Genomic DNA, 230,686 nt, shown 5'->3' on the forward strand with positions numbered 1-230,686 from the left:
TCGGTCAGCGCGCGAACGCCGCTATCGCCGATTTCCGCCTCCAGTTCGGTCTGGTATCGCCGTGCGAGTTCGATCAGCTCTCTATAGGCATGTTGACCGGCCGGGGTGAGTTCCAGGTGTTCCAGCCGCCGGTCGGCGTCGTCCTCCATTCGCTTCAGCCAGCGGCGCTGTTCCAGCGCAAAGACGGCGCGGCTAACCTTGGTCTTGTGCATGGCCGAATGCAGGCCGATTGCCTTCGATGTCATGCGGCCCGAACTGCCGAGGGCGGCGAGCGTGCGCCATTCAGGCCGGGTCATGCCGTATTTCGCCTTGTAATGGGCGGCAAAACGCAGGCCGACGAATTCCGCGGCGCGGTTCAGGCGATAGGGAAGAAATTGCTCGAGTTCAAAACTGTCCATGATCCTATCATTCTTGGTTCATATATTGATGGTTACAAAATGGATGGTTACATATGCAACTATATCGGAAATACGGGAGGAAATGCCATGCTGGACAAGGTCGATCCGAAAGCCGCACAACTTGCCGTCGATAGAGATACGCTATCGTATATGCCCGGATTCGGGAACGATTTCGAGACGGAAAGCTTGCCTGGTGCTCTTCCTCAAGGGCAGAACAGCCCGCAGAAATGCAATTATGGGCTTTATGCCGAGCAGCTGTCCGGTTCGCCCTTCACCGCCCCGCGCGGCACCAACGAGCGCTCCTGGCTCTACCGCATTCGCCCGAGCGTGCGCCATACGGGCCGCTTCCAGAAGATCGAATACCCCCTCTGGAAGACGGCGCCGCATGTTGCGGAAACTTCGCTGGCGCTCGGCCAGTTGCGCTGGAGCCCGCTGCCGGCGCCGACGGAAAGCCTCAACTTCCTGCAGGGTATCCGCACCATGACAACGGCTGGCGATGTGATGACCCAGACCGGCATGGCGACGCATGTCTATGCCTTCAATGCCGACATGGCGGACGACTATTTCTTCAATGCCGACGGCGAGATGTTGATCGTGCCGGAGGCCGGGTCGATCCGCGTCTTCACCGAACTCGGCAAGATGGACCTGGAGCCCTCGGAAATCTGCATCGTCCCGCGCGGCACGATGTTCAAGGTGGTTCGCCTCGGCGATGAGAAGGTGTGGCGCGGCTATATCTGCGAAAATTACGGCGCCAAGTTCACCCTGCCGGATCGTGGCCCCATCGGCGCCAACTGCCTTGCCAATCCACGCGATTTCAAGACACCGGTCGCCGCCTACGAGGACAAGGAAACGCCCTGCCGGGTACAGGTGAAGTGGTGTGGTTCTTTCCACGTCACCGAGATCGGTCATTCGCCGCTCGACGTCGTCGCCTGGCACGGCAATTACGCACCCTACAAATACGACCTTCGGACCTTCTCGCCGGTCGGGGCCATCCTTTTCGATCATCCGGACCCGTCGATCTTCACGGTGCTGACGGCGCCGTCGGGCGAAGAGGGAACCGCGAATGTCGATTTCGTCATCTTCCCACCGCGATGGCTGGTCGCGGAGCATACGTTCCGCCCACCCTGGTATCATCGCAACATCATGAGCGAGTTCATGGGGCTGATTTGCGGCCGCTACGATGCCAAGGAAGAGGGGTTCGTGCCGGGCGGCATGAGCCTGCACAACATGATGCTGCCGCACGGACCGGACTTTTCCGGTTTCGAGAAGGCGTCGAACGGCGAGCTGAAGCCCGTCAAGCTCGACAATACCATGGCCTTCATGTTCGAGACGCGCTTTCCGCAGCAGCTCACCAAATTCGCGGCCGAGCTCGACACGCTGCAGGACAATTACATCGATTGCTGGACCGGTCTCGAGCGCAAGTTCGACGGCACGCCCGGCATCAAGTGACACAATCCGCTGATCTGACGATCCAATGAGACGATGTGGCGTTGCCTTCTTAGGCAAACGCCACACATTCTGACATGCTGCCTTGAGGAGCAGGGCAGGCGAGAGGGGGAGACATATGAAGCTTGCGACGCTGAAGGATTCCACACGCGACGGCCGCCTGGTCGTGGTCTCGAAAGACCTGACCCGCTGTTCCGAAGTCGGGCATATCGCCCGCACGCTGCAGGCCGCGCTGGACGACTGGGCGCATGTGGGGCCGCGGCTTGCCCGCGTCGCAGAAGGCATCGAGACCGGGGCGCAGCCGACCCATCGCTTTCACGAGCACGATGCCGCTTCACCGCTGGCGCGGGCCTTCCAGTGGGCCGACGGTTCGGCTTACGTCAACCACGTCGAGCTGGTGCGTCGCGCCCGCAATGCCGATATGCCGGAGAGTTTTTGGACCGATCCGCTGATGTATCAGGGCGGTTCGGACAGTTTCCTCGGGCCGCGCGATGCGATCCTACTGGGTAACGAGGCCTGGGGCTGCGACATGGAAGGCGAAGTGGCGGTCATCGTCGACGACGTGCCGATGGGCGCGTCCGTCGATGAAGCGCGCGAGGCCATCCGGCTTGTCATGCTGGTCAATGACGTGTCGCTGCGCGGGCTGATCCCGGCCGAGCTCGCCAAGGGTTTCGGGTTCTTCCAGTCGAAGCCGTCGACCGCCTTTTCGCCGGTCGCGGTTTCGCCGGACGAGCTGGGCGAGGCTTGGGATGGCGGCAAGCTCAATCTGCCGCTCAAGGTCGATCTGAACGGCAAGCCCTTCGGACGGGCGAATGCCGGTGTCGACATGACCTTTGATTTCCCGCAGCTGATCGCACATGCGGCGAAGACGCGGCCGCTTGCCGCCGGCTCGATCATCGGCTCGGGGACGGTGTCGAACAAGCTCGACGGAGGACCGGGCAAGCCGGTCGCGGATGGAGGCGCGGGTTATTCCTGTATCGCCGAGATCCGAACCATCGAGACGATCAATCTCGGGGTGCCGAAAACGCCCTTCCTGCATTTCGGTGACACGGTGCGCATCGAGATGAAGGACGCCAAGGGCCATTCGATCTTCGGGGCGATCGAACAGACGGTCACGAGATACGAGAAGGCGTGATGAGCGAAGCGATTCTCTACGATTACTGGCGGTCTTCGGCGAGCTTCCGGCTGAGGATCGCCCTCAACATGCTGGCCGAAACCTACAGCACCGTGCCGGTCGATATCCTTGCCAAGGCGCATAGGTCGGAAGAACATCTGGCGCGCAATCCGCAGGGGCTGGTGCCGGTTCTGGAGATCGACGGGCAGATGTTCACCCAATCGCTCGCCATCATCGAATATCTCGACGAGACCCGCGGCGGCGCCTTCCTGCCGGGCGATCCCGTCGGGCGGCAGCGGGTGAGGGCGCTTTCCTACATCATCGCCATGGAAATCCATCCGGTCTGCAATTCGCATATCGGCGCGCATGTCATGGCGATCACCGGTGGCGACGAGGAGGCGCGTACCACGTGGATGCAGAAATTCATCGGCGAGGGGCTGGCAGCCTTTGAAAAGTCGCTGGAATCACCCGAGACCGGAATGTTCTGCCACGGCGATCGGCCGACGATGGCGGATGTCTGCCTCGTGCCGCAGGTCTACAATGCGAGGCGCTGGGGCGTCGATCTTTCCGCCTGTCCGAAGCTGCTCGCGATCGCTGACCGGTGTGCCGAACTGAAGCCCTTTGTACTCGCCCATCCTGACAGCGCCGCCAGATAGGACGCGGCTTTTTCGCCGGCTTGGAAACAGTCCATTGCCGTTTTGAGCGGTATTCGCCGGTGCCGTTTTCTGGCATAGCGGGTCCAGCGGTGTAGGGCGACAGTCCAGTTCGTGGAGGAGAATTTCATGCTGACCATCAAGCGTCTTAGCCTCGAGGATGCGCGAGTGCTGATTGCCGGCGCCCGCGCCAAGGCGGAGGAATTCGGCGTGCCGATGTGCATCGCGGTCACCGATGAATCCGGTCAGCTTATCGCCTTCGAACGCATGGACGGCGGCAAGATCACCAGCACGATCATCGCCCAGGACAAAGCCTATACGGCGGCCGGTGCCAAGCGCACGACGGAAAGCTATGGCACCGCGAGCCAGCCGGGCAGCCCCGCCTACGGCATCAATTCGGCGATCGGCGGACGGCTTCTCGTGGTTGCCGGCGGCCTGCCGGTCGTTATCGACGGCGATGTCGTGGGCGGCATCGGCTTGAGCTCCGGCACGCCGGCACAGGATACGCAATGCGCCGAGGCCGGCATAGATTTCTTCCTGAAATCGCTGAAGGCCTGATCTTCCCCTTGTCTTAAAGCCGAAGGAGCCTTGATCTCAGGCATGAGGCCGGTAGTGTCGCGGTGGCCAAGGTTGCCGGGATGGAAAGGGACAGGGAGGGCTTGTCGATGAAGAAGCTGATCAACGATGTGGCACGGATCGTGCCGCAGATGCTGGAGGGCGTCGTTCGGCTCAATCCCGATCTGGCGTTGCTCGAAGGCGAGACGGTGGTGATCGACGCGGCGTCCGCGGAGGCTCGCAAGGCCGGTCGTGTCGCACTGATCTCCGGCGGCGGGGCGGGGCACGAACCGGCGCATGCGGGTTATGTCGGCGACGGTATGCTGAGTGCGGCCGTTTCCGGCGACGTCTTCACGTCGCCCAGCACGGACGCGGTTCTTGCCGCGATCCGCGCCGTCGCCGGGCCGGCCGGCGTGCTCCTCATCGTCAAGAATTACACGGGAGACCGGTTGAATTTCGGCCTCGCTGCTGAGATCGCCAATGCCGAAGGCATTCCGGCCGAGATGGTCATCGTCGCCGACGATGTCGCGCTCGCCGACACGGCCGCAGTCGGCCGGCGCGGCATTGCGGGTACCGTTTTCGTCCACAAGATCGCTGGCGCGGTCGCTGCGGCGGGTGGCTCGCTGGCGGAAGTCAAGGCGGCCGCCGAATTCGCCGCCGATGTCGGGACGATGGGCGTGGCACTCACCCCTTGCATCGTGCCGGCGGCCGACAGTCCCGGTTTCACGCTGGGGGATGACGAGATCGAACTCGGGCTCGGCATTCACGGTGAGGCGGGCATCCGTCGCAGCAGCATTGAGCCGGCAGACCGTCTGGTCGACGAGATCATCAATGTCATTGTCGCCGACAAGGGACTTGCATCCGGCGATCGCGTTGCGCTGATGGTCAACAATCTCGGCGGCACGCCCTCGATGGAAATGGCGATCCTCGCCCGACGCGCCCACGAGAACCTTGGGAGGCGCGGCATCGTTACCGAACGCGCCTGGGCCGGTACTTTCCTGACCGCGCTTGAAATGGCCGGTTTTTCGATCTCCGTCCTCAAGGTCGACGACGCGGCAATCAGGAGCCTCGATGCGCCGACGCGCGCCATGGCCTGGCCGGGGCCGACGACGGGGCGCGCAGCGGAACCGAAAGTGGTCGCGGCGCCGAAGGTTGCTGTCAAGACCGGCAGTGCGGCGACCCCGCTGGCGGCCGAAATCCGTCGTGCCATCGAAAAGGTCGCGGCAACACTTACAGCCGCCGAATCGGAACTTACCCGTCTTGACCAGATCGTCGGCGATGGCGATCTCGGCATCAGCCTGGCGCGGGGGTCGGCGGCCGTGCTCGCCGAGATGGGCGGATATGATCTCGACCGGCCGGCCGAGACGCTGCGGGCGCTCTCCGGCACGCTCAGGCGAGCGCTTGGCGGCACGTCGGGACCGGTCTACGCCGTGCTTCTGATGCGCATGGCGGCGGTGCTGGAGGGGAGGGCTTCGCCTACCGTTGCCGATTGGGCGAAGGCGCTTGGGGAAGGCTGTGGCGCCGTCTCCGCGATCGGCGGGGCGCAGGAGGGTGATCGCACTGTGCTCGATGCGCTTCTCCCGGCCGTCCGGGCGTTGAAATCAACCGGTGATCTGAAGGCCGCCGTTTCGGCGGCGGAAGAGGGATGCGCGGCAACCGCGAAGATCGCCGCGCGGCGCGGCCGTGCCAGCTATCTCGGCGATCGGGCGGTCGGTCATGTGGATCCCGGCGCCCGCGCGGTGGTCATCTGGCTGTCGGCGCTGGCCGATTGAGGCCGGCAGCTTTTTAATAGGCAGTGATTTTTCCCGCCCCTTCCCTGGGCATTTCGGATGGCGATCCTTGCCCCACCGGCTATAGTGACGGGGCTGCGCCGTTCCGGTGCCGCTCCTGCCGCCTTCAAACACCCCAAGGTAATTTCCATGACGCTTGCCATTTCCGCCAGAGACGTCGACGACAGCGCAATCATCGAAGAGCTGAAGCGCTGGGTCGAGATCGAGACTCCGACGCTGAACGCAGGCGCGGTGAACCGGCTTGTCGATCGGGTCGAGGCGATCGGCAAGGTGGCAGGGCTGGAGACCGAGCGGCTGCCGGGCACGCTCGGCTATGGCGATGTTCTGGCCGTTCGTTCTCCACGTCCCGAGGGCAGCAACGTGAAGACGGTGCTCGTCCTCGCCCATCTCGACACCGTTCACGCGGTGGGTGTGATCGGCAATCAGCTTCCGCTGCGTCAGGAAGGCGACAAGCTTTACGGCCCCGGTATCTACGACATGAAATCCGGCGCGCTGATGGCGCTCGAAGCGATGAAACTGGCGGTCAAGCATGGCAGCCGAATGCCGGTCGACCTGATCTTCGTGCCGGACGAGGAGATGGGAAGCCTCTCGTCGCGCGCCTACATGGAGGAGGCGGCGAGGACGGCAGGTTATACGCTCGTCGTCGAACCCGCCCGTGACGGCGGCAAGGTGGTCGTCGCCCGCAAGGGCGTGGCGATGTACGATATCACCGTCAGGGGACGCGCCGCGCATGCGGGCGCAAGGCCGCAGGATGGCCGCAGCGCCATCCGCGCCGCCGCCCGGCTGGTGCTGGAACTCGAAGCGCTCAACGACACCGCTCGCGGCGTCACCGTGACCGTCGGCACGATCCAGGGCGGAACGGGCCGCAACACGGTGCCGGCCGAATGCCGCCTGCAGGTGGATGTCCGTGTGCCGGACGATGTGATCGCCGGGGAAATTACCGCCGGGATCGAAGGCATGAGGCCGGTCGATCCGGATATCGTCTTCGAGATCGACGGCCGGATGAACCGCCCGCCCTTCGCCCAGTCGGAAGAGGGCAGGCGCCTTTTCGATGTTGCGGCGGAAATCGCCGGCGGCCTTGGCATCACGCTCGAAGGCATGGTGACGGGCGGCGGTTCGGACGGCAATTTCACCGCCGCGCTCGGCGTGCCGACGCTCGACGGCCTGGGCGCAGACGGTGCCGGCGCGCATACGTTCAACGAGCATATCTTCGTCAGCAGCGTCGGGCCGCGCACCGCGCTGCTCGCCAATCTGATGATCTCGCTCGAGCCGAAATAAGACCGCTCAGGCCGGCAGGTTCACTTCGAACGAATTGCGGATGCGGCTCTTGCCGACCTCGATGACGTGGCGCATCGCGGAGATCGCTTTGTGAGGATCGCGTGAGGCAATCGCGTGGGCGATCCTCAAGTGATTGGTGGCGACTTCCTCGATCTTTTCCGGCGAGGAAGCAGGTGAGGAGAGCTGGAAGGAGATCGCTAGCGCCGCCTCGATCAGCGCACTTGCCGAACGCATGAACGGATTGCCGGACATGCGGGCGATGGCGAGATGGAATTCCAGATCCACCTTGGCGATGGTTTCCGGCGTGTGCGTCAAGTCGTCGAACCGGGCGGCGATGGCATAAAGCGCGACGATGTCGTCGCTCGTCGCGCGCAGGGCCGCTGCCGCCGCTGCCGCCGGCTCCAGCGCCATGCGCATCTCGGCAAGGTGCTCGATGAACTCGAAATCGAGGCCCGCTTCGAAACGCCAGCCAAGCACGTCCGCGTCGAAGAAATTCCAGCTCGCCTGGTCGAGCACGCGGGTGCCGACCTTGGCCTTGGCCTCGACAAGCCGCTTGGCGGCCAGCGTCTTCATCGATTCGCGCAGCACCGTGCGGGAGACGCCGAAACGGGCGGAAAGTTCCGCATCGCCCGGAAGCAGCGAGCCTTCTGGTATCTTGCCGGAAACGATCCCGCGGCCGAGCTCCGCGACCACATGCGCGTGGTTGCTGCGGCGCTTGCGCCCACTGATCGTTGTTTCCAGAAGACCCAAATCAAACCTCCTTGGAGCGCCGTGCCTCCCTTCGGACACACGAAGGACGCTCCAAATCTTTAAGTTTACGCATCGGTGTTTTCCAAAAATGGGCTACGATTTTTGGGCCGATGCGGTAAGCCGGCTTTCGGCCAATTTCCTGTTTGAATACCAGATGATCCCGCGCTGCAAGACGATGAACACGAAGAGCAGGACGCCGATGACGATTTTCGTCCACCAGGACGAAAGAGTCCCGTCGAAGACGATGTAGGTCTGGATCAAACCCTGGATGAGAATGCCGACAAAGGTGCCCGCCACCAGTCCCACGCCGCCGGTCAGCAGCGTGCCACCGATGACGACCGCGGCAATCGCATCGAGTTCGACGCCGACGGTGGCCAGCGAATAGCCCGACGAGGTGTAGAGCGTATAGGCGATGCCGGCGAGGCCGGACAGGAAGCCGGAAAGTGCATAAATGCCGACCGTGGTCGAGCCGACCGGAACTCCCATCAGTTCGGCTGACTGCTGGCTGCCGCCGATCGCGTAGACGTTAGCGCCGAAGCGGGTGCGTCCCGCCACGAAGGCGCCAATCAGGAAGACGGCGAGCATCAGCATGGCAAGCGCAGTCAGCCGTCCGCCGCCCGGAAAGCGGAAATAGAAGCCCTGGATGGCGTCGATCATCTCGTGCGAGATTGGCACCGATTCCGTCGAGATCAGATAAGCGGCGCCGCGGGCCAAGAACATGCCGGCCAGCGTCACGACAAAGGGCGGGATGCCGAGATAGCGGATCATCGCCCCCATCAGGCTGCCGAACAGCGTCGAGATGACAAGCACGGCCGCAAACGCGATGAGCGGGTGAACGCCGAGCGAGCCGACCATGACGGCCGTGAAGACGCTGGTGAAGGCGATGACCGAGCCGATCGAAAGATCGATGCCGCCGGACAGGATGACGAAGGTCATGCCGACCGCGGCGATGCCGAGGAATGCGTTGTCCGTCAGAAGATTGCCGATGACCCGGGTCGACAGCATGTTCGGAAACTGCATCACACAAAGCGCATAGGCGACGACGAAAATGCCGAGCGTCGTCACGAAGGGCAGGTTACGGGAGTGGATCATCGTACCGTCCCTTCTGCATTATTGGCCGCATTGCCGGCCGGTTTGGTGGCAGTCGTCTCGGTCCGTCTCTTCGGCGCTTTGATGAAGCCGAACAGGGAGAGGATCGCCGGAGACTGGAGCGTCAGCACGACGATGATGATGCCGGCCTTGATGATCAGGTTGAATTCCGGCGGAAAACCGGAGACGAGAATGCCGGTATTGATCGACTGGATGATCAGCGCGCCGATCAGCGAAGCGGCGATCGAAAAACGTCCGCCGTTCAGCGACGTGCCGCCAATCACCACCGCGAGAATCGCATCGAGCTCCAGCCAGAGGCCGGCATTGTTGGCGTCGGCGCCGCGGATGTCGGCGGTGACGATGAGGCCCGCGATCGCTGCGCAGATACCGGAGATGGCGTAGACGAAGAACAGCAGGAAGCGGGCGCGCACGCCGGCAAGCGTCGCGGCGCGGCGATTGATGCCGGTCGCTTCGATCAGGAAGCCGAGCGCCGAGCGGCGCACCACCAGGCCGATGATGAGGGCGGCGCAGACCCATATGAGGATGGGGATGGGAATGCCGGCGAAAGACCCTGAACCCAGGGCCGCGAAGCTGTCGTTGTTGAAGGTGAGGATGACGCCTTCGGTGACGAGCTGGGCGATGCCGCGGCCCGCCACCATCAGGATCAGCGTCGCGATGATCGGCTGGATGTCGAGAAGCGCCACCAGCACGCCGTTCCACAGGCCGCAGAGAAGCCCGACGCCGAGCGAGACAAGGATCACGGTCGGCAGCGGGTAGTCCTTGCTGATCAGGGTTGCGGCCACGGCGCCGCAGATGGCGATCACCGCGCCGATCGAGAGGTCGATGCCGCGGGTGGCGATCACGAGCGTCATGCCGACCGTCAGCAGCGCTACCGGGGCGGCGCGGACGAGGATGTCGATCAGGCTGCCGTAGAGGCGGCCGTTCTGGACGGAAATAGTCAGGAAGCCGGGCGCGATGGCGGTGATCAGCGCAAGGATGATGGCGAGCGCTACGATCTGCGGGGCAAGGCGTTTCAGGCGGCGGGTGATACGATTCATTCCGCAGCCTCCATGCGAGCGGACGAGGCAATCGCCTGCATGATATTGTCGGCAGTCAGCCGGTCGCCGGAAAGTTCCGCCACGTGCCTCCGGTCGGACAGCACGATGACGCGGTGGGCGACGGCGGTCAGTTCCTCCAGCTCGGAGGAGATGACGACCAGCGACATGCCTTCGGCGCAAAGCCTTTCGATCATCTTGAGGATTTCCGCATGCGCCCCGATATCGATGCCGCGGGTCGGTTCATCGAGGATAAGAAGGCGTGGGTTCGTCGCCAGCCAGCGGGCAAGGATCGCCTTCTGCTGGTTGCCGCCGGAGAGGAATTTGATCGGCCGCTCGGCATCGGCGGGGCGGATATCGAGCGACTTGATGAAGCTTTCCGCCAGTGCCGCCTTCTCGCGCGAGGAGATGGGCTTCGACCAGCCTTGGCGGGCCTGCAGCGCCAGCGCAATATTATCGGCGACCGAAAAATCTCCGATGATGCCGTCGGTCTTGCGCTCTTCGGGACAAAAACCGAAGCCGTTGGTGATCGCGGCTTCCGGAGAAGAGAGGGTGATATTCCTGTCGTCCACCGTCGCGGTTCCGCTGTCGGCGCGGTCGATGCCGAAGAGCAGGAATGCGGTTTCCGTGCGCCCCGAACCGAGCAGGCCGGCGACGCCGACCACTTCTCCGGGGCGGATATGGAGGTCGAAGGGCGCGACGCTGCCGCGCTTGCCGTAGCCGGAGAATCGGATCGGCGCTTCGGCCGTGGAGGCGACGGTTTCCTCCTGCGCCTGGTGTTCCCGGGTGATGTGCTGCAGCTCGCGGCCGAGCATCATGGAGATGAGTTCCAGTCGCGGCAGCTCGGCAAGTTTCTTCGTGCCGACCAGCCGGCCGTTGCGCAGCACGGTGACGCGGTCGGCGACGGCATAAACCTGATTGAGGAAATGGGTGATGATGATGATGCCGAGGCCATCTTCCCTGAGCTTGCTCAGTACCGAGAACAGCATTTCGACTTCGTGGGCATCAAGGCTGGCGGTCGGTTCATCAAGGACCAGGACCTTGCCGGAAAGATCGACCGCACGGGCAATGGCGACGATCTGGCGCACCGCGACCGAATAGGACGAGAGCAGGGCGTCGACATCGATATCGAGCCCGTAACGGGAAAGCAGGGCCTGCGAACGGCGGCGCATCTCGCGGCGGTCGATCAGACCGAAACGGCGCGGCTGGCGGCCGAGGAAGAGGTTTTCGGCCACGGTCAGATTTTCCAGGAGATTGACTTCCTGGTAGACGGTGCCGATGCCGAGTGCCTGGGCTTCGGCGACATTGGCCGGGGTCACTTCGGCGCCATCCAGCCACATATTTCCGTGGTCGCGGCTGTAGACGCCGGTCAGGATCTTGATCAGCGTCGATTTGCCGGCGCCGTTTTCGCCGAGCAGCGCATGGATTTCGCCGCGCTCCAGCGTGAAGTCGACGCCGTCCAGCGCCGTGATGCCGAGGAAGGATTTGCCGATGCCCCGGGCTTCCAGAAGAGAATTCTTATCCGACATTTACGCATCCCGCAGGTTGGCAGACCGGAGGACCGGGGCGATGTGTGCCGCCCCGGTACCGGAGGCACCCGGCCCAAAGGAAGGAGAGGCCGGGTCGCGGGAGATCAGTAGCCGAGACCCTTCTTGGCTTCGTAGACCTTCATCGGGTCATCCTTCTGCGTGTAGAGCTTGGATTCCGTCTGGATCCACTTCGGCGGCGCCTTCTTGTCCTTGAGATAGGCGTTCAGCGCTTCAAACGCAGGGCCTGCCATGTTCGGGGTCAGTTCCACCGTCGCATTGGCCTCGCCCTTCGCCATGGCCTGGAAAATATCCGGCACGGCGTCGATCGAGACGATCTTGATGTCGGTGCCGGGCTTCAGGCCGGCTTCCTTGATCGCCTGAATGGCGCCGACGGCCATGTCGTCGTTATGGGCATAGACCGCGCAGATGTTCTTGCCGCCGCCTTCGGCCTTGATGAAGCTTTCCATGACTTCCTTGCCCTTGGTGCGGGTGAAGTCACCGGTCTGCGAGCGGACGATCTTGATATTGCTCTTGCCTGCAATCGCCTGATCGAAACCTTTCTTGCGGTTGATGGCGGGCGAGGAGCCGGTCGTGCCCTGAAGCTCGACAACCTTGCAATCCTTGGAACCGACCTCCTTGGCCAGCCACTCGCCGGCAACCTTGCCTTCATAAACGGTGTCGGATGTGACAGCCGTCAGATAGAGATCCTTCGGCGCATCGATTTCACGGTCGAGCAGGATGACGGGAATCTTTTCTTCCTTGGCTTCCTTCAGAACCGCATCCCAGCCGGTGGCGACCACCGGTGCGATGAAGATCGCGTCGACGCCTTGAGCGATGAAGCCGCGGATCGCCTTGATCTGGTTTTCCTGCTTCTGCTGCGCGTCGGCGAATTTCAGCGTGACACCGCGCTTTTCGGCTTCCTGCTTGGTGACGGTCGTTTCAGCCGCACGCCAGCCGGATTCGGAGCCGATCTGCGAGAAGCCGACCGTCAGCGATGCTGCGGAAACGGTGGAAGCAAGCGATAGGGTAAGAACGGCCGCAGCCGTCGCGAATGCTCTTTTCATCTTTTATCCTCCCAGAGATGAGAAAGCGAACTGACGGCTGAGAGGTTTGGCATATAATATTACTTTTTCAAGCGCTAATTTCGCCGATTTTGGAATTATGGAGTTCCCGCGGGGCGATAAGGCCAAGTCAATCGATTGAATCTCCGAAATAAATCAGGTTCGCGAGAAAATTCTGTGAGACGGAAGACGTATTTCGCGATCCTTGACAAGCGCCATGCCGATCCAATAGTCGTATTATTGACTGCATCGGAGACCTCTGGCATTCCGATGGGAGGAGAGCGCGGCGACGGGAGATGCCGCGAATATCGGATAAGCATTGGGTGACGAAATCGATGTTGCGTATTCTTCAGGTTCGGGATGGCGCCGGCGCGCTGAATGTTGTCGCGTGGGATGGCGAGGGCGTTGCGCGCATCGTCAAGGGCGTTTCCTCGACTTATGATCTTGCCAATCAGGCAATTGCCGCGGGCCAGACGCTTCAACAGCGGATCGATGCTGCCGGTTTTGGCGACGCCGTCGACCTGGAGAGGGCTGCGGCGGAAGGCCGGATCGCCCTGCCGATCTCTCATCCGGACCCCGCGCATTTCGTCGTTGCCGGCACGGGTCTGACCCATCTCGGCTCCGCCGATGGTCGCGACAAGATGCACAAGGCGGCGGCTGCCGCCGAAAAGCCGACTGATTCCATGCGCATGTTCCTGATGGGCGTCGAAGGCGGCAAGCCGAAGGCGGGTGAAGTCGGCGTGCAGCCGGAATGGTTTTATAAGGGCAATGGATCGCAGCTTCGTGCGACCGGCGAGGACCTCGTGTCGCCGGCCTTCGCGCTGGATGGCGGGGAAGAGCCGGAACTGGCGGCCATCTACCTGATCGGCCCCGATGGTACGCCCTTCCGCCTCGGCTTCTGTCTCGCCAACGAATTTTCCGACCACGTGACGGAGAAGGGCAACTATCTCTGGCTCGCCCATTCCAAGCTGCGCCACGCGGGCCTCGGCCCGGAACTTCTGGTCGGCGAGCTGCCGGCGCATGTGGAGGGCACGTCGCGTGTGCTGCGCGACGGCAAGGCGATCTTCGAAAAGCCCTTCCTGTCGGGTGAGGCGAACATGTCCCACACGATCGCCAACCTGGAGCACCATAACTTCAAATATGAGCTGTTCCGCCAGCCGGGCGATCTGCATGTGCATTTCTTCGGCACCGCGACGCTTTCCTTCTCGGATGGCGTCAAGACGGAGCCGGGCGACGTGTTCGAGATTGTTGCCGCGCCCTTCAAGCTGCCCCTCGTCAACCGGCTGGCCGTCGCGGCCGACAAGCCGGTCGCGATCAAGTCGCTCTGAGGGACGGCCATGGCTTCCATTCGCCTCGCCATCGTCGGTCTCGGAAAGATCGCCAGGGACCAGCATCTCGGTGCGATCGCCGCGACGGACGGCATCGATCTCGTGGCGGTCGCGAGCCGCCATGCACAGCTCGATGGTGTCCGCTGTTTCCATGAAATCGGTGACCTCCTGGCATCCGATGTCGGGATCGATGCCGTGTCGCTCTGCACGCCGCCTCAAGGCCGTTTCGAGCAGGCCAAGGTCGCGCTCGATGCAGGCAAGCATGTGATGCTCGAAAAGCCGCCGGGTGCGACGCTGTCTGAAGTCTATGCGCTGGAAGCGCTCGCCGGTGCCAGGAGCCTGACGCTGTTCTCCACCTGGCATTCGCGCGCAGCCGCCGCCGTCGAGCCGGCGCGGACGCTGCTTGCCAGGCGGAAGATCAGAAGCGTTTCGGTCGAGTGGAAGGAAGACGTTCGTCACTGGCATCCGGGTCAAGCGTGGATATGGGAACCGGGTGGCCTCGGCGTCTTCGATCCCGGCATCAACGCGCTGTCGATCGTCACCCGCATCATGCCGGAGAAATTCCATCTCGTCCGTTCTGACCTGACTTTCCCGGCCAACCGCGCGGCGCCGATCGCGGCATCGCTCGCTTTCGAGACCGATGGCGGAGTGCCGGTCTCGGCTGAGTTCGACTGGCGCCAGACGGGGCCCCAGACCTGGGACATCACCGTCGAGACGGACGAAGGTCGGGTCGTGCTGACGCATGGCGGCAGCCGTCTTTTTGTCGACGGCGCGGCGCAGATCGTCGAAGAGGACCGGGAATACCGCAATCTCTATCGCGATTTCGTCGCGCTGGTCGCCGCGAAAGAAAGCGATACCGACTTTTCGCCGCTGGTGCATGTTGCGGATGCCTTTATGTTGGGCCGACGCATCCAGACAGAGGCCTTTGAGGACTGATTATGAGCAATTCAGAGAATGCACCGTCGAACGAAATAGCCAAGGCCGGTCATAGCCGGAGCGAGGGCCGCAAGCTTCGCTCGCGCGCCTGGTTCGACAACCCCGACAATATCGACATGACCGCGCTCTATCTGGAGCGCTACATGAATTTCGGCTTGAGCCAGGCGGAGCTTCAGTCGGACCGGCCGATCATCGGCATCGCCCAGACGGGTTCCGATCTTTCGCCTTGCAACCGGCACCACCTAGAACTGGCGCATCGCCTGCGCGAAGGCATCCGCGAGGCGGGCGGCATCGCGATCGAGTTCCCCGTCCATCCGATCCAGGAAACCGGCAAGCGCCCGACCGCCGGCCTCGACCGCAACCTTGCCTATCTCGGTCTCGTCGAAGTGCTCTACGGTTATCCGCTTGACGGAGTCGTGCTGACGATCGGCTGCGACAAGACCACCCCGGCCTGTCTGATGGCCGCGGCCACCGTCAACATCCCGTCGATCGCCCTGTCGGTCGGCCCGATGCTGAACGGCTGGTTCCGCGGCGAGCGCACCGGCTCCGGCACGATCGTCTGGAAGGCGCGCGAGCTGCTGGCGAAGGGCGAGATCGATTACGCGGGCTTCGTGAAGCTCGTCGCTTCCTCGGCGCCGTCGACCGGCTATTGCAATACGATGGGCACGGCGACGACGATGAACTCGCTTGCCGAAGCGCTCGGCATGCAGCTTCCGGGTTCGGCCGCCATTCCGGCACCTTATCGTGATCGTCAGGAAGTCGCCTATCTCACCGGCCTTCGCATCGTCGAAATGGTCAAGGAGGACCTGAAGCCTTCGGACATCCTGACCAAGGAGGCCTTCATCAACGCGATCCGCGTCAACTCGGCGATCGGCGGCTCGACCAATGCGCCGATCCATCTCAACGCGCTCGCCCGTCATATCGGCGTCGAACTGACCGTCGACGACTGGCAGACCTATGGCGAGGAAGTGCCGCTGCTCGTCAACCTGCAGCCGGCCGGAGAATATCTGGGCGAGGACTATTATCACGCGGGCGGTGTCCCCGCCGTCGTCAACCAGTTGATGGAACAGGGCCTGATCAACGAAGGCGCGATGACTGTCAACGGCAAGACGATCGGCGAGAATTGCCGCGGCGCGATCATCGAAGACGACAAGGTCATCAAGCGCTACGCCGAGCCGCTGAAAGCGCGGGCCGGTTTCCGCGTCCTGCGCGGCAACCTGTTCTCGTCGGCGATCATGAAGACCAGCGTCATCTCGCCGGAATTCCGCGAACGCTATCTCTCCAACCCGAACGATCCGGAAGCCTTCGAAGGTAAGGCGGTCGTGTTCGACGGTCCGGAGGATTACCATCACCGGATCGACGATCCGTCGCTGGAGATCGACGAGCATACGGTGCTGTTCATGCGCGGCGCCGGGCCGATCGGCTATCCGGGAGCGGCTGAAGTCGTCAACATGCGCGCGCCGGACTACCTGCTCAAGAAGGGCATCTCGTCGCTTGCCTGTATCGGCGACGGCCGGCAATCCGGGACTTCGGGCAGCCCGTCGATCCTCAACGCGTCTCCGGAAGCCGCAGCCGGCGGCGGTCTTGCCATCCTGAAGACCGGCGACCGGGTGCGCATCGATCTCGGCCGCGGCGAGGCGAACATCCTGATTTCCGATGCAGAACTTGCCGAGCGCCGCAAGGCGCTGGAGGCGAATGGCGGCTATCATTATCCGAAGCACCAGACGCCGTGGCAGGAAATTCAGCGCGGCATCGTCGGGCAGATGGAAACCGGCGCGGTTCTCGAACCGGCCGTCAAATACCAGCGTATCGCCCAGACCGAAGGCCTGCCGCGCGACAATCACTGATCCAAGGGTCGGTCGGTTCACCGGCCGATCCCCGATCACCCAGGGGCGGGGGAGGCCGTCCATCACATAGAATTCGGTGGCTCGATGGGAGCCGCCGCAAAGGAGGAGCAATCCATGCGAATGTTCAAATATCTCGCCACCGCAACGATGTTGATGGGCCTCGCCCTCGGTTCGACGGCATCCGCCGCCGACAAGGGCCTCGTCGGTGTCGCCATGCCGACCAAGTCCTCGGCCCGCTGGATCGCCGACGGCGACAACATGGTCAAGATTCTGAAGGAACGCGGTTATTCCGTCGACCTGCAGTATGCGGAAGACGACATTCCGAACCAGGTCTCGCAGATCGAGAACATGGTTACCAAGGGCGCCAAGGTTCTGGTGATTGCATCGATCGACGGCACGACGCTGTCCAACGTTCTGCAGCAGGCTGCCGATCAGAAGATCAAGGTCATCGCCTATGACCGGCTGATCCGCGATACGCCGAATGTCGACTACTACGCCACGTTCGACAACTTCCAGGTCGGCGTGCAGCAGGCGACCTCGCTGGTGAAGGGCCTCAAGGCCGATACCGAAAAGGGTCCGTTCAACATCGAACTGTTCGGCGGTTCGCCGGACGACAACAACGCGTTCTTCTTCTACAACGGCGCGATGAGCGTTCTCCAGCCGCTGATCGACAAGGGCACGCTGAAGGTCGGTTCCGGCCAGGTCGGCATGGACAAGGTCGCCACCCTGCGTTGGGATCCGGCAACCGCCCAGGCCCGCATGGACGCGATCCTCTCTTCCACCTATTCCGACAAGAAGCTGAACGGCGTCCTGTCTCCTTACGACGGTCTGTCGATCGGTATCCTGTCGTCGGTCAAGGGCGTCGGCTATGGTTCGGGCGGCCAGGCCATGCCGATCGTCACCGGTCAGGACGCCGAAGTTCCGTCCGTCAAGTCGATCATTGCCGGCGAGCAGTATTCGACCATCTTCAAGGACACCCGCGACCTCGCCAAGGTCACCGTCGACATGGTCGACGCGGTGATGAGCGGCAAGGAGCCGACCGTCAACGACACCAAGACCTATGACAACGGCAAGAAGGTCGTTCCGTCCTACCTGCTGAAGCCGGTCGTGGTTGACAAGTCGAACTGGAAGCAGATTCTGGTCGACGGCGGCTACTACAAGGAAGCCCAGCTCAAGTAAGGTCGTCTAAATGGTTGGCGTGCGCGGCGGCAAAACCGCCGCGCCGTTTAGTTATCTGGGAGCTGTCATGCTTGATCCCGCACCGAATACCGTCCCCCATCCTGTCCCACCGGCCGGGAAGCCGCCGATCCTGGAAATGCGGGGCATCTCTAAAAGTTTCGGCGCCGTGAAGGCGCTTTCCGATGTCAGTTTCGCAGTGCAGGAAGGCGAGATCCACGCGCTTGTCGGCGAAAACGGTGCCGGCAAATCGACGCTGATGAAGGTCCTGTCCGGCGTCTATCCGCACGGGTCCTATGAGGGTTCGATCCTTTTCGGCGGCGAAGAGCGGCATTTCCGTGACATCAACGATTCCGAAAAGCTCGGCATCATCATCATCCATCAGGAGCTCGCGCTCATTCCGCTGATGTCGATCGCCGAAAACATTTTTCTCCACAATGCGCCGTCGAAATTCGGCATCATCGATCGCGATGAACGCCGCCGCCGCACCAAGGCCCTCCTCGAAAAGGTCGGCCTCAGCGAGCCGCCCGAAATGCTGATCACCAATATCGGCGTTGGCAAGCAGCAGATGGTGGAGATCGCCAAGGCGCTGTCGAAGGACGTGCGCCTCTTGATCCTCGACGAGCCCACCGCGTCGCTGAATGAGACGGACAGCGCGGCCCTGCTGGAGCTTCTCAAGGAATTCCGGCGCCGCGGCATCACCTCGATCATGATCAGCCACAAGCTGAACGAGATTACCGAGATTGCCGACCGCATCACCGTCCTGCGCGACGGGCGCACCGTCGGCACCATGGATTGCCATGCCGGCCCGGTCGACGAGGACGAAATCGTCCGCCGCATGGTCGATCGCGATCTCGACAGCCGTTATCCGAAGAGGGATCCGAAGATCGGCGACGTGGTCTTCGAAGTCGAGAACTGGTCCGCCTATCACCCGCTCCATTCGGATCGACAGGTCGTCAAGAACGTCTCCATGAAGGTAAGGGCAGGCGAGATCGTCGGCATTTCCGGCCTGATGGGTGCGGGACGCACCGAATTCGCCATGAGCCTGTTCGGCCGCTCCTGGGGGCGCCATATCACCGGCACCGCCAAGCTGCACGGCAGGGAGCTCGACCTTTCGGACGTCCACAAGGCCATCAAGGCCGGCCTCGCCTATGTGACGGAAGACCGCAAGCAGCTCGGCCTCGTGCTCGCCGAGGACATTCGCAAGAACATCTCGCTTGCCCATCTCGGCGGCGTTTCCTCGCGCGGCGTCATCGACGATATCGCCGAGATGAAGGTGGCGCAGGAATTCCGTGGCCGCATGCGCATACGCAGCCACAATGTCTATCAGGAAACCGGCAAGCTCTCGGGCGGCAACCAGCAGAAGGTGGTGCTGTCCAAATGGCTGTTCACCGGCCCCGAAGTGTTGATCCTCGACGAACCGACCCGCGGTATCGACGTCGGGGCGAAGTACGAAATCTATACGATCATCAATGAACTTGCGGATGCCGGAAAGGCCGTGATCGTCATCTCCTCGGAAATGCCGGAACTGATCGGCATCTGCGACCGGATCATGGTGATGCATGAGGGCGAATTCGTCGGCGAGGTTGCCGGCGAACAGGCAACGCAGGAAAATATCATGCGCGCCATCATGCGCCGCAAAGTGAGGGAACAATGAGCAACCCGTCGAATACCACGGCTGCTCCGCAGCAGCAGCGCGGAACCGGCTTCTGGAAGGAGAACCTTCGCGAATACGGTATGTTGATATCGCTGCTCGCGATCGTGCTGATCTTCGCCTATCTCACCAACGGCGTCATCCTGAGGCCGCTGAACCTCACCAACATCATCCTGCAGAACAGCTATGTCGTCATCATGGCGCTCGGCATGCTGATGATCATCGTCACCGGCCATATCGACCTGTCGGTCGGTTCCGTTGCCGGCTTCATCGGCGGCTTCGGGGCGGTGCTGATGGTGCCGTATCACATCAATTTCGCCGTGGCGGGCATGATCTGCCTCATCCTCGGCGGAATCATCGGGGCGGCGCAGGGCTATTTCATCGCCTATCTGAAGATCCCGTCCTTCATCGTCACGCTGGCGGGCATGCTCGTCTTCCGCGGGCTGATGATCACGGTTCTCGGCAGCCAGGCGATCGGCCCGTTCGATGCGAGCTTCCAGAAACTGTCTTCCGGCTTCATTCCGGAACTCATTTCCTCGGAAGGCAGCTTCTACGTCACATCCTTCATCATCGGCATCCTGCTGGCGGTCTTCCTCGTCTGGCAGAGCTTCCAGACCCGCGTCCGGCATTTGTCGCACGGTGTCGAAACCGAGCCTTTCGCTCTCTTCATCGGCAAGAACGTCGTCGTCTTCGGCATCATCGCCTATATTGCTTATCTGATCTCGTCCTATCGCGGCATGCCGAACGTGCTGATCATCATGGGCGTGCTGATCGCGGCTTACGCATTCTTCACCAACCGCACGGTGATCGGCCGCCAGATCTACGCGGTGGGCGGCAATGCCAAGGCGGCCGAACTCTCCGGCATCAAGACCCAGCGGCTGGTGTTCTGGACCTTCGTCAACATGGGCGTGCTCGCAGCGCTTGCCGGCCTCGTGGTCGCCGCGCGTCTGAACAGTGCGACGCCGAAGGCCGGTACGGGTTTCGAACTCGACGTCATCGCAGCCTGCTTCATCGGTGGCGCGTCCGCTTACGGCGGCGTCGGCAAGGTGACAGGTGCGGTCATCGGCGCGTTCCTGATGGGCGTGATGAACAACGGCATGTCCATCCTCGGCATCGGCATCGACCTGCAACAGGTCATCAAGGGTCTCGTTCTGCTCGGCGCGGTCTGCGTCGATGTCTACAACCAACGGCGCTGAGGTGCTGCAAAGGAGGGGCTGCACAAAAACGTCAGCCCTTCTCTTCGCCGTGATCCCCGGCCTTGTTCGCCAGGGATCTGCAGCGGATGATCCTAAACAGCGACGCAGATCCTCCGCCAGAAGGCCGAGGATTACGAAGGAACCGTCGGCGTTCCTTTGGGCGGCTCGTATCGCGGGAGCGGCGAACCCCGGAACCTTACGAACTCACGTCGCGGAGTCGGTGACCGCTTCCTCGATCACATCCTCCGGGATGTCGTCGAAGGATGAGTAGTTGAGATTGTAGAGCTTGGAATAGAGCTTGCCGTTCTTCATCAACTCGCGGTGGTTGCCGCTTTCGATGAGCTCGCCGTTCTGCAGCACGATGATCCGGTCGGCCTCGCGGATGGTGGCGAGCCGGTGGGCGATGACGAGACCGGTGCGGCCTTCGAGCAGTTTCACCAGCGCCTTCTGGATCAGCATTTCCGTATAGCTGTCGATATTGGCGGTCGCCTCGTCGAGCACGAGGATCTTGGCATCGGCCACCAGCGCACGGGCGAAGCTGATCAACTGCCGCTGGCCAAGCGAAAGATTGCCGCCGCGCTGGCCGAGCTGGGCATCGTAGCCGCCCGGCATGCGCATGATGAAGTCATGGGCGCCGACGGCTTTCGCCGCTTCTATCACATGTTCACGGCTTGCATCCGTCTTGTGGTAGCGGATGTTCTCGAAGACCGTGCCGGTGAAGAGGAAAGGTTCCTGCAGCACCATGGCGATCTGCCGGCCGAGCGACTCCTGGGTGAGGTCGCGCACGTCGTGGCCGCCGACCAGAACCTGGCCGCCTTGGACCTCGTAGAAGCGATGAATGAGCGACATGCAGCTCGACTTGCCGGAGCCCGTCGGGCCGACCAGCGCGACCGTTTCGCCGGGGTTCACCTTGAAGCTCACATGTTTCAGTACCGGGTGCCTGGGATTGTAGCCGAAGACGACATCCCTGAACTCCACCGATCCGTCCATTTCGGGCGAAAGCACCTTGGCGTTCGGCGCGTCCTTGATATCGACGGGCACGTCCAGCACTTCCGTCAGCCGCTGGCCGGAGGCCATGGCGCGCTGCATGACCGAATATTGCAGGGTCAGCGAGCGGATCGGATCGAAGAAGCGCTGGATGTAGAAGAGAAAGGCGACCATGACGCCGACGTCGAGCGCCTGGTTGAGGACGCGCGAACCGCCGACGACGATAACGAGGGCCATGGCGAGGCCGGTCAGCGAGTCGACGATCGGCACCATGACCTGAGCGTATTTCGCGGCTGTCAGATGGGTTTTCAGGTTGGCGCGGGCCTTGTCGTCGTAGAGCATGAAGTTGACGCCCTGCCGGTCCATGCTCTGGACGGCGCGCACGCCATGGATCGCTTCGGCCAGTGCGCCGTTCGCCACCGAATTCGTTTCGTGCGCCGCCATGAAGGATTTTCGCGCCCGCGGCAGCCAGAAGAGGCGGACGATGAACAGGACGGGGAGGGCCGAAAGCGTCAGCAGGCCGAGCTTGAAATCGAGCGTCAGCATCACGACGATGATGCCGAAGAGAAGCGCGATATCGCCGACCGACAAAACCGAGGTCTCGAGGAATTCCTGCATCGAATTGACGTCGCCCTGCAGGCGCGACATCAGCCGGCCGACTTCCGTCTTGTCCATCCAGGACAGCGAGACGCGCTGCAGGTGGGTGAACATCGCCTTGCGGATATCGAAGAGCACGTCTTCGGCGACGCCGCCGACCAGCATTTCCTGAGCGTAGCTGGCAACGAAATTGATCAGGATCGCCGCCAGGAAGGCGCCGATCGTCCAGGTCAGCACCACATGATCGGCGCCGCCCGGCTGCATGCCGTGGTCGATCGCATAACGGATGATCAGCGGGATCAGCAACTGCATCCCCGTGAAGGTCAGCACGGCGGCGACCGCCCAGTAGATCTTCACCTTATAGGGCCGCACGAAGGCCCAGATGCGCTTGATGATGTTGCCATCGAACACCTTGCCGAAGATTTCCTCTTCGATGCGGTGGGAGCCGACTACTGCGCGGGGTGGGCGCCTGCCGTCGTCGCGAACGTCGGCGCGTTCGGTTTCCAGTTCTTCGGCCATGAATTCCTCCCTCAGGCGCTTAGGGCGTCGTCGCCGGGACGCACCTGCAGATCGTAAAGCGCCTTGTAGCGGCCGCCCAGGGCAAGCAGTTCCTCATGCGTGCCGCTTTCGACGATCCGGCCGTTTTCCAGGAACAGGATGCGGTCCGCGTGCATCAGCGAACTCAGCCGGTGGGCGACGATGATCGTCACCCGGTCGGCGGCATATTTGCGCATGGCGCTGCGGATGCGCTGTTCCGTGCCGGCGTCGATCGCCGCAGTCGAATCGTCGAACACCATCACGGCCGGGCGCAGCATCAGGGCGCGGGCGATCGACAGGCGTTGGCGCTGACCGCCCGAAAGCGAGACGCCGCGCTCGCCAACTACCGTCCCGTAACCGGTCGGCAGGCCGAGGACGTAATTGTGGAGCTGGGCGCTTTCGCTGGCGCGCTCGATGCGGGTTTCCTTGGCCCAGGGATCACCGTAGGCGATGTTGTTCTCGATCGTGGTGGTGAACAGGAAGCTGTCCTGCTGCACGACCGCGACCGAGCGGCGCAAGGATTGCAGCGTCGCGTGGCGGATGTCCTGGCCGTCGATGGTGATCTTTCCGCCCGTGACATCGTAGAAACGCGGGATGAGGTGGGCCAGCGTGGACTTGCCGCTGCCGGGCGGGCCGACGATGCCGATCGTTTCGCCGCGCCTTGCCTCGAAGGAAACATCGGTCAGCACCTGGTGCTTTTCGGCGCTCGGATAGGCGAAGCCGACATTCTCGAACCGCAGCGTGCCTTCGGTGACCTTCAGTTCCTTGGCATCCTTCTCGTCCTTGATGGCGATGTCGAGGTCGAGAAGCTCGAAAAGACGGGCGCCGCAGGTAGACGCACGCGCAAAGGCGTTCACCATCAGGCCGAGCTGGCGCACCGGCATCTGCAGGATGGTCATGAAGGTGAGGAACGAAGTCAGGGTGCCGACCGTCATCTCGCCGGCCATCACCTTGGTGCCCCCCATCCACAGCACGAGGCCCATGGCGACGAAGAAGGAAAAGGTCATGGCGCTGGTATTGGCAACCCTGATTCCGACGCGCTGATGCGCCAGCGAGACGGCGCTTTTCGAGGCCGTCTCGAACTTGTCCAGCTCGTGGTCCTGGGAAGCGAAGGCGCGCACGACGCGGATGCCGCCGAGATTTTCCTCCATGACGCGGGTCAGCACCTGGAGACGTTCCTGAAGGTCGAGCCAGGTGGCGCGCAGCCGCAGTTGGGTGGTGGACGACCGCCAGCCGACGAAGGGAACGAAGCTCAGTGCCAGAAGGCCGAGCAGCATGTCCGTCGAGAGGAGCAGATAGGCGCCGAGGCCGATCAGCGTCGTGAGCAGCACCATGCGCACCAGCGCGGTCGAAAAATACATGCGCACGCCTTCTAGATCGAGCAGGCCGACGGTGATCAGGTCGCCCGAATGCATGCTGTCGTGAAAGCTGAAGGAAAGCCGCTGGATCTTCTCGTAACAGGCAAGCCGGAGGCGATAGCCCATATGGTGGCCGACCGCTTCGCTGTAGTAGTTCTGCACGAGCGTGAAGATGCCGCGCAGCACGCTTGCGCCGAGCAGCAGCAGCGCCGTCGTCAGAAGCGCGTCCTGAGCCGCCTGGCCGGCGTCGCCGCCGGTCAGCACCACCTGGGTATCGTCGACCGCCCGGCCAAGCAGCTGGGGGATCACCAGCTGGAAGGCGGACGCGATAAGCGTCGCGCCGATCGCAAAACTCGATTGCCAGGGGTGACGGAAGGCCATGACGGTGATGCGGGTGAGGATCGATAAGCCCTTGCCCCAACCTGCCGCATTCACCAGCGCCAACGAAGCCGACGGCTTCGCGACGCGAACTGTTGCATCGCTGCTCACGGTTTTATTCCAAAATGAATCAATGGGCCGGATAAAAATATCCGGAAAGACGGCCATTCTGAGATGAAGATTCGACCGTAAGCTAGACTGCACGATGAGCATGATCAGTCAACAGATTTGACCGGAAAACCTGCCGATCCGTGCCTATTTTCTGGACGGTGTGGCGATGAAATTTCCACGGTGGAGGCATTTTGGGCATTTCCGTGCTTGAGGAATTTTCCCGGCCGGGCGAAAAGGCTGTGCCGGCAAGCGCCTTTCCACTTGCGTCGGCGGGTTTTCCGATCGCGACATGCGGTCGGGTGTTTTTGCTCGTGCCGGAGTTGGGATAGTGGCAGCCAGCCAACCGGAAATCGCTGCGCCGGTTTTCCGCCCCCGCTTGGTTTCCGCGGTGTTGATGGCTGTCGAGGCCATGCTGGGCGCCGCCGTCGCGGTGCTGCTCGCCGCGCTTCTGGCGGTGGTGCTCCTCAACGTCTGCCTGCGCTATGTCTTCAATACCGGCTTCATCGGTGGCGAGGAACTCGGCATCTGGCTGCATGTGGCGCTGATCTCGGCCGGCGCGCCGCTCAGTTTCAACGGCGCGCTTGCGATGCGGCTCGACGCTTTTACGCGCATGCTGCCCCTGCGTCTTCTGCCCGCGGCGGAGGTTCTTGCCGATGTCATCACGGTTCTCGCCGGCCTCATTCTCACCTTCGGCGGAGCCGATATCATCCGCATGCTCGGCGGGACGTCGCCGACGCTCGGGCTGCCGGAATGGGTCCGCTTCGGTTTCCTGGGAGCCGGCGGCATCTTCATCCTTTTCGTTCTGGTGCTCCGGCGGACTGCCGACGGCAAGGCGTTCGCGGTCCTGACCTCCCTCGTTCTCGGCGTCGTGCTTTATGCTGGCGTGTCGGAACTGGAGGTCGATGCGAACCTGCCGCCGAGCCTGTTCCTCGGGTTGACGGCCATGATCGGCCTGCTCCTGGCGGCTCCGCTCGCGCATGCCTTCCTCGCCGCCGCTTTCGTGGCGGTCGGTTTCGGCAGCAGCCTTCCGGAGCCTGCGATCGTCTCGACGACCGTAACCGGCATGTCGAAATTCCTGCTGCTCGCCATTCCTTTTTTCCTGTTGGTGGGCGTGCTGCTCACTGCATCCGGCGTGGCCAACCAACTGGTGCGTTTCGCCGCCTCGATGGTCGGGCATCGCCGGGCGGGGCTGGCGCAGACGACGCTGCTCACCAGCGTGCTCTTTTCCGGCGCCTCCGGTTCTTCCGTCGCAAACGCCGCCTTCGGCGCCTCGACCTTCCAGCCGGAACTGGTGAAGCACGGTTATCCGCTGGCCCAGGCGGGCGCGATCATCGCGGCAACTTCGGTGCTCGACAATGTCATTCCGCCGTCGATCGCCTTCCTGATACTGGCGGCGGCGACCAATCTGTCGGTCGGCTCGCTGCTGGTCGGCGGTTTTTTCGCGGGCGGGCTGATGGCGGCCTGCCTCGCCGTCGCCATCCATCTGACGGTGCGCGAACAGGTGGCGCGGCCGAAAACCACCGGTGCTGAACGCCGGCGGGCAGCGATCGCCGCCATTCCCGCTTTCGGGCTCGGGATCATCGTCGTCGTCGGCATCAGGCTGGGCATCGTTACGACGACGGAGGCGGCGGCACTCGCTGCGTTCTATTCGTTTGTCCTCGCTTTCCACGCCCGGCTTGGCTGGCGTGCCGTTGGCGAAGCCTTTCGCCAGGCGGCGACAGAGGCCGCGGCGATCGGCCTGCTGATCGGGACGGCCGCGCCTTTTGCCTTTCTGCTGGCGGTGGACGATGTCGCAGGCCTCGTTTCGGATTTCGTGACGATGCTGGGCGGCAGCGCGCTTTCTGTCATCATCCTTGCCAATATCGTTCTGCTGCTCGTCGGCCTGGTGCTGGATATCGGCGCGGCTATCCTGCTCTTCGGGCCGATCCTGCTGCCGGCAGCGATCGCCGCCGGCGTCGATCCGATCCATTTCGGCGTCATCCTCGTCGTCAACCTGATGATCCACGGCTTGACGCCACCGCTCGGCATGCTGATCTTCGTGGTCAGCGGCGTCACGCGCATCCCGGCCTCGGCCTTGTTTCGAGCCGTCGTGCCCTATCTTCTCGCTCTCCTCGCGTCCCTGGCGATCCTCTGCGCCTGGGCCGTCATTTTCTGATCAGGATTTCTCCATGCAAAAGCTCAATCGCCGCCAGATCCTCAAGACCGCAGCCGCAACGGGTATCACTTTGGCTTCGCCGGCCTTGATGCGAAGCGCCTTTGCCCGCACCACGACGATCACCGTCGCCTCGCTGCTCGGCGATGACAAGCCTGAAAGCAAGATCTGGGTGAGGATCGGCGAGATCGTGGAAGCGAAGCTGCCGGGCCGGTTTAAGTTCAACGTCGTCAAGAACGCCGCGCTGGGCGGCGAGAAGGAGGTGGCGGAAGGCGCGCGTCTCGGCTCGATCCAGGCGAGCCTTTCGACGGTTTCCTCGCTCTCCGGTTGGGTACCGGAACTGCAGGTCCTCGATCTGCCCTTCCTGTTCCGTGACGCCGACCATGTCCGCCGCACCGTGGATGGCAGAACCGGCGCGGATCTCAAGGAAAAACTTGCCGCCCAGAACTTCGTGATCGGCGATTTCATCAACTATGGCGCCCGGCACCTCCTGACCAAGGAACCGGTGACCCGGCCGGAGCAGATGAAGGGCAAGAAGATCCGCGTCATCCAGAGCCCGCTGCACACCAAGCTCTGGAGCGCTTTCGGGACCGTGCCCGTCGGCATCCCGATCACCGAGACCTATAATGCGCTTTCGACCGGCGTGGCGGACGCCATGGACCTCACGAAATCCGCCTATGCCGGGTTCAAGCTCTATGAAGTCGTGCCCTCGATGACCGAGACCGGCCATATATGGGCGTCGGGTGTGATCTTTTATGCCGCGAGCTTCTGGAACCGGCTCGATGACGCCGAAAGGACGGTTTTCCTCGAAGCGTCGAAAGAAGGCGCCGCCTATTTCAACCGGCTGATCGTCGAGGACGAAGCCGCGTCCGTTACCCAATCACTGAAGAACGGCGGCAAGCTTCTGAAGCCGGAAGCCTTCGAAGAATGGCAAAGAGGCGCTCAAGGGGTGTGGCAGGATTTTGCGGACGTCGTAGGCGGCATGGACCGCATCAAGGCGATCCAGACGGCCTGAACGTTCGCGCATATTTCATCCCTCAGGATGTTCCCGGATATCGCTAGGAACGGCCGGGCCTGCTAACGTCGTCTCATGACTGATGCCAGACTCGACCTTTCCCGTTCGCCGATCGCCATCCCGGAGCGTTTCCGGGACGTGCCTTACAATCCCAATCATTTTCCCGGCGCGCCGGGTATCTACGAAGTGGAAGGCGGAGCGAACTGCCAGCAATATGCGTTTTCGCTGCTGCGGCATCACGGTTTCGCAATCCCGGATTTCCGTTCCAGCGAGCTGTGGAGCGATACGCAATATACAGCGGTCTCGGAAGCCATGCAGCCGTTCGACCTGGTTCTCGTCCACGACAAGCCGGAGAGCTTCGGAGCCCATGTGGGGCTTTGCATCGGCGGGGGATTGATCCTGCATCTGTCGCGACGGATAGATGCGCCGGCGATCGAAACGTTGAACGAGATGCAGGCGCGCGACGAATACCGCTGCCTGATCGGCTTCAAGACGGTGCTTGTCCGTCGTCAACACAAGGCAGCACACGCATGACCAGCGGCATTCACCACATCACCGCCATCACCCGGAAGATCCAGGCGAATGTCGATTTCTACGTCGGCTTCCTGGGACTGAGGCTCGTCAAACGCACCGCCGGTTTCGAGGATGCGCAGCAGCTTCACCTTTTCTATGGCGATGGGTCAGCGTCGCCCGGTTCGCTCGTTACCTTCCTCGCCTGGGAGGACGGATCGCTGGGGCGGGTCGGCCACGGTGCGCCGAGCGAGATCGGTTTCGCGATCGCGCCGGAGGCGATCGGCTTTTGGCTGACCCGGGCATTGCAGTTCAACGTCAAGCTCTCAGGTCCCGCTCAGGAGTTCGGCGAGCCGGTGCTGCGGCTGACCGATCCGGACGGCATCATCGTCAAGCTCGTCGGGGTCGAAGGCGCCGAAGGGAGTCGGCCCTGGGTCTGGTGGGAAGGCGGCGGCATTGCCGAGGCGGATGCGATCCACGGGTTGCGCGGCGCGACGATCCTGTCGGAAAAGCCGGATGAGACCGCGAATTTCCTGACCCGCCACATGGGCCTTGTTCGCGGACCGGCCGAAGGGGCGATCCAGCGTCTTTTGTCCGATGCTGGCGACATCGTCGACGTCCGCGACGCCGGCGGTTTCTGGACGGCGGCGCCAGGCACCGGAACGATCGACCACATTGCCCTGCGCGCTCCCGATCGGGGGCGCGTGGAGGCGGTGCAGGCAGCACTTCTCGCCGAAAACGCCGGCGAGATGAACATGCACGATCGCCAGTATTTCTATTCGCTTTATGTGCGCGAACCGGGAGGCACGCTGATCGAATTGGCGAGCGACGGACCGGGGTTCGTGACCGACGAGCCGCTGGAAACGCTCGGCACCCGGCTTTTCATTCCGAAGCATTTCAAGGCGGATCACGATGCTCTCCGGGTCATGCTGCCGCAATTCGGCCTGCCGGGCGAAGAGCGGGTGACCTATCGAGACCTGCCTTTCGTTCATCGCATCCACATGCCCGAGAACTGGGACGGTTCGACGCTGGTTCTGCTGCATGGCACGGGAGCCAACGAAACGAGCATGCTGCCGTTCGGGCGCAATGCCGCGCCGAACGCCATGCTGATCGGCATTCGCGGACGCTCGACGGACGAGGGGTATCCGCGCTTCTTCCGCCGCTTCGACCAGGTGACGTTCGACCAGAAGGAAATCGTCTCCGAGACGGAGGCATTCGCGGCCTTCGTGGAGGAGATCGGGCCGGCCTACGGAGCCGATCCCAAGCGGACGGCCTTGGTCGGATATTCGAACGGCGGCAACATGATCGGCGCGGTGATGCAGCTCCATCCGGAACTGATCCGCAAGGCGGTGCTGCTCAGGTCGATGAACGTCCTTGAGAGCAGGCCGTCGGTCGATCTTTCCGGTGCGCAGGTCCTGTCGCTCAGCGCGACCGACGATTTCTACGGACCACTGGCGCAGGAGCTGGAAAACCGGCTTCGTGCGGCGGGCGCGGAACTCACCGCCCGGACGCTGGAGGCAAATCACGGAATCGGCCGCGAAGACGAGATCATCACCCGTGACTGGCTGATCGAAAAAGGGCTTTGATCAGTCGCCGTAATGCAGCGCGATCGCATCGACGGCGGCGGGAATATCCGCCTTCACCCCAAGCCTTCTCAGGCCCATGCCGAAGGCGGTGACATTGCCGAGGACGCTGTCGAAACGGGCGCGCCTGCCGGTATGGTTCAGCCGGATCAACCGTTCCGCGCCCGGGCCGACGCCGGCGGAAAGCTCCATGATGCGCGGGGCGACTGCAAGAAGGGCGTCGGTTTCGATCCCGTCCGGTAGTTTTGCGGTCGTCACCAGGTTGGAGCCCCTGGTCGGCCCCATCCACAGTCCGGCTCCCATGGCGGAAAGTGCCGCGCGCGTCGCCCTCGCAGCGCGGACGTGGCGTGCGACGATCTGGTCGATGCCTTCTGCTTCCGCCCGATCCAGCGCCGCCTCCAGCGCGAAGAATTCCAGCGGCGCGGTGGTGCCGGGCAGTGTTCCACGCCCCGTGTCCAGCCAAGCCTTCTGGTCGAGAAGCGAAAGGATCGAATACCTTGGTCCACCGTCTCGGGAAATCATTTTCCAGGCCGGGGCACTGACGGAGACGGCCGAAAGCCCGGCGGGGCCGGCCAGTGATTTCTGAGGGCCGATCACCGCGATGTCGATGCCGAGCTCGTCGACATTCAGGGCATGGCCGCCGACCGACGCGACCGCATCGACCACGGTCGCGATGCCCCGGTCGCGGGCCAGGGCGACAATCTCCTCGAGCGGATTGCGGATGCCGCTCGCCGATTCCGCATGGACCAGTGCGAGGACTTCTGCATCCGGATGGGCATTCAAGACCCGAACGACGGCCTCCGTCTCGACCGGCCGCGCCGGCTCCGCCACAAGCTCGGCCACTTCGGCGCCGCCGCGCCTCATCCAGTTGCCGAACCAGCCGCCATACATGCTGGTGACGATGTTGATCGCCTTGAGGCCTGGCCGGGCGAGGCTTGCCGCGACGGCCTCCAGCGCGACCACCGCTTCGGCCTGGATCAGCAGCACGTCGTTCCCAGTCTTCAAAAGCTTGCCGAGCCGGTCGCCGACCGCAGCGTACCGTGCGGACGGAAAGGCGGGCGTATCGTGCAGCGGATGCCAGGGGTCAGAATTCATGCTTGTGTCCTTGCGGTGGTCCGGTCATCAGGCGGGGCACGGCCGCGATCAGCGCCCGGGCGGTCGGAGACTGCGGATTTTCGATCATCTGGCGAGCCGTGCCGGCCTCCACCAGCTGCCCGGCATCCATGACGGCGATCCGATGCGAGACGGCGCGCAGCACGGCGAGATCGTGCGAGACGAAAAGATAGGCGATGCCGCGCTCCCGTTGCAACTCCACCAGCAGTTCCAGGATTTTTCCGCGGATCGAGACATCCAGCGCCGAAACCGCCTCATCGAGCACGATCAGCGACGGGCGCGTGGCAATCGCGCGGGCGATCGCGATCCGCTGCCGCTGGCCGCCGGAAATTTCGCGGATGGAGCGGTCGGCGTAGCTTGTCGGCAGGCCGACGCGATCGAGCAGGGCGGCAACTTCTCCCCGGCGCTCGGCCTTCGGGACGACGCCGTGGATGCGCAGCGGGTCGTCGAGCACCGAAGCGACCGTGGCGCGCGGATTGAAGGCGCCGAGCACGTCCTGGAACACCATCTGCATTCCTGCGCGGCGGCGGCGCAGACCTGCGCCTGAGAGCGCCAGCCAGTCTTCTCCCCGGAAGCGGATCGAACCTCTATCAGCCGGCAGGAGCCGCATCAGGATGCGCGCGAGCGTGGACTTGCCGCTGCCGGAGGCTCCCGCGAGGCCGAGGGTTTCACCGGGCTCGAGCGTCAGGAATATATCGGTCAAGGCCGCGACGTTGCGGCCGCCTGAGGCAAAATGCTTCGAAAGGTTGCGGATTTCCAGAAGCGTCATCCGACCGCGTCCTCGATCAGCGGCCGCGTGGTCAGGTCGCGATGGCTGGCGAGCAGCGTTTTCGTATAGGTTTCCCCGGGTGAGGCGAGAACGGCGGTGGTCGAGCCGGTTTCAACCAGGCGGCCGTCCCTGAAGATCGCCACCCGATCGGCAAATCCCGATGCCAGCGCGATATCGTGGGTGACGAAGATCAGCGTCATGCGCGCATCGCGAACCAGATCGTCGAGTAGCGAGACGATGTCCGCCTGAACGACCATATCGAGCGCGCTGGTCGCTTCGTCGGCGATGAGGATGCCGGGTTTTGCCGCCAGCGCCGCGGCGATCGCCACGCGCTGGCGCTGGCCGCCGGAAAGTTGATGCGGAAAGGCTTTCAGCGTCTTCTCCGGCTGCGGCATGCGGACCTTTTCCAGCATTTCCCGCGCGCGGGCCTCGGCTTGCTTCCATGAAAGGCCGAGATGCCGCCTGGCGCCTTCGGCCACTTGTTCGCCGACCGTCAGCACGGGGTTCAGGCTTGACGAAGGGTCCTGGAAGACGAAACCGAGATCGCGCCCGGGCAGCGGTCGGCCGCCCGGCCAGCATATCTCTCCCGAAACCTTTGTTCCAGGCGGCAGAAGGCCGGCCAGCACCCGGGCGAGGGTGCTTTTTCCCGAGCCGCTCTCGCCGATGATCGCCAGTCTTTCGCCGGCAGCGATACTGAATTCGATCTCTTTCAGGGCCGGAATCGGCTGGCCGCGGTAGAGGACCGAAACGCCACGGATATCGCAGAGCTCGCTCATTCCTCCGCCCTCCGGCCGGCAAGCGTCTTGGTCAACCCCTCGCTGAAGAGGTAGACGCCGACGACGGTCACGATGAGCGCAATCCCGGGGAAGATCGAGAGCGACGGCGAGGAGCGAAGGATGTTGCGGCCTTCGGCGATCATCGAACCCCAGGTCACGACGTTCGGGTCGCCGAGGCCGAGGAAGGAGAGCGCGGCTTCGGTGAGGATCGCGGCGGCGACGATGATCGCTGACAGAGCCAAGACCGGCGGCAGGGCGTTGGGCAGGATTTCCTTCAAGGCAATCTCCACCGGGTGCATGCCGATGACGCGCGCCGAAGCGACATAATCCCGTTCGCGGATGGAAAGGACCTGTGCCCGCGTCAGGCGCGCGGGATCGGCCCAGGCGCCTAGGGAAATGGCGATCACCACGACCGGTGCGGAGGCGCCGATGACGCTGACGAAGGCGAGCGCCAGCAGGAAGCTCGGGACGATCTGGAAGGCGTCGACCACGCGCATCAGCGCCTCGTCCACCAGGCCGCCGGCAAAGCCTGCCGTCAGACCGATGCAGAACCCGAAGGCGATGGCGGCGAACGCGGCTGCGATGCCGACCGCAAGCGAGGTTCGTGCACCGTGGATGATGCCGGCAAGCACGTCGCGGCCGAGGCGGTCGGTACCGAGCGGGAAGCTTGGATCGGTAAAGGGCGCCAGCAGCGGGCGGGCGGCAATCCTCAGCGGGTCTCCCGGCGACAGGACCGGCGCAAGGAGTGCGACAAGAGCCAGCAGAACCAGAATCCCCAGCCCGATGGCGCTTTCCGGCGTTCTGATCAGATGTTGAATCACCTTCATCCGCCGCTCTCCGAAGCGCCGACCCGGGGGTCCAGGGCGGCGTAGACGATGTCGATGACGAGATTGACGCAGATGACCAGAACGGCGCTGACGATGATGATGCCCATCAGCAGCGGTGCGTCGCGGCCGCTGACCGCCTCCTGCGCCAGCCGGCCGAAACCTGGAATGGAGAAGATGCTCTCGATGACGACGCTGCCGCCGAGCATGGCCGCGGATTGCAGGCCGAGCATGGTGACGAGCGGCAAAAGGGCGTTGCGCGCCACATGGCGGAGCACGATACGGGTGCGTGAGAGACCCTTGGAGCGGGCGAAGAGTACGAAATCGAGCTGCCAGGCCTCCGCCATGCCGGAGCGCATCACACGCAGGAAGAGCGCCATGTAGATCAAGGCCAATGCGCCGACCGGCAGGACCAGATGCCTTGCGATATCGGCGGCGCGGGCAAGGCCGGCCTTGCCGGAAGCGATCGTCTCGATGCCCGAGGTCGGCAACCAGCGAAGCTGCACGGCGAATATGATCGACAGGACGAGACCGAGCCAGAAGCTCGGGATCGCATAGAGAATGAGGGAAATGGTGGAAAGCACCCTGTCTCTTGGACTTTCGGGCCTTGCGCCGGCGACGATGCCGAGCGCCGAGCCGAGCCCGAAGGAGAGGGCCGTGGCGCTGCCCATCAGAAGCAACGTGTTCGGCAGCCGTTCGACAACGAGGTCGAGGACCGGCCGGTCGAAAGCGATCGACCAGCCGAGATCGAGCTTCATGAGCGAGGAGAGATAGAGCCAGAGACGGGCGGCCATGGACTGGTCGAGGCCATAGGCCTGCCGCAGCGACCGTGCGACTGCGGCATCCCCGCCGCCGATCGAAAGCAGATAGGCATCGACCGCGTCGCCCGAGGCGGATTCCAGCAGAAGGAATGTCAGAACGACGACGATCAGCAGCACGGGAATGCTGCTGATCGCGCGTCGTCTGATCAATCGGAGGGCACGGTTCACGCTACGGAAGGCCTTGGGACTGGGATTCTGGAGCCGAAGCTATCACGATTTCAGGGCGGTATCCGCCCAGTTCGACACCGCCCAGCGCGGATTGTTGGAAACGTTCAACACACTGTCGCGCGCGACGGTAATAAAGCCCCATTCCGCGACGTTGATCAGCGGCAGGTCTGTCGCCACGAGCTTCTGGAACTGCTTGTAGAGATCGGTACGCGCCGCCGTATCGACCGTCACCGCCGCCCTGGCGATGATGTCGTCGAGTTCCTTGCTGGCATAGCCGCCCTGGTTGGAAAACGGAACGCCCGCAGGAATGCCGGACTGGACGAGGATGGTGGTCGAGATCGCCGGATCGCCGCGGAAGACCGGAGGGCCGACAGCGAGGTCGAAATCGTGATCCGTATAGACCGCCTTCTGGTGGGCGGCGGAATCGGCGTTGACGAGCTGAGCGTCGATGCCGACGGCCGCGAGCGCCTGGCGCAGATAGTCGCCGAACTGCTTCGTTTCGTTGAAATAGGGTGCCGGTCGGAGTTTCAGCGAGAAGCGGGTGCCGTTGGCGCCTTTCTTGTAGCCGGCCTCGTCGAGCAGCGCATTGGCCTTGGCCACATCGAAGGCATAGGTCGGCACGCCGGCATCGTAGAATTCCGGCGCATTCTTCGGCACCGGGCCTGTCGATGCAGAGGCGTAACCGAGGAAGATCGTATCGACGACGAATTTCCTGTCGATCGCATGGGCAATCGCCTGACGCACCTTCAGGTCAGCCAGTTCCTTGCGACGGTGGTTGATCTCGACGACGAGCTGATAGGTGAGCGCCTCGTAGCCCTTGGAAATGACCTTGATACCCGGCACCTTGGAAATGCGGGCGAGATCGGTGAGCGGTACGGCCGAGAAGGCGGCAAGCTGGATTTCTTCGGCCTCCAGCGCGGCTCCGGCGCCGGCACGATCGGGCAGCACGCGGAAGATCACCTCGTCGAGCTTGGGTTCGCCCTTGTTCCAGTAATCGGCATTCTTCGTCAGGCGATAATATTCGCCCGGCTTGTATTCGGTGAGTTTGAACGGGCCGGTGCCGACGAGCTTCACATTGGCCGGGTTGCCGGCAATATCCGTGCCTTCGTAGACATGTTTCGGCACGACGCTGCTGACGACCGGCAGCGCATTGCGGATGAGCTGCAGCGGGGTCGGCTTGGAGAACTTGAAGATGGCCGTCGCCGCATCCGGCGTATCGACAGCCTCGAGATTGGCGAAGACGACACGGCCAAGATTCTGCAGCGGCTTCCAGATGCTGAGGGCGGAGAACGCGACGTCGGCTGAGGTGAACGGCTTGCCGTCGTGCCACTTCACGCCTTCGCGCAGCTTGAAGGTGACGGACTTGCCGTCGGCCGAACCTTCCCAGGAGGTGGCAAGCCGCGGCGAAAGACCGTCCTTGCCGTCGAACGATGCTTCGGCGAGAGGCTCGACCACTTTGCTCGCGATGAAGAAGACGCCGTTCGAGGCAACGATCGCGGGGTTGAGGTTCTTCGGTTCGGAATCGGCTGCGACGATCAGCCTTCCGCCGGAAGGCGTGTTCTGGGCGCGGGCCAAGACCGGCAGCGCCGTCGAGGCAAGCAGAGCCGAACCTGCCTGCAAAAGAGTACGTCGGGATAGATGGGCGATCGTCATGCTTGCCTCCTGGGCTCTTTCCTGAAGCTTTTGTTGCAGGGAATATTGCCAGCGAAATCAAGGATCGCACAGGCAGGAAATTTCACTTCCGCACGATCGGGAACAAATTCTCAGCGAACGAATGTCGGGGAGCGCATTTCCGTTGCCGGGCAGGCGGTTAATGGCGGGTTTCCAGCTCGTCGCGAACGGAATTGAGGATTTCCGCCGCAAGAGGCGCGTCACCCACCGCGCGGGCGAGCGTCATCGCCCCCACCATCTGCGAAAGGATGGCGATGGACTTGCGGCGCCGATCTTCGTCGCCATTGCCGTCGACGATCTCCTGCAGGAGTTGCAGGTGGTTTTCGATGCCTTCTGCGAACACCGTCTTCACCATCTCATCCTGCCGGGCGGCATCCGCGCATAAGGAGGCGAAGGTGCAGCCCTTGGCCCGGAATATCAGGTTGGGTCGGGAAAGATACATGCCGATGACCGCGTTGAGAGCCTTGTCGCGGGTGCGGCCGATGGTCTCCCGCCAGAGCGCGGCATTGGCGGCAAGCGCCTGCCGGGAGGCCTCGGCAGCCAGATCCACCTTGGATTTGAACTGGCCGTAGAATCCTCCATGCGTCAGGCCGGCCGCCTTCATCAGGTCGGCTATGCCAATGCCGTCGAAACCGCGCTCGCGAAAAAGCTCGCCGGCGATCGCGATGACGCGAAAACGGTTCTCTCCAGCCTGTTCGCGGCTCACCCTCATCTTTTGCTCCTTCCGATGTCTTGACACTTATATGGCGATCATCATCTAAAAGGAAATACATGATGATCATCATTTAAAAGGAATGCCGCATGCCGAAGCAGGCGAGAGACAGGATAGTCATCACCGGAATGGGCGTTGTTTCGCCGCTCGGAAGCGGGACGGAGGTCATGTGGGAACGCCTGATCGAGGGGCGTTCCGGCCTGCGCCGGCTCTCCGAAGATGTGGTTCCCGATATCGATGCCAAGGTCGGCGGCGTGGTTCCCTCTATCGGCGAGGACGAACGGGGTTTCGATATCGAGCAGGCAGTGCCGCAGAAGGACCGCAAGAAGATGGACCGGTTCATCGCCTTCGCGCTGGAAGCCTCCCGGCAGGCGCTCGAACAGTCCGGCTGGGTTGCGGATACCGACGAAAGGCAGGAACGCACCGCAACGATCATCGCCTCCGGGATCGGCGGTTTCCAGACGATCACCGAAGCGGTGCGGACGGTCGATACGCGCGGTGCCGGAAGGCTGTCGCCGTTCACCGTGCCGGCCTTCCTGGTCAATCTCGCTGCGGGCCACATCTCGATCCGCTACGGCTTCAAAGGACCGATCGGTGCTCCGGTGACGGCTTGCGCTGCGAGCGTTCAGGCGATCGGCGACGGGATGCGGATGATCCGTTCCGGCGAAGTGGATGTGGCGGTCTGCGGCGGTACGGAGGCCTGCATCAACCGGGTGGCGCTCGGCGGCTTTGCGGCGGCGCGCGGCCTTTCGACTGCGTTCAACGACAACCCAGAAAAAGCATCGCGGCCCTTCGACGGCCGGCGCGATGGTTTCGTCATGGGCGAGGGGGCCGGCATCGTCGTCGTCGAGACGCTGGAACATGCGCTGGCACGCGGCGCCACGCCGCTTGTCGAAGTTGTCGGTTACGGCACGAGCGCCGACGCCTATCACCTGACTGCTGGTCCTGCCGACGGTTCGGGCGCGCAGAAGGCAATCCGCCGGGCTCTGCAGATGGCCGAACTGCCGCCGGAAGCGATCGGTTACCTCAACGCCCATGCGACCTCGACGCCGGTCGGCGATGCGGGCGAACTGGCGGCGATCAAGACGATTTTCGGTACCGGCCGGGGACCTGCGGTGTCGTCGACCAAATCGGCGACCGGCCATCTGCTTGGCGCCGCGGGCGGCCTCGAAGCGATCATCACCGCCCTTGCGCTGCGCGACGGCATCCTGCCGCCGACCCTCAATCTCGAGGATCCCGATCCGATCGCCGAAGGTCTCGACCTCATCGGGCCTCAGGCGCGGCGCAGCCAGGTCGAATACGCGCTCTCCAACGGCTTCGGCTTCGGCGGCGTCAATGCGAGCGTCATCCTGCGGCGGTGGAACGCCAGCGCAAACTGAGGAGATTTTCAATGGCAGAGGCAGTCATCATTGCGCCGGTCCGCACCGCGATCGGCAAATACAACGGATCTCTCGCCGGCATCCCGGCCGTCGAACTCGGCGCTGCCGTCATCCGCGAGACGGTCGCGCGAGCAGGGCTCGATGCCGGCGATGTGGCATCCGTCATCATGGGCAATGTCGTGCAGGCCGGCAACAAGATGAACCCGGCGCGGCAGGCGGCAATCCACAGCGGTCTGCCCGTCTCGGTGCCGGCGGTCACCGTCAACCGCGTCTGCGGTTCGGGCGCGGAGGCCATTGCCAGTGCCGCCCGTGATGTCTGGCTCGGTCATGCCAGGGCCGTCGTCGCCGGCGGCATGGAGAATATGGACCGCGCGCCCTATCTGATGAGCGGCGGCCGCTGGGGTTACCGTATGGGCCATGCGGAGATCTTCGACAGCATGCTGCTCGACGGTTTGCATGACGCCTTTTCCGATCGACATTCCGGCTGGCACACCGAGGACATGATCGTGTCGCAGCAGATCGGCCGGGCGGATCAGGATCGCTGGGCGGCCCGTTCGCAGCAGCGTTTCAGCACCGCACAGGCGGAAGGCAGGTTCGCAGACGAGATCGTCGGCATCGATATTTCCGTGAAGGGCGGTGCGAAGCCTTTTGTTTCCGACGAGACGCCACGCCCGGACACCACGGCCGAAGGGCTCGCGAAGCTGAAACCCGCGTTTCGGGAGGACGGCACGATCACCGCCGGCAATGCGCCGGGGCTCAACAGCGGCGCCTCGGCGATGATCATTGCCGATCGGGCTTTTGCCGACGCCGAAGGTCTGCAGCCGATGGCGCGGCTCGTTTCCTACGGCGTGGCGGCGGTGGAACCCGGCATGTTCGCGCTCGGGCCCATCCCCGCCGTGCGCCAGGCCCTGGAACGTGCCGGCTGGACGATCGGCGATATCGAGCGGATCGAGATCAACGAAGCCTATGCGGCGGTGCCGCTGGCGGTGCTGAAAAACCTCGGCCTGCCGGAGGATATCGCCAATGTCGAGGGCGGGGCGGTGGCGCATGGCCATCCGATCGGCGCGACAGGCGCCATCCTTGCGACACGGCTCCTGCATTCCATGCGGCGGGACGGACTGAAGCGGGGCGTGGTGACGCTGTGCATCGGCGGCGGGCAGGGCATCGCGCTGGCGCTCGAAATGTTCTGATCCCCGTAAGATCGTTTCCGTGTTGGCGGCATCCAACAAAAAGCGCGGCAAGAGGGATTGCCGCGCTTTCCGTCTATCCAGGCAGAGGGGACCTTTTCGGATAGATCTTGGGTGGAATATTAGCCCTTACCTTCGGCCTCTTCATATCTCGACGACGACATAGTCTTCGTCGATCGAGACGGGAAACGTTTCGGCCTGATAGGGGCCTTCCGTCAGCGTCCCGCCTTTTGTCACCGTCACGTCGAAGCTTTTGACGCGGGTGCGGGCCGGGTCGCACCAGGATTTGCCGGTACGAATGTCGAATTCCCAGCCGTGCCAGGGGCAGCGGACGAGTTCGCCATGGCGGGTCATGCGCACCTTGCCGGGCTCCTCGGCTTCGGCAAGCCCCACTACCTGACCGCGGCAGAGATCGGCACCCTCGTGCGGGCAGCGGTTGGCGATGGCGAAGAATTCGCCCTTGACGTTGAAAAGAGCGATGTCGCGGCCTGCGACCTTCACCAGCTTGGACTTGCCGATATCGAGTTCATCGACCTTTGCGACGACGTGACGGGCCATTCTCAGTTCAATCCATATAAGTTGTCGGCGTTTCCGGCTTTGACTTCCCATCAGGGCAGGCGGTAGACGGATTTTGCATTATCCCGAAAGATCTGGGCACGTTCGGTCGGCGACAGCGGCACCTTGAAGGCGTAGCGCGGATCGTCGAAATCCCAGTGCGGATAGTCGGTCGAAAACATTAGCCGGTCGGTGCCGACCCAGCGCAGCGTATCGAGCAGGTGGCGGTTGTTTTCCGGCTCCTCGATCGGCTGGGTGGTGAACCAGACGTTCTCGCGAATATATTCGGAGGGCGGCCGCTTCACATGCGGGAGTTCGGAACGCATCCGCTCCCATTGCTTGTCGAGCCGCCAGGCAAGCGGGGCCGCCCAGGCAAATCCGCCTTCGACGACGACGAGCTTCAGCTTGGGGAAGCGCTCGAAAACGCCTTCGAGGACCATGCTGGTCACGACGCTCTGCAGACTGTGCGAAAAGGCGTAGTGCTCCTCGATATAGAAGTTCAACCAGCCTGCGCCGCTGTTGGTATGCTGGCCATAGGCGGCCGAATGCATGCCGATCGGCATGTCGTAGTGTTCGGCGGCTTCGTAGATCGGCCAGTAGCGGCGGCGGCCGGCCGGCTCGATCGTGCGTGGCGGAATGGCGATCTGCACGAAGCGATCATCGCCGATGCGCGCCTCGATCTCGGCAAGTGCGGAGGGCACGTCTTCCTGGGTGACCGAGATCGAGCCCTTGAGCCTCGGGTCGGGCGCCATCCACTTGTCGATCTGCCAGTCGTTGACGGCGGCGCACATGGCGGCGCCGAGTTCCTGGTTGAGCGTCGAAGAACCCGCCGCGAGCGGCTGCAGGATGCCGTATTCGATGCCGAGCGGATCGAGCAGTTGTTCCTGCAGATAGGCGAGATCGGAGGCCGGCGGTCCGCCGCCCGGCGGCCAGGAATCCCGGCGCATCCCGTTGCCGGGCGTCATGCGCGGATAGGGCAGCGTGCCGACCACCGGATTGGCGCTGCGCGGCCCGTAATCCGCCAGATGCTGTTTCCAGCGCGCGGGCAGGAATTTCGCGAGCTCGGCCGGATTGGTGAAGGCCGGATGGATGTCGCAATCGACAATGCCAAGCTTGGCTTCTGCCTCGGTTTCCTTTTCCAGAACGGCCTGGTCCATGGTCAGTCCTCCAGTCGCGGGTAGGTGGCGAGCGCATTTTCCCGAACCAGCCGGTCGATCAGACGTTCCGGGAATCCGGCGGGAATGGCCGCTTCGCCCTCGAATTGGGGATGCGGATAGTCGGTCGAGAAGAGCAGCATGTCGTCGGAGTCGAGATGTTCGACGATGCGCTCCAGTTCGCCGGGATCGCGCGGCGCGTCGAAGGGCTGAGTGGTCAGGCGGATCTGGCGGCGGACAAGCGCCGATGGCGGTTCCTTGACCCACGGGATTTCGATGCGGGCGCCGCGCCAGTCCTTGCTCATGCGCCACATCTGGCCGGGCAGCCAGGAAACGCCGGATTCGATCAGCACGATCTTCATATCCGGGAATTTGCCGAGCACGCCTTCGGCGACGAAACTGCCGACCTGGGCTGCAAAACCCTGGATATGATGGACATAATCCTCGGCGAGGTAGGACGGGAAACCGCTCTGGCTCGGGGCGTGGCGATAGGCGCTGCCGGCATGGACGCCGAGCGCGAAGCCATGGCGCTGGGCGGCCTCGTAGATCGGCCAGTAGATGCGGCGGCCGAGCGGCATTTCACCCTGGCAGAGTGCCAGGATCTGCACGAAACGCTTGTCGCCGGCGAAGCGTTCGATTTCTTCCACGGCCGCTTCCGGGTTCTGCCATGGCAGCACGAGCGAGGCACGCAGACGCGGGTCGCGATCCAGCCATTCCGCTTTCAGCCAGTCGTTGGTGGCGCGGCAGACCGCGGTCGAGAGATAGGGGTCGTAGATCGCGTGGACGCCGGTAACGCAGTTGAGGATCGCGTATTTCAATCCGTAGGAATCGAGCAGGTTCTTGCGGAGCTTGTCGACGCCGCTGCCTTCCGTCGCTTTCCAGTCCTCGCGGAAGAAGGGTCTGGTGCTGGTCGGGAAACCGGTGAGCTCAAGCCGGTCGACATCCCGCGAAATGACGATTTCCTTCCAGTACTCGTCGAAATAGGGGAGGAGATCGGCACGCTTCGGCGCATCCGGATGAACGTCGCAATCGATCGCGCCGAGCTTCGAAAGTGCCACGCGCTGCTGGGCCACGGCAGTGTCCACTGCGCAAACCTCCCTGTCCTGCGGGCCGAATTCAATATTCCGGCCGTAATCCAATTCCCGGACGATGCCGCCTTGCGGCAACCGCCCAACGCATCGCCGACGCGTCTCCTCGATGAGGAATGTAAGGACGGCTGAGACGGCTGGGAATACCCTTTTTCATCCGAGCGGCTTTCTCAAATCGAGAAAGCTGAACCGCCTTCGGCTTTTCTCCAGCGGCAAAGATGCGCTGCTCTATGCAATGCGTTCGCCGCTCACCAGGGCCGCATTCATATGGACGCGCAGCCACTCCATCAGCGCCTTGACGCTCGGCTTTCGGGCCTGCGTCTGCGGTATCAGCGCCTTCAGCCAGAGTTCGGCGACGGGATATTCGGGCAGGAGCTCGATGAGTTTGCCGGAGCGGATCGATTCTTCCGCGACATAGCTCGCCACCATGGCAACGCCGCGTCCGCGAAGGGCGAGATCGTGCAGGATCTGCGTGTCGTTGGCGCTGAAGGCGGACCGTACCTCGACGTCGATCGGGCCGCCGGGGCTCAGGAAAGACCAGGTCGAACCGGTGGCATGAAAGGTCAGGCAGATGTGGTTGACGAGGTCGCGGGGATGTCTCGGCAGGCCGCGGCTTTCCAGATAGGATGGGGCGGCGCAGAGCCTGCGCGGATAGGGACACAGCGGCTCGTCGATGACGTTGGAATAGGAGGCGGGGAGCGCTCCGAGCGCGATGTCATATCCCTCCTCGGCCGGATTGACGGAGCGGTCGACCAGCGCGAGGTCCATGGTGACGTTCGGGTTCTCCTGCTGGAAGTCGCTGAGGATACGGGCCAGGAAGGCGATGGTCACCGTGGTCGGCGCCTTGATGCGCAAATGGCCCTCGATCCGCTGGGCGACAGCAGCTGCACCGCTGATGGCATCGTCGATCTCCTTCACCAATGCCTGGTAGCGAGGCAGGTAGCGCTCGCCGATCTCGGTAAGAATAAGCTGGCGGGTGGAACGGACAAAAAGCTTTACCCGCATCTGGTCTTCCAGCCGGCTGACCCGTTTGGTGACGACGGAGGGTGCGACACCCAGATGACGGCCCGCCGCCGAGAAGCTGCCCGAGCGGGCAACCGCCAGGAATGTGCGGATGTTGATTAACGTATCCAAGGATTTAGTCCTCCCAAGCCAGCATCCTGACACTCCTCCAGGCGGAATCTAGCACGATTTATCTTTCTATTTTCGAGAAAAGTGAATGTAAAAAAATGGTGCTTTTCGACTGCATGGGAAAAGGTCAATGTAATAGCCGAGGAATTCCAACGCCTTCGAAGCGTACTACGCTTCGCGTCAGGACCCGGGTTCGGGCCCGGAATTCGGAGGATGAGGGAGTATCCGCTGGCACAGGCCGCCCGGCCAGGAAACAAGGTTGCGATGTCGCATTTTGCGTTGCGTATCAGGGACCTTGTCAAACGCTGGACGAGCACCAGATCGCCTTTAGGGCGGGACGGTGAAGACCTGGAACAACGGGCAGATCCGCGATGCCGTTCGGGAAAGCGGTGCCGCTGAGGTTCAGAAGGAGATTGCGGCCGGCTGGCCGCAGGAAAATGGGCGCCGCGTGAACGGGAAAGACCCGGCCACCGCGCCGATATCGTCAGTTCCAGGGAGGAGAAACAGGTGACGAGCAAATCCATGACATCGGCCATTCAGAAATGGTCGCGACGGCTTTTCATGGCGGCCGCGGGCGGCGTCGCCATTGCAGCGGCCGCAGGCCTGTCGGCCCATGCGCAGGATGCCGAATGGCAGAAGGTGGTTGAGGCCGGCAAGAACGAAGGCAAGCTCATTCTATACACCGCACTCGTCGGCCAGCCGAGCACCAAGCAGATCGCCGCCGCCTTCACCAAGCAATACGGCATCGATGTCGAGATTCTCGAGGCGCGCGCCAGCGAAATCCGCGAGCGCGTCCGCGTCGAGCAGGCAGCCGGCCGCTTTGCCGCCGACGTCATGTTCACCAGCGAAGGGCAGACGATGCTCTACGATACGCAGGACAAATCGGTCGATCCGCTGCCTGTGACGCCGAATTCCGGCAAGATCAACGACAGGTTCAAGCTCAAGGTGCCGATGGCCTCGGTCATGACCATTCCTTATGGGATCATGATCAATACCGGCCTCGTGAAGCCTGCGGACGAGCCGAAGAGCTGGAAGGATCTCGCCGATCCCAAGTGGCAGGGCAAGATCCTCTCCGACGACCCGCGCGCCATCGGTGCCGGCTATCTCTGGTTCTTCTCGACCTATACGAAGATCGGCGAGGATTATGTAAAGAAGGTCGCCGAGCAGAAACTGGTCTTCACCCGCGACCAGCGGGAATCGCAGCGCCGGACGGCGCGTGGCGAATATTCGATCTACATGCCGGTGATCATGACCGACTTCTCGGATCTGAAGGGCCTGCCGGTCAAATTCATCATTCCCGAGGAAGGCGTTCCCTACGTGCTTTACGGCAACGTCCTGCTCAAGAAGGCTCCGCATCCGAATGCCGCGAAGCTCTATCTCGACTTCATGCAGGGTCCCGTCGTGCAGAAAATCTACGCGGGTCTGGGGTACGGTCCGGTGCTCGACGGCATGACCGAAGGTCTGCCAGCCGACGTCAAGGCGATCTCCGAAGCCAAGCTCTACGGAACGACGGATACGACTCGCCAGAACGAGATGCTGGCCAAATCCAAGGACATCTTCAAGTAAGCCGCCTCCCTGCCGCTGCCGGCCATCGGGCCGGCAGCGGTGCCGTTTTCTGCCCTGAGCAGCGAGGAGCCCATGACGATTATCCCTAATCGCTCCCTAGACGATATTGCCGAAACCACGCCCGCCCTTGGCGGCAACGCCATCAGCCGGGCTTTTTCCGGCGGCTCCCTCGGCCGATGGATCGGCCTTCTGCTGCTGATCCTGCTGCTCGGCTTCCTGACGATCTATCCGCTCGCCATGCTGCTCTACGGCAGCCTGCATTCCACGCCGCCCGGCATGGCAGGCGAATTCAACCTGAACGGATACCGGTCGATCATGACCACCCAGAACCTGATCGTTCTGGCCAATACCGTCGGCATTTCGCTGGCGAAGACCATTCCTTCGCTGACGATTGCGGTATTTCTCGCCTGGATCGTCGCGCGCACCGACACGCCCTTCCGCGGCACGCTGGAAGTCCTGATCACGCTGCCCTTCTTCATCCCGCCGATCCTGACGGCGATGGCCTGGGGCATGCTCGCCAATCCGCAGGTCGGCGTCATCAACATGCTATGGCGCGGGATGACGGGCGCCCAGGAGCCGCTCGTCAACATCTATTCCTATGGCGGCGTCATCTGGCACATGTGCCAGTATTCTATCCCGTTCCTCTTCCTGTTCATGGTCGATGCCTTCCGGGCCATGGACCCGTCCCTCGAGGAATCGAGCCGCATGTGCGGCGCCTCGCGGCTCATGACCTTCCGCAAGATTACGCTGCTCCTGATGCTGCCGGTGCTGACCAGTTCGTTCATGCTGAGCTTCATCAAGGGCATCGAGACCTTCGAGTCGGCACTGTTCTTCGGCCTGCCGGCCGGGATCAAGGTGATCACCACCGACATCTACGAATCCATCAATCACCGTGCCACGCCCGACTACCAGTACGCGACGTCGCTTTCCTTCGCGATCCTGGGGCTGATGCTGCTGCTCGTCGTGTGGCAGTGGGCCCTGCTGCGCGGCAAGAGTTTCCAGACGGTCACGGGCAAGGGGTTCCGCCCCAATGTCATGGAACTCGGCCCCTGGCGCTGGGTGACCTTCGCGGTCTGCGTGCTCTTCTTCCTCATATCGGTGGTGCTGCCGGTCGGACAGCTGCTGCTGGGCTCGTTCTTCCGCTTCTTCGGTTTCTACACCTACGACATGCTGACGCTGGAGCATTACAAGGCGGTCTTCAACAATTCCGAGTTCTGGCGGGCGATGGGCAATACGATGCTGCTCGGCCTTCTCGGCGCGACGGCGACGATGGTGCTTGGCGCGGTGGTCGCCTATATCTCGATCCGCACGCGCTGGCGCGGCCGCAGCCTGATCGACGGCATGGCCTGGCTGCCCTGGATGATGCCGGGCATGGTGCTCGGCGTCGGTTTCCTCTGGGCCTTCGCCATGCTCCCCGGCCCGCTTCCGATCTACGGCACCATCTGGGCGCTGCTGCTTGCCTATATCGCGCTCGGCACGCCAGTCGCGGTGCGCGTCATGACCGGCGCCTATCACCAGCTTTCCTACGATCTGGAGGAGTGTTCCCGCGTCCATGGCGCGAGCTGGTTCCAGACCATGTGGCGCATCATGGTGGCGCTCGCCTGGCCGGCTTTCGCCGTCGGCTGGGTGCTGACCTTCTTTGGCATCATGCGCGAACTGTCGGCCTCGATCCTGCTCTATTCGGTCGGCTCCGAAACGCTGGCGGTCGTGCTGATGAAGCTCTGGGCCAACGGCAATGCCGAACAGGTGAGCGTGATCGGCCTGATGATGATGCTGCTCGTCATCGTCTTCCGCTGGGTGCAGCTGAAGTTCATCAAGGCGCGGCTCAGCAAGCTTTGAACCCGGCGGTCCGCCCGCCGGTACGATCGAATGTTTCAATAAGGCGGACTTTGCCGTCCGCACTCGACAAGGATGAAAAGCATGGCTTCGGTGACGCTCGAAAACGTGAGCCGCATGTATGGGGCGGTGACCGCCGTGGATCACGTGAACCTGAAGATCAAGAGCGGCGAATTCGTCACGCTGCTCGGCCCGTCCGGCTGCGGTAAAACGACGACGCTGCGCATGGTCGCCGGTCTCGAAAAGAATACCGGCGGGCGCATATCGATCGGCGACAACGTGGTCTCCGATGCCGACAAGGGTTATTTCGTGCCGTCCGAGCGCCGCCGTCTCGGCATGGTCTTCCAGTCCTACGCGATCTGGCCGCATATGACGGTGTTCGACAATGTCGCCTATCCGCTGCGCATCCGCCGCCGTCCCGACCAGGAAATCCGCGACCGAGTGATGAATGCGCTTCGTCTCGTCGAGATGGAGCAATATGCCGATCGGCCGTCGCCGGCGCTGTCCGGCGGCCAGCAGCAGCGCGTGGCGATTGCCCGCGCGCTCGTTTTCGAACCGGAGGTGCTGCTGCTCGACGAACCGCTTTCCAACCTCGACGCGCGCCTGCGCACCCAGATGGGCGACGATTTTCGCGCGCTCCAGCAGCGCCTGAAGATCACGGCGCTTTACGTGACCCACGACCAGGCCGAAGCCATGGCGCTGTCCGACCGGGTCGTCGTCATGCACGGCGGCAGGATTCTGCAGGTCGGCGCGCCGGAAGAAATCTATCGCCGGCCGGAGAACCGGCAGGTGGCGGCCTTCTTCGGCACGCCGAACCTGCTCGACGCCAAGGTCAAGGAATGCCGCCCGAACGGCGGCACCCATTACAAGCTCGAAGTGGAAGGCCAGGGCTGGTCGGGCGAGTGCCATGCCGCCACGGAAATGCCGAAAGGCACCGACGTCACCGTCATGCTGCGTCCCGAAAACCTGCACCTGCGGCAGTCCGGCGAGGCGAATGGCGGACTTTCCTGGGCCGGCGAGGTATCGCAGGCGATCTTCCGCGGGTCGCATCGCTCGGTCATGGTCAAGACTGAGGCGCAGACGCTGCATGTGGAAGCGTCGTCGCTCGAAAATGTCGATATCGGCCGGCCCGTCACCGTCGCGGCCCCCGCTGAAGCCGCCTGGGCCGTTCGCGCCTGAGCAGGTGGCGGCTTGCTCATCTTGCGCCGAATGATCGGTGGAAAATGCGAAACCTTGCGTTTTCCTCCCAATATTTCAATATGAAGCGATGTTCCGGACTCGCTCTTGCAGGTCTGGAACAGGGACGTTCCGGTGGCGCAGGTGAACCGATCATGACGACAGGCACGCGATCCGCGACCGCTTCAGGCAGTGAAAAGCCGGAAACCCGCCAGAAACACGTCATCGACAAGCTCAGAACCTGGGCGAGCAACGGCACGATCGATCCGCGCAGGAAACTGTCGGAATCGAGCCTGGCCGAAGCGCTCGGCGTTTCCCGCACGCCGATCAGGCACGCGCTGGCGGTGCTGGTCGAGGAGGGCGTCCTACAGCGCGTCGGCGCGCGCGGTTACCGGGTGAGGGCCTACAAGGTCGCCGACGTGATCGAGGCAATCGAGCTGCGCTCGATGATCGAGGGTTATGCGGCGAAGAAGATCGCCTCCGATGGTCCGTCACCGGAACTGCTTGCCGCGCTGAAGCAATGCCTTGCCGAGGGCGACGACATTTTCGAAAACGGCGGTATGGACGATCCGGTCAACGAAGAGCGTTATGCGGCGATGAATCTCCGCTTCCACACGCTGATCATCGAGGCGGCCGGCGGCAGCCTTCTGCACCAGCTCACCAGCCTTTTCGACCGCGTGCCCTTCGGTGCGCCGGATTCGATCCGGTTCGACAATATCGGCCGGAAGGACCGCGAGCAGCATCTGCATTACGCCCACTGGCAGCACCATCACATGGTGTCGGCGCTGATCGCGCGGGATGGCGCGCGTGCGGAAAACCTCTTTCGCGAGCACGGGGAGGGCGTCAAGATCAGTCTCGGCATCAGCAAGGGCCTGTTCGCCATCGACGGCTCACGCATCCTGCCGATCGTCGATCCGGACAGTCCGGCCGGCCAAATCAATGCTCCGATAAAGGACGAAGCCGACGATTGAGAGCGGCTGCGTGTCTTGTCGACCTTGCGATTTGGTATCCCAAGTCGTGATTTTCATGAAAAAACGATAACAATCCTGACGCGGATTGTTTTTCCGCACTGCATCAATCCGTGACCAAATATTATGGCCTCAGTTCACTTCGAATGGCCCTCCATAGCGCTTTTTGCCAATGAGCGACGGAGGGGTATTGTATCCCAAAAATGGTTGTTCTATGAATTGCGTGCACCTGGGGAGGGGCCTTGATTTCCGCCGGGCCGTCGAGGCGAGGCTTTGTCCCCGGGCTTGTAGGAGGAGATGGCGGGAGGAGACCGCTGACCTCGTCTGCATGAGACATCCTGAGACGATGCATGTCGTATCCCGAACCGATTTTCCGGCGGGCCGCATGCAGGAGAGAGCAACCGAGGGAAGGTAGGCAAATGGCCAAGAATCTCACCCAGATCCTGAAGGAGAAGGGCAATACCGTCGAGATGCTGCGCAATTCGCGCATCGGCATGTACATCTATCCGGTCGTCGCGCCGGAATTTTCGAACTGGCGCACCGAGCAGGTCGCGTGGCGTGAATCGGCGGTCCTGTTCGATCAGTCCCACCACATGGATGAACTGATCGTCGAAGGCCCGGACGCCGTCAGGTTCCTCGAAGGCCTGGCGATCAACAGCTTCGCCAATTTCGGCGTCGACCGCGCCAAGCACTATGTCCCGGTCACGCCGGCCGGCCATGTGATCGGCGACATGATCATCTTTCGCGAGACGGAGGAGAAGTTCGTGCTCGTCGGCCGCGCCCCGACCGCCAACTGGCTGCGTTACAACGCCTCGCTTGGCAAGCACAACGTCAAGCTGACCCACGACCCGCGCTCGCCGTCGCGCCCGGACGGCAAGGAAGTCAACCGCGTTCATTACCGTTTCCAGATCCAGGGTCCGGATGCTCCGAAGATTTTCGAGAAGATGAACGGCGGTCCGATCCCCGATATCAAGTTCTTCCACGTCGACTGGATCAATATCGGTTCCAAGAAGGTGCAGGCGCTGCGCCATGGCATGGCCGGCGCTCCCGGCCTCGAAGTCTGGGGTCCTTATGCCGAGAAGGACGAGGTTCGCGAGATCATCGTCAAGGCCGCCAAGGATGCCGGCGTCGATCTCTATCTCGTCGGTGCGCGCGCCTATTCGACCAACACGCTGGAATCCGGCTGGATTCCGTCGCCGCTTCCGGCAATCTACACGGGCGACGAACTGCAGGGTTATCGCGACTGGCTGACGGAAGACAGCTATGAGGCGACCGGCTCGATCGGCGGCAGCCTCGTCTCCGACAATATCGAAGACTATTACGTCAACCCCTACGAACTCGGCTACGGCATCTACGTCAAGTTCGACCACGAGTTCGTCGGCCGCGCGGCCCTCGAAGCCATGAAGGGCAAGCCGCACCGCAAGAAGGTCACCTTCGAGTGGAACGCCGAGGACGTGATGAAGGTCATCGCCTCCAACTTCGTTCCGGGCGGTGAGGCCTATAAGTGGATCGACCTGCCGCAGCCGAACTATGCCTCGTCCAGCGCCGACAAGATCATGCACGGCGACAAGCTCGTCGGCATGTCGATGTTCAACGGCTACAGCTACAACGAACGCTGCATGCTCTCGCTCGGGGTCGTCGATGCCGACATCCAGGAAGGCGACGTCCTGACGCTGATCTGGGGCGAACCGAACGGCGGCACGGATAAGACCTCGATCGAAAAGGGGCACAAGCAGGCCGAGATCCGGGTGCGGGTCTCGCCGACACCTTATGCGCGGGAAGCGCGTGAGAACTATGCGGAGAGCTGGCGGACGAAGAAGGACTGAGTTTGCCCTCCCAGGCAGAAGACGGAAGCGGCGTCCGGGAGGGCGCCGTTTTTCGTTGGGGTGAGGGTGGCGCGTGAACTTAAAATTGTTCGCTGTCGGCCCGGAACGGTCATTCCAGAATTTCGGCAGCAGCCCTTGACGGTTTGTTAGTTACCATACATAATTGTTTGGTAGCTAACAAATTAGGATGATTGCTGTGAATAACCGAGTGAACTCGGAATTCTCATCTGTCGGTGGGTGGGCGAAGCGTTGCTATTTTGCCGGCCGGGCTCTGATGGAGACGACCTTACGTCCATACGATCTCGGGTCGACCCAATGGTACGTGCTTTGGCATTTGGCAACTAATGGACCGACCGCGCAACGCGACCTCGTACGCTTGCTCGATCTTGAAAGAGCTACACTGAGCGGAATCGTAGCGGCTCTGGTGCGCAAGGGGCTGGTCGACCAGTCAGCGGGCGGCAAGGATCAGCGTCAGCGCACTCTGCAACTGACCGAGGCCGGGAAGACGCTGTGGAGCGACCTCCCTGACCTTCATTTCATTCACGACGCGGCTTTTGGCGATATCGACCCAGCCGACCTCGCAATTGCAATCCGCGTGCTCCAAACCGCGACCGGGCGATTGCATGATCTTCTTGGGAAAGGAAACAACGAATGACAATTCTGATAACCGGAGCGACCGGACTTGTCGGCGAGCGCCTGGTGCCTCGTTTGGTGGAAGCAGGCTTCACGTGCCGCGTGCTTCTACGCCCTGGAAAGCGGGCTCCTGCGAATGTCGAGGTTGTGACCGGCGACATTCTCGATGTCTCGACGCTCGAACAGGCGGCGCAAGGCCTGTCGGCGGTCATTCATCTGGCGGCAGTCTTTCGCACGCAGGATATGGATATGATCTGGAAGAGCAATCTCGACGGCACCCGCAACCTCATTGCTGCGATAAAGGCCCATGCGCCCGAGGCTCGCTTCATCATGGCCAGTACCGCGCACGTCTATTCCATCGATAATTCGCATCCGGGGCGGGAGGACGACGTTGTCAATCCACAGCATGCTTATCCAGCGAGCAAGCTGGCGGCGGAGCGGGAGTTGCGAGCGAGCGGCCTGACCTGGGCCGTTCTCAGATTTCCATTCGTCTATGGCGATGGCGACGGACACCTTGAAGCTTTACCTGGACATATAGGCACATGGCATCCAGCTCAAAGAATGAGCACGATTCATCACCAAGATATAGCAACCGCGATGCATATGGCACTGGACGGTGCGATGGACGGCCGCGTCGTCAACATAGCGGACGACGCGACCATGTCTGTTTACGAGCTTGTTGGCGTGACCGGAGCAAAGGTGCCTTCATCTTCGGTGCCGCTGCCAAATCCCTGGTACTTGACAATGGATGTCTCTCTCGCCCGCAGCCTTGGCTTCACGCCGGTCGTAAGCACTGTGTACGAAGCTCAGCGAAACGGGCTGATTTAAGCCGACCGTCCATCCCCCATCTTCCCCGGGTTCATGATCCCCTTGGGATCCAGCGCCGCCTTGATGCGGTTCATCACATCCACCGCCTTGCCATGCTCCTTGCGCATGAATTTCAGCTTGGCCATGCCGATTCCATGTTCGCCGCTCGCCGTGCCGCCGACCTTGAGCGCCCGTTCGACGACGCGATCGGCCATCTCCTCGGCTTCCTTCAGGTGCTCCGGATTGTTCGGGTCGATCAGATAGGCGGTGTGGAAATTGCCGTCGCCGACATGGCCGATGATCTGGCCTTTCAGTGTCGAGGCGTCGATATCGGCGCGTGCCGCGACGATGCTTTCGGCGAGCCGTGAGATCGGCACGCAGATATCGCCCGTATAAAGCTCGTAGCCGGGGATGATCTGCTTGGTCGCCCAATAGAGGTCGTGGCGGGCCTGCCAGAGTTTTGCGCGCTCGTCGGCATCCGCCGTCCAGCGGAAGGAGATCGCGTCGTGCCCCTTGGTGATCTCCTCGACGAGCCTTGCCTGTTCTTCCACCCAGGCCGGCGTGCCGTGGAATTCGAAGAACAGCGTCGGCGCGACCGGCATGTCGAGCTTCGAATAATTGTTGACGCCGGCGATCGCCACCTCGTCCAGGAATTCGACGCGGGCGACCGGAATGCCGTATTGCACCGCCTCGATGACCGCTTCCACGGCCTTGGCGACGGTCGGGAACGGGCAGAAGGCGACCGACACCGCTTCCGGGATCGGGTGCAGGCGGACGGTGAGTTCGGTGATCACGCCGAGCGTGCCTTCCGCACCGACGAAGAGATGCGTCAGGTCGTAACCCGTCGAGGATTTTCGCGCCCGCGAGCCTGTCCGGATCGCCGTGCCGTCGGGTGTCACCACCCGGAGAGCCAGCACGTTTTCGCGCATCGTGCCGTAACGCACGGCGGTCGTGCCGCTGCCGCGCGTCGAGGCCATGCCGCCGATCGAGGCGTCCGCGCCGGGATCGACCGAGAACATCAGGCCGGTCTCGCGCAGTTCCACATTGAGCTGCTTGCGGGTGACGCCGGGCTGGACCACGGCAAGCAGGTCTTCAGGGCGGATCTCGACGATCCTGTTCATTTCGCGGGTATCGAGCGAAATGCCGCCGTGGACAGGGATCGTGTGGCCTTCCATCGAGGATCCGGCGCCGAACGGCACGACGGGTATGCCGTGGTTCGCGCAGGTCGAAACGATCGCCGAGACTTCCTCTTCGGTTCGCGGAAAGGCGACGGCGTCGGGCAGGTGGGGGGCAAGGCGCGAGGTATCGTGGCTATGGTGATCGCGGACGGCGGCCGATGTCACCAGCCTGTCGCCCAGAACGTTTTTGATTTCCGCGATGGCCCTGCCGACCGGCGTGACGAGATCGTCCATATGCTTCTTCCTCCCTGATGTTCACGACAACGACTGCATGCCGTCACCGCAGTTCGCCCTCCATGCCGCAACTCCCAAGGGCGGGAACGATGCTTCCGCCGGGTCTTACGGGACGGTTTTGGTGCTCCGACGGCATTCTATCAACCGGTCGCGGGCCGCCATGGGGACCGGTTCTCCTCTCCTCCTCGCGCCACAGATCCGCGTCGGCCGTATTCCCCATACGACACTCTCCGTGTATGCACCGAATGCGCGCTGCGGCATTCTAGACGGTTTGAACCGCGGGTGAAGAGCCTATCGCAAAAATCTCAGGGAACCTGACTTTTTGTATCCCAAAATGAAAAGGCAGCTTGTCGTTTCCGGCCGGATGTGTTGAAATTCCAAGGCTCGGATAGGCGGTGCGGTGGAGGCCGGCATCACCTTGGGAGACCGGGCGTGGGAGGAAATCGGTGTATACACAGCTGTTCCTTACAGTTGCCGCTGCCGTCGACAAGTCAGGGTCGGTTTCGGCTGCGAAGGCATCGTGCCGCCGGCATGTCACAAGATCTTCAGCGCATCGGATCGCCGCTGGTGGGCTGCATCCGGCAATTGCTGACCTCTTCGACATTTCCAAGCGCCGGGAGCCGTCGGCGGCCTGAGTCGCCGTCGCGCATGAGGAGGATATTATGCCGGCCGGAGGGTAGGGAGCCCCGAGGCCTTTTTTCCAGCAAGACCTGGTTTCAACGGGAGGAGAAACACATGAACCTGAAGGCATTGCTCGCTTCGGCCGGCCTTGCGGCGCTTGCCGCGACGGCACCGGTTGTTCCGGCTCAGGCCGCCGAGGTGGAACTGACGCTGTCTCACTGGGTACCGGCGACGCACGCGCTGCAGCCGGGCGGCATGGAACCCTGGGCGAAGTCGATCAAGGACGCGTCCGGCGGGCGCATCCAGATCACGATATATCCCGCATCGCAGCTCGGCGCGGCGCAGGACCATTACGACATGGCGCGCGACGGCATCGTCGATATCGGTTTCATCAACCCGGGTTATCAGCCGGGACGTTTCCCGATCATCGCGGCCGGCGAAATTCCCTTCCTGATCTCGAATGCCAAGGGCGGGTCCCGGGCGCTTGACGAATGGTACCGTCAATATGCGGCCAGGGAGATGAAGGATGTCTATGTCTGCATGGCGATTATTCACGATCCCGGCACGCTGCACGGCATCAAGGGGCCGATCCAGGTTCCGGCCGACCTGAAGGGCAAGAATATCCGCCCGGCTCACGCCACGATGGCCCGTATGGTCAATTCGCTCGGCGCCGCTTCCGTGCAGGTGCCGGCCGGCGAAATGCGCGAACTGATCTCCAAGGGCGGTGCCGACATGACCGCCTCGCCCTGGAATTCGATCTACACGTTCGGCCTGCAGGACGTCACCAAGCACCATCTCGACCTGCCGTTCTACGCCACGACTTTCGCCTTCGTCATGAACAAGGCGAAGATCGACGGGCTTTCGGCCGCCGATCGTAAGGTGATCAACGATCATTGCACGCCGGAATGGGCGGAGAAGATGGCGAGCAAATGGGCCGATGCGGAAGCGGCCGGCCGCCAGAAGATGATCGATGCCGGCGGCCACACGCTCTACAAACCGACGCCGGATGAAGTGGGTCTCTGGAAGAAGGCGACCGGCTCGCTGCAGGGCGAATGGGAAGCCGCGGCCACCAAGGCAGGCATCGATTCGAAAGCCGCCTGGGCAAGCCTCAGCGACACGCTGAAGAAATACGGCGCCGACGTTAAGTGATCCTCCCCGAGTTCCTGACGGGCGCTTCTTAGCGCCCGTCTTCCTTATCCGCTCATCGAGTGCTTCATGAACCGCTATCTCGAACGCTTTAGCGATATCGTCGATCTGGTGGCCGGTGTCCTGCTCGGGCTCTGTACGCTGCTGATCGTCGCCTCGACGATCGGCCGTTATGTCTTTGCCTGGCCGATCCCGGATTCCTTCGACATTTCCCGCTATCTGATCGGCGCCTGCCTGATGTGGGGCTTCGCCTCGCTTGGTTATCGCGGCGGCCATATCGTCGTCGATCTGCTTTACGAGCCCCTGGGGCCGACCGGTCGGCGCATCCTGAATTTCATCTCCTGGGCGCTGCTTTTGGCCTTCACGATCATGCTCGCCTACATGATGTTCTTCCGCCTCACCAGCGCCTATCGGAGCAACGAGGCGACGTTCGACCTGCGCATCGAGGTCTGGCCGCTGATCGGGCTGATCTGGCTCGGCTGCGCATCGGCTGTCGTCACGACGGCGGTGGCGCCTTTCGTCCGGCGGGAGCCGGAAAAAATCGATCCGCTCGAGGGCCATGGCGTATGAGTACCGCTGATCTCGTCGCTATTGGCGGCTTCATCGCCATGTTCGTGCTCATGGGCCTGCGCGTGCCGCTCGGCGTCGCCATGGGTCTTGTCGGCATTTTCGGTTTTGCCGCCATGCGCGGCATCAATCCGGCGCTCAATCTTCTCACCACCTCGCCGATCCGCGTGATCACCGATTTCAATCTGACGCTGGTGCCCTTTTTCATCCTGATGGGCGCCTTCGCCACCAATTCCGGCATGTCGCGCGAATTGTTCCGGACCGGCAATGCCTGGCTTGGCCAGTTCCGCGGCGGCCTGGCGCTTTCGACGATTGCCGCCTGCGCCGGGTTCGCGGCGATCTGCGGCAGTTCGATCGCCACCGCCGCGACCATGACCCGCATCGCGCTGCCGGAAATGCGCAAGGCCGGTTATGCCGATGCGACCTCCACCGGCGTCATCGCCGCCGGCGGTACGCTCGGTATCCTGATCCCGCCTTCGGTCATGATGGTGGTCTACGCTTTTCTGACCGAGACCGATGTCGGGCAGTTGCTGATGGCGGGCATCGTGCCCGGCATCCTGGCGACGCTCATGTATATGGCGACCGTGTTGATAGCGCATGGCAAGCGCCTGCCGCCCGGCACAAAATTCGACCTCAGGGAAGCGTTGGCCTCGCTGCGCGATGTCTGGGCCGTGCTGCTTCTCTTCCTGGCGGTGATCGGCGTGATCTACCTCGGTATCGCGACCGCGACGGAGGCGGCGGCGGTCGGCGCGCTGCTGACAATGGTAATCGGCGTGGTGCGCAAACGGCTCAACACGAAACTCATCATGCGGAGCCTGGTGGAATCGCTCCGCACTTCGGTTTCGCTGTTCAGCGTGCTGATCGGGGCGATCCTGTTCGGCTATTTCCTGGCGATCACCCAGTCACCGCAGAAGCTGACGGCCTTCCTCGTCGGGATGGATCTCGGTCCATACGGCACGCTGACGCTGATCCTCGTGATCTTTTTCATTGCCGGTGCGCTGATGGACGAGATGGCGATGATCATCCTCCTCGTGCCGATCGTCTTTCCCGTCGTCACGCATCTCGGCTTCGACCCGATCTGGTTCGGCGTCATCATCGTCGTCGCCTGCGAGCTCGGCATGATCACCCCGCCGGTCGGCATCAACGTGTTCGTCATCAATTCGATCGCCAAGGACGTGAAGATCACGACGATTTATGGCGGGGTGATGCCATTCATCCTGACGGACATCATCCGCCTGATCCTGCTGATCGTCTTCCCGATGATCGCGCTCTGGCTTCCACAAACCATGCGATAGCGCCCATGCAGATACCAGGTCTGAAACCGTTTTGCGAAGTCCGCGCCGAACTCGGCCCACCGATTGAGAAGGGAGGCGGACCGGGTGTCCGCTGGCGGATTATCCCGATCATCGGCGGCACGGTCGAGGGGGAGCGGCTTTCCGGCCGCGTCCTCAATCTCGGCGCGGACTGGCAAAGCAATTACGATGCAGGTTATTCGGAACTCGACACGCGTTATGTGATCGAGACCCATGACGGGGCGCTGGTCGACATCCGCAATTTTGGCCTGCGGCACGGCCCGCCGGAGGTCTTGGCGAGAATGGCGGCGGGTGAGCCGGTCGATCCGGCGCTCTATTACATGCGTACCACGCCACGTCTCCAGACGGGCGACCCGCGTTACGACTGGCTGAACCGTACCCTTTTCATCGGCACCGGCGAGCGCCTGGCAAGTGCGGTGCACATTTCGATCTTCGAGGTGCTCTGAACCACGATCCACCTGGGCACGGAGGGGAAAAAGGCCGCCGGACTTCCATCCGGCGGCCTTTTTGTCGAGACGTCAATCGAATGGCGATCAGGCCATGTGGATCGTCTTGACCTCGAAATAATTCTCCAGTCCTTCCGGACCACCTTCGCGGCCGACGCCCGACTGCTTGAAGCCGCCGAACGGATGGTGGATATCGACGATCATGCCGTTCACCGTGACGCTGCCGGTGCGCATGCGGCGGGCAAAGGCGTAGCCGCGCTCCGGATTGGCGGTGAAGACGGCGCCCGAGAGGCCGTACATCGTATCGTTGGCGATCCTGACCGCCTCTTCCTCATCCTTGTAGGTGATGATCGACACGACCGGACCAAAAATTTCTTCCTGGGCGATTTTCATGTCCATCGTGACGCCGGTGAAGACGGTCGGCTCGATGAAATAACCCTTGTCGAGGCCGGCCGGGCGACCGCCGCCGCAGGCGATCGTCGCACCGCCGTCGCGGCCGGCGGCGATATAGCCTTCCACGCGGGCAAGCTGGCGGGCCATGGTGAGCGGGCCCATCTGGGTGGTCGGATCGGCAGGGTCGCCGACCTTGATGTTCTTCACCGCGCCGACATAGAGATCGGTGAATTCCTTGGCGCGGGATTCCGGCACCAGGATGCGGGTCAGCGAGAAGCAGACCTGGCCGGTGATCGGCATGGAATAGACCATCAGGCTCGGCAATGCCTTGGCGAAGTCCGCATCGTCGAGAAGCACGGCCGCGGACTTGCCGCCGAGTTCCAGGCTGTAGCGGGCAAGGCGCTCGGAGCAGGCGGCCGCGATCGTGCGGCCGGCAATCGTCGAGCCGGTGAAGGAGACCTTGTCGATGCCCTTGTGGCGGACGAGATAGTCGCCGCCTTCGCGGCCGGCCGGGACGAGATTGAAGACGCCCTTCGGAATGCCGGCCTGCTCGATGCATTCGGCAAGGATATAGGCATCCAGCGGGGTTTCGGGCGAGGGCTTGGAAACGACGGTGCAGCCGGCGGCAAGCGCTGCGGAGACCTTGTAGTTCAGTAGAACCATCGGCGCATTCCACGGCGTGATCGCGGCGCAAACACCGACCGGCTCGCGCACGACGCGGACATTGCCGCCATCGGCGCGCTTGCGGTGGCTGACGAAATCGTCCTTCTCGATCAGGTCCGCATAATAGGTGTAGAGGCCGGGGTTCTGGCCGACGAGCTTCTTGGTCAGGAAGATCGGCGCGCCGACCTGGGTGGTCCAGGCATTGGCGATGTCGTCGAGGCGGGCGGTGAGCAGTTCGGCGACCTTGCGCAGATAACCGGCGCGTTCCTTGTTGCTCATGCGCAGCCACGGGCCGTTGTCGAAGGCGTCGCGGGCGGCGGCAACGGCTTTGTCGATATCGGCATTGGTCGCTTCCGGATAGCGCAGCAGCACTTCCTCGGTCACCGGCGAGATGACGTCGAGCATGTTCGTGCCGGATGGGGCGACCCATTCGCCATTGATGAAGAATTTTTCCGGTGCCTTGAGGACTTTGTCGTTTCTTACAGCGATGTTCATTTCAGTCTTCTCCTCCGACAGAATGATTTCCAGCAGGCGCGGCCCCTTCATGCCCAGAACGTATTGGAGGCATGAGGACAGCTCTTCTCCTTTTTCGCAGCGCACGGCCTTGCAGCCCTGTGCTTCGGCGATCTTGACGAAATCCATGTGGCCGATGTCGACGCCGTCGATGCGACCCGAGCCGCTCCGCTCGGCGATCGCCTTCAGCACCTTGTAGCCGCCATTGTTCAGGATGACGATCAGGAGGTTGGCGTCGTATTCGACCGCCGACCAGATCGACTGGATGGAATAAAGGCTTGAGCCGTCGCCGATCACGGCGATGACCGGCTGCTGCGGGTTTGTCAGCGCCGCGCCGACCGAGCCGGGCAGGGCGTAACCCAGGCCGCCGCTGGCGGTGGCGAAGAAACCGGTCGGTCGTTCGATCGGGAAGAAGTCGTGCAGTGCATCGCGGCCGCCCGGCGCTTCCTCGAAGACGATGCTGTCCGGCGAACGGACGTCGGCGAGCGTCTGGTAGAAGAATTCCTGGGTGATGCCCCTGGGCGTCTTCAGCCTCGGAATGGTGCGGGCCGGCAAGTCGCTCCGCTGCGGCCGGCTGCGAACCCGCTGGACCAGACCTTCGGCCGCTGTGCGCAGATTGGAGATCATCGCATTGCCGGCGATCGCGCCGGCCGCCTGGGCCGGATCGTCGGTGATCAGCCAGAGTTCGGCGCCCGGCGGAATATCCGGGCCGGAGCCCGCGAAATGATAGGTGAAGGCAGGTGCGCCAAGTACCAGCACGAGGTCGGCATTGCCGAGGCAGTTGGTGAGCTTCGGCTGGAAGGCGGGCAGGAAGCCGGCAAACAGCGGATGCCGTTCCGGGAAACTGCCGCGCGAAGATAGCGGACTGACCCAGACCTTGGCCTGCAGGATTTCCGCAAGCCGCACCGTCGCATCCCAGCCGCCGTCGATATCGACGCCGGGGCCGACGACCAGCACCGGTTCCTTCGCATCGTTGAGCCGGGCCGCCAGATCATCGAGCGCGGAGGCCGGCGCGCTGATCACCGTCTCGACGTCGCGGATGGCGATCGGCCGCGCCGGCGCCTGCCAGTCGCTGAGCGGCACCGAGACCATGACCGGGCCGCGCGGCGCCTGCATCGCCATATGATAGGCGCGGGCGATCGCCGCCGGCACGTCTTCGGCGCGCGCCGGTTCGCAGGCCCATTTCACATAGGGTTTCGGAAAGTCCGTCGGGTTTTCGGCGAAGAGGAAAGGATCATGCGGCAGAAGATCGCGGCTCTGCTGGCCGGTGGTGATGATCAGCGGCGCGCGGTTGCGATAGGCCGTATAGATATTGCCGAGCGCATGCCCAAGGCCGGCGGCAGAGTGCAGGTTCACGAAAGCCGGGCCGCGCGTCACCTGCGCATAGGCATCCGCCATGGCGACGACGATCGATTCCTGCAGGCCGAGAACGTAGGAAAAGTCTTCGGGGATGTTCATGAACGTCGGCAGTTCGGTCGAGCCCGGATTGCCGAAGATGCGGTCCATCCCCTTCCGGCGCAGAAAGTCGAACACCGCCTCGGCCACTGTCTGCTGGCGCAGCGCGGTACTGCCGGAGATGAAATCCAGCGACATCTTGTTCATGGTCAGAGCCTCCTCCCGGCCCCTCGGATACGGTCCGAGTACACATGGTCTGCCGGGAGTGTCGCAGATCGCGCCTTGTCTTGGAATTGAAGAATTTCCAAGAATCCATTACATGAAGGCATGGCTTTGGATGTGCGATCGGCTCAAATTGTTCTGGAATGCGCCCGCCGCGGCAGTCTCGGCGCAGCTGCGACGGCGCTCAACATGACCCAGCCGGCGATTACCCGCATGCTGAAACGGCTGGAGGACAGCTATGGCGTGCCGTTGTTCGAGCGGACGACGCGGGGCGTGATGCCGACCGTGTTCGGCGATGCGCTACTTCCTTATGCCAAGTTGGTCCTCTCCGAGATCGGCAACGCGAGTGACGTCATTCAGCAGATGCGGGGCGCAAGCCGGGGCGTGGTCAGGATCGGCGGCGTGGCGAGCGTCGTCAGCGGCTTCATCATCGCCGTCATCGGCGACATGCGCAGCCAGTACCCCGAAGTGCAGTATCAAATCATCGAAGACCTTGAAGACCGCGTGCTGGAAGGTTTGAAGGGCGGCATGATCGATGTCGCCATCTCGCCGGAACCCTATCTCGACGACGATATCGTCATCGCCACGCCGGATGTCATGCACGATACGGTCTCGGTGTTTGCGAGAGCCGACCATCCGATCGTCGCGCGGGAGCATGTGCCGCTTGCCGAAGCGGCAGGGTTCGGCTGGGCCATGCCGCCGCCCGGAACCCCGACGGTTCGGGAATGGCAGCGCCGCTTCCACGACAACGCGCTGGAGCCGGACGCGCCGTCGATCATCTCCCGTTCGGTGCCGGTGCTGAAGGCGGCGGTACTGTCGGAATCGTTGTTCTGCTGGATGCCGCTACCCTTGGTGCGGGACGAGGTGGCGAGAGGCGACATGGCCCGGGTCAACGTGCCCCAGCTCGACTGGCAACGGACATTTCGGGTCTATCGCCGCAAGAAGGGTCTGATGACGCCGCCGACCGCGAACCTGCTGCAGGCCATCCGCCGCGTCAGCGAGACATGGAGCGGCGAAAGCCTCTGAGCGGTTACTGCGTCAATACTGCTTGTCGCCTGCGCTCTTGCCGTCGGAACTCTTCGCGCGTTCCTCGAAGCGGTCGGCGCCCTTGGCAAGATCGGAGCCTTTCTGCGCCTCGACCTTTTTCTCTTGCCTGCGGGTTTCCTGCTTGAAACCGCGTGCGGCCTGGCGGCCCTTTTCGGTCGGTGCCTGTTCGATAGCCATTGGCTCTCCTCCATCGTGCAACTTCGGAATGACCGAACCTGTAAGAGCGGCCAATGTTCCTTAGACAGACGTTGTACGTCCTAAAAGGAGGGATATATGACAACCGCGACGCGGCGACCCGACGCAACGCCCGCGCGGCCGCGTCACATGGCAGGCTTCGCCGGTCAGGCGGTTTTGCCGATCCGCTGCAACGAAGACACTTCCTTCATGTAGGCGCGCCAACCGCCAAAGCCGGTAATGTCGACCGCGCCCTTCAGTGCCAGCGGCTCGGCGAGGAAACCCTTTGCCGAACTGCCGTCCGAGAGCGTGACGGTGCCGATGCCAAGCGGAGCGGGGATCGCCGCGACGAACAGGCCGAAGGCCGCCGGCGTCAGCTTCCAGACCTCCACCTCGATCTCGCCGCCTTCGCCCTCGTCGACGCGCAGCATGCCGGGTTTCGGCGGTACTGTGCCGGCCAGCGCATAAAGCTTGTAGGCAGCCGATGTCCTGGCGGTGCGGGCGAATTTTCCGTCGAGATCGGTAAGCTGATGATTGAGCGGCATGCCGGAAAGATGAGCGCCGACCACGACGATATCGATGAGATCGCCATCGTCTGATATCACCTCTGTTTCAGCGGGGGCGGGGAGAGCCCAGCCGGTCGCGCCGAGCGTCAGCCCGCTTGCCTGATGCACGTCGCGGGCAAGCGTCGCCGTCAATCCGTCCTTGCCGGATGCTGCCAAAAGCGTGACGCTCGCCGGCAGGCCGTCGGTGCGGGTGCCGGTCGGTACGGCGATGCCGCACATATCGAGCAGGTTGACGAAGTTGGTGTAGGTGCCGAGGCGGGAGTTTTCGCGGATCGGCTCCGCTTCCAGATCGGCAACCGTGTAGTGTGCCGGCGCGGTCGGCACGCAGAACAGATCGACCGAGGCGATCAGCGGTGCGAGCTTTTTCTTCAATGTCTGCAGCGCGTAGAAACCGTTGAAGGCATCTGCTGCAAGGAGCGCCTTGGCGCCGCCATAGATCTTTCGCGTCACCGGATGGAGACTGGTTTCCTTCTCGTCGAAAAACGGCTTGATCGCGGCATAACGTTCCGCCACCCAGGCGCCTTCATAAAGCAGGCTGGCGACCTTGTAGAAATCGCCGAAAGGCACTTCTACCAGCCTGTGGCCAAGCTTCGTCAGCATCGACAATGCGTCGGCATAAGCCGCCTCCATTGATATGTCGCCGAAGAACTGAAGATCGGTCTTGGCCGGAACGCCGATCCTCACTATGGGCGGGGCGGCACGGAAACCGGTGGCCGGAATGGAATTCGAATAGGCGTCGGACTCGTCATATCGCGAGGCGACCGAGAAGACCTTCCAGGCGTCATCCACCGTCAGCGCGAAAACCGAGACGCAGTCGAGCGTGCGGCAGGCGGGAATGACGCCGGTCGTCGACAAGGCGCCGACGCTCGGCTTCAGCCCGACGATGTTGTTGAGGCCAGCCGGGATGCGGCCGGAGCCGGCGGTATCCGTGCCGAGCGCGAAGCTGACTATCCCTCTGGCCGTCGCCACCGCCGAACCGGAGGACGAGCCGCCCGGCACCAGTTTCGGGTCGATGGCGTTCTTCGGGATAGGATAGGGCGAGCGGACGCCGACGAGGCCCGTGGCGAACTGGTCGAGATTGGTCTTGCCGACGACGAGCGCGCCGGCCTCCTTGAGCAGGCGAACGACGGTCGCATCCTTTTCCGGCAGATAGGCATAGTCCGGGCAGGCAGCAGTCGTCGGCATGCCGGCGACATCGATATTGTCCTTCACGGCAAAGGGAATGCCGAAGAGCGGCCTTGCCGGGTCGAAGGCGCCGAGCTTTGCGGCTTCTGCAAGCACGGCGGCCCTGTCCGCCAGGTGGATGAAGATGCCGGGATCGTTCACCTCCGCAATGCGCGCAAAGACCGTTTCGATGATCTCGGTAACACTGCCGCCATCCCGATAGAACGCATGCAGCGAGGCGATATCGAAGGCCGGTGTGGTCGAATTCATGCCATTTCCTCTTCCAGTATCTTCACGGGCCGGTCCCATTGGATCAGCACGACGCAGCCGGTATCGCTCCAGACGGAGTGTTCGGTGCCGGGCGCATTGACGATATAGCTGCCGCGCCCGTAATCGCCGGCCTCGTCGGATTGCACGCCGTCCAGCACCAGGATGGTTTCGAGGCCTTCGTGGCGGTGGCGCGGCACGGAAGCGCCCGCCTCGTATTTCAGCAGCGCCACGCCCGGCTGATCGCCGTCGAAGGGTCTGATCCAATGGATCGTGACATCATCACGGAAGGGGGCGAATTCCAAATCCTTCCAGCCGCCCGATGTCAGCAGTTCGCGGGTCGATTCAGGCATCTGCAGTCTCCTTTGGGGCAATCCCCTCCAGGATGTCGTCCACATGGGCTGTCCAGCCGACGATCGCGCCCTGGGCGCGGATCATCGCGATGGCGGCGGCCTTGAACTCGGGAAAATAGCTCTCCGTCGCCTCTTCGGCGAGCAGGCATTCGTAGCCCCGGTCGTTGGCCTCGCGCATGGTCGTCTGGACGCAGACTTCCGTGGTGACGCCGGCAAAGACGAGCTGCGTGATGCTCTTTTCCTTCAGCACATCGCTGAGTTTGGTGGCATAGAAGGCGCCTTTGCCGGGTTTCTCGATCACCACTTCGCCGTCGATGGGCGCCAGTTCGGCCAAGATCGCCGTGCCCGGTTCTCCGGATATCAGCACCCGGCCCATCGGACCTTCGTCACCGATGCGGATCGAAGGACTGCCGCGGTCGCGCTTGGCAGGCGGCAGATCGGAGAGATCGGGCTTGTGGCATTCCATCGTGTGGATGACCGGCAGGCCGGCATCGCGAAAACCCTGGATGAGGCGTTTCACATCCGGCACGATCTTCGTGATGCGGCTGACGTCGTTGCCGAGACTCGCGCCGAAACCGCCGGGCTCGGCGAAATCCCGCTGCATGTCGATGACGATCAGTGCCAGCGCTTCCGGCTTTGCCGGAAAAACGAAAGGTTCTGCCTTGATGTCACCCATCAGTGATGCCCCGCCATGTGGGCGCCGATGACGCCGATATCCGCCCCGCGCGCCGGCGTCTCGTAGACCAGCTTGCCTTCCGAAATCACCATGATGCGATCGGACATTTCGAGCAGTTCATCGAGATCTTCGGAAAGCAGCAATACGGCGGTGCCGGAATTGCGGGCCTTCATGATGCGGGCGCGGATTTCCGCCACGGCCGAGAAATCGAGGCCGAAACAGGGGTTGGACACGATCAGTAGGTCGACATCGCCGGTCAGCTCGCGCGCCAGAACGGCGCGCTGCACATTGCCGCCGGAAAGGGCCGCGATGGGTGAGGAGGACGATGCGGTCTTGACCTTGAAATCGGAGATGAGGGCGGTTGCCCTCTTCTTCATCGAGCCCTTGGAAAGCCAGATCGCATCCTTGCCGTCCGATTTCAGGTCGAAGGTGCGGAAGGCGAGGTTTTCGCTGACCGTCATCTTCGGCGCACAGGCGTTCTGCAACGGTTCTTCGGGGATGAAGCGGACGTTGTTCTTGCGGGTCTCTGGCCGCGTAGCGCCATAGGTTTCGCCATTAACGACGACGCGGCCGGTATCGGTCGGCCGCTGGCCGGCGAGGATTTCGGTCAGTTCCTTCTGGCCGTTGCCGGAAATTCCGGCTATGCCGACGATCTCACCGGAACGCACCGTCAGGTCCTCGATCTCGATCGTCTTCAGGCCGGAACGATCCGGTGCCTTGACCTGCTCCACCTTCAGCACCGGCTTGGCCGCCTCCGGCACCGGCAGGCGGCTGTCGAGTTCGGCGAGTTTCACATCGCCGATCATCATCGCCGCCATGTCCGCCGTGGAAAGTTCGCCGACATTGCCGGTACCGACCAGCTTGCCGCGCCTGAGGATCGAGACCGCGTCGGCGAATTTGGTCACCTCGTGGAACTTGTGGCTGATCATCAGCACGGTCAGCTCGCCGCGTTCGGTCATGCCGCGCACCAGGCCGAGCATCTCGTCGGCTTCCGCCGGCGTCAAAACGGAGGTCGGTTCGTCGAGGACGAGGAAGGAGCGGCCGAGATAAAGCTGCTTGACGATTTCAAGCTTCTGTTTCTCGCCGGCGGCAAGCTCGCTCACCGGCCGGTCGAGCGGGATCTGGAACGGCATGCGCTCCATGAAAGCCGCCAGTTCCTTGCGCTCCTTCGCCCAGTTGATGACCGCCGGCACTTCGCTCCGGCTGATGACGAGGTTTTCGGCACCGGTCAGCGACGGGACGAGCGTAAAATGCTGGTAGACCATGCCGAGCCCATAGGTCGCGGCATCCCGGGGCGAGCCGATCGCCACCTCGCGGCCGTCGACCGACAGCGAACCGGCCGTCGCGTGGTAGAAGCCCATGATACATTTGACGAGCGTCGACTTGCCGGCGCCGTTTTCTCCGAGCAGCGCGTGGAACGAACCGGCGGGCACCGAAATCGAGACGTTGTCGAGCGCGGTGAAGGAACCGAAGCGCATGGTCATGCCGAGCGTTTCGATGCCGACCGCCTTGCCGGTCTGCGGGAGTGGGGTGTCGCGGACGATCGTGCTCATGGAAGCTGGCCCACCAAGGTCTGCGAATTGGAGACGGAACCGAAGACGCCGCCCTGCATCTTCACCATCTTGATGGCGGCGAGGTGATTGCCGTAGTCGGTGGCGCCGCAGCAGTCTTCGAGAAGCAGGCATTCGAAGCCGCGGTCGTTCGCCTCGCGCATGGTGGTCGAGACGCAGACATCGGTGGTGATGCCGGTCAGAATGATGTTCTCGATGCGCTTCTGGTTGAGGATGAGTTCCAGATCGGTGGCGCAGAACGAACCCTTTCCGGGCTTGTCGATGATGACCTCGCCTTCGACCGGGTAGAGTTCCTCGATAATGTCCCAGCCCGGCTCACCGCGCGTCAGGATACGGCCGCAGGGGCCGGGATCGCCGATGCCCGCGCCGATGCGCTGCGAGCGCCATCGCTTGTTGGCCGGCAGGTCGGCGAGGTCAGGGCGGTGGCCTTCGCGGGTATGGATGATGTGGTAGCCTTTTTCACGCATGGCGGTCAGCACGCGCTTGATCGGCTCGATCGGCGCCTGCACCAGCGAGAGGTCGTAGCCCATATGATCGACATAACCGCCCTTGCCGCAGAAATCGGTCTGCATGTCGATGATAATCAGGGCCGTGTTGTCGGGGCGAAGCGCGCCGTTATAGGGCCATGCGTAAGGATCGGCGTCGATAAAATGCCCTTTGACCTCTACCATCGCGTCCATCGTCGTTTCTCCTATTCAGCAGCGGATTTCAGGGTTTCGCCGTAACGGCGCACGGGCTTGTCGAAGCCGCAGGAGGTGCCGTCGGTCACCTTTACCTGCGCTTCCCATGGCAGGCGGTATTTCCCGGCGGCGAGATCGTGCATGTAGCTGTAGGGCGCATCGCCCGCGCCGCCGGCGACGGCGACATAACCGCGATGGCCGAACTGATAGATATTGTTCTCGACGCCCCAGCCGAGCCGCGCCTCGCGCACCAGATCGGGCCTGACTTCGGCGGTGATGATCTCGTTCACCCGGCCGGACGTGCCATGGGCGATGATCGTGCCGTCGAAATTGCAGATCATGCCTTCGCCCATCGAATCGAACGTACCGTCCGAGCCGCACATGCAGACATTGGCCGTGACCATGAGGTTGCAGAAGGCGTTCGACTGGTTGGTGAAGCGCCAGGCATCGCGGATCGGCGCGGTGTAGCCGGCGGTACGGATCATGATCTCGGCGCCCTTGTAGGCGCATTCGCGCGCCATTTCCGGGAACATGCCGTCATGGCAGATGATCAGCGCGAGCTTTGCGCCCTTCGGCCCGTCGATCACCGGAATGCCGAGATCGCCCGGCTCCCAGGGCTCGACCGGCACCCAGGGATGCATCTTGCGGTAATAGAGTTTCAGTGCGCCCCGGTCGTCGATGACGATGCCGGAATTGTAGGGCATGCCGCCTGGGTTCAACTCCATGATCGAGAAGCAGCCCCAGATCGCGTTGTCCCGGCAGGCCTTTTTGAAGGCCGCAACCTCCGGCCCGTCGAGCGTGCACATGATCTCCGGGTTGATGTCCATGGAAAGGCCATGCAACGCGTATTCGGGAAAGACGACGAGATCCATGCCCGGCTGATTGCGCCGCGCCTTGCCGACAAGATCGACGATCACCTGCGTCTGCCTGGCAAGATCCGTCCTGGTTACGGTGACCGGCAGTTGAAGCTGCACGAGACCGATGCCGACGCCGTGTTCGGATTTGTTGAGACCGCCAAGTCCGTTCATCGGATTGCTCCTTTTATTTCGTCAATGAAAGCGCGCCCGGTGCGCCGGCCAGCGAGCGGGTCGGCGAGGACGTCATGATCAGGATGATGAGGGTCAGCACGTAAGGGGCCGCGTAGAAGAGATAGTAGCCTTGCGTGACCCCGACCGATTGCAGCGCCGGCCCGAGCGCGCCGGCGCCTCCGAAGAGAAGGGCGGCGAGGAAACAGCCGATCGGGTTCCAGCGGGCGAAGATGACCAGCGCCACGGCCATCAACCCCTGGCCGGAGGAAATGCCTTCGTTCCAGGAGCCCGGATAATAGAGTGAGAGATAGGCGCCGCCGATCGCTGCCAGCGATCCGCCGACCGCCGTTGCGAGCAGGCGGACGCGGTCGGGATTGATGCCCATGGCGCGCGCCGCATCGGTGCTGTCGCCGACGACGCGCAGGATGAGGCCGAGGCGGGTATTCTTGAAGGCCCAGAACAGGAAGAGGGCGAGGGCCGCGCCGATGAAGAACAGGACGTTGATGTTGAGCGCCGCCTGGACCTGTGGAGTGCTCGACCAGCCGCCCAGCGGAATGGACGGCAGTTTCGGCGCGACCGGCTGGATGAAGGGCTTGCCGAGGAAAAACGCCATGCCGAGGCCGAACTGCATCATGGCGATGCCGATTGCGATGTCGTTGACCTTCGGGAACTTGCAGATCCAGCCGTGGATGAGGCCGAAGACGGCACCCGCCGCCATGGCGGCGAGCACGCCAAGCGTCGGCGAACCGGTCAGGACCGCGACGGCATAGGCCGTCATGGCGCCGAAGACGAGCGTGCCTTCCAGCCCGAGATTGATGCGGCCGGAGCGCTCGGTGATCGTCTCGCCGAGGCTCACGAAGATGAAAGGAGTGGAGACGCGGATGGCGCCCGCGAAGATCGCCAGCGGCACGCCCCAGAGGCCAATACCGTTTTCCATCGTCAGTTCCTTTTCCAGAGGTCGGGATTGAAGATCTTGAAGCGGCCGTAAAAAGTCTCGCAGAAGAGGATGACGATGAAGAGCGTGCCCTGCAGCACCAGCACCGTCGCATCGGGAAGACCCATGCGCCGCTGGATGAGGCCGCCCGACGCATCGATGCCGCCGAGCAGCACGGCGACCGGGATGATCGCCAGCGGATTGTGCCGCGCCAGGAAGGCGACGAGGATACCGGTATAGCCGTATCCGGCGGCGAGCGAGGCGTTGGCGCTGCCCTGCACGGCCGCCACCTCGATCATGCCGGCAAGACCTGCGAAACCGCCGGCTATCGCCGTAAAGCCGACGATCAGCCTGCCGACCGGCAGTCCCTGGATCTGCGCGGCACGGACATTGCCGCCGGCGATGCGGGCTGCGAAACCGTAGCTCGTCACTTCGATCAGAACCCAGGAGACGATGCAGGCGATGACGCCGATGACGAGACCCCAATGCACGTCCATTCCCGGGATGTCGCCCATCATGTAGTCCGCCGGCAGCGGCTTGGTGGACGGCTTGTTGAGACTTGCCGGATCACGCAACGGCCCTTCGACGAACTGGTTCATCAGGGCGATCGCGATATAGGCGAGCAGCAGCGAGGAGATGGTTTCGTTGACGCCGCGATAGTGGCGGAGAAAACCGGCAAGGCCGATCCAGAGGCCGCCGATCACCATGGCGGCGATCCCCATGAAGACGAAAAGCACGATCGGCGCCACGACGCCGACGAACGGCATGGCTGCCGCCGCCGCGGCAACGCCGCCCAGTACGACTGCGCCTTCGCCGCCGATGATGACGAGGCCGAGGCGGGCGGGAAGGGCGACGCAGAGCGCCGTCAGCAACAGGGGAGCGGCGCGGGAAAGGCTGTTCTGGATCGAGAACCAGCTTCCGAACCCGCCGGTGTACATCAGCTGGAAGAGGGTGACCGGCGACTTGCCGATCACCAGGATGAAGATGGAGAAGAGGGCCAGGCCGATCAGGATCGCCACGAGCCCGATCGCCACGGGCTCGGCCCGCCGCGCAAGCCATTCGAGGAGGGGTCGGAGCGAGGCCCCGTTTCCCGCTGCTATGGATAGTCCGGGATCGTTCGCTTCAACCGTCATGGCGCTCTTCCCTTCACGTTACGTCAGGCCCGCCGGGTCAGGAGGTCGATCCGACTACGCCTTCAACCAGATAGGCCATGCTTTCGAGATCGATCGCATCTTCCGCGTAGGCCTTGCCGGCGGTGATCACGACATTGCCCTTGTTGTCCTTCAAAGGTCCCTTGAAGACGGAGAGCTTGCCGGCCATGGCTTCGGCGAGCGTCGCCTCGAACTTCTTGCGCGCCTCGGCGGATACGGCAGAACCGAGCGGGCTCATCTTGACGAAACCGTCCTTCAGGCCGCCGCGGACGAAATTGCCGAGTTTTTGGCCACCTTGGGCGGCTTTAATGAAGTTCGTATAGACATTTCCCCAGGCCCATTCAGCGCCGGTCAGGTACTTGTCCTTGGCGAGCGCGGACTGGTTGGCGTGGTAACCGCAGACGAAGGCGCCGCGTCCGGCAGCCGTCTCGGCGACCACCTTCGGGCTGTCCACATGGCAGGTCACGACATCGGCGCCCTGGTCGATCAGCGCGTTGGTGGCCTCCGCTTCCTTGACGGCAAGCGACCATTCGCCGGTGAAAATCACCTGGCAGGTGATGGCCGGATCGACGGAGCGGGCGCCGAGCAGGAAGGCGTTGATGTTCTGCAGCACCTGCGGGATCGGCTTGGCGGCGACGAAGCCGATCTTCTTGGTCTTGGAGGCATAACCGGCGGTGATGCCGTTCAGGTACTGACCCTGATGGATGTAACCGAAATAGGATCCGGTGTTCATCGGATGCTTGCCTTCGGTCCACAGGCCGCCGCAATGACGGAACTGCACCTTGGGATATTTGGCAGCCATGGCCAGCATGTGGGGATCGAAATAACCGAAGGAGGTCGGAAAGAGCAGGGTCGCGCCGTCGAGATTGATCATCGACTCCATCGTCTTCTGGACGTCGACGGTTTCCGGAACGTTTTCTTCCTCGACCAGCGTGATACCCGGCATCTTCTTGATGACGGCGGCGCCCTCGGCATGCGCCTGGTTGTAGCCGTAGTCGTCCTTCGGGCCGACATAGATGAAGCCGACGGTAAGAGCGGTCTGGGCCGCGGCGGGCGAGCCGATCAGGCCGGGAGCGACGCCGGCCAGCGCACCGGCGGCGGAGGCCTGGAGGAAGTTGCGGCGGTTCATGGTGCGATTCGGGGAAAGGAGTTTGGTCATCGGAATGCTCCTTGCGGCACATGGCCGGTTACGACGGGTACATCAAAAGTGCATGCAATGCGCATGCCAGAATTCAACCCATTGTTTTTACTTGTTAGTTTTTACCGCGAGAATATGCCGCATAAAAAGTGCATGCAGATTGATCGTCTTTCTGATTAAGGAATAATCAATATGTATTATTTGTTCATCTCGAAGAGAGGGTCGGCAATACGGCAATTGCCGGTTCTTCTCCAACAACCTGGAAAGCAAAAATTTACCAATATCTTGGCGGCCGGATTTGACTTATTGAATCCCGACCTGCATCTGTATGCAGAGTTCGAACAAGCAGATTGGTATCGTGAAGCAGGTCAAGCGCAGAGAGGTCATTCGTACCGGAACCACCGTCGAACAGATGGTCAGGGCGATCGCCGACATGATCGTCACCGGCGCGATTCTGCCGGGGGAGAAGCTCGACGAAATCTCGCTCGCTTCCCGTTTCGAGGTCTCCAGAACGCCGGTGCGCGAGGCGCTCCGGGAACTCGGCGCGATGGGGCTTGTGGGTCGCGAACCAAACCGCAGTGCCATCGTCACCAATGTGACCGGCAGCTATCTCCATTCGATGTTCGAGGCTATGGCCGAGCTGGAGGGCATCTGTGCGCGGTTATCTGCCGAACGCATGACCGTGGACGAACGGCGGGCGCTGGAACTCGAACATCGCGGTTCGATGAGGCTGGTGCATGCCGGAGCGGAAGAGGAGTATTCCGCCCACAACACCGAATTTCACACCCGGCTCTATCGCGGCGCCCATAACGACCATGTCCTCGAAATGGTGATGCAGACCCGGGCCAGGCTCGCGCCTTTCCGGCGGGCCCAGTTCCGCCTGCCGGGCCGACTTGCGAAATCCTATCAGGAGCACGATGTGATCGTTACGGCGATCGTCCGGGCGGACGGTCAGGCAGCCGGGCAGGCGGCCTATGCACATGTGGAGATCGTCAGCGATGCGAGTGCGGTCTTCGCGACGCCGGGAGAGTGAAGAGCGTTCAGGCGGAGCCTGCGATTGATCCAGTGTGTCGATTGCAGTGATGAGTGCCTTGAGCCCAAGCGAAAGGCCGAGCGGTCAGGCTGCAGAAGTCCGAGCAAGCATGTTCGGCCGCACGGGCACGGGCCTCTGCGGTTGGCTGGCATGATCCATTCTTCCCTTGAAGAGGGAATGGGGCAGGCGGGGTATTTCAAGGTATGGTGTATTCAGGCTTTCCGCCTGCCCCGACCGTTTCGGCGATCTTCGGAGGATTTCCCAGCCCTCGTCGTCCGCCTCTGCGACCATCATCGGAAACCGAGCGTTTGCAAGCCCGTAGATGCGACCGGTTCGCGAACCCGGTTTTCCCATCCGATGACGGGAGGATTGTGCGGTCTTTCCGAGTTGCGGGGATGGATGGGGAAGAGGGAAATTACTAAGTAATTGAATAATCTGAGAGGAATCTTTTGAGGGTGTCGAAAACGTCCCCGACTCGCGGGCGTGGTCCAACCTTCCCTCCGTCATCCCTGTGCTTGTCACAGGGGTCCAGTCAGCCCAAGTCATTGTTCTTGAACTGAAAAGATCCCTTCGCCGCGCAGACGCGCGTCGGCTGGATTCCTGTGACAAGCACAGGAATGACGGAAGAGAGAGGAGCGTTCTCATCGTCGGAACCGTACGGAGCCGACAGGTCCGACAGAACCAGAGGTGCCGTCACTTGGACCGCGCCGACAGAAACACCTGCGGCTCATATGCAAAGCCCTTGTCGAACGGATAGATCGGCCGCTTGCGGCGCACGTTGCCGATGCGTTCGACGAACTGGTCGACCACGCCGGTCGACAGGGCCATCAGGTTCGGGTTGGCGATCGGCGCGAGTTCCGGCGAAAGGTAGCCGGATTTCACGACGATGATTTTTGCGCCATGCGGATCGAGGCCGAGCCGGGTGAAGTCGACGATGTTGTGGTAGGGCCGGCGTTTTGCCGACAGGACGAGTTCGATACCGCCGATCGCGACCACGGCCTGACGGTCGGCGAGGTCGGTCGTTTCGTGCAGGAACTTGACCTTCGCCTTGACCCTGATCGGCTTGCTGTTGATCGAATCCAGCCAGGCGCCGATCGAGAGGTCCAGTTCCGCGCCGACGCCGGCGGCATAACAGGCCTCCGCCGCAGGCTTGTCGGCGATGCCGGCGAAGACGACACCGGTGGCATTCTTGGCAATCAGGGCGGCGAGGACCTCGGCGCGGTCGCCGACACCGCCGCCGGTCGGGTTGTCGCCGGATTCGGCGAGCACGACGGGGGCGGTCTTCGAGGCGACCGCCTTGTCGACACACTCCTCGATCGAGCCCGTCTCGCAGCCGAACACGAAATCTTCTCGCGCATCCCAATAGGCCTTGGCGACACGCTTTGCCTCGCGCTCCAGCACGGCGCGGTCGGTGCCGGTCAGGATCGCGGCGGCGGTGGCGCGCGGCTCGTCGGCCCAGACGTAACCGACCATCAGCGAGGCGTCCCAGACGCCGTCGATCGCGTCGATTTCCGGCATCATGGCGTAGAGGCTCTTTGCCGGTTCATCGACCGTCGAGGTGCGCTCGCCGGGCAGGACGACCGGGATCGGCGCCCAGAGGAGGATCGGTTTGACGCCGGTCTTGAGGCTTTCGGTGAGCATCTTCACCGAGCGGCGCATCGTCTCCTCGACGTCGATATGCGGCGCGGTGCGGTAGGTGGAATACATGTCGAGCGCGTCGATGATGCGCTGGCTGACATTGCCGTGCAGGTCGTAGCTGGCGGACACCGTGCAATCCGGCCCGACCAGTTCACGGGCAGCGGTGATCCAGTCGCCTTCGGCATCTTCCATGCCTTCGACATACATGGCGCCGTGCATGGCGAGGTAGAGGCCGTCGAGCGGCAGGAGCGGCTTCAGGCGCTCCAGGAATTCCGACTTGAACTTGTCGTAGGTGGCGCGGGCAACCGGGCCGCCGGCGATGGCGCGGGCATGGATGGTCGGCAGGAATTCCGCATCATAGTCCTTCAGGAAAGCGAAGTACGGCGCTGTGGTCAGTTCCTCGCCGCGCGTGACGCGAAAATCCTTCTCTTCGTTCAGGACCGGATTGTAGGTGCTGCATTCGATATGGATGCCGCCGACAGCGATGCGCAAGGGCCTGGACATTGAGAGAGAAACCTCAGTTGGAGTTGGGACCGATCAGGAAATTATGGGCCGCGATGCTCGCGGCACCCCGCGCCCAGACATCGCCGTCGACGCGCTTGATGCGGATGGGCGTCTGGCCGGCGTAACGCGGCAGCACGTTGGTTTCGATCGCCTGGTTGACCACCGTGCCGAACAGGCCGTCGAACGAACCTTCGACATGGGTGATCAGGATCATGCCAGGGTCGTTCATCTGGATGAGGTTGGCGATTGCGAGCCCGAGTGCCGAACCGGCGCGGTGGAGGATGCGGATCGCCGCGGCATTGCCCGTAGAGGCTTCATGCTCGATATCGGAAAGCGACGTGCACTCCAGGCCCTCGGCGCGCGAAACTTCCTTGATCGCCTTCATGGAGGAAACGGTATCGAGACAGCCGCGCTTGCCGCAGCGGCAGGGCGCGCCGCCGGGCTCGATGGTGCAATGGGCGATTTCGCCCGCGCCGCCATGATTGCCGCGATAAAGCTTGCCGTCGATGAAATGCGCGCAGCCGATGCCGTCGCCGAGCGAGACGACGCTGAAATTCTGGATTTCGCGGGCGCTGCCGAACAGTTTTTCGCTGACGGCGACCGCCTTCGCGTCGTTTTCGATGAAGGTGTCGATACCCGAACGTTCGCGGATGATCCTTGCCAGCGGCACGTCCTGCCAGTTCAAAAGCGTGGACTGGACGCAGTTCGACTGGGTTTCGTCGACGAAGCCGGACAGCGCGACGCCGATGCCGGAGAGCTTTTCCTTGGCATCCGGATGCGCCTTCAGCAGATCCGGCAGGCTTTCGGTGATCGCATCGGCGATGACGTTCGGATCGCGCGACAGCGGCATGGCGCGTCTGGCGATGATCCTGCCGTTCAAATCGCTGAGGATCATCGGCGCCGGGTCTTCGAGCAGCGAAATGCCGACGAAGAAGGCGCATTCCGGATGCAGGTCGAGGCGTACCGACGGGCGGCCCTGGCCGTAGACCGTCTCGGTCTCGTGCAGCACGCCGAGGTCGATCAGCTCGCGGGCGATGCCGCTCATCGCCGCTTTGCTCAGGCCCAGCATCTGCGCCATCTCGGTCCGGCTGAGCGGTCCGGATGTGCTGATGACGCGCACGAGCTGGCGCTGGGAGGAGGTGAGCAGAGCGTTCAAGGCGGCTGTTTTTCTGTTTGTGAATGTGGCTTGACACTAAGTTCAGAAAATGAACAAATCAACGCCAATAAATTATAAAAATGATCTAAGGCGCTTCAAAGCGCTTTCACGTCAACAAAACCAAGGGTGAACAAACATGACCATGTTCCTGAAAAGCCGTCATTTTGCGCTTGCCTGTGCCGTTGCGGGCAGCCTCGTGTTCCCGCTCGCGGCCAGTGCAGCGACGCTTAACGTGATGCAGAGCGAAGCGCCGCGCTCGATGGATCCGGGCGACCAGACCGCGACCTATACGGCGGCGCTGCTCGACCCGATGTACGAGGGCCTCGTCAAGCGCGATACCGATCTCTCCCTGAAGCCGGCGCTCGCCACCGAATGGTCGGCGGATGCGTCCGGCCTCGTCTGGACCTTCAAGCTGCGCCCGAACGTGAAATTCCATGACGGCGCCGCTTTCGATGCCGACGCCGTGGTCAAGAACTTCGCCCGTCATCTCGACACCAAGCGCGGCCTTGCCGCCTCCGGCCGTCTGCGCACCTTTCTCGACAGCGTCACCGCCGTCGAACCGATGACCGTTCAGTTCAAGTTGAAGACCCAGTATCCGGCCTTCCTGGCGCTGCTGACCACCGGCCCCTGCCTGATGGTCAGTCCCACGGCGGATGCGGCCGGCACGATCGGCTCCAAGGCGGTCGGCACAGGTCCCTACAAGCTTCAGGAATACAAGTCCGGGGAATACGTGATCCAGGCCAAGAACACCGACTGGTGGGGCGGCGCGCCGAAGGGCGAGGATCAGATCAAGTGGACCTGGACGGCCGAGCCCTCGGTGATGAACATGGCGCTGCAGACCGGCGACGCCGATGTCATCAACCCGTTCCCGGCGGCGTTCGCCGCGCAGGTGAAGGCGAACCCGGAGATGAAGCTTTCGACCACCGATGGTTCCGCCGTCTTCTGGGTCTCGCTCAATACCAAGCTGAAGCCGCTCGACGACGTGCGTGTCCGCCAGGCGCTGAACTACGCGACCGACCGTGAAGGCATCGTCAAGGCGTTCATGAACGGCTTCGCGACGCCGGCCAACTCGCCGCTTGCTCCGGTGACGCCCGGTTACGACAAGTCGCTTTCGCCCTATACCTATAATATCGAGAAGGCGAAGCAGCTCCTGAAGGACGCCGGTTATCCGGACGGCTTTTCGATGAGCACGATCGTACAGGAGCAGGAAGCCCGTATCGGTGAACTGCTGCAGGCGATGTGGGCCAAGGCTGGCGTCAAGCTGGAAGTCCGCAAGATGGAGGGCGGCGTCTGGTCGAAGGCGGCTTTCCTCGATCCGGCCGGCAAGGAGAAGGACAATATCGGTTCGTCGATCGCCTCCTGGTCTTCCGGCGTCAACGGCGCGGACCTGCAGTTCCGTCCGCTCTACTACTCGAAGAGCGCATCCCCGGCCGGCGCCAATCTCGGCTTCTTCGCCGATGCCAAGCTCGACGAGCTGATCGACAAGGCGGCCTCGACGCTCGACGAGAAGGCCCGCAACGCGATCTATGTCGATGCCCAGAAGCTGGTCAACGAGCAGGCGCCGCATGTGCTGCTCTATACCAAGCAGGACCTCTTTGCGACGCGCGCCGGCGTCAAGGGCGCCTGGGTCATTCCGGGCGGTCTGATCGTCGTCAAGGAAGCGAAGAAGCAGTGAGTCATTGGCGGCGGGTGGAGCGATCCGCCCGCCTTTTTCTATTTTCGTGGATGAGGCAATCCGGCCTCGAGAGATAGCGGGCGGATGAAAGCCTATATCGTCAAGAAACTGCTGGCCCTGCCGCTGATCCTGATTGGCGTGTCGCTGCTGGTCTTCGTCGCGATCCGCGCGCTGCCGGGCGATCCGGCGCGGCTGATGGCGGGGCCGGAAGCGACGCAGGAAGCGGTCGACGCCATGACGGCGCGGCTCGATCTCGACCGCAGCCTGCCGGAGCAATATGCATCGTTTGCCTATGATGCCGTGCGGGGCGATCTGGGCCTATCGATCAAGTCGAAGCTGCCAGTGACGGCCGAAATCGCCGAGCGTCTGCCTTTCACCATCGGGCTTGCCATCACCGCCTATCTGATCGCCATCGGTATCGGCGTGCCGGCGGGCATGATCGCCGCCATTTACCGGCACGGCTGGCCGGATCAGGCGGTGATGATCCTCGCGATCGCCGGCGCGTCTATCGCCAATTTCTGGCTGGCGCTGATGGCGATGAACACGTTTTCCGTCCAGCTCGGCTGGCTGCCGCTGCTCGGCGCCCAGTCCTGGAAGAGTTTCATCCTGCCGTCGATCACCCTTGCCGTGCTGCCGACCGCCGTCATCGCCCGCATGACGCGCTCCAGCATGATCGAGGTGATGAGCCAGGATTATATCAGGACCGCCTATGCCAAGGGTGTTGCGCCCGGCAAGATCTACTGGAGCCATGCGCTGAGAAACGCGCTGATCCCGATCATCACCATCGTTGGGCTGAATTTCGGCAGTCTGATGGGCGGGGCTGTGGTCACCGAGTCCGTCTTCAACTGGCCGGGTATCGGCCGCTTCCTCGTCGATGCGGTGCGATATCGCGATTATCCGGTCATCCAGGGCGTGACGCTCGTCGCGGTCACCGGCGTCGTCCTGATGAATTTCCTGGCCGAACTGCTGATCGCCGTCCTCAATCCTAAGATAAGGTTCGACTGATGGCATCGATCGAGACCGATAACGCCGCACGCCGGCCGATGGTTCTCAAGGCGCTGCGCTGGGTCAACGGCCATCGCAGCGTGGCGCTCGGCGGCTTCCTGGTCGGCATCATCGTGCTGGCGGCGATCTTCGCACCGTTCATCGCGCCCGCCGACCCTTACGTGCAGGATCTGCTTGCGACCATGGAGCCGCCGTCCTTCGCGCATCCGTTCGGCACGGACGACAACGGCCGCGACATCTTCACCCGCGTCATCTACGGCGCGCGCATCTCACTTATCGAAGTGGTGCTCAGCGTCGGGCTGGCGGTTCTCGTCGGCGTCCCGCTCGGCATCCTGTCGGGCATGAGCGGCCGTTACGTCGATCAGGCGATCATGTGGACGATGGATATCCTGTTCGCCTTTCCGGGCATCGTGCTCGCCATCCTCATCGTCAGCGTGCTCGGCACGAGCCTGATCAATCTCTTGATCGCCATTGCGATCTTCTCTGTGCCGGTCTATGCCCGCCTCAGCCGAAACCTGACGCTGGGCTTGAAAAACATGGAATATGTGGAGGCGGCCCATTCGCTCGGTATCTCGCGGCGGCGCATCATGACCCATTATATCCTGCGCAACGCGATCGGCCCGATCATCGTCCAGTCGACGCTGACCGCAGGCACAGTCATCCTGTCGGCCGCAAGCCTTTCCTTCCTCGGCCTCGGCGCCCAGCCGCCGTTGCCGGAATGGGGTGCGATGATGAGCGACGGCCGCAACTATCTGGGACTCAACATCTGGATGTCGCTCTTCCCCGGCCTCGCGATCATGATCACGGTGCTCGGCTTCAACATTCTGGGCGATGGCCTGCGCGACCTCCTGGATCCGCGCCGATGAGCATTCTTGCCCCGACATCTCGCACGACAGGCCAGACGGATTCTGCCAAACCGGTCTTTTGCGTGGATATCGGCGGGTCGTTCATGAAGTTCGCCGTGTCGCCGGCCCCGGGTGCCCTGGTGCCGCTCGAGAAGGTCGCGACGCCGGCTGCGAGCTGGGAGGAGCTCGCGAATTCGCTTTCCGCCCTGATCGAGAGCAATGCACATGCCGGCGCTCCGGCATCGCCGCTGGCGCTGTCGATTGCGGGCCTCATCGATCCGCGCGACGGCGTGGCGACTTCGGCCAACATCCCGTGCATCACCGGGCGGCGGATCGGCGACGAACTCGCGGCAATCCTCGGCCGGCCGGTGCTGGCTGCCAACGATGCCGACTGTCTGACGTTGGCCGAAGCCAATGAAGGTGTGGGCCGTGGCCACTCCGTCGTCTTCTGCGCCATCATGGGGACCGGTATCGGTGGCGGGCTGGCGATCGATGGGCGGCTGGTGCGCGGCGCCGGCGGCGTCACGGGCGAGTGGGGCCATGGACCTATCCTCAACACGACGGTCGAACTCGATGGCGAAACGCTGCATGTTCCGCGCTTTTCCTGCGGCTGCGGGCAATCGGGCTGCGTCGATACGATCGGCGGGGCGCGCGGCATCGAGAGGCTGCATTCCTTCCTGCACGGATGCGAGGAGACGAGCTACCGGATACTGGAGAATTGGCAGTCGGGCGAAGCGCGGGCTGCAAGAACCGTTGCCGTCTATCTCGAACTGATTGCCGATCCGCTGGCGCTCTCGGTCAATGTCACCGGTGCCTCGATCGTGCCGGTCGGTGGCGGGCTCGCCTCCGTCACGCCGCTGATCGATGCACTCGACCGGGCGGTGCGGAAGCGCATCCTCAACCGTTTCGGCCATCCGCTGGTCGTGCCGGCGCTGCGTCAGGAGGATGGCGGGCTGGTGGGGGCGGCCGTGCTCGGCCACCAGAGCGGCGCCGGTGGCGCGGAAGATGTTGCCGCCGTCGGCCGCAAGGGAGGCTGAATGTCCATTCTGCTGGAAGTCTGCGTCGATAGTCCCGAAGGGGTTGCCGCGGCAATCGCCGGAGGCGCGAACCGCATCGAACTCTGCGCGGCGCTCGATCTCGGCGGGTTGACGCCGCCGCCCGGCATGATGGCTTTGGCGGCCAGGGCGCCGATCCCGGTCTATGCTATCATCCGGCCACGCGCCGGCAATTTCATCTTCGATACCGACAACGAAGCCGCCATGCTGGCCGATATCGACGCGGCCCGGGCCTTTGGGCTCGCCGGCGTGGTGATCGGCGCGAGCCTGCCCGACATGACGCTCGACCTGCCGATGCTGAAGCGGCTGAGGGACCATGCCAAGGGGCTCGGCGTCACGCTGCATCGCGCCTTCGATCTGGTGCCGGATCCGTTCGAGGCGCTCGAACAGGCGATCGATCTCGGCGTCGAGCGTGTGCTGACGTCGGGGCTGAAGGTGACGGGGCCGGAGGGCATCGATCTCATCCGGCAGCTCGTCGAGCGGGCAGGGGATCGCGTCTCGATCATGCCGGGCGGCGGCATCAACCTCTCGACGGTCGCGCGGATGGTGGGTGAGACCGGCGTGCACGAAGTTCACAGTTCGTGCCGGAGGCCTGTCGAAAGCACCGACCAGCGGGCGATCGCCTTCGGCTTCCAGGCGCCCGTTTCCTACGCGACGGACAGCGGGATCGTGCGTCGGATGCGCGGCCTGCTCGATGAGATCGGCGCCGCCCGCCGGCCATCCTAGGCGGCCGCTTCCATCCGCTCGATCAGATTGACGACACCGTCCGCAGCCGTTCCATCCGTTTCACGCAAAGCTCTCCGGCAAGCCGGCCGTTGCGCGTCTCGATCGCGGCCATGATCGCGTCGAGTTCGGCGAGCCGCTCCGGATAGGGGATATTTTGGAAGAGGACTTTGCGGCAGGTCGTGAGGGGGATACGACCTGCCGCAGGTGGTCCGGGAGGAGAATGATGGGATATTTCGGTATTACGATAGGCACTTCATCCGGGCGATCACTGGCATTCCCGCCGGATGTCATTTCATGTCATGCACTTACGATCATTTCATGCTTCATGCGCAGTGGCTGCGGAGTGCTTCGAGCTTCTTGATTTCGACGCAGCGAATGCTCCGCAGTTTGATAAGGCCCGCGGAACGGAGTTTCGCGAAAACGCGCGACACCGTTTCGATCGTCAGGCCCAAATAATCGGCGATGTCCAGGCGGGTCATCGGCAGGTCGAAATATTCCAGCCCGCCCTGGCGCTCCGCCATGTCGAGGAGAAAGCCGGAAATCCGTTCCACCGCCGTCTGGCGGCCGATCATCAGAATGTGTTCCTGGGCGCGCAGCATTCCGCGCAGCGCCAGAACCAGAAGCTCCGGGGAGGCTTGGTCGTTGGCCGGGCGGCTGAGGGCGCGCAGCCCGGTCGGGATAATGGCTTCGGCGAAGAAGCTATGGGTCCGGTCCGCCTCGAACCCAAAAGTCTCTCCAGCCAGATGGAAGGCGATAACCTGTCTCCGTCCATCCGACAGCAGGCGGTGTATGCGCACGGCGCCGAATTCGATCTGGAAGAATGTGCCGGCCTTGTCGCCGGGAGCGTAGATTTCCGCACCCGCATTGAAGGTGGTCACCGAATGCGACCGCGGGAAACCAGCGGTCGGAGAGGAGATCGCCATCGGCTGACTCGGAGCGAGCGCCCTGTCGGTGGCATAAGCGGTTGCGGTCTGCATCTGACTTTCTCCCCTTGCTGTGATCTCAAGATGCCTCAAGACGTGGGTGGGAGAAATTCGGTTGTATCACTAGGGGGATTTACGTAGCGGCAGGCGCCAGCCGGCCTCAGGCCGTCAGAGCCAACTTCCTGACAAGGCTGAGAAGCTCGGCGCCGTCAAACGGCTTCATGAGGGTCAGGCCGGGATTTTCCAGGATGGGCGGGGAAATGCCGTCGGTGAGCAGGATGACCGCGTGGCTTGAATTGCGCAGGCACTGCCGCGCATCGCTGGAGCGCAGGACCTGATCGTCGATGATCATGCATAGGGCAGGGAGGGCCGAGTGGCGGCATTTGCGCCAGGTTTCGTAGGCTTCGACCTGGTATCCTTCCACTTCAAGCGCAAACGTCAGCGATTGCCGGAGGCCGAGGTCCGGCGCAATGACAACGATATGTTTTGAAGGTGACTGCACAAAAATTTCCGCGCGAGTAAGGCGGTTGAACGTTCGCTTGAAACCTTCGTCTAGCCCTCAAAAAGGACGTCCGCTTTGCTCTAGATCAAGAAATCCCAAATAATCTGCAAGAATATTAGGGGCCGAAACCGGCGGCGATCGCCATCCGGACGAGCTGGGGCAGGCTCTTCGCCTTCATCTTGGCCATGACGTTCGCCCGATGGACCTCGACCGTCCTGGGGCTTATGTCGAGATCATAGGCGATCGATTTATTCGGCAACCCGGCGACGACGGCGGACAGCACCTGTCGCTCCCTGTCGCTCAGGCTTTCGAGGCGTATCTGCACCTCTGCCGTGTCGTCGGTCTCCACGGATTTGTCCGAAAGCAGCAGGGCCGCCCGCTGGATTGCATCGACGATCACCGTGTCTTCGAAAGGCTTCTCGATGAAATCGACCGCGCCGGCCTTCATCGCTTCCACCGCCATCGGCACGTCGCCGTGGCCCGTGATGACGATGGCCGGTACGTTCAATCGGGTCGTCGTCAACCGGCGGATGAGCTCGACGCCCGTCATGTCCGGCATGCGCAGGTCGGTTATCAGCACGCCGTTGCGGATGCTCGGTGCGAACTGCAGGAAGGCCGACGCCGTTTCATGCATGCGGACGGCAAACCCGTTCATGGTCAGCATGAAGGCGAGCGACTTCCTGACCGGTTCCTCATCGTCGACGACATGGACCGTATAGTCACCCGTCTGCATTCTCGCGCTCCTCCTTGTCTATCGGAAGCGTGAAGCGGAAGGTGGCGCCGCCAGCTGCATTGCGCGACACCGTCATCTCTCCGCCATGCGCTTCGACGATGCGTTTTGAAATCGAAAGGCCTATTCCCATGCCGCCCGCCTTGGTGGTGACGAAGGGCTTGAAAAGCTGCTCGGCGATCTCTTCTGCGATGCCGGGCCCTGTGTCCTGGACAATCACGGCCAGCATGTCGTCGTTTTCCTGGACCGTCCGGATGACGAGTTCGCGGCGGGGGCAATCACGCATCGCCTCGATCGCGTTGCGCATCAGGTTGGTCAGGACCTGCTGAATCTGGATTCGGTCGGCAACCACGATTTCCGGTCCGGGGGTGAATTCGAAAACCGCCCTTACGCCTTTTTCGCGGGAACCGACAAGCGCGAGCGCGCCGGCTTCCTCGATCAGCCGCCGGATGTTCTCGGGCGCCTTGTCGGTTTCGCCCTTGGTCACGAATTCGCGCAGATGTTTGATGATCTGGCCGGCCCGGAGCGACTGGTTGGCGGTCTCCTCCAGGGCCTCGCGCATGCGGACCGCCAGCGCCTCGTCCATATCGCGCAGGAGCCGGGCACAGCCGTGGACATAGTTGGCGATCGCCGAGAGCGGCTGGTTGAGCTCGTGAGCCAGCGTCGAGGCCATCTCGCCCATTTCGTTGAGGCGGGCGAGGCGGGCGAGTTCCCCCTGGATTTCCTGCAGGCGGGCGGCGGTTTCCTGGCGCTCCGTCAGGTCCCGCACAAAGCCAGTGAAGAAGACCTCGCCGCCGGAATGGCTCTCGCCGACGGCGAGCTTCATCGGAAAGGTTGAGCCGTCCTTGCGGCGCCCGACGACGACGCGGTCGGTGCCGATGATCCGCTTTTCGCCGGTTCTCAGATAGCGCTCCAGGTAGTTGTCGTGTTCCCTGCGATAGGGTTCGGGCATCAGCATCCGCAGGTTCTGGCCGATTGCCTCTTCCTCGGTATAACCGAACTGCCTGACGGCGGCGGCGTTGAAGGAGATGATCGTGCCGTCCTTGGTGCTGACGATGCTGGCATCCAGTACCGTATCAAGGACGGAGCGGAGATGTGCCTCCCGGGATTCCGCCCTGGCCTGGGCCCGCTCGATTGCCTTGCGGGCGGAATGAAGGATTTGGCCGATCAGGGCCACGATCACCCCGACGATCCCTATGGAGACCATTTCCGAAGATATGGCGCCCTCAGGCGAAGCCTCCCTGATCCCATAGATCGTAAGCAGCGAAAGAATGACGGCGAAAAGAGACGAACGCATGCCGCCGATAACGGCGGCAATGAGAATCGGCGGCATGAAGAAGATGAATATCGGCCGGCCGCTGACCAGGCCATAAACGGCAAGACGCAACAGGAAGGCGACCAGCACGCTGGCAAAGGCAATAAGATAGACCTCGGCGGCAGAAAACCGACGACTCAAGAAAGACTGGATGACCTTATCTATTCTATCGGCGATCACCTGCGTGTTCATAATGCTCATCCGCCGCTGACCGCTTTCAGAAAATCCCTTCCGTTCGTCCATATGAGACCCGACAGCCTGTGCTGGAATGCGTTTCTAGCACGATGCAGGACACAACGTCCAATGGTGGAAGCGGTTGCACGCATAGAATGCACATGCTTTTGCTCGATTACTTAAATAAGGGTTCAACTTTCTTGATCTTTTGGGCGGAAGAAGCGGCGCACCGGCGCCGCTTCGGTTGATGAGGCCCGATCATGCGGAGCAGGACGATTCGCGGTCGGCGTCACTGCTGCGGAATGTTGGCGATCTTGACATAGTTCGCCCAGGCGGCGACTTCCTTCCTCAGGTAGTCCTGTCCTTCTTCCGGGGTGCTGACGAAAACGTCGCCGCCCTGATCGGTGACGAACTTCCTGACGTCTTCCTGGGCGAGGACTTCCTTGGTCCAGCCATTGATCTTGTCGACGATTTCCTTCGGCGTGGCCGAGGGAACCATCATTGCGAACCAGCCGACCTGGTCCATCGGGTACCCGGATTCGGTCATGGTCGGGACATCCGGAGCGCCGGGGATACGCTTGGCTGAACTGACCGCGAGCAGGCGGTAGCGGCCTTCGCGGAGCTGCGAGAGGGAGAAGACGGGGTCCTGGGCGGCAAATGCCATTGCACCGCTCATGATGTCGTTCATCGAGTCGGCGCTGCTCTTGTAGGAGACTTCCACCGTATCGAGGCCCGCTTCCCGTTTGTAGATGGCGGCGAGAACCTTGCCCGACGTGTTGTTGATGGCGTAACTGGCGTTCGAGCCTTCCTTCTTCAGGAATTCGGTGAGTTCCTTCATCGTCTTGATCGGGCTCGACACCGGAACGGCGATCATGTGCGGCTGCTTGTTGACGGTCGCGGCGACCTGCAGGTCCTTCACCACGTCGAAGGGCGGGTTCTTGAACATATGCATGTTGCCGGCAACCGCGCTGCCGGTATGGAAGAAGATCGTGTAGCCGTCCGGCTTGGCGCGGGTTACGTACTGGCCCGCTATGTTGCCGCCGGCGCCCGGCTTGTTTTCGACGATGATGGTGGCGCCGGAAAGCTTGGCGATCTTTTCGGCGAAATAGCGGACGATGACGTCGGCGCCGCTGCCGGCCGGAAACGCACAGATGAAGCTGATGGTCTGGCTCGGATAATTCGCCTGAGCCGCAGCCGGCGACAGGCCGAAGGCACTGCCGGCGAGCGCAGCGGATGCGGCAAGCATGAATCGACGCGTGATATTCTGCATGAAAACCCTCCCATGGAATGACCCGGTCTGCGACGGACGCTGGTCGGTCGCGCCTCCCGATGCGACCTGATGAAACATTGTATAATTATATTTGATTTAATCAACTGATCTGCGATAGAAAACACCCACCGCAGGAAACGCGCCATCGGGGAGAGGAAAGATGACCCTTAACACCACCACCAAATCCGCCGCCGCACTCGATCTTGATCGTTTTCGGTTACGGAATTTTGTCGAGAGCCTCCGCGCCGACGAATTGGAGATCCGGGAAGAGAAGGTCGATCTCGCCGACGTCGCGGCCATCCTGCAGAACAATCCGAAAGCCGTCTGGTTCAAACAGGCCGGCCCGGAAGGCCAGCAGCTGGTCGGCAATGTCGTCGGCAGCCGCTCCCGCCTCGCCAAGGCTTTCGGCGTGCCCGCAGCCGACGTGGCGCGCGAAATGCGCCGCCGGCTGTCGCTGAAGCCGGAACTGGTGAAGCTCTCCGGAGAGGAAGCCCCGGTTCAGCAGGTCGTCCTGACCGGTGCCGATGCCGATCTCCTCAAGCTGCCGGTTCACGTCCAGCACGCGCTCGACGGAGCGCCCTACATCTCGGCGACGATCGACTACACGATCGACCCGAAGGACGGCCGCTACAATTGCGGCATGCGCCGTCTCATGCTGCGCGGGCCTCAGGAAGCAGGTGTCGACCTGATCGCGCCGAGCGACCTGCGCGTCATGTATATGGCGGCCTCCGAGCGCGGCGAGCGTCTGAACGTCGCCTACGTGGTCGGCTGCCACCCGATCGACATGGTTTCGGCTACCATGAAGGAGCCGGTCGACGAGCTCGAGTTGATTTCCTCGCTGCGCGGTGCGCCGCTGCCGGTCGTCAAATGCGTGACGAACGACATCATGGTGCCGGCCGATGCGGAAATGGTCATCGAGGGCTATTTCGACGAGCGCGGTTATGTCGAGAAGGAAGGGCCTTACGGCGAATATCTCGGTTACTACGGCGTCGTGAAGACCAATCCGGTCTTCCATGTCACCGCCATCACCCATCGGAAGGATGCGCTTTTCCAGACTGCGACGATTTCCGGCAACCGGATGGATTTCACCGACACGTCCAATCTCGAAGCGCTGCGCATGGAAATGAATGTCTGGAAGACGCTCGGCGACGTCGTGCGCCAGCCGGTCGCCGTCTATGCACCGGTCGCCGCCGGCGGTTCGATGAGCATGCGCTTCTCCATCCGCCAGACCTATCCGGGCGAGGCGCGCTCGGCGCTCTATGCGGTTCTCGGCGCCGTCGGCGTCAAGAACGTCTTCGTCGTCGATCCGGATATCGACATCTTCGACGACAGCCAGATGGAATGGGCTTTCGGCACCCGCTTCCAGGCGGACCGCGACCTCGTCATCGCCACCGGCGTGCGGCTCTCGCCGCTCGATCCCTCGCTGCATGGCGCGCGTTCGGGGGCGAAGGCCGGTTACGACCTGACCTGGCCGATGCAGCATGCCCAGAGCTGGGAACTGGTGACGCCGCAGGCTCCGTCCTATCCCGGCAAGCGCTTCCCCTCGCTCGAAGCGGCGCTCAGGGACGGTCCGAAACATTTCGAGGAACTGATGGCCGCGGTCGGCAGCCGCGACGGCCGCGAAGTGGTCCGCGAACTTGACACGTTCCGGGCCAGCGGGCTGGAGCGCGACGAACGCGGCCGTTACTATCTTCCGAAATGACCGATGCCCGAAATCGGACATCGATCTCGATTTCACGCAGCCTTCCGGGCGTCCTGCCCGGGAGGCTGTTTCGTTCTGGATCGTCTCCCGGTCGTCACGAACCGTTCACCATGATTCCTGCGGCCAAATACCCTTCATTTCTTGGGGTCGGGTTGTTATGGTTTTTCTAATTGATGAATTTCTATGGTGAGGGCGCAGCCGCCGGTTACTGGAGCAGAGATGTCTTACGCTGACAGCATGGAGTTTGCGGAGCGCGGGCGTCTTCATGCCCTGGATCGCTATCGCATCGCCGGCACTGCGGCCGAAAGCCGTTTCGATCGCATCTGCCGTTTTGCTTCGGAACTTTTCTCCACCCGCATGGCCTTCGTCACTCTGATCGAAGAAGATCGCCAGTGGTTCAAATCCTGCTCGGGCTTTGAAATCGAGCAGACGCTCCGGTCGGAATCCTTCTGCGACCATACGATCAGGACCGACGAGGTGCTCGTGGTGCCGGACGCGCAGCTCGACATGCGTTTCTCCGACCTGCCGATCGTCACCGGTGAGCCGTTTATCCGGTTCTATGCGGGGGCACCGCTGACGACGCCCGATGGATACCGGATCGGTGCGCTCTGCATTGCCGACACGCGGGTGCGCGAACACTTCTCGGAACGGGAAAAGAGAACGCTTGCCGGGCTCGCATCGATGGTGATGGAGCAGATGGAGCTGCGCCGTGAAGGCCTGCCCCAGGCGACGGCCGCGAATTTTGCCGATGCCACCGATCTCTCCATCATCACCGCCGATCCGACCGGGCGCATCGAGTTCGTCAATCAGGCCGCGCTCGCCATGTTCGGCTTCACCCCTGAGGAGATGATCGGCAGTTCGCTGAACCTGATCGTCCCGGAGCGCTTCAGAGCTGCCCACAATGCCGGGCTGGCGCGGGTCGCGGCCGGCGGAACGTCGAGGCTCAAGGGCAAGACCGTCGAAATTTCCGCCTGCCGCAAGGACGGCACGGAATTCCCGATCGAGATGGCATTGTCGATCTGGAAGGACGAGCGCGGCGTCGGCATCGGCGCCATCATCAAGGATATTTCCGAGCGGCGCGACCGCGACGTCCGGCTGCTGAGGCTCGCAAGCCAGGACACGCTGACGGGCCTCTGCAACCGGTTTCGATTCGAAGACCTGCTGCGCGAGGAACTCGGGCAGGGCAGGCCGCTTGCGGTGCTGCTCTTCGATCTGGACGGGTTCAAGGACGTCAACGACCGGCTGGGCCATGCGGTCGGCGATTCCCTCCTGCAGGCGATCGGCGTGCGGTTGCCGGCGGTGCTCGACCGCAATGCGACAATGTCGCGGTTCGGCGGCGATGAATTTGCGGTCCTCCTTCCCGGAACCGGGGATCCTCGCATTGCACACGAAGTCGCCGTGACGGTGATCGAGGCGTTCAAGAAACCCTTCGAGGTGGCCGGCCATACGTTCCATGTGGGTGCCAGCGTCGGCTTCTCGCTCGCTCCCGGGCACGGGGCGGATGCGGACGAACTGATCGCCAGCGCGGATTTTGCGCTCTATCGCGCCAAGCAGGCCGGCGGTCGTGTCGTGCGCATGTTCGAGCCGGCCATGCGCAACGAGACGATGGCGCGGCGGGCTCTTCGGGAAGAATTGCTGCGCGCGCTCGACAGACAGGAACTCGTGCTGCACTACCAGCCCCAGGTGATCATCGAGACCGGCGAAGTATTCGGCGTCGAGGCGCTGATCCGCTGGCGGCATCCGCAGCGGGGCCTGCTGACGCCGGGTGCCTTCCTGCCGGCTCTGGAGCAGAGTTCGGTGGCGCTCGATGTCGGTTTCTGGGTGCTGGACGAGGCCTGCCGCCAGCTGGCCGCCTGGAAGGCCGAGGGGTATCCGCCGGTCAAGATGGGGGTCAATCTCTTCCCGGCGCAGGTGAAGGCCGGCGACCTGCCGCAGGTCGTCGCCGACCTCATCGCCCGTTACGATCTCGATCCCCGCCTTCTGGAAATCGAGATCACGGAAACCATCACTCTCAACGACGACGACCAGTCGCTCGAAACGATCCAGGCGCTGCGCGAGCTTGGCGTCGGCATCGCCTTTGACGATTTCGGCACCGGCTATGCCTCGCTCGGATCGCTCCAGCGTTATCCCCTGACGACGCTGAAGATCGACAAAGGGTTCGTGCGCGACCTTCTGACCAAGCCCAGGGACGCCGCGATCACCCGTACGCTGATCATGCTGAGCCGCGAACTCGGGCTCGAAACGGTTGCCGAGGGCATCGAGACGCCGGAGCAGGAAGAGGCACTTCGTCTCATGGGCTGCGAGGCCGGTCAGGGGTATCGCTACGGCGGGGCGATGGCGGCCGAAGAGGTCTCGCAGCTCTTCGTCCAGCCACGCCGCAGGCTGCGGTCGGGCACCTCGTAATCCGTTGGCCGGCCTGCGGCCCCTCCGGAAGCGGAAGCAAAAACGCGACGTTAGATGTTTTTTAGAATAATGAGATAATCCACCGGGACTTTCCCGGACGCCCCTGATTTCAATTGTCAATGGAGAGGGAAAGCTTATAACCTGATGGCGTATTGGCATCAGGGACGAAGCATGTTCCGACTGACGGAGCTTTCCGACATCGATCTGGACCAACTCTTCAATCTCTCGCCCAACCCCTATGTCATTCTCGACCGGGAGTTGCGGCTCGTGGGGATGAATGATGCTTATCTCGCGGTGACGCACCGCACGCGTGAAGAACTCCTCCGCCGGCCGATGTTCGAGGCCTTTCCGAGCGATCCGGAATCGGTTCCCGGACGACTTCTGCGCCAGTCCTTCGCCAAGGTCCTTTCCCATGGCGAAGTGGATCACCTGCCGCTCATCCCCTATCCGATCGCCGGGCCGAACGGGGAAATCGAGGATCGGTACTGGAGCGCCACGCATACGCCGCTCAAGGATGAGGCGGGGCAGACCGCCTTCATCTTGCAGCATACCGTCGATGTGACCGAGATCCATCTGCTGCGGACCCGGTTTACCGGCGGCAACATGCTGCAGATGCATACCGACCTCATGCGCCGCGCCGACGCGGTGGCGGGACAGAACATCGCCCTCGAGCAGGAGCGCGAATACTTGCGCATGCTGTTCGAGCAGGCGCCGGGCTTCATGGCCGTGCTGCGCGAACCTCAGCATGTCTTCACTATCGCCAACAGGGCCTGCCGGCAGCTGGTCGGCCGCGAGGACCTGATCGGCAGAACCGTGCGCGAGGCTCTGCCCGATATTGCCGGGCAGGGGTTCTATGAACTGCTCGACGAGGTCTACAAGACGGGCATTCCCTACAGCGCGCACGGCGCACGCATCTTTCTTCAGCCGCGTGAAGACCAGGAGCCGGAGGAGCGGTATCTGGATTTCGTCTACCAGCCGATCCGCAACCGTGACGGAATGGTGGAGGGGATTTTCGTGCAGGGTCACGATGTGACCGAGCTGCGCCGGGCGCAGGAAGCGGCCCGCGACAACGAGGACCGTTTCCGCACGATGGCGCAGGCGATGCCGACCCATGTCTGGACGGCGACCCCGGACGGCCGCATGCAATGGTGCAACGACCAGATCTTCTCCTATAGCGGCCTGGAGTCCTTCTATTTCGACAGGAACCGGCCATCGGGAATGTTGCATCCCGACGATTCTCCGCGCCTCGCAGCAGCCTGGGGCGAGGCGCTGAAGAAAGGCGATCTCCTGGAGACGGAGATCCGGCTGCGGCGCCACGACGGCGTCTACCGCTGGTTCCTCTCCCGCGCCGTGCCGATCAAGAATGCCGAGGGCGAGATCACGATGTGGGTCGCCACGAATACCGATATCGATGCGCAGAAGCAGACCGAAACCCAGCTGTCCAATCTCGCCGTGACGCTCGGCCATCGCGTCGAAGAACGGACGATCGAGCTGGAACGGACGCAGGAAGTGCTTCGCCAGAGCCAGAAGATGGAAGCGATCGGCAATCTGGCCGGCGGCATCGCACACGACTTCAACAACCTTCTGCAGGTGATCACCGGCAACCTCCAGCTTCTCGGCCGCGAGGTCGCCGGCAACGAGCTCGCCGAGAAGCGGCTGAACAGCGCGCTTGCCGGCGCTTCCCGCGGGGCGCGGCTTGCCTCCCAGCTCCTGGCCTTCGGCCGGCGTCAGCCGCTTTCACCCAAGGTGATCAATCTCAGCCGGCTGATCCGCGAGATGGATCACCTGCTGCGCCGCAGCCTCGGCGAGGCGATCGAGATCGACACGATCGTCGGCGGAGGGCTGTGGAACACGCAGGTCGATCCGAGCAATGTCGAAAACGCGCTCCTCAATCTGGCGATCAATGCCCGTGACGCGATGAACGGTCAGGGGAAGCTGACGATCGAACTCGGCAACGCCGTGCTGGACGATGCCTATGCCCGGCATATTCTCGATGTCGAGGCGGGGCAGTATGTGATGCTTGCGGTGACCGATACCGGCGTCGGCATGCCGGCCGACGTCTTGGAAAGGGTCTTCGACCCGTTCTTCACCACCAAGCCGGAAGGCAAGGGCACGGGTCTCGGCCTTTCCATGGTCTATGGTTTCGTCAAGCAGTCGGGCGGCCATATCAAGATCTACAGCGAGCCGGGCAACGGAACCACGGTGCGCATCTATCTGCCGCGTTCCGTGGAAGAGGAGGATGCGATTGCCGAGAGCCAGAGCGGACCTGCATCTGGCGGCAGCGAGACCATTCTCGTCGTCGAGGACGACGACGCGGTTCGGGAAATCACGGTCAGCCTGTTAGCCGAGCTCGGCTATCGCGTGCTGCGGGCGCGGGATGCCGATAGCGGGCTCGCGATCATCGAAAGCGGCGTGCCGATCGATCTTCTCTTTACCGACGTCGTGATGCCCGGCCGCTTGAAGAGCAGCGATCTTGCCAAGAAAGCCAAGGAGCGGCTGCCCTATCTCGGCGTCCTTTTCACCTCCGGTTATACGGAGAATTCGATCGTGCATGGCGGTCGGCTCGATCCGGGCGTCAATCTGCTGAGCAAGCCTTATACCCGCGAGGCGCTGGCGCGAAAGATCAGGCAGGCCATAGAGCAGAGCCGGGAAGGAATGTCGTCGCGCTGGCCGGAACGGGTTCCGGTTGCGCCGGCCGCGACCGCAGCCGCGGAGCCGCCCCCCATGCCGGATCAGCCGATCTCGGTGCTCCTGGTCGAGGACGAGGCGCTGATCCGCATCTCGACTGCCGATTTCCTGCAGGATTCCGGCATGAGCGTCGTCGAGGCCGGATCGGCCGGCGAAGCGCTCGACGCCGCGGGCGGACAACCGCTCGACATCCTCGTCACCGATGTGCATTTGCCGGAGATGAGCGGGCTCGAGCTTGCGGTGAAGATGCGGCAGACATTCCCGGACCTGCCGGTGATATTCGCGACAGGCGACCGCAACGTGCCCGGCGCTGAAGATTTTGCGCAGGCGGCGCTGATCATCAAGCCCTATGATTACGAACAGCTCGTCAACCGCATCCGGGCCATGGTGACACGCCCGGCCTCCTGAGCGTCATTCGTCCTTGAGGCCGGCCGCAACCTGCGTCTTTCGCAGCAGCCACAGGATGACGATGCCGCAGACGGTGGCGGCGATGGCGACGATCCACATGCCGAGCCCGGCGCAGAGGCCGATTGCTCCGGATAGCCACATGCTGGCGCCGGTCGTCAACCCCTTCACGTCTCCGCGCATCTGGAAAACGACGCCCGCCGCGAGGAAGGCGATGCCGGCAGTGACGGCTTCGATGAGGCGGATCGGGTCGATCTGCACGGTGTCGGGCTGGTTGCCGAATTCATGCATGATCTGCACGCCGACCAGGGTGAAGACGGCGGCGGCAAGTCCGATCAGCATGTTGGTCCGGAGGCCCGCGGCGTTTTTGTTGTATTCCCGTTCCAGGCCGATCAATCCGCACAGGATTGCGGCGCCGGTCAATCTCACCAGCAGAACTTCAATCGCCACCGGGGCATGGTAGGAAAACTCATCGGCAAGGGCGTTCAGCATAGTCTCGACATTTCGCTGTTACAAAGCTGTGACAGCGGAAACTGATCCCGGTTCGGATGGTTCCCTCCTCGACCGACGCGGAAACGAGATGCGTGTCGCAATCCATCAGATTCGCTTGTCGCGATTCAGGTTCTTGTTTCACGCAAGTCGCTGTCGCAAAACCGCTACACACCTTTGCGCGACATGCTTCTAGAAACGCCCTTCCGCCTCGACGATGACGCTGGTCAGGCTGCCGGTCGCGGGGAAGAGCGGGATGAGGCAGGCCTGCAGCGCGTGATAGATATCGCCCTTGCCGGGGAAGAGCGTGTGGGCCGGGGCCATGTCTTCCGTCAATTCCTCGTGCCAGCCGCCGTTCCTATGGTCGATGAACCGGTTGGCGATCGTGCCCCAGATCAGCCGGTAGCTGTCCTCGTAAAAGCTGTCGGCCGGCAGAAGTTCGTTGAGGAAGTGGGCGGCACCCGCCGCCTCGCACATCGGCCACCAGAGCTTGCTCACCTTGGCAGGCTTGTCGGCCCAGTCGAGCGTGTAGAAGAAGCCGCCCTTCTGCTTGTCCCAGCCGAGTGACATGGACTGAACGAACAGCGCCTTGGCGGCTTCCGGCATCCAGGCGTGCTTCCGGCCGCCGAGCGACCAGAGCTGCAGGACGAGGCGCGACCATTCCAGCCAGTGGCCGGGCGTGGTGCCGGCCGGGCGGAACATCTCGTCGGGATGGTAATAATCCTTGTCGATCGACCAGTCCGGATCGAAATGCTCGGCAACCCGGAAACCGACGCTGCCAGCGGAGCGGCGGATGACGAGGTCGGCAATGCTTTCCGCCTTGTCGAGATAGGCGGTTTCGCCGGTCGCCTCGTAGGCGGCCATCAGCGCTTCGGTCAGGTGCATGTTGGAGTTCTGGCCGCGATAACCGCCGCCGTCGATCGGCGACCAGTCGCGGGCGAATTCCTCGGCGATCGCGCCGTGCTTCGGTTCCCAGAACCTGGTTTCGAGAACCTCGGTGATATCGGCCAGCATCCGGTCGGCCAGCGGATGGCCGGCGACTTTTGCGGAGGCGGCGGCAAGCAGCACGAAGGCATGGCCGTAGCCCTGCTTGTTGGGGTCGGCGGCGCCCTCGTCATTCACTTGCCAGAAATAACCGCCATGCTCCGCATCGCGATGGCATTCCCAAAGGTATCGCATGCCGTGGTCGATGATGTCGCCCGAGCCGGGGCGGCCGAGAAGATAGCCGATCGAATAACAGTGAACCATGCGGGCCGAGGCGTGGATGCCGCGAACTGGATTGGCGCCGCCGAGCGGGTTGCCTTGATCGTCGAGATCGAAGAAGCCGCCTTTCGGATTCATCGCCCGGTATTGGAAGAAGTCGAACAGACCGTTCGCCTGATCCATGAGCCAGCCTCGATGGTAGGGAAGGTTCGCCCAATGGGGCCCCGTGGTGGCCGCAGTCTGACCGTCATCGCTCATGAAAACCTCGGAATCGTCGGGGTGGGTACGTTACTCAGAACGGCTATAACGTCCGGTCCGTTGCCTGTCATCGGCATTTTTAAATCGATTATCTGCCAGAGGCTTATCTGAGCGAGATGGAAGGTTATATATTGACATAAAGATATCTTTATGCGGTTATTGAGGGAAATCGAAACGATGGAAGGGCGTGTCATGTTCGACGAACTGTTTGGTCCCGAAGCCGCCAAGCGTGATGGCGCGGAGATCCTGGCCGCGCTGAAGGCTGCGGCGCGCGAACGCATCCTGGTCATCGACGGCGCCATGGGCACCGAGATTCAGGGTCTCGGTTTCGACGAGGATCATTTCCGCGGCGATCGTTTCGCCGGTTGCGCCTGCCACCAGCAGGGCAACAACGACCTGCTCATCCTCTCGCAGCCCCAGGCGATCGAGGAGATCCACTATCGTTACGCCATGGCCGGCGCCGACATCATCGAGACCAACACGTTTTCCTCGACCCGCATCGCCCAGGCGGACTATCAGATGGAGAATGCCGTCTACGACCTGAACCGCGACGGCGCGCGGCTGGCGCGGCGCGCGGCATTCAGGGCTGAAAAGGAAGACGGACGCCGCCGTTTCGTCGCCGGCGCCATCGGCCCGACCAACCGCACCGCCTCCATTTCGCCCGACGTCAACAATCCCGGTTACCGGGCAGTGACATTTGACGACCTGCGCCTTGCCTATGGAGAACAGCTCGACGGCCTGATCGACGGCGGCGCCGACATCATCCTGGTCGAGACGATCTTCGACACGCTGAACGCCAAGGCGGCGATCTTCGCCTGCGCAGAGCGGTTCGAGGCGAAGGGCATCCATCTGCCGGTGATGATCTCCGGAACGATCACCGACCTTTCCGGCCGCACGCTGTCCGGTCAGACGCCGTCGGCCTTCTGGTATTCGGTGCGGCATGCCAAGCCGTTCACGGTCGGCCTCAACTGCGCGCTCGGCGCCGATGCCATGCGGCCGCATCTGCAGGAACTGTCTGCCGTCGCGGACACCTTCATCTCGGCCTATCCGAATGCCGGCCTGCCCAACGAATTCGGCCGTTACGACGAGACGCCGGACGACATGGCGCGCCAGATCCGCGGCTTTGCCGAGGAAGGCATCGTCAACGTGGTCGGCGGCTGCTGCGGCTCGACGCCGGAGCATATTCGCGCCATCGCCGATGCCGTCGCCTCTTTCGGACCGCGCGAAGTGCCGGAACACAAGTCGTTCATGGCGCTTTCGGGCCTCGAACCCTTCGTCTTCACCAAGGACGTGCCGTTCGTCAACGTCGGCGAGCGCACTAACGTCACGGGTTCGGCGAAATTCCGCAAGCTGATCACCGCCGGCGATTTCACGGCCGCGCTGGCGATCGCCCGCGACCAGGTGGAAAACGGTGCCGCCGTCATCGACATCAACATGGACGAAGGCCTGATCGATTCCGAGAAGGCGATGGTCGAGTTCGTCAATCTGATCGCTGCAGAGCCTGATATCGCCCGCGTGCCGCTGATGCTCGACTCATCGAAATTCGAGATCATGGAAGCGGGCCTCAAATGCGTCCAGGGCAAGGCGGTCGTCAACTCGATTTCCATGAAGGAGGGCGAGGAGAAGTTCATCGCCCAGGCGAAGCTCTTGCGCAACTACGGTGCGGCCGTCGTCGTCATGGCCTTCGACGAGCAGGGACAGGCGGACAGCTACGAGCGCAAGGTGGCGATCTGCGAGCGGGCCTACAAGCTCCTGACGGAGGAGGCGGACTTCCCGCCGGAAGACATCATCTTCGATCCGAACATCTTCGCGGTGGCGACCGGTATCGAGGAGCATAACGCCTATGGTCTCGCTTTCATCCAGGCAACCAAGACGATCCGCGAGAAGATGCCGCTGGTGCATGTTTCGGGCGGCGTCTCGAACCTATCCTTCTCGTTCCGCGGCAACGAGCCGGTGCGCGAGGCGATGCATGCCGTGTTTCTTTACCACGCCATCCAGGCGGGCATGGACATGGGCATCGTTAATGCCGGTCAGCTGGCGATCTACGAAAACATCGAGCCGGAGCTGCGCGAGGCCTGCGAGGATGTCGTCCTGAACCGCCGTGACGACGCGACGGAGCGCATGCTCGAAATCGCCGAGCGTTATCGCGGTGCAGGCAACAAGGAGAGCAAGGAAAAGGACCTCGCCTGGCGCGAATGGCCGGTCGAAAAACGCCTCTCGCATGCGCTCGTCAACGGCATCACCGAGTTCATCGATGCGGATACGGAAGAGGCTCGACTGATCGCCGACCGGCCGCTCAGCGTCATCGAAGGTCCGCTGATGGCCGGCATGAACGTGGTCGGCGATCTCTTCGGATCGGGAAAAATGTTCCTGCCGCAGGTGGTGAAATCCGCCCGCGTGATGAAACAGGCCGTCGCCGTGCTCCTGCCTTACATGGAGGAAGAGAAGCGGCTGAACGGCGGCGACCAGAGAAAATCGGCCGGCAAGGTGCTGATGGCGACCGTCAAGGGCGACGTCCACGATATCGGCAAGAACATCGTCGGTGTCGTGCTCGCCTGCAATAATTACGAGATCATCGATCTCGGCGTCATGGTGCCGTCGACGAAGATCCTCGAGACGGCGGTCACCGAAAAGGTGGATATCATCGGGCTTTCCGGCCTCATCACCCCGTCGCTCGACGAGATGGCGCATGTGGCCTCGGAGATGGAGCGCCAGGGTTTCGACATCCCGCTGCTGATCGGCGGCGCCACCACCAGCCGTGTCCATACCGCCGTCAAGATCCATCCGCGTTACGATCGCGGCCAGGCGGTTTATGTCAACGATGCGAGCCGTGCCGTCGGCGTGGTCTCCTCGCTGCTGTCGCCGGATGCCAAGGCGGGCTATGTCAGCACCGTCCGGGCGGAATATGCCAAGGTGGCTGCGGCGCATGCCCGGTCGGAGGCGGAGAAGACCCGCCTTTCGATCGCACGGGCTCGCGGCAATGCCGAAAAGCTCGACTGGTCGGATTACAAGCCCACCAAGCCGCAGTTCCTCGGCACCAAGGTTTTCGAGACCTACGATCTGGCGGAACTCGCCAGATACATCGACTGGACGCCGTTCTTCCAGACCTGGGAGCTGAAGGGCCGTTTCCCGGCGATCCTCGAAGACGAGAAGCAGGGCGAGGCCGCGCGCCAGCTCTATGCCGACGCACAGGCGATGCTGGAGAAGATCATCGCCGAAAACTGGTTCCGTCCGCGGGCGGTGATCGGCTTCTGGCCGGCCAATGCGGAGGGCGACGACATCCGTCTCTTTGCCGATGACAGCCGCGCAGAAGAGCTTGCGACCTTCTTCACGCTGCGTCAGCAGCTTTCGAAGCGCGACGGTCGTCCGAACGTGGCGCTGTCGGACTTCGTCGCGCCGCTCTCGACCGGCCTCGACGATTATGTCGGTGGTTTCGTCGTCACGGCGGGCATCGAGGAGGTGGCGATCGCGGAGCGCTTCGAGCGGGCGAACGACGACTATTCGTCGATCCTCGTCAAGGCGCTGGCCGACCGTTTTGCCGAAGCCTTCGCCGAATGCATGCACGAGCGGGTCCGCAAGGAGTTCTGGGGGTATGCGCCCGACGAGAATTTCTCCGCCGAAGAACTGGTTACCGAAGCTTATGGCGGCATTCGTCCCGCTCCGGGCTATCCGGCCCAGCCCGACCACACGGAGAAGGCGACGCTGTTCCGGCTCCTCGATGCGACCGCGGCGACGGGCGTGGAACTGACGGAGAGCTACGCTATGTGGCCGGGCTCGTCCGTCTCCGGCCTCTATGTCGGCCATCCGGCATCCTATTATTTCGGGGTGGCCAAGGTCGAACGCGATCAGGTCGAAGACTATGCCAGGCGCAAGGGCATGGCGATCGAGGAGGTCGAGCGCTGGCTCGGCCCCGTGCTGAACTACACGCCTTCCTCTCAGCAGGATGTGGTGGACGACGCGGCGTAAGGCAGCGGGCGGGGTCGGCAACGAAACAACGAACGGGCATCTCGGGCGCCCTTTCCGTTTTTTGCTCGACCCAAAAATTTCTCGTCATGCTCGGGCTGGTCCCGAGCATCTATTCGCGCTGATCGTATTGGACTGGCTAAGATCCTCGGGACAAGCCCGAGGATGACGGCAGGAGTGTAAGAGGCTTCCCGCCCGATGATCACTCGCGCCGCCTGACGCTCAATCCCGGACGATCAGGAAATCGCTCGCGTTGAAGCGCAGCGTCACCGTTTCGCCCGGCTGCGGCAGGACGGCGTCGGGCGCGTTGAACATATCGAACGCAATCTGGTTGCCGCCGATATCGATCTTGGTGCGGATGACCGAGCCGAGGAAGTGCGACAATACCACGGTACCCGTCAGCGAAGTGTCGCCCTTGGCGCTTTCCGACAGCGAGCCGGCTTCCGGACGCAGCGCGATGGAAATCTTGTCGCCGCCTTTCAGCGCGCCGATCGATTCCTTCAGCTTGACGATGTTCTCGCCCACCTTGACGGTGTTCGCAGCCGGATCGGCGACGGTTGCGTCGATCATGTTGAGCGTGCCGACGAAGGAGGCGACGAAGCGGGTGGCCGGACGGTTGTAGATTTCCGACGGCGTGCCGATCTGGTCGGCGCGGCCGGCATTCATCACGACGATGCGGTCGGAGATCGACAGCGCCTCTTCCTGGTCGTGAGTGACGAATACCGTGGTAATACCGAGCTGGCTCTGGATCTGGCGGATCTCTTCGCGCAACGACACGCGGATCTTGGCGTCGAGCGCCGAAAGCGGCTCGTCGAGCAGCAGGACCTGCGGCTTCGGGGCAAGCGCCCGGGCGAGCGCCACGCGCTGCTGCTGGCCGCCGGACATCTGGTAGGGATAGCGGTCGGCCAGGTGGTCCAGCCGGATCAGAGCCAGCATTTCCTTGACGCGCGCATCGATCTCGCTCTTCGGTTTGCCGGCGACCTTGAGGCCGAAGGCGACGTTATCGAAGACGTTCATGTTCGGGAAGAGCGCATAGGCCTGGAAGACCATGCCGATATTGCGCTGGTTGGTCTTGAGCGTGTTCTGGTTCTTGCCGGCAATCGAGATAGCGCCGTCGGTCGGATTCTCGAAGCCGGCGATCATCCGCAGCACGGTGGTCTTGCCGCAGCCCGACGGACCGAGGAAGGAGACGAACTCGCCCTTCTCGATCGACATGTTGAAATCCTTGACGACCTGGGTCTGCCCAAAACTCTTTTTGATATGTTCGAGAACGAGGAACGACATTTTCGAAAATCCTTAAAGCTCGGGCTTAGGGCCGGGAGGAGGCCATCTTGCTGAAACGGGTGACGAGCTGCAGCAGGCCCATGGAGAACCAGGTTACCGCAAAGGCGATGATCGCCAGCGCCGAGGGCTCATAGGCCTTGTTGGCGCCGACGAGCTGCAGGTAGGGGCCGAAGGCCGGGCGGTTGAGAAGGGCGGCCATGGTGAACTCGCCCATGACGATCGCGAAGGTGATGAAGGCGCCGGAGAGCACGCCCGACATGACGTTGGGGAAGATGCAGCGGAACAGGATGGTCGGCCATCTGGCACCGAGAATTTCGGCAGCCTCCGTCAGCGTCCTGACGTCGATCGCCCGCATGGCGGTATCCACGGAGCGGTACATGTAGGGGAGCGACAGCGTGATGTAGGAGAGCACGAGCAGCATGTTGGTGCCCTGGATCGAACCCGTGAAGGGGATCCAGGACGAGGAATTGTAGAGGCGCAGGTAACCGAAGACGATGACGATCGCCGGGATGACCAGCGGCATCAGCGTGATGAACTCGACGACCGGGCGCATCTGCGGCAGGCGCAGCCGGACCCAATAGGCGGTCGGCACCACGAGCAGCATGCCGAAGACGATGGTGAACAGCGCCATCAGCATCGAAAAACCGAAGGTCTGCTGGAATTGGACGTCGGAGAAGACCGACCGGTAGGCGTCGAAGGAATAGACGCCGCGGCGCATGCGCAGCGAAAATTCGAACGTGCCGATCAGCGGCACGAAGAAATAGATGCAGCCGATGGCGATGGCGAACCAGGCGAGTGCCTTGCTTGTCTTCATGTCTGCCCCCTCACTTCTGCCCCTCACTTCTGCCAACGTTCGGCGCGCCTGCTGAGCAGGATGTAGAGGATATTGGATACGCCGGTGATGACGATCATGCCGAGCGCCAGCGCGTAACCGAGATTGGCATTGTGCAGCACGTCGCCACGGATCTGGGCATAGAGCAGGATCGGCACGATGTTGAGCGAGGAGCCGGTCAGCGCATAGGCCGTGGCGATGGCGCCGAAGGCATTGGCGAAGAGGAGCAGCGACGTGCCCATCAGGCTCGGCCAGAGGATCGGCAGCGCCACCATGCGCCAGTATTGCCAGGTCGAGGCGCCGAGGATTTCGGAAGCCTCGCGCCATTCCTTCTTCATTCCGTCCAGCGCCGGCGTCAGGATCAGCACCATCAGCGGGATCTGGAAGAACATGTAGGTGATGGTGAGACCGAAGAAGGACAGGATGTTGAAACCGGTCGCATAGAGATTGAAGCCGATCCAGTCGCGTAGCAGCACGGTCACGAGGCCGGTGCGGCCGAGGGTGGCCAGAAAGGCGAAGGCGAGCGGCACGCCGGCGAAGTTCGAGGCGACGCCGGAAAAGGTAAGCAGGCCGGAGCGGACCCAGCTCGGAACTCCGCCGAGCACGATCGCCCAGGCGAGGAAAAAGCCGATCAGCGCGCCGCCGAGGGCGGATGCCACCGAAACCCGGATCGAGATCCAGTAGGCGCTCATGATCGAGGGCGTAAAGAGATCGGCGATGTTCTTGAAGGTGAACTGGCCGTCCGGGGTGAAGAAAGCGCCGGTCACGAGATAGAGCGTCGGCACGATGAGGAACATCAGCGCGAAGATCATGAACGGCGCGATGCCGAGCCAGTCGACGACGGTGCGGCGGTCGATGAAGGACGTGGAGGCGGTGCTCATGAGGCGCTGGTTTCTCGGGTGCAGGCTTCCGCCGGAGAGGGAAAACCTCCCCGCCACCGAGGGCGGGGAGGCCAAATCTCAACGCATTACTTGACGTTGGCGCCGACGGTCGCGTCCCACTTGGTGGTGATCGCGGTCTTGCCCTTGTCCTGTTCGGCAAGCGTCGGGAAAACGGCCTTTTCGTAAGCCGCTGCCGGCGGCAGGGCGTCGAGCAGGTTCTTCGGGATCTTGTTGTTCTTGGCAAGATCGTTGAAGCGGATCGGATGGCAGTAGCCCTTCAGCCAGCCGAGCTGGCCTTCGTCGGAATAGAGGAACTCCATCCAGAGCTTCGCAGCGTTCGGGTGCGGAGCAAACGCGGAGATCGCCTGGACGTAGACGCCGGCGACGACGCCCGAGGCCGGTACGACGACTTCGACCGGCGGGTTGCCCTTGAGCGAGTCGCGCCAGGAAAGACCGTTATAGTCCCAGGCGACGACGATCGGGGTGGAGCCTTGGGCGAGCGAAGCGGACTTGCCAATGACCGGAACGAAGTTGCCGGCCTTGTTGACTTCCGCGAAGTACTTGAGACCTGCTTCGCCAGCCTTTGCGGCGTCCTTCTCACCGGCGGCGAGGCCGGCGGCGTAGACGGCCTGAACGGCCTGGTTGGACGCGCGCGGGTCGCCGGCGAGCGCGACGGAGTTCGCGAATTCCGGCTTCTTCAGATCGGCCCAGTCCTTCGGGACGTTCTTGACGATGTCGGTATTCACGACGAAGGAGAGAACGCCGTAGTAGTCGCCGTACCAGTAACCTTCGGCATCCTTGGCGTCGGCCGGGATCGAATCCCAGGTGGAGACCTTGTAGGGCATCAGCAGGCCTTCGGCCTTGGCGGACGGGCCGAAGGAGAGGCCAACGTCGATCACGTCGGGCGCCTGCGGACCCTTGTTGCCCTTGTTGGCCTTGATGGCTTCGATTTCGTCGCCCGAACCGGCATCCGGGTTCAGTTCGTTGACTTCGATCCCGTACTTCGCCTTGAAGGCAGCGATCACTTCGCCATAGCCGCACCAGTTATGGGGCAGGGCGATCGTGGTCAGCGTGCCTTCCTTCTTCGCGGCAGCGATCAGCTCGGCGCTCGGCGCAGCGGCGGCAATGGCCGTCGAGGCAATGACGATGGCGGTCGTCAGGGAAAGAAGACGTTGGGTCCTGTTGAGCACGGTATCCTCCTAAGGGTTCAGGTCGTGTGCCTGCGGTCGGTTCGGGGCGACTCGTAGAGCCAGTTTATGTATCGTATGTGACAGCTCGGAGCTTGAGCATTTGCTCATGAATCGCCCGGTTTGCCGGCATATTCGGGATCGCCCCTGATTCACTCGGAGCGTGTTTGTCGGCCCGGCCGGCGGAAGAGACGGCTCCGCTCGAAAAGGCCTTCCAGAGAATTCATGCGTTCGCGGGTCTCCTCCCAGGTGGCGCTCTGGACCGCTTCGATCAGCGCCTCGACGACGAAGAGCGTGATGACGGAACTGTCCCAGGCGGATGGCGCTTCGATGCGCATCTTGAAGGTATGCTGCGCGTGTTTTGCGACGGGCGAGGCCCATACGTCGGTGAACAAGACGATGACGACGCCGTTGGCCTTGGCGGCCTCCGCAAGCGTCGCCATCTCCTGCTCGTAGCGGCGGATATCGAAGATCACCAGCACGTCGCCTGCAGCCATGTTCAGCACATGCTGAGGCCAGGAGCTGGAATTGTTGGAGATCAGCGTCGTCTTGGGACGGATGACCTGCATGTGCGTGAAGAAATATTCGGCCAAAGCCCCGGTGATGCGGCCACCGACGAAATAGATGCTGCGGCTGCGATCACGTAAAAGTGTGGCCGCACCCTCGAAAGTTGTCGTGTCGAGATCCGACAGCGTGTCGCGCAGGTTGGCGGTGATCGCATCGGCGAAGCGGTTGAGGATATGCGTGCCCGGCGCATTGGAAGCCCAGCGGTCGTGCTTGGCAATGGGGCCGGAAATCGTCGCCTCAAGTTCCTGGTGCAGATGCGACTGGAATTCCGGATATCCCTTGTAGCCAAGCTTCTGCACCATGCGCGCAACCGTCGGCGTGGAAACGCCGGCGTTCTCCGCGATCACAGTGATGCTGCCGAGCCCCGACACCGGATAGTTCTCCAATAGGCTGTCGGCCAACTGTTTTTCCGCGCGCGTCAGGTTGTCGTAACGAACACGGATGACATCCGATACGGTGCGTGCTGTTGTTGGCACGAAAGCTGTTCCCTCCGGTCTTCGCCGGTTTATGACACGAGTTAAAAGTCCTTTTATGACAGGTGTCAATGGAGGCCTTGAAGAGAAATTTTCAGATGCGCATTGACGGCAGACGGAAAGTGAAGAATTCTCTTCTTCATTCAAACTCAATCAGATTTCCGGAACGCGTTCATGCTGGTGCAGTCGGAATTTTTCACGGAGGCGGATGGCGAACCCGTTGCCGTGGACAATCCCGAAGCCCGCGGGGAGGTGCTGCTCGTCTGCGAGCATGCATCGCGCCGCATTCCGGAACGTTATGGCGATCTCGGCCTCTCGCAGGAGGCGCTCAACTCGCATATCGCCTGGGACCCAGGGGCGCTTGCGGTTGCGCGGCTGATGGCGAAAAGCCTTGGCGCGGCGCTGATCCACCAGCGTTTCTCGCGCCTCATTTACGACTGCAACCGCCCGCCGAACGCGCCTGACGCCATGCGGGAAGTTTCGGAAATCTTCCGCATCCCCGGCAACGAGAACCTGTCGGACGCGGAGAAATCCCGCCGGACGACGGCGCTCTATCTGCCGTTTCACGGCCGGATCCGCCAGGAGATCGCCGCGCGGCGGGCGAGGGGGCAGGCGACGGCGCTCGTCACCGTCCACAGCTTCACGCCGGTTTATTTCGGCAGGGAGCGGCCGGTCGAAATCGGCATCCTGCACGATAGCGACAGCCGGCTTGCCGACCGGATGCTGAAGGCTGCGGCGGATACGCGTCTCTACCGCGTCGAACGCAACGAGCCTTACGGCCCGGCGGACGGCGTCACCCATACGCTGGAAGTCCATGCTCTGCCGGCGGGGCTTCTGAACGTGATGATCGAGATCAGGAACGACCTGATAACAGACGAAACCGGCCAAGGGGTCGCGGCCGATTTCCTGACAGGTCTTCTGCGGGAAAGCCTTGCGGAAGACCAAGGATAACAAGACCCGGGGAGCAGTTGTTCGCATGCCGCGGCGAAGGTCGCGGAAAGGACGAAACCGAGAGGCCGCATGAGGCGGTCCGTCTGCTGAGAGGGGAAGTCGATGTCCGATTATACGGAACTGGACAAGAAGCAGGATGTGCATATCCTGCATTCGATGGGTTATGCGCAGGAACTCGAGCGGCGCATGAGCTCGTTTTCCAATTTTGCAATTTCATTCTCGATCATTTGCATTCTGTCCGGCGGCATCAATTCGCTGGGACAGGCGACCTCGGGGGCCGGCGGTGCCGCGATCGGCATCGGCTGGCCGCTTGGCTGCCTGATCTCGGGCATTTTTGCGCTCGGGCTGGCGCAGATCGGCTCCGCCTATCCGACCGCCGGCGGCCTCTATCACTGGGGTTCCATCCTCGGCAACCGCTTCACCGGCTGGCTGTCCGCCTGGCTGAACCTGCTCGGCCTCGTCACCGTGCTCGGCGCGATCAACGTCGGTACGTTCTACTTCTTCTTCGGCGCCTTCGGGACGATATTCGGCGTCGAGGATACGCTGACGCATCGCGTCGTCTTCGTTGCGGTCATCACTGGGCTGCAGGCGCTCGTCAATCACTTCGGGATCGGCCTGACGGCCAAACTCACCGACTTTTCCGGCTATCTGATTTTCGCGACGGCGATCCTGCTGACGATCGCCTGCCTCGTGGCAGCTCCCGGCTTCGATTTCGCACGGCTCTTCACCTTCGCCAACTATACCGGCACGGAAGGGGCTTCGCTCGTCTGGCCGAACAGCACCTCCGGCCTCATGGCGTTCCTTCTGGGCCTGCTTCTGCCGATCTACACGATCACCGGCTATGATGCATCGGCGCATACGTCGGAAGAGACCGTCAAGGCGGCGCAGTCGGTACCGCGCGGCATAATCTCCGCGGTCGTCTGGTCGACGGTTTTCGGCTATATCATGCTGTGCGCTTTCGTGCTGATGATCCCCAACATGGACGACGCGGCTAAGCAAGGCTGGAACGTGTTCTTCTGGGCGATGGACGCGCAGATGAACCCGACCGTGAAGAATATCCTCTATTTCCTGATCTTCATTTCGCAGCTGCTTTGCGGCCTTGCCACTGTCACGTCGGTATCGCGGATGATCTTCGCCTTCTCGCGCGACAAAGGCCTGCCGGCGTCCTCCTTGCTCGCGAAGGTCAGCCCGAAATACCGCACGCCCGTTGCGGCGATCTGGACAGGGTCCATTCTCGCGGTCCTGTTCGTCTGGTTCACGTCGGCGATCACCATTGCCGGCACACCGGCCTATTCGATCGTCGTCTCGTGCACAGTCATTTTCCTGTTTCTCTCCTTCGCGCTTCCGATCGCGCTGGGACTCTTCACGATCGGCACGGCGAAATGGCCGAAAATGGGACCGTGGAACATGGGAATTGCGACCTACAAGCTGGTCGCCGTGCTGGCGATCATTTCGATGATCGTCATCTTCTTTATCGGCATTCAGCCGCCGAACGACTGGGCGCTCGAAATCACGGTCGGCTTCTTGATCCTGACGGCCATCGTCTGGGTCGCGTTCGAGAACCGGCGCTTCATGGGACCGCCGATCGGCGACGCAATCGCCAAAAGGCAGGCTGATATCGCGGCTGCGGAAGCGGCCGTCGGAGAAAAGTAAAGACTGGACCGGGCAGAGGCCCATGTGATCCCGCCGCCGCGACGCTCGTTGCGGCGGTCCCCCCTTTTTTCAACGGATGTGAGGCATGACCCCGATTTATTCCTTCGACGATCTGAAACGCGATGTCGCCGATGGGCGAATCGATACCGTCATCGCCGCCCTCGTGGATATGCAGGGCCGGCTGATGGGCAAGCGGTTCCAGGCGGAATATTTCGTCGAGAGCGCCCATGAGGAAACCCATAGCTGCAACTACCTGCTCGCCACCGATATCGAGATGGACACCGTGCCCGGCTACAAGGCATCGAGCTGGGAAAAGGGCTATGGCGACTACACGATGAAGCCGGACCTTTCGACGCTCAGGAAACTGCCGTGGCTCGAAGCCACGGCCCTCGTCCTCTGCGACGTGTTCGATCATCACACGCATGAGGAAGTGCCGCATTCGCCGCGCGCCATGCTGAAGAAGCAGGTGGCGCGGCTGGAAGCCATGGGCATGAAGGCCTTCATGGCGACCGAACTCGAATTCTTCCTGTTCGACCAGACCTATGAGAGCGCCCGGGAGGGCGGTTACCGCAATCTCAAGCTCGCCAGCGGCTATAACGAGGACTACCACATCTTCCAGACGACCAAGGAAGAGGATGTGATGCGGGCGATCCGCACCGGACTTCAGGGGGCGGGCATTCCGGTCGAGAACTCCAAGGGCGAGGCGTCCGCAGGGCAAGAGGAAATCAACGTCCGTTATGCCGACGCGCTGACCATGGCCGACCGGCACTCCGTCATCAAGAATGCCGCCAAGGAAATCGCCTGGCAGAAGGGCAAGGCGATCACCTTCCTCGCCAAATGGAACTACAGTGCTGCCGGCAGCTCGTCGCATATCCACCAGTCGCTGTGGAGCATCGACGGCAAGACGTCGCTCTTCTTCGACAAGAACGGTGAGTACGGCATGTCGGAGACGATGAAGCATTATATGGCCGGACTTCTGGCCCATGCGGGCGAGATCACCTATTTCCTGGCGCCCTATATCAATTCCTACAAGCGTTTCGTCGCCGGCACTTTCGCGCCGACCAAGACCATCTGGTCGAAGGACAACCGGACGGCCGGTTTCCGTCTCTGCGGAGAGGAAACCAAGGGCATCCGCGTCGAATGCCGCATAGGCGGCTCGGACCTCAATCCCTATCTCGCCATGGCGGCGCTGATTGCCGCCGGCATCGACGGGATCGAGAAGAAAATGGCGCTGCAACCGGCTTTCGTCGGCGACGCCTATGTCACCAGCGGCATCAGCGAAATTCCGAAGACGTTGAGGGATGCGACGGCCCGATTGAATGATTCGAAATTCCTGCGATCCGTCTTCGGCGAGGATGTCGTCGACCACTATGTCCGCGCCGGCCTCTGGGAGCAGGAGGAATATGACCGCCGTGTGACGGATTGGGAAGTGGCGCGCGGATTCGAGAGGGTGTAGACCTCTCCGCATAAAATCATAAAACAATGGGAAGTGAGATCATGACGATGATCCAATGTATCTCGCCGGTGGACGGTTCGGTCTATGCCGAGCGTCAGGCCATGTCGGCGGAAGCGGCGGCGGAGGCCATCGGGCGTGCGCGGAAGGCGCAGAAAGCCTGGGCGAAGCGGCCGCTCGAAGAACGCGTCCAGCTGGTATTGAAGGGCGTCGCGCGGCTCAACGAGATGGCCGACGAGGTGGTGCCGGAGCTTGCCTGGATGATGGGCCGGCCTGTGCGTTACGGCGGCGAGTTCAAGGGCTTCAACGAGCGCTCCAACTATGTCGCGTCGATCGCCGCCGATGCGCTGGCGCCACTGCGCATCGAGGATAGCGCCACGTTCGAACGGCGCATCGAGCGCGAGCCGCACGGCGTCGTCTTCGTCATCGCGCCGTGGAACTATCCTTACATGACCGCGATCAACACGGTCGCGCCGGCGCTGATGGCCGGCAATACGGTCGTGATCAAACACGCTTCCCAAACGCTGCTGGTCGGCGAGCGGCTGGTGCGCGCCTTCGTCGAAGCCGGCGTGCCGGACGACGTCTTCCAGAACCTCTTCCTCGATCATGATACGACGGCGAAGCTCATCTCCGAAGGGCTGTTCGACTTCATCAACTTCACCGGGTCCGTCGAAGGCGGCCGGTCGATCGAGAGGGCTGCAGCCGGTACCTTCACCGGTCTCGGCCTCGAACTCGGCGGCAAGGATCCCGGCTACGTGATGGAGGATGCCGATCTCGACGCGGCCGTCGACGTGCTGATGGATGGCGCGACCTACAATTCCGGCCAGTGCTGCTGCGGCATCGAGCGCATCTACGTGCATGAATCGCTCTACGACCGGTTCGTCGAGAAGTCGGTCGCCTGGGTGTCGAACTACAAGCTCGGCAATCCGCTGGACAAGGAAACGACGCTCGGCCCGATGGCCAACAAGCGCTTCGCGAAGGTGGTGCGCGAGCAGATTGCCGACGCGGTCTCGAAAGGCGCCAAAGCACTGATCGATCCGAAACTTTTTCCGGCCGATGACGGCGGAGCCTATCTCGCGCCGCAGATCCTCGTCGATGTCGACCATTCTATGCCCTTCATGCGGGAAGAAACCTTCGGCCCGGCCGTCGGCATCATGAAGGTCAACAGCGACGAAGAGGCGCTCGGCCTGATGAACGACAGCCGGTATGGTCTGACCGTTTCGCTCTGGACCAAGGACGCCGAACGCGCCGGCCGCCTTGGCCGGGAACTCGAAACCGGCACGGTGTTCATGAACCGCGCCGACTATCTCGATCCGGCGCTGGTCTGGACCGGCGTCAAGGAAACCGGCCGCGGCGGCTCGCTCTCGGTGCTCGGCTTCCACAACCTGACCCGTCCGAAATCCTATCACCTGAAAAAGGTCACCCAATGAATATCGTCGCGAACTGGAGCTACCCGACCGCCGTCAAGCTGGGCCGCGGGCGGATCAAGGAACTGGCGGATGCCTGCAAGACGCTCGGCCTCAAGAAGCCGCTTCTGGTCACCGACCGGGGACTGGCTTCGATGGCAATCACCGGCCATGCGCTCGACGTGCTGGACGAGGCCGGCCTCGGCCGGGCGATCTTCTCCGACGTCGATCCGAACCCCAACGAGAAAAACCTCGAAGCCGGCATCAAGGCCTTCAAGGATGGCGGCCATGACGGTATCGTCGCCTTCGGCGGCGGTTCGGGCCTCGATCTCGGCAAACTGATCGCCTTCATGGTCGGCCAGACCCGGGCGGTGTGGGATTTCGAGGATATCGGCGACTGGTGGACCCGCGCCGATGCCGCGAAGATCGTGCCGATCGTCGCCGTGCCGACGACCGCCGGTACCGGTTCGGAAGTCGGCCGGGCAGGGGTTCTCACCAATTCCGCCACGCATGTGAAGAAGATCATCTTCCACCCGAAGATGCTGCCGGGCGTCGTCATCTGCGATCCCGAACTGACGATGGGCATGCCGAAGGCGATCACCGCCGGCACCGGCATGGACGCGTTTGCCCATTGCCTGGAAGCCTATTGTTCGCCCTTCTATCATCCGATGTCCGGCGGCATCGCGCTCGAAGGCATGCGACTCGTCAAGGAATTCCTGCCGCGCGCCTTTAAGGATGGGCAGGATCTCGAAGCTCGGACGAACATGATGGCCGCAGCCGCCATGGGTGCCGTCGCCTTCCAGAAGGGACTTGGCGCGATCCATTCGCTGTCGCATCCGATCGGGGCGGTCTACAACACCCACCACGGCATGACCAATGCCGTCGTCATGCCGCCGGTCCTGCGCTTCAACCGTCCGACGATCGAAGGAAAGATCGCCCGCGCCGCCGCCTATCTCGGCATCTCCGGCGGTTTCGACGGGTTCTACGATTATATACTGGCTTTGCGTGCCGAACTGGGCGTGCCGGAAAATCTGACCGCGATGGGAATCACCCCGGATCGAATCGACGAACTCACGGCCATGGCGATCGAGGATCCAAGCTGCGGCGGCAATCCTGTACCGATGACGCTCGAAAATACGAAGGCTCTTTTCCTCGACTGCTTCTGATTGCCGCCCGAAAACGGGACGTCAATGCCGGCCCGGAGGCCAAAACCTCCGGGTTTTTCCGCATTTTAGCGCCGGAACTAAATCTCTTGATTGATATTAATGCCCCCTAAATTTGCAATTCGTTAACCATGTTTGGAAAGGATGCATCCATGACACCATGCTTCCCGGTGTCCTCGCGAGCGATGTGGCTCAAGTCTCCTTCGAGGACCGAAAATGCCTGTAATTTCTTTTGCCAATGCCAAGGGCGGTGCCGGAAAAACGACTGCTGCGCTGCTGCTTGCCACTGAACTCGCCCATCAGGGTTTTCGCGTCACTGTCATCGATGCCGATCCGCAGCGCTGGATCAGCCAGTGGGCCGAGACCTCCGGCAATGTCCGCAATATCGAAGTCATCTCGGAAGTCACCATCGCATCGCTCCAGTGTCACCTGCGTGAAATGGGACCGCGTACCGATTATTTCATCATCGATCTCGCCGGCGCCCGCGATGCGCTGGTCACCACGGCGATCGGCCTTTCCGATCACGTGATGATCCCGGTCCAGGGCTCGGCCATGGATGCCAAGGGTGCGGCGCAGATCCTCGATCTTCTATCCTTCCTGAAGGAAAAGGCGAACCTCAACATCGCTCATTCGGTCGTGCTCACCCGTGTCACCTCGATGGTTACCACCAAGGCGCTCCTGACGATCAAGGGCCTGCTCGCTGCCCGCGGCGTCAACGTCCTCAACACGCCGATCGGCGAGCGCATCGCCTTCAAGGAACTGTTCGAGATCGGCGGCACGCTGCACACGCTCGATCCGGCCAAGGTCAGCAATGTCGACAAGGCCAAGGAAAACGCCAGGTCCTTCGCCGAGGAAGTCATGCGCATGATGCCGATGAAGGTCATCCGTTCCGGGGCTCCGCGCATCTTCAACTTCAGCCGCAACGCGGCCTGATCACCCATTCGGATCCTGTTCAGCCCAGGATTTCGCTAGGAGGCGGTCGCGCGCCGTGCGCTGGCTGCGATGCCGATCAATTCCGGCTCTTGCTGATTGGCAGGCGCGTCGCGCGCGGCAAGGAGCCGGTCACGCATCCGTCGCCAGGTCTCCTGGGCAAGGCTGCCGATCTCGGCCGGCTCCCTGTCCGATGTCGTCAGGATTTCGACCGTCAGCAGATCGAACCGGTCCTCGGAATGCATATAGCTCCAGCCGATCAGCCTGCTTTGCGGAAGCGAAGCGGCAAGCAGGGTCAGCATCTGTTCGAGCGCGACGCGCTCGGGAGCGCCGAGCAGGACTTCGTCGTGGCCGAGCACGATCGACATCGTCTTTTCATGCCCCTTTTCGGCACGACGCCTGAACTGGGGCGGGCCGGCGTTTTCGAGCATGACCTGAGTGCAGACGATGACGCAGCGGTTACAGATCGCGGTCGATGCCGGGCCGGCAATGATCATTTCGACGGCGCGGCGGTTCTGGCTGCAAAAGGAACAGACGGCACCGTCGTCTCCCCGTCCGAAAAGAAGCGACCAGGCGCCCTTCAGTCTCGTTGAAAAATCCATTCGTCCCCGCCGATGTGCGACATGCCCAGCGGGGAACTAGCGCTGACTTCTTCCGAAGGCCAGATCGCGGGCAAACAAAAAGCCCTCGGCACGGGTGCCGAGGGCTCGACTGTTCTCGCGGCGCAGGCCTTATTCGACGAATTCGACCGTCGTGCCGGGCTTTACCATCTTCGCCAGTTCCCGGGCATCCCAGTTGGTCAGGCGTACGCAGCCATGGCTGTTGGTCTTGCCGATCTTCGAGGGGTCGGGCGTGCCGTGAATGCCGTAGGTAGGCTTCGACAGGGCGATCCAGACCGAGCCGACCGGGCCGTTCGGGCCCGGCGGGATCTGCAGGATCTGGTCGTTGCTGCCCTGCCTGAAATTGATCTTCGGGTTGTAGGTATAGCCGGGATCGAGCGCGATGCGCTCGACGGTGTGATTTCCTGTCGGCGAAGGCGTGTCGCTGGAACCGATCGTCGCCGGATAGGCCGCTATGAGAGCGCCGTCGGCGCCATAGGCAAAGATCTGCTTGCGGCCCTTGTCGGCCACGATCCGCGTGACCTGTCCGACCTTCGGCTGGCCGGGATTGATGACCTTGATGGTCGAGCCCGGGATGGTGAAATCGATGTTCGGATTGAGCGCCTTCAGGTAGTTCTCGTCCATGTGGAACTGTTCGGCGAGCTTTTCGGTCACCGACGTATAGGACATGGCCGGAAGCTGCGCCTTGTGAGCGTAGTCTTCCGGGATCGAGGCCACGTAAGGTCCGGCCGCGTCGGCGGCGGTGATCGTGTAGTCGACGATCGGCAGGCCGCCCGAATAGGTCAGCCGCTGCATGATGTCTTCCGAATTGTTCGGGTCGAGCGTCTCGCCGGTCATTTCCTGCCAGGCGGCGATCGCCTTGTTGACGTTGTCCCCGAGATGGCCGTCGATCACGCCGGGCGAGATGCCTTCGCGGTCCAGGAAGACCTGAAGTGCCGCGACTTCGGCCTGCGGCTTCTTGGTGACGGTGATGATCGGCTTGGTGGGGTGCAGGACCTCCGGCTGCTGCCGTCCGATGTCCGGTTCGATCGAGGCTTCCTGCGGATACCCGTTGTCGAGCCCCGGCAGCGGCTGGTTTTCGAGCGGCAGGCGGCTTACGGAGCCGGGAATGGTACCCGTGATGGCGCCCGGTTCTCCCCGATAGGCCTGGCCCTGACGATATGGGTCGGCCTGCGGGTAGGGGTCGCCCGGCCGGTATTCGCGATAGTCCCGATAACCCGATCCCTGCGGATAACCGCCGACGTCGCGGGAGTTGCGATAACCGCCGGGTGGCGGGGGATAATCGCTCGCGCGTGCCGGCCGGTAAGCCTCCTGGCGAATCTCGGTCGCCAGCACATTGCCGTACCGGTCGATGAAGATGCGGCGGCCCATGCCGTCGCGGCTGATCACGACATCGCCGTTATTGGGGACATAGTCGAGAATTGCGCCGTCGGGTGCGATAAGCATCGTCTCGGTCGGATACCGCTGGTATCGTGTCTGCGCCCCGGCAGGGGAGATACCCACTGCTGCGGTCAGAGCGGCGAGGCAGACGCTTGTCAAAAATAGGCGCTTCACGGTGTCACCGACTTCCTTGTGTTCTCATCCACGTAATCGGGAAATCGGTCATTCGTTCCCGCGCGTGCGTCTGTCGTCACAGACAAGGTAAATTTGACGGTAGTGTGGAAAAAGTGAATTCGTCATGAATGCAAGATTAAATTCGCATCACGATCCGCTAGAACTCTCCACGAAACCGTGAAGGGGATGATTATGAAGGCGTTTTCCGCTCGGCTCGGGCCGAAGCTTTTCCTGGACGAGACGTCGGTTCTCGATATCGGCGGCTGTTTCGTCGGTGATGTGGACCTGTCTCCGGGCCGTGCCATACCCGATGACGGCGATCCGCGAATCGATCATTCGCTCGAAGGCTTCCTTTTCACCTGCGGACCCGACCATATCCGCCATCCGGAACCGATCGAGGGCAGGGCGGACGGCGGGAAATATCCATTGCACGGCTCGTTCTCCTCGCATCCGGCCGAAATTCTCTTCTGGGACGCGCAGGGAGACGATGCGGAATGCCGGGCGCGCGTGCCGGTGACCACGGCGACCGGCGAGCCTGCCCTTCTCGAACGGCACTGGCGGATCGACGGTGCGACCGGCGAGGTCTGCCTGTCGGACAAGCTGACCAACACAGGCACCCAGCCTCTCGCGCGCGTTCACATGTATCACATGAACATCGGCGCCTGGCTGTTCGACGACAACGTGCGGCTTTCCGGCCGGATGCTGGAAGGCGGCGGTTTTCCCTGGACTTTCGGCAAGGAGACGGGCGGCATTTTCTGCGTGCCCGCGGCACGGGAGGGGGATCCGTGGGCTGAGATTGCGCTCGGCCCGATCGCTGCGATCGGTGGGCTGACGCTCAAGGTGAAGTTCAGGACCGACACGCTGCCGCATCTGCAGGTCTGGCGAAACCAGAAGGCGCCGGCGCATGTGCTCGGCATCGAACCGGTATCGCACCGGCTCGCCGGCCGGGCGGAGCTTGTCGAAACCGGCGAGATCGGCTGGCTGAAACCCGGCGAGAGCGTGGACTACGGGCTGCGCTTCAGCTTCGTCTGAACTCCGAGCGTTCCGCGATTGACGCTCCCCCTGCAGCATCGTAATGCTTCCGCCTCGATAAAAACGGAGGGCTTGAGCCATGGATATCCGCCAGATCAACGACGAGTATTCCGTCAGCGGTCAGATCACCGTCGATGACCTCGACCAGGTCAAGGCGATGGGTTTCAAGTCGATCGTCTGCCATCGTCCGGACGACGAGGAGCCGGGCCAGCCGCACTTTGCGGAGATCGAGGCGCGCGCCCGGGAACTCGGCCTCGATATCCGCCACATCCCGGTCGGTCGCATGGGCGTCGATGAAGAGGGCGTCAGGGCGATGGTCGATGCGCTCGACGAATTCCCGCGCCCGATGCTTGGCTTCTGCCGGTCGGGCGCGCGCTCGACGGCGATCTATGAAAAGAGCCAGCATCTGCGCGGCTGATTTTCTCCGCGCGCCGGGCTTTCGCTTCGGCGCGTCTTTCCGCAGCTCAACAGGTTTAGGAGCATATCCATGAGCATCAAGCGCATCGAAACCGGCGCCCGCATGAGCGGTGCCGTCGTCCACGGCAACACCGTCTACCTCGCCGGCCAGGTTGGCGAAGGCGAGACCGTCAAGGAACAGTGCGAATATGCTCTGCGCGAAGTCGACCGCCTCCTGGCCGCAGCCGGTTCCGACAAGTCCAAGATCCTGCAGACGCTGATCTATCTCTCCGACATGTCGTACTTCGCGGAGATGAACGCCGTCTGGGAAGCCTGGGTCGATCCGGCGAACACGCCGGCACGCGCCACCAGCGAAGCCAAGCTTGCAGCACCGAAGTACAAGGTGGAGTTCACCGTTACGGCGGCGATCTGATTTTCAGAACACGTCAAATTGAAAAAGCCGGCCGTCGGGCTGGCTTTTTTGTTGTCTGAGCGCTGCCGGCGTCATCTTTGGGCCGGTCCCAAGGATCTAAGCCGGTTCCACAAAGTGGACGTGAATAGATGCTCGGGACAGGCCCGAGCATGACGGCGGAGAGGCTGGGCGTCCCTCTCAACTCCTGTTCCTGATCTGCGTCAGTGTCCTCGTCGGCGTCAGAGCCTCCACGTCAAGCTTCACCTCGATGATCGCCGGCTTGCCGCTCGCCCGCGCCCTCAGATAGGCCGGGCCGAAGTCCTCCGTTTTCTCCACCAGCTCGCCATGCCCGCCAAAAGCCCTGGCGTAGGCGACGAAATCCGGGTTGACGAGGTCGGTGGCGCTGACGCGGCCGGGATACTCGCGCTCCTGGTGCATGCGGATCGTGCCGTAGGTGCCGTTGTTGACGAGCACGGTGATGATTGGCAGTCCATAACGGACAGCGGTGATGAATTCCTGCCCGTGCATCATGAAGCAGCCGTCGCCGGCAAAGCAGACGACTTCGCGTTCGGGAAACAGCTGCTTGGCTGCGACCGCCGCCGGCAGGCCGTAGCCCATCGAGCCGGAGGTCGGGGCGGACTGGGTATTGTATTTCCGGAAGCGGTGGAAGCGGTGCAGCCAGGTCGCGTAATTGCCGGCGCCGTTGGTGAAGATCGTCGTGTCCTGGGTGTTTTCCTCGATCCACCGCATGATCGGCCCCATATGGACATGACCGGGACCGGTCTCAGGCGGCGTCGACCATTTCAGATAGGCATCATGCATCGCCGCGGTGCGTTCGGTCCAGGTGGGCGAGGCGGGGGCTTCGAGTTCGCTGAGGGCGGAGATGAACTCGGCAGGCGCGGCGCAGATCGCCAGGTCCGGGCGATACATGCGGCCAAGCTCTTCGGGATCGGGGAAAATGTGGACGAGTTTCTGCTTCGGATAGGGGATGTCGAGCAGCGTATAGCTGGAGGAGGGAATTTCCGACATGCGGCTGCCGAGCAGCACGAGGAGATCAGCTTCCTTGATCTCCTTCGCCAGCGCCGGATTGATGCCGATTCCGACATCGCCGGCATAGGACGGATGCAGGTGATCGAACAGCATCTGGCGGCGGAAGGAGCAGCCGACGGGGATTTTGAAACGCGCCGCGAAATCGGCGAAATCCCTGTGCGCCTCGGCGCTCCAGCGGGTGCCGCCGACGACGAACATCGGACGCCGGGCTTCTTTCAGCGCTTGTTCGAAAGCGGCGATCTGGCTCTTGCCCGGGTGACTTTCGACACGGGTATAGGCCTGCGCCTCAGGCGCCTCGACCTCTTCGATCAGCATGTCCTCCGGCAGCGTCAGCACGACCGGACCGGGGCGGCCGGAGGTGGCGACCGCAAACGCGCGGGTGACGAATTCCGGAATGCGGCGAGCATCGTCGATCTCGCCGACCCATTTGGCGAATTCGGTGAAGGCACGCCTGTATTCGACCTCCTGGAAGGCCTCGCGCTCCTTCATGTCGCGGCCGATCTGGCCGACGAAGAGGATCATCGGGATCGAATCCTGCCTGGCGATATGCAGGCCGGCCGACGCATTGGTGGCGCCCGGGCCGCGCGTCACCATGCAGATACCGGGCTCGCCGGAAAGCCGGCCCCAACTGTCCGCCATCATCGCGGCGCCGCCTTCCTGCCGGCAGACGAGGACCTCGATTCCACTCTCATAAAGAGCGTCGAGGACTGCGAGATAGCTTTCGCCGGGTACGCAGGAGATGCGCCTGACGCCGTTCGCCTTCAGCGCCTCGACGATGAGCTGCCCTCCGGTTTTCATGGCGGTCGTCATTTCCCATTCCCTCTGTTTTCGATTGACTGCAGTTCGGCCAGCACTTCGGCCGTATGCTCGCCGAGCGCCGGGCTCGGCCGGTGATAGGCAAGCGGCGTCTTAGAGAGCACGATCGGGCTGCGTACGCCCGGGATCACCGTGCCGTCTGCTGCCTCGAGGTCGATCCTGAGGCCGCGCGCCTTAACCTGCGGATCGTCGAACATCTCGGCGATCGAGTTGATCGGTCCCGCCGGCACGGCGTTCTCACCGCAGGCGGCGAGAAGCTCGGCCTTTCTCCATTTCGTCGTTTCGGCGAGAAGCAGCCGGCGTAGCTCGTCGCGATGGGCGACACGTGCCCTGTTGGTCGAAAACCGTTCATCGTCGGCGACCGCCTCGATGCCGAGGATGCGGCAGAAACGGCGGAACTGACCGTCATTGCCGACGGCGAGGATGAGATGGCCGTCCCCGGTCGGCACGACCTCGTAAGGGCTGATGTTCGGATGGACGTTGCCGAGCTTTTTCGGCGCGATGCCGGAGATCAGGTAGTTCATGTTCTGGTTGGCGAGAATGCCGGCCTGGACGTCGAGCAGTGCCATGTCGACATGCTGGCCCTCGCCGGTCTTCATGGCGTGAATGAGCGCCCCCTGGATCGCCGTCACGGCATAGATGCCGGTGAAGATGTCGGCGATCGCAACGCCCGCCTTCATCGGCTCGCCGTCGGGCTCTCCGGTGATCGACATGAAGCCGGACATGCCCTGGACGATGTAATCGTAGCCGGCGAGATTGGCGTAGGGGCCGTCCTGTCCGAAACCGGTGATCGAGCAGTAGATGAGTTTCGGATTGATCTTCTTCAGGCTCTCGTAGTCGAGGCCGTATTTGACGAGCCCGCCGAGCTTGAAGTTCTCGATCACCACGTCGGCGGTGGCGGCGAGGCGGCGGACGATTTCCCGGCCTTCCCCGGTCTTCAGATCGACGGCGATCGAGCGTTTGCCGCGATTGGTCGAGTGGTAATAGGCGGCCGAGAGGTTCTCGCCATTCGCACCCTCGACGAAGGGCGGGCCCCAGGCGCGCGTGTCGTCGCCGCCATCGGGATTTTCCACTTTGATGACGTCGGCGCCCATGTCGGCCAGCATCTGGCCCGCCCAGGGGCCGGCCAGCACGCGGGCAAGCTCGATGACGCGGATGCCGGCGAGCGGCGGCTTCTTGAATGTCTCGTTCATGGTGCCACTGAAGTCTCGGAGGTGCGCGTCACGGGCTTCAGCGACGCGACGCGGCGTTCCCGCCAGATGATGTAGAGGCCGGAGCCGATGATGATGGAAATGCCGAGCCATTTGAGGGGTTCGGGAAAATCGCCGAAAACGAGCCAGCCGAACAGGGTGGCCGAGACGATCTCGAAATATTGCAGCGGCGCGATGACCGAAGCGGGTGCCGCCCGGTAGGCATAGACCGCGATGATGCCCGACAGCGAAGCGGCGACGCCGACCCCGACGAGCCAGGCGAGCGTGAGCCAGTCCGGCATCACGGGCTGCAGGAAGGCGACGCCCGTACGGTTGCCGATCACCAGCAGCATGCCGGAAATCGGGATGCCCCACAGCGCCATCTGGAACTGCATGGCCCACGGGTCCTCCCGGTGAGCGAGGGCGCGGGTCATGAGCGCGAAGACCGCCACGCAGAAGGCGGTGACGACCGGCAGTATCGCGACGAGACCGACTTCCTGGAAACTCGGACGGATGACGATCATGGCGCCGAGAAAGCCGACGGCGCAGGCCGTGTAGCGCCGCCAGCCGATCGTCTCCTTGAGGAAGATGCTGGACAGCACCGTCAGGATGATCGGTTCGACGAAGAAGATGGCGATCGCATCCGCCACTTCCATGACCGCGAGCGCCGCCACCAAACAGACCATCGAGAGGGTGATGATGGCGGCGCGGATCGCATGGAATATGCTGAGCTTCAGCGAAAAGCTGCGCCACGACCCGTTCCACAGCACGATCGGCAGCATGCAGAGCGCCTGAAAGAAAAATCGCGCGGCGGTAATGAAGGTCGGGGAAGCGGTCTCGGTCGAAAGCTTGGAAAAGATGTCGATCAGGGGGGCGATCAGCATTGCGACGATCATCAGGCCGAGCCCGTGGACGATGCGGGTCTCGGACTGAGGCTTGGCAAGGCTGGCGGACGGCGAATTCATGATTGACCTATAGTCGCGCCGCGGGATCGAAGCACTTGAATAAATGTCATGAACTCATTCCGTTTAATGCGAGGGCCGTTTAATACGAGAGCCTTTCAACGATCAGTCGCCGTTCGAGACGTGCAGTCGTTTGCCGTCACGGTCCCTCACGCCATCGCCGGCGAGGCGATGGTGGCCTTCGCCCAGGCGGCGAATTCGGCGATGGCGCGGGCGCGCACCGTGTCGTTCAGCGTTTCGTGGCGGGTTGCCGGCCAGACCTTGGTGGTGACGTTCGAAAAGCCGTTCTTCCTGAAATGCTCGGATAGCCAGAGGATTTCGCGGCCGCCGTTGGTCGCCGGATCCTCGGCTCCGCCGATCAGGTGGATAGGCAGGTTTTTCGGCAGACGGCCGATCATCTTCGGGCCACGGAAGGTCAGTTCGAAAAGATCGAGCCACAGCGAAACGCTGGCGCCGAAACCGCAGAGCGGATCGGCGATATAGGCGTCGACGACATCCCGGTCATGGCTCAGCCAGTCGAATTCGGTGCGGTGGCCGGGAATGGATTTTCCCCAGGCGCCGAAGGTGAGTTTCGGCAGAAGGCCGCTCGGGACGTCGGAGCCTTTCAGCGCTTTTTCGGCAAGCAGGATCGCCTGCGCGGCACGACCGGCCGGACCGGGATGAAAATTGGAATTCCAGACCGCGAGGGCGTCGAAACTCTCCGGATAGTCGATGGCGGCGTTGAGGGCGATCAACCCGCCCATGGAATGGCCGAAGAGCAGCACGGGAAGGCCGGGATGGCTTGCGGCCGCCATGTCGCGCATGGCCTTCACGTCCTGCAGCACGAGGCGCACGCCGTCGCGGCGGGCAAAACGGCCGATCGGCGCATCCGGAGCCGTCGTCTCGCCATGGCCGCGGTGGTCGAAGGCATAGACATGGAAACCATGCCCGGCCATGGCTTCGGCAAAGGTCTCGTAGCGCTTCGAATGTTCGGTCAGTCCGTGGCTGACCAGAAGGATCGCCCTCGGCAATCCGCCGGCCGGCACATGGTGGAAGGCGAGGTTTGCCCCCGTCGGGCTCTGCAGCCGTCGTGTTTCCCTGAACATCTCCGCTCTCCCGCCGGTTCTCGCATTGCCCCCGGCCATCAATTCGCCTACATAGCGGCAAACCGAAATTCCCCCCCGGAGCACCTTTATCCATGGCACGTCAGTTCATCTATCACATGTCGGGGCTGAACAAGTCCTACGGCGCCAAGAAAATCCTCGAAAACGTCAACCTGTCTTTCTACCCGGACGCCAAGATCGGTATCCTCGGCCCGAACGGCGCCGGTAAGTCGACCGTGCTGCGCATCATCGCCGGCAAGGACAAGGAATATACGGGCGAGGCCTGGCTCGCCGAAGGCGCGACCGTCGGTTATCTGGAGCAGGAGCCGCAACTCGATGCGAACAAGACCGCGTTCCAGAACGTCATGGAAGGCGTGGCAGACAAGCAGGCCGTTCTCGACCGCTACAACGAACTGATGATGAACTATTCCGACGAGACCGCGGAGGAGGGCGCCAAGCTCCAGGACATCATCGACAGCCAGAACCTCTGGGACCTCGAACAGCAGGTCGAGATGGCGATGGAAGCGTTGCGCTGCCCGCCGAAGGATTCCGAGGTCACCAACCTCTCCGGCGGTGAGCGTCGCCGTATCGCGCTCTGCCGTCTGCTTCTGTCGCAGCCGGACCTGCTTCTGCTCGACGAACCGACCAACCACCTCGATGCCGAGACGATCGCCTGGCTCGAAAAGCACCTGCGCGATTATCCGGGCGCGGTGATGATGATCACCCACGACCGCTACTTCCTCGACAACGTTACCGGCTGGATCCTCGAGCTCGACCGCGGTCGCGGCATCCCGTACGAAGGCAATTACTCCGCCTACCTGACCGCCAAGGCCAAGCGCATGCAGCAGGAAGCCCGCGAAGAAGCCGGCCGCCAGAAGGCGCTGTCGCGCGAGCAGGAATGGATCGCCTCCAGCCCGAAGGCCCGGCAGGCCAAGTCCAAGGCCCGTATCAAGGCCTATGAACAGCTGGTCGATGCAGCCGAGAATATCCGGCCCGGCGATGCGCAGATCATCATCCCGGTCTCCGAGCGTCTCGGCAACGTGGTCATCGAACTGGAAGGCATCAAGAAGGGCTTCGACGGCCGCACGCTGATCAACGACCTTTCAATCAAGCTGCCGCCGGGCGGCATCGTCGGCATCATCGGCCCGAACGGCGCCGGCAAGTCGACGCTCTTCAAGATGATCACCGGCCAGGAAACGCCGGATGCCGGTTCGATCCGCATCGGCGATACCGTGCATCTCGGTTATGTCGACCAGAGCCGCGATTCGCTCGACGCCAACAAGACGGTCTGGGAAGAAATCTCCGGCGGCGCCGAAGTCATCAAGCTCGGCAAGTTCGACATGAACTCCAGAGCCTATTGCGGCGCCTTCAACTTCAAGGGCGGTGACCAGCAACAGAAGGTCGGCAACCTTTCGGGCGGCCAGCGCAACCGCGTGCATCTCGCCAAGATGCTGAAGGCCGGCGGCAACGTGCTGCTGCTCGACGAACCGACCAACGACCTCGACACGGAAACGCTGGGTGCGCTCGAAAGCGCGCTCGAAAACTTCGCCGGCTGCGCCATCATCATCAGCCACGATCGCATGTTCCTCGACCGTCTCGCAACGCATATTCTTGCCTTCGAAGGTGATGGTCATGTCGAATGGTTCGAAGGCAACTTCGAGGACTACGAGCAGGACAAGGTCCGCCGTCTCGGCCCCGATGCCCTCAACCCAGGCAGCCAGGCCTACAAACGCCTGACTCGGTGACAATTTTAGTCGCATCTTAACAAAAGCCCCGGTTTTCCGGGGCTTTTGCGTTATGAAGGCGTGAATGAAGGGTTAATTGCTCACCCTTAGATTTGATTGGGATTTTTAGCCGGGGCAGGTCAAGACATTCAAAACCTTCCGCGTGCAGTTTCCCCTTGGGGCGGTCCATATTTTTGGGACCTTAGGCGCCGTCACGGGGACGGGCTATTTTTTTGAGGGTTAATTCATGCTGCGTATGATCCAACGTCTGTCATTTAGAACGTCGCTGGCGCTCGTGGCCATCATTCCGACATCGGCCATGGTTGTTCTCGGCGTCGCGATGGCGCTCGATGCAAGCGAAGGCTACAGACAGCTCGACAAGGCGAGAACCCTGATGACTGTGGTTGCGCCTGCCGCCAGCATGATGAACGCGATCTCGGGCGAAAGCTATTCCACTCCGACCGACCGCGTTGCCGCGCGCAGCCGTGTCGATACCGTTGAGAAGAGGCTTGTCGACAACTATGCGCGTATCAAGGCGCAGGGCATGTCCGATCGCGGCCTGGACGAGACGATCGCCGGCCTGCAGGAGCGCTTCGGCCGCATGAGCGAGTTCCGCGCCAAGATCGATGCGGGCGACAAGAACCCGCTCCTGACCGCTCAATATCTGACGCCGCTGTCGCAACAGACGCTGGATGCGGTCGCTCGCGTCGGGCACCTGACCGAGGATCGTGCCCTGGCGCGGGCTGTGGACGGCATTCATGCTCTCGTGCAGGTCAACAACGGTTACGCCATCGTGACGCGCATGGGGCAGCAGTTCGCCAAGAACGGTACGCTCGCCCCCGACGAGATCGCCCGCTACGTCCAAGGTCGCCAGCAGGTCCGTATCTATGAAAAGGTCATGCGCGCCGCCTTGCTGCCGTCGGCGGCTTCCAAGCTTGAGGCATTCTGGGGGACTGCGGACGGCGCGTTCGCGCTCAATCTTCTAAAGACGTTCGACGAGATCAAGCCCTATACGCCGGCGGCCGGTGATTACGACCGCTGGACGGCCGCCATGGAAAAGCGCCGGCTGCTGGCTGCCGACATGGTCGATGAGGCCTCCACCGGGCTGCTGAGTGTCGCCGACGACATGGCATCGCAGACCCTGAACCATCTCTGGTTCATCAGCGGTGTCCTGGCTGCTCTGCTCGTCGTCGTCGCATGCTTCAGCTTCTTCGTCGCCCGCAGTCTTTCGGGCTCCATCCGCCGGATCGGCGACCGTATGGCAAGTCTGGCCTCGGGCAATACGGACGACGCCATTCCCTACGCCGATCGCAAGGACGGCATTGGCGACATGGCCCGCTCGGTGGAAATCTTCCGTGAAGCCGCCATCCGCAACCACCAGCTCGAAGCGGAGGCGGATGCCAGCCGTCGCCGTTCCGAAGCCGAGCGCATCGAACTGCAGCGCCAGGCAGAAGCCGAAGCCGAGGCGCGCCTCAATCAGGCCACCGGCGCGCTTGCAGCAAGCCTTAGGCGGCTTGCTGCCGGCGACATGCTTTGCGAGGTCGACGATGCTCTCGCGCCGCAGTTCGAGGGCTTGCGCCATGACTTCAACACGTCCGTCCGCCAGCTTCGCGACGCGCTGCTGAGCGTTGGTACCTCGGTCGCGACGGTCAACAGCGGTTCGAGGGAGATTTCCGACGCCTCGGACGATCTGTCCAAGCGCACCGAACAGCAGGCCGCATCGCTCGAAGAAACCGCAGCGGCACTGGAGCAGATCACCGCCAACGTGCTTGCCACGTCGAAGCGCACTGCCGAAGCCCGCGATGTCGTTCGGGATGCCCGGACCCGCGCCGACCAGTCCGGCCATGTCGTCCGCAACGCCGTTGCCGCCATGGAGCGTATCGAGAAGTCGTCGCAGCAGATCGGCCAGATTATCGGCGTGATCGACGAGATCGCCTTCCAGACCAACCTGCTGGCGCTGAATGCCGGCGTCGAGGCTGCCCGAGCCGGCGAGGCCGGCAAGGGCTTTGCGGTCGTCGCCCAGGAAGTCCGCGAGCTTGCCCAGCGTTCCGCCAACGCGGCGAAGGAAATCAAGGCGCTCATCTCCAACTCGGCGGTTGCCGTCGGCGAAGGCGTCAAGCTGGTCAGCGACACGGGTGAGGGGCTGACTGCCATCGAGCAGCTCGTGCAGACCGTCAACAGCCACATGGACGCGATCGCCACCGCGGCTCAGGAACAGTCGGCAGGCCTCGCGCAGGTCAATACCGCCGTCAACCACATGGACCAGTCGACCCAGCAGAATGCCGCCATGGTCGAGGAGATGAACGCGGCCGGTGCCGGCCTCGCGCAGGAAAGCGCCAAGCTCAGCGATCTGTTGTCGCATTTCCAGCTCGGCGGCGGCAGCGCTTCGAGCCAGCTCCATCAGACGGCTGCCCGCATGCGGGCTCCTTCGGCACCTGCGGCCTCTCACGCACCGGCACGTGCCGCGACGCACGCACCCGCAAGCCGTCCGGCCGCGCCCAGCCGTCCGGTACCGTCCCGCGCACCCGTCTCGCATGGCAATGCGGCGGTCGCCCAGTCTTCCGACGAATGGGAAGAGTTCTGAGCCGGAGAAAATCCGGTTATCGAAGGGCGGCTTCTGCAGCCTGTGTGAGAAGTCCGGCAAATCAGTTAAAGTGGCCGCATTGGAAACGATGCGGCCATTTTCATGGGATATATTTCAGGGACTGATCGGGGTCAGACGTCGCTGTTGCCGGCTCGGATTGAGGATTACGTTGCCGCGGATGCTGCGGTGCGGGTGATCGATGCCTTTGTCGATGGGCTTGATGTCGTGCAGCTCGGGTTCAGGCGGGCGGTTGAGGCTTCGACAGGTCGTCCCTCCTACGATCCGCGTGATCTGCTGAAGCTCTACATCTACGGCTATTGCAACGAGGTGCGCTCGTCCCGGCGGCTGGAGCGGGAATGCCGGCGTAATGTGGAGACGATGTGGCTGCTGCGTCAGCTTGCGCCGGACTTCAAGACGGTCGCCGATTTCCGCCGTGACAACGGGCCGGCGATCATCGGTGCCTGCCGGGCTTTCGTACTGATTTGCCGCGATGCCGGTTTGTTCAGCGCCCGCCTGGTGGCGTTGGACGGGTCGAAGTTCCGCGCCGTGGCCAGTGGCAAGAGGATCATGGGACGCCGTGAGATCGAAGAGGAGCGCCTTCGTCTCGATCGCAAGATTGCCGCTTATCTCTCGGGGCTGGATACGGCTGACGCCAGCGAACCGGACGATGCTGCCGATGCGGTTGCAAGCGCTATCGCATCGCTTGAGAGCCGCCAGGGTGAACTGGACCGGATGGCAAGACGGCTGGACGACGAGGGCCGTACCACGCTTGTCGATGGCGAGGCGGATGCGCGGCCGATGGGCAAAGGCAAGGGGGCAAAGCCGCCCGCCTACAATGTGCAGACCGCCGTCGATACCGATACCGGCCTGATCATCCACCATGAGGTCACCGACGAGGCGACCGACAACCGCATGCTTCATCCGATGGCAAGCGCGACCAAGGACGAACTTTGCCTGGAAAGCCTGACAGTGATTGCCGATGCCGGTTATTCCAATGGCGCCCAGGCAAGTGCCTGTGAGGACGACGGCATCAGGGCCTGCGCGCCGTCAAACCGCGCGGTCAACAATACCGGCGACGGCACCTTGTTCGATCGTCGCGCGTTCTCATACGATGCAGAGGAGGACCGCTTCATCTGTCCGGCAGGCAAGGAACTGCAGCGCAAGCAGGTCATCAGCAAGGAACGCAGCGTGCTCTATGCTGCACAGGCCGCCGATTGCGCCGCTTGTCCGCTCAAGCAACAATGTACCACGGCCACCCGAAGATACGTCCAGAGGCATCTCGATGAAGATGCGCTCAGCCGCATGCATCAACGGGCCATCCCCGACATGATGCGATTGCGTCGATGCGCCGCCGAACATCCGTTCGGCACCATCAAACGGAGGATGGCAGGCGGACGCTTCCTGACCAGAAACCTCAAGGGCACCAGAACCGAAATGGCCCTCTCCGTCCTCGCCTACAACATCATGCGCACCATCAACATGACATCAAAGCCCGCCTAGACCCAAAAACCAAAGAGGCCCCGGTCAAACCGGAGCCTCCATACGTTTTCACACAGGCTGGAAAGGCCGCCCTTTCTTTTGTCCTTTGCTTCCATTCAGTTATGGCTTGCATATCTCGCGAAATTCATATAAAGATATGTTTATATGTTGATCAGATAAGGATGCGACCGGATGGGTCTGGCGCTCGACAGCTTGGTGGATGTGTTGAAGACCGCAGGGGAGCCGACCCGCTTCCGTCTGCTTGCCTTGCTCGGTGCCGGCGATCTTACGGTCACGGACCTTACCGAAATCCTCGGTCAGTCGCAGCCCCGCATTTCCCGTCACCTCAAACTTCTTGCGGAAGACGCGCTGATCGATCGCTATCAGGAGGGTGCGTGGGCCTATTTCCGCCTGAAGCAGGAGGGCAAGGCTGCTACTCTCGTCCGCACGCTTCTGGCTGCATCCTCCGAGGATGATCCGGTGCTGCTGCGCGACAGCGAGCGGCTTGCCACCGTCAAGCGGCTCCGCGCCGAACGCGCCCAGGCCTATTTCAGCCGCAACGCCTCCGAATGGGACGAGCTGCGCCGCCTGCATGTCAGCGACGAGGCGGTCGAAGCGGCGCTGCTGAAGCTGATCGGCACGACGCCGGTCGATGCGCTTCTCGATCTCGGCACCGGCACGGGCTGGATCCTGCAGCTGCTTTCGAACCTCTATCGCCGCGCCGTCGGCATCGATGCCAGCCGGGACATGCTGGCGGTGGCGCGTGCCAATCTCGACAAGGAAGGCATCGTCAAGGCATCGGTGCGCCATGGCGACATCCTCAACCTGCCGCTGGAAGGCCAGGATTTCGACCTCATCACCATCCACCAGGTGCTGCACTTTCTCGACCAGCCGGAACTGGCGATCGCCGAAGCCGCCCGCGTGCTGCGCCCGGGAGGCCGCCTGCTGATCGTCGATCTCGCCCCGCACGGCCTCGAATACCTGCGCGACGACCATGCTCATGTGCGCCTCGGCTTTTCCCACCAGGTCATGGCGGAATGGCTGGAGAAATTCGGGTTGGAAGTCCAGGAGGCGATCGATCTGCGTTCCGGCAAGGAAGGCGGGCTCACCGCCACCGTCTGGCTCGCCCGCGACCGCCGCCTGCTGATCGCCGCGCATGCGGCGGCCGAATCTCAGACCGTCCTTTAAGGGAGCTGAACCAATGACCGCAAAGAGCGAACCTTTCAGCGTTTCCTTCGAATATTTTCCGCCGAAGTCTGACGAGATGGAGCGCCAGCTCTGGCAGACCGTCGAGGAGCTTTCGGTCTGGGAACCGGATTTCATCACCATGACCTACGGCGCCGGCGGCTCCACCAAGGAACCGACGCTCACCGCCGTCAAACGGATGATCGGCGAACTGCATCTGCCGACCGCCGCCCATCTCACCTGCGTCGATGCCTCCCGCGACGAGACCCGCGCGGTGATTGAGGATTTCCGTGCCGCAGGCGTCCGCCGCATCGTGGCGTTGCGCGGCGACCCGGCAACCGGCATCGGCACCGCCTATGCGCCGCATCCGCAAGGGTATTCCCGCACGGCCGATCTGGTGCGCGCGCTGGTGGAATACGGCGATTTCGATATTTCCGTCTCGGCCTATCCGGAAAAGCATCCGGAAAGCCCGGATATTGATGCGGACATCGAAACCCTGAAGAGCAAGGCAGATGCGGGTGCACATCGAGCGCTGACCCAGTTCTTCTTCGATAATGACGTTTTCGAACGTTATCTCGAAAAGGCGCGTGCGGCCGGGATCGCCATACCGATCGTGCCGGGCATCATGCCGATCCAGAATCTTGCCCAGCTGAAGCGTTTCGCGCGGCGCTGCGGCGCGTCCGTGCCGCCTTTCCTGGATGCCCGCCTGGAGGGGCTGGACGAGAAACCCGAGGAACGCGCGGAGGTTGCCGCCGATATCGCCGCCGAACAGATCGAGGATCTCATCCGCCGCGGCATCCACGATTTTCACATCTATACGATGAACCGCGTGCCGCTGGTCGAGGCCGTCATGAAGCGGCTCGGACGGGGCCAGGCCGCCGCTCCCCGCATCGCAGCCGCCTGATCGACGACATTAAAAACGCATGCTCCTGTAACAGGAGCATGCGTCTCATTGGAAGTGCTGATTATCAAACGGTCATGGATGCGAGAGTTATGACCGGGTAGTGGGAACTGTGGCGCTCAGATGAAGAGCATGGATGCCACGAACACAAACGCTGCACCGACTACCAGGACATTGAGAGAGTAGGTACGTCCCATTGTCTGCCTCCTTGCGTTGACCGTTAAAGTGTATGTCGGTTTCGTGGCGATTGGGAAGCGGATTCTATGCTGCGGCGCCGTCGAATCTGAAGCCGGCTTCTGGTCATGCCCTTCCAAGTTTCTGATTTTTATCAATAAACTTCTTGTTAATCTTGATGCGCAGAACGTTAAAAAGTCGTGTATGACTGTTAACTTGTGACATATTTCGTGATGGTTTCGTTCTTAATCAGGCCATTTTGCTGCGGTTGCGAAGGAGGCGCCCGTCGAGCAGGACGAGGCCGAAGCCGATCAGCAGCATGCCGATCATATCGGTCGCCTCCAGCCTTTCGCCGAGGAAAACCGCACCGAGAAGGATGGCGCTCGGAGGCACGACGAGGGTGACCAGCGAGGCGTTGGTGGCCCCCGCCACGGCGAGGATGCGGAAATAGAGCAGGTAGGCGAAGGCGGTCGACAGAAGCGCCAGGGCGAGGATCGCCAGCACGGCATTCGTGGATGGGACGGGCAACATCCAGGGCTGGTCGGCCATCAGCGACACGGGCAGCATCATCAGCGTCGAGGCCGTCAGCTGGCCGGTCGCGCTGACGGGCGCGGCGAGGTCCCTGAAACGCTTGCCGAAGATGCTGGCGATGCCATACGAGACGGCTGCGAGAACCGGCAGGACAAGCGCCCAGAAGGGCGCCGAGGCGGCCGCCGTGATGCCCGGGCCGATCAGCACGGCTGTACCCGCGAGGCCTGCCAGGCAGCCGGCAAGTTTGGCGGCCGTCAGCTTTTCGTCCGACGTAAAACTGTTGGCGATCAGCACCGTCCAGATCGGCGTCGTGGCATTGAGGATGGAGGCAAGGCCGGCGCCGATTTCTGTCTGCCCGAAGAAGATCAGCGTGTGGGGCAGGGCGTTGTTGAGGAAGCCCATGACTATGAAAGACCGCCAGCGGGCGACAAGCGTCTCGTAGAGACCGAAGCGCCCGCGCAGATAGATGTGCAGGGCCAACGCGGCGATGAAGAGGCGCAGGAAAACCAGCGTGAAAGGCGGCACTTCCAGAACCGCGACGCGGGCGAAGAAGAAGGAGCCGCCCCAGATCAGGCCGAGCAGGAGGATAAGCGCCCAGGCGGCGGCGCTGGGTTTTGTGACGGCGGTTGTCATCTGAACTATCCCTCGGGTTGAGAATGCGGGATAGCCGGAAGTCGAAAGAGTTGCCACCCGAAACTTGTCGGATGGCGATTTGGGCATCGTCCGCAGAGGCGGGACGGATTGTCGTGTGCGGGCCGCTTCAGAGCGCCGAAAGCAGGGCCTGGGTCGGCCAGCCGTCCGCCGGCAGGCCAAGGCGGGCCTGTTCCTTCTGGACAGCGGTGCGTGTACCCGAACCAAGGATCCCGTCAACCTTGCCGATATCGTGACCGAGCGCCTCGAGCTTGGTCTGCAGCGCCTTCATGCCACCGTCATCCAGGCCCTGGTCCGGCGTACCCTTCTGGTAGGTCGGAGCGCCGGAAAGCCGGGTGGCGAAATAGGCGGCCGACGTCGTGTATATGAAGGACTGGTTCCACTCGAGGTAGACGCCGAAATTCGGGTAGGTGAGGAAGGCCGGCCCCTTGCGGCCCTGTGGCAGGATGAGGGCGGCCGGAAGATTGCCGAAACCGGTATTGCCGTCGCGGGGCGTGACGCCCAGCTTGAACCACTCGCCTGCGGGAATCTCGTTGCCGAGGCCGCTCTTTTCCCAAGGCAGGTTTTCCGGCAGCGTCACTTCCTGAATCCACGGCTGGCCGGCCCTGAAGCCGAGACTCTTGATGAATTTCGCAGCTGTGAGGATGGCATCCGGGCTGCTGCTCTTGACGTTGACATGGCCGTCGCCATCGCCGTCGACGCCGTAGGCGATGATGTCTTCCGGCAGCATCTGGACCTGACCGATCTCGCCGGCCCAGGCTCCGGTATTGGTGGACGGGTTGAGGTCGCCGTGCTGCACCATCTCGATCAGCGCGATGAGCTGCGGGCGGAAGAGTTCGGGCCGGCGGCAATCGTGCGAGAGGGTCACCAGTGCATTGCGGGTGTTGAAATCACCCTGTACGGCGCCGAAATCGGTCTCCATTGCCCAGAAGGCGGTAATGACGCCGGCCGGCACGCCGAATTCCTTCTCGGCGCGGCCGAAGACGTCGGCGAGCTGCTTCATCTTCTGGCGGCCGATATCAAGGCGGGCCTGGCTGACGGTGCGTTGCGAGAATTCGAGGAAGGTCTGGCGGAAGACGCCCTGGGCACGATCCCGGGAAAGAACCTTCTGGTCGATCTGCGCACCGGCCAGCGCCTCGTCGGCGGCGCTCGCGGGAATGCCCTTCGAAACCGCTTCCGCCTTCACGCCGGCCAGGAAGGTAGCGAGATCGCCGCCACAAGCTGGTGCAGGCGTTTGTGCAAGCGCCGTTGAGGCGAGGCAGGCGGTGATGATGGAGGCGAAGGCGAGGCGGCGGGCGAAGGCAGCGGACATTAGGCGTTCCTGAAGTGAATGGGCACCGCCTCATGTCCGAAAGGTTTGTGACGGAAACGTGGGCGGCAAAGCGGTTGGCGCAGTTTTTATCGCAACCGCTTCGATATTGCCAGACCGCTGTTTGCCGCAACCGGGACGCTTATTTGCCGGCGGCCGCCACCCAGGCATTCCAGTTCTTCGTCGTGCCGGCGAAGACGTTGATGTCCATCTCGCCCTTGATGCCCGGGACGAGGCCCGTCGACGTATATTGCCAGAAGGCCCAGCGGCGATCCGCATAGATCTTGCCCGGATGTGCCGCGACCGACCGCAGCCAGAAATGATGGTTGTTGAAGGCGCCGACGAGGTTGTCGCGATGGAAGTCGACCGAGGTGTAGATGATCGGCTTCTTTCCGTAATGGGTTTCGATGCGGTTCATGAAGCGCTGCATGCTGGCTCGCACCGTCTCCGGGTCGGGGCGCAGCTTGCAGGTGGGTGAAGCGTGGTTCCATTCCATGTCGAGCACCGGCGGGAGCATGTTGGCTTCCTTCGGCACGTTGGCGATGAACCAGTCGGCCTGTTCGTCCGGCGTCGAGCAGAAATAATAGAAATGGTAGGCCGCATGCGGGATGCCGGCGTCGGCCGCGTTGCGCCAGTGGGTCACGAAGGCGGGGTCGATGCGGTCCTTGCCCTCCGTCGCCTTGATGAAGACGAAGGCTATCCCGGACTTCTTCACCGCCGCCCAGTCGATATCCGTGCTGTTCCACTTGGACAGGTCGATGCCGTGCACCTCATGCAGGCCCGGATGGTTCCTGCCGAAATCCTGCGGATCGTTGTCCTTGAAACGCATCTTCTTGACGGAAGAGGTTTCCATCAGGTCGTAACTGGTGGACGAGCAGCCGGTCACGGCGATCAGGGTCGTCGCAAGAAGGGCGATAAGAAGCCGTGGCATGAATGTCCCGCGCTGGTGACGATCGGAAGGGCCTGCCTACCATGCGAGGCATGCGTGAACCCTACGTTCACCATAACGTCGTAAAAATTCAGTTAGGGCAAGAGGGCTGACGCACCCGATCGGCCGAAAGCCGGCTTCAAAACAAACCTCAGCCGCGCCGGCGGATGACCGCATGCCAGGCATACCCCCCGCCGATCTCCTCGAAGATCATGTCGGCGTTCGCAGCAGCAAGCTTGCTTTCCAGCACTTCGTGCAGGTTCGGGCGCGGCGTGACATGGAAACGCTTCAACCACGCTCTCAGAAGCCTGCCGAACCAGCCGGGCAGCCTTTCCTGCTGGCCGAAATCGACGATATGCAGCGAGCCGTTCGGTGCGAGAGCCGCAAGGGCGGCGTCGACCGCCTTTTCCCAGTCCGGGATCATCGACAGGGCATAGGAGATCAGAATGCGGTCGAAGCCCGGGACGCCGAATTCACCCGGCGTGAAATCGGTGGCGTCCGCTACCCGGAAATCCGGCATGACCGGCTTTCCGCGGAAATTGGCGCGGGCGCTTTCCAGCATTTCGGCCGAGATGTCGAGGCCGTGGAGTTTCGCAGCCGGATAATTCCGGTGGGCGAGCAGAAGGTTGCGGCCCGTGCCGCAGCCGACTTCCAGCAGCGTCGCGCCAGGCTGAAGGTGAAGCCCGGCGATCGTCCGGTCGCGGCCGAGAAGGTAATATTTGCGGGTGATGTCGTAGATATGGCGCTGATACCGGTACATCCGGTCCATACGCTCGGCATGACCGCCGGAGAGTGAAGCACCCGCCGTCTCCGCCGCCATCAGGCTTTCTTCACGTAGATATGGAAGCCGCCGTAAATGGCGGAGCGGTCCTGGAGGTTGAGTTCGCTGGAGCGCTCCTTGAGATAGGTCCACTGATCAAGGAGAGCCTGGGAGAGGCGGCCATCCAACACGCTCTTTTCGGCAGCGGTGCGGAAGATCACGCGGGCGCCGGGGGCGGCGGTCCGGGTGATCTCGGTCCACAGGTCGTTCAGCTGTTCGTCGGTCATCCAGTCCTGCGCGTCGAGCAGCACGTAGCGGTCGACCGTTGCCGCCGCCTTCTGGGCGAGAAGTTCCGTGAAGCTCGCATGATGGACGGTGACGCGCTCCGCGTTGTCGCGGATGGCGCGGTAGTTCTCGGCCTTCAGATAGGTCGGCAGCGTGCCTTCCTCGGGCTTCGGATAACGCCGCGCGAAGGCCTGCCAGGCGAAATAGTTGTCGCGCAGCGGGAAATGGCAGGCGAGCTTTTCGAGACGCTGGCGCAGCACCGGCGCGATCGAGCCGTCGGAGGCGAGGCTTGCCAGCTCGTCATATTGCTGTGGCGGAATGCCGAGGCCGAACAGCGAGCTCTTGCGGCTGGTGATGAAGCGGATCAGTGGCTTGTCGAACAGCGGCGCGATGCGATCGTCGAAGAACTGCCGCTGTTCGCGCAGCGATTTCGCATTGGCCATCTGCGTGAGGTCGATGCCGTGCAGGCGGGCGATCAGGTGACCGGCGCCGATGAAACGGCCGAGCAGACCGGTCTTGTAGATGTTGCGGTTGAAGACTTCGACACGGCGGCGGCCGGTGAGCGAACGCCTGTCCCAATAGGCGCGGGTGGCGACGTCGAGATTGGGCGCGATGAACGTGTCGTAACCCTTGCTGTTGGTGCCGATACCGTCCATGCCGAAATGGCGGACGACGTCGCCATGGCCCGGCAAATGCCGGAAGGCGGCGAGCTTCAACCGGTTCAGCGCCACGTGATGGGGGTTCAGATCGACGACGTCGATCTTTTTCGGCGAACGGGAGAGATAGGCGAGCATGTTGCAGCCGCCGGAGCCGATCGTGACGATCGAATGTCCCTCGGAAAGCTCCATGGCGACCATGTCGATTTCCGGATCCTCCCAGATCTGTGGATAGACGAGGCCGGAGAACAGGAGGCCGAAAAGGCGTTCCGAAAAACCCTGACGCGAGAGCGCTTTATGCTGCAGAAGCGCATCCTTCAGCTTCTGGTTTTTCCGAAAACCGGCTTCCTGTGCAATGTCCGCCATGGTCGAATCCCGCCTTGTCCAGAGTTTCAGCGCGTTTAAACCGCTCATGCAACAGATTGATGACGCCGCCTGTGGCCTCTTGGCCAATGCTTCACCGGCAAGCGAAAACCCCTTCCGCCGGGTGAAGAATCCTGATTGCATGCGGCCGCGGAATGGGAGGTTTGGATGCGGCTGTTCATCAGGATTGTGAAGATTGTTTTCGCAACGCTTCTCGTGGCGTTGGTCGGGCTCGGGGTCTGGCTTTACGTCGCGCCGCCGCAGCTCCTGAGGGTCGGTAGCGGCTATGCCGCAAAAATTGTCTGTTCGAATGTCTTCCTGGCCGGCCGCAACGACAGGGAGGTGCTGGAAGTCGACGTCCAGGCTCCCGGCCATCCGCTTCTGCGCCTGATGCAGGTTTCCGTCGATCGCGCCGAGAAGCGGGTGCATGCGGCGTTGCTGGGTTTCCTTGCCGGCAATGAGGCGGTCTATCGGGAAGGGCTCGGGTGCTCGGTAACGCCGGACGGCAGCGCGACGGCGGTGCCGCGCCTTGCGCTCGGCGCCGCCCGGCCCGTCGACCAGACCATTCTCTGGCCGGATGGAGGAAAAGTCGAATCCGACCCGAAGATTGCCGCGGTTCTTTCAGATCCCGCCGTTACCGGCCCCGGCATGCGGGCCGTGGTGGTGGTCAGGGGCGGCCGGATCGTCGGCGAGACCTACGCGCCGGGTTTCTCCAGGGATACGCCTCTGCTTGGCTGGTCGATGACCAAGACCGTGAATGCCGCCATCATCGGCACGCTGGTGCGCGACGGGCGATTGTCGCTGGAGGACAAAGGCCTTTTCCCGCAATGGAAGAACGATCAGCGCGCCGATATCCGTGTCGCCGACCTTCTCGCCATGGAGAGCGGGCTCGCCTTCAATGAAAGCTACGGGACGGTCGCCGACGTGACGCGCATGCTCTTCCTGGAGCCGGATATGGCGAATTTTGCCGCCGACCAGCCGCTGGAAGCCGATCCGGGCAGCCGTTTCAACTATGCGTCCGGCACGGCCGTCATGCTCGCCAAACTGTGGATGGACCGGATCGGCGACCGCGCCGTGGCGCTCGCATATCCCAAAAAGGCATTGTTCGGACCGCTTGGGATGCGCAGCGCCATCATGGAAACGGATGCGAGTGGCACGTTCGTGGGCAGTTCCTACCTTTACGCGACGGCGCGGGATTGGGCGCGGTTTGGCCTGTTGCTCGTCCGTGACGGCATGTGGAACGGCTCTCGCATTCTTCCCGAGGGTTTCGTCGCCCAGATGCATCAGCCGAACCGGACGTCCAATGGCCGTTATTCGAAGATGCAGACCTGGCTGCCGGGCGGGGCGGCCGGCATTCCCGCCGATACGTTTATCCTCGACGGACATGACGGACAGAATGTCATCGTCATTCCATCCCTCGACCTCGTAGTGGTCAGGCTTGGATTGACGCCGGACTGGCTGAGCTACAGGCCGACCGCGCTCGTGACGGCCATCGCCAAAACGACGGCGGCGCCCTGAGGCGCCGCCGGTCGACCCGTCGATCCTATTTTTCGAGAACGTGCAGCATGTCCTTGCGCTTGGCATCGTAATAATAGCCGCGCGCATAAAGTTTGATGGCATTGTCGTTCTTGTTGTCGGCGACGAGCCAGGCGCCGCGCAGGTATTTGATCGCGTATTTGAGATTAGTCTCCGCGTCGAGCAGCCCCTGCGGCGAGCCTTCGTAGCCCATCGACTTCGCGGTCGAATACTTGATCTGCATGAGGCCCCAATAGCCGTTCTTGTGATAGGCCTTGGGATCGTATCTGCTTTCGCGATGAACGACGCGGTGCACCAGCGATTCGGGCACACCATAGAGACCGGCGTAACGCTTGATGAGCTTGCTGAGTTCCGGCGGCGCGTCGGCTGCGGTGGCGGGCATCGGCTCGCCCGGAGCGGGCGGAAACTCCATGGCGCGCAGTGCCGCGACGGCGTGCGGCTGGGCCGCGTAGGCAAGCGTGGTGGTGGACGTGGCGGATTGCGGAGTAGCCATGATCACCGGCCGGTCCGGGCGCGGTGTCGGTATCACCGATTGCAACGCCACCATATCCGGCGTCAGTTCGGGTTCGTCGAGCGCGATGGCCGCGGCGGCAGCCGGCTGGATGCGGCCTTCCGTAACGGCAGGCGCAACGCCCGGCGATACGAGACGGCCGACCTTGGCCGAGCTGGACGCCTGCTGGCGGGTGGCGGCGAGGATCGTCGAGGTTCCCGGGGTGTTCCATTCCGCCGTCGGTGCCGTCGAAGCGACGAGCGTCGAGGTGGTGCGGGCGGCCGGCGGCGGCATCATCGCCGGGCCTGGTGCGGGAGCGAAAGCGACCTGCGGCGCCATGGCCGGCGAGGCCATCGCCGCGGTCTGGACGGAGGCGGCTTCGGCGGCCGGCGGCACGGGAAGCGGAAGGCGGGTGGTCTTGGCGAGGGCTATGGTCGGCTGAGCGCCGGGTGCCTGAACTGCCGCGACCTCGGTGGCCGCCGGTGCCGTTGCCCCCACGGCGGGGGAATTGACAGGCAGATCAGACCGGTACTGGATCGTCAGTCCCTGGGCCGATGCCGTCTGCACCTGACCGGTCTGACCGCTTGTCTGATTGTTCGCGAGTGTCGATTCGCGTTCGACGCTCGAACACCCGGCGAGAGCCGAAGACATCACGCATGCCGCAGCCGTGCCGCGGCCGAGGAATCGGATTATCGCCATTGGGTCGCTTTCATAAAAAATGGTTACCCCAGTCCGCCCGAATGCCGTCCAAAGAGATTTTCCATTAACTTATTGGGCGGCGTCCGACAAGACGGTGCCGGCGGGTCATCGACCCGGACGTGGTTCAGGCCGCAATGCGACGGTAACCAGCGGACACGGCGCGCCGGGAAATAAATCGCGTATGAGGCTTGCGCGAGGCCGGATTAAGTGTAGCGGCACTGCGCCTGCGGCCGAGAACACGGCGAGGGAAGAAGACGTGGGGGGTCATTCCGGCCGCCGCGCAGACAAGGAAGGTTGCCTGCATTTCGAGGAGTTGCGGCAGGAGAGGGAGCCGGGGATCGATGAACTGGGCGAGAAGGGCTGCAAGCACTACGGCGTAACGCGGCGCGAAGGCGGACCTGCGGAAAAGACAGATGAGGATCCGGGCGGGCCGGCATTCCGGAAGATTGTCGTTATCGGCAATAGGCCCCGCGATGCGCGGGTCCTGGAAGGACCAGATCACATAGAGCGCCAGATAGGCGATGCCGATCCAGGTGAGAGTGTCGAGCACGCGCGGCAGATAGGCCGCGAGGAGCGCAAGCGGCACCATGGCGAAGATGAGCGCGACGGAAAGCCCGACGGCGGTGCCCGGAACCGTGGCGATCGCCGTGCGGCGGCCGCGTTGCAGCGAAAAACTGGCGGTGAGGCACGCAAGCGGGCTCGGAAGGAGGACGAGAAAGGTCGCTGCCGCGGCAAAAGCGAACCAGATGTCAGCCGTCATTCCATTTCCTCCCGGACCGCTTCGCCGCCGTCCGTTATTTCTTTTTCTGTTAGGCCGCTTCGAAGGGCTGGCCGATATGGTCCATCACTTCGCCGAACCATTTTGCCGTCAGATCGAAATGTTTTCCACCCTTAATGCGGGGGAATTCGATCGTCCGGAGTTTTCCGTTCTGATCCTCGTCGTGGCCGGTGACGCCCGACACCTTGTTCAATGCACTTTCCACGGCGAGGTCCACCATGCTCTGGATCAAACGCAGGTCGTTTCCATTGGCGGCGGCGGAGCGGGCGAAATAACCGGATTTCTGCACCATCGAGCGATCGGCGCCGATCAGGGCCGCGAACTGCTTCTGAAACCAGCCGCCGACATTGATCGTGTCGATCTTCACATGGCCGAAGGCGTCGCGCTTGATGGTGTCGCCGGCGGCTTCGCGTTCGGCGACGATCGCGTCGAGGCCGGCACCTTCCGAAACGAAGATCGTTACATGGCCGCGCCTGTCCATGAGGTCCCTGAGGCGGGCGGCCTCCTTCTCCAGGTCGAAGGCCATTTCCGGCAGGTAGAGGCCGTCGATGCTCTTCAGCGGCGCGTTCATCATCAGACCTTCGACATATTGGTTGCCGGCGATCTTCTGAATATAGGCTCGTGCGGTTGCCGCGGTAAGCCAGCCGCAGTGACGTCCCATCACTTCGTGAATCACAAATGTGCGAGGAGCGGCCGTCTGCTCGTTGGAAACGTTGTCGAAGAAATGCGCGCCGACTTCGGCCGCCGTCCAGGCGCCGAGCGACTGGCGAATCGGCACGACGTCGTTGTCGACCGTTTTCGGCAGGCCGACGACGGTCAGGTCGTAGCCGTTGGCGCCGAGATAGGCGGCAAGATCGGCCGCGGTGGTGTTGGTGTCGTCGCCTCCGATCGTATGCAGGATGGTGACACCGTCGGCGGCCAGTCGTTCTGCCGCGACACGGAGCGGATTTTCGCCTTCCTTGACGAGGCCGCGCTTGACGCAGTCGGCGGCATTGGTGAGCTTGACGCGGCTGTTGCCGATCGGCGAGCCGCCATAGCGGTGCAGGAGATGCGCCTTTTCGCGCATGTCCCGGCTGATCTCGACCTTGTCGCCGAGGAGCACGCCCTGATAACCGGACTTGTAGGCGATCAGTTCGATTTCGGGCGCGATATCGCTATAACGTTCGATAAGGCCGCCGACGGCGGACGACAGACAGGGCGCGAGACCGCCAGCGGTCAGCATTGCTACTTTGTGTTTGGCCATCGATCCTCCTTGACGCGCATTCCGGCGTTCAGCTCAAAGCCGGGGAATGGATGCGACACCGCAAGGCCACTGTAAAGTGAACTTCTCAAGAAAACGGACAGTTCGGATCCGGTCGCAGGCAGGGTGCATGCGGGATGATGAATATAATCGATTCAATATCAAACGCGTGCCCGGCCCCTATGGAAAAGCCGGGGCGGCGATCCCATCTCTCTGGCAGACCGGTTTTCGGCAGGAGGCCGGTTCTGCGGCGCTCGATGAGGACCGGAGGGTAGATCGATTTGGTTGCAGGCAGTGATCAACTGCCCGTGAACGCTATTGATTGTTCGGGAAACATGAACATAGTTTAATCCGATCTGGACCGTCCACCGCCTTGCAAAGGCGGGGATTATCTGGTCCATTGCCCTCATGATATTCGATTTTGCCTGCCTGCAGTTTTCCTCCCTTTGGGAACGTCTCCTCGGCGCCATCGGCGACGCGGCGAGCGGTGTACTCGGCCGCGTGGTCGAGGCGATCCGCACGGTGTTCGAAGGCGACCCGGAAACGCGCCGGAAAGTATCATTCTCCGTGGCAATCATCGCGCTTTCCGCCAAGATGGCGAAAGCCGACGGGATCGTCACAGAGGCCGAGGTGAAGGCCTTCCAGCAGATCTTCGACTTTCCGGACGAGGAAGCGCGCAACGTCGCCCGCCTCTACAATCTTGCCCGGCAGGATGTCGCGGGTTACGAAGCCTATGCGACGAAGCTCGCCGGCCTGTGCAGCCCCGGAGCCGGCAAAGCGGAAAACTGCCCGATGCTGGAAAACGTCGTGGACGGGCTTTTCCATATCGCCAAGGCCGACGGTCTCGTCCACGAGAAGGAACTGGTGTTTCTCGGGCGGATTGCGGAGATCTTCCGCATCGACGAGGCGCATTTCCGCCGCATCATGGCCCGCCACGTGCATCTGGATGGCGTCGATCCGTATCTTGTCCTCGGCGTTTCACCGCAGGACGATTTCGCCAAGATCCGCAAGCAGTATCGGTTGCTGGTCTCGGAACATCATCCGGACAGGCTGATCGCCCGCGGCGTACCGGTGTCGTTGCATGCGGCCGCGAATGAGCGTATGGCAGCGCTCAACGCCGCCTACGCGGCCATCGAGAAAGAGCGCCGCGCTGCATGATCCTGTTTGCCGCCGATCATTCCGGCGCAACCGTCAGACCTTCTCCCAATCACGGTGAACGTGCCGGCGGCCGCCGGCCGGACATGATCATCCTGCATTACACCGGCATGCCGAGTGCCGAGCAGGCACTTGCGTGGCTCTGCAATCAACAGAGCCAGGTCTCCAGCCACTATTTCATTCACGAGGATGGACGGATCGTGCAGCTCGTGCCGGAGGAACGGCGCGCCTGGCATGCTGGCAAAAGCTTCTGGGCGGGTGAGACCGACATCAATTCCTGTTCTATCGGCGTAGAGATCGCCAATCCCGGGCATCCGGGTGGTCTGCCGGCCTATCCGGAAGCGCAAATCGGCGCGGTCGTGGAATTGTGTCGAGATTGCGGCGAAAGATGGAGCATCGCGCCCGAAAGGGTGCTCGGCCACTCGGATGTGGCCCCGGTTCGCAAGGTCGACCCGGGCGAAAATTTCCCCTGGGAAAAATTGCATCTTGACGGGATAGGCCACTGGATCGATCCAACCCAAATCAGTGGCGGTCGTTTCTTCCAGTACGGCGAAAGCGGCCAGCCCATCGAGGCATTGCAGTCGATGTTGTCGCTTTACGGCTACAATATTGAGATCACAGGCGATTTCTGCGAGCGGACGAAGGGCGTGGTGGAGGCCTTCCAGCGTCATTTCCGTCCGGCCCTGATCGACGGGATCGCCGATTTCTCGACCATCGATACATTGCACCGGTTGCTGAAGGCCTTGCCGAAATACAACCAGTCATAACGCGCCGCCCGCGTTTCGGTTCTGTCCGGATGCTGCGATTTTTTACGGTGCCACATCATCTCCTTATTAGCCCGTTCTAAAGGATGCGTTAGCGCAGCCACCATGTAGGACGGGGGTTGCAGAGATGAACGCTCAGGTTTCGTGAAGCTCCGTGCCGTCTATCCGGCGACACGGTGAGGGGATGTCTGCGTATCGACTTCCGCGGGCCTGTTGTACCGGAGACATTCTTACTCAATGAAAAATGTGGTTCTTGCTGCCGCGGCCGGCCTTGCCATGCTGGTTGCGGGAGGTGAAATCGTGTCCGCTCAGGACATCAACTCGACGACTGACTATGCAAGTCTTACCACCGACGCCCATCCGGATGTGAACGTCGAGACGGAAGAAACCGTCAGAATCTATACCAAACCGCTCATCATCCCCTGGGAAACCCGCGAAACCGGTTTTGCCGCCCCTACCGCCAGCGACCGGCGCCTTGTCCGCAAGCTTCACTATACCAGGCTCATCTCGCAATATGCCGACGAGTATGGCGTGCCGGTGGAACTCGCGCATGCGGTCGTGCAGGTCGAGAGCAATTTTCGCCCGACGGTGAAGGGCCGCGCCGGTGAGATCGGGTTGATGCAGATCAAGCCGGCGACCGCCCGGCTGATGGGTTACAAGGGACCGGACTACGGTCTCTACGACCCGGAGACCAATATCCGCTATGGCATGAAATACCTGGCCGGCGCCCATGATCTCGGCGACGGCAAGGTCTGCGGCACGATCCTCAAATACAATGCCGGCCATGCGGCGAAGAGGATGAACCCGGTCTCGAAGCGGTATTGCGAGAAGGTCGAGGCGATCCTCGATACGGACGATCTCGAAACGCCGGGATCGACCTCCGAACCGACCCTGGCATTCCAGGCGACCGCGCTCAGCTATCCGCCTGCGGCGCCGTTGATATTTTGATTCCAGAGGCGGCCCGAACCTTCTAGAAGATCAGTCGAATTGACTGAGAAAACGGAAGGGGCGGGGCATGGCGTCACGGTTCAAATATATCGTCGTTGGCAGGGGCATGATGGGCGCTGCGGCGGCCCGTTACCTCTCCAAATGGGCCGATGGCGTCGCGCTGGTCGGTCCCGGTGAGCCGGCGGATTATGGACGCCATGAGGGCGTCTTCGCCAGCCACCACGACGAGGCGCGCATTACCAGAACGATCGATCCAGATCCCGTCTGGGCGCGCCTCGCCAACCGTTCCATCACCCGTTACGGCGAGATCGCCGCCGAAAGCGGCGTAGGTTTCTATTCCGAATCCGGCTGCCTGCTGGTCGGGCCGACGCGTTCGAACGGACCCTCCGGCGGCTCTTCCTACGTCGGCAGTATCCTCGATGCGGCAGGCAGGCTCGGCGTTTCCATCGAAACCCTTTCCGATGCTTCGCTTGCGCAGCGTTTCCCGCTCTTTGCCTTCCCCGGTAACAGCGAGGGCGTCTGGGAGGAGAAGAATGCCGGCCATATCAATCCGCGCGCGCTGGTGAAGGCGCAGGCGCTGCTTGCCGAACGGCAAGGCGCAGCCATCATTTCCGAGACCGTCGCCTCCGTGCGCCAGGAGGGAGATTCGGTTACGGTCACGACCGTCGAGGGCAGCAGCTATTCGGGAGAAAAGGTGCTGGTCGCCGCCGGCGGTTTTTCCATCAACGAAAATCTGTTGCCGCGGCGTCTTGATCTGAAGGTTTATGCCCGCACCGTTGCCTTCTTCGAAGTGGACGAGGCAGCGATGGATGTCTGGGGCGCCGTTCCGTCACTGATCTGGAAATGGAAGGAAGGTGAGGACGGCATCTACCTCCTGCCGCCGGTGCGTTATCCGGACGGCAGGATCTATCTGAAGATCGGCGGGGATCCGGACGATCTGCTTTTGCCGACCGAGCCCGAGATCCGGGCCTGGTTCCGTTCCGGCGGTCGGGAAAGCACGAAGCAGCGGCTTACCGAGATCATGAGAACGCTGATGCCGAGGCTTGACCTGTCGCGGTCGTCCATGGCGGCCTGCGTCACGTCATTCACGCCGACCGGTTATCCGGCGATCGCCATGACTGGCGCAGAGGCTGCGGCGAGCCGCATCGGCATCCTTTCCGGCGGCTGTGGGGCGGCAGCGAAAAGTTCCGATGAAATCGGCCGGCTCGGCGCCGAACTGATCTTCCACGGACGAATCATCGATGACGCCTATGTGACGGAGACGGATTTCCGCGCCGATTATCTATAGCTTTCGCCGCCCATCTCGGTTATTCACCGGCTGCCAGTTGGCCGGGCAGCCGCGCTTTACCAATGCCGAAAGGCGGTAGGGTGAGGAAAGTCCGGGCTCCACGGAAACACGGTGCCGGATAACGTCCGGCGGGGGCGACCCCAGGGACAGTGCCACAGAAAGGAAACCGCCCCGCTTGCTGTTCCGCTTCCTGAAGAAGCGGCAGAGCTGGCGGGGTAAGGGTGAAAGGGTGGGGTAAGAGCCCACCGCGCTTCTGGTAACAGCGGCGGCAAGGTAAACCCCACCGGGAGCAAGACCGAATAGGGATGACGCGGGGTGCGCAAGCACTTACAGCCTGTTTCCGGGCCAGTCATCCGGGTGGGTTGCGCGAGGCGATGTGCAAACATCGTCCCAGATGAATGGCTGCCACGTTCCGGTGCCCAGCACTCGGGGCCATACAGAACCCGGCTTACAGGCCAACTGGCTCTTAACCTTTCTGGCCGCGGGTGGAGCCGCTGGGCTGATGGGGCGGTCACGGGCTTCCTTATCCGCTTGTTTTGCGCCTCGCGGTTTATATGAGCGAAGCCGAAAGCGCCGCTAATTTCCGTTGCTTAGAGGGTGTCCCAAATCCACTTGTGGCATCGAGCCAAGGCGGTTTCTCCGCTTTGGTCGATAACCCTTTGTTAAACTTAACAGCTTATAAATAAATCTGGATTGGGAGTGGCTAGCGGGGCTTCTCCCATTGACGCCCATATGGTCCCATGGTATCCCAAAGTTGCACTGCACAAGGGCGAATGAGCGCCCGCAAATCCCAGAGTTTCGGTCTGTCGGCCGGGCGGATTTCCGACCCTGCGAGGAGCGGAGCCTTGTCTGGCGCGGTGCGGCGGGATGGGCAGGCTTTTGCCCTGAATTGCAACGGGGCGGATGTTTGGCGTCATGAGCCGCTTCCTGTCGAATGCGACGAACAGGATCGACGCGAAGGGGCGGGTCTCCGTCCCTGCGAGTTTTCGTTCGGTTCTTTCGGAGCGCGGGATCCAGGAGCTTTATTGTCTCCAGGATTTCATATTTCCGGCGGTGAGCGTCGGAGGGCCGGATCTGCTCGATCGCTACGAGCGGCAGATCGCCTCCGCCGATCCGTTTTCGCCGGAAGCGAACAGGATGTCGCTGCTCGTTCATGGCGGCGGCGTCTTCATGAGGCTCGATGCGGAAGGCCGGCTGATGGTCACGGATTTCATCCGCGACTTCACGGGAATCAGTTCGGAAGTCACGTTCGTCGGGCGCTCGGATCATTTTCAGCTGTGGCAGCCGCAGGCGTTTCACGAGGCGCAGGCGGCGGCAAGGGAGGGGCGCTTGGGTTTGCGTTCCTTGTGAGGCAATTTCGGGAAAAGCGTGAAGCGGTTTTCCTCGCGAAATTGCGTCAGGGCATAAAGGCAGAGAGGAACAGGATGGCGGCGAATCCTGGCAACGGAACGACAAGTGAGTCGGCTGGGGCCGAAGGCGGACCGGTTCGTCATATTCCGGTTCTTCTGAAAGAGGTCATCGAGGCGCTCGAACCTCAATCCGGCAAGGTCATCCTCGATGGCACATTCGGGGCGGGCGGATATACATCCGCCCTCCTTGCCGCCGGCGTGCAGGTGATTGCGCTCGATCGCGATCCGACCGCGATTGCCGCCGGGCAGGCGCTGGTCGAAGCGCATAAGGGCCGTCTGAAGCTCATTCAGTCGCAGTTCTCGCAATTGGGCGATCATGCTCCCGAAAGCGGGCTCGATGGCGTCGTGCTCGACATCGGCGTTTCCTCCATGCAGATCGACGAGGCGGAGCGCGGCTTCTCCTTCCAGAAGAACGGCCCGCTCGACATGCGCATGTCGGGCGAGGGCGTTTCGGCCGCCGATGTCGTCAATCGCGCCAAGGTCGGAGATCTCATCCGCATCTTCGGTTTCCTCGGCGAGGAAAAACAGGCCGGCCGCATCGCGCGCGCCATCGAAAAGCGCCGGGCATCGGAGCCTTTCGCGACGACCCGCGATCTCGCGAATTTCATCGAGAGCGTCAATCCCCGCAAGGCGAAGGACAAGATCCATCCGGCGACGCGCGTCTTCCAGGCGCTGCGCATCTTCGTCAACGACGAGCTCGGCGAGCTGGCCGAGGCGCTGTTTGCCGCCGAGCGCGCCCTGAAGCCGGGCGGCCGCCTGGTCGTCGTCACTTTCCACTCTTTGGAAGACCGCATCGTCAAGCAGTTCTTCTCCGATCGTTCCGGCAAGGCATCGGGTTCGCGCCACATGCCGATGGTCGAGGTGAAGCCGGCGATTTTCGAAACGCTCGGCAAGTCGATGGTCGCTGCGAGCGACGAGGAGGCGGAGGCCAATCCGCGCGCCCGCTCGGCAAAGCTGCGCGCGGGTGTCCGCACCGGCGCCGCGTCGCGCCCCGCCGACCTTTCGATCTTCGACCTGCCCGATCTCGCCAGCCTCGCAAAGATGGGAGCCTGAGACATGCTGCGTAGCTTCGATCTCGTGCTGATCGGCATCATGACGGCGACGGCCGTCGTGACGTACACCATCAAGCATCGCGCCGACGAGAAGCTCATCGAGGTGCGCCGGCTGGAAGCCGAAATCAAGCTGGAGAAGGATACGATCGATCTCCTCAAGGCGGACTGGGCCTTGCTCACCCAGCCGAACCGCCTGCACCGGCTGATCGGCACCTACAATTCGGAACTCAGCCTCGCGCCGACCGAACCGACCCAGCTCGCCATGCCGAAGGAACTGCCGATGCTCAAGTCGGCGCTGCCGCAGCCGGAGACGACGATCGAGGACATCATCGCCGGCAAGAACAGCGAGGTGGCGGCCGCGCTGAAGGGCGTTGCCGCCGCCAAGGCCAAACCCGCTCCGAAAATTCCGGTACCGCTCGCGCGCCGGCCCTCCGTCGAAGTCATCTCCACTGGATCGGTGAAACGCTAATGTCTTTCCTTTCCCGCATCATGGTGCTCAAGAGCCGGGCGCATTTTTCCACCGGCAGCCGCGGCCGCGCGCCTTCCGGAAATGCTTCCTTCGAGGGCACGCGCAAGCGAAAGTCGGCCCAGGCGAAGAACCGGGTCGGTCTGCTGATCGCCGGCTTCACCGCGTTCTACTGCGTGATCGGCGGCAGACTGGTGCAATACGGGGTGGCGCAGCCGCTGACGACGTCGAGCATCCTGCCGGCCGACCGGCTGCTCGCTTCGCGTCCCGATCTCGTCGACCGCAACGGCGAGGTGCTGGCGACCGACATCCGCACGGTCTCGCTGTTCGCCGAGCCGCACAAGATCGTCGATGCGGACGAGGTGATCGAGAAGCTATCGACGGTTTTGAACGATCTCGACGTCAAGTCGACCTATGCGAAGCTCAAGTCCAACTCGCGCTTCCAGTGGCTGCGCCGGCAGCTGACGCCGAAGCAGCAGAGCCAGATTCTCGCGCTCGGCGTCCCCGGTATCGGCTTCCGTCCGGAAAAGCGCCGTTTCTATCCGGGCGGTCCGACGGCCGCGCATGTAGTCGGCTACGTCAATATCGACAACCGTGGCGTTTCCGGCATGGAACGTTACGTCGACAACCAGGGCCTTGCGGACCTGACGGCCGTCGGCATGACGTCCAGCCAGCCGCTCGAGCCGGTCAAACTCTCCATCGACCTGCGCGTCCAGGCGATCGTCCGCGAAGTGGTCGTCGAGGCGATCGACAAATACAAGGCGATCGGCGCCGGCGCCGTCGTCATCAACGTCCATACCGGCGAAATCCTCGGCATGGCGTCGGCGCCCGACTTCGACCCCAACAATCCCGCCGAAGGCGGCGAGCAGGGCTGGTTCAACCGCATGTCGAACGGCACGTTCGAAATGGGCTCGACCTTCAAGTCCTTCACGCTCGCCATGGGGCTCGATGCCGGCAGGATGAACCTCCAGAGCACCTTTGACGCGCGCTTCCCGATCCGCATCGGCGGTTTCACCATCAAGGATTTCCACGGCAAGGGCCGTGTGCTCAGCGTGCCGGAAATCTTCCAGTATTCCTCCAATATCGGTACCGCGAAGATCGCCGATTCCGTCGGCATCGAGGGCCACAAGGATTTCCTGACCAAGCTCGGCCTGCTCACCAGGATGCACACCGAACTGCCGGAGGTCGCGCAGCCGAGCCAGCCGCGGCAGTGGAAGAAGATCAACTCGATCACCATTTCCTTCGGCCACGGCGTCTCGACCACGCCGCTGCAGACGGCGGTTGCCGGTGCAGCTCTCGTCAACGGCGGCAAATACATCCCGCCGACCTTCCTGCCGCGCTCGCGCCAGGATGCCGACAAGATCGCGACACAGGTTCTCAAGCCTTCGACCAGCAAGGATATGCGCTTCCTCTTCGAGTGGAACGGCGCCAACGGCTCGGGCCGGAATGCGCGCGTTGCCGGCTTCAATGTCGGCGGCAAGACGGGCACGGCCGACAAGGTCGTCAACGGCCGCTATGCGCATGACAAGAATTTCAACGCCTTCCTCGCCGCCTTCCCGATGGACAATCCGCAATATGTGGTGCTGAGCTTTGCGGACGAACCGAAGACTGACAAGGGCAACGGCGCAGCGCTTGCGGCAACGTCCGCCGCACCGATGGTCAAGGAGATCATCACCCGCTCGGCGGCCATTCTCGGTGTAAAGCCGAAATTCGGCAATGACGGTTCTGCCCTGCTTGTGTCTTATTGAGCGACAACAAATCGGCGAACGATTCGTGGGGACGATTGTCAGATGAATGAACAGCCGAAGAAACTCAGGGACCTGGTCGGTCGGGATTTTCCGGAAATCGCCGGTATGATGGAGGGTCCGGCAGGCGATCTCGACGTGACCGGAGTTTCTTCCGACAGTCGCAAGATCAGGCCCGGCATGTTGTTCGCGGCTCTGGCCGGCTCCAAGGCGGATGGTTCCAGCTATGTCGGCGACGCTGCTGCTCGCGGCGCTGTTGCTGCGATCGCCGCCCATTCGGCCGATGCCGGCATTCCGGTGCTCGCCGTTTCCGATCCGCGCCGGCTTCTGGCCTTGACGGCGGCCCGGTTCTACGGCGCCCAGCCGGAAACCATGGTCGCCGTCACCGGGACGGCCGGCAAGACCTCGGTTGCCTCCTTCACGCGGCAGATCTGGGCCTTTGCCGGACATGCCGCCGCGCAGATCGGCACGACCGGCGTCGTCTCGCCGACCCGCAACGACTACGGCTCGCTGACGACGCCTGATCCCGTCGAACTGCAGAAACTGCTTGCCGAACTCGCTGCCGAAGGCGTCACCCACGCCGCGATGGAAGCCTCCAGCCACGGCCTCGACCAGAGCCGACTCGACGGCGTCCGCCTTGCCGCCGCCGGCTTCACCAATCTCGGCCGCGACCACATGGACTATCATCCGACCGTCGAGAGCTACATGGCCGCCAAGATGCGGCTCTTCGATACGCTGATGCCGAAGGGCTCGCCCGCGGTGATCTTCGCCGACGACGCCTGGTCGCAAGAGGCGATCCGGGTCGCGGCCGCCTCCGGCCTCGACGTCCGCACGGTCGGCCGCAAGGGCGATTATCTCAGCCTCAAGCGGGTCGAGCATTTCCGTCACAAGCAGACGGCGGAAATCCATGTCGGCTCCGAGATCTTCGAAGTGGACATTCCGCTCGCCGGCGACTTCCAGGTGGCGAATGCGCTCGTCGCAGCCGGCCTTGCCATGTCGACCGGTGTGGCGGCCGCAACCGCGATGGCCGCCCTCGAAAAGCTCGTCGGCGCTTCCGGCCGGCTGGAGCTCGTCGGCCAGACGAAGGAAGGTGCGCTCGCCTATGTGGATTATGCCCACAAGCCGGATGCGCTGGAAAACGTGCTCGCCTCGGTGCGTCCCTTCACGACCGGCCGCGTCGTGGTGGTGTTCGGCTGCGGTGGCGATCGCGACAAGGGCAAGCGGCCGATCATGGGCGAGGTGGCGACAAGGCTCGCCGACGTGGTGATCGTCACCGACGACAATCCGCGTTCCGAAGTGCCCGAAGTCATCCGTTCCGAGATCATGGCGGCCGCACCCGGCGCGATCGAGATCGGTGATCGCGCGCAGGCGATCCGCGCCGCGGCGATGATGCTGCATGCCGGCGATACGCTGATCGTCGCCGGCAAGGGCCATGAGGAGGGCCAGACGATCGGTTCGACGGTCCTGCCGTTCTCCGACCACGTCGAAGTCCGCAAAGCGCTGGAGGAACTGGGATCGTGAGCCTTCTGTGGACCTCCGAGGAATTGACTTCCGCCATCGGCGGCCGGCCGATCGGCAACCTGCCGGCCGGAGTGACCGGACTTTCCATCGACAGCCGGTCGATCGGCCCGAGGTCGACCGAGGGAGGCGAGGCATTCTTCGCCATCAAGGGCGACCGGGTCGACGGACATGATTTCGCCAGCATGGCGGTCGCCAACGGCGCAGCGCTGATCGTCGTCGCGGAGGGAAAGCTGCCGGCGCTCGGCAAGCTGACCGTGCCGATGATCGTCGTCGACGACGTGCTTGCGGCGCTCGGCCGGCTCGCGCTCGCGTCGCGCGAGCGCAGCCGTGCCAGGATCGTCGCCGTCACCGGTTCGGTCGGCAAGACGACCACAAAGGAGATGCTGCGCCAGGCGCTGGAACCCTCCGGCAAGGTGCATGCCGCCGTCGCCTCCTTCAACAATCACTGGGGCGTGCCGCTGACGCTCGCACGCATGCCAGCGGATGCGGATTTCGGCGTCTTCGAGATCGGCATGAACCATCCGGACGAGATCCGGCCGCTGGTGAAAATGGTTCGCCCCCACGTGGCGATCATCACCACGATCGCTGCCGCGCATCTCGGTCATTTCAGGAACCTCGAGGAGATCGCTGCCGCCAAGGCCGAGATCTTCGAAGGCCTGGAGCCAGGCGGTTCGGCCATCCTCAACCGCGACAACAAGCAGTTCGGCTTCCTGGAAAAACAGGCGCAAGCGGCCGGCGTCTCGCATATCTACACCTTTGGCCAGCATGCCAAGGCGGATTTCCGCCTTGCGGACTTCGATGGCAATGCGGAAAGTTCGATCGTCTGGGCCGTCTTGAACGGCGACACCTCGGAAATCCATATCGGCGCGCCCGGCCGGCATATCGCCGAAAACGCCATGGCGGCGCTTGGCGCCTGCTTCCTGCTCGGCGCCGACATGGGCGGCGCCATGCGCGCGCTGGCGGGATTGAAGCCGGTCAAGGGCAGGGGCGAACGCCACCGTCTCGGCATTGGCGAGGGCCATCTGACGCTGATCGACGAAAGCTATAACGCCAATCCGGCCTCCATGCGCGCGGCGATCGCGCTGCTCGCCTCCGCCACGCCGGAACTCACCGGCCGGCGTATCGCAGTGCTCGGCGACATGCTGGAAATGGGCGAGTTTTCCGCCAAGGTGCATGAGGAACTGGCCAGTCCGCTCCTCTCCGCCGGCATCGAACATGTCTGGCTCGCAGGAAAAGAAATGGCGGCACTCAAGGATTCGCTGCCGGGAAACGTCGAAGTCACGTATTTCGAAAAAACGGCGGATCTCTCCGAATACGTGGTGCGTTCGGTGATCCCCGGCGACGTGGTGATGGTGAAGTCCTCGCTTGGGCTCGGCTTCGGCAAGATCGTCGCAGCGCTGCTTGACAACTATCCGGCATTCTCCGACACGGAGCGCCAATCATAAATGAGATGCGGCTTAGGAAAGGGCGCTGAATGCTGATCTGGCTCGTGGAACTGGCGGACAAGGTCCAATTCTTCAACCTGTTCCGGTACATCACCTTCCGGACGGGCGCCGCCCTGTTCACCTCGGCCTTCATCGTCTTCCTGTTCGGGCCGAAGATGATCGCGTCGCTGCGCGTCCGGCAGGGCAAGGGCCAGCCGATCCGCGCCGACGGGCCGCAGACGCATTTCAAGAAGGCCGGCACGCCGACCATGGGCGGCCTGATGATCCTTGCCGGCATTCTCGGCGGCTCGCTGCTCTGGGCCGATCTTTCGAACATCTATGTGGTCGCGACCCTGCTCGTCACGCTCGGCTTCGGCGCCATCGGCTTTTACGACGATTACCTGAAAGTCACCAAGCAGACGGAAAAGGGCTTTTCCGGCAAGGCGCGGCTCGGCATCGAATTTGTCATCGCCGGCATCGCGGTTTACTTCATGATGCGCATGGCGCTCGCGACCGGCGCCTCCACCAATCCGACGCTCGGCACCTCCATCGCCTTTCCGTTCTTCAAGGATTTCCTCGTCAATCTCGGTTTCTTCTTCATTCTCTTCGGCGGTTTCGTCATCGTCGCCGCCGGTAATGCCGTCAACCTGACCGACGGTCTCGACGGTCTTGCGATCGTGCCGGTGATGATCGCCGCCGCCTCCTTCGGCGTCATCGCCTATCTTGCGGGCAACGCCGTCTTCGCGGGTTATCTGCAGATCAATTTCGTGCCCGGCACCGGCGAGCTCGCCGTCATTCTCGGCGCCGTGATCGGGGCGGGGCTCGGCTTCCTGTGGTTCAATGCACCGCCTGCGGCGATCTTCATGGGCGATACCGGCTCGCTGGCGCTCGGCGGCCTGATCGGTTCGGTCGCCGTCGCCACCAAGCACGAGATCGTCATGGCGATCATCGGCGGCCTGTTCGTCATGGAAACCTTGTCGGTCATCATCCAGGTCGGCTTCTTCAAGATGACCGGCCGGCGCGTCTTCCTGATGGCGCCGATCCACCACCATTTCGAAAAGCTCGGCTGGACGGAAAGCCAGGTGGTGATCCGCTTCTGGATCATCGCCGTCGGCCTTGCGCTGCTCGGCCTCTCGACGCTCAAGCTCAGGTAAGAGCGATGATCCCGGTCACCACATTCAAGGACAGGCAGGTCGCGCTCTTCGGTCTCGGAGGCTCCGGCCTCGCCACCGCCAAGGCGCTGGTCGCAGGCGGCGCCAAGGTCATCGCCTGGGACGACAATCCGGACAGCGTCGCCAAGGCGGCAGGCGAGGGCATCGCGACCGCCGATCTCAGAACCATCGACTGGCCGGCGCAGGCCGCCTTCGTGCTGTCGCCCGGCGTGCCGCTCACCCATCCGAAACCGCATTGGAGCGTCGATCTCGCCCGTGCGGCAGGCGTCGAGATCATCGGCGACGTCGAGCTTTTCGTGCGCGAGCGCCGCGCGCATGCGCCGGACTGCCCGTTCATCGCCATCACCGGCACCAACGGCAAGTCCACCACCACCGCCCTGATCGCCCATATCCTGAAAGCGAGCGGCCGCGACACCCAGCTCGGCGGCAATATCGGAACCGCGATCTTGACGCTCGATCCACCCAGGGATCAGCGCTTCTTCGTCGTCGAATGTTCGTCCTACCAGATCGACCTCGCCCCAACGCTCAATCCGACAGCAGGCATTCTCCTAAACCTGACGCCCGACCATCTCGACCGCCACGGCACCATGCAGCACTATGCCGACGTCAAGGAACGGCTGGTCGCCGGCAGCGAGACGGCCGTCATCGGCATCGACGATTCCTTCTGCGCGCTGATCGCCGACCGGGTGGAGCGGGCGGGCGTGACGGTGCGCCGTATTTCGAAGCGCAATGTCGTGGCCGACGGTCTCTATGCGGAAGGAAGCCGGATCATCGAAGCCCATGGCGGGACTTCGGCGCAGCTCGTCGATCTCGACGGTATCGAGACGCTGAAGGGCAGCCACAATGCCCAGAACGCCGCCGCGGCGATTGCGGCCTGCCTCGCCGTCGGCGTGTCGCGCGACGAGATCCGCGCCGGTCTCAAATCCTTCCCCGGCCTCAAGCACCGCATGCAGCCGGTTGGACGTCGGGTGCAGGTCGTGTTCGTCAACGATTCGAAGGCCACCAATGCGGATGCCGCGGCGCCTGCGCTTTCCAGCTACGACCGCATCTACTGGATCGCCGGCGGACTGCCCAAGGAAGGCGGCATAGTCAGCCTCGCTCCACTCTTCCCGCGTATCGTCAAGGCCTATCTGATTGGAGAAGCAGCTCCGGCGTTTGCTGCGACCCTCGGCGAGGCCGTGCCCTACGAGATTTCGGGCACGCTGGACAGGGCCGTCGCGCATGCCGCCGCGGATGCGGGTTCCGATACCATCCCATCCGCGGTGATGCTGTCGCCGGCCTGCGCCAGCTTCGATCAGTTCAAGAATTTCGAGGTTCGCGGCGATGCCTTTGTCGGTCTCGTCGCCAGCCTCGATGGGGTCGCCATGTTGATCGACGTGAATTGATGGGGACGGAAAGGAAAAGAGACCGATGGTAAGCCGCGCAGACCGTGGGCCGCTCGCAGACTGGTTCTGGACGATCGACCGCTTCTTCCTCGTCGCTTTCGTGCTGCTGATGGGCATCGGCTTCATGCTTTCCTTCGCTGCCTCGCCGGCGGTCGCGGAGCGCATCGGCCTCGATAGTTTCCACTTCGTCGAAAGGCACGCGCTCTTCCTCCTGCCGTCGCTGGTGGTGATGATCGGTCTTTCCTTCCTGACCCCGCGCCAGGTGCGCCGCACCGCGATCATCCTTCTCGTCGTCTCGCTCGGGTTGATGGTGCTGGCGCTGTTCTTCGGTGTCGAGGTCAAGGGTTCGCGGCGCTGGATCGGCGTCGGCAGCTTTTCCATCCAGCCTTCGGAATTCATGAAGCCGGCCTTTGTGGTGGTCTGCGCCTGGCTTTTCGCCGAACACGCGCGCCAGCCGGAGATCCCCGGCAATCTTTTCGCCATCATCCTGTTCGGTATCGTCGCGGCGCTGCTCGTCGCCCAGCCCGACCTCGGCCAGACGATTCTCACCAGCGTCGTCTGGGGCGGCATGTTCTTCATGGCGGGCATGCCGTGGCTGTGGATCTTCCTGCTGGGGGGCGTCGGCGCCGGCGGCATGGTAGCCGCCTATTACATGCTGCCGCACGTCACGGCCCGTTTCGACAAGTTCCTGACCGGCGAGGGCGACCGCTTCCAGATCGAGACCGCCCACGAGGCGATCCTGCAGGGTGGCTGGTTCGGCCAGGGCCCGGGCGAAGGCATCGTCAAGCGCATCCTGCCGGACAGCCACACCGACTTCATCTTCTCCGTTGCAGCGGAAGAATTCGGCATTATCTTCTGCATGGCACTCGTTGCGATCTTTGCCTTCGTCGTGCTGCGCGGCCTCAACCACGCCTTCAAGGAAGGCAACGACTTCAACCGGTTTGCGGTCGCGGGCCTGGTGCTGCAGATCGGCATGCAGTCGATGATCAATATCGGCGTCAACCTCGAACTGATGCCGGCGAAGGGCATGACCCTGCCGTTGATCTCCTATGGCGGATCGTCGATGATTGCCATCTGCGTCACGGCGGGCTTCATTCTGGCCCTGACACGCCACCGTCCGGAAAAGCGGGCGCAGGAACGCAGCCTGTTCCGAGTGGCACAGGGCGTGCCGGCGGAGTAAAGAAGACCCATGACAAAAGGTATCGTCCTGCTCGCCGCCGGGGGAACCGGCGGCCATCTGTTTCCCGCGGAAGCGCTGGCTCATGAACTGAAAAGCCGGGGCTATTCCGTCCATCTTGCCACCGACAGCCGAGCCGAACGGTTCGCCGGCACGTTTCCGGCCGACGAGATCCATGTCGTGCCGTCTGCCACGCTCGGCTCGAAGAACCCGGTTGAGGTCATCCGCGCCGGCTGGAAGCTCTGGACGGGACTGCGCACCGCGCGCCGTCTGATCGCCCGGCTGAAGCCGCTCGCCGTCGTCGGTTTCGGCGGCTATCCGACCGCCCCGCCGCTGATGGCGGCGACCTCGATGGGCGTGCCAACGATGATCCACGAGCAGAATGCCGTGATGGGCCGTGCGAACAAGGCGCTGGCACCCAAGGTGCAGGCGATCGCCGGCGGCTTTCTGGCGGAGAACAACGGTCCCTATGCGGCAAAGACGGTGACGACGGGCAATCCGGTGCGTCCCGCCGTGCTGGCGGCATCCAACGTCCCGTATGTCGCCTCGCGCGGCAGCGATCCGTTCCGGCTCGTCGTCTTCGGCGGCAGCCAGGGCGCGCAGTTCTTTTCCTCTGCCGTCCCCACCGCGCTCAGCCTTCTCGATCCTGCCGAACGCGACCGGGTCGTCGTGACCCAGCAGGCGCGCCCGGAGGACAAGGACCGGGTGACGTCCTGCTTTGCCAAGCTCAAGGCACCGGCCGACATTTCCTCCTTCTTTTCAGACATGGCGGAACGGCTCGCGACCGCCCATCTCGTCATCTGCCGCTCGGGCGCCTCGACGGTTTCCGAGATCGCGGTGATCGGCCGTCCGGCGATCCTCGTGCCTTATCCGCATGCGCTGGACCACGACCAGGCGGCCAATGCCGAGGCGCTGGTGGCGACCGGCGGCGCCAAGGTCGTGCCGCAATCGGAACTTTCGCCGGAAAAGCTCGCCTCGATCATCTCCGGCGCGATGAAGGATCCGGACCGCCTCGAACGGATGGCCGCCGCCGCCAAGTCGGTCGGCCACCCGAATGCGGCAGAGGTGCTTGCCGACATGATCGCGGTCATCGCGGAACGCAAATCGATATCGGAATTCAAGGCGTCGCTGAACAAGACGCCGGACAATAAAGGAGTGCAGGCATGAAGATGCCGAAGGCCATCGGGCTCGTTCATTTCATCGGCATCGGCGGGATCGGCATGAGCGGCATCGCCGAAGTGCTGCACAATCTCGGCCACAAGGTGCAGGGCTCCGACCAGTCGGACGGCGCCAACGTCCAGCGCCTGCGCGACAAGGGCATTCCGGTCTTCGTCGGACATCAGGCGGAGAACCTCGGCGATGCGGAAGTCGTCGTTGTCTCCACCGCCATCAAGAAGAACAATCCGGAACTGATGGCGGCGCGCGAAAAGTCGCTGCCGATCGTCCGCCGCGCCGAGATGCTGGCCGAACTGATGCGCTTCCGCAACGCGATCGCGATCGGCGGCACGCACGGCAAGACGACGACGACCTCGATGGTGGCGACGCTGCTCGAAGCCGGCGGGCTCGACCCGACCGTCATCAACGGCGGCATCATCAACGCCTATGGCACCAATGCCCGCATGGGCGAGGGCGAATGGATGGTGGTCGAAGCCGACGAATCGGACGGCACCTTCCTCAAACTTCCCGCCGACGTCGCCGTCGTCACCAATATCGATCCGGAACATCTCGACCATTACGGCAATTTCGACGCCGTGCGCGCCGCCTTCCGGCAGTTCGTCGAGAACGTGCCGTTCTACGGTTTCGGCGTGCTCTGCCTCGACCATCCCGAAGTCCAGGCGCTGGTCGGCCGCATCGAGGACCGCAAGATCGTCACCTATGGCGAAAATCCGCAAGCGGACGCCCGTTTCTTCAACGTCCGCATGGAAGGCACCAAGTCCGTTTTCGACGTGGAGATCCGCCGCCGGCGCACCGGCAGGGTGTTCACGTTCAAGGATCTGGCGCTGCCGATGCCGGGTCGACACAACATTTCCAACGCCACCGCGGCGATCGCGGTCGCCAACCGGCTCGGCATTTCGGAAGAGGGCATCCGCAAGGGGCTCGCGAACTTCTCGGGCGTCAAACGGCGCTTCACGCTGACCGGCACCGTCAACGGCATCTCCGTCTTCGACGATTACGGCCATCATCCGGTCGAGATCAAGGCGGTGCTGAGGGCCGCGCGGGAGGCCTGCCAGGGCCGCATCATCGCCGTCCATCAGCCGCACCGCTATACGCGTCTGTCGAGCCTGTTCGAGGATTTCGCCAACTGCTTCAACGATGCCGACAGCATCATCCTGGCGCCGGTCTATGCGGCGGGCGAAGAACCGATCGAAGGCGTCAATTCCGAGGCATTGGTGTCGCGCATCCGTTCGGGCGGACATCGCGACGCACGCTATATGGAATCGCCCGCGGAACTCGCTTCGATTGTATCGGGCATTGCGAAGCCGGGTGATTTCGTGGTTCTTCTGGGGGCAGGCAATATCACGCAGTGGGCGGCGGCATTGCCCAGGGAACTGGAAAGCATTTTGGGACAGTGAGAATGAAACAGGTGAATGGGGAAAAGCTTCTGGCTTCGTTGGGGGATGGCGTCGAAAAACTGCGCGGGCGCCTGACGCCGGATGCGCCGATGGACCGCGTGACCTGGTTCCAGGCCGGCGGGCTCGCCGAACTCATGTTTCAGCCGCACGATGTCGATGACCTCGTCACCTTTCTGAAGATCCTGCCGGAAGAGGTGCCGCTGACGGTGGTCGGCGTCGGCTCCAACCTGCTGGTGCGTGACGGCGGCATTCCGGGCGTCGTGCTGCGCCTCTCGGCCAAGGGTTTCGGCGGGCTCGATCTCGTCGGCGACAACCGCATCCAGGCCGGCGCGATCTGCCCCGACAAGCACATCGCCGCCATGGCCATGGACAACGGCATCGGCGGCTTCGCCTTCTATTACGGCATTCCCGGTTCGATCGGCGGCGCGCTGCGCATGAATGCCGGCGCCAACGGCACCGAGACGAAGGACCGCGTGATCGAGGTTCATGCCGTCGACCGCAAGGGCGAGAAGCACGTCTTCTCGAATGCCGAGATGGGCTATACCTATCGCCATTCCTCGGTGCCGGCCGAGATGATCTTCACCCACGCCGTCTTCGAGGGATATCCGGAAGACCGGGCGAAGATCCGCGCCGAGATGGATGCGGTGCGCCAGCATCGCGAGACGGTGCAGCCGATCAAGGAAAAGACCGGCGGCTCGACCTTCAAGAACCCCGAGGGGCATTCCGCCTGGAAGTTGATCGACGAGGCCCACGGCCGGGGGCTGATGAGCGGCGGCGCGCAGATGTCCTCGCTCCACTGCAATTTCATGATCAATATCGGCCATGCCACGGGCTACGATCTCGAATATCTCGGCGAGACGGTCCGCCAGCGCGTCTTCGAGAATTCCGGCATCAAGCTCGAATGGGAGATCAAGCGCCTCGGCATCTTCATGCCCGGCCGGGAGGTCAATCCGTTCCAGGGCGTCACCAGCGAGTGACCTGGATGGTAGAAGCCGAAGGGCGATCGCATGATCGCATCTGCCCGCTTTGATCGAGTCGGATCAATCCGGTAGGCTTCTTTCCTCTTAAAGCTGTTCAATCCCGGTCCGCGTCCGTCCGCGGATCGTATTTCAGTTTTTTTGCATTCATTGAACATTCAGGACGCTGAGCCGCATAATGATCGGGCATCGGACGCGTCATATCTCGTCGGCAATTTGGGCCGCAGGCGCTTTCAGGGGGATTGAAATATGTTCAAGAAACTTGCAGCCGAGTTCCTCGGCACATTCTGGCTCGTCTTCGGCGGATGCGGCAGTGCCGTTCTGGCGGCGGCATTTCCCGATCTCGGCATCGGCTTCACAGGGGTTGCCCTGGCATTCGGGCTCACGGTTCTCACCATGGCCTATGCGGTCGGCGACATTTCCGGCGGCCACTTCAATCCGGCGGTGTCCGTCGGCCTAGCGGTGGCCCGCAGGTTCCCGGCATCCAGCCTCGTTCCCTATATCGTCGCCCAGGTGGCGGGCGCGATCGTCGCGGCGGCAGTTCTCTACCTCGTCGCTTCCGGGAAGGTAGGTTTCCAGGCCGGTGGCTTTGCGTCGAACGGTTACGGCGAACATTCGCCGGGTGGTTATTCGTTCGTCTCTGCCCTGGTCATGGAAGTGGTGATGACGGGCTTCTTCCTGTTCATCATCCTCGGCGCCACCAGTCACCGATTCCCGGTCGGCTTCGCCCCGATCGCCATCGGCCTGGCGCTGACGCTGATCCATCTCGTGTCGATCCCGGTCACCAACACCTCGGTCAATCCGGCCCGCTCCACCGGCGTGGCGCTGTTTGCCGAAGGCTGGGCGCTCGGGCAGTTGTGGCTCTTCTGGGTCGCCCCGATCATCGGCGCCGTCCTCGGGGCGGTTGTCTGGAAGGCGGTCGGCGAGACGGAATAATCGCCGATTCTCCAGGGATGGAACACCCGCCGGTGGCCTCGCCGGCGGGTTTTTCTTTGTCCGCACACTTCTTCCTTCACTGCGGGGGAAGGGGTTAGAGCCCTGTTTTCGAAAGAAAAATCTCCGGCCCTCGGAGATCGGGTTAATCAAAGTTAACGGTCCGTTAACCATGTTCGGGCACTAATGCAGTCATGCCTGATATCAGGAGAGTCGCCCGGTAAAGGGCGGGGCCAAAGGAAAAGCCTCGCGCAAGCGTCCAAGTTTAGAGTGAAATCATTTTTGCAGGAGTGAGCGATGACCGACAAGCACGTGGCTGTTCTGATGGGAGGATTTTCCTCCGAGCGGCCTGTCAGCCTGTCGTCGGGCAATGCCTGCGCCGATGCGCTCGAAGGCGAGGGTTATCGCGTAACCCGCGTTGATGTCGGCCGGGATGTCGCCGCGGTTCTCTCCGACCTGAAGCCCGACGTCGCCTTCAATGCCTTGCACGGGCCGTTCGGCGAGGACGGTACGATCCAGGGTATTCTCGAATATCTGCAGATTCCTTATACCCATTCCGGCGTGCTGGCGTCCGCGCTTGCCATGGACAAGCAGCAGGCGAAGCATGTCGCCAAGGCTGCCGGCATTCCGGTTGCCGAGGCCAAGGTGGTGAACCGGTTCGATATCGGCAATACGCATCCGATCAAGCCGCCCTACGTGGTGAAGCCGGTGCGCGAAGGCTCGTCCTTCGGCGTGGTGATCGTGCAGGAGAATCAATCGCATCCGCCGCAGGTGATCGGCTCCTCGGAGTGGCGTTACGGCGAGCGCGTGATGGTCGAGCGGTACGTCTATGGCCGTGAGCTGACCTGCGGCGTGATGGGCGACGTGGCGCTCGGAGTGACCGAGGTGGTACCCACGAACCACGCCTTTTACGATTACGATGCGAAATATGCCGAGGGTGGCTCGAAACACGTCATTCCGGCGCAAATTTCACCGAATATTTACCAAAAGATTCAAACACTAGCGCTCAAGGCGCATCAGGCGATGGGCTGCCGTGGCGTCAGTCGCTCCGACTTCCGTTACGACGACCGTTTCTCCGAGAATGGCGAGGTCATCTGGCTCGAGATCAATACCCAGCCGGGCATGACCCCCACCTCCCTGGTGCCTGAAATGGCTGCGCATGCCGGTCACTCGTTTGGTGAGCTCGTCCGGTGGATGGTGGAGGACGCTACGTGTTTGCGTTGATCGGCAATAGAGCGGGCAGACCGCGCGGCCGTTCTCAGGCTCTTTATCTCGGTGCCGATGAGCGCCGGGTTCTTCCGCGTCCGCTTCGCCGGGCAGTCCGCTTCTGCGTCAGCCTTGCGACCGGCCGCATCCATATTCCGGCCCATACCGGCACCGTCTCGACTTTCGGTTTCCTTGCGGTGGTCGGTCTTTACGGCATGTCGCTCGGCGGCCACGGCCATACGGTCGCCCAGGCGACGACGGCAGCTGTCGGCTTTGCGATCGAGGACGTCCGGGTTTCCGGCAACGACCAGACCTCCGAAATCGACATTCTCCAGCTTCTCGGCCTCGACGGCACCACGTCTCTGGTCGCGCTCGATATCGATGCGGCCCGCCGCAAGCTCTCCGATCTGCCCTGGGTCCAGTATGCCGAGGTTCGCAAGGTCTATCCGCGGACGATCGAGGTCATGCTCAAGGAACGTCAGGCTTTCGGTATCTGGCAGCATGGCTCGGAACTGTCGCTGATCGAAAAGAACGGCAGCGTGATTGCGCCATTGCGCGACAACAAATTCGCGTCGCTGCCGCTGTTCGTCGGTCGGGACGCGGAGACGGATGCAGCTTCCTTCGAAAACGAGATGTCGGCCTGGCCGGAACTCAAGGGCCGGGTCAAGGCCTATGTGCGGGTCGCAAGCCGCCGCTGGGACCTGCATCTCGACAACGGCGTCGTGCTCAAGCTGCCGGAGGCGAATGTCGGCAAGGCGTTGAGCGTGCTCGCCAGGCTCGAAAAGGAGCAGCGCGTGCTGGAGCGGGACATCGCCTCGGTGGATCTGCGTCTGGAAGACCGCACGACCATCCAGCTCACCGAGGCCGCCGCCGCGCGTCGCAGGGACGCGATCGATGCACGCGCCAAGGCGCTGAAGAAGGCAGGAGAGCAGTCGTGAGCATGTTCGGTTCTTCCCATTTCGGTCTGCCGCGCATGAAGCCGCTCTCCTCGAAGCGCAGCCACGTCGTGTCGGTGCTCGATATCGGTTCGACCAAGGTCGTCTGCATGATCGCCCGGCTGACGCCGCGCCAGGAAAGCCAGGTCCTGCCGGGCCGCACCCACAATATCGAGATCATCGGCATCGGCCATCAGCGCTCGCGGGGCGTGAAGTCCGGCGTGATCGCCGATCTCGATGCGGCCGAAAGCGTCGTTCGTCTGGCGGTCGATGCCGCCGAGCGGATGGCTGGCCTTACCGTCGACAGCCTGATCGTCAACATTTCCGCCGGACGGCTTTCGAGCGACGTCTACACGGCGACGATCGATCTCGGCGGCCAGGAAGTCGAGGCGGCCGACCTCAAGAAGGTGCTTGTATCGGCAAGCCAGCAGTCGCTGCGCCAGGATCGCGCCATCCTTCACTCCCTGCCGACCGGATTTTCGCTCGACGGCGAGCGCGGCATCCGCGATCCGCTGGCGATGTTCGGCGATGCGCTGGGCGTCGACATGCATGTCGTGTCGGCCGAGCGCGCGACGCTGAAGAACCTCGAACTATGCGTCAACCGGGCTCATCTCTCGGTCGAAGGCATCGTCGCCACGCCCTATGCCAGCGGTCTTGCGGCCCTCGTCGACGACGAGGTCGAACTCGGCTGCGCGGCGATCGACATGGGCGGCGGCACCACCACGATTTCGGTCTTTGCCGAAGGCAAGCTGGTTCATACCGATGCCATCAGCCTCGGCGGCCATCACGTCACGACCGATCTTGCGCGCGGCCTTTCGACCCGGATCGAGGATGCCGAGCGCATGAAGGTCGTGCACGGTTCCGCTCTGGCGAACGGCGGCGACGAACGCGACGTGATCTCGGTTCCGCCGATCGGCGAGGACGACCGCGATCAGCCGACCCAGGTGCCGCGCTCGCTGGTCACCCGGATCGTCGGCGCCCGCATCGAGGAGACGCTGGAGCTGATCCGCGACCGCATCCAGAAATCCGGCTTCAGCCCGATCGTCGGAAAGCGCGTCGTGCTGACGGGCGGCGCCAGCCAGCTGACCGGCCTTTCGGAAACCGCCCGCCGCATCCTGGCGCGCAATGTCCGGATCGGCCGTCCGATGGGTGTCTCCGGCCTGCCGCAGGCGGCCAAGGGACCGGCCTTTTCGACCGCGGTCGGCCTGATGATCTATCCGCAGGTCGCGGACATGGAGACGCATGCTTCGCAGAGCGGCCTGATGGCTTCGCTCGGCAATGGCAACGGCAGGCTGGCCCGGGTCGGCCAGTGGCTGAAGGAAAGTTTTTGACGGCCGGGTGAAGCCCGGCGCGTCAGGGAAGAATTGGAATGAATTGGCCGGCGGCGATGCGGCCAGAGAGAGAAGGAACTGGTGCAATGACCATCAAGCTGCAAAAGCCTGACATTACCGAGCTCAAGCCTCGGATTACCGTGTTCGGCGTCGGTGGCGGCGGCGGCAACGCCGTCAACAACATGATCACTGCCGGGCTCGAAGGCGTCGATTTCGTCGTCGCCAATACGGACGCTCAGGCGCTGACCATGACCAAGGCCGAAAAGGTCATCCAGATGGGTGTCCAGGTCACCGAGGGTCTCGGCGCCGGTTCGCAGCCGGAAGTCGGTCGCGCGGCGGCCGAAGAATGCATCGGCGAGATCGTCGATCACCTGCACGGCACCCATATGTGCTTCGTCACCGCCGGCATGGGCGGCGGCACCGGCACCGGTGCTGCGCCGGTCGTCGCGCAGGCCGCCCGCTCCAAGGGCATCCTGACCGTCGGCGTCGTCACCAAGCCGTTCCACTTCGAAGGCCAGCGCCGCATGCGGCTTGCCGAATCGGGCATCCAGGAACTGCAGAAGTCGGTCGATACGCTGATCGTCATCCCGAACCAGAACCTCTTCCGTATCGCCAACGACAAAACGACCTTCGCCGACGCCTTCGCGATGGCCGACCAGGTTCTCTATTCGGGCGTCGCCTGCATCACCGACCTGATGGTCAAGGAAGGCCTGATCAACCTCGACTTCGCCGACGTCCGCTCGGTGATGCGCGAGATGGGCCGCGCGATGATGGGCACCGGCGAAGCCTCCGGTCCGGGCCGCGCGATGCAGGCGGCCGAGGCGGCGATCGCCAATCCGCTCCTCGACGAGACTTCGATGAAGGGCGCCCAGGGCCTGCTGATCTCCATCACCGGCGGCCGCGACCTCACCCTCTTCGAAGTCGACGAAGCCGCGACCCGCATCCGCGAGGAAGTCGATCCGGACGCCAACATCATCCTCGGTGCGACCTTCGACGAAGCGCTCGAAGGCCTGATCCGCGTGTCGGTCGTCGCGACCGGCATCGATCGCGGTGCCGCCTCGGTCGATCTGCGAGCCGCTGAAATGCGCGCCGCAGCCAAGCCGATCATCCGGCCGTCCGCCGCCGTACCGTCCGCACCGGCCCTTCAGCCGGCTCCGGTCATGCAGCAGCCCGCTCCGGTGATGCAGGCCGCTCCGGCACCGCAGCCGGTCGCCCAGCAGCCCGCCATCGATCCGATCGCCGAGCAGATCCGCCTGGCCGAAGCCGAGATGGAACGCGAACTCGCCATCAGCGAGCCGCCGCGTGCCGCACCGGCTCCGCAGCCGGTCATGCAGCCGATGCAGGAAGAGTTCCGCCCGCAGAGCCGGATCTTCGCATCCGCTCCGGTCGAGGCTCCTGCTCCGGTCGTCAACCGTCCGGCACCGCAGCCGGCGCCGATGCAGGCTCACGTCCAGCCGCAGCCGGCTCCGGTCATGAGTCAGCCGGCGGCTCCGCGTCCGGCCGCTCCGGTCTTCCGCGAACCGATCGCTCCTTCGGTTTCCTCCGTCGTCGAACCGGTCCGCATGCCGAAGGTCGAGGATTTCCCGCCGGTCGTGAAGGCCGAGATGGATCACCGTGCTCAGGCCGTGCCGCATGTCCAGGAGGAACGCGGCCCGATGGGCCTCCTGAAGCGGATCACGAGCTCGCTCGGTCGCCGCGAGGAGGAAGAGCCGGTGAATTCCGACATGACCGCTTCGGCGCCCGCTCCAGCCTCGCAGCAGCGCCGTCCCCTGTCGCCGGAAGCGAGCCTCTACGCACCGCGCCGCGGCAATCTCGACGACCATGGCCGTGCCGTCCCGCAGGCTCACCACGACGACGACCAGCTCGAGATCCCGGCCTTCCTGCGCCGTCAATCGAACTGAGAGGCGAACTGAGTTAACGGCGGTTAAGAAAAGTGACGAAGGCCCGGATCAACGATCCGGGCCTCTCGGCGTTTTACCAACAGTCCCTGAGGGTTAACAACGTAACAATCCGAAACGAACAGTGATTTGGAATGTACCGGAAGGCTGCGTATGAAGGATACTGGAAAGACGCCGAAAGGGACCGGCCGACGCAACGTTCGGCTGAATAAGAGGCGCAAAAAAGTTCGGATCCTTTTCCTTCATGGGTCCGATGAAAAGAAGGCAGCAGAATGACAATCGGATTACTCGGTTTCCAGACCACCATCGCCGCTCCCGTGAGCCTGAAGGGCATCGGCGTTCATTCTGGGGCCGATGTCGGCATCACCTTCCAGCCTGCCGAAGCCGGAACCGGCATTGTCTTCAGCCGTGCTTTCCCGGATGGCAGCTCGGTTGAATATCGCGCCCTGTCCGCGCAGGTCGGTCCGACCGATCTCTGCACCGTTCTCGGCACCTCGCCGGCGAAGTGGGTCGCGACGATCGAGCACGTCATGGCGGCGCTCTATGCGCTCGGCCTCGACAATGTCGTGGTGGAAGTGGACGGCGCGGAAATGCCGATCATGGACGGCAGTTCCCATCCTTTCATCGAAGCGATCGAGCAGGTGGGGATCGTCAATCTCGGCGCCAAGCGCCGTTACATCCGCGTGCTGAAGCCGGTGCGCATCGATTCGGGTGCGTCCTGGTCGGAGTTCCGGCCGCATGACGGCACCCGCTTCGAGGTCGAGATCGATTTTGCCTCGCCGCTGATCGGCCGCCAGAGCTGGAAAGGCGAGCTGACCGCCGGAACCTTCAAGCAGGAACTGTCGCGCGCTCGCACCTTCGGTTTCATGCGCGACGTCGAACGCCTGTGGGCCGCCGGTTATGCACTCGGCTCGTCGCTCGAAAACTCGGTCGTCATCTCCGACGACGACACGGTCGTCAATGTCGAGGGCCTGCGCTTCAAGGACGAGTTCGTCCGCCACAAGACGCTCGATGCCGTCGGCGATCTGGCGCTCGCTGGCGCGCAGTTCATCGGCTGCTACCGCTCCTATCGCGGCGGTCATAAGATGAACGCCAATGCGCTGAAGGCGCTGATGAGCGATCCGACGGCTTACGAGATCGTCGAGGCCCCGTCTTCCCGTTCCGCCCGCGTCAGGGCCGGCGAATTCGTTCCGGTCAGCGTGCCGGAACAGACGCCCTGGTTCGCGTGAGAGAGTTTTGACCCGGTCGGCTCCGCCGATTGCCCTGGCCGCTTCTTCGGAAGCGGCCTTTTTCTTTTTGAAAGAGGGCGATGACGGCGAGGGATGCCACAAAAATGTATGAATGGGACAGCATTGCGTTGCTCTCCCTTTGCTTTTATGGCTAGAACGGCCTCTCGGGGCAGCGGGCTTTTCACGCGCGGGACGATCAGGAACTGTCGAATGAACCATGTAAGGTCTGTTGGGATGCGTAGGACGGCAAGGATGATGCTTGTCTCGGCGGCGCTGTTGGGCGCCGGCCTTGGCGTGACGGCCTGCCAGTCGGACCCGGATATCGACATCACCAAGCTCGGTCTGGAGACCGAGCAGCCGGAAGTGCTCTACAATCAGGGCCTTGCCAATATGAAGGCGGGCAACCTTTCGGAGGCGGGGCGCAAGTTCGACGCGATCGACCGGCAGAACCCGTTCACCGAATGGGGCCGCAAGGCGCTCGTCATGAGCACCTTCACCAAATACCGGCTCGGCCGCAACGACGAGGCCATCGCCACCGGCAACCGTTACATGAGCCAGTATCCGCAGTCGCAGGATTCGGCCTATGTGCAGTATCTGGTCGGGCTTGCCTATTCCAAGCAGATCGCCGACGTGACCCAGGACCAGCGCGCCGCCAACCGCACCATCGAGGCGATGAACAAGGTCGTGAAGGACTATCCGAATTCGGAATATGTCGAGGACGCCCAGGCCAAGATCCGCTATGCGCGCGACCAGCTCGCCGGCAAGGAAATGCAGATCGGACGTTATTACCTGGAGCGCAAGGAATATCTTGCCGCGATCCAGCGTTTCCGGACCGTGGTCGAGCAATATCCGAATACCAATCAGGTGGAGGAGGCGCTGGCCCGTCTCGTCGAAGCCTATTATGCGATGGGCATCGTCGAGGAGGCGCAGACCGCGGCAGCCGTTCTCGGCCGCAACTATCCGGACAGCCAGTGGTATTCCGATTCCTTCAAGCTTCTGCAGGGCGGCGGCGTCCAGCCTCGTGAGAATCGCGGCTCGTGGATTTCGCGCGCCGGGGCGAAGCTCATCGGTGCGTAAGGGCCTGGACGGGTGAGACCAGGGGCGCATAAGGTTTAGACAGCGCGAGATCGAGGAACCATGCTGATCCAGTTGTCGATCCGCGATATCGTTCTGATCGAGCGGCTGGATCTTGCCTTCGAGACCGGCCTTTCGGTGCTGACCGGGGAAACCGGGGCCGGCAAGTCCATCCTGCTCGACAGCCTGTCGCTGGCGCTCGGCGGCCGCGGCGACGGCGGCTTGGTGCGTCACGGCGAGGACAAAGGCCAGGTGACGGCCGTCTTCGACGTCGCCGGCGATCATGGCGCCCGCAGGCTACTGCGCGAAAACGGAATCGACGATGACGGCGACCTGATCTTCCGGCGTATCCAGTCGGCCGACGGCCGCACCCGCGCCTCGATCAACGACCAGCCGGTGAGTGTGCAGCTGATGCGCCAGGCAGGCCAGCTTCTGGTCGAGATCCACGGCCAGCACGACGACCGGGCGCTGATCGACACCGATGCCCACCGCATGCTGCTCGACGCGTTTGCGGGCCTCGGCGACGAGGTGCAGCGCTTGTCCGGCCTCTACCGGACGTGGAGGGACGCCGAGCGCGCCTTCAAGGCGCATCGTGCCAAGGTCGAAGCGGCCGCCCGGGAAGCCGATTACATCCGAGCTTCGGTCGAGGAGCTGGAGGCGCTCTCGCCGCGGGACGGCGAGGAGGACGAGCTCGCCGAACAGCGTTCACGCATGCAGAAGTCCGAGCGGATCGCCGGCGACATTTCGGAAGCGTCGGAGTTCCTGAACGGCAATGCCTCGCCGGTTCCGCTCATCGCCTCGCTGGTGCGGCGGCTGGAGCGAAAGAGCCACGAAGCGCCGGGCCTGCTCGAAGAGACCGTCGAATTTCTCGACCAGGCTCTCAATCATCTTTCCAACGCGCAGATGGAGGTGGAGGCCGCGCTCCGCCGCACCGAGTTCGATCCGCGCGAGCTGGAGCGCGTCGAGGAGCGGCTGTTTGCATTGCGCGCCGCCGGCCGCAAATATTCGGTCGCTGTCGCCGATCTTCCCGCGCTCGCCGAGAAAATGGTGGCCGATCTTGCTGATCTCGATGCCGGCGAGGAAAGACTTGCCGAACTGGAAAAGATCGCCGCCGCGGCCAAGATCGAATACGATCGTGCCGCCGTCGAGCTTTCCGAAAAGCGCCGTCACGGCGCCGAAGGCCTGGCCGCCGCCGTCATGGCCGAGCTGCCGGCGCTGAAGCTCGAACGCGCCCGTTTCATGGTCGAGGTCGCGAGCGATGCGGATGCGGCGACGGCCGAGGGCATCGACACGGTGGAATTCCACGTGCAGACCAATCCCGGCACGCGCCCCGGCTCGATCATGAAGGTCGCTTCGGGAGGCGAACTCTCCCGTTTCCTGCTGGCGCTCAAGGTGGCGCTCGCCGACCGTGGCTCGGCCCCGACGTTGGTTTTCGACGAGATCGACACGGGGGTCGGCGGCGCGGTCGCCGATGCGATCGGCCAGCGCCTCAAGCGGCTTTCCGACAAGGTGCAGGTGCTTTCCGTCACCCATGCGCCGCAGGTCGCGGCGCGCGCCGCCACGCATCTCCTGATCTCGAAGGGACCGGCGGGCGAGGGCTCCGACAAGATCGCCACCCGCGTCGCGACCATGGAGCCGGAGCATCGCACCGAAGAGATCGCCCGCATGCTGGCCGGGGCTTCGGTGACGGACGAGGCAAGGGCGGCCGCCAAGCGGCTGCTTTCGGGCAATGGCTGATCGGCCCGTGCGGCTTTTCCATTTCAGTGACGATCCGGCCATTGCGCGTTTCGACCCGCGGCCGGTCCAGGTTCCGTCTTGCCGGCCGCCCGGCCGGGAATGGCTGAACGGCCCGCTCGTCTGGGCGATCGATGACGCCCACGATTTCATGTATCTTTTTCCACGCGACTGTCCCCGCATTCTCGTATGGGCGAAACCGAACACGCTCGCGGACGAGCGGCGGACATGGCTCGGAGAGTGGCGGGCGGCTGCCTATATCGAACGCGCCTGGCTCGACCGGCTGCTGGGCGAAACGATCCACCGCTATGAATTGCCGCCAGGCGATTTCGAAGATCTTGACGATGCCGGCATGTGGGTGGCCCGGCGGACGGTCGTTCCGCTGCAATTGGTCAGCCTGTCCCGGCTCGATCATGAATTTGCCCAGCGCGGCGTCGATCTCAGGATCGTTGACAGCCTTGGGCCGTTGAAGCCCCTTTGGGAGACAAGCCTGCATGTCAGCGGCATTAGGCTTCGCAATGCGTCGAGCTGGGACAAGGCGTGAGGGCCACTTCTCCCGCCGCTTCTCTTCCCATCCCCCAAAAATGCTCTAAAAAACGACTCCGCCATGTCCGAGGAGCCGATCACCATGCCCGCCGAAAAAACGCCCGTCGATAACCTCACCGAGGAACAGGCCGCAGCCGAGCTCGCCTTCCTCGCGGCTGAAATCGCCCGCCACGACGAGCTTTATCACGGCCATGACACGCCGGAGATTTCCGATGCGGACTATGACGCCTTGAAGCGGCGCAACGATGCGATCGAGAAGCGCTTTCCGCAGCTCATCCGCGCCGACAGTCCGTCGATCCGCGTCGGTGCAGCACCGCTGCCGACATTTGCGCCGATCACCCATTCGCGGCCGATGCTGTCGCTCGACAACACGTTCTCCGACGAGGACGTGCGCGATTTCGTCGGCTCCGTCTATCGCTTCCTCGGTCAGCTTCCGGACGGTTCGATCGCCTTTACCGCCGAACCCAAGATCGACGGTCTTTCCATGTCGATCCGCTACGAGCAGGGCCGGCTGGTGAACGCGGCGACCCGCGGCGACGGCACGACCGGCGAAAACGTCACGGAAAACATCAAGACCATCAGGGAGATCCCGAACCGCCTGCCGGCCGGGGCGCCCGATGTCGTCGAGGTGCGCGGCGAGGTGTATATGACCAAGAGCGACTTCCTGGCGCTCAACGAGAAGATGGCGGCGGAAGGCAAGCAGACATACGTAAACCCGCGCAACACCGCCGCCGGATCGCTGCGCCAGCTCGACGCGAAGGTGACGGCGAGCCGCAATCTGAAATTCTTCGCTTACGCCTGGGGGGAAATGTCGGAAATGCCGGCCGATACCCAGATGGGCATGGTGGAAAAATTCAGGGAATGGGGTTTTCCGGTCAATCCGCTGATGAAGCGGCTCACCTCCGTCGAAGACATCATCGCCCACTACACCGATATCGGCCTGAAACGCCCCGATCTGGACTACGAGATCGACGGTGTCGTCTACAAGGTCGACCGGCTCGACCTTCAGGCCCGGCTTGGTTTCCGCTCGCGCAGCCCGCGCTGGGCGACGGCGCATAAATTCCCGGCCGAGCAGGCCTTCACCCATGTGGAGAAGATCGACATCCAGGTCGGTCGCACGGGCGCGCTGACGCCCGTCGCGCGCCTGACGCCGGTCACGGTCGGCGGCGTCGTCGTCACCAATGCGACCCTGCATAACGAGGATTACATCAAGGGCATCGGCAATTCCGGCGAGCGCATCCGCGAGGAGGAACACGATATCCGCATCGGCGACACGGTCATCGTCCAGCGGGCAGGGGACGTCATCCCGCAGGTGCTCGACGTCGTGATGGAAAAGCGCCCGCCGGAAGCCGTGCCTTACGAATTTCCGAAGAAATGTCCGGTCTGCGGCAGTCATGCGGTGCGCGAGAAGAACGAGAAGACCGGCAAGCTCGATTCGGTCACCCGCTGTACCGGCGGTTTCGTCTGCCGGGCGCAGGCGGTCGAGCACCTCAAACACTTCGTTTCACGCAACGCCTTCGATATCGAGGGCCTCGGTTCCAAGCAGATCGATTTCTTCTTCGAAAGCGACGACCCGGCCCTGCAGGTGCGTACGGCGCCCGACATTTTCACGCTGAAGAAGCGGCAGGAAGATTCGCCGCTGACGAAGCTCGAAAATATCGAAGGTTTCGGCAAGGTCAGCGTCAAAAAACTGTTCGATGCGATCGACGAGCGGCGCACCATCGCCCTGCATCGCTTCATCTACGCGCTCGGTATTCGCCATGTGGGCGAAACGACCGCCAAGCTTTTGGCGCGCGCCTACGGTACCTATGAGGATTTCGAGAAGGCCATGAAGGAGGCGGCGGAGTTCAGCGGCGACGCCTGGGCCGATCTCAACAATATCGAGGGCATCGGCGAGATCGTCGCGCGCGCCATCGTCGAATTCTTCAAGGAGCCCCGCAATGTCGAGGTGATCACCGAGCTCACCCGCCAGGTGACGCCGCAGGCGGCCGAGCAGATCGCTGCATCAAACAGCCCCGTCGCCGGCAAGACGGTGGTCTTCACCGGCTCGCTCGAAAAATTCACCCGCGACGAGGCGAAAGCGAGGGCGGAAAGCCTCGGCGCCAAGGTTGCCGGTTCGGTCTCCAAGAAGACCGATTACGTCGTCGCCGGCCCTGGCGCCGGCTCCAAGCTCGACAAGGCGAGGGAGCTCGGCGTTGAGGTGATGGACGAGGACGAATGGCTGGCCTTCATCGGCGGCTGAGCATCAGGCCCTCAGCCGCGCCATCTGGTAGGCATCGATATATTCGCCGTCGCGGAAACCGAACATCTTGAGATGGCCTTCGACTTCGAAGCCGAATTTCCGGTAGAGCGCCAGCGCGGGTTCGTTGTCGATGTAGACCGTCAGCTCGACCCGCTTGAGGTTCAGCCAGCGATCGGCAATGGCGAGGGCTTCGCCTATCAGTGCGCTGCCGATGCCGCGGCTCTGATAGGCGTCATGGACGCCCATTCCGATACTGCCGGTGTGGGCGCGGCGGGGATTGGTAAAACGGGTCAGCCCGCAATCGCCTACGATCCGGCCATCCAGTTCGGCGACGAGGCTGAAGGAGTTGCTCGCGGGATTTTCCAGCACCTTGCGGATCTCTTCCGGCGTGTGGTGCGGCGTGCGCAGCGTGCCGTATCGATAACCGGGCAGATTGTGAAGTCCGGCGATCGCCGCCGCATCGGCGGGCGTGCGGGCGCGGATCGACAGGCCCTCCGGCCATCGCGCCTCGGGATCCAAAGGTGGACTATCCAAATCCGACATGTTTGCTCTCCTTGGTCTTGCGCCGAGGCAGAGCGGAGCGATCCAAACCCTGCCATTTCTTCGGCAGGGTGGGTGACGGATGATCGGCTAACGCGCCAAACCCGCCACGCGCCCTGCAGGGCGAATGGTCGTGGTAAGCTGCATATGGGCGACGAAGCTGATCATGGCTCGCAGGCTCTCAGACAAGCACCGTGCCGTCAAGAGGGGCTCGTCATCTTTGCCGAATCGAATTCCGGTTATAGAAGGTCTTCGACACTGATTCGGGACCAGCCTTTGAAAACCATCGCCATCGATTTCGAAACCGCCAACGAGCAGCGCGGCAGTGCCTGTTCGGTGGGGCTTGCCTGGATCGAGGACGGGCAGGTGGTGCGGGTCGAGGAGCGGCTGATCCGGCCGAAGGACATGCGCTTTTCGTCCTTCAACGTCGCCATCCACGGCATCCGGCCGGAACATGTGGAGGATGCGGACGAATTTCCGGACGTGATGGACGAATTCGTCGACGAATTTCGCGGCGCGACGATGATCGCCCATAATGCGGCCTTCGACTTCAGCGTCTGGCGCGCCTGTCTCGATGTCTATCGCCAGAGCTATCCGGAGCTTTCCTATCTCTGCAGCGTCAAGATGGCCCAGAAGGTCTGGCCGCATCTCATCTCCCACAAGCTGAATATCCTGGCGAGCCATCTCGGGCTGAGCTTCCTGCATCACAATGCCGCAGAGGATGCGGCCGTCTGCGCCGAAGCTTCGATCGCCATTGCACGGGCGCTGGACGTGGCGCATGTGCGGGATGTTGCGCCCGCGATCGGCATGCGGGCGGGCCGGCTTTACTCCGATGGTTACGCGCCCTGCACGTTCCGGAAGACGTAGGTTCGCCGCCGCAGCATCGGCGCCGCTTGTAACCGCGCCGGCGCATCTTATCTCAGATCACGGATCGTTTACCGGAGCTTTGCCCCCCATGAAACAGCCCGTGCCCCGTTTGACTTCGTCTCTCTCCGCTGCCGCCCTTGCCGTCGGCGTCTTTGCCGCGCCCGTTTCCGCCCAGGTGGTGGGCGAGGTCGGGGTCGACTGGATCGGCAACGACATCATCGTCGAGGCGGTCGCCGATCCGCAGATCAAGGGCGTCACCTGCCATGTCACCTATTTCGAGCGCGGCATCATCGACCGGCTGAAGAACGGCAACTGGTTCGAGGATCCGTCCAACAATTCGATCGCCTGCCGCCAGACCGGCCCGATCGAGATCGGCGAGATCGAGCTCGGCAAGGCCGGCGAAGAAGTGTTCCGGCAGGGGCGGTCGCTGATCTGGAAGGACCTGCTCGTCAAGCGCATCTATGACAAGGCGAACGATACGCTGATCTATCTCGCCCATTCGCGGCAGGTGGTGGACGGCTCGGCCAAGATGGCGATCTCCACCATCCCGCTCTACGGCCAGAACGTCGCCTGGAAAAACGGCAAGCCGAAATAGTCAGCCGGTGGCTTCGGCCGCCGCGCGGCCGGCGGTGCGGCCGGAAAACAGGCAACCGCCGAGGAACGTGCCTTCCAGCGAGCGGTAGCCGTGCATGCCGCCGCCGCCGAAACCCGCTGCTTCTCCGGCCGCATAAAGGCCGGGGATGGTTTCGCCGTCGGTCCCGAACACCCGCCCGGCAAGATCGGTCTCCAGCCCGCCCAGCGTCTTGCGCGTCAGGATGTTGAGTTTCACCGCGATCAGCGGCCCGTGCGCCGGATCGAGGATGCGATGCGGTCTCGCGGTGCGCACCAGCTTGTCGCCGAGCGAGCGGCGGGCATTGCGGATCCCCATCACCTGCGCGTCCTTGCCGAACGGATTGCCGATCTGGCGGTCGCGGGCGACGATCTCCCGTTCGATCTCGGCGACATCCAGCAGGTCGCTGCCGGCCAGCCGGTTCATGCCCGCGACGAGTTCGGCAAGTGTCCCGGCAACGACGAAATCGCTGCCGTGCTCCTTGAAGGCCTCGACCGGGCCGGTCGCCTTTTTGCCGATCGCGCGCCGCGCGGTGAGCTTCCAGTCGCGGCCGGTCAGGTCCGGGTTCTGCTCGGAGCCGGACAGCGCGAATTCCTTGCGGATGATGCTCTGGTTGAGGACGAACCAGGAATAGTCATGACCCGTCCGCATGATGTGCTGCAGCGTACCGAGCGTGTCGTAGCCGGGGAAGAACGGTGCGGGCAGGCGCTTTCCGGCCGCATCGAACCATAGGGAGGAGGGGCCGGGCAGGATGCGGATGCCATGGTTCTCCCAGATCGGGTTCCAGTTCCTCAGCCCTTCGGTGTAATGCCACATCCGGTCCGGATTGATGACGCGCCCTCCGGCGGCCTGCGCGATACCGATCATCCGCCCGTCCACGTATTTCGGCACGCCGGAGACCATGAAGCCGGGCGGCAATCCCAAGCGCGTCGGCCAGTTCCTCCGCACGAGGTCATGGTCGCCGCCGATGCCGCCGGAGGCAACGACGACGACGGGAGCGCTCATCTCGAAATCCCCGACAGGGGTCCGAGACGTTTCGGCGCCGCGCACCGCCCCGCTCGGCTCCAGAACGGTCCCGGAAACGCCCGTTACCGCGCGGCCGGTCGTGATCAGGTGATCGACCCGGTGCCGCCAGAGGAAACGTATCCTGCCCTTGCTCTCGGCCTCGCGGGCACGGTTCGCAAAGGGCTCGACGACGCCCGGTCCGGTGCCCCAGGTGATGTGAAAGCGCGGCACGGAATTGCCGTGGCCGGTCGCCGGCCCGCCGCCGCGTTCGGCCCAGCCGACGACCGGGAAGATGCGGTGTCCCATCTGCCGGAGCCAGGAGCGTTTTTCGCCCGCCGCAAAGGCCACATAGGCCTCGGCCCAGGCGCGGGGCCAATGATCCTCTTCGCGGTCGAAGCCGGCGGTGCCGAGCCAGTCCTGCCAGGCAAGGTCGAGCGAATCGCGAATGCCCATCCGCCGCTGCTCCGGCGAATCGACGAGAAAGAGCCCGCCGAGCGACCAGAAGGCCTGTCCGCCGAGATTCTGTTCCGGTTCCTGGTCGAGGATGATCACCGAGCGGCCGGCATCGGCAAGTTCGGTCGCGGCCACAAGCCCCGCGAGGCCTGCGCCAACGATGATGGCATCCGCCGCCTGACTCAATCCCGCTCCTCCCAAAGCCCGACCGACAGCAACCCGTGCTGATCTTTTCCGACTGAGATACAGTCATGCGGTGTGGTGCAAGTCAATTGCCCTGCCCGTAAGAAACCGGGCTCAAGAAAACCGGGCTCGCGGCGCGAACCCGGTCGTGAATGGGCGGGCGACGTCTCTCAAAGCGCGTCGCGATCTTTCAGATCCGCTTGCCGCGCTTCAGGTTCTTGTTTTTATGCATGCCGTTGTCGCAAAACCGCTGCACACTTTTGCGCGACTTGCTTTAGCGGACGTAAACGATCTTGCCGCCATCGGCGGCGGTTTCGATGCCGGCGACGTTCTGCAGCTCGACATTCTTTGCGGCAAGGGCGGCCAGGAGCTTGGGATCGGACTGGATCGCGTCCTGCGCCGCCTGTGCGGCCTGAGAATTCGGGACTGTCAGCGTCGGCGGCACCTTGTTGGTGGAAGAACGCGTCTCGTCGGTCTGGTCGATATGGACGACAGTCACTTTATCGACCGAGGGCGCCGGAGCGGTCGGGCCAAGATCCTGCGCGAACGCGCCGCCGATGCCGGCGACCGAAATCATGGATGCAAACACGATTGCCTTTTTCATAGAGGTTCTCCTTGTTCGTCCCCGGGGCGTCGCTTCGTCCCGGGTTCTCGTCCCGGCCGGCACTGGGGAGGATCTGCCGCCCGGGGGTATCATGGGGGAACTGCCAAGGAGTCGCTGTTGTTCCGCCGGAAATGAAGATTATGCCCGGATACAGAACCGTTATTCTTCAATCGCACCGGCATTGGGGGCGGGCCCGGAGGAAAGGGCCGGGCCCGTCCCGTCACGGGCGGTCAGCGGACATAGACCGTCCGGCTGCCATCGGCGGCGGTGTCGATGGCGACGACGTTGTTGAGTTCGACGTTCCGGCCGACAAGCGCTGCGCGCAGCGAGGGATCATGCCGGATCTCGGCCTGGGCCTGATTGACCATGGCCTGGGTCGGATGGACGAAGGACTCGGGTATGTCGAGACGTTTGGCGCTGTTGTCGATTTCCGGATCGGTATAGACGATGGCGACGTCGGTGGCGGGTTTGGCCATCGCGCCCATGTCGCGGGCTTGGGCCATACCGAGAGCGGCGGCGGACATCAGGACTGCGAGAGCAAAAGCCTTGTTCATGGTCATTCTCCTATCTTCGTAACCAGCCGAAGAGTTTTGAAGCGGTTCGGTTGGGCGTTTGCGACAGAAGAACTCGGACCGTAACGTGGCGGTTCCGTGGCTTTATTCTTAAATTTATGTAATTATTACAACGCGTTAATCTTCCGTCACATTTACGTGTGACGGAAGATCGGCACACAATTCTGCGCCGTTTCGAGGCTCACGATCAGGCGGCTTCGCGCGCCAGTTCGTCGGCGATGACGGTGTCGAGGTTCAGGAAGCAGACCATGGTCTTTTCGAGCGCCACGATGCCGCGGCAGAAGGCGCGCTGCGCTTCCGGAATGATTTCCGGAGCCGGCTGCAGGTCCTCGCCGCGGATGGTCATCATGTCGGAAACCTGTTCGACCAAAAGGCCGACCAGCTTGCCGGCGATGTCGGTGACGATGATCGCCGAACGCTCGGACGGCTCGGTCATCTTCATGCCGAGGCGGCAGGCCATGTCGATGACCGGGATCACCGCGCCGCGCAGGTTGATGAGACCGAGCACGTAGGGCGGCGTGTGCGGCATCGGGGTGACCGGCGCCCAGCCGCGGATTTCGCGGATTGCCATGATGTCGATGCAGAATTCCTGGTCTCCAAGGTGGAAGGAGACGATTTCGAGATAGGCGCCGGACTGTTTGATGGCATTCGTCATGTCAGAACTCTTCCCATTTGTCTGTGGATCCCACGGCCTTCGGCTTGGCGGAGGTCGGGCTGTTGCTGAAGGCTCCCGCGAGCTTGTTCATCAAGTTCAGTGCGGGCGAGGGTTTTGCTGACGCGGAGGCGTTCGCGACATCGACGACGCGCGGGCCATTGCCACCACGGATCTGGAACTGGCTGATCAGCCTGTTGAGGGTTTCCGCATCGCTGGCAAGCGAATGACTTGCAGCGTTGCTTTCCTCCACCATGGCGGCATTCTGTTGCGTCGAGTGGTCCATCTGGCCGATCGCGGTGTTGATCTCTGTCAGTCCGGTTGATTGTTCGCGCGCAGAAGTGAAAATCGCGTGAACGTGACCGTCGATTTTCAAAACGTCGTCGCCGATGCGCGTCAACGCTTCGCCGGTTGCCCTGACCAGATCGACGCCCGTGCGGACCTCGTGGCTCGAACGGGTCACCAGTGCCTTGATGTCCTTTGCGGCTCCTGCGGCACGTCCGGCGAGCTCGCGCACTTCCTGCGCCACGACCGCAAAACCTTTGCCGGCCTCACCAGCGCGGGCCGCCTCGACGCCGGCGTTGAGAGCCAGGAGATTGGTTTGAAAGGCAATTTCGTCGACGACGTTGATGATCTTGCCGATCTCGGCGGTGGCGTCCTCGATGCGGCCCATGGCGGCGGTCGCGTCGCGGACGACGGCGACGGACTGTTCGGCATAGGCCTTGGTCTGGCCGACCATCTCGCTCGCCTCTTCGGCGCGGGCGGTGGAATTGCGGACCGTCGAGGTGATTTCCTCGAGCGCCGCGGAGGTCTGTTCCAGCGCCGCCGCCTGCTGTTCGGTGCGCTTTGCCAGGTCATCGGCAGCCGAGCGCATCTGATTCGCATTCGCGCCGATCGAACTTGCACTGGTCGCGACTTCCGACATCGTCTGGCGCAGCCGTTCGACGACACGGTTGAAATCGCCCCGAAGCCGTTCGAGGTCTTCCCGGAAGGGGCGGTCGAGCGATGCCGCAAGGTCGCCTTCGGAGAGGCGGTTCAGCGCTGCCGCCAGCGAATCGACGGCGAAGTGAAGCGCCTCGGCTTCGGCTTTCTGGTCGGCCTCGCGCGTCCGCCGGCGCGTTTCGTTCTCGCGGCGTTCGTCGTCCAGATTGGCTTCGAGCGCCTGGCGTTCGACGGCCGAAAGGCGGAAGACGTCGGTCGCCCTCGCCATGTCCCCGATCTCGTCGCCCCGGTCGATGCCCGGCACGGCCGTCGCATAATCGCCGCCGATGATCCGCTGCATGCTGAGGCGAACGCCGTCGATCCCCCGCCGGATGGCCCCGCCGTGGATGGTCTGCAGAAGGGCCATGACGGCGAGCGCCAGGAGACCGCAGCCGAGCTGGACATACAGAGACATGGTCGAGAGCTCGTTGGCCTCCCGGACGCGGGCGTTGACGATTTTTTCGCCGCCGTTCGCCAGATCGGTCAGCAGGTCGGTCAGCCGCTCGCCCGCACCGTCGATGGCGTCGTCGAGCTTGGCGTATTCCGTATCGGGAGCACCGCTTTCGACGAGGTGCTTGAGGTCGACCTGGATTGCCTTGCCGACTTCCGCGACGTCCGCGTCATAGGTGGCCATGCTGGTCGGTTTGCCGATTTCTGCGGCGAGCGAACGCAGGCTGGCGCCGCCGCCGGAAAGCTGCTTCACCGATTCGTTGATCGCCTGCAGGCGTTCCGGCTGGACCTGCTTTTCATCCGCGTCGATGATGGTGTCCATCGCAGCCAGCACGAGCTGCAGGTTGGCGATGCGCATTTCGTTCGCCACGTCGACCTGGTTCTGGATTTCGGTCGCGCGCTCCAGGGCGGCACTCACCTGCCGGCCCTCGTACCAGCCGACGGCGAGCATTGCGCCGATGCCGGCAAATGCCGAGCCTCCCAGCGTCCACAGGCGCTGGTTCACCGAGAATGTCTTGCGTGTGGACTGGGCCGTCATGCTTTCGGATTCCTCGCGAGGCCGGAAGGATCCGGCGGGTCTTGCAGATGATATGAAGAGGAAGGCGGGCTTTGCCGGCGACGTCATGTCGGCCCAGATCGGGATCATCCCCGGCTTTCGCCGGAAGGTCCGCTGCAATCGCATCGGTTTTGGCTTGCGAAACGAATCCCTAAACCACCTTCGTCTTTATAAGGTCTCAGAGAGGTATTAATCTTCCGCTAAGCCTGCCCGAAGGTTGCAAGGGGGCTTTGCCAAATGCGGAAAGCCTCGTAGAATAAGCTGCATGAACCAGAGCATGTCCGCCGGTCTGCGCCTGCCGCTCGTTGCCGCCGTAAGTCTTCTCTTACTGGCGCTCGGCGGCGTTGCGTTTTTCGGCTGGCTCCGTTTCGGCGCCTCGATCCTCCTGACGCTCGGTGAGACCGGTCTTTCCTGGTGCTTCTGAGTTTGCCCGCGGCGTGGGACAAATCAGCGCGATCCTCTTTTAAAACGACTTGTTGAATTGCGCCGTCCCCGCGCCGGGTCTATCGCTCGTCCATCGATTGGTGAGGCCGGACCTGCCGGCAGGAGACCTGAAGAGAAGTTCCATGAAGACCTTTCGCATCATCCTCTGGGTTGCCGTCGTCGCGCTGGCCGGCGTGCTCGTTTTCCTGACGCTGACGATCACGAAGTCGAAACAGCAGCTCGCCGAAGGCCCGTTCGGCGTCCCCTTCCAGCTCGTGGCGCAGAACGGCCAGCCGATCACCGAAAAGGCCTTCCAGGAAAAACCGACGGCATTGTTCTTCGGCTTCACCCATTGTCCGGAAGTCTGCCCGACGACGCTTTTCGAACTGAACGGCTGGCTGCACAAGGTCGATCCCGACGGCACCAGGCTCAACGGTTTCTTTGTCAGCATCGATCCGGAGCGCGACAGCCCGGAACTGCTCGGCCAGTATATCTCGAATGTCACCGACCGGGTGAAGGGCATTTCCGGCCCACCGGAAAAGGTCCTGGAGATGGCCAAGGGCTTCAAGGTCTATTTCAAGAAGGTGCCGGTCGACGAGAAGGATCCGAACGGCGACTACACGATGGATCACACCGCCTCCGTTTTCCTGCTCGACAATGGCGGCCGTTTTGCCGGCACCATCGCCTATGGCGAAAATCCGGACGTGGCGGTCAAGAAGCTCGAAAACCTGATCAAGGGCTGAAAGCCTTGAAGCAGGCAGGGCTTCTGTGGCAATCCTCTCCGCTCCGATCGAATAGCTGAGAGACATTTCCTTGAGTGAAATTCGCCTTTACGTCACGTCCACCGAAAAGGGTGCGGCCGAGATCCTCGATATTTTCTCGGAGATTTTCGGCGAGGAGGATTTTGCGATCGCCACGACCGAGGTGGACGAGAGAAGGGACATCTGGGAAGCCTCGGTCTACATGATGGCCGAAGACGAGGAGGCGGTACGCGAGCGCATCGTGGCGGGCCTCTCCCGGGCCTTTCCGGATCTTCCGATCCGGAAGGAGGTCATTCCCGACGTCGACTGGATCGCCAGGTCGCTGGAAGGCCTCAAACCCGTCAGGGCGGGGCGGTTTCTCGTTCACGGCTCGCATGACCGCGACAAGGCGAGGATCAACGATCTGTCCATCGAGATCGAAGCGGGACAGGCTTTCGGCACCGGCCATCACGGCACCACCGCCGGCTGCCTGGAGATGATCGGGAAGGTGATGCGCGCCCGGCCGGTCCGCAATGCGCTCGATCTCGGCACCGGAAGCGGCGTTCTGGCGATTGCGGCGCGCAAGCTTGGCAATATTCCCGTGCTTGCCACCGATATCGATCCGGTCGCTGTCCGTGTCGCCAGGGAAAACGTCCGCAGCAACGGCATCGCCACCGGCATCCGCCTGGAGACTGCGCCTGGTTTTCATTCGCCGGCCTTCGATCGGGAAGGACCGTTCGACCTGATCATCGCCAACATCCTGGCAAGGCCGCTGATCCGGATGGCGCCGCAGCTTGCGGCCCATCTGGCGCCCGGGGGGTCCGTGATCCTGTCCGGAATTCTTGCCGAACAGCGATGGAAGGTGCTCGCCGCCTATAGCAGCGTCCGGCTCAGTCATATCCGCACCATCTGGCGCAACGGCTGGGTGACGATCCACCTCATGAAGGATCAGAATTTCGCAGTGCAGCATTGATCATGTTGCATGGCTTTGAAAAGCGTGCAGCAAAAAGGCGGCACCAAAAGTGCCGCCTTGCGATCAGTGTTCGACACTGACCGTACCCGCGAGCCGTGGGAGGAACTGCTCGAGCGGGCCTCGTATCCTGAAGGCCGGGCGGATGAGGGAGGAGATCTCCGCGCGGCCTCGAATAATCAGAATACGCAGCTTAGAATACGTAGCCTTGGGCGCCCTTGCGGCGCAGTTCTTCACGGCTGGTGCCGAGACCCTTGAGGGTTTCGTCGTCGAGGTTCATGAGCGCGCCGTTGACGTAGCGGGCAACCTGACGCTCGCGGGCTTCGATCATCCGGTTGAAGGCATTGCGGAAGAAGGAGCTTGCCATCGAAGTGATCCTTTTGCGGTCGGGCCTTGTTCGGCGCCCGTTCGATGTCTGATATATAGCGAATGCTGCACTGCACGGTGAGAGGGATTCCCTCATTGGTGATATGCGCTGTGCGCATGGGTTGCGAACCTGTGGCCGTCAACCGTGAGCAGGCGCACAATCGCTGAGCATCCGGCACCGATCATCACGGCCCGGCTGGCATTGTTCCTCGGAGATCGGCTAACATGCGGCTCCCCATCGGAATCAAGCAGCCCGGAAATTTGAGCCCATGTTCCAGTCTTTCGAAGTGAAGTCCGCTCCGCAGTTCGGCCGTGACCGCGTCACGGCGCTCAGGGCGGGATTTTCCGATCTCGGCATCGACGGTTTCCTCGTCCCCCGGGCCGACGAATACCAGGGCGAATATGTGCCGGCTTGCGCCGAGCGGCTTTCCTGGCTGACGGGCTTTACCGGGTCGGCGGGGATCGCCCTCGTCACGCGGCGTGAGGCGATCGTTTTCGTCGACGGACGTTACGTGACCCAGCTTGCCGAGCAGGTGGACGGATCGGTGTTTGCCGGCGGCGACCTCGTCAACGAGCCGCCGCATGTCTGGCTGGCGCGGCATGGGGCAAAGGGTTTTCGTCTCGGCATCGACCCCTGGCTGCATGCGGGTGCGGAAGTGCGCCGGCTGGAAAAGGCGCTCGCCGAAATCGGCGGCTCGCTCGTGCTGCTCGATGCCAATCCGCTCGATGCGCTTTGGGCCGACCGGCCCGCCGAGCCGCTCGGCGCCGTGTCGATCCAGAAGCAGGAGTTTTCGGGCAGGCTCGCAAACGAAAAGATCGCCGAGGTCGCGGCGCAGGTGAAGGAGAAGGGGGCGACCGCGGTGCTGGTCGCCGATCCGTCCTCCGTCGCCTGGATCTTCAACATCCGCGGCGACGACGTGCCCCACACGCCGCATCCGCTGTCCCGCGCCATCATTCCCGCCGAGGGCAGACCCGAGATCTTCCTCGACCGGATGAAGACCGGCATCGAACAGGCCGCCTATCTCGCCCAGCTTGCCGTCCAGCGCCCCCCGTCGGAGTTCCTGGAGCGGCTTTCGGCCTTTGCGAAGGACGGCGGCAGGATCATCGTCGATCCGGACCTGACGCCGCTTGCCGTGACGCGGGCGATCGCGGCCGCAGGCGGCGAGGCGGTCGAAGGTTCCGATCCCGCCAAACTGCCGCGCGCCTGCAAAAACCCGCAGGAGCTCGAAGGATCGGCCAAGGCGCATCTGCAGGATGGCGCGGCGATGGTCGAATACCTCTATTGGCTCGACCGGCAGGCCCCCGGCACGATCACCGAAATCGACGCGGTCGAGGCGCTGGAGGCGGCCCGCACTCGCGTCGGCCAAAACCTGCAGAACCCGCTCAAGGACATTTCCTTCGATACGATTTCCGGCGCCGGCGAACACGGTGCCGTCATTCACTACCGGGTGACGACGGAAACCAACCGGAAGCTGGAAGCGGGCGATCTCTTCCTGATCGATTCGGGTGCGCAATATGTCAACGGCACGACCGATATCACCCGCACCGTGGCGGTCGGAGCGGTCCCGGAGGATCGCAAGCGTTTCTTCACGCTGGTGCTGAAGGGCATGATCGCCATCAGCACCGCGCGTTTCCCGAAGGGTACGCGCGGCTGCGATCTCGATCCGCTCGCCCGCATCGCGCTCTGGAAGTCCGGCGCCGATTATGCCCACGGCACCGGCCACGGCGTCGGCTCCTATCTCTCCGTCCATGAGGGACCGCAGCGCATCTCGCGGCTCGCGACCCAGGAACTCCTGCCCGGCATGATCCTCTCCAACGAGCCCGGTTATTACCGTCCCGGTTCCTTCGGCATCCGCATCGAGAACCTGATCTACGTGAAGGCGGCCGAAGAGATCGAAGGCGGCGACCAGCCGATGCTCTCCTTCGAGACGCTCACCTGGTGCCCGATCGATCGCCGGCTGGTGATGGCGTCGCTGATGACGGGGGAAGAGCTCGCCTGGCTCGACGCCTACCACGCCGCCGTGCGCGAAAAGCTGCTGCCGCTGATCGAGGACGCTGCCGTGAAGGACTGGCTGGTGAAGGCGACCGAAGCGATCGCCTGACGCTTTGAAGCTGCGGTTCCTAAGGCGCGGCAAGCGAATCTGAAAGATCGCGACGCGCTCTAGAAACCCAGGAGGTGGCGGCAGATCATCGCTGCCGCCCAGCCGGCGCCGAGCATCAGGAGGCCCGGATATTTCAGGCTGGCGACCAGCGCCACCAGCATGGCGATCTTCACGTCGAAACCGCTGTTGAAGAAGGCGGGGGCGACGAGCGTGGTCAAGACCGCCGCCGGCACGGCATTGAGCGCCTGTTCCATGCGTGGCGGGATCGTCCTCATGCGGGTGATCAGCACGTAGCCGCCGATCCGCGTCAGGAAGGTCGCGACGGCGGCCGCAAGAATCAGCCACACCGTTTCCATGGAGATCTGTCCGGCCATCTCAGCTCTCCACGTCGCTTGCGGCGGTCACCGTCGCCGGTTCCTTCGGCAGCGGCAGGAGGGCGGCGACCACGACGCCGATCGCCGCGCCGATGCTGACATGCCAGGGCGAGCCGACGAAATGATAACCGAGCACCGAACCCAGCGCGCTCGCCGCCACCACGGGATAAAAGCCCGGCTTGCGGCGGAACCCGACGACGAGGCCGAGGAAATAGATCGGCAGCAGGACGTCGATCGCCAGCACCTGCGGATCGCCCATCATGCGGCCGAAAAAGGCGCCCACGACGCTGAAGAAAAGCCAGGGGAAATAGACCGCCGCACCGAAGGCCGCGTACCAGGTGAAATCGATGCCCCGGCCGCTGCTCTCGGCGCGCCTGACGCTTTCGGCGAATTGTGGGTCGGTCAGCAGGAAGAAGGCGAAGAATTTCTGGACCGGCGTGAAATGGGTGATGAGGCGGGCAAGTGCCGCCGAATAGAGGATGTGTCGGAAATTGACCGCGAAGACCGAGAGCACGATCAGCCACGGCGCGACGTGATGGCCGAAAAGCTCGATGCCGACGAGCTGGCTTGCGCCCGCATAGACGGTGGCGCTCATCAGGCCGGCTTCCGCGACCGAAAGGCCGTTGTCGACGGCCACCGCCCCGAACAGCACCGCAAAGGGTGCGGACGAGAGGGCGATGATCAGGCCACCCTTCAGCCCTTCGTTGAATTCGCTGCGATTCATCTAAAGATCCTTTTGGCAACGGCTTTAGAGCCGAGCAGGATGCGGCGCAATTCAATTGGGCTGATGGAACTATCGATTCCGCTGAACTGTCGCGGGCGAGGTGAACCGCGCAGCGGTCAGTCGGCAAGGATATCCCTGCTCGAAACGATGCCGATGCCCTTCGCCTTCATCTCGGCGACGGCGTTCCTCACGCCTTCGGGGTCGATGCCGCGGCTGGCATCCTCGATGAAGCGGACCCTGACGTCCGGCAGCATGTCGACCGCATCAAGGGCGGAGAATTTCACGCAGTAGTCGGTCGCCAGGCCGCAGACGTCGAGTTCCGTCACCTGCTGCGCCTTCAGGTAGCCCGCAAGGCCTGTGAGTGCCGCCTGGTCGTTGTCGCGGAAGGCGGAATAGCTGTCGACCGCCGGGTTGTCGCCCTTCTGCTGGATGTAGTCCACCGCGTCGATGTCGAGATCCGGATGGAACTCCGCGTCCGGCGTGCCCTGCACGCAGTGGTCGGGCCACAGCACCTGGGGCCTGCCGGAAAGCTCGCCCGTCTCGAACGGCTTTTTGCCCGGATGCCGCGACGCGAAGCTGCCGTGGTTTTCCGGGTGCCAGTCCTGCGAGGCGACGATCACATCGTAGCCGCCATCGCCGATCAACCGGTTTGCGATCGGCACGATCTCGTCGCCGTGCGGGACGGGAAGGTTGCCGCCGGGGCAGAAACCGTTCTGGATATCGACCAGGAGCAGCGCTTTCATATCAGGCATCCTCGCAAATCACTTTCCGAAGGATGCCAAGCATGGGCGGCCGGATCAAGCCGGCAGGCGCCAGAACCAGGAAAGGCGTCATGTGTTTTCCGTCAGGTCGGGATGGCCGGTCCCCGATCGAGACCCGGCAACCGAGGGATTCTCCCGAGATCGCCGCCATCGCCGCGGAGTTCGGGCTGCACTTCCTGCCGCCTCAGGAAGTCGGGCAGGCGGCCTGAGCTCGCGACACCAATGGAGATGGCGCCAGCGCCATTTCCGATACGGCCTCAGGGCATCCCGGTGGCCACCTTCAGCACATCGGGCTTGTCGAGGCGGCTGTCGTTCGGCGCGACGATCAGCCGGTATCCCATCAGCCAGGCGATCGGAGCAAGGGCGGCGTAGATCAGTTTCTGTACCCATATCGGCGGACCGGCGATGTAGAGGTGGTCGCGATAGGCGTTGAGCTTCAACGCGATCGGCAGGAGTTTCGGATCGCCTGCCGGCGAAAAGTTCTCCGGCGTCAGCACGGTCGAGGCCGCGAGGTTCAGGAAGAACCGCAGGTGTTTTTGGCCGGGCGTGAAAGAGACGGTCGCATGGGTCTCGCCGTCATGGGCGTTTCTGAAGAAATGTGCCTTGCCGCGGGGCACCATGACGGTCTCGCCGGCATCGGCGACATGCTCGATGCCATCGATCATGATCATCAGCCGGCCCTTGCGGACGTGGAAATATTCATCCGCCTTCGGGTGAATATGGGCGATAGCGTTGCCGCCCCCCGAACCGCCCTTTTCGAGCACGACGTCGAATTTGGCGAGCGCCTCGCTTTCCATCGGGTCGGTAAAGACGAAGGTCTCCTTGTTGAAGTGATTGACGATCTTTGTATGGGCAGGCACGAGCGGTCTCGGCACGGCAATGTCCTCCGGCAATCTGTTGAAAAGGGAAAGGCGCGGGAGGAGGGGGCAGGAAGGGCCGTTCCGCCAGCGTTGAAAGGCGTGTAGATTGCCGGCGAAATAACCGCAAACACCGTTTTTGCTCTCATGCTCACCGTTTTTGCATAACCTCTTCCGCGCACCCCATGAGCCAGTTGAACTACGACGACCTGCGCTTCCTTCTCGCGGTGGCCGAGACCGGTTCGACGCTGTCGGCGGCGCGCGCCATGAACGTCAGCCAGAGCACGGTGTCGCGGCGCATAGCCGGACTTGAACAGGATCTCGGCGTCGAGCTCTTCGACAAGCGGCGTACCGGCTACGTGCTGACCGATATCGGCCGTGCGCTGGTGGGACCGGCCGAGGACGTGCGCGATGCCATGGCGGCGTTTTCGAACGTGCTTGCTTCCGCCTTCCGCGATATCCGCGGCACGGTCCGGTTCACCACCAACGAGGCGCTGGCGAGCCGCTTCCTGCCGGCGCTGATCGGCAGGCTCAAGGTCAGCCACCCGAATATCAGCCTTGACGTGGTGACCGGCGATCTCCGGCTGGACCTTGCCCGCGGCGATGCCGATATCGCCTTGCGGGCCGCCGCTCGGCCGGTGGACGAGGCCGGTCTCGTCGGCGTGAAGATTGCCGAGGATGTGTGGGCGCTTTATTGCAGCCGCGCCTATGCCCAGCGAAACGGGATCCCCGGGAGCAGCGGCGAGCTCGGCCGCCACGCGCTGATTGCCCTCGATCCCCATATCCACGATCACCCGGCGGCCGTCTGGGTGCGGGCGAATTTCCCCGACTCCGCCGTGGTCGTGCGTCAGAACACCATCACCGCCACGCTCGCGAGCATCCGCAGCGGGCTGGGGGTGGGGCTGTTTTCGGAGTTTCTGGCGGCCGGCGATAAAGATCTCGTATACTGCTTTCGTCCACCAATGCCGCCCGCCGCGGAGATCTGGCTGCTGACCCACGAGCGGCTCAGGCACGTGCCGCGGGTGAGGGCGGTGATGGATGCGGCGAGGGCCCTTCTGCTCGAACATTCGGCTTCCCCGGTCGGTCGAAACGAAGCCGAATCCGCCTAAGATGATGATTCGCCTTGAACACCCGGTCATTTGTGGTAAACAGCGTGTCGTTGCGGGGATTTGCCTTAATCAGGCGCGGGACGGTCATCCCGCCGCCGTATTTTGGTTAAACTTCCGACGGCATGCGCTTTTATGTGCACCACCGAAAACCAAATCGGGGCGGCGTAAAGACATTGGTTACCATAATCGTTCATCCTCACATGCGGGCTGACGGCAGCAGTGAGCGGAATATTTCCCTGCTCGCATTTCGCCAAGGCTCTTGTGTTGGCGGTCGCGCTCAGGCGGCTTCCGCCGGTGTGAGTAACGGTTCGGGTAACGAGTGATGGCGCGTTCGGTCCATACGGCAGTGCAAGGCAAGCAGGCGCGCAAGGCGCCGCAACGGCGCAAGAAATCCCGCTCCCTTTTGACGAATGTCGCGATCGGTGTCGGCCTGACGGTCGCAACCTTGATGTGCGCTTCGATCGCCACCATGGCGACTGCGGTCAAATCCACCTCCGACGTGAAGCTCGACCTGACGCTCGCCCGGCCGATCGCTCCCGTCGCCGTTGCTGCGGCGGTTTCCGACGATCGCGAGATCGACGTCTCGAAATTCTCCCGCCTGCCGGGCAGTGCCCCCGCCGATCCCAAGGGCGGACGTCTGGCTGGCGCGGAAGCTGCCGCGCTGACCGCCCGCCGCCCCGTCGCGTCCGATATCCGGCAGGTGCTGCACGTCGCGCTTTCCAAGGCCGCCCGGCATGCCGAGAGCGAACAGCGGTTCGCGGCGCTTGAAAAGGCCCGTCCCGACGCGAAGGCCATCCGCGCCATTCTGGCACCTGCCATGGAAAGCCTGGTGGTCGTTGCGCCGCGCGGCGGCCAGGCCTTGCCGGACCTGATCCAGGATGCCGCCCCGGCCACCACGGTCGCCGAGCTCAAGGACATGAAGCCGGTGGAGATGGCCGCTCTCGAGGAGACGGCCCTGGAGGACGACGCCGAGGGTCGGCAGGAGATCGCGATCGTCGAGGAACCGGTTCCGGCGCCTGCCGCTCCGGCCCATGCGCTGCCGACGGCCGGCCCGCTGCCGGTGATCCGTCCCTCGGCGGCGACCGCGCTTGCCGAAAAGCCGTCCAAGCCCAACGCGCTTGCCGCGATCGCCGCCGTCGCGCCGCAGAAGCCGGCCCGTACCGGCGGCGACGATGACAAGCCGACGGCGCTCGCCTTCGCCAAGCCCGACAATCCGATGCGCGAGGCGCCGGTTTCGCCTGCGCCGAGCTGGCCGGGCATCGGTGCCAAGGTCGCCGTCTACGACATTACCAATGCGGTCGTGCACATGCCGAACGGCACCAGGCTCGAAGCCCATTCCGGCATCGGCGGCATGCGCGACAACCCAAAGTTCACCCATGTGAAGATGCGCGGACCGACCCCGCCCGGCACCTACAGGCTGTCGATGCGCGAATCGCTGTTCCACGGCGTCGCCGCCATCCGCCTGACCCCGGTCGACGGCAGGGCGCCGCAGGGCCGCACCGGGCTTCTCGCCCACAGCTTCCTGCTGCGCGTCCGCGGCGACAGCCACGGCTGCGTCGCCTTTGCCGAATACGACCGCTTCCTGAAGGCCTTCCAGCGCGGCGAGATCACCCACATGGTGATCGTGCCCCGGTGGGACGGCAAGCGCCCCGGCGGCGGCACGAACGGCAATTTCCTCGCCAAACTCTTCGGCGGCAACGACGCCTGATCCGCACCATGGCTCGATGCGTATGTCCCGCATCGAGCCATGGTGAGGCTGGACTGCCGTTCCTCGTCGTCTTCAATCAAGCGGTGCGGCGGTCAATAGTCATGACCGGCGTAACGATGCTGCAGGGCGGTGTCGTCCTGGTGACCGATAAACGCCGCCCAGGCGCCGCCCGGCCGCCAGACCGTTTCCATGACTGCGGCCGCCTGTTGCGGATCCTCTTTCGATACATCGCGCCGATAGCGGTACAGGAAGGCGGTCACGCGCGCATTGCGGATGCAATGGACGTGGACCCGGTCGTTCTGCACTGCGCCCATGATCCGGCAGAAGCGATCGAAGTCGCTTTCGGTTGGGGCCGCGAAATCGACGGGCAGATGGATGTAGGTCATGCCAAGGCTAAGGACCGTTGCCTGCTCGTCTTTCAATGCCTTTTCGTGCTCATGAATTCCAAGATTGACGATGTGCGTGATCCCGAGCCGGCCGATCGCTGCCAGCTGATCCTCGCTCGGCTGGCCGGATGTCGTCAGCCTTTCGCTTAACCGCCGCCAGTTCAAGATATCGACCGGGTCGTCAGCGAGGTTGTGGAAGCCGGCGGTCACGGACATGGGCATGCTCCTTCGGTTGGAGGGTGCCCAGGCGAGCGGCTCAGGAAATCCGTGCTCCCCGATGGTGTTCCATCTCTCTTCGCCAGTCACACGGTCGCCATATCGTCGTCCTGCTCATCCGGGTTGTCAAGCATGGGCCGGCGCCGACCGCTGCTCGCTCCGGCGTTCCACGCACCGGATTTTGCAGTTCTCATCACCCCAGGATCTCGCGCGCCACGCGCATGAAAATCTTGGTGCCGATGGGGATCAGGTCGTCCGGAAAGTCGTAGTTCGGGTTGTGCAGGTTGGCGATGTTTTCGCCCGAGCCGAGGAAGAACATGGCGGATTTGGAGACCGTCGCGAAACGGCCGAAATCCTCCGAACCGCGCATGGCCTCGCCGGCCTCGTGCGGCACGCTTTCCGCGTCCATGGCGGCGCGCAGCAGGGCGGCGGCTTCAGGGTCATTGTCGCAATGGCCGAAGATGTCGTGATATTCCAGCGCGTATTCGAGCCCGCCTTCCGCCGCCGCCTGCGCCACCAGCGCCTCGGCGGCGCCCGTCAGCGCCTCCATCCGGGCGTCGGTCATGGTGCGCAGCGTCACCCAGACTTCCGCGTAGCCCGGCGCGATGCCGAAGGCCGGTTCGCCGACCGAGGCATGCGTCAGCGTCGCGAGAACGAGGTCGCCGGTGGCGATGCTGCCGCTGCTCAGCGCCGTCAGCGCCGGCATCAGCTTCGCCACCGCCGGCACCGGCGAAATGCCGGTTTCGGGCATGGAGGCATGCGCGGTGCGGCCGGTCAACATGATCCTCAGCCCGCGCGAGGCGCAGTTGACGATGCCGTCCTTCAGCCAGGCATGGCCGAGCGGCAGGCCGGGCATGTTGTGCAGGGAGAAACTGTAATCCGGCTTCAGGGCCTTGAATTTTTCGTCGGCGATGACGGCGGCGGCTCCCGAACCGTCCTCCTCGGCCGGCTGGAAGAGCAGCACGACGCGGCCGCGCTTCGGCCTCTGGCGGCCGAACTGGCGTCCGAGCGCCGCCAGTATCGTCATGTGCCCGTCATGGCCGCACATATGGCCCTTGCCCGGCACCCGGGAACGGTATTCGAGATCGCCGATTTCGGCGATCGGCAGGCCGTCCAGCTCGGCGCGGAACATCAGCGTCGGGCCGGGCGCGCCGCTGTCGTAGATCGCCGCGACGCCGGTTCCCCCAAGCCCGGAGATCACCGCGTCCGGCCGCGTCCCGGCCAGGAAGGCCTGCACCTCGGCGGCGGTCGCCACTTCCTCGCGGGAGATTTCGGGCATGGCATGCAGCTTGCGCCGCCACGCGGTGAGTTCGATGACGTCCTGGTTGGTGAGATACATGTTGGTGAGATACATGCGGCCGCTCCCTCGTCTGGCAGTCTCACCCTGAGGTAGCCGGGGCGGAGGAAATCCGCAAGGAAAGCTCTGCAGCGACCCCTGTCCGGACGGCCGATTTCACCGCCGGCCTACCACGCGACGCCGATCTTGCCGAAATGGTGGCCGCTCATCTCGTAGCGGAAGGCGTCGGCGAGTTCCTCCAGCGGAAAGACCTTGTCGATGACGGGCTTGAACAGCCCGTTGTCGAGCGCCCGGACGAAATCCTGCTGCTGGCGGCGGCTGCCGACGATGAGGCCGGAGAGCGTGATCTGCTTGCCGGCGAGCGCCGCCGTCGGCACCTCGCCGCGGGCGCCGGTCAGGACGCCGATCATCGCGATGCTGCCGGCCATGCGGCATGCCTGGATCGACTGGCCGAGCGTGCCGGGGCCGCCGACTTCCACCACATGATCGACGCCGCGGCCGTTCGTCCAGTCGAGCACGTTCTTCGCCCATTCCGGATGGGCCTTGTAGTTGACGGTGAAATCCGCCCCAAGCGCCTTTGCCCGTTCCAGCTTTTCGTCGGAAGAGGAGGTGATCGCCACCCGCGCGCCCATGGCTCTCGCGAGCTGCAGCGCATAGATCGACACGCCGCCGGTGCCGAGCGCCAGCACCGTGTCGCCGGCCTTCAGCCGCCCGATCTCGACCAGCGCCCGCCACGACGTCAGCCCTGCCGTGGTGATCGTCGCCGCCTCCACGGCGCTGAAACCTCTTGGCGCCCGGGTGAAGGCGGTCGCCGGCCTGACCGCGTATTCCGCCGCGAACCCGTCGATGCCATCGCCCGGCACGCGCGAAAAACCGCCGGCGACAGGAGGGCCGTCCTGCCAATCGGGGAAGAAGCAGGACACGACCTGATCGCCGGCTGAAAACTCCGTCACCCCTTCGCCGACCTCCTCGACCGCGCCCGCGCCGTCGGCCATCAGCACCCGCCCATCGGTCGGCGTGCGGCCGCTCGCGACCCCGAGATCGTGGAAATTCAGCGAACTGCCATGCAGCGCCACCCTGATCTCGCCGGGGCCGGGCTTTCCGGGGTCCGGCAGGTCGGCAAGCTTGATGGCATCCAGCCCACCCGGCGCAGTCACGATCGCCTTCATGAATTCCTCCCTAAGCTTCCTCGAAAACCGTCGAATAGGTAACGGGAGTCAGGGAGGCTGACAAGCGTATCGCCCGCAAAGGATGGGCCGCATTCCGGAGGGTGGAACCTTGCCCGCGTTCATGGATTTCTTTTTCAAAGCGAGGAGGCACCCATGCATGTCATTCTCGGCGGAACCGGACATGTCGGTTCGGCGACGGCCGAAGCGCTGCTTTCCCGCGGCGAACCCGTAACCGTCGTCACCCGCAACGCCGAAAACGCGGAAGGCCTGCGCAGGAAGGGCGCTCGCGTGGCGGTCGCGGACATCGCCGACACCGAAGCGCTGCGGGCGATCTTTCGCAGGGGCAGGCGGCTTTATGCGCTCAATCCGCCGGCGTCCCCGGATGGCGACACGGATATCCGCGAAAAACGGACGATCGCCTCGATCCTTTCGGCGATCGAAGGCTCCGGCCTCGAAAAGGTCGTCGGTCACTCGACCTACGGCGCCCGGAAAGGCGAGCGGATCGGCGATCTCGGCACGCTTTTCGAACTGGAGGAGGGCCTCAGGCGCCAGCCGGTCCCCGCAAGCATCCTGCGCGCCGCCTATTACATGACCAATTGGGACATGAGCCTCGAAACGGCAAAGAACAACGGCGTCCTCACGACTTTCTTCCCGTCCGATTTCCGTCTCGCCATGGTCGCCCCGGAAGACCTCGGCGAAGCCGCCGCCGACCTGATGACGGAGCCTGCCAGCGAAACGCGGCTCGTCCATGCCGAGGGACCGGAACGATATTCCTCCGCCGATGTTGCGGCCGCACTCTCGCAGCGGTTTGGAAAGCCGGTGGAGGTCAAAACCGTGCCGCGCGAGCAATGGGAGGAGACTTATCGCAGTTTCGGTTTCTCGGATGCGGCTGCCAAATCGTATGCGGGAATGACGGCGCTTGCGATGGAAAGTCCTCCGCCGCCTCCGAACGAAGCAAGGCGAGGCAGAGTGACTCTGCGTCGGTATCTGAGCGGGCAAGACGTCCAATGAGGCCTGCCGTCAGGCAGATCGCGGGCGCGCCCAATCCAAATTGGCCAGAATATCGAGGGCGATTTCGGAAACGGAGCGCCCGTCCGTATGGATACGCAGCATATCGCCGCCGGTTTCCGTCGTCATATGGTTCAACTGCCGAAGAGACCGTTGAAACTGGGCGTCAAGGCCATCCTCCGTTTCCCGGCGCGCCAGGCGGTCGGCTATGCTCTCCTCTGTCGCCATCAGGCGCACGACGATGATTTTGGCATTCGGTATGGCCGATGTGATCCATCGACGGTCGAACGCCAAATGCATCATCACTCCCGACATGATGAGGCGCGTTTGCTTCAGCTCTCGATAGACCGACCATATCGCCTTGAGATTGAGTGCGCTGATATCGATGGTGCCGGGTGCCAATCGCTCCAGGTCCTGACGCGAGGGACGCGGGAAGACGCGGTCGAGTTCGTCGGTTTCGATAGCCGCATGGGCAATTCCGGCTTCGGCGAGACGGGCTGAAATTTCCCACGAAAGGGTCGATTTTCCAACGCCTGCTGGCCCGGTCAGCAAGAGGATTTCGACTTGGTCCTCAGCTTCGGAACAATGATCCTGGCTCACACCCGCTCCACGAACCCGTCCAGCACCCGTTTCTGCCCGGCCCTGTCAAAGTCGATCGTCAGCTTGTTGCCCTCGATCGCCGAGATATTCCCGTTGCCGAACTTGACATGAAAAACCCGGTCGCCGACGGCGAACTGTGATGGCGTATCCGCCACCGATTTCGCCACAAGTTCCCCTTCGATTGTTCGTGTCCGCGGCCCGCTTTCGCCGTAGCCGATGCGTTCCACGGCGTGGCCGGAGCGGGTGCCCCAGTTGTCGCGGGTAGCATCTGTCTTGTTGGCCTGGGCACGTTTCCAGCCGGGGGTGGAATAGGTGTTGGCGAAGGGATCAGTCTTGTCGAAGCGGGACTGGCCGTAACCGCCGCGTCCTCCGCCGCCGTAACCGCCGTAGTTGGACTCTCCCACCGCGACATCGACATGCGCCTGCGGCAGTTCGTCGAGGAAGCGCGACGGCATGGTGGATTGCCAGAGCCCGTGGATGCGGCGGTTGGAGACGAACCAGATGTGGCAGCGGTGTTTTGCCCGCGTGATGCCCACATAGGCGAGGCGGCGTTCTTCCTCCAGTCCGGCGCGGCCGCCTTCGTCGAGCGCCCGCTGGTGCGGGAACAGGCCTTCCTCCCAGCCGGGCAGGAAGACGGTATCGAATTCCAGGCCCTTGGCCGAATGCAGCGTCATGATCGAGACGGCATCGAGGTTCTCGTTGTTGTCGGCGTCCATGACGAGCGCCACGTGTTCGAGGAAGCCGCGCAGCGACTCGAAGGCTTCCATCGAGCGCACGAGTTCCTTGAGGTTTTCGAGCCGGCCCGGCGCTTCGGCGGATTTGTCGGCCTGCCACATGGCGGTATAGCCGCTCTCGTCCAGGATCTGCTCGGCGAGCACGGTGTGAACCGTGTTTTCGAGCAGGCCCTGCCAGCGGCGGAAATCCGTCACCACGTCGAACAGCGCCTTGCGCGCCTTGGGTTTCAGTTCGTCCGTCTCGATGATCTCGGCGGCGGCGGCGAGCATCGGCACGTCGCGGGCGCGGGCATAGTCGTGCAGATAACGAACGGTCGTGTCGCCCAGGCCACGCTTCGGCGTGTTGATGATCCGCTCGAAGGCCAGATCGTCGGCCGGCTGGCAGACGAGGCGGAAATAGGCCATGGCGTCGCGGATTTCGAGCCGCTCGTAGAAGCGCGGACCGCCGATGACGCGGTAGTTGAGGCCGAGCGTGACGAACCGGTCTTCGAATTCGCGCATCTGGAAGGAGGCGCGCACCAGGATCGCCATGTCGTTCAGCGCGTGCTTCCTGCCGTCCGAGCCGCCGCGCTGCAGGCTTTCGATCTCCTCGCCGACGGCGCGGGCTTCCTCTTCGGAATCCCAGGCGGCATGCACCATCACCTTTTCGTCATCGGGGTTCACCCGGTCGGTGAACAGCGTCTTCCCAAGCCGGCCTTCATTGTGCGCGATCAGATGTCCGGCGGCCCCCAGAATATGTTCGGTGGAGCGGTAGTTGCGCTCCAGCTTGATCACCTTGGCGCCCGGAAAATCCTTCTCGAAGCGCAGGATGTTGTCCACTTCCGCGCCGCGCCAGCCGTAGATCGACTGGTCGTCGTCGCCGACGCAGCAGATATTGATTTCGCTCGCGCCGCCGCTGCGCGGCTCGCTCCGCAAGGGCGCGCCGTCAGGCGCGACGGCCGCTTGGCCTTGCCGGCCTACGGCCGGGACCGTGCGCGTGCCCTGCGGCCGCTGGGCCAGGAGCCGCAGCCACATGTATTGGGCGGTGTTGGTGTCCTGGTATTCGTCGACGAGGATATAGCGGAACCTGTCGTGATATTCCCTGAGCAGGTCCGGGTTCTTGCGGAAGATGGCGATCGGATGCAGCAGAAGGTCGCCGAAATCACAGGCGTTGAGCGTCCTCAGCCGCGCCTGGTAGGCGGCGTAGAGCTCACGGCCCTTGCCGTTGGCGAAGGCGCGGGCATCGCCCTCGGGAATGTCGGCCGGCAGCAGGCCCTTGTTCTTCCAGGTATCGACCATGCCGGCGAACTGCTTGGCCGGCCAGCGCTTGTCGTCGAGACCCTCCGCCTGGATGAGCTGCTTGATCAGCCGCACCACGTCGTCGGTGTCGAGAATGGTGAAATCGGAGCGCAGGCCGGCGAGTTCCGCGTGGCGGCGCAAGAGTTTCACGCCGATCGAATGGAAGGTGCCGAGCCAGGGCATGCCCTCGACTGCGCCGCCGACGAGAACGCCGATGCGCTCCTTCATCTCGCGCGCCGCCTTGTTGGTGAAGGTGACGGCGAGGATCTGGGAAGGAAAGGCGCGGCCGGTCGCGAGAATATGGGCGATGCGGGTGGTCAGCACGCGCGTCTTGCCGGTGCCGGCGCCGGCGAGCACCAGGACGGGTCCGTCGAGGGTCTCCACCGCCTCGCGCTGTTCCGGGTTGAGGCCGGAGAGATAGTCGGGGGCGGCGCGGGACTGGTCGCGGGCGGCCATGGCGCGCGCGGCGATCCCCAAACTCCCGCCGGCGGCCGCGGCCGGGTTCACGGGCGTCCTGCGCGGCGCGGGTTCCGGCTCGTCGTCGAAGAACGGAATGTCGTCGAAACTGTTACTCATGCGGCCAATGTAATGATTCGGACCCGAAAGACCAGAAAATGTTCTTCTTTTATTCCCAATCTCTCCACAAGGTCCGGCTAAACTGTGGCGCCATTGGGCAGACCGCCTCGAAAAATGCAGCCGGTGCCCGGCGCTCAGGCAGTCCATTGTCAAATTCTTTTGAAATTTCCGTGAGATTACAAATCCGTAAGAATACGTGCTGCCCATTGCGCAGGGACCCTGAAATAAACGATACTTCATTGCGCATATTGGCCAGTGCATGTCTCGCCCGGAGTAGTGAATGCGGATTTGGAAACAGCTTTTCCTGTGTCTCGTGGTGCTCGCCGCGGCATTGGGCGTGTGGGTCTACACGGTGCCGAGTGCGGCCGATACGCTGGCGAAATACGGCGTGCCCGAGAAGGCGGTCGCGATGATCCGGCCCGCGGCGCAGAAGCCCGCCGGCGAGGCGCAGGGCCAGCGCCAGGCCCAGGCGGGTGGCCAAGGGGTCGCTCAGGGGGCGGGGCAGGGCAATCCGCGAGGCCAGGGCGGCCAGGGCGGCAACCGCGCGGTCCTCGTGGTCGCGCAGCCGGTCAGGATCGGCACGGTCAACGACCGGCTGTCGGCGATCGGCAGCGGCCAGGCGATCCAGTCGGTCGTCGTTATGCCGCAGGCTTCCGGCACGATCCACGAGATCATGGTCACCTCCGGCCAGAAGGTCGTGAAGGGCCAGGTTCTCGCCCGCCTCGACGATGACGAACAGGTGATCGAGCGTGACAAGGCCCAGGTGGCCCTGAAGAGCGCCCAGGAAAAATCCGCCTCCTACAAGAACCTGCAATCCTTCTCCCGCCTCGACGTCTTCGATGCGCAGATCGCCGAACAGGCGGCCAGGCTCGCGCTGTCGACCGCCGAACTCAACCTCAGGCGCCGCGATATCGTCGCGCCGATCGACGGCATTGCCGGCATCGTCGCGGTCAACGTCGGCGACAACGTCACGACCCAGACCAGCATCGTCCCCCTCGACGACCGCTCGGCGATCCTCGTCGATTTCTGGGCGCCGGAGCGTTTCGCCGTCGCCATCGAGCCCGGCCAGCCGGTCGAGGCAAGCTCGATCGCGCGGCCGGGCCAGGTCTTTTCCGGCAAGGTGGACGCGATCGACAACCGCGTCGACGCCGCGAGCCGCACCATGCGCATCCGGGCGCGGGTGGAAAACCCCGGCGACGTGCTGCGCGCCGGCATGGCGTTCAGCGTCGGCATGCGCTTTCCGGGCGAAAAATATCCGTCGGTCGATCCGCTCGCCGTCCAGTGGGATGGCGAAGGTTCGTTTGTCTGGCAGGTCAGGGACAACAAGTCGGTCAAGACCCGCGTCAGGGTGATCCAGCGCAATCCGGATGCCGTGCTCGTCGAAGCGCAGCTCGGCGAAGGCGACCGGGTGGTCACGGAAGGTCTGCAACGTGTGAGGGAAGGGGCGCCCGTGCGGATCTTCGGCGCGCCGGAAACGGCTGAGGTGGCGCGCCAATGAAGATCGAACTTCCGGGCTTTGGCGAAGAGGACGGCAAGCGGCGTGGCGATCCCAATAGTGGCCCCAATGGCGGCCCCAATGGCGGCGATGACAAATCGGGCCACGAGAAATCCGGCCAGACCTTCACCGCCCTCTTCGTCCGCCGACCGATTCTCGCCGCGGTCCTCAACACGCTGCTCGTCGTTGCCGGCCTCGCCGCGCTCGCCGGCGTCGAAGTGCGCGAACTGCCGGACGTCGACCAGCCGGTCATCACGGTGCGTACCAATTACGACGGCGCCTCGCCGCAGACCATGGACCAGGAAGTCACCCAGGTCATCGAAGGCGCGGTCGCCCGCGTCTCGGGCCTCAAGGCGCTTTCCTCGCAGTCGCAGTTCGGCTCCAGCCGCGTGACGATGGAATTTTCCGACAGCGTCGATCTTTCGGAAGCCGCCAACGACGTGCGCGATGCGGTCGGCCGCGTCGTCAACCAGCTGCCCGACGATGCGGACGAACCCCGCATCGTCAAGGCCGATGCCGATTCCGACGCGATCATGCGCCTTGCGGTCACCTCGTCGAAAATGTCGATGGAGGACCTCACCCAGCTCGTCGACAACGAGGTGGTCGACCGGCTCGCCGCCGTCGAGGGCGTCGCCGACGTCGAACTTTATGGCGACCAGGACAAGGTGTTCCGCGTCGACGTGAACCAGGCGGCGCTCGCCGGCCGGGGCCTGACCGTCGCCGACGTCTCGAAGGCGCTGTCGAGCGCCGCGCTCGACGTGCCGGCCGGGTCGCTGAAGAGTACGACCCAGGACATCGTCGTGCGCACCACCGCCAGCCTCACGACGCCGCAGGATTTCGAGAACGTGCTGATCGGCCCGAACGTGCGCGTCCGCGACGTCGCGACCGTCTCGCTCGGCGCCGACGACGGCACCACCGTGTTGCGTGCCAACGGCGTGCAGGGCGTCGGCCTCGGCATCATTCGCCAGGCACAGTCGAACACGCTCAACATTTCGGAAGGCGTGAAGGCCGCCGTCGCGGAAATGTCGAAGACGCTGCCGGAAGGCACGCGCATCGCGATTACCGGCGACGACGCGATCTTCATCCAGGGCGCGCTGCACGAGGTGGAAATCGCGCTGATCCTGTCGGCGACGGTCGTCGTCGCGGTCATCTGGCTTTTCCTGCGCGACTGGCGCGCCACGCTCATTCCGGCGCTCACCATGCCGGTGGCGCTGATCGGCACGCTGGTGGCGATCTATCTGGTCGGCTTCTCGATCAACATCCTGACGCTGCTCGCCATCGTGCTGGCGACCGGTCTCGTCGTCGACGACGCGATCGTGGTGCTCGAGAACATCGTGCGAAGGCGTGCCGAGGGCATGGGACCGCGCGCCGCCGCCGTGCTCGGCACCCAGGAAGTGTTCTTCGCCGTCATCGCGACGACGGCGACGCTTGCGGCCGTCTTCATTCCGCTCTCCTTCCTACCCGGCCAGATCGGCGGCCTGTTCAAGGAGTTCGGCTTCGTGCTCGCCTTCTCGGTGGCGCTGTCGTCGATCACCGCCCTGACGCTCTGCCCGATGCTGGCATCGCGCATGCTGACGAGGCCGATCAAGGAGGAACATGGCTTGCTCGGCGTGTTCGGCAGCGCTTTTGCAAGCGTCTACGCCTCCGCCCTGCGCTTCTGCCTCAACGCGCCGCTGGTGGTTCTTGTCGTCGCCGCGATCTTCTCGTTTGCCGCCTACAACGTCTTCGGCCTGGTCAAGAGCGAGCTTACCCCGCGCGAAGACCGCGCGACGATCATGCTGCGTATGACGACGCCGCAGGGCGTCAGCCTCGATTTCACCCGCGACCAGATGCAGCGGGTCGAGGAGAACCTGAAACCGCTGCGCGATTCCGGCGAGATCGCCAACATCTTCTCGATCTCCGGCTTCGGCAGCAGCACCAACAGCGGCTTCATGGTGCTCACCCTCGCCCCCTGGAGCGAGCGCGAGCGCAGCCAGGACCAGATCGCCGCCGACGTCAATGCCGCTGCGCTGCGTGTCCCGGCATTGCGCGGCTTCACCATGCAGTCGAACAGCCTGAAAATCCGCGGCGCCGGCAACGGCCTGCAGATGGCGCTGGTCGGCAACGATTACGACCAGCTGACGTCGACCGCGCTGAAGCTCGTCTCGGAAATGGAAAAGAGCCGGTCCTTCGATACGCCGCGCCTTACCAACGAACCGACCCAGGCGCAGCTTTCCGTCTCGATCGACCGCGAACGCGCCTCCGACCTCGGCATCGACATCACCGGGCTTTCGACCGCCATGCAGTCGCTGCTCGAAGGCCGCTCCGTGGTCGACGTCTTCGTCCATGGCGATGCGCTGCCCGTCAAGCTCACCTCGACGACCCGGCCGCTCGACGATCCGACCGACCTCGAAAACATCTTCCTGAAATCCGGCGACGGCAAGATCGTGCCGATGTCGACGATTGCGACGCTCAAGGAAGGGGCGGTCGCGCCGCAGCTCAACCGCGAGCAGCAGCTCGCTTCGGTGTCGATCTCGTCGAACCTTCGCGACGGCGTGGCGCTCGGCGACGCGGTCAGGGAAGTGACGGCGCTCGCAAAGCCGCTGCTGCCGGCCGGCGTCCGGCTGATCCCGATGGCGGAGGCCAAGACGCTGGGTGAAAACTCGAACGCCATGCTGATGACCTTCGGTTTTGCGATCGCCATCATCTTCCTGGTGCTGGCCGCCCAGTTCGAAAGCGTGCTGTCGTCGATCATCATCATGTCGACCGTGCCGCTCGGGCTTGCCTGCGCGGCGATCGCTCTGGTGCTCACCGGATCGAGCCTCAACGTCTACAGCCAGATCGGCCTCGTGCTTTTGGTCGGGGTCATGGCGAAGAACGGCATCCTGATCGTCGAATTCGCCAACCAGTTGCGCGACCATGGCGCGAGCGTGCGCGAGGCGATCGAAAAGGCCTGCGCGCTGCGCCTGCGTCCCGTCATGATGACGATGATCGCGACGATCATCGGCGGCGTGCCGCTGGTGCTTGCCCAGGGTGCGGGCGCGGAAGCGCGCATCGCGCTCGGCTGGGTCATCGTCGGCGGCCTCGGCTTTGCCGTCGTCGTGACGCTTTTCATCACCCCGGTCGCCTATCTCCTGATCGCCCGCTTCGCCAAGCCGCATGTCCACGAGGAGGCGCGCTTCCACGAGGAGCTCGCCCACGCCTCGGCCTCGCGCCGCAAGGAAGAGGCGAAAGCCGAGGAGCAGGAGGACAAGGAACCGCCGCTGCTGGCTGCTGAGTGAGGAGCGGTCGGGCGGAGCCCGAGCAATCGATCCGGTGAATCGATTGCAGCGACGAACGCCCGGAGCGTAAGCGAAGGGGCAGGGCAATCTATGAAAAGCACGGAAACATCGGCGCCCTGTGCTTTTCCTTTGCCGGCAACCGGTGGAATATCGGGCAAAAACGGCCCGGCTTACGCCTCGATCGTTCCCTTGCGGAACAGGAGGTCGAAGTGCAGCACCTCCTTGGTGCGCGGGTGCCGCCAGGCCGGCCACGCCTCGATCAGCACGAAGCCCATCTGCGTCATCAGGGTGATGGCTTCCGGCACGACCATCTCGCCGGCATAGACTTCCGAAACGGCGACTTCCATCCGGACGGAGTCGATGCGCTTGAGGGAATTCGCCGCCCCCAGGATGACGTTGCGCTCGAACCCCTGCGTGTCGATCTTCAGATGCACTACGTCGTTTGCGGATGCCAGCCGGTCGAACAGGCTGTCGAGCGTCGTCAGGGCGACGGTCGCCTTCGCCTCGTAGCGAATGGGCTGGTGGATCGCCACCAGCAGGTCGGTCGCGGCCCGCAGCGAGCTTGACGCGCGGTTCTGCGAAATGCCGATCTCCGCCTGACCGTCCCGATCGCCCACCGCATAATTGAACGTCTGCCAGTCCCGGCCGGATGCCGCAGCGGCGGCCAGCTTCTCATAACATTCGGGGATCGGCTCGAAGGAGCAGATGCGTCCTTCCCAGCCCATGTCCCGCAGGCGCCTGCCGGTCTGTCCGGTATTGGCGCCGACATCGAGGTAAAGCGTGATCCCCCGCTTCCGCAGGAAATCGACCTCCTTTTCGAATTCGGTTTCGTCCCTTCTCTTCTTCCTGCGCCTGAAAATGCCGCGAAATAACGACCTGGCCGCCATGGCTCCCCGCAATGATCGAAATGGGTTGCGGCCGCGACTATTGGAACGCCGGTCCCGCGTCAAGCGGCTTGTCGCTTCACTGCGGCGATTGCGTCGCGCTTGTTCACGGGGCTTTTCCGGCCCTCTCCGTCGCCGGCCCCAGCAGCGCATCCAGCTGTCCCGCGAGCTTGCCGCCGTCCTCCCGGTCCTCCGCCATCTTCCGAAAAAGCCGCGCCATGCCGCGATAGATCAGCGAGGCGGGATCGTCGTCGCCCAGGAAGGCGGCGATCTCCTCCATCTCGGCGACCCAGCGATAGGCTTTCGGATACATGTCGGGCAGGGCATGGGTGAACTTACGGTCGAGGTCGGGCAGGCTCTCGGCGATCTCGCGCTTCAGGCTCTCGTCGGCGCCGGAGCGGATCGAGGCGAGCAGCATGGCGGTGCCGAGGCCCGTCAGCCCCTTGTTGATGCCGGCATAACACATCTTCAGCGCGGAAGCGGCGCCGATCGGCCCGTCGATCCGGCGGACTGACAGCCCGTGCGCGCCGAGCGCCGCGCTGCGGTTTTGAACGTCGCCGCTCACATAGATGCGCGGGCCGGCATCGCCGGGCTTCGGCGGCATGCCGATGATCGAACCGTCCAGAACCTCGACCGGGCTGCCGTCGAAGGCGCTCGCAACCTCCTTCATCGTGGCGGGAGAAATGGCGTTGCAGTCGATGACCACCACCGGCCTGCCGCTTTTGCGGGCCGCTTCCGCAACCTGCCGCGCGACGCTCACCGCCTCGGCCGGCGGCACGATCGACAGGACGATATCGGCGGCGACGATATCCTCCAGGCCGGCGGTTTGCATTCCGGCGGTCCGGGCCCGGTCCTTGGTGGCCGCGGAGCGGCCCTCCAGATAGGTCAGCACGGTCGCGCCGCCTTCGACGAGCCGCGCGCCGATGCCGCTGCCCATGGCTCCGGCTCCGATGACTGCGATTGTCGGCATGATCGAACTCCCTGAAACGAGGTGAAAAACGGGGAAGAAAAAAAGATGTAGGGCACGCGCCGATGACCGGCGAATGAAATAGTCATGATTATAATCAACAGGCTAGCACTTGCGTCGCCTTTTTCGGAAAAAACTTTCGTACTCTCTCATCCCCGCTCTCAGGACCCCTGCCTATACTGTGCCCGTCCCGCATCGGATACGCTGGCAGGCGTGCCAGTGAGGCGGGGCCGGCGCGGTGCGGGAGGATAGGACGCAAAGCCTCCCGCATCGGGTTCGCGGAACATGGTTTCCCTCCGGCGACACGGGAGAAGCGATGCGGTTACGGACCGGCCTTTTCGCTTCCGATGCCCGAAAAAGCGCGCCGGGCGTGCCTGTGCGGCACACATGAGGGCTGACCCGGATGGTTTCGCCGGTTTCCGGTCTCAATTCCCGGATCAGGTCCGGGAACGAAACCGGCGGCAAAGGACCGTCCGGTCCGGCCTTCGCAGAGGAACCGAAGTCGCGGGCACAAATAGCTGAACGGGGCGCTGAGAGGTGTCACCTACTACTTAACTACGAGGCAGCTTTCAGCGCCCCGTCCGATCCTCGGGTCACCCTCGGGTTTAACCCGAGGGCGAGGATGACGAAGACCGCCTCGTCCTCCTCGGGAGAGCGAAGCGAAAACCGAGGATCACCCGAGGGCGACCAACGAAAAAATGCAGATGGCGCCAAGGGTGGAATCCGTCTTGCGGCATGACGTTAATTTCTGGACAAAGCCGACCCCGTCGCCTAACCAATCCCTTGAAAAGACTGAGGGAGAATGGGGCATGGCGATCAAGGACGTGAAGGCGGGCCTTCGCAACGAGGAAGGCATCAGGACGGTGCTCGGCATCCTCAAGCAGGCCTTGGGGGAACGTTTCCAGACCGGCCAGTCGTTCCGCGAGCAGCATGCGCACACCACCACCTACCTGCCGGCCCAACTGCCGGACGGGGTCGTCTTCGCGGAAGGCGCCGATGACGTGAAGACGGTCGTCAAAGCCTGCGCCGCGCATCGGGTGCCGATCGTGCCCTTCGGCATCGGCTCTTCGCTGGAGGGCCAGGTCAATGCTCCTTCCGGGGGAATCTCCATCGATTTCAGCCGCATGAACAAGGTGCTCCGCGTCAGCCCGGCGGATCTCGACGTCACGGTGGAGCCCGGCATCACCCGCGAGGAGCTGAACCGGGAACTGCGCGATACCGGCCTGTTCTTCCCGATCGATCCGGGCGCCAACGCCTCGATCGGCGGCATGGCGGCGACGCGGGCGTCCGGCACCAATGCCGTGCGTTACGGCACGATGAAGGACAACGTGCTGTCGCTCACCGTCGTCACTGGCGACGGCGAGGAAATCCGCACCGCACGCCGCGCCAAGAAGTCCTCGGCGGGCTACGATCTCACCCGGCTTTTTATCGGTTCGGAAGGTACGCTCGGCGTGATCACCTCGATCACCCTGAAACTGCAGGGCATTCCGGAAAAGATCGGCGGCGGGGTCTGCGCCTTTCCGAGCGTCAAGGCAGCCTGCGATGCGGTCATCATGACCATCCAGATGGGCATTCCGGTCGCCCGCATCGAACTGCTCGACGACGTGCAGATGCGCGCCTGCAACGCCTATTCGAAACTCTCCTATCCGGAGCGCCCGACGCTCTTCCTCGAATTCCACGGCACGGAGGAAACGGTGGCGCTGCAATCGGCGCAGTTCGCCGAGATCGCCGCCGAATGCGGCGGCGACGAATTCCAGTGGACGGCGAATGCCGAGGAGCGAGCAAAACTCTGGAATGCTCGGCACAATGCCTATTGGGCGAGCCGTGCGCTGGCGCCGGAACTCGACGGGCTGTCGACCGATGTCTGCGTGCCGATCTCGCGGCTTGCCGAATGCGTCGCCGAGACCCAGGCCGACATTGCCGCGCAAGGCCTGCTCGCGCCGATCGTCGGCCATGCCGGCGACGGCAATTTCCACGTCCTGGTCCTCTTCGACGGCAAGGACCCGGTATCGGTCGAAAAGGTCGAGGCCTTCATCGCGCGGCTCAATCACCGGGCGCTCGCCATGGACGGCACCTGCACCGGGGAACACGGCATCGGCCAGGGCAAGATGGCCTTCCTGGAGGAGGAACTGGGCGGCGCGGTCGGCCTGATGCGGTCGATCAAGGCAAGCCTCGATCCGCAGAATATCTTCAATCCCGGCAAGATCTTCCGGCCGGAAGGCCCGAATGCCGAATGACGGGCTCCCGGAAGCTTGACTTGCCTGGCGGGCCGATGGAACTACTCTTGCTGGGCGGATAAAGGAAACGAAGACGGTGCTCGGACGCATCCTTGTGGCGATCGGTGGTCTGGTGGTGGTGGCGCTGTTTTCGGCGCTGCTGGCGCCGTTCTTCGTCGACTGGTCGAGCTTCCGCGTCGGTTTCGAGGATCAGGCAAGCCGGATCCTCGGCAAGAAGGTTTCCGTCCACGGCAGCGTCGATGCGCGCATCCTGCCGTTTCCGTCCGTCACGCTCCACGACGTGCGGGTGGGGGCCGATACGGATGGCCAGCCGCTGGTACAGGTGGCACAGTTTTCCATGGATATGGAGCTTGCGCCCTTCCTTTCCGGCGAGGCGCGGATCTTCGACATGCGCATCGAGCAACCGAAGGCGCGCATCCGCATCCTCAAGGACGGCACGCTCGACTGGATGAGGGGCGGCCGCGCTTCCATCCCCGCCCGCACCGTCGTCATCGAGGACGTGCATGTCAGCGGCGGCGAGATCGATGTGATCGACGAACAGTCCGGCCGGTCGCGAAAACTGACCGCCGTCTCGGCCGATCTTTCCGCCGCATCGCTGCGCGGGCCCTGGCGGGGGGAGGGCAATGCGACCCTCGAAGGGTATGAAGCAAAGTTCAGCCTGGCCAGCGGTACCGCCGATGCCGAGGGAAAACGCGTGCCGCTGCGTTTGAGGCTCTGGCCGGATGCGCAGCCCGTCGAGGTCAATCTCGACGGAGAACTGGCGATCGCCGACAACAGGCCGACCTATAACGGCACTTTCACCTTAGGCTTCCTGCAGGAAGAGGACGAGACGGAGCCGGTGAAACCGCCGCCGCCCGGCCCGCGCGCCAAGGGCGGCTTCGAACTCACCAACGAGCGCATCCGCATCCCGCAATACCGGCTGGAAGTGGGGGCGACCGACAATCCATACGTGGTGACCGGCGAGGCGACGCTCGATACTGGCGACAAGCCGGAATTCCTGCTGACGGCCGATGGGCAGCAGATCGACGTCAACCGGCTCGGCGAAGGCACGCAGGCCAAGACGGGCCGCGATGCCGCCGCGTCCGCCCACAGGCGCATCAACAATTTCATCCGCATGGCGGCTTCCATCCCGATCCCGCAGGTGCCGGGCCGCGCCAGCCTCAAGCTGCCGGCGATCATCGTCAACGATACGACGATTCGCGACATCCGGCTGGACATCCGGCCTGCCGGACGCGGCTGGGCGGTCGATAACGTCGTGGCCACCCTGCCGGGTCGCACCCAGCTCGAAGCGAAGGGCAGCCTCGCCCTGCGAGACCGGGTCGCCTTCGTCGGCGACATGCTGCTGGCGTCCAGCCAGCCGTCCGGGCTTTCCGACTGGCTTTCCGGCCGCGTCGATCCGGCGATCCGGCAGCTCCGGTCCGCCGGTTTTTCGGCGCGCGTCAACCTGACGCCGGACCTGCAGCGCTTCGACAATCTCGAACTGGCGATCGGGCCGGCGACGCTGAAGGGCAGGCTGGAGCGCCAGTCGCCGCAGAACCAGACGCCCAATCTCTCGATGGCGCTTGCGGGCAACGAGATCGATATCGACGCCATGCGGGCGCTCGCCTCGCTGCTGACCGGTGACGACGCGGGTCAGGACGTGCTCGATCATCGCATCGCGGCGAGCCTCAAGGCGGATCGTTTCACGGCCTTCGGCGTGGCGGCCAACAATGTCGACACGGCCTTCACCATGGCCGGCGGCGTGCTGTCGCTTGAACGCCTGACCGTCGGCAATGTCGAGGGGGCGACGGTTTCCGCAAGGGGGCGGATCGAAGGCTCGCTGCTCGCCTATGTCGGCAGCGGCAGCCTGAATTTCCGCTCCGCCGATCCCACCGCATTCCTGGCCATGCTGCGCGACCGGCTGCCGCCCCATCCGGTCCTGCAGCGGCTCGCCGCCAATGCCGGCTGGTTCGCCAATACGGATGTCGGCGCCAACCTGACCGTCGGTGGAAATGCCGGCGGGGTGGAAGTGGCCGTTAACGGCAAGTCGAACGGCAGCGCGGTGAAAGCCGACCTGAAGCTGCCCGGCCTGTTCGACCTGACGGGCAGCGACAACATGACGTTTACGACGTCCCTCGAAAATCCCGATCCGTCGATCCTTCTCGGGCAGGCGGGCCTCGATCCGCTCCTGCCCGGCGGCGACGGCGCCGGCCGGCTCGCCTTGAGCCTGCAGCAGGGCTCAGGCGGTGCGGCGAGGGCGGATCTCACCTTCAGGACCGAAAAAACCTCGCTCGAATTCAAGGGCGACGTGAACATCCAGGACCAGGGTTTCGGCGAGGGCAGCGGACACCTCACGCTGAAGAGTGCGGATCTCGAACCTTATCTGTTCATCAACGGAGTCAGCCTGCCGGAATTCGGCATCGGCCTGCCGGTGGCCCTGGACGCCGATATCGGCGTGCTGCCGGATGCGGTCAGGATTTCGAACCTGAAGGGCACGGCGGCGGGCAACAATTTCAGCGGCGGCATAAGCGTCGACCGCAAGGCGCCCGGCCTGCCGGCAACCGGTTCGATGAATGTCGATACGCTCGATCTTGCCTGGCTTGGCGAAGCGATCTTCGGTTCCGTCAGCGATCCGAAAAGCGGTTCGTTTTCGGCGAAACCCTTGCAGCAGCCGATCTTCGGGAGCACCGATGTCGCGCTCGACTTGCATGCCCGGGCGTTCCGCACCGGCGCTTTCGGCACTATCCAGGATTTTTCCGCCAGAATGACCCATCGCAGCGGTGGCATCACCCTTGAGAACGGCGCGGGCACCTGGCGGGGCGGCAGGCTGACGGGCCGGCTGATGATGTCGAACGGCAATGGGATCGGACTTCTGCAGGTGCGGCTTTCCGGGGAGAATGCCGATCCGGCGCCTCTGTTGTGGACCGCCGCGGGACAACCGGTTGTCAGCGGAAGGCTGGGCTTCGACCTCTCGGTCGAATCGACGGGCAAGAGCGTTGCCGAACTGCTGGGCGCGGCAAGCGGCTCGGCCGAACTGCGGACGAAGGGGTTGAGTGTCGCGGGTCTCAATCCGGACGCGCTGAAGCCCCTCATGGCCGAGGTGGACAAGCTGAAGGGCGAGGTGACGGAAAACCGGGTGAGGCCGCTGGTGGCCGGTCTCATACATCGCGGCACCGTTGCGTTCGGTGATGTCACCATTCCCGTGACCATCACGGCCGGCGAGGCGCGGGCGCAGAATATCGCCGCGGCGGTCGGCACGACCAGATTTGCCGGCGAGGGCCGTTTCGATCTTCTCGAAGACAGCATGACTGCCGATCTCGCCATCACCTATGATGCCGGCGAGGAAGCGCTTGCCGGCGGCGATCCGACGATCCGGCTCAATTATTCCGGCGACCTCGGCGGGCCGATGGAGCGGCTCGACATCGGGGCGATGACCAACTTCCTGTCGCAGCGCGCCTTCGAGCAGGAGCGCCGGCGGGTCGAGACGCTGCAGGCAAGCGTGCTCGAAAAGCAGCGCCTGCGCCGCGAAGTCGTTCTCTACAATTTCCAGGTCGTCGAACGCCAGGCGGCGCGGGCGAAAGCCGAAGCCGAGGAGCGGGCCCGCCAGCAGGCGGCGGAAGCGGAACGCCAGAAGCAGCAGGCGGCAGAAGCCGCCGCGCGCGCGGCGGAAGAGGAACGGCAACGGCAGATCGGCCCGCCGCCGCTCATCCTGCCGCCGACGGACGGCGCGCTGCGCCCGAACCTGCCCGGCATTCCGCCTGCGGACGGATCGAACCTGCCGGGCGTCCAGCGGTAGGTGTGGTCCGCGCGGTGATCCTTGGACCGGAGCCTTCGCGAATACGGAAATCCGACGTACGAAGTCAGCCGGTCGCTGCGGTTCGGCCGATGGGCATAGCTATCTGGAGGACCTGAACGAATTCAGCACATGCACCCGCAATGCCGAGGAGAGATTGCTGCCGGGCTGCCGCCGGTCGTCGATCTCGGCGATCAGGTTGGCGAGGCTGACGCCACGCGCCGCAGCGATCGCCTTCAACTCGATCCAGAACTCGTCTTCAAGCGAAAAACTGGTGCGATGACCGTGAAGCGTCGCGGAATGTTTACGGATCACGAAGCTCTCCGGACTGCGGAACAGGTTGGGCCTATTCAAACCGGCGGGTCTTTCGCGTCAAGCCGGCCATCCTTCAATGCCTAACGAATGGTTTACATCCACAGGCGGGTGTTTCAATCGTCTTCGGTCGATTTTTCCAGCCGGCCCTGATCGAGCGTCTTTTCGGCTTTTTCGTTCAGCGTGCGGGTGAGGGATTTTTCGGCCTTGCTGCGGCCGAACGAAAGGCGGTTCTGCTCCGCTTGCTTTTCCTTCTCAAGCCTCGCCTTGTCCTTGCGGAACTGGCGCAGGTTGACGATCTCGGCGCTCATGGCTGACGCGCCTCCCGGCGCTATTGTTTCTTGCGGAAGGAATCGAGCGAGATGACGGAGCCGGGCTTCTTCTCTTCACCGGGCTTGCCCTCGGTCTCGGCGGGTTTCGCGACGGCTTCGACCGGAATGGCGGTGATCTCCGCCGAGGCGTTCTCGTCCTCGTCGGCGAGCGGCACTTCGAATTCGAGTTCGAAATTGACCGACGGATCGTAGAAGCCGCGGATCGCATTGAAGGGGACGACGAGGCGTTCCGGGGTATCGGAGAAGGAGAGACCCACTTCGAACTGGGTGTCGGAAACCTTGAGGTCCCAGAACTGGTGCTGGATGACGATGGTCATCTGCTCGGTATATTTCGCCTTCAGGTGCTGCGAGATGCGCACGCCCGGGGCACCGGTCAGGAAGGTGATGAAGAAATGATGATCGCCCGGCAGGCGGCCGGTGGCCGCAACCTCGGACAAAACCTTACGGATGACGCCGCGCAATGCGTCCTGCGCCAAAATGTCGTAACGGATGTGATCCTGCCCCATACGGTCCTGTCTTTCCATTCTCTCGTCTTTTAGTCAGACGCGTTATGCCATGCCGGCCCGGCGCGGGGAAGCCCCGCGAGCTGTTCCGAGTCAGCACCATAGTATTCGACTGAGGCGGGAAGGTGAAGGCTTCTGTTGCCAGGTGCCTTCGGACCCCGCCTTACGGGGCTAACCGTAAGGACTTCAGAGCGGAATTCCCGCACCGCCATTAGGCAGCGAGAGCGTATTCCTTAGCGTTGTTGTCGTTTGCAACTACACTTTTTGACCCGATAACGGTGGTATCATGCCGAGCAAAAGTTCGATCTTTACGCCCTTGTCGATCCTATTTCGCCCCCATCAAAAGCCGGTCCGCAAGGTTTTCCAAGACGACCGACCGGTTTTTGGTGGAGGCGCCGGGTACCGCCCCCGGGTCCAATAGGTTTATTACACCGACCGTTTATTGCCATAGCCGGACGGGTGTCCGGCATCCCTCATATAGGCGCTTCCCGTGCTTATGAAAAGGGGTTGCGCAACATTCGAAATCGCTTCTACAACATCGTCTCGTTAAGTGTTCCCGTCACGGGCGCTCAAAAGAGGAGTGGGAGATGAGTGAATATTTCGACGACGTGAAGAAATATGACGGCGGCGCCGACGAGGCGGTGGTGGACAGGATCGTCAAGCACCTGGGGATCGCGCTTCGCAACCGGGATTCCGCCAATGTCGCCGCAAGCGACAAGACCGAACTCGACCGCGTCGTCGCCAACTGGTGCGGCAAGAAGCTCGGCGTGACGGGCGAGGCTGCGGAAAGCGCGGTTGCCGCCGCGGCCAAGACCATGGCCGCAGACCGCTCGAAGTCCCGCGTGACCTTCTATTACCTGGTCGCCAAGGAACTGGGCAAGCTCGAGACGCTTTGACGTCAAGGGGTCGGGTGAGCGATCTCGCCCGGCCCTCTCCAACCAAGCAGTGACCGGAATTTCACGAACCCGGAGTTCCGGTCATTTTCGGCAGATGCGTCGGGATGGTTTTTCCGACTGGCCACCCGTCCGGTCGGTCAACAGTTGAGCAAGGCATGCCGGGGACGCGCAATGCGCAGGCCAGTCCGTCCGGCGCATCCGGGACCGAGGAGGCGACACAATGGGCAAACGGATCGTATTTACCGGAGGCAGCGGCAAAGCGGGGCGGCATGTGGTGCCCTATCTTCTCGACCAGGGACACGAGGTCTTCAATCTCGACCTGAAGCCGTTCGACCATCCCGGCGTCAACACTCTCATCACCGACCTGACCGACAGCGGCGAAACGTTCAACGCGCTGTCCATGCATTTCGGCTTCAAGGGACTGGAAAGCGGCAAGGGGCCGGCGCCGGTCGATGCGGTGGTGCATTTCGCCGCCGTGCCGCGCATCCTGATGCGACCGGACAATGCAACATTCGCCGCCAATACGGTATCGACCTACAACGTCATCGAAGCGGCGATGAAGCTCGGCATCCGCAAGGTGATCATTGCGTCCAGCGAGACCACCTACGGCGTCTGCTTCGCAGAAGGGGACAAGGATTATCACTCCTTCCCGCTCACCGAGGACTACGACGTCGATCCGATGGACAGCTACGGGCTGTCGAAGGTCGTCAACGAGAAGACGGCGCGCGCCTTCTCCATGCGCTTCGGTGCGGACATCTACGCGCTGCGGATCGGCAACGTGATCTCGCCCGAGGACTATGCCCGCTTCCCGGCTTTCCTCGCCGATCCACCGTCGCGCAAGCGCAATGCATGGAGCTATATCGACGCCCGCGATCTCGGCCAGATCGTCCATCTCTGCGTCGAAAAGGACGGGCTTGGCTATCAGGTCTTCAACGCCGTCAACGACACGATCACGGCCGACGAGCCGACCGGAGCTTTTCTCCGAAAGTGGGCTCCCAACACGCCGATCACGGGCGAGCTCGGCGAGTTCGAAGCGCCGATCAGCAACCGCAAGATCCGCGAAGTGCTGAACTTCGCGGAGAACCACAACTGGCGGAAATATGTGACCCGATAGGTCGAGGTTTCCAAAATCACGGGCTGAAAATACCGGGGAAAGCCAACGCGGCGAGATTGGTCGGGCGGCGGCATGCTATTATGTAGCCGACGACCATGGAATCGGCGCACTGTCCTCGCCGGGCGCGAACATGCCCGAGAACGGACATCGCGGAAGGACATAGCCTTGACCCTGAGACATCCGGAATATCAATATCTCGACCTCATGGCGCATCTCCTGGAGAACGGTGACAAGCGGATCGACCGCACCGGCGTCGGCACGCTTTCGATGTTCGGAGCGATGATGCGCTTCGATCTTTCGGACGGCTCGTTCCCGGTCTATTCGACCAAGCGGGTCTACTGGAAGACCGCCGTCAAGGAGATGCTCTGGTTCCTGACCGGCCAGACGAACATCCAGTCGCTGCTGCGCGAAAACGTCCGCATCTGGACCGACTGGCCGCTCGCCGCCTACCGCAAGGCGACCGGCACCGAAATCTCGCAGCAGGATTTCGAAGACAGGATTTTGGCGGACGACGGTTTCGCCGAGGAATGGGGTGATCTCGGCCCGGTCTACGGCAAGCAGTGGCGCCGCTGGAAGGGCGCCGACGGCAAGGAATACGATCAGGTGGCGGAAGTCATCGAACTTCTGCGCAAGAACCCGTCGAGCCGCCGCATGCTGTTCCATGCCTGGAACGTGCCGGAACTCTCGCAGATGGCACTGCATCCCTGCCATATGACCTACCAGTTCCACGTCTCCAATCTCGGTGGCGACGGCCTGCCCAAGGTTTCCATGATGGTCAGCCAGCGCTCCTGCGACATGGGGCTCGGCAATCCCTTCAATATCTGCCAGCAGGCGGCGCTGCTTGCCATGGTGGCGCAGCAGGTGGACATGCAGCCCGGCGAACTCGTCTGGGTCGGCGGCGACGTGCACCTCTATCTCGACCATCAGGATCTTGCGAGGACCGTGCTGGAAAGGGAACCGCGGCCGTTTCCGAACCTGAAGCTGCTTCGCCGCCCGGACAGCATCGACGGGTATACGATCGACGATTTCGAGGTGACGGGCTACGATCCCTATCCGGCCATCGAGGCGCCGGTTGCCGTCTGAGGAAGAAAGACGGCGTGATCGGCCACGACTTTTTCATCGTGCCCGCCCGCGGGTTTAACCCGAGGATGCCCGGGCATCTGCGAACGTCGCGCTTTTTTGATACATGGGCAGATCCTCGGCACGAGGCCGAGGACAACGTTGGATAAAAGGGGAAGGCCGATCAGCCCGGCCATTTCCAGTTCCGGATTTCGGGCATGTCCTCGCCGTGTTCGCGGACATAGCGGGTGTGCTCTTCAAGCCTGCCATTCAGCATGCCGATCACGGCGGCGGCCTTTTCCTTCAGGCCCGGCACGCGTTCGATCGCCTCGATGGCGAGATGGAACCGGTCGAGCTGGTTCAGCACCGTCATGTCGAAAGGCGTCGTGGTCGTGCCTTCCTCGACGAAGCCGCGCACATGGATGTTGCGGTGGTTGGTGCGCTTGTAGGTCAGCCGGTGGATGAGGTAAGGATAGCCGTGATAGGCGAAGATCACCGGACGGTCGGTGGTGAACAGCCGGTCGAAGGCGTCGTCGCTCAATCCGTGCGGATGCTGGTCCGGCGACTGCAGTGCCATCAGATCGACCACGTTGACGACACGGATTTTCAGCTCCGGAATTGCCGCGCGCAGCAGTGTCACCGCCGCCAGCGTCTCCATGGTCGGCACGTCGCCGGCGCAGGCCATGACCACGTCGGGCGCCACCGCGCCGTCCTCGTTGCCCGCCCAGTCCCAGGCGCCGATGCCGGCCTCGCAATGCTTCACCGCCTCGTCCATCGTCAGCCATTGCGGTTCCGGCTGCTTGCCGGCGACGATGACGTTGATGCGATCCCAGGTCTTCAGGCAATGATCGCCGACCCAGAGCAGCGTATTGGCATCCGGCGGCAGGTAGATCCGCACGGTATCGGCCTTCTTGTTGGCGACGAGATCGACGAAGCCCGGATCCTGGTGGGAAAAGCCGTTATGATCCTGCCGCCAGACATGCGACGTCAGCAGATAGTTGAGCGAGGAGACGGGTTTGCGCCAGGCCAGCTCGCGGGAGACCTTCAGCCATTTGGCATGCTGGTTGAACATCGAATCGATGATATGGATGAAGGCTTCGTAGCAGGAGAAGAAGCCGTGCCGGCCGGTCAGGAGATAACCTTCGAGCCATCCCTGGCAAAGGTGTTCGCTCAGGACTTCCATGACGCGGCCGTCACGCGACAGGTGCACGTCGTAGGGCTCGATCGCCTGCATCCAGACACGGTCGGTGACTTCGAAGACGGCCCCGAGCCGGTTGGATTCCGTTTCGTCCGGCCCGAAGATGCGGAAATTCGCATTCGCATCGTTGAGCTTCAGGATGTCGCGCAGGTATTGCCCGAGGATTTCGGTGGTCTGCACCATGGCGGCGCCGCGTTTCGCGACCGGTACCGCATAATTGCGGATATCCGGCACGACCAGCTCCTTGCGCAGGAGGCCGCCATTGGCATGCGGATTGGCTCCCATGCGCCGTTCGCCGCCCGGCGACAAGGCGCGCAGCTCCTCCTTCAGGCGGCCATTGGCATCGAACAGGTCCTCCGGGTCGTAGCTTCTCATCCAGTCTTCGAGGATTTTCCGGTGGCCTTCGTTCTCCCGGCAACCGGCGACCGGCACCTGATGGGCACGCCAGAAATCCTCGACCTTCTTGCCGTCCACCTCCCTGGGGCCGGTCCAGCCCTTCGGGCTTCTCAGCACGATCATCGGCCAGCGCGGGCAGGCGTCCGGCGCCTTTCCGTCACGAGCCTGCGACTGGATGGCATGGATGCGATCGAAGACCTGGTCGAACATCGCCGCCATCTGGCGGTGCATCTGCTCCGGCTCGTGGCCTTCCACGAAGAAAGGCTCGTAGCCGTAACCGCGGAAGAGATGGTCGAGGTCTTCATCGCTCGTCCGGGCAAGCAGGGTGGGGTTGGCGATCTTGTAGCCGTTCAGATGCAGGATCGGCAGGACCGCCCCGTCGCGGACCGGATTGATGAACTTGTTCGACTGCCAGCTTGCGGCGAGCGGACCGGTTTCGGCCTCGCCGTCGCCGACGACGCAGGCGACAATCAGGTTCGGGTTGTCGAAGGCGGCGCCATAGGCGTGCACCAGCGCATAACCCAGTTCGCCGCCCTCGTGGATGGAGCCGGGCGTTTCCGGCGCCGCATGGCTCGGTATGCCGCCCGGAAAGGAGAACTGCTTGAAGAGCTTTTTCATGCCCGCGGCGTCCTCGGAAATCTCCGGATAGATTTCGCTGTAGGTGCCTTCGAGATAGGTGCTGGCCACCATGCCGGGGCCGCCATGGCCGGGGCCGCAGACATAGATCATGTCGAGATCGCGTTTGCGGATGACACGGTTCAGGTGGGTGTAGATGAAATTCAGGCCGGGCGTGGTACCCCAGTGGCCAAGCAGGCGCGGCTTGATGTGTTCGGCCTTCAGCGGCTCGCGAAGGAGGGGATTGTCGAGCAAATAGATCTGTCCGACCGAGAGGTAATTGGCGGCCCGCCAGTAGCGGTCCATGAGCGCCAGCTCTTCGTTGCCGATCTCCGGCGTCGCGGGCGAGGGGGTGTTCGGCTGCATGTTAAAGCTCCTTCGAATGATCCGTCGAAAAATCTGTTGCGGTTCTACCCCGGGGTGAAAGGCATGGTGATGATCTAGGTCAGGAAGGGCCGGTCTTTCTTCTCGATCACGGAGAGGCATTCCTCGGCGATCACCTGCTCCTCGTCCGTCGGAATGACGTGGACGGCGATGCGGCTGGCGGGCGTGCTGATCTTCGAGGCGTTCCTGTCGTTCTCCGCGTCGTCCAGTTCGACGCCGAGCCAAAGCAGGCGGTCTGCGATCTGCCGGCGGATCTTCGGCTGATTTTCCCCGATGCCGGCAGTGAAGACGAGGGCGTCGAGCCCGCCGAGCGTGGATGCCAGCCGGCATATTTCTCCCGCGATCCGCAGCACGAAGAGATCGATCGCCTGCCGCGCCTCCTCGCTGCCGTCGTCGAGAAGTTCGCGGATGTCGCCGCTCGATCCCGAGACGCCGAGCAGGCCGGAGCGATGGTAGAGCATGTCCTCGACCTCTTCGAACGATCTGCCGAGAGGTCCCAGGAAATGCAGCAGGGCGCCCGGATCGAGCCAGCCGGGGCGGGTCGCCATCGGAATGCCGTCCAGCGTCGAGAAGCCCATGCTGGTATCGCGGCTTTGGCCGTCTTTGACGGCGCAGAGGCTGGCGCCGCTGCCGAGATGGGCGATCACCACCTTGCCGAGAGCGATGTCCGGCGCCTTCCGTGTCAGTGCTCCCGCCACATGGCGGTAGGAAAGCCCATGGAAGCCGTAACGCTTGATGCCTCTGTCGTGATAGGCGCGCGGTATCGCGAGCCGCCGCACGAGGTCCGCCTGGGTGGCGTGGAAATCGGTGTCGAACGACCCGGTCTGGAAGAGGGCCGGGCGGAGATGCCTGAGCGCCTTTACCAGCCGCAATGCCTGCGGCTGGTGCAGCGGCGCGAGTTCCGTGAGCGACCTCACCTTTTCGATCGTCGCCGTGTCGAGCGCGGCCGGTCCGTCGAAGATGTCGCCGCCATGGACGATGCGATGGCCTGCCGCGGCGACCGCATCGAGGTCGAAATGGGCGCCGAGCTCGCGGAAGACCTCGTCGATGAGTTCGGCGAGATCCTCGCCGGCCTCCTTCTTCAAGGGCAGGTCGAACTGCGCCGGGCCTTCCTTGAGATGCAGGGTCAGGGGCCTTGCGGCGAGATCGACGACCGCCTTTCCGATACGCTCCGGCTTTCCCTCGGCCAGCCTGAAAATGCCGATCTTCACGCTGGAGGAGCCGGCGTTGAACGTCAGGAGAAGCTTGTCCGTCATGCGACGCCCCTTGTCTCGTGGCCCGGGCCGATCCGCGTTGCAGCCTCGGCCGAGGCCGGCGCCGCTGCAAGGCGGCCGGGGATCGACGGAAGGATAGGGGCGCGGGCCGCAAGAACCAGTGCATTCGCGCCGGCAAAATTGACCAAATGTTGGGCGAGCATAAAACGGGCCTCGCGTGAAGACGATTTTTTGCCGGGCAGGCCGGCTGGCCGTGCCTTGTTGCCCTCGGCGGCGGCGCCTTTCCTTGACGTAACGCAAGGCGGGCTCCGGCGTCATGAAGAATTGATCTTGCCGGTGCAGGCTCGACAAGACCTCAATACGGGAAAGAGACGATGTTGGAACCAGTCGAAGATACTTCCGGTGTTGCGGGCGGTCTTGCCGGTCTCGGCGAGGAAATTGCAGCGCTCCGCAACGATATATCCATCCAGGGTGCTTCCCGGTTCGAGGCGTTCGTCGGGACCGGCAGCCCGGCGGAAGACAAGCGGGCCAGCCTGGACAATCTGTGCCATTACCTGTCGCTGCGGCAGCACGATCTCAGGGATCTGCAGAGAAAGCTGATGTGGCGGGGATTTTCGTCCCTCGGCCGGCTGGAGAGCCGCGTCCTTCCGACGATGGATGCCGTTCTTGCGGCAATTGCGGCCATGCGCGGCGTCGATCCGCCATTTCCGCCGCCTTCGGAAGAGCAGTTCTTCCGGGGCGAGCTCCTGCTTAGGCAGGCGACGGACGAGCTTTTCGGACCGCCTCGCGCCGGGCGGCGCGGCCGCATCATGGTGACGCTTCCGAGCGAGGCCGCCGGCCAGCCGGACTTCATTCTCGATCTCGCCCGGCGCGGCATGGACGTGGCGCGGATCAACTGCGCCCATGACGACGAAAAGGCCTGGGCGGAAATGGCAAAGCACATAAGGGCGGCGGCTGGGACCCTCGGCCGTCCGCTGACGATCCTCATGGACATCGCCGGACCGAAGATCCGCACGGAAACGGTGGCTGCGGAAAAGGGCGCCAAGCTGCAGACCGGCGATCTCCTGCGGCTGGTCGCGAGCGGCGCGCCATATGCGACGCCCGAGGCGCCGTTCTGCGCCGCCGTTTCACTGCCGGAGATCGTCACCCGGCTGTCGGTCGGAGACCGCCTCCGCTATGACGACGGCAAGCTGGAGGGGGTCGTCGAAAGCGTCACGGACGGCGAGGCGCTGGTGCGCATCGGCCATACGAAGACGGGCGGCGCCAAGCTGAAGCCGGAAAAGGGGCTCAACCTGCCCGACACGGCGCTCGGGCTCTCGCCGCTGACCGCCAAGGACCATAACGATCTCGCGACGATCATCGGGCATGCCGACATGCTCGGTTATTCCTTCGTCAGCCGGCCCGAGGATATCGACCTCCTGGAGGAAGCGCTTGCCGAATTTCCCCGTCGGGACCGGGCGCTCGGCCTGATCGCCAAGATCGAACAGCCTGAGGCGGTCACCAACCTGCCGGCGCTCATCGCCCGCGCCCGCTGCCGCAACCGGCCCTTCGGGGTGATGATCGCCCGCGGCGACCTGGCGGCCGAGATCGGCTTCGAGCGCGTCGCGGAAATGCAGGAGGAAATCCTCTGGATCTGCGAAGCGGCGGCGGTGCCGACCGTATGGGCGACGCAGGTTCTGGAAGACCTGGTGAAGGACGGCCTGCCCTCACGGGGCGAGATGACCGACGCCGCCATGGCCGCCCGGGCCGAATGCGTGATGCTCAACAAGGGGCCGGCGGTGGCCGAGGCCGTGACACTGCTGGACAGCCTGCTGGCCCGCATGGACGGCCATATCTTCAAGAAGACACCGACCCTGCGGGCGCTGAAGTCGTGGTAGCGCGGTGACGGCCGTGCCCGTTGACCCACGTCAAGGTCGCGAAGCGGGCAGGGTGGCTTGCTTCGGACAGGCGGTTTGGCGAGGACGAACAGGATGATGACCGAAGAGCAGGACGGCACGATCGCCTTTCTGGCAGATCCGGCCACCCACGGCGGGTTGGAACCGATAAACATAATCCATACTCACATTTCTGTGATCGTTCTCGTCGGCGATCGTGCTTTCAAGATGAAGAAGGCGCTGAAGCTGCCCTATGTGGACTTTTCCACCGCGACGATCCGTGAGGAGGCCTGCCGCAAGGAAGTCTCCTTCAACCGGGAAACCGCCCCCGGCCTTTATCTCGGCGTGCGGCGGATCACCCGCTCGGCCGGCGGCGCTCTGGAATTCGAAGGAGACGGGCCGCTGGTCGATGCGGTCGTCGAGATGACGCGGTTCGAACAGGAGCAGCTTTTCGACAGGATGGCCGTCGCCGGCCGGCTGACGCCCGCTCTGATGACGGAGGCCGCACGGATGATCGCCGAATATCACGGCAAGGCGCCGGTCGTTGCCGCCGGCGGAGGCGCCGACAATATCGCCGCCGTGCTCGACATCAATGACGCGGGTTTTGCCACCAGCAGCGTTTTTGCTCCGGAGACGATCGCCGCGCTCGGCGCGCGATTTCGCTCGGTGCTGCGCCGCCATGCGCCGCTGCTCGATCGCCGGGCCGAAGGCGGCAGGGTGCGCTGTTGCCACGGGGATCTTCATCTTCGCAATATCTGCCTTCTGAACGGAAAACCCTGCCTCTTCGACTGCATCGAGTTCAGCGCGCAGATCGCCACGATCGACGTTCTCTACGACCTCGCCTTCCTGCTCATGGATCTCTGGCATCGTGGCTTTCCCGAGTTCGCCAATCTTGTGATGAACCGCTATCTCGATGAGACGGGCGACGAGGAGGGGTTTTGCCTGCTGCCGTTCTTCATGGCGGTGAGGGCGGCCGTTCGCGCCCATGTCACGGCGACGCAGGCCGAGGAGCCCGGCCAGGACCTCGACAGGCTGTCGGGGGAGGCGAAATCCTATTTCGACCTGGCGCAGGCCCTACTCGGGGACAGTGCACCGCTTCTCGTGGCGATCGGCGGCCTGAGCGGTTCGGGCAAGTCGACGGTCGCCGACTGCCTGGCGCCGCGGATCGGCGCCGCGCCCGGCGCAAGGATGGTCGAAAGCGACCGGATAAGAAAGGCGCTGCACGGCGTGCCGGCGGAAACGAGGCTGCCGGTCACGGCTTATAGTCCCGAGGTTTCCGCGAAGGTCTATCAGGAGATGGTCCGGCGCGCCGAAACCATCCTTGCACAGGGCGGTTCGGTGGTAGCCGACGCCGTTTTCGACGATCCGGCCAAGCGCCATCTCATTGAGAATGCGGCCGCGGGTGCCGGCAATGTGCCGGAGTTCCTCGGGATCTGGCTCGATGCCGACCCGGCGCTGCTGATGCAGCGGGTCAGGCGCCGCGTCGGCGGCCCTTCGGATGCGAATGCGGACGTGCTGGCCGGTCAGCTTGCCCGCAATCCGACGGACGTCGCATGGCGGCATGTCGATGCGTCGCAGCCGCCGGACGCGATCGTCGCCGCCATCCTTTGCCGTTAAGAGGCGCCACACTACCGTCCGGCGCCCCATTCCGATCAGGCGGATGCGAAGTCCAGCACCATGCGGCCGTCGATCTTGCCGTCCTTGAGGTGCTTGAAGATGTCGTTGATGTCTTCGAGCGGCGCCTTGTGGATTTCGGTCCTGACCTTGCCTTCGGTGGCGAAGGCGATCGCCTCGTCAAGGTCGCGGCGGGTGCCGACGATCGAGCCGCGCACCGTGATGCGCTTCAGCACGACGTCGAAGATCGGTGTCGGGAATTCTCCGGGCGGCAGGCCGACGAGGCTTACCGTTCCCTTCCGCCGCACCATGCGGATCGCCTGGGAGAACGCGGGAGGAGAAACGGCGGTCACGAGGATGCCATGCGCGCCGCCGCCGGTCGCGGTGAGGACTTCTTCGACCGCGGTCAGAGCACGGGCGTCCACGGCGAGGTCCGCTCCGAGGCTGCGGGCAAGTTCGAGCTTTTCGGCACTGACGTCGAGGGCGGCGACCTTCAGTCCCATCGCCTTGGCATACTGGACGGCGACATGGCCGAGGCCGCCGATGCCGGAAATCGCCACCCATTCGCCGGGACGGGCTTCCGTTTCCTTGAGCCCCTTGTAGGTTGTCACGCCGGCGCAGAGAATGGGCGACATCGCCGCGAAATCGACATCCTGCGGGAGCCGGGCGGCGAAGGCCGCGGAAGCGATGACATATTCGGCGAAACCCCCATTGCAGCTGTAGCCGGTATTGTGCTGGTGCTCGCAGAGCGTTTCCCAACCGGTCTCGCAATATTCGCAGCGCAGGCAGGCATCGTGGAGCCAGGCGACGCCGACCGCGTCGCCTTCCTTGAATTCCGTGACGCCGGGGCCGAGTTCGACCACCACGCCTGCGGCTTCGTGCCCGGGGATGAAGGGCGGCGTGGGCTTGACCGGCCAATCGCCATCGGCGGCGTGAAGGTCGGTGTGGCATACGCCGCAGGCCATGACCTTGACGAGGATTTCTCCCGGCCCTGGAACCGGTACCGGCACGCACTCGATTGCGAGAGGTTTGCCGAACTGATGCACGACGGCAGCTTTCATCATCCTGGCCATCTCTGTCTCCTTCCTGTGGGAACAACGGTGTCGGCCGGGACTTTTCGACAAAACCGGCGCCCGCTCATTGACCCAGCGCAATGGTCAAGACTGCCTGCATCGGATGCCATGCGGGGCTTTTGACAACGGTCAATGCGCAGGTGGCGAAACGTGGCAGGCTGAAGGACCGACGACCGGCGGGGCCGGTCTCGGCAGCTTTTCCGGCGGAGTGATGGGATGGAGATGGAATGCGATGCAAGAGAGCTGAGCGAAGCGGATGTCTATCGCGCCTTTGCGGTCATTCAGCACGTCATGCCCGGTTTTGATCTGGAAGCCTGGAAAACCCTGACGGCCACGCCGGCCCTCCGGTACAACTGGCTGACCGTCACCGACCCGCAGGGCTACATACGCGGCCTCTGCCACGTCTTCCTCAGCCAGCATCCCGCCCTGGGACGCCAGCTCGAAGTGCCGATCTTTGCATCCGTCAGCCTCATCGACGAACAGGGTGTCGTCAAACGACTCTTCGAACTGGCCGAGAGGCGTGCAAGGCAGGAAGCATGCGATTCGATGCATTTCTGGCCGGCCGGTTCGCTGGACTGGAACAACGTCCTGAACCTCAGGCAAAGCGGCTCCTGGAGCCAGGGGCTGGTCTATCGCCTGCCGGCCGAGCGGGGGCCGGTCATCCACTGATCTTTCCGGTGAATACGTAACCGACCCCGCGGACGGCCTTGATGAGTTGAGGCTGGCTCGCGTCGGCTTCGATCTTGCGGCGGAGCCTTACGATCTGGGCATCGACGGTCCGGTCAAAAGCCTCAAGCTGGCGTCCGCGGGTGGCGTCCATCAGGAATTCCCGGGTGAGCACCCGGCCGGCATGCTGCACGAATGTCGCCAGCATGTCGAATTCGCCGGTGGTGAGCTCCACCTCGGCGCCTTGGGACAGCAACTGGCGGCGTGCCAGATCGAGCGTCCAGCCTTCGAACCGGATGAGCTTGTCGTCGTCGGCATTCTGCTTCGGAGCCGCAGGCTGGCGGCGCCGGAGAATGGATTTCAGCCGGGCATGCACTTCGCGCAGGTGAAAGGGCTTGGCGATATAATCGTCCGCGCCGATCTCGATGCCGATGATCCGGTCGATGACGTCGTCGCGGCCCGTCAGCATCATGATCGGCACGTCGGACGTGGTCCGCACCTCTCGGGCAAGGTCCAGTCCGTCCTTGCCGCCGGGCAGGGAAAGATCGAGAAGGATGATGTCGACATTCCGCAGCTTCAACTGCGAATGCATTTCGCTGCCGTCCGCGGCGCCGCTGACGGTATAACCTTCGCCCTCGAAATAGCGGGTGAGCATCTGGCGGATCCTGTCGTCGTCATCGACGACGAGAATATGTGCGGCGTCTGGTGGGCGAAATGACATGGATAAGGAAACCGCGTCGTTACAATCTGTTGCACAAACGAACCGTCTCGAATACCGCTAGCATTGGCCGGCCTGGCCGTTCCGGTCAACCGGCTTCATCCCGCAAACGGAGACAATGCTATTTTTTCACAAGTGGTTCGAACGCACTCCATAAGCCGAATTCTGCATTTGCCTATGAGACATATTGCCTATTGGCGGCAGCTTGCCGGGAGCTGACATGACAAAACCTACTCTTGCCGTCATCGTCGCGGTGTCGCGCAACGGCGTGATCGGCCGCGAGGGCGAGATGCCGTGGCGGCTTTCGACCGATCTCAAGCGTTTCAAGGCCTTGACGCTCGGCAAGCCGGTCATCGTCGGGCGCAAGACCTTCGAAAGTTTCGGGGGCAGGCCGCTGCCCGGCCGGCCGCACGTGATCATTACCCGCAACCGCGAATTCTCCTTCGACGGCGTCGAGGTCGCCGAATCGCTCCGGGACGCCATCCGCCGCGCTGAGCACAAGGCCGCCGAAACCGGCGCCGATTCAATCTACGTGCTCGGCGGCGGCCAGATCTATGCCGAAGCGATCGGGATCGCCGACACATTGTACGTCACGCATGTCGAGACCGAGATTTCCGACGGCGATACGTTCTTCCCGGCGATAGATCCGAGCGCGTTCGAGCTGATCAAGGAAGTTTTCGTTCCGGCAGGCGAGAAGGACAATTATCCGACGCGCTTTGCCACCTACCGCCGCCGAAGCGCGGCAAACTGAAACATTTCGTTACCAAACACCGGGAAGTTATTGACGCCGCGTTGAAAGCGGCCCGCGTCATACCTATAACGGGCAATGGCGCGGCCCCCCTTCACACGGCAGGGTCGAGGCCCGGGAGAGATACGAACAAAGAGGTTTTGATGCCCTGGAGCAATCAGAATGGCGGCGGCGGTCCTTGGGGCGGCGGCGGCGGCAATAATCAGGGGCCCTGGGGGCAGGGACCGAACCGCCCGCGCGGCGGAGGGAGCGGCGGTCCGCCCGACCTCGAGGACATCATCCGGCGCAGCCAGGACCGGCTGCGCGGCGTGATGCCGGGCGGGTTCAACGGCGGCGCGTTCGTCATCGTGCTCTTGGTGGTCGTCGCTTTCCTGGCCTTCCAGTCCGTCTATACCGTGCAGCCGGACGAGCGCGGCGTCGAACTGAGGTTCGGCCGCCCGAAGGACGAGATTTCCATGCCGGGCCTGCATTTCCATTTCTGGCCGCTGGAAACCGTCGAGATCGTCAAGGTCACCGAGCAGCAGCAGAATATCGGCGCGTCGCGCGGCTCGAGCTCGAATGCCGGCTGGATGCTGACCGGCGACCAGAACATCGTCAACGTGCAGTTCTCGGTGCTGTTCACCGTCACGGATCCTAAGGCCTATCTCTTCAACCTGGAGGCTCCCGCCTCGACGCTGCAGCAGGTCTCCGAAAGCGCCATGCGCGAAGTGGTGGGCCGCCGCCCGGCGCAGGACATCTTCCGCGACAATCGCGAAGGCATTTCGACGGAAGTGCGCAACATCATCCAGGGAACGATGGATACCTACGGATCCGGCATTTCGATCAATGCCGTGCCGGTCGAGGACGCCGCGCCGCCGCGCGAGGTCGCCGATGCCTTCGAAGAAGTGCAGCGCGCGGAGCAGGACGAGGACCGGTTCGTCGAAGAGGCGAACCAGTATGCGAACCAGAAGCTCGGCCAGGCCCGCGGCCAGGCGGCCCAGGTCCGCGAAGAGGCTTCCGCCTACAAGGACAAGGTGGTCAACGAGGCGCAGGGTGAAGCACAACGCTTCGTGTCGATCTATAACGAATATGCCAATGCGCCCGACGTTACCCGCCGGCGCATCTTCCTCGAAACCATGGAAGCGGTCCTGAAGCACTCCAACAAGATCATCCTGGATAGCAAGGACGGCGTCGTTCCCTATCTGCCCCTCAACGAGATGATGAAGCCGCAGGGGCCGGCCCAGCAGGGAGCCGTCCGATGAATTCCAGCCGACTTCCCGCATTCCTCATCGGGCTCGCCGTCGTCCTGGTGCTGCTCTATTCGTCGATCTTCGTGGTCAACGAGCGCGAACAGGCGATCGTCGTCCGCTTCGGCGAGATTCAGGACGTGAAACGCGAGCCGGGCATCTATTTCAAGCTGCCCTTCGCCTTCATGGATGCCGATCGGGTCCAGTATGTCGAAGACCGCGCCCTGCGCTTCGATCTCGACAATATCCGGGTGCAGGTCCGCGGCGGCGCCTTCTACGAAGTCGACGCCTTCGTCGTCTACTCGATCACCGACCCGCGTCTCTTCCGCGAAACGGTATCGGGCGACCGCGATTCGGCCGAATCGCGCCTTCGCACCCGTCTCGATGCGGCGCTGCGCCGTGTCTATGGTCTCAGGAACTTCGATGCGGCACTCTCCAACGAGCGGTCTTCGATGATGCAGGAGGTCCGCACGGACCTCACTTCGGCGGCCGAGACCCTCGGACTGGCGATCCGCGACGTGCGCATCCGCCGGACCGACCTGACCCAGGAAGTTTCGCAGCAGACCTTCCAGCGCATGAAGGCCGAGCGTCTCGCCGAGGCCGAACTGATCCGCGCCCGGGGCAACGAGCAGGGCCAGCGGCGACGGGCGATCGCCGACCGCCAGGTGGTCGAACTGGTCTCCGAAGCGCAGCGCGATTCGGAAATCCTGCGCGGTCAGGGCGATGCCGAGCGCAACAAGATCTTCGGGGAGGCCTTCCAGCGCGATCCGGCCTTCTTCGAGTTCTACCGCTCGATGCGCGCCTATGTGGCAGCTCTTGCCGACAACGGCACGAGCCTCGTGCTTTCGCCGGATTCGGAGTTCTTCAAGTTCTTCAACTCCTCGGGGGGCGACCTGCCCGGGCCTCGGCCCGCGCCGGCTCAGCCGGCAGCGCCCGCAGCCCCGGCCAACTGACGCGACGGCTTCGGGGCGGCGGAGAGCCGCCCCTTTTATGGGAAGACGGTCCACAGGCGTGACGAGCAGAGGGCGCAATACTCACGAAAAGGTAATTTCCTCCGCCGTCATTCCGCCTTATGCTCTGCCGAAACTCCGCCCGATTCAACGGTTCCAATAGCGTGCCCGGGTCGAGCGCCGCTCTCCGGTGTGACGCGGACAATCCAACAGCGAGGATGCCAGATGGCCCATTCGGCTCGATCGACCTTCAAGCGCACCGTCACGCTGACGGCCGTCCTAACGATGCTGGGCGGGCCCTTGGGCGGACCCTTGCAGGCGATTGCGCAAACCCCGGTGCAGCCGGCTCCGCCCGCGGCCGGCCCGAACGCCAATCCCGCTGCGCCGAGCACGCCCGGCCCGATGCTGCCGGCGCCGCCGACGCCGTCGCCGACGATCAATCCGCCTCCGCCGCCCGGGCCGATGGTCTCGGCCGGCCCGACTTCGATCGCCGACCTGGCGGAAGGGCTGCTCGACGCCGTCGTCAACATTTCTACCTCGCAGAGTGTCAAGGACCAGGGCGCCGGCCCCCAGCCGCAGATCCAGGAAGGCTCGCCCTTCCAGGAGTTCTTCGAGGATTTCTTCGACGGCCAAGGCAACCAGGGCGGCAACCAGAAGGTCTCGTCGCTAGGCTCCGGCTTCGTCATCGATCCTTCCGGTTACGTCGTCACCAACAACCACGTCATCGAGGGCGCCGACGACATCGAGGTGATCTTCCCGAACGGCACCAAGCTGAAGGCCAGGCTCGTCGGCACCGACACCAAGACGGACCTTTCGGTCCTGAAGGTCGAGCCCAAGGCGCCGCTCAAGGCCGTGCGGTTCGGCAACTCGCGCCAGATGCGCATCGGCGACTGGGTGATGGCGATCGGCAATCCGTTCGGCCTCGGCGGTTCCGTCACGCTCGGCATCATCTCGGCGCGCGGCCGCAACATCAATGCCGGCCCCTACGACAATTTCATCCAGACCGACGCGGCGATCAACAAGGGCAATTCCGGCGGTCCGCTGTTCAACATGCGCGGTGAGGTCATCGGCATCAACACGGCGATCATCTCGCCGTCGGGCGGTTCGATCGGCATCGGTTTTGCCGTGCCGACGGAACTTGCGGGAAATATCGTCCACCAGCTGATCGAGTTCGGCGAGACGCGGCGCGGCTGGCTCGGCGTGCGCATCCAGCCGGTGACCGACGACGTCGCCAACAGCCTCGGGCTCGACAAGGCGCGAGGAGCGCTGGTTTCAGGCGTCGTCAACGGCGGTCCGATCAGGAACGGCGAGATCAAGGCCGGCGACGTCATCCTGACCTTCGACGGCCAGCCGGTCAACGAAATGCGCGATCTGCCGCGCATCGTGGCGGAGAGCCCGGTCAGCAAGGAAGTCGACGTGCTGATCCTGCGCGACGGAAAGCAGCAGACCGTCAAGGTGACGCTCGGCCGCCTGGAGGACAGCGCGGACGAGCCGGAGGACGATGGAGAGCCGGCCAAGCCGCAGGAGCAGGGCGAGAACAAGACGCCGAACAACGGGGCGCCGAACGACCAGAAAAGCCAGGCCGAACAGGCCCCCGCCGCGACCTTCGGCATGACGCTCGCGGTTCTCGACGAGGAAAAGCGCAAGAGCTACAGCATTGTCGAAAGCGTCGAGGGCGTGGTGATCACGGCGGTCGAACCCAATTCGCCGGCAGCTCAGAAAGGGCTGAAGGTCGGGGAGGTGGTCGTCGAGGTTGCGCAGGACTTCGTGGAAAATCCGGGAGACGTGGTGAAACGCATCGCGATGCTGAAGTCCGAAGGCCGCCGCAACGCGCATGTGATGGTATCCGACCCTTCGGGGAACCTGCGTTTCGTGGCCCTTCCGCTGGAGTAGGCAGCCCCATCCGCCGGATCGTCATGCCTTCATATCGCATGCTCCTGCCAGTGCGAGCCGCTGGCGGGTATGCTTTTCAGCTCGTGGCGGCCTGTCTCTGCTGCCGCCATTCGTCGCGCGTGATTGCGTAGACGATATGCGGCTTCAGTTGTGGATGTGTGTCCGGCACGCGTGGATGATCGAAATCCATCTCGGCGGCGCGGTGGAGGCCAAGCCGTTTCATGACCGCCGTGGAGCGGTGATTTTCGGTGACCGCGAAAGACACGACGGCGTCGAGTTCCTTCCGGCCGAAAGCAAAATCGAGCAAGGCGCGTGCCGCCTCCGTCACATAGCCATTGCCCCAAAAACGCGTGGCCAGCCGCCAGCCGATCTCCACCGTTCCGATCGGGAAAACATCCGGCATGTTGACCAGGGACAGCCCGCAGAACCCCATCGGTTCGCCGGTCTGCTTCCGTTCCATGCAATAGAAGCCAAGCCCTGTTTCGGTAATGGTGCCGTTCAGCTTATCGAAAAGTGCATCCGCCTCTTCGTACGCCCCCCGGAAGGGGAAAAACTCCATCACCTTCGGATCCGAATTGATCTCCCGGAACAGATGGCGATCGCTGTCGAGCCAGCTTCTGAGTCGCAGGCGTTCGGTTTCAAGGATGATCATCGGATGAGGCATCATAGATCTTATGACGCTTGAGGAGACATCGAATATACCCATTCCTGCAACGATCTTCAATGCGGCTGGCGGTGGTTTTGGCAGCCGCCCGCCGATCAGGCGGGTTATGACTGCGTCGCCACGATATCTGTCTTACGGTAACCCTGGATATAAAGGAGGGCGGTAAGATCGCCGTAGTCGATGCGCATCTTCGCCTGAGCGGCAACGGTGGGCTTGGCATGCAGGGCCACCCCGGAGCCGGCGATACCGAGCATGCCGAGGTCGTTGGCGCCGTCGCCGACGGCGATCGTATCCTCTGGCGAGATGTCGAGCTTTTCGGCAATGGCAAGAAGTGCGTCCACCTTGGCCTGCTTGCCGAGGATGGGTTCAGCCACTTCTCCGGTCAGGTATCCATCCTTGTCGATGAGGATATTGGCGCGGTTTTCATCGAAACCGAGCGTTGCGGCGATGCGGCTCGTGAAGGCCGTGAAGCCGCCGGAGACGAGGGCGGCATAATGCCCCCTGGCCTTCATGGTGGCGATCAGTTCCGGTCCGCCGGACGTCAGGGTGATGCGCTTGGCGATGACATCGTCGACGACGGTGATCGGCAGGCCTTTCAGAAGCGCCACACGTTCGCGAAGGGCGGGCTCGAAAGCGATCTCGCCGTTCATGGCCCGGGCGGTGATCGCCGCAACCTTCTCCTTCAGGCCGACGACGTCGGCAAGTTCATCGATGCATTCCTGGCCGATCATGGTCGAATCCATGTCGGCGATCAGGAATTTCTTCCGCCGCGTTTCCGCTTCCTGGACCACGAGATCGATCGGCGCGCTGGCGATGACGGCGCGCAGATTGGCTTCGGCAGCCCGCACATCCGTGCCGTCGCGCAGTGCAAGGTCGCAGGCAATTCCGTCCGCCAGCCAGTAGAGGCCGGAGGCTTTCACCGCCTCGGCCGCTTGTTCTCCGAGGCTGGCCGAGAGAACGGGGTTTGACGGATGGGCAATGAGCGTGGCAACGAAAGCCATATGAAGACCGACCTTATGGAAACTGTGGACGCGATCCTGATAACCGGGCCGACGGCGAGCGGCAAGTCGGCGCTTGCGCTTACGCTGGCCCGTGAGGCCAATGGCGTGGTGATCAACGCCGACAGCATGCAGGTTTACGATACGCTGAGGGTGCTGACCGCCCGCCCTTCGGACGAGGAAATGGAGGGCGTGCCGCATTTTCTCTATGGGCACGTGCCGGCGACGCGCGCCTATTCGACGGGCGAATGGCTAAGGGACGTGGCGGCGCTTCTGTCGCAGCTGAGGGAGGAGGAACGACTGCCGGTCTTCGTCGGCGGCACTGGGCTCTATTTCAAGGCGCTGACGGGGGGGCTTTCCGACATGCCGGAGATTTCGCAGGAGATCCGTTGCGCCGTGCGGCTGCGGTTGAAGGAGGAAGGAGCCGAGGTCCTGTATGCCGAGCTTGTCCGGCGCGACTTCCGGGTTGCGGAAAGTCTGGAGCCGAAGGACGGCCAGCGGATCGTCCGCGCTCTCGAAGTTCTCGATGAGACGGGGCGTTCCATATCCGAATTCCAGGGCCGGCAGGGGCCGGTGGTCATCGATCCCGAGCGGGCGAGGAAGATCGTGGTGCTGCCGGATCGCAAGATCCTGCACGAGCGGATCAACCGGCGTTTTGAAAAGATGCTGGAAGGAGGCGCGATCGATGAGGTGAGGGCGCTTCTCTCGCTCGATCCGGCGCCCGACGTGCCGGTGATGAAGGCGATCGGCGTGCGCGAGATCGCCGATATGCTGGAGGGCCGGATGAGCCGCCGGGAGGTGATCGAACGCTGTTCCGCGCTGACGCGGCAATATGCCAAGCGGCAGATGACCTGGTTCCGCAACCAGATGGACGAAAGCTGGGAACGGCTCGGCTGAAACGCTTGCCGGACGCGCTCAATCCTTGTCGTAGAGACTGCTGAGCGGCTTCTTGAGGAGGCTTTCGCGCAACGAGCCTTCCCGGCGGAGGAGCGGATTGGGGCGCGGGGCGCTTTCCGGCTGCGGCGGACGCTGGAAGACCGGTGGCGGCGCGTCGGAA

At 63.2% G+C, this 230,686-nt stretch carries 192 protein-coding genes, 2 other RNA genes, 1 pseudogene and 1 riboswitch (2 of these 196 only partly in view); of the genes and pseudogenes, 107 read left to right on the top strand and 88 right to left on the bottom strand.

Going from position 1 to position 230,686, the window contains the following annotated elements; all coding sequences use genetic code 11:
* Window positions 1–398, bottom strand: partial view of a MarR family winged helix-turn-helix transcriptional regulator gene (locus DMO26_RS12385; RefSeq protein WP_117192389.1) — the 5' portion only. Its footprint begins 76 nt before the window's first position; the window shows 398 of its 474 coding nt (coding positions 1–398); its start codon is at window positions 396–398; its stop codon lies off the left edge, out of view.
* An 87-nt stretch (window positions 399–485) separates the two neighbouring features.
* On the opposite strand from DMO26_RS12385, the gene hmgA reads away from it, so the two are divergent.
* The 6 genes from hmgA to DMO26_RS12415 all read left to right on the top strand — a co-directional run bounded on the left by hmgA (window position 486) and on the right by DMO26_RS12415 (window position 7,234).
* Complete coding sequence (hmgA, locus tag DMO26_RS12390; RefSeq protein ID WP_117192390.1) at window positions 486–1,847, top strand: homogentisate 1,2-dioxygenase; 1,362 nt, start codon at window positions 486–488, stop codon at window positions 1,845–1,847.
* Window positions 1,848–1,962: 115 nt separating this feature from the next.
* The gene (locus DMO26_RS12395; protein ID WP_117192391.1) at window positions 1,963–2,979 is read left to right on the top strand and encodes a fumarylacetoacetate hydrolase family protein; all 1,017 of its coding nucleotides are present in this window, start codon (window positions 1,963–1,965) and stop codon (window positions 2,977–2,979) included.
* On the top strand, window positions 2,979–3,614 hold the full coding sequence (gene maiA, locus DMO26_RS12400) for a maleylacetoacetate isomerase (protein WP_117192392.1): 636 nt from the start codon (window positions 2,979–2,981) through the stop codon (window positions 3,612–3,614). Before DMO26_RS12395 ends, maiA begins: the two co-directional genes overlap by 1 nt.
* A gap of 126 nt (window positions 3,615–3,740) precedes the next feature.
* Entirely contained in the window at window positions 3,741–4,169 is a 429-nt protein-coding gene (locus tag DMO26_RS12405) for a GlcG/HbpS family heme-binding protein (RefSeq protein WP_117192393.1), read from the top strand.
* Between the two features lie 107 nt (window positions 4,170–4,276).
* The gene (gene dhaL, locus DMO26_RS12410) at window positions 4,277–5,938 is read left to right on the top strand and encodes a dihydroxyacetone kinase subunit DhaL (RefSeq protein WP_117192394.1); all 1,662 of its coding nucleotides are present in this window, start codon (window positions 4,277–4,279) and stop codon (window positions 5,936–5,938) included.
* Window positions 5,939–6,085: 147 nt separating this feature from the next.
* Window positions 6,086–7,234 (top strand): M20 family metallopeptidase, encoded by a 1,149-nt coding sequence (locus DMO26_RS12415; RefSeq protein WP_117192719.1) that lies wholly within the window; start codon window positions 6,086–6,088, stop codon window positions 7,232–7,234.
* Window positions 7,235–7,240: 6 nt separating this feature from the next.
* On the opposite strand, the gene DMO26_RS12420 is transcribed toward DMO26_RS12415, so the two are convergent.
* The 5 genes from DMO26_RS12420 to ytfQ all read right to left on the bottom strand — a co-directional run bounded on the left by DMO26_RS12420 (window position 7,241) and on the right by ytfQ (window position 12,721).
* On the bottom strand, window positions 7,241–7,984 hold the full coding sequence (locus tag DMO26_RS12420) for a FadR/GntR family transcriptional regulator (protein ID WP_117192395.1): 744 nt from the start codon (window positions 7,982–7,984) through the stop codon (window positions 7,241–7,243).
* 93 nt (window positions 7,985–8,077) lie between these two features.
* On the bottom strand, window positions 8,078–9,076 hold the full coding sequence (yjfF, locus tag DMO26_RS12425; RefSeq protein WP_117192396.1) for a galactofuranose ABC transporter, permease protein YjfF: 999 nt from the start codon (window positions 9,074–9,076) through the stop codon (window positions 8,078–8,080).
* The gene (locus DMO26_RS12430; protein WP_117192397.1) at window positions 9,073–10,131 is read right to left on the bottom strand and encodes an ABC transporter permease; all 1,059 of its coding nucleotides are present in this window, start codon (window positions 10,129–10,131) and stop codon (window positions 9,073–9,075) included. The genes yjfF and DMO26_RS12430 overlap by 4 nt, the downstream gene beginning before the upstream one ends.
* The gene (gene ytfR, locus DMO26_RS12435; protein ID WP_117192398.1) at window positions 10,128–11,657 is read right to left on the bottom strand and encodes a galactofuranose ABC transporter, ATP-binding protein YtfR; all 1,530 of its coding nucleotides are present in this window, start codon (window positions 11,655–11,657) and stop codon (window positions 10,128–10,130) included. The genes DMO26_RS12430 and ytfR overlap by 4 nt, the downstream gene beginning before the upstream one ends.
* Window positions 11,658–11,761: 104 nt before the next feature.
* On the bottom strand, window positions 11,762–12,721 hold the full coding sequence (gene ytfQ / locus DMO26_RS12440) for a galactofuranose ABC transporter, galactofuranose-binding protein YtfQ (RefSeq protein ID WP_117192399.1): 960 nt from the start codon (window positions 12,719–12,721) through the stop codon (window positions 11,762–11,764).
* Window positions 12,722–13,053: 332 nt separating this feature from the next.
* Between ytfQ and araD1 the strand changes: the two genes are divergently transcribed.
* From araD1 to mmsB, 6 genes are all read left to right on the top strand, one after another.
* On the top strand, window positions 13,054–14,046 hold the full coding sequence (gene araD1, locus DMO26_RS12445) for an AraD1 family protein (RefSeq protein WP_117192400.1): 993 nt from the start codon (window positions 13,054–13,056) through the stop codon (window positions 14,044–14,046).
* A 9-nt stretch (window positions 14,047–14,055) separates the two neighbouring features.
* On the top strand, window positions 14,056–14,982 hold the full coding sequence (locus DMO26_RS12450) for a Gfo/Idh/MocA family protein (protein ID WP_117192401.1): 927 nt from the start codon (window positions 14,056–14,058) through the stop codon (window positions 14,980–14,982).
* A gap of 2 nt (window positions 14,983–14,984) precedes the next feature.
* The gene (locus tag DMO26_RS12455) at window positions 14,985–16,829 is read left to right on the top strand and encodes an IlvD/Edd family dehydratase (protein ID WP_117192402.1); all 1,845 of its coding nucleotides are present in this window, start codon (window positions 14,985–14,987) and stop codon (window positions 16,827–16,829) included.
* A gap of 120 nt (window positions 16,830–16,949) precedes the next feature.
* Entirely contained in the window at window positions 16,950–18,008 is a 1,059-nt protein-coding gene (gene chvE, locus DMO26_RS12460; RefSeq protein WP_117192403.1) for a multiple monosaccharide ABC transporter substrate-binding protein, read from the top strand.
* A 67-nt stretch (window positions 18,009–18,075) separates the two neighbouring features.
* Entirely contained in the window at window positions 18,076–19,662 is a 1,587-nt protein-coding gene (gene mmsA, locus DMO26_RS12465) for a multiple monosaccharide ABC transporter ATP-binding protein (RefSeq protein ID WP_226951280.1), read from the top strand.
* Entirely contained in the window at window positions 19,659–20,855 is a 1,197-nt protein-coding gene (mmsB, locus tag DMO26_RS12470; protein WP_117192404.1) for a multiple monosaccharide ABC transporter permease, read from the top strand. Before mmsA ends, mmsB begins: the two co-directional genes overlap by 4 nt.
* A gap of 204 nt (window positions 20,856–21,059) precedes the next feature.
* Here mmsB and DMO26_RS12475 read toward each other — a convergent pair whose 3' ends face one another.
* Both DMO26_RS12475 and DMO26_RS12480 read right to left on the bottom strand, forming a co-directional pair.
* A complete protein-coding gene (locus DMO26_RS12475; protein WP_117192405.1) occupies window positions 21,060–22,958 on the bottom strand; it encodes an ABC transporter ATP-binding protein in 1,899 nt (632 codons plus the stop codon).
* A gap of 11 nt (window positions 22,959–22,969) precedes the next feature.
* Window positions 22,970–24,880 carry an ABC transporter ATP-binding protein gene (locus DMO26_RS12480; protein WP_319025399.1) on the bottom strand — a complete coding sequence of 637 codons (1,911 nt, stop codon included), beginning with the start codon at window positions 24,878–24,880 and terminating at the stop codon, window positions 22,970–22,972.
* Window positions 24,881–25,217: 337 nt separating this feature from the next.
* Here DMO26_RS12480 and DMO26_RS12485 point away from each other — a divergent pair, with 337 nt between their 5' ends.
* The 4 genes from DMO26_RS12485 to DMO26_RS12500 all read left to right on the top strand — a co-directional run bounded on the left by DMO26_RS12485 (window position 25,218) and on the right by DMO26_RS12500 (window position 30,086).
* Window positions 25,218–26,978 (top strand): TRAP transporter large permease, encoded by a 1,761-nt coding sequence (locus tag DMO26_RS12485; protein ID WP_117192726.1) that lies wholly within the window; start codon window positions 25,218–25,220, stop codon window positions 26,976–26,978.
* 13 nt (window positions 26,979–26,991) lie between these two features.
* Window positions 26,992–27,990 carry a TRAP transporter substrate-binding protein gene (locus DMO26_RS12490; protein WP_117192406.1) on the top strand — a complete coding sequence of 333 codons (999 nt, stop codon included), beginning with the start codon at window positions 26,992–26,994 and terminating at the stop codon, window positions 27,988–27,990.
* A 75-nt stretch (window positions 27,991–28,065) separates the two neighbouring features.
* A complete protein-coding gene (locus tag DMO26_RS12495; RefSeq protein WP_117192407.1) occupies window positions 28,066–28,524 on the top strand; it encodes an NlpC/P60 family protein in 459 nt (152 codons plus the stop codon).
* Window positions 28,521–30,086 (top strand): VOC family protein, encoded by a 1,566-nt coding sequence (locus DMO26_RS12500; protein WP_117192408.1) that lies wholly within the window; start codon window positions 28,521–28,523, stop codon window positions 30,084–30,086. The genes DMO26_RS12495 and DMO26_RS12500 overlap by 4 nt, the downstream gene beginning before the upstream one ends.
* Here DMO26_RS12500 and DMO26_RS12505 read toward each other — a convergent pair whose 3' ends face one another.
* From DMO26_RS12505 to DMO26_RS12535, 7 genes are all read right to left on the bottom strand, one after another.
* The gene (locus DMO26_RS12505; RefSeq protein WP_117192409.1) at window positions 30,087–31,178 is read right to left on the bottom strand and encodes a pyridoxal-phosphate-dependent aminotransferase family protein; all 1,092 of its coding nucleotides are present in this window, start codon (window positions 31,176–31,178) and stop codon (window positions 30,087–30,089) included.
* Complete coding sequence (locus tag DMO26_RS12510) at window positions 31,168–31,965, bottom strand: ABC transporter ATP-binding protein (RefSeq protein WP_117192410.1); 798 nt, start codon at window positions 31,963–31,965, stop codon at window positions 31,168–31,170. Before DMO26_RS12510 ends, DMO26_RS12505 begins: the two co-directional genes overlap by 11 nt.
* The gene (locus DMO26_RS12515; protein WP_117192411.1) at window positions 31,962–32,741 is read right to left on the bottom strand and encodes an ABC transporter ATP-binding protein; all 780 of its coding nucleotides are present in this window, start codon (window positions 32,739–32,741) and stop codon (window positions 31,962–31,964) included. The genes DMO26_RS12510 and DMO26_RS12515 overlap by 4 nt, the downstream gene beginning before the upstream one ends.
* Window positions 32,738–33,568: an ABC transporter permease gene (locus DMO26_RS12520; protein WP_117192412.1), complete on the bottom strand. Its 831-nt coding sequence runs from the start codon at window positions 33,566–33,568 to the stop codon at window positions 32,738–32,740. Before DMO26_RS12520 ends, DMO26_RS12515 begins: the two co-directional genes overlap by 4 nt.
* Entirely contained in the window at window positions 33,565–34,554 is a 990-nt protein-coding gene (locus DMO26_RS12525; protein WP_117192413.1) for an ABC transporter permease, read from the bottom strand. Before DMO26_RS12525 ends, DMO26_RS12520 begins: the two co-directional genes overlap by 4 nt.
* 42 nt (window positions 34,555–34,596) lie before the next feature.
* Window positions 34,597–36,207, bottom strand: coding sequence for an ABC transporter substrate-binding protein (locus tag DMO26_RS12530; protein WP_117192414.1), 1,611 nt, complete (start codon window positions 36,205–36,207; stop codon window positions 34,597–34,599).
* Between the two features lie 157 nt (window positions 36,208–36,364).
* Window positions 36,365–36,937, bottom strand: a complete 573-nt coding sequence (locus tag DMO26_RS12535; RefSeq protein WP_117192415.1) for a TetR/AcrR family transcriptional regulator — start codon at window positions 36,935–36,937, stop codon at window positions 36,365–36,367.
* Window positions 36,938–37,026: 89 nt separating this feature from the next.
* Here DMO26_RS12535 and fabF point away from each other — a divergent pair, with 89 nt between their 5' ends.
* Both fabF and DMO26_RS12545 read left to right on the top strand, forming a co-directional pair.
* Window positions 37,027–38,316 carry a beta-ketoacyl-ACP synthase II gene (gene fabF / locus DMO26_RS12540; protein ID WP_117192416.1) on the top strand — a complete coding sequence of 430 codons (1,290 nt, stop codon included), beginning with the start codon at window positions 37,027–37,029 and terminating at the stop codon, window positions 38,314–38,316.
* An 11-nt stretch (window positions 38,317–38,327) separates the two neighbouring features.
* Window positions 38,328–39,506: a thiolase family protein gene (locus tag DMO26_RS12545; RefSeq protein ID WP_117192417.1), complete on the top strand. Its 1,179-nt coding sequence runs from the start codon at window positions 38,328–38,330 to the stop codon at window positions 39,504–39,506.
* 141 nt (window positions 39,507–39,647) lie between these two features.
* Here the strand turns inward: DMO26_RS12545 and DMO26_RS12550 are convergent, their stop codons facing one another.
* The 4 genes from DMO26_RS12550 to DMO26_RS12565 all read right to left on the bottom strand — a co-directional run bounded on the left by DMO26_RS12550 (window position 39,648) and on the right by DMO26_RS12565 (window position 43,434).
* Window positions 39,648–40,061 (bottom strand): Rieske (2Fe-2S) protein, encoded by a 414-nt coding sequence (locus DMO26_RS12550; protein WP_117192418.1) that lies wholly within the window; start codon window positions 40,059–40,061, stop codon window positions 39,648–39,650.
* Between the two features lie 50 nt (window positions 40,062–40,111).
* Window positions 40,112–41,215, bottom strand: coding sequence for an amidohydrolase family protein (locus DMO26_RS12555; protein WP_117192419.1), 1,104 nt, complete (start codon window positions 41,213–41,215; stop codon window positions 40,112–40,114).
* 2 nt (window positions 41,216–41,217) lie between these two features.
* Window positions 41,218–42,297, bottom strand: coding sequence for an amidohydrolase family protein (locus DMO26_RS12560; protein WP_117192728.1), 1,080 nt, complete (start codon window positions 42,295–42,297; stop codon window positions 41,218–41,220).
* A gap of 231 nt (window positions 42,298–42,528) precedes the next feature.
* Window positions 42,529–43,434 carry a LysR family transcriptional regulator gene (locus DMO26_RS12565; RefSeq protein ID WP_117192420.1) on the bottom strand — a complete coding sequence of 302 codons (906 nt, stop codon included), beginning with the start codon at window positions 43,432–43,434 and terminating at the stop codon, window positions 42,529–42,531.
* A 504-nt stretch (window positions 43,435–43,938) separates the two neighbouring features.
* Here DMO26_RS12565 and DMO26_RS12570 point away from each other — a divergent pair.
* The 7 genes from DMO26_RS12570 (at window position 43,939) to DMO26_RS12600 (ending at window position 52,264) form a co-directional block, all read left to right on the top strand.
* Window positions 43,939–44,997 carry an ABC transporter substrate-binding protein gene (locus DMO26_RS12570; RefSeq protein ID WP_117192421.1) on the top strand — a complete coding sequence of 353 codons (1,059 nt, stop codon included), beginning with the start codon at window positions 43,939–43,941 and terminating at the stop codon, window positions 44,995–44,997.
* A 72-nt stretch (window positions 44,998–45,069) separates the two neighbouring features.
* On the top strand, window positions 45,070–46,836 hold the full coding sequence (locus tag DMO26_RS12575) for an ABC transporter permease (protein WP_226951281.1): 1,767 nt from the start codon (window positions 45,070–45,072) through the stop codon (window positions 46,834–46,836).
* 81 nt (window positions 46,837–46,917) lie between these two features.
* Window positions 46,918–48,012: an ABC transporter ATP-binding protein gene (locus DMO26_RS12580; RefSeq protein WP_117192422.1), complete on the top strand. Its 1,095-nt coding sequence runs from the start codon at window positions 46,918–46,920 to the stop codon at window positions 48,010–48,012.
* A 152-nt stretch (window positions 48,013–48,164) separates the two neighbouring features.
* Entirely contained in the window at window positions 48,165–48,980 is an 816-nt protein-coding gene (locus DMO26_RS12585; protein ID WP_162894861.1) for a GntR family transcriptional regulator, read from the top strand.
* Between the two features lie 416 nt (window positions 48,981–49,396).
* Entirely contained in the window at window positions 49,397–50,803 is a 1,407-nt protein-coding gene (gene ligM, locus DMO26_RS12590) for a vanillate/3-O-methylgallate O-demethylase (RefSeq protein ID WP_117192424.1), read from the top strand.
* Between the two features lie 274 nt (window positions 50,804–51,077).
* Window positions 51,078–51,458: a MarR family winged helix-turn-helix transcriptional regulator gene (locus DMO26_RS12595; protein ID WP_205421210.1), complete on the top strand. Its 381-nt coding sequence runs from the start codon at window positions 51,078–51,080 to the stop codon at window positions 51,456–51,458.
* Complete coding sequence (locus DMO26_RS12600; protein ID WP_117192426.1) at window positions 51,455–52,264, top strand: NAD-dependent epimerase/dehydratase family protein; 810 nt, start codon at window positions 51,455–51,457, stop codon at window positions 52,262–52,264. Before DMO26_RS12595 ends, DMO26_RS12600 begins: the two co-directional genes overlap by 4 nt.
* Here DMO26_RS12600 and DMO26_RS12605 read toward each other — a convergent pair.
* The gene (locus DMO26_RS12605; protein ID WP_117192427.1) at window positions 52,261–53,655 is read right to left on the bottom strand and encodes an FAD-binding oxidoreductase; all 1,395 of its coding nucleotides are present in this window, start codon (window positions 53,653–53,655) and stop codon (window positions 52,261–52,263) included. The genes DMO26_RS12600 and DMO26_RS12605 overlap by 4 nt on opposite strands.
* A 735-nt stretch (window positions 53,656–54,390) precedes the next feature.
* On the opposite strand from DMO26_RS12605, the gene DMO26_RS12610 reads away from it, so the two are divergent.
* From DMO26_RS12610 to DMO26_RS12625, 4 genes are all read left to right on the top strand, one after another.
* The gene (locus DMO26_RS12610; RefSeq protein ID WP_117192428.1) at window positions 54,391–55,425 is read left to right on the top strand and encodes a TRAP transporter substrate-binding protein; all 1,035 of its coding nucleotides are present in this window, start codon (window positions 54,391–54,393) and stop codon (window positions 55,423–55,425) included.
* Between the two features lie 66 nt (window positions 55,426–55,491).
* Complete coding sequence (locus DMO26_RS12615; protein ID WP_117192429.1) at window positions 55,492–55,992, top strand: TRAP transporter small permease; 501 nt, start codon at window positions 55,492–55,494, stop codon at window positions 55,990–55,992.
* On the top strand, window positions 55,989–57,284 hold the full coding sequence (locus DMO26_RS12620) for a TRAP transporter large permease (RefSeq protein ID WP_117192430.1): 1,296 nt from the start codon (window positions 55,989–55,991) through the stop codon (window positions 57,282–57,284). Before DMO26_RS12615 ends, DMO26_RS12620 begins: the two co-directional genes overlap by 4 nt.
* 5 nt (window positions 57,285–57,289) lie before the next feature.
* Window positions 57,290–57,748 carry a DUF3237 domain-containing protein gene (locus tag DMO26_RS12625; protein ID WP_117192431.1) on the top strand — a complete coding sequence of 153 codons (459 nt, stop codon included), beginning with the start codon at window positions 57,290–57,292 and terminating at the stop codon, window positions 57,746–57,748.
* Window positions 57,749–57,835: 87 nt separating this feature from the next.
* Here DMO26_RS12625 and mdlC read toward each other — a convergent pair whose 3' ends face one another.
* Window positions 57,836–60,919, bottom strand: a complete 3,084-nt coding sequence (gene mdlC, locus DMO26_RS34935; RefSeq protein ID WP_205421211.1) for a benzoylformate decarboxylase — start codon at window positions 60,917–60,919, stop codon at window positions 57,836–57,838.
* Window positions 60,920–61,051: 132 nt separating this feature from the next.
* Here mdlC and DMO26_RS12640 point away from each other — a divergent pair, with 132 nt between their 5' ends.
* Entirely contained in the window at window positions 61,052–61,960 is a 909-nt protein-coding gene (locus tag DMO26_RS12640) for a LysR family transcriptional regulator (protein WP_205421212.1), read from the top strand.
* A 12-nt stretch (window positions 61,961–61,972) separates the two neighbouring features.
* Here DMO26_RS12640 and DMO26_RS12645 read toward each other — a convergent pair whose 3' ends face one another.
* The 10 genes from DMO26_RS12645 to DMO26_RS12690 all read right to left on the bottom strand — a co-directional run bounded on the left by DMO26_RS12645 (window position 61,973) and on the right by DMO26_RS12690 (window position 71,704).
* A complete protein-coding gene (locus DMO26_RS12645) occupies window positions 61,973–62,158 on the bottom strand; it encodes a hypothetical protein (protein WP_117192433.1) in 186 nt (61 codons plus the stop codon).
* A gap of 164 nt (window positions 62,159–62,322) precedes the next feature.
* Window positions 62,323–64,155 (bottom strand): allophanate hydrolase, encoded by a 1,833-nt coding sequence (atzF, locus tag DMO26_RS12650; RefSeq protein ID WP_117192434.1) that lies wholly within the window; start codon window positions 64,153–64,155, stop codon window positions 62,323–62,325.
* Entirely contained in the window at window positions 64,152–64,505 is a 354-nt protein-coding gene (locus tag DMO26_RS12655) for a cupin domain-containing protein (protein ID WP_117192435.1), read from the bottom strand. Before DMO26_RS12655 ends, atzF begins: the two co-directional genes overlap by 4 nt.
* Window positions 64,498–65,181: a cysteine hydrolase family protein gene (locus DMO26_RS12660; protein WP_117192436.1), complete on the bottom strand. Its 684-nt coding sequence runs from the start codon at window positions 65,179–65,181 to the stop codon at window positions 64,498–64,500. Before DMO26_RS12660 ends, DMO26_RS12655 begins: the two co-directional genes overlap by 8 nt.
* Entirely contained in the window at window positions 65,181–66,734 is a 1,554-nt protein-coding gene (locus DMO26_RS12665; RefSeq protein WP_117192437.1) for an ABC transporter ATP-binding protein, read from the bottom strand. Before DMO26_RS12665 ends, DMO26_RS12660 begins: the two co-directional genes overlap by 1 nt.
* Window positions 66,731–67,432 (bottom strand): biuret amidohydrolase, encoded by a 702-nt coding sequence (gene biuH, locus DMO26_RS12670; protein WP_117192438.1) that lies wholly within the window; start codon window positions 67,430–67,432, stop codon window positions 66,731–66,733. Before biuH ends, DMO26_RS12665 begins: the two co-directional genes overlap by 4 nt.
* 11 nt (window positions 67,433–67,443) lie before the next feature.
* Window positions 67,444–68,460 carry a formamidase gene (locus tag DMO26_RS12675; protein WP_117192439.1) on the bottom strand — a complete coding sequence of 339 codons (1,017 nt, stop codon included), beginning with the start codon at window positions 68,458–68,460 and terminating at the stop codon, window positions 67,444–67,446.
* A 13-nt stretch (window positions 68,461–68,473) separates the two neighbouring features.
* Window positions 68,474–69,397 carry an ABC transporter permease gene (locus DMO26_RS12680; RefSeq protein ID WP_117192440.1) on the bottom strand — a complete coding sequence of 308 codons (924 nt, stop codon included), beginning with the start codon at window positions 69,395–69,397 and terminating at the stop codon, window positions 68,474–68,476.
* Window positions 69,398–69,399: 2 nt separating this feature from the next.
* Window positions 69,400–70,527 (bottom strand): ABC transporter permease, encoded by a 1,128-nt coding sequence (locus DMO26_RS12685; RefSeq protein WP_117192441.1) that lies wholly within the window; start codon window positions 70,525–70,527, stop codon window positions 69,400–69,402.
* A gap of 37 nt (window positions 70,528–70,564) precedes the next feature.
* Entirely contained in the window at window positions 70,565–71,704 is a 1,140-nt protein-coding gene (locus tag DMO26_RS12690) for a BMP family ABC transporter substrate-binding protein (protein ID WP_117192442.1), read from the bottom strand.
* Window positions 71,705–72,041: 337 nt separating this feature from the next.
* On the opposite strand from DMO26_RS12690, the gene DMO26_RS12695 reads away from it, so the two are divergent.
* Entirely contained in the window at window positions 72,042–72,716 is a 675-nt protein-coding gene (locus DMO26_RS12695; protein WP_117192735.1) for a GntR family transcriptional regulator, read from the top strand.
* Window positions 72,717–73,409: 693 nt separating this feature from the next.
* On the opposite strand, the gene DMO26_RS12700 is transcribed toward DMO26_RS12695, so the two are convergent.
* Window positions 73,410–74,846 carry a M81 family metallopeptidase gene (locus tag DMO26_RS12700; RefSeq protein WP_117192737.1) on the bottom strand — a complete coding sequence of 479 codons (1,437 nt, stop codon included), beginning with the start codon at window positions 74,844–74,846 and terminating at the stop codon, window positions 73,410–73,412.
* 25 nt (window positions 74,847–74,871) lie between these two features.
* A complete protein-coding gene (locus DMO26_RS12705) occupies window positions 74,872–76,014 on the bottom strand; it encodes an ROK family transcriptional regulator (protein ID WP_226951282.1) in 1,143 nt (380 codons plus the stop codon).
* Window positions 76,015–76,150: 136 nt separating this feature from the next.
* Here DMO26_RS12705 and DMO26_RS12710 point away from each other — a divergent pair, with 136 nt between their 5' ends.
* The 5 genes from DMO26_RS12710 (at window position 76,151) to DMO26_RS12730 (ending at window position 81,320) form a co-directional block, all read left to right on the top strand.
* Window positions 76,151–77,689, top strand: a complete 1,539-nt coding sequence (locus DMO26_RS12710) for an ABC transporter substrate-binding protein (protein WP_117192443.1) — start codon at window positions 76,151–76,153, stop codon at window positions 77,687–77,689.
* 84 nt (window positions 77,690–77,773) lie between these two features.
* Complete coding sequence (locus tag DMO26_RS12715) at window positions 77,774–78,694, top strand: ABC transporter permease (protein WP_117192444.1); 921 nt, start codon at window positions 77,774–77,776, stop codon at window positions 78,692–78,694.
* Window positions 78,694–79,560, top strand: a complete 867-nt coding sequence (locus DMO26_RS12720) for an ABC transporter permease (RefSeq protein ID WP_117192445.1) — start codon at window positions 78,694–78,696, stop codon at window positions 79,558–79,560. The genes DMO26_RS12715 and DMO26_RS12720 overlap by 1 nt, the downstream gene beginning before the upstream one ends.
* Complete coding sequence (locus DMO26_RS12725; RefSeq protein ID WP_117192446.1) at window positions 79,557–80,576, top strand: ROK family protein; 1,020 nt, start codon at window positions 79,557–79,559, stop codon at window positions 80,574–80,576. Before DMO26_RS12720 ends, DMO26_RS12725 begins: the two co-directional genes overlap by 4 nt.
* Window positions 80,577–81,320, top strand: coding sequence for a copper homeostasis protein CutC (locus DMO26_RS12730; protein ID WP_117192447.1), 744 nt, complete (start codon window positions 80,577–80,579; stop codon window positions 81,318–81,320). It begins immediately after the preceding gene.
* Window positions 81,321–81,643: 323 nt separating this feature from the next.
* Here the strand turns inward: DMO26_RS12730 and DMO26_RS12735 are convergent, their stop codons facing one another.
* The 5 genes from DMO26_RS12735 to DMO26_RS12755 form a co-directional block, all read right to left on the bottom strand.
* Window positions 81,644–82,297, bottom strand: coding sequence for a helix-turn-helix domain-containing protein (locus DMO26_RS12735; RefSeq protein ID WP_117192448.1), 654 nt, complete (start codon window positions 82,295–82,297; stop codon window positions 81,644–81,646).
* A gap of 106 nt (window positions 82,298–82,403) precedes the next feature.
* Entirely contained in the window at window positions 82,404–82,745 is a 342-nt protein-coding gene (locus DMO26_RS12740; protein WP_117192449.1) for a DNA-binding transcriptional response regulator, read from the bottom strand.
* A 115-nt stretch (window positions 82,746–82,860) separates the two neighbouring features.
* Entirely contained in the window at window positions 82,861–83,478 is a 618-nt protein-coding gene (gene fixJ / locus DMO26_RS12745; RefSeq protein WP_117192450.1) for a response regulator FixJ, read from the bottom strand.
* Window positions 83,465–84,982, bottom strand: a complete 1,518-nt coding sequence (locus DMO26_RS12750) for a PAS domain-containing sensor histidine kinase (RefSeq protein ID WP_117192451.1) — start codon at window positions 84,980–84,982, stop codon at window positions 83,465–83,467. The genes fixJ and DMO26_RS12750 overlap by 14 nt, the downstream gene beginning before the upstream one ends.
* Window positions 84,983–85,253: 271 nt before the next feature.
* The gene (locus tag DMO26_RS12755) at window positions 85,254–86,234 is read right to left on the bottom strand and encodes a Bug family tripartite tricarboxylate transporter substrate binding protein (RefSeq protein ID WP_117192452.1); all 981 of its coding nucleotides are present in this window, start codon (window positions 86,232–86,234) and stop codon (window positions 85,254–85,256) included.
* Window positions 86,235–86,394: 160 nt separating this feature from the next.
* Between DMO26_RS12755 and DMO26_RS12760 the strand changes: the two genes are divergently transcribed.
* The 3 genes from DMO26_RS12760 (at window position 86,395) to DMO26_RS12770 (ending at window position 93,435) form a co-directional block, all read left to right on the top strand.
* The gene (locus DMO26_RS12760; protein WP_117192453.1) at window positions 86,395–87,936 is read left to right on the top strand and encodes a UbiD family decarboxylase; all 1,542 of its coding nucleotides are present in this window, start codon (window positions 86,395–86,397) and stop codon (window positions 87,934–87,936) included.
* A 219-nt stretch (window positions 87,937–88,155) separates the two neighbouring features.
* On the top strand, window positions 88,156–90,339 hold the full coding sequence (locus DMO26_RS12765) for a putative bifunctional diguanylate cyclase/phosphodiesterase (RefSeq protein WP_117192454.1): 2,184 nt from the start codon (window positions 88,156–88,158) through the stop codon (window positions 90,337–90,339).
* Between the two features lie 171 nt (window positions 90,340–90,510).
* The gene (locus tag DMO26_RS12770) at window positions 90,511–93,435 is read left to right on the top strand and encodes a hybrid sensor histidine kinase/response regulator (protein WP_117192455.1); all 2,925 of its coding nucleotides are present in this window, start codon (window positions 90,511–90,513) and stop codon (window positions 93,433–93,435) included.
* A gap of 3 nt (window positions 93,436–93,438) precedes the next feature.
* On the opposite strand, the gene DMO26_RS12775 is transcribed toward DMO26_RS12770, so the two are convergent.
* Together DMO26_RS12775 and DMO26_RS12780 are read right to left on the bottom strand one after the other, a co-directional pair.
* On the bottom strand, window positions 93,439–93,924 hold the full coding sequence (locus DMO26_RS12775) for an MgtC/SapB family protein (protein ID WP_117192456.1): 486 nt from the start codon (window positions 93,922–93,924) through the stop codon (window positions 93,439–93,441).
* A gap of 189 nt (window positions 93,925–94,113) precedes the next feature.
* On the bottom strand, window positions 94,114–95,382 hold the full coding sequence (locus tag DMO26_RS12780) for an AGE family epimerase/isomerase (RefSeq protein ID WP_117192457.1): 1,269 nt from the start codon (window positions 95,380–95,382) through the stop codon (window positions 94,114–94,116).
* 192 nt (window positions 95,383–95,574) lie between these two features.
* Between DMO26_RS12780 and metH the strand changes: the two genes are divergently transcribed.
* The gene (gene metH, locus DMO26_RS12785; RefSeq protein WP_117192741.1) at window positions 95,575–99,348 is read left to right on the top strand and encodes a methionine synthase; all 3,774 of its coding nucleotides are present in this window, start codon (window positions 95,575–95,577) and stop codon (window positions 99,346–99,348) included.
* 219 nt (window positions 99,349–99,567) lie between these two features.
* On the opposite strand, the gene DMO26_RS12790 is transcribed toward metH, so the two are convergent.
* From DMO26_RS12790 to DMO26_RS12810, 5 genes are all read right to left on the bottom strand, one after another.
* Window positions 99,568–100,629, bottom strand: coding sequence for an ABC transporter ATP-binding protein (locus DMO26_RS12790; RefSeq protein WP_117192458.1), 1,062 nt, complete (start codon window positions 100,627–100,629; stop codon window positions 99,568–99,570).
* Window positions 100,630–100,654: 25 nt separating this feature from the next.
* A complete protein-coding gene (locus tag DMO26_RS12795; protein WP_117192459.1) occupies window positions 100,655–101,443 on the bottom strand; it encodes an ABC transporter permease in 789 nt (262 codons plus the stop codon).
* A 23-nt stretch (window positions 101,444–101,466) separates the two neighbouring features.
* A complete protein-coding gene (locus tag DMO26_RS12800; RefSeq protein ID WP_117192460.1) occupies window positions 101,467–102,342 on the bottom strand; it encodes an ABC transporter permease in 876 nt (291 codons plus the stop codon).
* An 86-nt stretch (window positions 102,343–102,428) separates the two neighbouring features.
* The gene (locus DMO26_RS12805) at window positions 102,429–103,532 is read right to left on the bottom strand and encodes an ABC transporter substrate-binding protein (RefSeq protein WP_117192461.1); all 1,104 of its coding nucleotides are present in this window, start codon (window positions 103,530–103,532) and stop codon (window positions 102,429–102,431) included.
* 149 nt (window positions 103,533–103,681) lie between these two features.
* Window positions 103,682–104,572, bottom strand: coding sequence for a MurR/RpiR family transcriptional regulator (locus tag DMO26_RS12810; RefSeq protein ID WP_117192462.1), 891 nt, complete (start codon window positions 104,570–104,572; stop codon window positions 103,682–103,684).
* A 171-nt stretch (window positions 104,573–104,743) separates the two neighbouring features.
* On the opposite strand from DMO26_RS12810, the gene DMO26_RS12815 reads away from it, so the two are divergent.
* From DMO26_RS12815 to DMO26_RS12840, 6 genes are all read left to right on the top strand, one after another.
* Entirely contained in the window at window positions 104,744–105,520 is a 777-nt protein-coding gene (locus tag DMO26_RS12815) for an N-formylglutamate amidohydrolase (protein WP_117192463.1), read from the top strand.
* A gap of 102 nt (window positions 105,521–105,622) precedes the next feature.
* Complete coding sequence (locus DMO26_RS12820) at window positions 105,623–107,173, top strand: amino acid permease (protein ID WP_117192464.1); 1,551 nt, start codon at window positions 105,623–105,625, stop codon at window positions 107,171–107,173.
* Between the two features lie 85 nt (window positions 107,174–107,258).
* Window positions 107,259–108,629, top strand: coding sequence for a glutamine synthetase family protein (locus DMO26_RS12825; RefSeq protein WP_117192465.1), 1,371 nt, complete (start codon window positions 107,259–107,261; stop codon window positions 108,627–108,629).
* 41 nt (window positions 108,630–108,670) lie between these two features.
* Window positions 108,671–110,056: an aldehyde dehydrogenase family protein gene (locus DMO26_RS12830; RefSeq protein WP_117192466.1), complete on the top strand. Its 1,386-nt coding sequence runs from the start codon at window positions 108,671–108,673 to the stop codon at window positions 110,054–110,056.
* A complete protein-coding gene (locus DMO26_RS12835; RefSeq protein ID WP_117192467.1) occupies window positions 110,053–111,198 on the top strand; it encodes an iron-containing alcohol dehydrogenase in 1,146 nt (381 codons plus the stop codon). Before DMO26_RS12830 ends, DMO26_RS12835 begins: the two co-directional genes overlap by 4 nt.
* 213 nt (window positions 111,199–111,411) lie before the next feature.
* Complete coding sequence (locus DMO26_RS12840; RefSeq protein ID WP_117192468.1) at window positions 111,412–112,128, top strand: ParA family protein; 717 nt, start codon at window positions 111,412–111,414, stop codon at window positions 112,126–112,128.
* Between the two features lie 35 nt (window positions 112,129–112,163).
* Here DMO26_RS12840 and DMO26_RS12845 read toward each other — a convergent pair whose 3' ends face one another.
* Complete coding sequence (locus DMO26_RS12845; protein WP_117192469.1) at window positions 112,164–112,727, bottom strand: ClpX C4-type zinc finger protein; 564 nt, start codon at window positions 112,725–112,727, stop codon at window positions 112,164–112,166.
* 129 nt (window positions 112,728–112,856) lie between these two features.
* Complete coding sequence (locus DMO26_RS12850; protein ID WP_117192470.1) at window positions 112,857–114,191, bottom strand: L,D-transpeptidase family protein; 1,335 nt, start codon at window positions 114,189–114,191, stop codon at window positions 112,857–112,859.
* Window positions 114,192–114,491: 300 nt separating this feature from the next.
* Here DMO26_RS12850 and DMO26_RS12855 point away from each other — a divergent pair, with 300 nt between their 5' ends.
* The 3 genes from DMO26_RS12855 to DMO26_RS12865 all read left to right on the top strand — a co-directional run bounded on the left by DMO26_RS12855 (window position 114,492) and on the right by DMO26_RS12865 (window position 116,160).
* Window positions 114,492–115,331 (top strand): DUF4432 family protein, encoded by an 840-nt coding sequence (locus DMO26_RS12855; RefSeq protein WP_117192471.1) that lies wholly within the window; start codon window positions 114,492–114,494, stop codon window positions 115,329–115,331.
* 79 nt (window positions 115,332–115,410) lie between these two features.
* The gene (locus DMO26_RS12860) at window positions 115,411–115,749 is read left to right on the top strand and encodes a TIGR01244 family sulfur transferase (RefSeq protein ID WP_117192472.1); all 339 of its coding nucleotides are present in this window, start codon (window positions 115,411–115,413) and stop codon (window positions 115,747–115,749) included.
* 69 nt (window positions 115,750–115,818) lie between these two features.
* Entirely contained in the window at window positions 115,819–116,160 is a 342-nt protein-coding gene (locus DMO26_RS12865) for a RidA family protein (RefSeq protein ID WP_117192473.1), read from the top strand.
* Between the two features lie 177 nt (window positions 116,161–116,337).
* Here the strand turns inward: DMO26_RS12865 and DMO26_RS12870 are convergent, their stop codons facing one another.
* The 4 genes from DMO26_RS12870 to DMO26_RS12885 form a co-directional block, all read right to left on the bottom strand.
* Complete coding sequence (locus DMO26_RS12870) at window positions 116,338–117,999, bottom strand: thiamine pyrophosphate-binding protein (RefSeq protein ID WP_162894863.1); 1,662 nt, start codon at window positions 117,997–117,999, stop codon at window positions 116,338–116,340.
* The gene (locus DMO26_RS12875) at window positions 117,996–119,198 is read right to left on the bottom strand and encodes a CaiB/BaiF CoA transferase family protein (RefSeq protein WP_117192474.1); all 1,203 of its coding nucleotides are present in this window, start codon (window positions 119,196–119,198) and stop codon (window positions 117,996–117,998) included. Before DMO26_RS12875 ends, DMO26_RS12870 begins: the two co-directional genes overlap by 4 nt.
* A complete protein-coding gene (locus tag DMO26_RS12880; RefSeq protein WP_117192475.1) occupies window positions 119,195–120,160 on the bottom strand; it encodes a DMT family transporter in 966 nt (321 codons plus the stop codon). The genes DMO26_RS12875 and DMO26_RS12880 overlap by 4 nt, the downstream gene beginning before the upstream one ends.
* A 146-nt stretch (window positions 120,161–120,306) precedes the next feature.
* Window positions 120,307–121,242, bottom strand: coding sequence for an alpha/beta fold hydrolase (locus DMO26_RS12885; RefSeq protein WP_117192476.1), 936 nt, complete (start codon window positions 121,240–121,242; stop codon window positions 120,307–120,309).
* 92 nt (window positions 121,243–121,334) lie between these two features.
* Here DMO26_RS12885 and ettA point away from each other — a divergent pair, with 92 nt between their 5' ends.
* The 5 genes from ettA to metF all read left to right on the top strand — a co-directional run bounded on the left by ettA (window position 121,335) and on the right by metF (window position 129,115).
* Window positions 121,335–122,984, top strand: a complete 1,650-nt coding sequence (gene ettA, locus DMO26_RS12890) for an energy-dependent translational throttle protein EttA (protein ID WP_117192477.1) — start codon at window positions 121,335–121,337, stop codon at window positions 122,982–122,984.
* Window positions 122,985–123,210: 226 nt separating this feature from the next.
* Window positions 123,211–125,547: a methyl-accepting chemotaxis protein gene (locus tag DMO26_RS12895; RefSeq protein ID WP_117192478.1), complete on the top strand. Its 2,337-nt coding sequence runs from the start codon at window positions 123,211–123,213 to the stop codon at window positions 125,545–125,547.
* 102 nt (window positions 125,548–125,649) lie between these two features.
* Window positions 125,650–127,047 carry an IS1182 family transposase gene (locus tag DMO26_RS12900; RefSeq protein ID WP_117192479.1) on the top strand — a complete coding sequence of 466 codons (1,398 nt, stop codon included), beginning with the start codon at window positions 125,650–125,652 and terminating at the stop codon, window positions 127,045–127,047.
* A gap of 171 nt (window positions 127,048–127,218) precedes the next feature.
* On the top strand, window positions 127,219–128,214 hold the full coding sequence (locus DMO26_RS12905; RefSeq protein ID WP_117192480.1) for an ArsR/SmtB family transcription factor: 996 nt from the start codon (window positions 127,219–127,221) through the stop codon (window positions 128,212–128,214).
* Window positions 128,215–128,227: 13 nt separating this feature from the next.
* Window positions 128,228–129,115, top strand: coding sequence for a methylenetetrahydrofolate reductase [NAD(P)H] (metF, locus tag DMO26_RS12910; protein ID WP_117192481.1), 888 nt, complete (start codon window positions 128,228–128,230; stop codon window positions 129,113–129,115).
* Between the two features lie 420 nt (window positions 129,116–129,535).
* Here the strand turns inward: metF and DMO26_RS12915 are convergent, their stop codons facing one another.
* From DMO26_RS12915 to DMO26_RS12935, 5 genes are all read right to left on the bottom strand, one after another.
* Window positions 129,536–130,450: a DMT family transporter gene (locus tag DMO26_RS12915; RefSeq protein ID WP_117192482.1), complete on the bottom strand. Its 915-nt coding sequence runs from the start codon at window positions 130,448–130,450 to the stop codon at window positions 129,536–129,538.
* Window positions 130,451–130,577: 127 nt separating this feature from the next.
* Complete coding sequence (locus DMO26_RS12920) at window positions 130,578–131,780, bottom strand: lytic murein transglycosylase (RefSeq protein WP_117192483.1); 1,203 nt, start codon at window positions 131,778–131,780, stop codon at window positions 130,578–130,580.
* 139 nt (window positions 131,781–131,919) lie between these two features.
* Window positions 131,920–132,708, bottom strand: a complete 789-nt coding sequence (locus DMO26_RS12925; RefSeq protein WP_117192484.1) for a glycoside hydrolase family 25 protein — start codon at window positions 132,706–132,708, stop codon at window positions 131,920–131,922.
* Window positions 132,709–132,856: 148 nt separating this feature from the next.
* Window positions 132,857–133,525, bottom strand: a complete 669-nt coding sequence (locus DMO26_RS12930; RefSeq protein ID WP_117192485.1) for a class I SAM-dependent methyltransferase — start codon at window positions 133,523–133,525, stop codon at window positions 132,857–132,859.
* Entirely contained in the window at window positions 133,525–134,772 is a 1,248-nt protein-coding gene (locus DMO26_RS12935) for a DUF3419 family protein (protein WP_117192486.1), read from the bottom strand. Before DMO26_RS12935 ends, DMO26_RS12930 begins: the two co-directional genes overlap by 1 nt.
* A gap of 165 nt (window positions 134,773–134,937) precedes the next feature.
* Between DMO26_RS12935 and DMO26_RS12940 the strand changes: the two genes are divergently transcribed.
* Entirely contained in the window at window positions 134,938–136,287 is a 1,350-nt protein-coding gene (locus DMO26_RS12940; protein ID WP_117192743.1) for a serine hydrolase domain-containing protein, read from the top strand.
* A 25-nt stretch (window positions 136,288–136,312) separates the two neighbouring features.
* Here DMO26_RS12940 and DMO26_RS12945 read toward each other — a convergent pair.
* From DMO26_RS12945 to DMO26_RS12955, 3 genes and pseudogenes are all read right to left on the bottom strand, one after another.
* A pseudogene (locus DMO26_RS12945) lies at window positions 136,313–136,864 on the bottom strand (transglycosylase SLT domain-containing protein); the annotation flags it as partial.
* 754 nt (window positions 136,865–137,618) lie between these two features.
* Window positions 137,619–138,254, bottom strand: coding sequence for a LysE family translocator (locus DMO26_RS12950; protein WP_117192487.1), 636 nt, complete (start codon window positions 138,252–138,254; stop codon window positions 137,619–137,621).
* A gap of 49 nt (window positions 138,255–138,303) precedes the next feature.
* Window positions 138,304–139,515, bottom strand: a complete 1,212-nt coding sequence (locus DMO26_RS12955; protein ID WP_117192488.1) for a pyrophosphate--fructose-6-phosphate 1-phosphotransferase — start codon at window positions 139,513–139,515, stop codon at window positions 138,304–138,306.
* Between the two features lie 405 nt (window positions 139,516–139,920).
* On the opposite strand from DMO26_RS12955, the gene DMO26_RS12960 reads away from it, so the two are divergent.
* The 27 genes from DMO26_RS12960 to ligA all read left to right on the top strand — a co-directional run bounded on the left by DMO26_RS12960 (window position 139,921) and on the right by ligA (window position 171,696).
* Window positions 139,921–140,670 carry a J domain-containing protein gene (locus DMO26_RS12960; protein WP_162894865.1) on the top strand — a complete coding sequence of 250 codons (750 nt, stop codon included), beginning with the start codon at window positions 139,921–139,923 and terminating at the stop codon, window positions 140,668–140,670.
* Window positions 140,667–141,434, top strand: coding sequence for an N-acetylmuramoyl-L-alanine amidase (locus DMO26_RS12965; RefSeq protein ID WP_117192489.1), 768 nt, complete (start codon window positions 140,667–140,669; stop codon window positions 141,432–141,434). Before DMO26_RS12960 ends, DMO26_RS12965 begins: the two co-directional genes overlap by 4 nt.
* 234 nt (window positions 141,435–141,668) lie before the next feature.
* Window positions 141,669–142,379 (top strand): lytic transglycosylase domain-containing protein, encoded by a 711-nt coding sequence (locus DMO26_RS12970; RefSeq protein WP_117192490.1) that lies wholly within the window; start codon window positions 141,669–141,671, stop codon window positions 142,377–142,379.
* A 67-nt stretch (window positions 142,380–142,446) separates the two neighbouring features.
* On the top strand, window positions 142,447–143,667 hold the full coding sequence (locus DMO26_RS12975; protein WP_117192491.1) for an FAD-dependent oxidoreductase: 1,221 nt from the start codon (window positions 142,447–142,449) through the stop codon (window positions 143,665–143,667).
* 33 nt (window positions 143,668–143,700) lie between these two features.
* Window positions 143,701–144,134: RNase P RNA component class A (gene rnpB, locus DMO26_RS12980), an RNA gene on the top strand.
* A 448-nt stretch (window positions 144,135–144,582) separates the two neighbouring features.
* On the top strand, window positions 144,583–145,017 hold the full coding sequence (mraZ, locus tag DMO26_RS12985) for a division/cell wall cluster transcriptional repressor MraZ (RefSeq protein WP_226951284.1): 435 nt from the start codon (window positions 144,583–144,585) through the stop codon (window positions 145,015–145,017).
* 74 nt (window positions 145,018–145,091) lie between these two features.
* On the top strand, window positions 145,092–146,129 hold the full coding sequence (rsmH, locus tag DMO26_RS12990) for a 16S rRNA (cytosine(1402)-N(4))-methyltransferase RsmH (protein ID WP_117192493.1): 1,038 nt from the start codon (window positions 145,092–145,094) through the stop codon (window positions 146,127–146,129).
* A 3-nt stretch (window positions 146,130–146,132) separates the two neighbouring features.
* Complete coding sequence (gene ftsL / locus DMO26_RS12995) at window positions 146,133–146,597, top strand: cell division protein FtsL (RefSeq protein ID WP_117192494.1); 465 nt, start codon at window positions 146,133–146,135, stop codon at window positions 146,595–146,597.
* Window positions 146,597–148,342, top strand: coding sequence for a peptidoglycan D,D-transpeptidase FtsI family protein (locus DMO26_RS13000; protein WP_117192495.1), 1,746 nt, complete (start codon window positions 146,597–146,599; stop codon window positions 148,340–148,342). Before ftsL ends, DMO26_RS13000 begins: the two co-directional genes overlap by 1 nt.
* A 42-nt stretch (window positions 148,343–148,384) precedes the next feature.
* Window positions 148,385–149,860, top strand: a complete 1,476-nt coding sequence (locus DMO26_RS13005; protein WP_117192496.1) for a UDP-N-acetylmuramoyl-L-alanyl-D-glutamate--2,6-diaminopimelate ligase — start codon at window positions 148,385–148,387, stop codon at window positions 149,858–149,860.
* Window positions 149,857–151,305 carry a UDP-N-acetylmuramoylalanyl-D-glutamyl-2,6-diaminopimelate--D-alanyl-D-alanine ligase gene (locus DMO26_RS13010; protein ID WP_117192497.1) on the top strand — a complete coding sequence of 483 codons (1,449 nt, stop codon included), beginning with the start codon at window positions 149,857–149,859 and terminating at the stop codon, window positions 151,303–151,305. The genes DMO26_RS13005 and DMO26_RS13010 overlap by 4 nt, the downstream gene beginning before the upstream one ends.
* A gap of 29 nt (window positions 151,306–151,334) precedes the next feature.
* Window positions 151,335–152,438, top strand: a complete 1,104-nt coding sequence (mraY, locus tag DMO26_RS13015; protein WP_117192498.1) for a phospho-N-acetylmuramoyl-pentapeptide-transferase — start codon at window positions 151,335–151,337, stop codon at window positions 152,436–152,438.
* Window positions 152,439–152,443: 5 nt separating this feature from the next.
* Window positions 152,444–153,841, top strand: coding sequence for a UDP-N-acetylmuramoyl-L-alanine--D-glutamate ligase (gene murD, locus DMO26_RS13020; protein WP_117192499.1), 1,398 nt, complete (start codon window positions 152,444–152,446; stop codon window positions 153,839–153,841).
* Window positions 153,842–153,866: 25 nt separating this feature from the next.
* Entirely contained in the window at window positions 153,867–155,021 is a 1,155-nt protein-coding gene (gene ftsW / locus DMO26_RS13025; protein WP_117192500.1) for a putative lipid II flippase FtsW, read from the top strand.
* Between the two features lie 9 nt (window positions 155,022–155,030).
* Window positions 155,031–156,185 (top strand): undecaprenyldiphospho-muramoylpentapeptide beta-N-acetylglucosaminyltransferase, encoded by a 1,155-nt coding sequence (gene murG, locus DMO26_RS13030; RefSeq protein ID WP_117192501.1) that lies wholly within the window; start codon window positions 155,031–155,033, stop codon window positions 156,183–156,185.
* On the top strand, window positions 156,182–157,591 hold the full coding sequence (murC, locus tag DMO26_RS13035) for a UDP-N-acetylmuramate--L-alanine ligase (RefSeq protein ID WP_117192502.1): 1,410 nt from the start codon (window positions 156,182–156,184) through the stop codon (window positions 157,589–157,591). The genes murG and murC overlap by 4 nt, the downstream gene beginning before the upstream one ends.
* Before the next feature lie 2 nt (window positions 157,592–157,593).
* Window positions 157,594–158,568 (top strand): UDP-N-acetylmuramate dehydrogenase, encoded by a 975-nt coding sequence (gene murB, locus DMO26_RS13040; protein WP_117192503.1) that lies wholly within the window; start codon window positions 157,594–157,596, stop codon window positions 158,566–158,568.
* Between the two features lie 249 nt (window positions 158,569–158,817).
* Entirely contained in the window at window positions 158,818–159,504 is a 687-nt protein-coding gene (aqpZ, locus tag DMO26_RS13045; RefSeq protein WP_117192504.1) for an aquaporin Z, read from the top strand.
* A gap of 294 nt (window positions 159,505–159,798) precedes the next feature.
* Window positions 159,799–160,725, top strand: coding sequence for a D-alanine--D-alanine ligase (locus DMO26_RS13050; RefSeq protein ID WP_117192505.1), 927 nt, complete (start codon window positions 159,799–159,801; stop codon window positions 160,723–160,725).
* A complete protein-coding gene (locus DMO26_RS13055; protein ID WP_117192506.1) occupies window positions 160,713–161,645 on the top strand; it encodes a cell division protein FtsQ/DivIB in 933 nt (310 codons plus the stop codon). Before DMO26_RS13050 ends, DMO26_RS13055 begins: the two co-directional genes overlap by 13 nt.
* Window positions 161,642–162,973 (top strand): cell division protein FtsA, encoded by a 1,332-nt coding sequence (ftsA, locus tag DMO26_RS13060; RefSeq protein ID WP_117192507.1) that lies wholly within the window; start codon window positions 161,642–161,644, stop codon window positions 162,971–162,973. Before DMO26_RS13055 ends, ftsA begins: the two co-directional genes overlap by 4 nt.
* Window positions 162,974–163,059: 86 nt before the next feature.
* A complete protein-coding gene (ftsZ, locus tag DMO26_RS13065; RefSeq protein WP_117192508.1) occupies window positions 163,060–164,874 on the top strand; it encodes a cell division protein FtsZ in 1,815 nt (604 codons plus the stop codon).
* 269 nt (window positions 164,875–165,143) lie between these two features.
* On the top strand, window positions 165,144–166,100 hold the full coding sequence (gene lpxC, locus DMO26_RS13070) for a UDP-3-O-acyl-N-acetylglucosamine deacetylase (RefSeq protein WP_117192509.1): 957 nt from the start codon (window positions 165,144–165,146) through the stop codon (window positions 166,098–166,100).
* A 210-nt stretch (window positions 166,101–166,310) separates the two neighbouring features.
* On the top strand, window positions 166,311–167,177 hold the full coding sequence (locus DMO26_RS13075; protein WP_162894867.1) for an outer membrane protein assembly factor BamD: 867 nt from the start codon (window positions 166,311–166,313) through the stop codon (window positions 167,175–167,177).
* A 60-nt stretch (window positions 167,178–167,237) separates the two neighbouring features.
* Complete coding sequence (recN, locus tag DMO26_RS13080) at window positions 167,238–168,911, top strand: DNA repair protein RecN (RefSeq protein ID WP_117192511.1); 1,674 nt, start codon at window positions 167,238–167,240, stop codon at window positions 168,909–168,911.
* 7 nt (window positions 168,912–168,918) lie between these two features.
* Window positions 168,919–169,452 carry a DUF6886 family protein gene (locus tag DMO26_RS13085; protein ID WP_117192748.1) on the top strand — a complete coding sequence of 178 codons (534 nt, stop codon included), beginning with the start codon at window positions 168,919–168,921 and terminating at the stop codon, window positions 169,450–169,452.
* Window positions 169,453–169,536: 84 nt separating this feature from the next.
* On the top strand, window positions 169,537–171,696 hold the full coding sequence (gene ligA, locus DMO26_RS13090; protein ID WP_117192750.1) for an NAD-dependent DNA ligase LigA: 2,160 nt from the start codon (window positions 169,537–169,539) through the stop codon (window positions 171,694–171,696).
* A 3-nt stretch (window positions 171,697–171,699) separates the two neighbouring features.
* Here ligA and DMO26_RS13095 read toward each other — a convergent pair whose 3' ends face one another.
* A complete protein-coding gene (locus DMO26_RS13095; protein WP_117192512.1) occupies window positions 171,700–172,239 on the bottom strand; it encodes a GNAT family N-acetyltransferase in 540 nt (179 codons plus the stop codon).
* 273 nt (window positions 172,240–172,512) lie between these two features.
* On the opposite strand from DMO26_RS13095, the gene DMO26_RS13100 reads away from it, so the two are divergent.
* Complete coding sequence (locus DMO26_RS13100; protein ID WP_117192752.1) at window positions 172,513–173,103, top strand: 3'-5' exonuclease; 591 nt, start codon at window positions 172,513–172,515, stop codon at window positions 173,101–173,103.
* 88 nt (window positions 173,104–173,191) lie between these two features.
* Window positions 173,192–173,698, top strand: coding sequence for a CreA family protein (locus DMO26_RS13105; protein ID WP_117192513.1), 507 nt, complete (start codon window positions 173,192–173,194; stop codon window positions 173,696–173,698).
* Here the strand turns inward: DMO26_RS13105 and DMO26_RS13110 are convergent, their stop codons facing one another.
* The 5 genes from DMO26_RS13110 to DMO26_RS13130 all read right to left on the bottom strand — a co-directional run bounded on the left by DMO26_RS13110 (window position 173,699) and on the right by DMO26_RS13130 (window position 179,151).
* Window positions 173,699–175,357, bottom strand: coding sequence for an FAD-binding dehydrogenase (locus DMO26_RS13110; RefSeq protein WP_117192514.1), 1,659 nt, complete (start codon window positions 175,355–175,357; stop codon window positions 173,699–173,701).
* A gap of 271 nt (window positions 175,358–175,628) precedes the next feature.
* On the bottom strand, window positions 175,629–175,958 hold the full coding sequence (locus tag DMO26_RS13115; RefSeq protein ID WP_117192515.1) for a hypothetical protein: 330 nt from the start codon (window positions 175,956–175,958) through the stop codon (window positions 175,629–175,631).
* 230 nt (window positions 175,959–176,188) lie between these two features.
* On the bottom strand, window positions 176,189–176,512 hold the full coding sequence (locus tag DMO26_RS13120; RefSeq protein WP_117192516.1) for a hypothetical protein: 324 nt from the start codon (window positions 176,510–176,512) through the stop codon (window positions 176,189–176,191).
* A gap of 205 nt (window positions 176,513–176,717) precedes the next feature.
* On the bottom strand, window positions 176,718–177,185 hold the full coding sequence (locus DMO26_RS13125; RefSeq protein WP_037087389.1) for a chemotaxis protein CheW: 468 nt from the start codon (window positions 177,183–177,185) through the stop codon (window positions 176,718–176,720).
* A gap of 1 nt (window position 177,186) precedes the next feature.
* Window positions 177,187–179,151 carry a methyl-accepting chemotaxis protein gene (locus DMO26_RS13130; protein WP_117192517.1) on the bottom strand — a complete coding sequence of 655 codons (1,965 nt, stop codon included), beginning with the start codon at window positions 179,149–179,151 and terminating at the stop codon, window positions 177,187–177,189.
* A gap of 283 nt (window positions 179,152–179,434) precedes the next feature.
* On the opposite strand from DMO26_RS13130, the gene DMO26_RS33670 reads away from it, so the two are divergent.
* The 3 genes from DMO26_RS33670 to DMO26_RS13145 all read left to right on the top strand — a co-directional run bounded on the left by DMO26_RS33670 (window position 179,435) and on the right by DMO26_RS13145 (window position 181,305).
* Window positions 179,435–179,593, top strand: a complete 159-nt coding sequence (locus tag DMO26_RS33670) for a hypothetical protein (RefSeq protein ID WP_162894868.1) — start codon at window positions 179,435–179,437, stop codon at window positions 179,591–179,593.
* Between the two features lie 142 nt (window positions 179,594–179,735).
* On the top strand, window positions 179,736–180,335 hold the full coding sequence (locus DMO26_RS13140; protein WP_117192519.1) for an SCO family protein: 600 nt from the start codon (window positions 179,736–179,738) through the stop codon (window positions 180,333–180,335).
* Between the two features lie 70 nt (window positions 180,336–180,405).
* The gene (locus DMO26_RS13145) at window positions 180,406–181,305 is read left to right on the top strand and encodes a 50S ribosomal protein L11 methyltransferase (RefSeq protein WP_117192520.1); all 900 of its coding nucleotides are present in this window, start codon (window positions 180,406–180,408) and stop codon (window positions 181,303–181,305) included.
* Between the two features lie 190 nt (window positions 181,306–181,495).
* On the opposite strand, the gene DMO26_RS33675 is transcribed toward DMO26_RS13145, so the two are convergent.
* Window positions 181,496–181,669, bottom strand: coding sequence for a hypothetical protein (locus tag DMO26_RS33675; protein WP_162894870.1), 174 nt, complete (start codon window positions 181,667–181,669; stop codon window positions 181,496–181,498).
* Window positions 181,670–181,937: 268 nt separating this feature from the next.
* On the opposite strand from DMO26_RS33675, the gene DMO26_RS13150 reads away from it, so the two are divergent.
* A complete protein-coding gene (locus DMO26_RS13150) occupies window positions 181,938–183,770 on the top strand; it encodes an aminopeptidase P family protein (protein WP_117192521.1) in 1,833 nt (610 codons plus the stop codon).
* A gap of 59 nt (window positions 183,771–183,829) precedes the next feature.
* Here the strand turns inward: DMO26_RS13150 and DMO26_RS13155 are convergent, their stop codons facing one another.
* From DMO26_RS13155 to pncA, 3 genes are all read right to left on the bottom strand, one after another.
* Complete coding sequence (locus DMO26_RS13155) at window positions 183,830–184,144, bottom strand: AzlD family protein (RefSeq protein ID WP_117192522.1); 315 nt, start codon at window positions 184,142–184,144, stop codon at window positions 183,830–183,832.
* 1 nt (window position 184,145) lies between these two features.
* Window positions 184,146–184,868, bottom strand: a complete 723-nt coding sequence (locus tag DMO26_RS13160) for an AzlC family ABC transporter permease (protein ID WP_117192523.1) — start codon at window positions 184,866–184,868, stop codon at window positions 184,146–184,148.
* Window positions 184,869–184,984: 116 nt separating this feature from the next.
* On the bottom strand, window positions 184,985–185,611 hold the full coding sequence (pncA, locus tag DMO26_RS13165) for a bifunctional nicotinamidase/pyrazinamidase (RefSeq protein WP_117192524.1): 627 nt from the start codon (window positions 185,609–185,611) through the stop codon (window positions 184,985–184,987).
* Window positions 185,612–185,652: 41 nt separating this feature from the next.
* Here pncA and DMO26_RS33680 point away from each other — a divergent pair, with 41 nt between their 5' ends.
* Complete coding sequence (locus DMO26_RS33680) at window positions 185,653–185,838, top strand: hypothetical protein (RefSeq protein WP_162894872.1); 186 nt, start codon at window positions 185,653–185,655, stop codon at window positions 185,836–185,838.
* A gap of 48 nt (window positions 185,839–185,886) precedes the next feature.
* On the opposite strand, the gene DMO26_RS13170 is transcribed toward DMO26_RS33680, so the two are convergent.
* Window positions 185,887–186,504, bottom strand: a complete 618-nt coding sequence (locus DMO26_RS13170; protein WP_117192525.1) for a cupin domain-containing protein — start codon at window positions 186,502–186,504, stop codon at window positions 185,887–185,889.
* A gap of 167 nt (window positions 186,505–186,671) precedes the next feature.
* Here DMO26_RS13170 and DMO26_RS13175 point away from each other — a divergent pair, with 167 nt between their 5' ends.
* Window positions 186,672–187,595: a LysR family transcriptional regulator gene (locus tag DMO26_RS13175; protein WP_117192526.1), complete on the top strand. Its 924-nt coding sequence runs from the start codon at window positions 186,672–186,674 to the stop codon at window positions 187,593–187,595.
* Window positions 187,596–187,917: 322 nt separating this feature from the next.
* Window positions 187,918–189,303: a DUF2778 domain-containing protein gene (locus DMO26_RS13180; protein WP_117192527.1), complete on the top strand. Its 1,386-nt coding sequence runs from the start codon at window positions 187,918–187,920 to the stop codon at window positions 189,301–189,303.
* Window positions 189,304–189,395: 92 nt separating this feature from the next.
* Here the strand turns inward: DMO26_RS13180 and DMO26_RS13185 are convergent, their stop codons facing one another.
* From DMO26_RS13185 to DMO26_RS13195, 3 genes are all read right to left on the bottom strand, one after another.
* Window positions 189,396–189,905: a protein tyrosine phosphatase family protein gene (locus DMO26_RS13185; RefSeq protein WP_117192528.1), complete on the bottom strand. Its 510-nt coding sequence runs from the start codon at window positions 189,903–189,905 to the stop codon at window positions 189,396–189,398.
* Window positions 189,906–189,923: 18 nt separating this feature from the next.
* Window positions 189,924–190,005, bottom strand: a riboswitch (ZMP/ZTP riboswitch).
* Between the two features lie 93 nt (window positions 190,006–190,098).
* Entirely contained in the window at window positions 190,099–191,244 is a 1,146-nt protein-coding gene (locus DMO26_RS13190) for an amidohydrolase (RefSeq protein ID WP_117192754.1), read from the bottom strand.
* 125 nt (window positions 191,245–191,369) lie between these two features.
* The gene (locus DMO26_RS13195; RefSeq protein WP_117192529.1) at window positions 191,370–192,371 is read right to left on the bottom strand and encodes a zinc-dependent alcohol dehydrogenase family protein; all 1,002 of its coding nucleotides are present in this window, start codon (window positions 192,369–192,371) and stop codon (window positions 191,370–191,372) included.
* 153 nt (window positions 192,372–192,524) lie between these two features.
* Here DMO26_RS13195 and DMO26_RS13200 point away from each other — a divergent pair, with 153 nt between their 5' ends.
* Window positions 192,525–193,382, top strand: a complete 858-nt coding sequence (locus DMO26_RS13200) for an NmrA family NAD(P)-binding protein (RefSeq protein WP_117192530.1) — start codon at window positions 192,525–192,527, stop codon at window positions 193,380–193,382.
* Window positions 193,383–193,391: 9 nt separating this feature from the next.
* Here the strand turns inward: DMO26_RS13200 and DMO26_RS13205 are convergent, their stop codons facing one another.
* Both DMO26_RS13205 and DMO26_RS13210 read right to left on the bottom strand, forming a co-directional pair.
* Window positions 193,392–193,979 (bottom strand): AAA family ATPase, encoded by a 588-nt coding sequence (locus DMO26_RS13205; RefSeq protein ID WP_117192531.1) that lies wholly within the window; start codon window positions 193,977–193,979, stop codon window positions 193,392–193,394.
* Window positions 193,976–196,567: an ATP-dependent helicase gene (locus tag DMO26_RS13210; protein WP_117192532.1), complete on the bottom strand. Its 2,592-nt coding sequence runs from the start codon at window positions 196,565–196,567 to the stop codon at window positions 193,976–193,978. Before DMO26_RS13210 ends, DMO26_RS13205 begins: the two co-directional genes overlap by 4 nt.
* Before the next feature lie 280 nt (window positions 196,568–196,847).
* On the opposite strand from DMO26_RS13210, the gene DMO26_RS13215 reads away from it, so the two are divergent.
* A complete protein-coding gene (locus DMO26_RS13215; RefSeq protein WP_117192533.1) occupies window positions 196,848–198,065 on the top strand; it encodes an efflux RND transporter periplasmic adaptor subunit in 1,218 nt (405 codons plus the stop codon).
* The gene (locus DMO26_RS13220) at window positions 198,062–201,322 is read left to right on the top strand and encodes an efflux RND transporter permease subunit (RefSeq protein ID WP_117192534.1); all 3,261 of its coding nucleotides are present in this window, start codon (window positions 198,062–198,064) and stop codon (window positions 201,320–201,322) included. The genes DMO26_RS13215 and DMO26_RS13220 overlap by 4 nt, the downstream gene beginning before the upstream one ends.
* Before the next feature lie 170 nt (window positions 201,323–201,492).
* On the opposite strand, the gene DMO26_RS13225 is transcribed toward DMO26_RS13220, so the two are convergent.
* Complete coding sequence (locus tag DMO26_RS13225) at window positions 201,493–202,209, bottom strand: FkbM family methyltransferase (RefSeq protein WP_162894874.1); 717 nt, start codon at window positions 202,207–202,209, stop codon at window positions 201,493–201,495.
* Window positions 202,210–202,312: 103 nt separating this feature from the next.
* A complete protein-coding gene (locus DMO26_RS13230) occupies window positions 202,313–203,176 on the bottom strand; it encodes an NAD(P)-dependent oxidoreductase (protein WP_117192536.1) in 864 nt (287 codons plus the stop codon).
* 806 nt (window positions 203,177–203,982) lie between these two features.
* On the opposite strand from DMO26_RS13230, the gene DMO26_RS13235 reads away from it, so the two are divergent.
* Entirely contained in the window at window positions 203,983–205,410 is a 1,428-nt protein-coding gene (locus tag DMO26_RS13235) for an FAD-binding oxidoreductase (protein ID WP_117192537.1), read from the top strand.
* Between the two features lie 76 nt (window positions 205,411–205,486).
* The gene (locus DMO26_RS13240) at window positions 205,487–209,185 is read left to right on the top strand and encodes an AsmA family protein (protein WP_117192538.1); all 3,699 of its coding nucleotides are present in this window, start codon (window positions 205,487–205,489) and stop codon (window positions 209,183–209,185) included.
* Between the two features lie 99 nt (window positions 209,186–209,284).
* Here DMO26_RS13240 and DMO26_RS13245 read toward each other — a convergent pair whose 3' ends face one another.
* The 4 genes from DMO26_RS13245 to ssrA all read right to left on the bottom strand — a co-directional run bounded on the left by DMO26_RS13245 (window position 209,285) and on the right by ssrA (window position 210,836).
* The gene (locus DMO26_RS13245) at window positions 209,285–209,497 is read right to left on the bottom strand and encodes a ribbon-helix-helix domain-containing protein (protein ID WP_117192539.1); all 213 of its coding nucleotides are present in this window, start codon (window positions 209,495–209,497) and stop codon (window positions 209,285–209,287) included.
* Between the two features lie 113 nt (window positions 209,498–209,610).
* On the bottom strand, window positions 209,611–209,805 hold the full coding sequence (locus DMO26_RS13250; protein WP_117192540.1) for a DUF4169 family protein: 195 nt from the start codon (window positions 209,803–209,805) through the stop codon (window positions 209,611–209,613).
* 20 nt (window positions 209,806–209,825) lie between these two features.
* Window positions 209,826–210,332 carry an SspB family protein gene (locus DMO26_RS13255; protein ID WP_117192541.1) on the bottom strand — a complete coding sequence of 169 codons (507 nt, stop codon included), beginning with the start codon at window positions 210,330–210,332 and terminating at the stop codon, window positions 209,826–209,828.
* A 121-nt stretch (window positions 210,333–210,453) separates the two neighbouring features.
* Window positions 210,454–210,836: a transfer-messenger RNA gene (gene ssrA / locus DMO26_RS13260) on the bottom strand.
* An 80-nt stretch (window positions 210,837–210,916) separates the two neighbouring features.
* Between ssrA and DMO26_RS13265 the strand changes: the two genes are divergently transcribed.
* The 3 genes from DMO26_RS13265 (at window position 210,917) to thyA (ending at window position 213,422) form a co-directional block, all read left to right on the top strand.
* Complete coding sequence (locus tag DMO26_RS13265; protein ID WP_117192542.1) at window positions 210,917–211,225, top strand: DUF2853 family protein; 309 nt, start codon at window positions 210,917–210,919, stop codon at window positions 211,223–211,225.
* Window positions 211,226–211,445: 220 nt separating this feature from the next.
* The gene (locus DMO26_RS13270) at window positions 211,446–212,339 is read left to right on the top strand and encodes an NAD-dependent epimerase/dehydratase family protein (protein ID WP_117192543.1); all 894 of its coding nucleotides are present in this window, start codon (window positions 211,446–211,448) and stop codon (window positions 212,337–212,339) included.
* Between the two features lie 165 nt (window positions 212,340–212,504).
* Complete coding sequence (thyA, locus tag DMO26_RS13275; protein ID WP_404947047.1) at window positions 212,505–213,422, top strand: thymidylate synthase; 918 nt, start codon at window positions 212,505–212,507, stop codon at window positions 213,420–213,422.
* Window positions 213,423–213,582: 160 nt separating this feature from the next.
* On the opposite strand, the gene DMO26_RS13280 is transcribed toward thyA, so the two are convergent.
* Together DMO26_RS13280 and DMO26_RS13285 are read right to left on the bottom strand one after the other, a co-directional pair.
* On the bottom strand, window positions 213,583–215,973 hold the full coding sequence (locus DMO26_RS13280; RefSeq protein WP_117192545.1) for a phosphoketolase family protein: 2,391 nt from the start codon (window positions 215,971–215,973) through the stop codon (window positions 213,583–213,585).
* 74 nt (window positions 215,974–216,047) lie between these two features.
* Window positions 216,048–217,247 carry an acetate/propionate family kinase gene (locus DMO26_RS13285; protein ID WP_117192546.1) on the bottom strand — a complete coding sequence of 400 codons (1,200 nt, stop codon included), beginning with the start codon at window positions 217,245–217,247 and terminating at the stop codon, window positions 216,048–216,050.
* A 332-nt stretch (window positions 217,248–217,579) separates the two neighbouring features.
* On the opposite strand from DMO26_RS13285, the gene DMO26_RS13290 reads away from it, so the two are divergent.
* A complete protein-coding gene (locus DMO26_RS13290) occupies window positions 217,580–219,082 on the top strand; it encodes a pyruvate kinase (protein ID WP_117192547.1) in 1,503 nt (500 codons plus the stop codon).
* Window positions 219,083–219,175: 93 nt separating this feature from the next.
* Window positions 219,176–220,696, top strand: a complete 1,521-nt coding sequence (locus DMO26_RS13295; protein ID WP_117192548.1) for a bifunctional aminoglycoside phosphotransferase/ATP-binding protein — start codon at window positions 219,176–219,178, stop codon at window positions 220,694–220,696.
* A 35-nt stretch (window positions 220,697–220,731) separates the two neighbouring features.
* Here the strand turns inward: DMO26_RS13295 and adhP are convergent, their stop codons facing one another.
* Complete coding sequence (adhP, locus tag DMO26_RS13300) at window positions 220,732–221,766, bottom strand: alcohol dehydrogenase AdhP (protein ID WP_117192549.1); 1,035 nt, start codon at window positions 221,764–221,766, stop codon at window positions 220,732–220,734.
* A 216-nt stretch (window positions 221,767–221,982) separates the two neighbouring features.
* On the opposite strand from adhP, the gene DMO26_RS13305 reads away from it, so the two are divergent.
* Window positions 221,983–222,435 carry a hypothetical protein gene (locus DMO26_RS13305; protein ID WP_117192550.1) on the top strand — a complete coding sequence of 151 codons (453 nt, stop codon included), beginning with the start codon at window positions 221,983–221,985 and terminating at the stop codon, window positions 222,433–222,435.
* Here the strand turns inward: DMO26_RS13305 and DMO26_RS13310 are convergent.
* Complete coding sequence (locus DMO26_RS13310) at window positions 222,425–223,153, bottom strand: response regulator (RefSeq protein ID WP_117192551.1); 729 nt, start codon at window positions 223,151–223,153, stop codon at window positions 222,425–222,427. The two genes, DMO26_RS13305 and DMO26_RS13310, sit on opposite strands and share 11 nt — an antisense overlap.
* Window positions 223,154–223,370: 217 nt before the next feature.
* Here DMO26_RS13310 and DMO26_RS13315 point away from each other — a divergent pair, with 217 nt between their 5' ends.
* The 4 genes from DMO26_RS13315 (at window position 223,371) to DMO26_RS13330 (ending at window position 227,967) form a co-directional block, all read left to right on the top strand.
* Window positions 223,371–223,901, top strand: a complete 531-nt coding sequence (locus DMO26_RS13315; RefSeq protein WP_117192552.1) for a dihydrofolate reductase — start codon at window positions 223,371–223,373, stop codon at window positions 223,899–223,901.
* Between the two features lie 140 nt (window positions 223,902–224,041).
* A complete protein-coding gene (hflK, locus tag DMO26_RS13320; protein ID WP_117192553.1) occupies window positions 224,042–225,139 on the top strand; it encodes an FtsH protease activity modulator HflK in 1,098 nt (365 codons plus the stop codon).
* Entirely contained in the window at window positions 225,136–226,077 is a 942-nt protein-coding gene (gene hflC / locus DMO26_RS13325) for a protease modulator HflC (protein ID WP_117192554.1), read from the top strand. Before hflK ends, hflC begins: the two co-directional genes overlap by 4 nt.
* Window positions 226,078–226,299: 222 nt before the next feature.
* Complete coding sequence (locus DMO26_RS13330; protein ID WP_117192555.1) at window positions 226,300–227,967, top strand: Do family serine endopeptidase; 1,668 nt, start codon at window positions 226,300–226,302, stop codon at window positions 227,965–227,967.
* A 76-nt stretch (window positions 227,968–228,043) separates the two neighbouring features.
* On the opposite strand, the gene DMO26_RS13335 is transcribed toward DMO26_RS13330, so the two are convergent.
* Window positions 228,044–228,619 (bottom strand): GNAT family N-acetyltransferase, encoded by a 576-nt coding sequence (locus tag DMO26_RS13335; protein ID WP_117192756.1) that lies wholly within the window; start codon window positions 228,617–228,619, stop codon window positions 228,044–228,046.
* Window positions 228,620–228,735: 116 nt separating this feature from the next.
* Window positions 228,736–229,632 (bottom strand): phosphoserine phosphatase SerB, encoded by an 897-nt coding sequence (gene serB, locus DMO26_RS13340; protein ID WP_117192556.1) that lies wholly within the window; start codon window positions 229,630–229,632, stop codon window positions 228,736–228,738.
* Between serB and miaA the strand changes: the two genes are divergently transcribed.
* Window positions 229,633–230,526 (top strand): tRNA (adenosine(37)-N6)-dimethylallyltransferase MiaA, encoded by an 894-nt coding sequence (gene miaA / locus DMO26_RS13345; RefSeq protein ID WP_117192557.1) that lies wholly within the window; start codon window positions 229,633–229,635, stop codon window positions 230,524–230,526.
* A gap of 18 nt (window positions 230,527–230,544) precedes the next feature.
* On the opposite strand, the gene DMO26_RS13350 is transcribed toward miaA, so the two are convergent.
* On the bottom strand, window positions 230,545–230,686 hold the final stretch of the coding sequence (locus tag DMO26_RS13350) for an ATP-binding protein (RefSeq protein WP_117192558.1). 2,012 nt of this gene lie beyond the right edge of the window; only the last 142 of its 2,154 coding nucleotides appear in the window; its start codon lies beyond the right edge, outside the window; the stop codon is at window positions 230,545–230,547.

It is taken from the genome of Rhizobium terrae (assembly GCF_003425685.1).
Classification (GTDB): domain Bacteria; phylum Pseudomonadota; class Alphaproteobacteria; order Rhizobiales; family Rhizobiaceae; genus Neorhizobium; species Neorhizobium terrae.

Excerpts from the sequence above, each read along its gene's own strand:
- hmgA (WP_117192390.1), top strand. The coding sequence starts at position 486 with ATGCTGGACAAGGTCGATCCGAAAGCCGCACAACTTGCCGTCGATAGA.
- DMO26_RS12395 (WP_117192391.1), top strand. The coding sequence starts at position 1,963 with ATGAAGCTTGCGACGCTGAAGGATTCCACACGCGACGGCCGCCTGGTC.
- maiA (WP_117192392.1), top strand. The coding sequence starts at position 2,979 with ATGAGCGAAGCGATTCTCTACGATTACTGGCGGTCTTCGGCGAGCTTC.
- DMO26_RS12405 (WP_117192393.1), top strand. The coding sequence starts at position 3,741 with ATGCTGACCATCAAGCGTCTTAGCCTCGAGGATGCGCGAGTGCTGATT.
- dhaL (WP_117192394.1), top strand. The coding sequence starts at position 4,277 with ATGAAGAAGCTGATCAACGATGTGGCACGGATCGTGCCGCAGATGCTG.
- DMO26_RS12415 (WP_117192719.1), top strand. The coding sequence starts at position 6,086 with ATGACGCTTGCCATTTCCGCCAGAGACGTCGACGACAGCGCAATCATC.
- yjfF (WP_117192396.1), bottom strand. The coding sequence starts at position 9,076 with ATGATCCACTCCCGTAACCTGCCCTTCGTGACGACGCTCGGCATTTTC.
- DMO26_RS12430 (WP_117192397.1), bottom strand. The coding sequence starts at position 10,131 with ATGAATCGTATCACCCGCCGCCTGAAACGCCTTGCCCCGCAGATCGTA.
- ytfR (WP_117192398.1), bottom strand. The coding sequence starts at position 11,657 with ATGTCGGATAAGAATTCTCTTCTGGAAGCCCGGGGCATCGGCAAATCC.
- ytfQ (WP_117192399.1), bottom strand. The coding sequence starts at position 12,721 with ATGAAAAGAGCATTCGCGACGGCTGCGGCCGTTCTTACCCTATCGCTT.
- araD1 (WP_117192400.1), top strand. The coding sequence starts at position 13,054 with ATGTTGCGTATTCTTCAGGTTCGGGATGGCGCCGGCGCGCTGAATGTT.
- DMO26_RS12450 (WP_117192401.1), top strand. The coding sequence starts at position 14,056 with ATGGCTTCCATTCGCCTCGCCATCGTCGGTCTCGGAAAGATCGCCAGG.
- DMO26_RS12455 (WP_117192402.1), top strand. The coding sequence starts at position 14,985 with ATGAGCAATTCAGAGAATGCACCGTCGAACGAAATAGCCAAGGCCGGT.
- chvE (WP_117192403.1), top strand. The coding sequence starts at position 16,950 with ATGTTCAAATATCTCGCCACCGCAACGATGTTGATGGGCCTCGCCCTC.
- mmsA (WP_226951280.1), top strand. The coding sequence starts at position 18,076 with ATGCTTGATCCCGCACCGAATACCGTCCCCCATCCTGTCCCACCGGCC.
- mmsB (WP_117192404.1), top strand. The coding sequence starts at position 19,659 with ATGAGCAACCCGTCGAATACCACGGCTGCTCCGCAGCAGCAGCGCGGA.
- DMO26_RS12475 (WP_117192405.1), bottom strand. The coding sequence starts at position 22,958 with ATGGCCGAAGAACTGGAAACCGAACGCGCCGACGTTCGCGACGACGGC.
- DMO26_RS12480 (WP_319025399.1), bottom strand. The coding sequence starts at position 24,880 with ATGGCCGTCTTTCCGGATATTTTTATCCGGCCCATTGATTCATTTTGG.
- DMO26_RS12485 (WP_117192726.1), top strand. The coding sequence starts at position 25,218 with ATGGCTGTCGAGGCCATGCTGGGCGCCGCCGTCGCGGTGCTGCTCGCC.
- DMO26_RS12490 (WP_117192406.1), top strand. The coding sequence starts at position 26,992 with ATGCAAAAGCTCAATCGCCGCCAGATCCTCAAGACCGCAGCCGCAACG.
- DMO26_RS12495 (WP_117192407.1), top strand. The coding sequence starts at position 28,066 with ATGACTGATGCCAGACTCGACCTTTCCCGTTCGCCGATCGCCATCCCG.
- DMO26_RS12500 (WP_117192408.1), top strand. The coding sequence starts at position 28,521 with ATGACCAGCGGCATTCACCACATCACCGCCATCACCCGGAAGATCCAG.
- DMO26_RS12505 (WP_117192409.1), bottom strand. The coding sequence starts at position 31,178 with ATGAATTCTGACCCCTGGCATCCGCTGCACGATACGCCCGCCTTTCCG.
- DMO26_RS12510 (WP_117192410.1), bottom strand. The coding sequence starts at position 31,965 with ATGACGCTTCTGGAAATCCGCAACCTTTCGAAGCATTTTGCCTCAGGC.
- DMO26_RS12515 (WP_117192411.1), bottom strand. The coding sequence starts at position 32,741 with ATGAGCGAGCTCTGCGATATCCGTGGCGTTTCGGTCCTCTACCGCGGC.
- DMO26_RS12520 (WP_117192412.1), bottom strand. The coding sequence starts at position 33,568 with ATGAAGGTGATTCAACATCTGATCAGAACGCCGGAAAGCGCCATCGGG.
- DMO26_RS12530 (WP_117192414.1), bottom strand. The coding sequence starts at position 36,207 with ATGACGATCGCCCATCTATCCCGACGTACTCTTTTGCAGGCAGGTTCG.
- DMO26_RS12535 (WP_117192415.1), bottom strand. The coding sequence starts at position 36,937 with ATGAGGGTGAGCCGCGAACAGGCTGGAGAGAACCGTTTTCGCGTCATC.
- fabF (WP_117192416.1), top strand. The coding sequence starts at position 37,027 with ATGCCGAAGCAGGCGAGAGACAGGATAGTCATCACCGGAATGGGCGTT.
- DMO26_RS12545 (WP_117192417.1), top strand. The coding sequence starts at position 38,328 with ATGGCAGAGGCAGTCATCATTGCGCCGGTCCGCACCGCGATCGGCAAA.
- DMO26_RS12550 (WP_117192418.1), bottom strand. The coding sequence starts at position 40,061 with ATGGCCCGTCACGTCGTCGCAAAGGTCGATGAACTCGATATCGGCAAG.
- DMO26_RS12555 (WP_117192419.1), bottom strand. The coding sequence starts at position 41,215 with ATGGACCAGGCCGTTCTGGAAAAGGAAACCGAGGCAGAAGCCAAGCTT.
- DMO26_RS12575 (WP_226951281.1), top strand. The coding sequence starts at position 45,070 with ATGACGATTATCCCTAATCGCTCCCTAGACGATATTGCCGAAACCACG.
- DMO26_RS12580 (WP_117192422.1), top strand. The coding sequence starts at position 46,918 with ATGGCTTCGGTGACGCTCGAAAACGTGAGCCGCATGTATGGGGCGGTG.
- DMO26_RS12585 (WP_162894861.1), top strand. The coding sequence starts at position 48,165 with ATGACGACAGGCACGCGATCCGCGACCGCTTCAGGCAGTGAAAAGCCG.
- ligM (WP_117192424.1), top strand. The coding sequence starts at position 49,397 with ATGGCCAAGAATCTCACCCAGATCCTGAAGGAGAAGGGCAATACCGTC.
- DMO26_RS12595 (WP_205421210.1), top strand. The coding sequence starts at position 51,078 with ATGGAGACGACCTTACGTCCATACGATCTCGGGTCGACCCAATGGTAC.
- DMO26_RS12600 (WP_117192426.1), top strand. The coding sequence starts at position 51,455 with ATGACAATTCTGATAACCGGAGCGACCGGACTTGTCGGCGAGCGCCTG.
- DMO26_RS12605 (WP_117192427.1), bottom strand. The coding sequence starts at position 53,655 with ATGGACGATCTCGTCACGCCGGTCGGCAGGGCCATCGCGGAAATCAAA.
- DMO26_RS12610 (WP_117192428.1), top strand. The coding sequence starts at position 54,391 with ATGAACCTGAAGGCATTGCTCGCTTCGGCCGGCCTTGCGGCGCTTGCC.
- DMO26_RS12615 (WP_117192429.1), top strand. The coding sequence starts at position 55,492 with ATGAACCGCTATCTCGAACGCTTTAGCGATATCGTCGATCTGGTGGCC.
- DMO26_RS12620 (WP_117192430.1), top strand. The coding sequence starts at position 55,989 with ATGAGTACCGCTGATCTCGTCGCTATTGGCGGCTTCATCGCCATGTTC.
- DMO26_RS12625 (WP_117192431.1), top strand. The coding sequence starts at position 57,290 with ATGCAGATACCAGGTCTGAAACCGTTTTGCGAAGTCCGCGCCGAACTC.
- mdlC (WP_205421211.1), bottom strand. The coding sequence starts at position 60,919 with ATGAACAAGATGTCGCTGGATTTCATCTCCGGCAGTACCGCGCTGCGC.
- DMO26_RS12645 (WP_117192433.1), bottom strand. The coding sequence starts at position 62,158 with ATGGCTATCGAACAGGCACCGACCGAAAAGGGCCGCCAGGCCGCACGC.
- atzF (WP_117192434.1), bottom strand. The coding sequence starts at position 64,155 with ATGAATTCGACCACACCGGCCTTCGATATCGCCTCGCTGCATGCGTTC.
- DMO26_RS12655 (WP_117192435.1), bottom strand. The coding sequence starts at position 64,505 with ATGCCTGAATCGACCCGCGAACTGCTGACATCGGGCGGCTGGAAGGAT.
- DMO26_RS12660 (WP_117192436.1), bottom strand. The coding sequence starts at position 65,181 with ATGGGTGACATCAAGGCAGAACCTTTCGTTTTTCCGGCAAAGCCGGAA.
- DMO26_RS12665 (WP_117192437.1), bottom strand. The coding sequence starts at position 66,734 with ATGAGCACGATCGTCCGCGACACCCCACTCCCGCAGACCGGCAAGGCG.
- biuH (WP_117192438.1), bottom strand. The coding sequence starts at position 67,432 with ATGGACGCGATGGTAGAGGTCAAAGGGCATTTTATCGACGCCGATCCT.
- DMO26_RS12675 (WP_117192439.1), bottom strand. The coding sequence starts at position 68,460 with ATGAACGGACTTGGCGGTCTCAACAAATCCGAACACGGCGTCGGCATC.
- DMO26_RS12680 (WP_117192440.1), bottom strand. The coding sequence starts at position 69,397 with ATGGAAAACGGTATTGGCCTCTGGGGCGTGCCGCTGGCGATCTTCGCG.
- DMO26_RS12685 (WP_117192441.1), bottom strand. The coding sequence starts at position 70,527 with ATGACGGTTGAAGCGAACGATCCCGGACTATCCATAGCAGCGGGAAAC.
- DMO26_RS12690 (WP_117192442.1), bottom strand. The coding sequence starts at position 71,704 with ATGACCAAACTCCTTTCCCCGAATCGCACCATGAACCGCCGCAACTTC.
- DMO26_RS12710 (WP_117192443.1), top strand. The coding sequence starts at position 76,151 with ATGACCATGTTCCTGAAAAGCCGTCATTTTGCGCTTGCCTGTGCCGTT.
- DMO26_RS12715 (WP_117192444.1), top strand. The coding sequence starts at position 77,774 with ATGAAAGCCTATATCGTCAAGAAACTGCTGGCCCTGCCGCTGATCCTG.
- DMO26_RS12720 (WP_117192445.1), top strand. The coding sequence starts at position 78,694 with ATGGCATCGATCGAGACCGATAACGCCGCACGCCGGCCGATGGTTCTC.
- DMO26_RS12725 (WP_117192446.1), top strand. The coding sequence starts at position 79,557 with ATGAGCATTCTTGCCCCGACATCTCGCACGACAGGCCAGACGGATTCT.
- DMO26_RS12730 (WP_117192447.1), top strand. The coding sequence starts at position 80,577 with ATGTCCATTCTGCTGGAAGTCTGCGTCGATAGTCCCGAAGGGGTTGCC.
- DMO26_RS12735 (WP_117192448.1), bottom strand. The coding sequence starts at position 82,297 with ATGCAGACCGCAACCGCTTATGCCACCGACAGGGCGCTCGCTCCGAGT.
- fixJ (WP_117192450.1), bottom strand. The coding sequence starts at position 83,478 with ATGCAGACGGGTGACTATACGGTCCATGTCGTCGACGATGAGGAACCG.
- DMO26_RS12750 (WP_117192451.1), bottom strand. The coding sequence starts at position 84,982 with ATGAACACGCAGGTGATCGCCGATAGAATAGATAAGGTCATCCAGTCT.
- DMO26_RS12755 (WP_117192452.1), bottom strand. The coding sequence starts at position 86,234 with ATGCAGAATATCACGCGTCGATTCATGCTTGCCGCATCCGCTGCGCTC.
- DMO26_RS12760 (WP_117192453.1), top strand. The coding sequence starts at position 86,395 with ATGACCCTTAACACCACCACCAAATCCGCCGCCGCACTCGATCTTGAT.
- DMO26_RS12765 (WP_117192454.1), top strand. The coding sequence starts at position 88,156 with ATGTCTTACGCTGACAGCATGGAGTTTGCGGAGCGCGGGCGTCTTCAT.
- DMO26_RS12770 (WP_117192455.1), top strand. The coding sequence starts at position 90,511 with ATGTTCCGACTGACGGAGCTTTCCGACATCGATCTGGACCAACTCTTC.
- DMO26_RS12775 (WP_117192456.1), bottom strand. The coding sequence starts at position 93,924 with ATGCTGAACGCCCTTGCCGATGAGTTTTCCTACCATGCCCCGGTGGCG.
- DMO26_RS12780 (WP_117192457.1), bottom strand. The coding sequence starts at position 95,382 with ATGAGCGATGACGGTCAGACTGCGGCCACCACGGGGCCCCATTGGGCG.
- metH (WP_117192741.1), top strand. The coding sequence starts at position 95,575 with ATGTTCGACGAACTGTTTGGTCCCGAAGCCGCCAAGCGTGATGGCGCG.
- DMO26_RS12790 (WP_117192458.1), bottom strand. The coding sequence starts at position 100,629 with ATGTCGTTCCTCGTTCTCGAACATATCAAAAAGAGTTTTGGGCAGACC.
- DMO26_RS12795 (WP_117192459.1), bottom strand. The coding sequence starts at position 101,443 with ATGAAGACAAGCAAGGCACTCGCCTGGTTCGCCATCGCCATCGGCTGC.
- DMO26_RS12800 (WP_117192460.1), bottom strand. The coding sequence starts at position 102,342 with ATGAGCACCGCCTCCACGTCCTTCATCGACCGCCGCACCGTCGTCGAC.
- DMO26_RS12815 (WP_117192463.1), top strand. The coding sequence starts at position 104,744 with ATGCTGGTGCAGTCGGAATTTTTCACGGAGGCGGATGGCGAACCCGTT.
- DMO26_RS12820 (WP_117192464.1), top strand. The coding sequence starts at position 105,623 with ATGTCCGATTATACGGAACTGGACAAGAAGCAGGATGTGCATATCCTG.
- DMO26_RS12825 (WP_117192465.1), top strand. The coding sequence starts at position 107,259 with ATGACCCCGATTTATTCCTTCGACGATCTGAAACGCGATGTCGCCGAT.
- DMO26_RS12830 (WP_117192466.1), top strand. The coding sequence starts at position 108,671 with ATGACGATGATCCAATGTATCTCGCCGGTGGACGGTTCGGTCTATGCC.
- DMO26_RS12835 (WP_117192467.1), top strand. The coding sequence starts at position 110,053 with ATGAATATCGTCGCGAACTGGAGCTACCCGACCGCCGTCAAGCTGGGC.
- DMO26_RS12840 (WP_117192468.1), top strand. The coding sequence starts at position 111,412 with ATGCCTGTAATTTCTTTTGCCAATGCCAAGGGCGGTGCCGGAAAAACG.
- DMO26_RS12845 (WP_117192469.1), bottom strand. The coding sequence starts at position 112,727 with ATGGATTTTTCAACGAGACTGAAGGGCGCCTGGTCGCTTCTTTTCGGA.
- DMO26_RS12850 (WP_117192470.1), bottom strand. The coding sequence starts at position 114,191 with ATGCTTATCGCACCCGACGGCGCAATTCTCGACTATGTCCCCAATAAC.
- DMO26_RS12855 (WP_117192471.1), top strand. The coding sequence starts at position 114,492 with ATGAAGGCGTTTTCCGCTCGGCTCGGGCCGAAGCTTTTCCTGGACGAG.
- DMO26_RS12860 (WP_117192472.1), top strand. The coding sequence starts at position 115,411 with ATGGATATCCGCCAGATCAACGACGAGTATTCCGTCAGCGGTCAGATC.
- DMO26_RS12865 (WP_117192473.1), top strand. The coding sequence starts at position 115,819 with ATGAGCATCAAGCGCATCGAAACCGGCGCCCGCATGAGCGGTGCCGTC.
- DMO26_RS12870 (WP_162894863.1), bottom strand. The coding sequence starts at position 117,999 with ATGACGACCGCCATGAAAACCGGAGGGCAGCTCATCGTCGAGGCGCTG.
- DMO26_RS12875 (WP_117192474.1), bottom strand. The coding sequence starts at position 119,198 with ATGAACGAGACATTCAAGAAGCCGCCGCTCGCCGGCATCCGCGTCATC.
- DMO26_RS12880 (WP_117192475.1), bottom strand. The coding sequence starts at position 120,160 with ATGAATTCGCCGTCCGCCAGCCTTGCCAAGCCTCAGTCCGAGACCCGC.
- DMO26_RS12885 (WP_117192476.1), bottom strand. The coding sequence starts at position 121,242 with ATGTTCAGGGAAACACGACGGCTGCAGAGCCCGACGGGGGCAAACCTC.
- ettA (WP_117192477.1), top strand. The coding sequence starts at position 121,335 with ATGGCACGTCAGTTCATCTATCACATGTCGGGGCTGAACAAGTCCTAC.
- DMO26_RS12895 (WP_117192478.1), top strand. The coding sequence starts at position 123,211 with ATGCTGCGTATGATCCAACGTCTGTCATTTAGAACGTCGCTGGCGCTC.
- DMO26_RS12900 (WP_117192479.1), top strand. The coding sequence starts at position 125,650 with ATGGGATATATTTCAGGGACTGATCGGGGTCAGACGTCGCTGTTGCCG.
- DMO26_RS12905 (WP_117192480.1), top strand. The coding sequence starts at position 127,219 with ATGGGTCTGGCGCTCGACAGCTTGGTGGATGTGTTGAAGACCGCAGGG.
- metF (WP_117192481.1), top strand. The coding sequence starts at position 128,228 with ATGACCGCAAAGAGCGAACCTTTCAGCGTTTCCTTCGAATATTTTCCG.
- DMO26_RS12915 (WP_117192482.1), bottom strand. The coding sequence starts at position 130,450 with ATGACAACCGCCGTCACAAAACCCAGCGCCGCCGCCTGGGCGCTTATC.
- DMO26_RS12920 (WP_117192483.1), bottom strand. The coding sequence starts at position 131,780 with ATGTCCGCTGCCTTCGCCCGCCGCCTCGCCTTCGCCTCCATCATCACC.
- DMO26_RS12925 (WP_117192484.1), bottom strand. The coding sequence starts at position 132,708 with ATGCCACGGCTTCTTATCGCCCTTCTTGCGACGACCCTGATCGCCGTG.
- DMO26_RS12930 (WP_117192485.1), bottom strand. The coding sequence starts at position 133,525 with ATGGCGGCGGAGACGGCGGGTGCTTCACTCTCCGGCGGTCATGCCGAG.
- DMO26_RS12935 (WP_117192486.1), bottom strand. The coding sequence starts at position 134,772 with ATGGCGGACATTGCACAGGAAGCCGGTTTTCGGAAAAACCAGAAGCTG.
- DMO26_RS12940 (WP_117192743.1), top strand. The coding sequence starts at position 134,938 with ATGCGGCTGTTCATCAGGATTGTGAAGATTGTTTTCGCAACGCTTCTC.
- DMO26_RS12950 (WP_117192487.1), bottom strand. The coding sequence starts at position 138,254 with ATGACGGCTGACATCTGGTTCGCTTTTGCCGCGGCAGCGACCTTTCTC.
- DMO26_RS12955 (WP_117192488.1), bottom strand. The coding sequence starts at position 139,515 with ATGGCCAAACACAAAGTAGCAATGCTGACCGCTGGCGGTCTCGCGCCC.
- DMO26_RS12960 (WP_162894865.1), top strand. The coding sequence starts at position 139,921 with ATGATATTCGATTTTGCCTGCCTGCAGTTTTCCTCCCTTTGGGAACGT.
- DMO26_RS12965 (WP_117192489.1), top strand. The coding sequence starts at position 140,667 with ATGATCCTGTTTGCCGCCGATCATTCCGGCGCAACCGTCAGACCTTCT.
- DMO26_RS12970 (WP_117192490.1), top strand. The coding sequence starts at position 141,669 with ATGAAAAATGTGGTTCTTGCTGCCGCGGCCGGCCTTGCCATGCTGGTT.
- DMO26_RS12975 (WP_117192491.1), top strand. The coding sequence starts at position 142,447 with ATGGCGTCACGGTTCAAATATATCGTCGTTGGCAGGGGCATGATGGGC.
- mraZ (WP_226951284.1), top strand. The coding sequence starts at position 144,583 with ATGAGCCGCTTCCTGTCGAATGCGACGAACAGGATCGACGCGAAGGGG.
- rsmH (WP_117192493.1), top strand. The coding sequence starts at position 145,092 with ATGGCGGCGAATCCTGGCAACGGAACGACAAGTGAGTCGGCTGGGGCC.
- ftsL (WP_117192494.1), top strand. The coding sequence starts at position 146,133 with ATGCTGCGTAGCTTCGATCTCGTGCTGATCGGCATCATGACGGCGACG.
- DMO26_RS13000 (WP_117192495.1), top strand. The coding sequence starts at position 146,597 with ATGTCTTTCCTTTCCCGCATCATGGTGCTCAAGAGCCGGGCGCATTTT.
- DMO26_RS13005 (WP_117192496.1), top strand. The coding sequence starts at position 148,385 with ATGAATGAACAGCCGAAGAAACTCAGGGACCTGGTCGGTCGGGATTTT.
- mraY (WP_117192498.1), top strand. The coding sequence starts at position 151,335 with ATGCTGATCTGGCTCGTGGAACTGGCGGACAAGGTCCAATTCTTCAAC.
- murD (WP_117192499.1), top strand. The coding sequence starts at position 152,444 with ATGATCCCGGTCACCACATTCAAGGACAGGCAGGTCGCGCTCTTCGGT.
- ftsW (WP_117192500.1), top strand. The coding sequence starts at position 153,867 with ATGGTAAGCCGCGCAGACCGTGGGCCGCTCGCAGACTGGTTCTGGACG.
- murG (WP_117192501.1), top strand. The coding sequence starts at position 155,031 with ATGACAAAAGGTATCGTCCTGCTCGCCGCCGGGGGAACCGGCGGCCAT.
- murC (WP_117192502.1), top strand. The coding sequence starts at position 156,182 with ATGAAGATGCCGAAGGCCATCGGGCTCGTTCATTTCATCGGCATCGGC.
- murB (WP_117192503.1), top strand. The coding sequence starts at position 157,594 with ATGAAACAGGTGAATGGGGAAAAGCTTCTGGCTTCGTTGGGGGATGGC.
- aqpZ (WP_117192504.1), top strand. The coding sequence starts at position 158,818 with ATGTTCAAGAAACTTGCAGCCGAGTTCCTCGGCACATTCTGGCTCGTC.
- DMO26_RS13050 (WP_117192505.1), top strand. The coding sequence starts at position 159,799 with ATGACCGACAAGCACGTGGCTGTTCTGATGGGAGGATTTTCCTCCGAG.
- ftsZ (WP_117192508.1), top strand. The coding sequence starts at position 163,060 with ATGACCATCAAGCTGCAAAAGCCTGACATTACCGAGCTCAAGCCTCGG.
- lpxC (WP_117192509.1), top strand. The coding sequence starts at position 165,144 with ATGACAATCGGATTACTCGGTTTCCAGACCACCATCGCCGCTCCCGTG.
- DMO26_RS13075 (WP_162894867.1), top strand. The coding sequence starts at position 166,311 with ATGAACCATGTAAGGTCTGTTGGGATGCGTAGGACGGCAAGGATGATG.
- recN (WP_117192511.1), top strand. The coding sequence starts at position 167,238 with ATGCTGATCCAGTTGTCGATCCGCGATATCGTTCTGATCGAGCGGCTG.
- ligA (WP_117192750.1), top strand. The coding sequence starts at position 169,537 with ATGCCCGCCGAAAAAACGCCCGTCGATAACCTCACCGAGGAACAGGCC.
- DMO26_RS13095 (WP_117192512.1), bottom strand. The coding sequence starts at position 172,239 with ATGTCGGATTTGGATAGTCCACCTTTGGATCCCGAGGCGCGATGGCCG.
- DMO26_RS13105 (WP_117192513.1), top strand. The coding sequence starts at position 173,192 with ATGAAACAGCCCGTGCCCCGTTTGACTTCGTCTCTCTCCGCTGCCGCC.
- DMO26_RS13115 (WP_117192515.1), bottom strand. The coding sequence starts at position 175,958 with ATGAAAAAGGCAATCGTGTTTGCATCCATGATTTCGGTCGCCGGCATC.
- DMO26_RS13120 (WP_117192516.1), bottom strand. The coding sequence starts at position 176,512 with ATGAACAAGGCTTTTGCTCTCGCAGTCCTGATGTCCGCCGCCGCTCTC.
- DMO26_RS13125 (WP_037087389.1), bottom strand. The coding sequence starts at position 177,185 with ATGACGAATGCCATCAAACAGTCCGGCGCCTATCTCGAAATCGTCTCC.
- DMO26_RS13130 (WP_117192517.1), bottom strand. The coding sequence starts at position 179,151 with ATGACGGCCCAGTCCACACGCAAGACATTCTCGGTGAACCAGCGCCTG.
- DMO26_RS33670 (WP_162894868.1), top strand. The coding sequence starts at position 179,435 with ATGAACCAGAGCATGTCCGCCGGTCTGCGCCTGCCGCTCGTTGCCGCC.
- DMO26_RS13140 (WP_117192519.1), top strand. The coding sequence starts at position 179,736 with ATGAAGACCTTTCGCATCATCCTCTGGGTTGCCGTCGTCGCGCTGGCC.
- DMO26_RS33675 (WP_162894870.1), bottom strand. The coding sequence starts at position 181,669 with ATGGCAAGCTCCTTCTTCCGCAATGCCTTCAACCGGATGATCGAAGCC.
- DMO26_RS13150 (WP_117192521.1), top strand. The coding sequence starts at position 181,938 with ATGTTCCAGTCTTTCGAAGTGAAGTCCGCTCCGCAGTTCGGCCGTGAC.
- DMO26_RS13155 (WP_117192522.1), bottom strand. The coding sequence starts at position 184,144 with ATGGCCGGACAGATCTCCATGGAAACGGTGTGGCTGATTCTTGCGGCC.
- DMO26_RS13160 (WP_117192523.1), bottom strand. The coding sequence starts at position 184,868 with ATGAATCGCAGCGAATTCAACGAAGGGCTGAAGGGTGGCCTGATCATC.
- pncA (WP_117192524.1), bottom strand. The coding sequence starts at position 185,611 with ATGAAAGCGCTGCTCCTGGTCGATATCCAGAACGGTTTCTGCCCCGGC.
- DMO26_RS33680 (WP_162894872.1), top strand. The coding sequence starts at position 185,653 with ATGGGCGGCCGGATCAAGCCGGCAGGCGCCAGAACCAGGAAAGGCGTC.
- DMO26_RS13175 (WP_117192526.1), top strand. The coding sequence starts at position 186,672 with ATGAGCCAGTTGAACTACGACGACCTGCGCTTCCTTCTCGCGGTGGCC.
- DMO26_RS13180 (WP_117192527.1), top strand. The coding sequence starts at position 187,918 with ATGGCGCGTTCGGTCCATACGGCAGTGCAAGGCAAGCAGGCGCGCAAG.
- DMO26_RS13185 (WP_117192528.1), bottom strand. The coding sequence starts at position 189,905 with ATGTCCGTGACCGCCGGCTTCCACAACCTCGCTGACGACCCGGTCGAT.
- DMO26_RS13190 (WP_117192754.1), bottom strand. The coding sequence starts at position 191,244 with ATGTATCTCACCAACCAGGACGTCATCGAACTCACCGCGTGGCGGCGC.
- DMO26_RS13195 (WP_117192529.1), bottom strand. The coding sequence starts at position 192,371 with ATGAAGGCGATCGTGACTGCGCCGGGTGGGCTGGATGCCATCAAGCTT.
- DMO26_RS13200 (WP_117192530.1), top strand. The coding sequence starts at position 192,525 with ATGCATGTCATTCTCGGCGGAACCGGACATGTCGGTTCGGCGACGGCC.
- DMO26_RS13210 (WP_117192532.1), bottom strand. The coding sequence starts at position 196,567 with ATGAGTAACAGTTTCGACGACATTCCGTTCTTCGACGACGAGCCGGAA.
- DMO26_RS13215 (WP_117192533.1), top strand. The coding sequence starts at position 196,848 with ATGCGGATTTGGAAACAGCTTTTCCTGTGTCTCGTGGTGCTCGCCGCG.
- DMO26_RS13220 (WP_117192534.1), top strand. The coding sequence starts at position 198,062 with ATGAAGATCGAACTTCCGGGCTTTGGCGAAGAGGACGGCAAGCGGCGT.
- DMO26_RS13225 (WP_162894874.1), bottom strand. The coding sequence starts at position 202,209 with ATGGCGGCCAGGTCGTTATTTCGCGGCATTTTCAGGCGCAGGAAGAAG.
- DMO26_RS13230 (WP_117192536.1), bottom strand. The coding sequence starts at position 203,176 with ATGCCGACAATCGCAGTCATCGGAGCCGGAGCCATGGGCAGCGGCATC.
- DMO26_RS13235 (WP_117192537.1), top strand. The coding sequence starts at position 203,983 with ATGGCGATCAAGGACGTGAAGGCGGGCCTTCGCAACGAGGAAGGCATC.
- DMO26_RS13250 (WP_117192540.1), bottom strand. The coding sequence starts at position 209,805 with ATGAGCGCCGAGATCGTCAACCTGCGCCAGTTCCGCAAGGACAAGGCG.
- DMO26_RS13255 (WP_117192541.1), bottom strand. The coding sequence starts at position 210,332 with ATGGGGCAGGATCACATCCGTTACGACATTTTGGCGCAGGACGCATTG.
- DMO26_RS13265 (WP_117192542.1), top strand. The coding sequence starts at position 210,917 with ATGAGTGAATATTTCGACGACGTGAAGAAATATGACGGCGGCGCCGAC.
- DMO26_RS13270 (WP_117192543.1), top strand. The coding sequence starts at position 211,446 with ATGGGCAAACGGATCGTATTTACCGGAGGCAGCGGCAAAGCGGGGCGG.
- DMO26_RS13280 (WP_117192545.1), bottom strand. The coding sequence starts at position 215,973 with ATGCAGCCGAACACCCCCTCGCCCGCGACGCCGGAGATCGGCAACGAA.
- DMO26_RS13285 (WP_117192546.1), bottom strand. The coding sequence starts at position 217,247 with ATGACGGACAAGCTTCTCCTGACGTTCAACGCCGGCTCCTCCAGCGTG.
- DMO26_RS13290 (WP_117192547.1), top strand. The coding sequence starts at position 217,580 with ATGTTGGAACCAGTCGAAGATACTTCCGGTGTTGCGGGCGGTCTTGCC.
- DMO26_RS13295 (WP_117192548.1), top strand. The coding sequence starts at position 219,176 with ATGATGACCGAAGAGCAGGACGGCACGATCGCCTTTCTGGCAGATCCG.
- adhP (WP_117192549.1), bottom strand. The coding sequence starts at position 221,766 with ATGGCCAGGATGATGAAAGCTGCCGTCGTGCATCAGTTCGGCAAACCT.
- DMO26_RS13305 (WP_117192550.1), top strand. The coding sequence starts at position 221,983 with ATGGAGATGGAATGCGATGCAAGAGAGCTGAGCGAAGCGGATGTCTAT.
- DMO26_RS13310 (WP_117192551.1), bottom strand. The coding sequence starts at position 223,153 with ATGTCATTTCGCCCACCAGACGCCGCACATATTCTCGTCGTCGATGAC.
- DMO26_RS13315 (WP_117192552.1), top strand. The coding sequence starts at position 223,371 with ATGACAAAACCTACTCTTGCCGTCATCGTCGCGGTGTCGCGCAACGGC.
- hflK (WP_117192553.1), top strand. The coding sequence starts at position 224,042 with ATGCCCTGGAGCAATCAGAATGGCGGCGGCGGTCCTTGGGGCGGCGGC.
- hflC (WP_117192554.1), top strand. The coding sequence starts at position 225,136 with ATGAATTCCAGCCGACTTCCCGCATTCCTCATCGGGCTCGCCGTCGTC.
- DMO26_RS13330 (WP_117192555.1), top strand. The coding sequence starts at position 226,300 with ATGGCCCATTCGGCTCGATCGACCTTCAAGCGCACCGTCACGCTGACG.
- DMO26_RS13335 (WP_117192756.1), bottom strand. The coding sequence starts at position 228,619 with ATGATCATCCTTGAAACCGAACGCCTGCGACTCAGAAGCTGGCTCGAC.
- serB (WP_117192556.1), bottom strand. The coding sequence starts at position 229,632 with ATGGCTTTCGTTGCCACGCTCATTGCCCATCCGTCAAACCCCGTTCTC.
- miaA (WP_117192557.1), top strand. The coding sequence starts at position 229,633 with ATGAAGACCGACCTTATGGAAACTGTGGACGCGATCCTGATAACCGGG.